General features: G+C 68.1%; 222 protein-coding genes, 5 tRNA genes, 1 other RNA gene and 2 pseudogenes (1 of these 230 cut by a window edge). 141 read left to right on the forward strand and 89 right to left on the reverse strand.

The features are described 5' to 3' along the window. The first annotated feature begins 275 nt into the window (after window positions 1–275). From D5S08_RS07425 to ybaL, 15 genes are all read left to right on the forward strand, one after another. The gene (locus tag D5S08_RS07425; RefSeq protein WP_121117131.1) at window positions 276–1,034 is read left to right on the forward strand and encodes an SDR family NAD(P)-dependent oxidoreductase; all 759 of its coding nucleotides are present in this window, start codon (window positions 276–278) and stop codon (window positions 1,032–1,034) included. Then, window positions 1,031–1,429 (forward strand): gamma-glutamylcyclotransferase family protein, encoded by a 399-nt coding sequence (locus tag D5S08_RS07430; RefSeq protein WP_121117133.1) that lies wholly within the window; start codon window positions 1,031–1,033, stop codon window positions 1,427–1,429. The genes D5S08_RS07425 and D5S08_RS07430 overlap by 4 nt, the downstream gene beginning before the upstream one ends. 122 nt (window positions 1,430–1,551) lie before the next feature. Then, on the forward strand, window positions 1,552–1,755 hold the full coding sequence (rpmI, locus tag D5S08_RS07435; RefSeq protein ID WP_121117621.1) for a 50S ribosomal protein L35: 204 nt from the start codon (window positions 1,552–1,554) through the stop codon (window positions 1,753–1,755). A 32-nt stretch (window positions 1,756–1,787) separates the two neighbouring features. Further along, window positions 1,788–2,150, forward strand: coding sequence for a 50S ribosomal protein L20 (gene rplT / locus D5S08_RS07440; protein ID WP_121117135.1), 363 nt, complete (start codon window positions 1,788–1,790; stop codon window positions 2,148–2,150). 232 nt (window positions 2,151–2,382) lie between these two features. Further along, complete coding sequence (locus D5S08_RS07445) at window positions 2,383–3,276, forward strand: helix-turn-helix domain-containing protein (RefSeq protein ID WP_206610301.1); 894 nt, start codon at window positions 2,383–2,385, stop codon at window positions 3,274–3,276. Between the two features lie 42 nt (window positions 3,277–3,318). Then, complete coding sequence (gene pheS / locus D5S08_RS07450; protein WP_121117138.1) at window positions 3,319–4,440, forward strand: phenylalanine--tRNA ligase subunit alpha; 1,122 nt, start codon at window positions 3,319–3,321, stop codon at window positions 4,438–4,440. Further along, complete coding sequence (gene pheT, locus D5S08_RS07455; protein WP_121117140.1) at window positions 4,437–6,827, forward strand: phenylalanine--tRNA ligase subunit beta; 2,391 nt, start codon at window positions 4,437–4,439, stop codon at window positions 6,825–6,827. The genes pheS and pheT overlap by 4 nt, the downstream gene beginning before the upstream one ends. 156 nt (window positions 6,828–6,983) lie before the next feature. Continuing rightward, window positions 6,984–8,516: a peptide chain release factor 3 gene (locus D5S08_RS07460; protein ID WP_121117623.1), complete on the forward strand. Its 1,533-nt coding sequence runs from the start codon at window positions 6,984–6,986 to the stop codon at window positions 8,514–8,516. 16 nt (window positions 8,517–8,532) lie between these two features. Continuing rightward, window positions 8,533–9,228, forward strand: a complete 696-nt coding sequence (locus D5S08_RS07465; protein WP_121117142.1) for an endonuclease/exonuclease/phosphatase family protein — start codon at window positions 8,533–8,535, stop codon at window positions 9,226–9,228. Window positions 9,229–9,396: 168 nt separating this feature from the next. Next, a complete protein-coding gene (locus D5S08_RS07470; RefSeq protein ID WP_039097001.1) occupies window positions 9,397–9,735 on the forward strand; it encodes a P-II family nitrogen regulator in 339 nt (112 codons plus the stop codon). A 26-nt stretch (window positions 9,736–9,761) separates the two neighbouring features. Next, entirely contained in the window at window positions 9,762–11,129 is a 1,368-nt protein-coding gene (locus D5S08_RS07475) for an ammonium transporter (protein ID WP_121117144.1), read from the forward strand. A 336-nt stretch (window positions 11,130–11,465) separates the two neighbouring features. Beyond that, complete coding sequence (locus D5S08_RS07480; protein ID WP_121117146.1) at window positions 11,466–12,581, forward strand: OmpA family protein; 1,116 nt, start codon at window positions 11,466–11,468, stop codon at window positions 12,579–12,581. 178 nt (window positions 12,582–12,759) lie between these two features. Then, window positions 12,760–13,161, forward strand: coding sequence for a hypothetical protein (locus tag D5S08_RS07485; protein WP_121117148.1), 402 nt, complete (start codon window positions 12,760–12,762; stop codon window positions 13,159–13,161). An 18-nt stretch (window positions 13,162–13,179) separates the two neighbouring features. Next, complete coding sequence (locus D5S08_RS16400) at window positions 13,180–13,365, forward strand: hypothetical protein (protein ID WP_126665515.1); 186 nt, start codon at window positions 13,180–13,182, stop codon at window positions 13,363–13,365. Window positions 13,366–13,411: 46 nt separating this feature from the next. Beyond that, window positions 13,412–15,070, forward strand: coding sequence for a YbaL family putative K(+) efflux transporter (gene ybaL / locus D5S08_RS07490; protein WP_121117150.1), 1,659 nt, complete (start codon window positions 13,412–13,414; stop codon window positions 15,068–15,070). A 27-nt stretch (window positions 15,071–15,097) separates the two neighbouring features. Here ybaL and D5S08_RS07495 read toward each other — a convergent pair whose 3' ends face one another. After that, entirely contained in the window at window positions 15,098–15,736 is a 639-nt protein-coding gene (locus D5S08_RS07495) for a YqaA family protein (RefSeq protein WP_121117152.1), read from the reverse strand. A 235-nt stretch (window positions 15,737–15,971) separates the two neighbouring features. On the opposite strand from D5S08_RS07495, the gene D5S08_RS07500 reads away from it, so the two are divergent. The 19 genes from D5S08_RS07500 (at window position 15,972) to D5S08_RS07585 (ending at window position 30,482) form a co-directional block, all read left to right on the forward strand. Further along, window positions 15,972–16,472 (forward strand): hypothetical protein, encoded by a 501-nt coding sequence (locus D5S08_RS07500; protein WP_121117154.1) that lies wholly within the window; start codon window positions 15,972–15,974, stop codon window positions 16,470–16,472. Continuing rightward, entirely contained in the window at window positions 16,459–17,811 is a 1,353-nt protein-coding gene (locus tag D5S08_RS07505; RefSeq protein ID WP_241557286.1) for a DNA-packaging protein, read from the forward strand. Before D5S08_RS07500 ends, D5S08_RS07505 begins: the two co-directional genes overlap by 14 nt. An 86-nt stretch (window positions 17,812–17,897) precedes the next feature. Further along, window positions 17,898–19,061, forward strand: a complete 1,164-nt coding sequence (locus tag D5S08_RS07510; protein ID WP_121117156.1) for a phage portal protein — start codon at window positions 17,898–17,900, stop codon at window positions 19,059–19,061. Beyond that, window positions 19,058–19,372, forward strand: a complete 315-nt coding sequence (locus tag D5S08_RS07515) for a DUF6127 family protein (protein ID WP_421757453.1) — start codon at window positions 19,058–19,060, stop codon at window positions 19,370–19,372. The genes D5S08_RS07510 and D5S08_RS07515 overlap by 4 nt, the downstream gene beginning before the upstream one ends. Then, complete coding sequence (locus D5S08_RS07520; protein ID WP_121117158.1) at window positions 19,369–19,791, forward strand: HK97 family phage prohead protease; 423 nt, start codon at window positions 19,369–19,371, stop codon at window positions 19,789–19,791. The genes D5S08_RS07515 and D5S08_RS07520 overlap by 4 nt, the downstream gene beginning before the upstream one ends. 117 nt (window positions 19,792–19,908) lie before the next feature. Beyond that, window positions 19,909–20,253: a hypothetical protein gene (locus D5S08_RS07525; protein ID WP_121117160.1), complete on the forward strand. Its 345-nt coding sequence runs from the start codon at window positions 19,909–19,911 to the stop codon at window positions 20,251–20,253. 162 nt (window positions 20,254–20,415) lie between these two features. Then, window positions 20,416–21,552, forward strand: coding sequence for a phage major capsid protein (locus D5S08_RS07530; protein WP_121117162.1), 1,137 nt, complete (start codon window positions 20,416–20,418; stop codon window positions 21,550–21,552). A 75-nt stretch (window positions 21,553–21,627) separates the two neighbouring features. Next, window positions 21,628–22,188, forward strand: coding sequence for a head-tail connector protein (locus D5S08_RS07535; RefSeq protein ID WP_241557287.1), 561 nt, complete (start codon window positions 21,628–21,630; stop codon window positions 22,186–22,188). Further along, on the forward strand, window positions 22,185–22,337 hold the full coding sequence (locus D5S08_RS16670) for a hypothetical protein (protein WP_155522965.1): 153 nt from the start codon (window positions 22,185–22,187) through the stop codon (window positions 22,335–22,337). Before D5S08_RS07535 ends, D5S08_RS16670 begins: the two co-directional genes overlap by 4 nt. 12 nt (window positions 22,338–22,349) lie before the next feature. Further along, a complete protein-coding gene (gp17, locus tag D5S08_RS07540; protein WP_121117164.1) occupies window positions 22,350–22,742 on the forward strand; it encodes a tail completion protein gp17 in 393 nt (130 codons plus the stop codon). 25 nt (window positions 22,743–22,767) lie between these two features. Beyond that, window positions 22,768–23,175: a phage major tail protein, TP901-1 family gene (locus tag D5S08_RS07545; RefSeq protein ID WP_121117166.1), complete on the forward strand. Its 408-nt coding sequence runs from the start codon at window positions 22,768–22,770 to the stop codon at window positions 23,173–23,175. Then, entirely contained in the window at window positions 23,172–23,489 is a 318-nt protein-coding gene (locus tag D5S08_RS07550; protein WP_121117168.1) for a gene transfer agent family protein, read from the forward strand. Before D5S08_RS07545 ends, D5S08_RS07550 begins: the two co-directional genes overlap by 4 nt. Next, on the forward strand, window positions 23,482–23,688 hold the full coding sequence (locus D5S08_RS07555) for a phage tail assembly chaperone (protein ID WP_421757454.1): 207 nt from the start codon (window positions 23,482–23,484) through the stop codon (window positions 23,686–23,688). The genes D5S08_RS07550 and D5S08_RS07555 overlap by 8 nt, the downstream gene beginning before the upstream one ends. Then, window positions 23,681–24,265 carry a tail tape measure protein gene (locus D5S08_RS07560; protein WP_121117171.1) on the forward strand — a complete coding sequence of 195 codons (585 nt, stop codon included), beginning with the start codon at window positions 23,681–23,683 and terminating at the stop codon, window positions 24,263–24,265. The genes D5S08_RS07555 and D5S08_RS07560 overlap by 8 nt, the downstream gene beginning before the upstream one ends. A gap of 19 nt (window positions 24,266–24,284) precedes the next feature. Then, complete coding sequence (locus D5S08_RS07565; protein WP_121117173.1) at window positions 24,285–26,612, forward strand: DUF2460 domain-containing protein; 2,328 nt, start codon at window positions 24,285–24,287, stop codon at window positions 26,610–26,612. After that, on the forward strand, window positions 26,609–27,427 hold the full coding sequence (locus tag D5S08_RS07570; protein WP_121117175.1) for a DUF2163 domain-containing protein: 819 nt from the start codon (window positions 26,609–26,611) through the stop codon (window positions 27,425–27,427). Before D5S08_RS07565 ends, D5S08_RS07570 begins: the two co-directional genes overlap by 4 nt. Then, window positions 27,424–27,837, forward strand: a complete 414-nt coding sequence (locus D5S08_RS07575) for a C40 family peptidase (RefSeq protein ID WP_241557288.1) — start codon at window positions 27,424–27,426, stop codon at window positions 27,835–27,837. Before D5S08_RS07570 ends, D5S08_RS07575 begins: the two co-directional genes overlap by 4 nt. Window positions 27,838–28,707: 870 nt before the next feature. After that, complete coding sequence (locus D5S08_RS07580) at window positions 28,708–30,003, forward strand: GTA baseplate fiber-binding domain-containing protein (RefSeq protein ID WP_162301940.1); 1,296 nt, start codon at window positions 28,708–28,710, stop codon at window positions 30,001–30,003. A 14-nt stretch (window positions 30,004–30,017) separates the two neighbouring features. Beyond that, a complete protein-coding gene (locus tag D5S08_RS07585; RefSeq protein WP_121117179.1) occupies window positions 30,018–30,482 on the forward strand; it encodes a DUF2793 domain-containing protein in 465 nt (154 codons plus the stop codon). Between the two features lie 10 nt (window positions 30,483–30,492). Here the strand turns inward: D5S08_RS07585 and queC are convergent, their stop codons facing one another. The 5 genes from queC to D5S08_RS17325 all read right to left on the reverse strand — a co-directional run bounded on the left by queC (window position 30,493) and on the right by D5S08_RS17325 (window position 35,218). Continuing rightward, complete coding sequence (gene queC, locus D5S08_RS07590; RefSeq protein WP_121117181.1) at window positions 30,493–31,182, reverse strand: 7-cyano-7-deazaguanine synthase QueC; 690 nt, start codon at window positions 31,180–31,182, stop codon at window positions 30,493–30,495. A gap of 5 nt (window positions 31,183–31,187) precedes the next feature. Beyond that, window positions 31,188–32,090: an Hsp33 family molecular chaperone HslO gene (gene hslO, locus D5S08_RS07595; protein ID WP_206610302.1), complete on the reverse strand. Its 903-nt coding sequence runs from the start codon at window positions 32,088–32,090 to the stop codon at window positions 31,188–31,190. A gap of 73 nt (window positions 32,091–32,163) precedes the next feature. Further along, complete coding sequence (argF, locus tag D5S08_RS07600) at window positions 32,164–33,096, reverse strand: ornithine carbamoyltransferase (RefSeq protein WP_121117185.1); 933 nt, start codon at window positions 33,094–33,096, stop codon at window positions 32,164–32,166. Then, entirely contained in the window at window positions 33,096–34,286 is a 1,191-nt protein-coding gene (locus D5S08_RS07605; protein ID WP_121117187.1) for an aspartate aminotransferase family protein, read from the reverse strand. Before D5S08_RS07605 ends, argF begins: the two co-directional genes overlap by 1 nt. Window positions 34,287–34,411: 125 nt before the next feature. Further along, entirely contained in the window at window positions 34,412–35,218 is an 807-nt protein-coding gene (locus tag D5S08_RS17325) for a cold-shock protein (protein WP_121117189.1), read from the reverse strand. Between the two features lie 207 nt (window positions 35,219–35,425). Here D5S08_RS17325 and D5S08_RS07615 point away from each other — a divergent pair, with 207 nt between their 5' ends. After that, window positions 35,426–36,217, forward strand: coding sequence for a TerC family protein (locus D5S08_RS07615; protein ID WP_121117191.1), 792 nt, complete (start codon window positions 35,426–35,428; stop codon window positions 36,215–36,217). 10 nt (window positions 36,218–36,227) lie between these two features. Continuing rightward, complete coding sequence (locus tag D5S08_RS07620) at window positions 36,228–36,671, forward strand: protein tyrosine phosphatase family protein (RefSeq protein WP_121117193.1); 444 nt, start codon at window positions 36,228–36,230, stop codon at window positions 36,669–36,671. Between the two features lie 19 nt (window positions 36,672–36,690). Here the strand turns inward: D5S08_RS07620 and spt are convergent, their stop codons facing one another. Beyond that, window positions 36,691–37,941 carry a serine palmitoyltransferase gene (gene spt, locus D5S08_RS07625; protein WP_121117195.1) on the reverse strand — a complete coding sequence of 417 codons (1,251 nt, stop codon included), beginning with the start codon at window positions 37,939–37,941 and terminating at the stop codon, window positions 36,691–36,693. Next, on the reverse strand, window positions 37,941–38,189 hold the full coding sequence (locus tag D5S08_RS07630) for an acyl carrier protein (protein WP_121117633.1): 249 nt from the start codon (window positions 38,187–38,189) through the stop codon (window positions 37,941–37,943). Before D5S08_RS07630 ends, spt begins: the two co-directional genes overlap by 1 nt. A gap of 144 nt (window positions 38,190–38,333) precedes the next feature. Here D5S08_RS07630 and D5S08_RS07635 point away from each other — a divergent pair, with 144 nt between their 5' ends. From D5S08_RS07635 to D5S08_RS07670, 8 genes are read left to right on the forward strand one after another with little or no spacing between them, the layout of a single operon-like run. Next, a complete protein-coding gene (locus D5S08_RS07635) occupies window positions 38,334–38,609 on the forward strand; it encodes a DUF3572 family protein (RefSeq protein WP_121117197.1) in 276 nt (91 codons plus the stop codon). Further along, window positions 38,609–39,235, forward strand: coding sequence for an HAD family hydrolase (locus tag D5S08_RS07640; RefSeq protein WP_121117199.1), 627 nt, complete (start codon window positions 38,609–38,611; stop codon window positions 39,233–39,235). Before D5S08_RS07635 ends, D5S08_RS07640 begins: the two co-directional genes overlap by 1 nt. After that, window positions 39,232–39,687 (forward strand): RidA family protein, encoded by a 456-nt coding sequence (locus D5S08_RS07645; protein WP_121117201.1) that lies wholly within the window; start codon window positions 39,232–39,234, stop codon window positions 39,685–39,687. Before D5S08_RS07640 ends, D5S08_RS07645 begins: the two co-directional genes overlap by 4 nt. A gap of 48 nt (window positions 39,688–39,735) precedes the next feature. Continuing rightward, window positions 39,736–40,863: a GNAT family N-acetyltransferase gene (locus D5S08_RS07650; protein ID WP_121117203.1), complete on the forward strand. Its 1,128-nt coding sequence runs from the start codon at window positions 39,736–39,738 to the stop codon at window positions 40,861–40,863. Window positions 40,864–40,868: 5 nt separating this feature from the next. Beyond that, window positions 40,869–41,720: a tRNA glutamyl-Q(34) synthetase GluQRS gene (gene gluQRS, locus D5S08_RS07655; RefSeq protein ID WP_121117205.1), complete on the forward strand. Its 852-nt coding sequence runs from the start codon at window positions 40,869–40,871 to the stop codon at window positions 41,718–41,720. Then, complete coding sequence (locus D5S08_RS07660; RefSeq protein ID WP_121117207.1) at window positions 41,717–41,947, forward strand: HIG1 domain-containing protein; 231 nt, start codon at window positions 41,717–41,719, stop codon at window positions 41,945–41,947. The genes gluQRS and D5S08_RS07660 overlap by 4 nt, the downstream gene beginning before the upstream one ends. A 59-nt stretch (window positions 41,948–42,006) precedes the next feature. Then, window positions 42,007–42,876 (forward strand): 3-hydroxyacyl-CoA dehydrogenase NAD-binding domain-containing protein, encoded by an 870-nt coding sequence (locus tag D5S08_RS07665; RefSeq protein WP_121117209.1) that lies wholly within the window; start codon window positions 42,007–42,009, stop codon window positions 42,874–42,876. 55 nt (window positions 42,877–42,931) lie between these two features. Next, window positions 42,932–43,258, forward strand: a complete 327-nt coding sequence (locus D5S08_RS07670) for a hypothetical protein (protein WP_121117211.1) — start codon at window positions 42,932–42,934, stop codon at window positions 43,256–43,258. Window positions 43,259–43,333: 75 nt separating this feature from the next. On the opposite strand, the gene D5S08_RS07675 is transcribed toward D5S08_RS07670, so the two are convergent. From D5S08_RS07675 to dksA, 6 genes are all read right to left on the reverse strand, one after another. Beyond that, window positions 43,334–43,732, reverse strand: a complete 399-nt coding sequence (locus D5S08_RS07675) for a YidH family protein (protein WP_121117213.1) — start codon at window positions 43,730–43,732, stop codon at window positions 43,334–43,336. A 62-nt stretch (window positions 43,733–43,794) separates the two neighbouring features. Beyond that, entirely contained in the window at window positions 43,795–46,392 is a 2,598-nt protein-coding gene (gene mutS, locus D5S08_RS07680; RefSeq protein WP_241557289.1) for a DNA mismatch repair protein MutS, read from the reverse strand. Between the two features lie 38 nt (window positions 46,393–46,430). After that, complete coding sequence (locus tag D5S08_RS07685; protein WP_121117217.1) at window positions 46,431–46,841, reverse strand: DUF4112 domain-containing protein; 411 nt, start codon at window positions 46,839–46,841, stop codon at window positions 46,431–46,433. 5 nt (window positions 46,842–46,846) lie between these two features. Continuing rightward, window positions 46,847–48,349, reverse strand: coding sequence for an ABC transporter substrate-binding protein (locus D5S08_RS07690; RefSeq protein WP_121117219.1), 1,503 nt, complete (start codon window positions 48,347–48,349; stop codon window positions 46,847–46,849). Between the two features lie 78 nt (window positions 48,350–48,427). Continuing rightward, window positions 48,428–48,805 carry a PilZ domain-containing protein gene (locus tag D5S08_RS07695; RefSeq protein ID WP_121117221.1) on the reverse strand — a complete coding sequence of 126 codons (378 nt, stop codon included), beginning with the start codon at window positions 48,803–48,805 and terminating at the stop codon, window positions 48,428–48,430. A 208-nt stretch (window positions 48,806–49,013) separates the two neighbouring features. Continuing rightward, a complete protein-coding gene (gene dksA, locus D5S08_RS07700) occupies window positions 49,014–49,472 on the reverse strand; it encodes an RNA polymerase-binding protein DksA (protein WP_121117223.1) in 459 nt (152 codons plus the stop codon). A 298-nt stretch (window positions 49,473–49,770) separates the two neighbouring features. On the opposite strand from dksA, the gene D5S08_RS07705 reads away from it, so the two are divergent. Continuing rightward, window positions 49,771–50,379: an HNH endonuclease gene (locus D5S08_RS07705; protein ID WP_241557290.1), complete on the forward strand. Its 609-nt coding sequence runs from the start codon at window positions 49,771–49,773 to the stop codon at window positions 50,377–50,379. Between the two features lie 71 nt (window positions 50,380–50,450). Beyond that, a complete protein-coding gene (locus tag D5S08_RS07710) occupies window positions 50,451–52,715 on the forward strand; it encodes an NADP-dependent malic enzyme (RefSeq protein ID WP_121117227.1) in 2,265 nt (754 codons plus the stop codon). Window positions 52,716–52,733: 18 nt separating this feature from the next. Here D5S08_RS07710 and D5S08_RS07715 read toward each other — a convergent pair whose 3' ends face one another. Next, window positions 52,734–53,513, reverse strand: a complete 780-nt coding sequence (locus D5S08_RS07715) for a sulfite exporter TauE/SafE family protein (protein WP_121117229.1) — start codon at window positions 53,511–53,513, stop codon at window positions 52,734–52,736. A 273-nt stretch (window positions 53,514–53,786) separates the two neighbouring features. Here D5S08_RS07715 and D5S08_RS07720 point away from each other — a divergent pair, with 273 nt between their 5' ends. The 4 genes from D5S08_RS07720 to D5S08_RS07735 are packed head-to-tail and all read left to right on the forward strand — an operon-like array spanning window position 53,787 to window position 57,901. After that, window positions 53,787–54,524: an ABC transporter ATP-binding protein gene (locus D5S08_RS07720; RefSeq protein WP_121117231.1), complete on the forward strand. Its 738-nt coding sequence runs from the start codon at window positions 53,787–53,789 to the stop codon at window positions 54,522–54,524. Then, window positions 54,521–55,960, forward strand: a complete 1,440-nt coding sequence (locus D5S08_RS07725; protein WP_121117234.1) for an ABC transporter permease — start codon at window positions 54,521–54,523, stop codon at window positions 55,958–55,960. Before D5S08_RS07720 ends, D5S08_RS07725 begins: the two co-directional genes overlap by 4 nt. Continuing rightward, window positions 55,957–57,219 (forward strand): DUF3526 domain-containing protein, encoded by a 1,263-nt coding sequence (locus D5S08_RS07730; RefSeq protein ID WP_121117236.1) that lies wholly within the window; start codon window positions 55,957–55,959, stop codon window positions 57,217–57,219. Before D5S08_RS07725 ends, D5S08_RS07730 begins: the two co-directional genes overlap by 4 nt. Then, window positions 57,212–57,901 (forward strand): class I SAM-dependent methyltransferase, encoded by a 690-nt coding sequence (locus tag D5S08_RS07735; protein ID WP_241557291.1) that lies wholly within the window; start codon window positions 57,212–57,214, stop codon window positions 57,899–57,901. Before D5S08_RS07730 ends, D5S08_RS07735 begins: the two co-directional genes overlap by 8 nt. Window positions 57,902–57,908: 7 nt before the next feature. Here D5S08_RS07735 and trmB read toward each other — a convergent pair whose 3' ends face one another. Further along, window positions 57,909–58,607, reverse strand: coding sequence for a tRNA (guanine(46)-N(7))-methyltransferase TrmB (gene trmB / locus D5S08_RS07740; protein WP_121117635.1), 699 nt, complete (start codon window positions 58,605–58,607; stop codon window positions 57,909–57,911). A 101-nt stretch (window positions 58,608–58,708) separates the two neighbouring features. On the opposite strand from trmB, the pseudogene D5S08_RS17465 reads away from it, so the two are divergent. Then, window positions 58,709–58,930: pseudogene (locus D5S08_RS17465) on the forward strand (glutathione S-transferase N-terminal domain-containing protein); the annotation flags it as partial. 372 nt (window positions 58,931–59,302) lie between these two features. On the opposite strand, the pseudogene D5S08_RS17470 reads toward D5S08_RS17465, so the two are convergent. Beyond that, window positions 59,303–59,422: pseudogene (locus D5S08_RS17470) on the reverse strand (hypothetical protein); the annotation flags it as partial. Window positions 59,423–59,543: 121 nt separating this feature from the next. Between D5S08_RS17470 and D5S08_RS07750 the strand changes: the two are divergent. The 6 genes from D5S08_RS07750 to D5S08_RS07770 all read left to right on the forward strand — a co-directional run bounded on the left by D5S08_RS07750 (window position 59,544) and on the right by D5S08_RS07770 (window position 62,170). Then, window positions 59,544–59,756 (forward strand): hypothetical protein, encoded by a 213-nt coding sequence (locus D5S08_RS07750; protein WP_121117242.1) that lies wholly within the window; start codon window positions 59,544–59,546, stop codon window positions 59,754–59,756. Beyond that, a complete protein-coding gene (locus D5S08_RS07755; RefSeq protein WP_121117244.1) occupies window positions 59,753–60,052 on the forward strand; it encodes an antitoxin Xre/MbcA/ParS toxin-binding domain-containing protein in 300 nt (99 codons plus the stop codon). The genes D5S08_RS07750 and D5S08_RS07755 overlap by 4 nt, the downstream gene beginning before the upstream one ends. A gap of 1 nt (window position 60,053) precedes the next feature. Further along, entirely contained in the window at window positions 60,054–60,371 is a 318-nt protein-coding gene (locus D5S08_RS07760; protein ID WP_162301941.1) for a DUF1508 domain-containing protein, read from the forward strand. 51 nt (window positions 60,372–60,422) lie between these two features. Continuing rightward, window positions 60,423–60,554: a hypothetical protein gene (locus tag D5S08_RS17330; protein WP_277750406.1), complete on the forward strand. Its 132-nt coding sequence runs from the start codon at window positions 60,423–60,425 to the stop codon at window positions 60,552–60,554. Between the two features lie 123 nt (window positions 60,555–60,677). Then, complete coding sequence (locus tag D5S08_RS07765; RefSeq protein ID WP_121117248.1) at window positions 60,678–61,091, forward strand: CopG family transcriptional regulator; 414 nt, start codon at window positions 60,678–60,680, stop codon at window positions 61,089–61,091. Between the two features lie 20 nt (window positions 61,092–61,111). After that, window positions 61,112–62,170: an extracellular catalytic domain type 1 short-chain-length polyhydroxyalkanoate depolymerase gene (locus tag D5S08_RS07770; RefSeq protein WP_121117637.1), complete on the forward strand. Its 1,059-nt coding sequence runs from the start codon at window positions 61,112–61,114 to the stop codon at window positions 62,168–62,170. A gap of 2 nt (window positions 62,171–62,172) precedes the next feature. On the opposite strand, the gene ruvC is transcribed toward D5S08_RS07770, so the two are convergent. The 7 genes from ruvC to D5S08_RS07805 all read right to left on the reverse strand — a co-directional run bounded on the left by ruvC (window position 62,173) and on the right by D5S08_RS07805 (window position 66,344). Further along, complete coding sequence (gene ruvC, locus D5S08_RS07775) at window positions 62,173–62,649, reverse strand: crossover junction endodeoxyribonuclease RuvC (RefSeq protein ID WP_121117250.1); 477 nt, start codon at window positions 62,647–62,649, stop codon at window positions 62,173–62,175. 1 nt (window position 62,650) lies between these two features. After that, complete coding sequence (locus tag D5S08_RS07780) at window positions 62,651–63,394, reverse strand: YebC/PmpR family DNA-binding transcriptional regulator (protein WP_121117252.1); 744 nt, start codon at window positions 63,392–63,394, stop codon at window positions 62,651–62,653. Between the two features lie 114 nt (window positions 63,395–63,508). Further along, a complete protein-coding gene (locus D5S08_RS07785) occupies window positions 63,509–64,324 on the reverse strand; it encodes a S1/P1 nuclease (protein ID WP_241557292.1) in 816 nt (271 codons plus the stop codon). Between the two features lie 28 nt (window positions 64,325–64,352). Further along, window positions 64,353–64,670 carry a heavy metal-binding domain-containing protein gene (locus D5S08_RS07790; RefSeq protein ID WP_121117641.1) on the reverse strand — a complete coding sequence of 106 codons (318 nt, stop codon included), beginning with the start codon at window positions 64,668–64,670 and terminating at the stop codon, window positions 64,353–64,355. A 64-nt stretch (window positions 64,671–64,734) separates the two neighbouring features. Then, on the reverse strand, window positions 64,735–65,616 hold the full coding sequence (locus D5S08_RS07795) for an SDR family oxidoreductase (protein ID WP_121117254.1): 882 nt from the start codon (window positions 65,614–65,616) through the stop codon (window positions 64,735–64,737). A 76-nt stretch (window positions 65,617–65,692) separates the two neighbouring features. Next, window positions 65,693–65,929, reverse strand: coding sequence for a DUF2312 domain-containing protein (locus tag D5S08_RS07800; RefSeq protein WP_121117256.1), 237 nt, complete (start codon window positions 65,927–65,929; stop codon window positions 65,693–65,695). Window positions 65,930–66,023: 94 nt separating this feature from the next. Continuing rightward, the gene (locus D5S08_RS07805) at window positions 66,024–66,344 is read right to left on the reverse strand and encodes a DUF1244 domain-containing protein (protein WP_121117258.1); all 321 of its coding nucleotides are present in this window, start codon (window positions 66,342–66,344) and stop codon (window positions 66,024–66,026) included. A gap of 50 nt (window positions 66,345–66,394) precedes the next feature. Here D5S08_RS07805 and pyk point away from each other — a divergent pair, with 50 nt between their 5' ends. Then, the gene (gene pyk / locus D5S08_RS07810) at window positions 66,395–67,879 is read left to right on the forward strand and encodes a pyruvate kinase (protein ID WP_121117260.1); all 1,485 of its coding nucleotides are present in this window, start codon (window positions 66,395–66,397) and stop codon (window positions 67,877–67,879) included. A gap of 6 nt (window positions 67,880–67,885) precedes the next feature. Here pyk and asd read toward each other — a convergent pair whose 3' ends face one another. Next, window positions 67,886–68,749: an archaetidylserine decarboxylase gene (gene asd / locus D5S08_RS07815; protein WP_121117262.1), complete on the reverse strand. Its 864-nt coding sequence runs from the start codon at window positions 68,747–68,749 to the stop codon at window positions 67,886–67,888. On the opposite strand from asd, the gene D5S08_RS07820 reads away from it, so the two are divergent. Continuing rightward, on the forward strand, window positions 68,743–70,437 hold the full coding sequence (locus tag D5S08_RS07820) for an aminotransferase class III-fold pyridoxal phosphate-dependent enzyme (RefSeq protein WP_241557293.1): 1,695 nt from the start codon (window positions 68,743–68,745) through the stop codon (window positions 70,435–70,437). The genes asd and D5S08_RS07820 overlap by 7 nt on opposite strands. On the opposite strand, the gene D5S08_RS07825 is transcribed toward D5S08_RS07820, so the two are convergent. The 3 genes from D5S08_RS07825 to D5S08_RS07835 form a co-directional block, all read right to left on the reverse strand. Then, window positions 70,434–71,039 carry a hypothetical protein gene (locus D5S08_RS07825; protein ID WP_121117266.1) on the reverse strand — a complete coding sequence of 202 codons (606 nt, stop codon included), beginning with the start codon at window positions 71,037–71,039 and terminating at the stop codon, window positions 70,434–70,436. The two genes, D5S08_RS07820 and D5S08_RS07825, sit on opposite strands and share 4 nt — an antisense overlap. Continuing rightward, window positions 71,036–71,695 (reverse strand): class I SAM-dependent methyltransferase, encoded by a 660-nt coding sequence (locus tag D5S08_RS07830; RefSeq protein ID WP_121117268.1) that lies wholly within the window; start codon window positions 71,693–71,695, stop codon window positions 71,036–71,038. The genes D5S08_RS07825 and D5S08_RS07830 overlap by 4 nt, the downstream gene beginning before the upstream one ends. 141 nt (window positions 71,696–71,836) lie before the next feature. Next, a tRNA-Gly gene (locus D5S08_RS07835) sits at window positions 71,837–71,911 on the reverse strand. Between the two features lie 196 nt (window positions 71,912–72,107). Between D5S08_RS07835 and D5S08_RS07840 the strand changes: the two genes are divergently transcribed. Together D5S08_RS07840 and D5S08_RS07845 are read left to right on the forward strand one after the other, a co-directional pair. Continuing rightward, window positions 72,108–73,013, forward strand: a complete 906-nt coding sequence (locus D5S08_RS07840) for a tetratricopeptide repeat protein (RefSeq protein WP_121117270.1) — start codon at window positions 72,108–72,110, stop codon at window positions 73,011–73,013. A gap of 10 nt (window positions 73,014–73,023) precedes the next feature. Continuing rightward, window positions 73,024–73,638 carry an LON peptidase substrate-binding domain-containing protein gene (locus tag D5S08_RS07845; protein WP_121117271.1) on the forward strand — a complete coding sequence of 205 codons (615 nt, stop codon included), beginning with the start codon at window positions 73,024–73,026 and terminating at the stop codon, window positions 73,636–73,638. A 16-nt stretch (window positions 73,639–73,654) separates the two neighbouring features. On the opposite strand, the gene D5S08_RS07850 is transcribed toward D5S08_RS07845, so the two are convergent. Genes D5S08_RS07850 through argB form a run of 5 tightly spaced genes read right to left on the reverse strand, consistent with a single transcriptional unit; the run spans window position 73,655 to window position 76,826 of the window. Continuing rightward, window positions 73,655–74,272 carry a MarC family protein gene (locus tag D5S08_RS07850; RefSeq protein WP_121117643.1) on the reverse strand — a complete coding sequence of 206 codons (618 nt, stop codon included), beginning with the start codon at window positions 74,270–74,272 and terminating at the stop codon, window positions 73,655–73,657. 2 nt (window positions 74,273–74,274) lie between these two features. Continuing rightward, window positions 74,275–75,054: a hypothetical protein gene (locus D5S08_RS07855; RefSeq protein WP_121117273.1), complete on the reverse strand. Its 780-nt coding sequence runs from the start codon at window positions 75,052–75,054 to the stop codon at window positions 74,275–74,277. Continuing rightward, complete coding sequence (locus D5S08_RS07860) at window positions 75,051–75,350, reverse strand: YggT family protein (protein ID WP_121117275.1); 300 nt, start codon at window positions 75,348–75,350, stop codon at window positions 75,051–75,053. The genes D5S08_RS07855 and D5S08_RS07860 overlap by 4 nt, the downstream gene beginning before the upstream one ends. 35 nt (window positions 75,351–75,385) lie before the next feature. After that, the gene (locus D5S08_RS07865; RefSeq protein WP_121117277.1) at window positions 75,386–75,922 is read right to left on the reverse strand and encodes a hypothetical protein; all 537 of its coding nucleotides are present in this window, start codon (window positions 75,920–75,922) and stop codon (window positions 75,386–75,388) included. A gap of 1 nt (window position 75,923) precedes the next feature. Next, the gene (gene argB / locus D5S08_RS07870; protein ID WP_121117279.1) at window positions 75,924–76,826 is read right to left on the reverse strand and encodes an acetylglutamate kinase; all 903 of its coding nucleotides are present in this window, start codon (window positions 76,824–76,826) and stop codon (window positions 75,924–75,926) included. Window positions 76,827–76,929: 103 nt separating this feature from the next. Here argB and D5S08_RS07875 point away from each other — a divergent pair, with 103 nt between their 5' ends. The 3 genes from D5S08_RS07875 (at window position 76,930) to D5S08_RS07885 (ending at window position 79,924) form a co-directional block, all read left to right on the forward strand. After that, window positions 76,930–77,712 carry a universal stress protein gene (locus D5S08_RS07875; protein WP_126665516.1) on the forward strand — a complete coding sequence of 261 codons (783 nt, stop codon included), beginning with the start codon at window positions 76,930–76,932 and terminating at the stop codon, window positions 77,710–77,712. 152 nt (window positions 77,713–77,864) lie between these two features. Further along, entirely contained in the window at window positions 77,865–78,677 is an 813-nt protein-coding gene (locus D5S08_RS07880) for a DUF1134 domain-containing protein (protein ID WP_121117283.1), read from the forward strand. A 74-nt stretch (window positions 78,678–78,751) separates the two neighbouring features. Beyond that, entirely contained in the window at window positions 78,752–79,924 is a 1,173-nt protein-coding gene (locus D5S08_RS07885; RefSeq protein WP_121117285.1) for an amino acid aminotransferase, read from the forward strand. Here the strand turns inward: D5S08_RS07885 and D5S08_RS07890 are convergent. The 6 genes from D5S08_RS07890 to D5S08_RS07915 are packed head-to-tail and all read right to left on the reverse strand — an operon-like array spanning window position 79,921 to window position 83,792. Further along, window positions 79,921–80,538 carry a riboflavin synthase gene (locus D5S08_RS07890; protein WP_121117287.1) on the reverse strand — a complete coding sequence of 206 codons (618 nt, stop codon included), beginning with the start codon at window positions 80,536–80,538 and terminating at the stop codon, window positions 79,921–79,923. The genes D5S08_RS07885 and D5S08_RS07890 overlap by 4 nt on opposite strands. Before the next feature lie 9 nt (window positions 80,539–80,547). Continuing rightward, window positions 80,548–81,588 (reverse strand): bifunctional diaminohydroxyphosphoribosylaminopyrimidine deaminase/5-amino-6-(5-phosphoribosylamino)uracil reductase RibD, encoded by a 1,041-nt coding sequence (ribD, locus tag D5S08_RS07895; protein WP_121117289.1) that lies wholly within the window; start codon window positions 81,586–81,588, stop codon window positions 80,548–80,550. Further along, entirely contained in the window at window positions 81,509–81,925 is a 417-nt protein-coding gene (locus D5S08_RS07900; protein WP_121117291.1) for a hypothetical protein, read from the reverse strand. Before D5S08_RS07900 ends, ribD begins: the two co-directional genes overlap by 80 nt. Window positions 81,926–81,964: 39 nt before the next feature. Then, a complete protein-coding gene (locus tag D5S08_RS07905) occupies window positions 81,965–82,687 on the reverse strand; it encodes a M48 family metallopeptidase (RefSeq protein WP_121117292.1) in 723 nt (240 codons plus the stop codon). Continuing rightward, window positions 82,684–83,193: a YcgN family cysteine cluster protein gene (locus tag D5S08_RS07910; protein ID WP_121117294.1), complete on the reverse strand. Its 510-nt coding sequence runs from the start codon at window positions 83,191–83,193 to the stop codon at window positions 82,684–82,686. The genes D5S08_RS07905 and D5S08_RS07910 overlap by 4 nt, the downstream gene beginning before the upstream one ends. Next, window positions 83,181–83,792 carry an SCO family protein gene (locus tag D5S08_RS07915; RefSeq protein WP_121117296.1) on the reverse strand — a complete coding sequence of 204 codons (612 nt, stop codon included), beginning with the start codon at window positions 83,790–83,792 and terminating at the stop codon, window positions 83,181–83,183. The genes D5S08_RS07910 and D5S08_RS07915 overlap by 13 nt, the downstream gene beginning before the upstream one ends. 112 nt (window positions 83,793–83,904) lie before the next feature. Between D5S08_RS07915 and D5S08_RS07920 the strand changes: the two genes are divergently transcribed. Further along, complete coding sequence (locus D5S08_RS07920) at window positions 83,905–84,540, forward strand: ankyrin repeat domain-containing protein (RefSeq protein ID WP_121117298.1); 636 nt, start codon at window positions 83,905–83,907, stop codon at window positions 84,538–84,540. Then, a complete protein-coding gene (locus D5S08_RS07925) occupies window positions 84,540–85,232 on the forward strand; it encodes a COQ9 family protein (RefSeq protein WP_121117300.1) in 693 nt (230 codons plus the stop codon). The genes D5S08_RS07920 and D5S08_RS07925 overlap by 1 nt, the downstream gene beginning before the upstream one ends. A 2-nt stretch (window positions 85,233–85,234) precedes the next feature. Here the strand turns inward: D5S08_RS07925 and D5S08_RS16405 are convergent, their stop codons facing one another. Next, on the reverse strand, window positions 85,235–85,432 hold the full coding sequence (locus D5S08_RS16405) for a hypothetical protein (protein ID WP_126665517.1): 198 nt from the start codon (window positions 85,430–85,432) through the stop codon (window positions 85,235–85,237). 125 nt (window positions 85,433–85,557) lie between these two features. On the opposite strand from D5S08_RS16405, the gene D5S08_RS07930 reads away from it, so the two are divergent. Genes D5S08_RS07930 through ssb form a run of 3 tightly spaced genes read left to right on the forward strand, consistent with a single transcriptional unit; the run spans window position 85,558 to window position 88,266 of the window. After that, entirely contained in the window at window positions 85,558–85,833 is a 276-nt protein-coding gene (locus tag D5S08_RS07930; RefSeq protein WP_241557294.1) for a FeoA family protein, read from the forward strand. A gap of 10 nt (window positions 85,834–85,843) precedes the next feature. Beyond that, a complete protein-coding gene (gene feoB, locus D5S08_RS07935; RefSeq protein ID WP_121117302.1) occupies window positions 85,844–87,697 on the forward strand; it encodes a ferrous iron transporter B in 1,854 nt (617 codons plus the stop codon). Between the two features lie 20 nt (window positions 87,698–87,717). After that, on the forward strand, window positions 87,718–88,266 hold the full coding sequence (gene ssb / locus D5S08_RS07940) for a single-stranded DNA-binding protein (RefSeq protein WP_121117304.1): 549 nt from the start codon (window positions 87,718–87,720) through the stop codon (window positions 88,264–88,266). A gap of 45 nt (window positions 88,267–88,311) precedes the next feature. On the opposite strand, the gene D5S08_RS07945 is transcribed toward ssb, so the two are convergent. Then, a complete protein-coding gene (locus D5S08_RS07945) occupies window positions 88,312–89,316 on the reverse strand; it encodes a zinc-dependent alcohol dehydrogenase family protein (protein ID WP_121117306.1) in 1,005 nt (334 codons plus the stop codon). Between the two features lie 660 nt (window positions 89,317–89,976). On the opposite strand from D5S08_RS07945, the gene D5S08_RS07950 reads away from it, so the two are divergent. Further along, complete coding sequence (locus D5S08_RS07950; protein WP_121117308.1) at window positions 89,977–90,534, forward strand: DUF305 domain-containing protein; 558 nt, start codon at window positions 89,977–89,979, stop codon at window positions 90,532–90,534. A 4-nt stretch (window positions 90,535–90,538) separates the two neighbouring features. Here the strand turns inward: D5S08_RS07950 and D5S08_RS07955 are convergent, their stop codons facing one another. Further along, window positions 90,539–91,393, reverse strand: coding sequence for a dienelactone hydrolase family protein (locus D5S08_RS07955; RefSeq protein WP_121117310.1), 855 nt, complete (start codon window positions 91,391–91,393; stop codon window positions 90,539–90,541). A 144-nt stretch (window positions 91,394–91,537) separates the two neighbouring features. Here D5S08_RS07955 and typA point away from each other — a divergent pair, with 144 nt between their 5' ends. From typA to D5S08_RS07970, 3 genes are all read left to right on the forward strand, one after another. Further along, entirely contained in the window at window positions 91,538–93,349 is a 1,812-nt protein-coding gene (typA, locus tag D5S08_RS07960; RefSeq protein ID WP_121117311.1) for a translational GTPase TypA, read from the forward strand. 94 nt (window positions 93,350–93,443) lie between these two features. Beyond that, window positions 93,444–94,439, forward strand: a complete 996-nt coding sequence (locus tag D5S08_RS07965; protein ID WP_121117313.1) for an SPFH domain-containing protein — start codon at window positions 93,444–93,446, stop codon at window positions 94,437–94,439. Further along, on the forward strand, window positions 94,439–94,918 hold the full coding sequence (locus tag D5S08_RS07970; protein ID WP_121117315.1) for an NfeD family protein: 480 nt from the start codon (window positions 94,439–94,441) through the stop codon (window positions 94,916–94,918). Before D5S08_RS07965 ends, D5S08_RS07970 begins: the two co-directional genes overlap by 1 nt. Here the strand turns inward: D5S08_RS07970 and D5S08_RS07975 are convergent, their stop codons facing one another. Continuing rightward, window positions 94,919–95,866, reverse strand: coding sequence for a complex I NDUFA9 subunit family protein (locus tag D5S08_RS07975; protein ID WP_121117317.1), 948 nt, complete (start codon window positions 95,864–95,866; stop codon window positions 94,919–94,921). Between the two features lie 178 nt (window positions 95,867–96,044). On the opposite strand from D5S08_RS07975, the gene D5S08_RS07980 reads away from it, so the two are divergent. The 3 genes from D5S08_RS07980 to D5S08_RS07990 all read left to right on the forward strand — a co-directional run bounded on the left by D5S08_RS07980 (window position 96,045) and on the right by D5S08_RS07990 (window position 100,349). Further along, window positions 96,045–96,131, forward strand: a tRNA-Leu gene (locus D5S08_RS07980). 220 nt (window positions 96,132–96,351) lie between these two features. Then, window positions 96,352–98,502, forward strand: coding sequence for a TonB-dependent siderophore receptor (locus D5S08_RS07985; RefSeq protein WP_121117319.1), 2,151 nt, complete (start codon window positions 96,352–96,354; stop codon window positions 98,500–98,502). A 17-nt stretch (window positions 98,503–98,519) separates the two neighbouring features. Continuing rightward, entirely contained in the window at window positions 98,520–100,349 is a 1,830-nt protein-coding gene (locus tag D5S08_RS07990) for a M14 family metallopeptidase (RefSeq protein ID WP_241557295.1), read from the forward strand. Window positions 100,350–100,355: 6 nt separating this feature from the next. On the opposite strand, the gene D5S08_RS07995 is transcribed toward D5S08_RS07990, so the two are convergent. Genes D5S08_RS07995 through D5S08_RS08015 form a run of 5 tightly spaced genes read right to left on the reverse strand, consistent with a single transcriptional unit; the run spans window position 100,356 to window position 105,973 of the window. Next, complete coding sequence (locus D5S08_RS07995; protein WP_241557296.1) at window positions 100,356–101,024, reverse strand: alpha/beta fold hydrolase; 669 nt, start codon at window positions 101,022–101,024, stop codon at window positions 100,356–100,358. Beyond that, window positions 101,021–102,079, reverse strand: a complete 1,059-nt coding sequence (locus tag D5S08_RS08000) for an AbrB family transcriptional regulator (protein WP_121117322.1) — start codon at window positions 102,077–102,079, stop codon at window positions 101,021–101,023. Before D5S08_RS08000 ends, D5S08_RS07995 begins: the two co-directional genes overlap by 4 nt. 6 nt (window positions 102,080–102,085) lie before the next feature. Further along, entirely contained in the window at window positions 102,086–103,465 is a 1,380-nt protein-coding gene (locus tag D5S08_RS08005) for a CitMHS family transporter (RefSeq protein WP_338322953.1), read from the reverse strand. Beyond that, window positions 103,422–104,906, reverse strand: a complete 1,485-nt coding sequence (locus tag D5S08_RS08010) for an OprO/OprP family phosphate-selective porin (protein ID WP_121117326.1) — start codon at window positions 104,904–104,906, stop codon at window positions 103,422–103,424. Before D5S08_RS08010 ends, D5S08_RS08005 begins: the two co-directional genes overlap by 44 nt. After that, window positions 104,903–105,973 (reverse strand): ABC transporter substrate-binding protein, encoded by a 1,071-nt coding sequence (locus D5S08_RS08015; protein WP_121117328.1) that lies wholly within the window; start codon window positions 105,971–105,973, stop codon window positions 104,903–104,905. The genes D5S08_RS08010 and D5S08_RS08015 overlap by 4 nt, the downstream gene beginning before the upstream one ends. A 100-nt stretch (window positions 105,974–106,073) precedes the next feature. Here D5S08_RS08015 and D5S08_RS08020 point away from each other — a divergent pair, with 100 nt between their 5' ends. From D5S08_RS08020 to D5S08_RS08040, 5 genes are all read left to right on the forward strand, one after another. Then, window positions 106,074–106,739, forward strand: coding sequence for a response regulator transcription factor (locus tag D5S08_RS08020; RefSeq protein ID WP_175578900.1), 666 nt, complete (start codon window positions 106,074–106,076; stop codon window positions 106,737–106,739). A 34-nt stretch (window positions 106,740–106,773) separates the two neighbouring features. Beyond that, the gene (locus tag D5S08_RS08025; RefSeq protein WP_338322954.1) at window positions 106,774–108,126 is read left to right on the forward strand and encodes a sensor histidine kinase; all 1,353 of its coding nucleotides are present in this window, start codon (window positions 106,774–106,776) and stop codon (window positions 108,124–108,126) included. Window positions 108,127–108,331: 205 nt separating this feature from the next. Then, window positions 108,332–109,900, forward strand: a complete 1,569-nt coding sequence (locus tag D5S08_RS08030) for an efflux transporter outer membrane subunit (RefSeq protein WP_162301942.1) — start codon at window positions 108,332–108,334, stop codon at window positions 109,898–109,900. After that, window positions 109,897–111,276 (forward strand): efflux RND transporter periplasmic adaptor subunit, encoded by a 1,380-nt coding sequence (locus D5S08_RS08035; RefSeq protein WP_121117334.1) that lies wholly within the window; start codon window positions 109,897–109,899, stop codon window positions 111,274–111,276. The genes D5S08_RS08030 and D5S08_RS08035 overlap by 4 nt, the downstream gene beginning before the upstream one ends. After that, window positions 111,273–114,455 carry an efflux RND transporter permease subunit gene (locus tag D5S08_RS08040; RefSeq protein WP_175578901.1) on the forward strand — a complete coding sequence of 1,061 codons (3,183 nt, stop codon included), beginning with the start codon at window positions 111,273–111,275 and terminating at the stop codon, window positions 114,453–114,455. Before D5S08_RS08035 ends, D5S08_RS08040 begins: the two co-directional genes overlap by 4 nt. Before the next feature lie 31 nt (window positions 114,456–114,486). Here the strand turns inward: D5S08_RS08040 and D5S08_RS08045 are convergent. Then, a tRNA-Val gene (locus D5S08_RS08045) sits at window positions 114,487–114,561 on the reverse strand. A gap of 75 nt (window positions 114,562–114,636) precedes the next feature. Beyond that, window positions 114,637–116,547 (reverse strand): signal peptide peptidase SppA, encoded by a 1,911-nt coding sequence (gene sppA, locus D5S08_RS08050; protein WP_121117338.1) that lies wholly within the window; start codon window positions 116,545–116,547, stop codon window positions 114,637–114,639. A gap of 122 nt (window positions 116,548–116,669) precedes the next feature. On the opposite strand from sppA, the gene D5S08_RS08055 reads away from it, so the two are divergent. The 4 genes from D5S08_RS08055 to bfr all read left to right on the forward strand — a co-directional run bounded on the left by D5S08_RS08055 (window position 116,670) and on the right by bfr (window position 119,845). Beyond that, window positions 116,670–117,686 (forward strand): aspartate carbamoyltransferase catalytic subunit, encoded by a 1,017-nt coding sequence (locus D5S08_RS08055; protein ID WP_121117340.1) that lies wholly within the window; start codon window positions 116,670–116,672, stop codon window positions 117,684–117,686. After that, complete coding sequence (locus D5S08_RS08060) at window positions 117,683–118,912, forward strand: dihydroorotase (protein WP_121117342.1); 1,230 nt, start codon at window positions 117,683–117,685, stop codon at window positions 118,910–118,912. Before D5S08_RS08055 ends, D5S08_RS08060 begins: the two co-directional genes overlap by 4 nt. Before the next feature lie 86 nt (window positions 118,913–118,998). After that, window positions 118,999–119,223, forward strand: a complete 225-nt coding sequence (locus D5S08_RS08065) for a (2Fe-2S)-binding protein (protein WP_338322956.1) — start codon at window positions 118,999–119,001, stop codon at window positions 119,221–119,223. Window positions 119,224–119,341: 118 nt separating this feature from the next. Beyond that, window positions 119,342–119,845: a bacterioferritin gene (gene bfr, locus D5S08_RS08070; protein WP_121117346.1), complete on the forward strand. Its 504-nt coding sequence runs from the start codon at window positions 119,342–119,344 to the stop codon at window positions 119,843–119,845. Between the two features lie 114 nt (window positions 119,846–119,959). Here the strand turns inward: bfr and der are convergent, their stop codons facing one another. The 3 genes from der to D5S08_RS08085 all read right to left on the reverse strand — a co-directional run bounded on the left by der (window position 119,960) and on the right by D5S08_RS08085 (window position 122,791). After that, window positions 119,960–121,339 carry a ribosome biogenesis GTPase Der gene (der, locus tag D5S08_RS08075; RefSeq protein ID WP_121117348.1) on the reverse strand — a complete coding sequence of 460 codons (1,380 nt, stop codon included), beginning with the start codon at window positions 121,337–121,339 and terminating at the stop codon, window positions 119,960–119,962. A gap of 49 nt (window positions 121,340–121,388) precedes the next feature. Then, the gene (locus D5S08_RS08080) at window positions 121,389–121,829 is read right to left on the reverse strand and encodes a VOC family protein (RefSeq protein WP_121117350.1); all 441 of its coding nucleotides are present in this window, start codon (window positions 121,827–121,829) and stop codon (window positions 121,389–121,391) included. A gap of 122 nt (window positions 121,830–121,951) precedes the next feature. Continuing rightward, the gene (locus D5S08_RS08085; protein WP_121117352.1) at window positions 121,952–122,791 is read right to left on the reverse strand and encodes a TorF family putative porin; all 840 of its coding nucleotides are present in this window, start codon (window positions 122,789–122,791) and stop codon (window positions 121,952–121,954) included. Between the two features lie 253 nt (window positions 122,792–123,044). Between D5S08_RS08085 and D5S08_RS08090 the strand changes: the two genes are divergently transcribed. Next, window positions 123,045–123,809, forward strand: coding sequence for a metallophosphoesterase family protein (locus D5S08_RS08090; RefSeq protein WP_121117353.1), 765 nt, complete (start codon window positions 123,045–123,047; stop codon window positions 123,807–123,809). Between the two features lie 17 nt (window positions 123,810–123,826). Here the strand turns inward: D5S08_RS08090 and rnpB are convergent. Together rnpB and D5S08_RS08100 are read right to left on the reverse strand one after the other, a co-directional pair. Further along, window positions 123,827–124,229: RNase P RNA component class A (rnpB, locus tag D5S08_RS08095), an RNA gene on the reverse strand. Window positions 124,230–124,289: 60 nt separating this feature from the next. After that, window positions 124,290–126,251, reverse strand: coding sequence for a ribonucleoside-diphosphate reductase subunit alpha (locus tag D5S08_RS08100; protein ID WP_121117355.1), 1,962 nt, complete (start codon window positions 126,249–126,251; stop codon window positions 124,290–124,292). A 354-nt stretch (window positions 126,252–126,605) separates the two neighbouring features. Between D5S08_RS08100 and D5S08_RS08105 the strand changes: the two genes are divergently transcribed. Next, window positions 126,606–126,821, forward strand: a complete 216-nt coding sequence (locus D5S08_RS08105; protein WP_121117357.1) for a hypothetical protein — start codon at window positions 126,606–126,608, stop codon at window positions 126,819–126,821. 31 nt (window positions 126,822–126,852) lie between these two features. Continuing rightward, window positions 126,853–127,176: a YnfA family protein gene (locus tag D5S08_RS08110; protein WP_121117359.1), complete on the forward strand. Its 324-nt coding sequence runs from the start codon at window positions 126,853–126,855 to the stop codon at window positions 127,174–127,176. A gap of 13 nt (window positions 127,177–127,189) precedes the next feature. Here the strand turns inward: D5S08_RS08110 and nadB are convergent, their stop codons facing one another. Then, the gene (gene nadB / locus D5S08_RS08115) at window positions 127,190–128,794 is read right to left on the reverse strand and encodes an L-aspartate oxidase (RefSeq protein WP_121117361.1); all 1,605 of its coding nucleotides are present in this window, start codon (window positions 128,792–128,794) and stop codon (window positions 127,190–127,192) included. 60 nt (window positions 128,795–128,854) lie between these two features. Further along, window positions 128,855–129,808 carry an ABC transporter ATP-binding protein gene (locus tag D5S08_RS08120; RefSeq protein WP_121117363.1) on the reverse strand — a complete coding sequence of 318 codons (954 nt, stop codon included), beginning with the start codon at window positions 129,806–129,808 and terminating at the stop codon, window positions 128,855–128,857. 82 nt (window positions 129,809–129,890) lie between these two features. Here D5S08_RS08120 and D5S08_RS08125 point away from each other — a divergent pair, with 82 nt between their 5' ends. The 5 genes from D5S08_RS08125 to D5S08_RS08145 all read left to right on the forward strand — a co-directional run bounded on the left by D5S08_RS08125 (window position 129,891) and on the right by D5S08_RS08145 (window position 132,322). Further along, entirely contained in the window at window positions 129,891–130,169 is a 279-nt protein-coding gene (locus D5S08_RS08125) for a zinc-finger domain-containing protein (protein WP_121117653.1), read from the forward strand. A gap of 65 nt (window positions 130,170–130,234) precedes the next feature. Continuing rightward, on the forward strand, window positions 130,235–130,660 hold the full coding sequence (locus D5S08_RS16410) for a hypothetical protein (RefSeq protein WP_126665518.1): 426 nt from the start codon (window positions 130,235–130,237) through the stop codon (window positions 130,658–130,660). Next, window positions 130,650–131,231 carry a DUF924 family protein gene (locus D5S08_RS08135; protein ID WP_241557297.1) on the forward strand — a complete coding sequence of 194 codons (582 nt, stop codon included), beginning with the start codon at window positions 130,650–130,652 and terminating at the stop codon, window positions 131,229–131,231. The genes D5S08_RS16410 and D5S08_RS08135 overlap by 11 nt, the downstream gene beginning before the upstream one ends. A gap of 96 nt (window positions 131,232–131,327) precedes the next feature. Continuing rightward, window positions 131,328–131,654: a DUF6481 family protein gene (locus D5S08_RS08140; protein ID WP_121117369.1), complete on the forward strand. Its 327-nt coding sequence runs from the start codon at window positions 131,328–131,330 to the stop codon at window positions 131,652–131,654. Continuing rightward, on the forward strand, window positions 131,651–132,322 hold the full coding sequence (locus D5S08_RS08145; RefSeq protein ID WP_121117371.1) for a spermidine synthase: 672 nt from the start codon (window positions 131,651–131,653) through the stop codon (window positions 132,320–132,322). The genes D5S08_RS08140 and D5S08_RS08145 overlap by 4 nt, the downstream gene beginning before the upstream one ends. 58 nt (window positions 132,323–132,380) lie before the next feature. Here D5S08_RS08145 and D5S08_RS08150 read toward each other — a convergent pair whose 3' ends face one another. Then, on the reverse strand, window positions 132,381–133,211 hold the full coding sequence (locus D5S08_RS08150; RefSeq protein WP_121117373.1) for a transporter: 831 nt from the start codon (window positions 133,209–133,211) through the stop codon (window positions 132,381–132,383). Next, window positions 133,202–134,782, reverse strand: a complete 1,581-nt coding sequence (guaA, locus tag D5S08_RS08155) for a glutamine-hydrolyzing GMP synthase (protein ID WP_121117375.1) — start codon at window positions 134,780–134,782, stop codon at window positions 133,202–133,204. Before guaA ends, D5S08_RS08150 begins: the two co-directional genes overlap by 10 nt. A 509-nt stretch (window positions 134,783–135,291) precedes the next feature. Here guaA and gyrB point away from each other — a divergent pair. From gyrB to D5S08_RS08175, 4 genes are all read left to right on the forward strand, one after another. After that, the gene (gyrB, locus tag D5S08_RS08160) at window positions 135,292–137,817 is read left to right on the forward strand and encodes a DNA topoisomerase (ATP-hydrolyzing) subunit B (protein ID WP_121117655.1); all 2,526 of its coding nucleotides are present in this window, start codon (window positions 135,292–135,294) and stop codon (window positions 137,815–137,817) included. Window positions 137,818–138,336: 519 nt separating this feature from the next. Continuing rightward, window positions 138,337–140,619, forward strand: a complete 2,283-nt coding sequence (locus D5S08_RS08165) for a glycosyltransferase family 4 protein (protein ID WP_121117656.1) — start codon at window positions 138,337–138,339, stop codon at window positions 140,617–140,619. Further along, a complete protein-coding gene (locus tag D5S08_RS08170; RefSeq protein WP_121117377.1) occupies window positions 140,564–141,880 on the forward strand; it encodes a glycoside hydrolase family 130 protein in 1,317 nt (438 codons plus the stop codon). Before D5S08_RS08165 ends, D5S08_RS08170 begins: the two co-directional genes overlap by 56 nt. A 69-nt stretch (window positions 141,881–141,949) precedes the next feature. Continuing rightward, window positions 141,950–142,717: a class I mannose-6-phosphate isomerase gene (locus D5S08_RS08175; protein WP_241557298.1), complete on the forward strand. Its 768-nt coding sequence runs from the start codon at window positions 141,950–141,952 to the stop codon at window positions 142,715–142,717. On the opposite strand, the gene D5S08_RS08180 is transcribed toward D5S08_RS08175, so the two are convergent. Then, the gene (locus D5S08_RS08180) at window positions 142,714–143,496 is read right to left on the reverse strand and encodes an enoyl-CoA hydratase-related protein (protein WP_241557299.1); all 783 of its coding nucleotides are present in this window, start codon (window positions 143,494–143,496) and stop codon (window positions 142,714–142,716) included. The two genes, D5S08_RS08175 and D5S08_RS08180, sit on opposite strands and share 4 nt — an antisense overlap. Window positions 143,497–143,566: 70 nt before the next feature. Here D5S08_RS08180 and D5S08_RS08185 point away from each other — a divergent pair, with 70 nt between their 5' ends. The 3 genes from D5S08_RS08185 (at window position 143,567) to D5S08_RS08195 (ending at window position 146,074) form a co-directional block, all read left to right on the forward strand. Beyond that, entirely contained in the window at window positions 143,567–144,577 is a 1,011-nt protein-coding gene (locus D5S08_RS08185) for an NAD(P)H-dependent flavin oxidoreductase (protein WP_121117383.1), read from the forward strand. A gap of 58 nt (window positions 144,578–144,635) precedes the next feature. Continuing rightward, complete coding sequence (locus D5S08_RS08190; RefSeq protein WP_121117385.1) at window positions 144,636–144,827, forward strand: hypothetical protein; 192 nt, start codon at window positions 144,636–144,638, stop codon at window positions 144,825–144,827. Between the two features lie 134 nt (window positions 144,828–144,961). Then, on the forward strand, window positions 144,962–146,074 hold the full coding sequence (locus tag D5S08_RS08195; RefSeq protein ID WP_121117387.1) for a DUF4126 family protein: 1,113 nt from the start codon (window positions 144,962–144,964) through the stop codon (window positions 146,072–146,074). Here the strand turns inward: D5S08_RS08195 and D5S08_RS08200 are convergent. Both D5S08_RS08200 and D5S08_RS08205 read right to left on the reverse strand, forming a co-directional pair. Next, window positions 146,016–146,546, reverse strand: coding sequence for a YceD family protein (locus D5S08_RS08200; protein ID WP_175578904.1), 531 nt, complete (start codon window positions 146,544–146,546; stop codon window positions 146,016–146,018). The genes D5S08_RS08195 and D5S08_RS08200 overlap by 59 nt on opposite strands. After that, window positions 146,543–147,076, reverse strand: a complete 534-nt coding sequence (locus D5S08_RS08205; protein WP_121117389.1) for a ubiquinol-cytochrome C chaperone family protein — start codon at window positions 147,074–147,076, stop codon at window positions 146,543–146,545. The genes D5S08_RS08200 and D5S08_RS08205 overlap by 4 nt, the downstream gene beginning before the upstream one ends. A gap of 151 nt (window positions 147,077–147,227) precedes the next feature. Here D5S08_RS08205 and D5S08_RS08210 point away from each other — a divergent pair, with 151 nt between their 5' ends. From D5S08_RS08210 to D5S08_RS08250, 9 genes are all read left to right on the forward strand, one after another. Continuing rightward, window positions 147,228–147,698, forward strand: coding sequence for an outer membrane protein assembly factor BamE (locus D5S08_RS08210; RefSeq protein WP_121117391.1), 471 nt, complete (start codon window positions 147,228–147,230; stop codon window positions 147,696–147,698). 74 nt (window positions 147,699–147,772) lie between these two features. Continuing rightward, complete coding sequence (hslV, locus tag D5S08_RS08215) at window positions 147,773–148,381, forward strand: ATP-dependent protease subunit HslV (RefSeq protein ID WP_121117393.1); 609 nt, start codon at window positions 147,773–147,775, stop codon at window positions 148,379–148,381. A 27-nt stretch (window positions 148,382–148,408) separates the two neighbouring features. Beyond that, window positions 148,409–149,497, forward strand: coding sequence for an FAD-dependent oxidoreductase (locus D5S08_RS08220; RefSeq protein WP_241557300.1), 1,089 nt, complete (start codon window positions 148,409–148,411; stop codon window positions 149,495–149,497). A gap of 33 nt (window positions 149,498–149,530) precedes the next feature. Further along, a complete protein-coding gene (hslU, locus tag D5S08_RS08225) occupies window positions 149,531–150,829 on the forward strand; it encodes an ATP-dependent protease ATPase subunit HslU (protein ID WP_121117395.1) in 1,299 nt (432 codons plus the stop codon). Between the two features lie 136 nt (window positions 150,830–150,965). After that, the gene (locus D5S08_RS08230; protein WP_121117397.1) at window positions 150,966–153,779 is read left to right on the forward strand and encodes a TonB-dependent receptor; all 2,814 of its coding nucleotides are present in this window, start codon (window positions 150,966–150,968) and stop codon (window positions 153,777–153,779) included. Next, on the forward strand, window positions 153,779–154,795 hold the full coding sequence (locus D5S08_RS08235) for a phytase (protein ID WP_121117399.1): 1,017 nt from the start codon (window positions 153,779–153,781) through the stop codon (window positions 154,793–154,795). Before D5S08_RS08230 ends, D5S08_RS08235 begins: the two co-directional genes overlap by 1 nt. A gap of 61 nt (window positions 154,796–154,856) precedes the next feature. Then, complete coding sequence (gene ku, locus D5S08_RS08240) at window positions 154,857–155,777, forward strand: non-homologous end joining protein Ku (protein ID WP_121117401.1); 921 nt, start codon at window positions 154,857–154,859, stop codon at window positions 155,775–155,777. 3 nt (window positions 155,778–155,780) lie between these two features. Continuing rightward, window positions 155,781–158,354: a DNA ligase D gene (ligD, locus tag D5S08_RS08245; RefSeq protein WP_121117403.1), complete on the forward strand. Its 2,574-nt coding sequence runs from the start codon at window positions 155,781–155,783 to the stop codon at window positions 158,352–158,354. Between the two features lie 76 nt (window positions 158,355–158,430). Then, window positions 158,431–159,759 (forward strand): alkaline phosphatase PhoX, encoded by a 1,329-nt coding sequence (locus D5S08_RS08250; protein WP_121117405.1) that lies wholly within the window; start codon window positions 158,431–158,433, stop codon window positions 159,757–159,759. 21 nt (window positions 159,760–159,780) lie between these two features. Here D5S08_RS08250 and D5S08_RS08255 read toward each other — a convergent pair whose 3' ends face one another. The 5 genes from D5S08_RS08255 to D5S08_RS08275 form a co-directional block, all read right to left on the reverse strand. Further along, window positions 159,781–160,566, reverse strand: a complete 786-nt coding sequence (locus D5S08_RS08255; protein ID WP_121117407.1) for a 3'(2'),5'-bisphosphate nucleotidase CysQ — start codon at window positions 160,564–160,566, stop codon at window positions 159,781–159,783. Beyond that, the gene (gene cysN / locus D5S08_RS08260; RefSeq protein ID WP_121117409.1) at window positions 160,548–162,482 is read right to left on the reverse strand and encodes a sulfate adenylyltransferase subunit CysN; all 1,935 of its coding nucleotides are present in this window, start codon (window positions 162,480–162,482) and stop codon (window positions 160,548–160,550) included. Before cysN ends, D5S08_RS08255 begins: the two co-directional genes overlap by 19 nt. Further along, a complete protein-coding gene (gene cysD / locus D5S08_RS08265) occupies window positions 162,482–163,384 on the reverse strand; it encodes a sulfate adenylyltransferase subunit CysD (protein ID WP_121117411.1) in 903 nt (300 codons plus the stop codon). The genes cysN and cysD overlap by 1 nt, the downstream gene beginning before the upstream one ends. Window positions 163,385–163,481: 97 nt before the next feature. After that, window positions 163,482–164,543: an enoyl-CoA hydratase/isomerase family protein gene (locus D5S08_RS08270; protein WP_241557301.1), complete on the reverse strand. Its 1,062-nt coding sequence runs from the start codon at window positions 164,541–164,543 to the stop codon at window positions 163,482–163,484. Continuing rightward, a complete protein-coding gene (locus D5S08_RS08275) occupies window positions 164,536–164,844 on the reverse strand; it encodes an I78 family peptidase inhibitor (RefSeq protein ID WP_241557302.1) in 309 nt (102 codons plus the stop codon). Before D5S08_RS08275 ends, D5S08_RS08270 begins: the two co-directional genes overlap by 8 nt. Before the next feature lie 89 nt (window positions 164,845–164,933). Here D5S08_RS08275 and D5S08_RS08280 point away from each other — a divergent pair, with 89 nt between their 5' ends. The 4 genes from D5S08_RS08280 to D5S08_RS08295 are packed head-to-tail and all read left to right on the forward strand — an operon-like array spanning window position 164,934 to window position 169,593. Next, entirely contained in the window at window positions 164,934–165,398 is a 465-nt protein-coding gene (locus D5S08_RS08280) for a MaoC family dehydratase (protein ID WP_121117415.1), read from the forward strand. Between the two features lie 57 nt (window positions 165,399–165,455). Beyond that, on the forward strand, window positions 165,456–166,001 hold the full coding sequence (locus D5S08_RS08285; protein WP_175578905.1) for a hypothetical protein: 546 nt from the start codon (window positions 165,456–165,458) through the stop codon (window positions 165,999–166,001). Further along, a complete protein-coding gene (locus tag D5S08_RS08290) occupies window positions 165,932–168,199 on the forward strand; it encodes a TonB-dependent receptor (protein ID WP_121117417.1) in 2,268 nt (755 codons plus the stop codon). The genes D5S08_RS08285 and D5S08_RS08290 overlap by 70 nt, the downstream gene beginning before the upstream one ends. Continuing rightward, a complete protein-coding gene (locus D5S08_RS08295; protein WP_241557303.1) occupies window positions 168,196–169,593 on the forward strand; it encodes a PepSY-associated TM helix domain-containing protein in 1,398 nt (465 codons plus the stop codon). The genes D5S08_RS08290 and D5S08_RS08295 overlap by 4 nt, the downstream gene beginning before the upstream one ends. Here D5S08_RS08295 and D5S08_RS08300 read toward each other — a convergent pair. From D5S08_RS08300 to acnD, 6 genes are all read right to left on the reverse strand, one after another. After that, window positions 169,590–170,579, reverse strand: coding sequence for an asparaginase (locus D5S08_RS08300; protein WP_121117419.1), 990 nt, complete (start codon window positions 170,577–170,579; stop codon window positions 169,590–169,592). The two genes, D5S08_RS08295 and D5S08_RS08300, sit on opposite strands and share 4 nt — an antisense overlap. Window positions 170,580–170,634: 55 nt before the next feature. After that, window positions 170,635–171,633, reverse strand: coding sequence for an SDR family oxidoreductase (locus D5S08_RS08305; RefSeq protein ID WP_121117421.1), 999 nt, complete (start codon window positions 171,631–171,633; stop codon window positions 170,635–170,637). A 62-nt stretch (window positions 171,634–171,695) separates the two neighbouring features. Beyond that, the gene (prpB, locus tag D5S08_RS08310; RefSeq protein WP_121117423.1) at window positions 171,696–172,616 is read right to left on the reverse strand and encodes a methylisocitrate lyase; all 921 of its coding nucleotides are present in this window, start codon (window positions 172,614–172,616) and stop codon (window positions 171,696–171,698) included. A 45-nt stretch (window positions 172,617–172,661) separates the two neighbouring features. Then, window positions 172,662–173,816, reverse strand: a complete 1,155-nt coding sequence (gene prpC / locus D5S08_RS08315; protein ID WP_121117425.1) for a bifunctional 2-methylcitrate synthase/citrate synthase — start codon at window positions 173,814–173,816, stop codon at window positions 172,662–172,664. A 26-nt stretch (window positions 173,817–173,842) separates the two neighbouring features. After that, window positions 173,843–175,033, reverse strand: coding sequence for a 2-methylaconitate cis-trans isomerase PrpF (gene prpF, locus D5S08_RS08320; RefSeq protein ID WP_121117427.1), 1,191 nt, complete (start codon window positions 175,031–175,033; stop codon window positions 173,843–173,845). After that, complete coding sequence (gene acnD / locus D5S08_RS08325; RefSeq protein WP_121117429.1) at window positions 175,030–177,651, reverse strand: Fe/S-dependent 2-methylisocitrate dehydratase AcnD; 2,622 nt, start codon at window positions 177,649–177,651, stop codon at window positions 175,030–175,032. The genes prpF and acnD overlap by 4 nt, the downstream gene beginning before the upstream one ends. A 109-nt stretch (window positions 177,652–177,760) precedes the next feature. Between acnD and D5S08_RS08330 the strand changes: the two genes are divergently transcribed. Continuing rightward, complete coding sequence (locus tag D5S08_RS08330) at window positions 177,761–178,873, forward strand: S-(hydroxymethyl)glutathione dehydrogenase/class III alcohol dehydrogenase (protein ID WP_121117431.1); 1,113 nt, start codon at window positions 177,761–177,763, stop codon at window positions 178,871–178,873. On the opposite strand, the gene D5S08_RS08335 is transcribed toward D5S08_RS08330, so the two are convergent. The 5 genes from D5S08_RS08335 to D5S08_RS08355 form a co-directional block, all read right to left on the reverse strand. Then, on the reverse strand, window positions 178,867–181,668 hold the full coding sequence (locus tag D5S08_RS08335) for a glycosyl hydrolase 115 family protein (protein WP_121117433.1): 2,802 nt from the start codon (window positions 181,666–181,668) through the stop codon (window positions 178,867–178,869). The genes D5S08_RS08330 and D5S08_RS08335 overlap by 7 nt on opposite strands. 94 nt (window positions 181,669–181,762) lie before the next feature. Continuing rightward, a tRNA-Thr gene (locus D5S08_RS08340) sits at window positions 181,763–181,838 on the reverse strand. 20 nt (window positions 181,839–181,858) lie between these two features. Further along, a tRNA-Cys gene (locus D5S08_RS08345) sits at window positions 181,859–181,932 on the reverse strand. A gap of 52 nt (window positions 181,933–181,984) precedes the next feature. Continuing rightward, window positions 181,985–182,659, reverse strand: a complete 675-nt coding sequence (locus tag D5S08_RS17125; RefSeq protein ID WP_241557304.1) for a winged helix-turn-helix transcriptional regulator — start codon at window positions 182,657–182,659, stop codon at window positions 181,985–181,987. A 92-nt stretch (window positions 182,660–182,751) separates the two neighbouring features. Next, the gene (locus D5S08_RS08355; RefSeq protein ID WP_121117435.1) at window positions 182,752–183,951 is read right to left on the reverse strand and encodes an LL-diaminopimelate aminotransferase; all 1,200 of its coding nucleotides are present in this window, start codon (window positions 183,949–183,951) and stop codon (window positions 182,752–182,754) included. Between the two features lie 147 nt (window positions 183,952–184,098). Between D5S08_RS08355 and D5S08_RS08360 the strand changes: the two genes are divergently transcribed. The 12 genes from D5S08_RS08360 to D5S08_RS08415 all read left to right on the forward strand — a co-directional run bounded on the left by D5S08_RS08360 (window position 184,099) and on the right by D5S08_RS08415 (window position 195,610). Beyond that, window positions 184,099–185,982, forward strand: a complete 1,884-nt coding sequence (locus D5S08_RS08360; protein ID WP_241557305.1) for a PHA/PHB synthase family protein — start codon at window positions 184,099–184,101, stop codon at window positions 185,980–185,982. Window positions 185,983–186,006: 24 nt separating this feature from the next. After that, complete coding sequence (locus tag D5S08_RS08365; protein ID WP_241557306.1) at window positions 186,007–186,804, forward strand: phasin family protein; 798 nt, start codon at window positions 186,007–186,009, stop codon at window positions 186,802–186,804. A gap of 157 nt (window positions 186,805–186,961) precedes the next feature. After that, a complete protein-coding gene (gene clpS, locus D5S08_RS17475) occupies window positions 186,962–187,408 on the forward strand; it encodes an ATP-dependent Clp protease adapter ClpS (RefSeq protein WP_121117670.1) in 447 nt (148 codons plus the stop codon). Window positions 187,409–187,448: 40 nt separating this feature from the next. Beyond that, complete coding sequence (locus D5S08_RS08375; RefSeq protein ID WP_121117439.1) at window positions 187,449–188,735, forward strand: LptF/LptG family permease; 1,287 nt, start codon at window positions 187,449–187,451, stop codon at window positions 188,733–188,735. Next, window positions 188,725–189,825: an LPS export ABC transporter permease LptG gene (gene lptG, locus D5S08_RS08380; protein WP_121117672.1), complete on the forward strand. Its 1,101-nt coding sequence runs from the start codon at window positions 188,725–188,727 to the stop codon at window positions 189,823–189,825. Before D5S08_RS08375 ends, lptG begins: the two co-directional genes overlap by 11 nt. 143 nt (window positions 189,826–189,968) lie before the next feature. Continuing rightward, on the forward strand, window positions 189,969–190,202 hold the full coding sequence (locus D5S08_RS08385) for a hypothetical protein (RefSeq protein ID WP_121117441.1): 234 nt from the start codon (window positions 189,969–189,971) through the stop codon (window positions 190,200–190,202). Window positions 190,203–190,571: 369 nt separating this feature from the next. Continuing rightward, window positions 190,572–191,342 carry a sterol desaturase family protein gene (locus tag D5S08_RS08390; protein WP_421757456.1) on the forward strand — a complete coding sequence of 257 codons (771 nt, stop codon included), beginning with the start codon at window positions 190,572–190,574 and terminating at the stop codon, window positions 191,340–191,342. Between the two features lie 30 nt (window positions 191,343–191,372). Then, window positions 191,373–192,521, forward strand: a complete 1,149-nt coding sequence (locus D5S08_RS08395; protein WP_121117445.1) for an N-acetyltransferase — start codon at window positions 191,373–191,375, stop codon at window positions 192,519–192,521. A 96-nt stretch (window positions 192,522–192,617) separates the two neighbouring features. Beyond that, a complete protein-coding gene (locus D5S08_RS08400; protein WP_121117447.1) occupies window positions 192,618–193,046 on the forward strand; it encodes a response regulator in 429 nt (142 codons plus the stop codon). A 305-nt stretch (window positions 193,047–193,351) separates the two neighbouring features. Continuing rightward, complete coding sequence (locus tag D5S08_RS08405; protein WP_121117449.1) at window positions 193,352–194,143, forward strand: response regulator; 792 nt, start codon at window positions 193,352–193,354, stop codon at window positions 194,141–194,143. A gap of 113 nt (window positions 194,144–194,256) precedes the next feature. Beyond that, window positions 194,257–194,799 (forward strand): (2Fe-2S)-binding protein, encoded by a 543-nt coding sequence (locus D5S08_RS08410; RefSeq protein WP_121117451.1) that lies wholly within the window; start codon window positions 194,257–194,259, stop codon window positions 194,797–194,799. Between the two features lie 139 nt (window positions 194,800–194,938). Beyond that, entirely contained in the window at window positions 194,939–195,610 is a 672-nt protein-coding gene (locus D5S08_RS08415) for a class I SAM-dependent methyltransferase (protein WP_121117452.1), read from the forward strand. A 3-nt stretch (window positions 195,611–195,613) separates the two neighbouring features. On the opposite strand, the gene D5S08_RS08420 is transcribed toward D5S08_RS08415, so the two are convergent. Then, window positions 195,614–196,423: a glycerophosphoryl diester phosphodiesterase membrane domain-containing protein gene (locus D5S08_RS08420; RefSeq protein WP_121117454.1), complete on the reverse strand. Its 810-nt coding sequence runs from the start codon at window positions 196,421–196,423 to the stop codon at window positions 195,614–195,616. 71 nt (window positions 196,424–196,494) lie between these two features. Here D5S08_RS08420 and lipB point away from each other — a divergent pair, with 71 nt between their 5' ends. Both lipB and D5S08_RS08430 read left to right on the forward strand, forming a co-directional pair. Beyond that, on the forward strand, window positions 196,495–197,187 hold the full coding sequence (lipB, locus tag D5S08_RS08425) for a lipoyl(octanoyl) transferase LipB (RefSeq protein ID WP_121117456.1): 693 nt from the start codon (window positions 196,495–196,497) through the stop codon (window positions 197,185–197,187). Next, the gene (locus D5S08_RS08430; protein WP_121117458.1) at window positions 197,172–197,477 is read left to right on the forward strand and encodes a hypothetical protein; all 306 of its coding nucleotides are present in this window, start codon (window positions 197,172–197,174) and stop codon (window positions 197,475–197,477) included. Before lipB ends, D5S08_RS08430 begins: the two co-directional genes overlap by 16 nt. A gap of 12 nt (window positions 197,478–197,489) precedes the next feature. Here the strand turns inward: D5S08_RS08430 and D5S08_RS08435 are convergent, their stop codons facing one another. The 4 genes from D5S08_RS08435 to D5S08_RS08450 all read right to left on the reverse strand — a co-directional run bounded on the left by D5S08_RS08435 (window position 197,490) and on the right by D5S08_RS08450 (window position 203,890). After that, entirely contained in the window at window positions 197,490–198,599 is a 1,110-nt protein-coding gene (locus tag D5S08_RS08435; RefSeq protein ID WP_206610303.1) for a glycoside hydrolase family 43 protein, read from the reverse strand. A 17-nt stretch (window positions 198,600–198,616) separates the two neighbouring features. Beyond that, window positions 198,617–201,583, reverse strand: a complete 2,967-nt coding sequence (locus tag D5S08_RS08440) for a TonB-dependent receptor (protein WP_121117462.1) — start codon at window positions 201,581–201,583, stop codon at window positions 198,617–198,619. A 93-nt stretch (window positions 201,584–201,676) separates the two neighbouring features. Continuing rightward, a complete protein-coding gene (locus D5S08_RS08445) occupies window positions 201,677–202,561 on the reverse strand; it encodes an HpcH/HpaI aldolase/citrate lyase family protein (RefSeq protein WP_121117464.1) in 885 nt (294 codons plus the stop codon). A gap of 12 nt (window positions 202,562–202,573) precedes the next feature. Continuing rightward, window positions 202,574–203,890, reverse strand: a complete 1,317-nt coding sequence (locus tag D5S08_RS08450) for a DUF2254 domain-containing protein (RefSeq protein WP_121117466.1) — start codon at window positions 203,888–203,890, stop codon at window positions 202,574–202,576. Between the two features lie 99 nt (window positions 203,891–203,989). Between D5S08_RS08450 and D5S08_RS08455 the strand changes: the two genes are divergently transcribed. Beyond that, complete coding sequence (locus D5S08_RS08455) at window positions 203,990–204,409, forward strand: secondary thiamine-phosphate synthase enzyme YjbQ (RefSeq protein ID WP_121117468.1); 420 nt, start codon at window positions 203,990–203,992, stop codon at window positions 204,407–204,409. On the opposite strand, the gene D5S08_RS08460 is transcribed toward D5S08_RS08455, so the two are convergent. Beyond that, window positions 204,406–205,212: an ABC transporter permease gene (locus D5S08_RS08460; RefSeq protein ID WP_241557321.1), complete on the reverse strand. Its 807-nt coding sequence runs from the start codon at window positions 205,210–205,212 to the stop codon at window positions 204,406–204,408. The genes D5S08_RS08455 and D5S08_RS08460 overlap by 4 nt on opposite strands. A gap of 208 nt (window positions 205,213–205,420) precedes the next feature. Here D5S08_RS08460 and D5S08_RS08465 point away from each other — a divergent pair, with 208 nt between their 5' ends. The 8 genes from D5S08_RS08465 to D5S08_RS08500 all read left to right on the forward strand — a co-directional run bounded on the left by D5S08_RS08465 (window position 205,421) and on the right by D5S08_RS08500 (window position 215,413). Next, window positions 205,421–206,161 carry a GcrA family cell cycle regulator gene (locus tag D5S08_RS08465; protein ID WP_121117472.1) on the forward strand — a complete coding sequence of 247 codons (741 nt, stop codon included), beginning with the start codon at window positions 205,421–205,423 and terminating at the stop codon, window positions 206,159–206,161. A gap of 140 nt (window positions 206,162–206,301) precedes the next feature. Next, window positions 206,302–206,730 carry a GAF domain-containing protein gene (locus D5S08_RS08470; RefSeq protein ID WP_121117474.1) on the forward strand — a complete coding sequence of 143 codons (429 nt, stop codon included), beginning with the start codon at window positions 206,302–206,304 and terminating at the stop codon, window positions 206,728–206,730. A gap of 67 nt (window positions 206,731–206,797) precedes the next feature. Then, the gene (locus D5S08_RS08475; protein ID WP_121117476.1) at window positions 206,798–207,598 is read left to right on the forward strand and encodes a transglutaminase-like domain-containing protein; all 801 of its coding nucleotides are present in this window, start codon (window positions 206,798–206,800) and stop codon (window positions 207,596–207,598) included. A gap of 154 nt (window positions 207,599–207,752) precedes the next feature. Beyond that, complete coding sequence (gene zwf / locus D5S08_RS08480; protein ID WP_121117478.1) at window positions 207,753–209,186, forward strand: glucose-6-phosphate dehydrogenase; 1,434 nt, start codon at window positions 207,753–207,755, stop codon at window positions 209,184–209,186. Next, window positions 209,179–210,993, forward strand: a complete 1,815-nt coding sequence (edd, locus tag D5S08_RS08485; protein ID WP_121117480.1) for a phosphogluconate dehydratase — start codon at window positions 209,179–209,181, stop codon at window positions 210,991–210,993. Before zwf ends, edd begins: the two co-directional genes overlap by 8 nt. A gap of 4 nt (window positions 210,994–210,997) precedes the next feature. Then, window positions 210,998–211,990 (forward strand): glucokinase, encoded by a 993-nt coding sequence (gene glk / locus D5S08_RS08490; protein WP_121117483.1) that lies wholly within the window; start codon window positions 210,998–211,000, stop codon window positions 211,988–211,990. Beyond that, on the forward strand, window positions 211,987–212,598 hold the full coding sequence (gene eda, locus D5S08_RS08495; RefSeq protein ID WP_121117485.1) for a bifunctional 4-hydroxy-2-oxoglutarate aldolase/2-dehydro-3-deoxy-phosphogluconate aldolase: 612 nt from the start codon (window positions 211,987–211,989) through the stop codon (window positions 212,596–212,598). The genes glk and eda overlap by 4 nt, the downstream gene beginning before the upstream one ends. A gap of 25 nt (window positions 212,599–212,623) precedes the next feature. Further along, window positions 212,624–215,413 carry a phosphoenolpyruvate carboxylase gene (locus D5S08_RS08500; RefSeq protein WP_121117487.1) on the forward strand — a complete coding sequence of 930 codons (2,790 nt, stop codon included), beginning with the start codon at window positions 212,624–212,626 and terminating at the stop codon, window positions 215,411–215,413. Between the two features lie 12 nt (window positions 215,414–215,425). On the opposite strand, the gene tilS is transcribed toward D5S08_RS08500, so the two are convergent. The 5 genes from tilS to D5S08_RS08525 all read right to left on the reverse strand — a co-directional run bounded on the left by tilS (window position 215,426) and on the right by D5S08_RS08525 (window position 221,064). Next, window positions 215,426–216,415 carry a tRNA lysidine(34) synthetase TilS gene (gene tilS, locus D5S08_RS08505; RefSeq protein ID WP_241557308.1) on the reverse strand — a complete coding sequence of 330 codons (990 nt, stop codon included), beginning with the start codon at window positions 216,413–216,415 and terminating at the stop codon, window positions 215,426–215,428. Beyond that, window positions 216,378–217,316: a tetratricopeptide repeat protein gene (locus D5S08_RS08510; RefSeq protein ID WP_121117489.1), complete on the reverse strand. Its 939-nt coding sequence runs from the start codon at window positions 217,314–217,316 to the stop codon at window positions 216,378–216,380. The genes tilS and D5S08_RS08510 overlap by 38 nt, the downstream gene beginning before the upstream one ends. A gap of 82 nt (window positions 217,317–217,398) precedes the next feature. Then, window positions 217,399–218,307 carry a helix-turn-helix domain-containing protein gene (locus D5S08_RS08515; protein WP_241557309.1) on the reverse strand — a complete coding sequence of 303 codons (909 nt, stop codon included), beginning with the start codon at window positions 218,305–218,307 and terminating at the stop codon, window positions 217,399–217,401. Between the two features lie 129 nt (window positions 218,308–218,436). Further along, window positions 218,437–220,710: a phosphoenolpyruvate--protein phosphotransferase gene (gene ptsP, locus D5S08_RS08520; RefSeq protein ID WP_121117493.1), complete on the reverse strand. Its 2,274-nt coding sequence runs from the start codon at window positions 220,708–220,710 to the stop codon at window positions 218,437–218,439. Between the two features lie 198 nt (window positions 220,711–220,908). Then, the gene (locus D5S08_RS08525; RefSeq protein ID WP_121117495.1) at window positions 220,909–221,064 is read right to left on the reverse strand and encodes a YdcH family protein; all 156 of its coding nucleotides are present in this window, start codon (window positions 221,062–221,064) and stop codon (window positions 220,909–220,911) included. A gap of 195 nt (window positions 221,065–221,259) precedes the next feature. On the opposite strand from D5S08_RS08525, the gene D5S08_RS08530 reads away from it, so the two are divergent. The 4 genes from D5S08_RS08530 to D5S08_RS08545 form a co-directional block, all read left to right on the forward strand. Then, a complete protein-coding gene (locus D5S08_RS08530; protein WP_121117497.1) occupies window positions 221,260–221,454 on the forward strand; it encodes a YdcH family protein in 195 nt (64 codons plus the stop codon). Continuing rightward, entirely contained in the window at window positions 221,454–222,326 is an 873-nt protein-coding gene (locus D5S08_RS08535; RefSeq protein ID WP_121117499.1) for an MBL fold metallo-hydrolase, read from the forward strand. Before D5S08_RS08530 ends, D5S08_RS08535 begins: the two co-directional genes overlap by 1 nt. Continuing rightward, a complete protein-coding gene (locus tag D5S08_RS08540; RefSeq protein ID WP_121117501.1) occupies window positions 222,308–223,036 on the forward strand; it encodes a DUF4230 domain-containing protein in 729 nt (242 codons plus the stop codon). The genes D5S08_RS08535 and D5S08_RS08540 overlap by 19 nt, the downstream gene beginning before the upstream one ends. A 112-nt stretch (window positions 223,037–223,148) precedes the next feature. Then, window positions 223,149–223,297 carry the start of a hypothetical protein gene (locus D5S08_RS08545; RefSeq protein WP_241557310.1) on the forward strand. It continues 643 nt past the right edge of the window, so 149 of the gene's 792 nt are visible here — the first part of the coding sequence; its start codon is at window positions 223,149–223,151; its stop codon lies off the right edge, out of view.

Below are 223,297 nucleotides of genomic sequence, written 5' to 3' on the forward strand. Positions count from 1 at the left end.
GATCGTCGTACGTCGCGCCATACCCCTCCACCATTCGCTACGCGAACGGTCCCCCTCCCTATCAAAGGATGGGGAGGATGAAGGAGCCGCATCGCTTCCGCAATGACCGCAATCCACCCATTCCCGTCATTACGTCGCCCCGGACTTGATCCGGGGTGACGCTAGCTCTTCTGACGCTGCGTCAAGAAGCGGGATGCCGGATCAAGTCCGGTTTCACGAGGAAGGAAGCTGAACGCTTCGAGGCACCGTCATCCCGGCCGGGCGTTGATGGCGGTATGAGCGACCGAACTATCCTCGTCACCGGCGGCGGCAACGGTATCGGCCGAGGTGCTGTCTTGCACTTTCACGGGCTCGGCTGGCGCGTCATCGCGCTGGACCGCGACACGGAGGCGCTGACCGAACTTGCTGCCCCATTGCCGGCCGAGAGTTGCCTGACGGTCACCGCCGATTGCGGGCAGGAGGCCGATGTCGTCGCCGCCTTAAGGCAGGTCGGTGAGTGGCTGGGCGATGATCCGCTGACCTGCCTCGTCAACAATAGCGGCATCGCCGATCCGGTATGCGGGCCGCTGGAAGACCTGCAGCTGGCCGACTGGCAGCGCTGGATCGACGCCAGCCTGACCGCCGCCTTCCTGTGCAGCCGGGAGGCGCTGCCGCTGCTGCGCCGGGCGGAGGGTGGCAGCATCGTCAACATCTCCTCCACCCGCGCGCTTCAGTCCGAACCGGGCACCTACGCCTATGCCGCGGCGAAGGGCGGGCTCGATGCGCTGACCCATGCCATGGCGGTGTCACTGGGGCCGCAGCTGCGGGTCAATGCCGTGCTGCCCGGCTGGATCGAGACCGGCCCGTGGCAGAAGGCGGCCGAGCGGGAGGAGCCCGAACACAGCGCGGCGGATCGCGACCAGCATCCGGTGGGGCGCGTGGGCGAGGTGGCCGACATCGCGCAGGCGATCGCATATCTGGCCGACGCCGGCTTCGTCACCGGGCAGCAGCTGGTGGTGGATGGCGGCATGACACGAAGGATGATCTACGTATGAGCGCCCTGTTCCTGTATGGCGTGCTGCGCGCCGATATCGCCGGTGAAAAGATCGAGCCGCTGCTGACGGGCCTGGGTCCTGGCTGGTCGGCCACCGCGCCGGGCGAGCTGTGGGCGATCCCCGATCCGCAAGGCTGGTACCCTGCGCTGCTGCCGGGCGACGGTACGGTGCAGGGCATGCTGCACGAGGCGGGGGACGTGGACCTGGCGGCGCTGGATCGGTTCGAGGGGCCGCAGTACCGGCGCACCGCCGTGACCGTCACCAGCGCTAGCGGCGAATTGCCGGCGATGGCCTGGCTCTACACCGCCGCCCTGCCGGACGGGGCGGAGCCGGTGCCCGATGGCGACTTCGCCGCGTGGCTGGCGCAGACGGGCCGGACGCCCTTCACGCTATGAGGCTTGCGAATCCCTGGCCACGGAGCTAGAGGCCCGCGCTTCACCGACACGTGAATTGCCGCCGGCCTGGCCACAAGGGCTGCCAAGGCCGGTGTAGACGTGTCCCGAACATGGAGACCGAAATGCCCAAGATGAAGACCAAGAGCGGGGTCAAGAAGCGTTTCAAGATCACCGCTACCGGCAAGGTGAAGCATGGCGTCGCAGGCAAGCGGCACCGGCTGATCAGCCACAACGCCAAGTATATCCGCCAGAACCGCGGCACCTCCGTCCTGTCCGATTCGGACGTGCAGACGGTGAAGAAGTGGGCCCCGTACGGGCTCGGCTGAGCGCGTTGCAGCTGATCGAAGGAATCTAACACATGTCACGTATCAAGCGCGGCGTAACCACGCGTGCCAAGCACAAGCGTTTGCTGGACCAGGCCAAGGGTTACCGCGGCCGTCGCAAGAACACCATCCGCGTCGCCCGCCAGGCGGTCGAGAAGGCGGGCCAGTACGCGTATCGCGATCGCAAGATCAAGAAGCGCAACTTCCGCGCCCTGTGGATCACCCGCATCAACGCGGCGGTCCGGGCCGAAGGCCTGACCTATTCGCAGTTCATGCACGGCGTGAAGCTGGCCGGGATCGAGTTGGACCGCAAGATCATGGCCGATCTCGCCATGAACGAAGGCACGTCCTTCGGCGCGATCATCGCGCAGGCGAAGGCAGCGCTGCCCGCGGCCTGATCGCCGCACACGCATTGCGCCGAACGTCAGGGGCGCGGATGGCCAGGGTCATCCGCGCCCTTGTCGCATGTGCCCTTCCGGGACGATAATCCGGCGGGATGTGGTGCGCCGTACAGCGCGCTTGCCAAGCCCGCCGGTTTGCGGAACCATGCCGCCTGACGCCGGAAAGCAGGGGGCTGGTTCCGGCGAGAACAGGGTCGCAATCGCTATGAATGGCGGCGCTTCGGTGCACGTGCGCTATTTCCGGCTCAGCGAGCCGTTGCTGCCCTATTTCACGTCGCTGTACCTGTTCGACATCACGGTCCCGCCGGGCGAGCGGATCACCGACTGCCTGTTCCCCGAATGGGCGGCGCTGCGTTTCCGCCCGGGCACCCCGTTCCGGGCGGCGCTGGGCAGGGAGCCGCTGCGCCCGACCTGGCCCTTCGGCGTGACCGGCCCGACCAGCCATGTGCTGCATTTCGACACGGTGAGCTGCTGCGCCTGGGGCCTGGGGCTGCAGCCGGCGGGCTGGGCGCGGTTCATCGATGCTCCCGCGGGCGACTTTGCCAACCGCCTGTTCGACGGCATGACCGATCCGGTCTTCGCGCCCTTCGCCCCGCTGCTCGACATCGTGAGCGCCCCCGGCCACACGGCGGACCAGACGGCCGCCAGGATCACCGCCCATCTGGAGCGCCTGCCACTGGGGCGCCATGCCAAGAAGGCGGAGCAGGTGGCTGCGGTGCATGCGGCGTTGCGCGATCCGGCAACGGCCAATGTCTGCCAGATCGCGGAGCGGGTCGGCATCAGCACGCGCACGCTGGAACGGATCTGCGCCCGCTGGTTCGGCTTTCCCGCCAAGCAGGAACTGCGCCGCCAGCGCTTCCTGCGCAGCATGGCGCGCTTCATGATGTCCGGCTATCGTTCGTGGAGCGAGGCGCTGGACGAACGCTATTACGACCAGGCCCAGTTCGTGCGCGATTTCCGCGCCTTCATGCACATGACCCCCAGCGAATATGCGGAGATGCCGCACCCGGTGATGCACCAGATCATGGCGCAGCGGCTGGTGGATCAGGGGGTGGTGTCCGGTGCGAAGCTGCAGGAGCTGAAGGATGTCGCGGAACCGGGCGGGGCCGCTCCACGCAAATAGAGGCTTGGGCACGCGGCGGCGGGGCGTTACAGCCCCGGCCCGATGACCGACACCGACAACCTCGCCGCCGCCGCTGACGCCAGCATCGCCGCCGCGATCGCCCAGATCGAAGCCGCGGCCGACCTTTCCGCGCTGGAGGCGATCCGCGTCGCGCTGCTGGGCAAGCAGGGCAGCATCTCCGCCCTGATGAAGACGCTGGGCGCCATGGCGCCGGAGGAGCGGCAGGCCCGCGCGCCCGCGATCCAGGCGCTGCGGCAGCAGGCGAGCGACGCCATTGCCGCGCGCAAGACCGCGCTGGAAGGTGCCGCGCTGGAGGCGCAGCTGGCGGCCGAGGCGCTGGACCTGACGCTGCCTGCGCCCGAAGCCCCGCGCGGGACCGTGCACCCGGTCAGTCAGGTGATGGACGAGCTGGCCGAGATCTTCGCCGATCTGGGCTTCGCCGTCGCCACCGGGCCGGAGATCGAGGATGACTGGTACAATTTCACCGCGCTGAACATGCCCGAAAGCCACCCGGCACGCGCGATGCACGACACGTTCTACTTCCCCGACACCGCGCCGAAAGGCGGCCGCATGCTGCTGCGCACGCATACCAGCCCGGTGCAGGTGCGGACCATGCTGGCAGAGGGCGCGCCGCTCAGGATCATCGCGCCGGGCCGCGTCTATCGCAGCGACAGCGATGCCACGCACACGCCGATGTTCCACCAGGTGGAAGGGCTGGTGATCGACCGCGACATCCATCTTGGCCATCTGAAGTGGACGCTGGAAACCTTTCTGAAGGCGTTCTTCGAGCGTGACGACATCGTGCTGCGCCTGCGGCCGAGCTATTTCCCGTTCACCGAGCCATCCGTGGAGGTCGATGTCGGCTTCGCGCTGGTGGATGGCAGGCGCGTGCTGGGCGGCAGCGGCGATGCGGCCGGCCATGGCTGGATGGAGCTGCTGGGCAGCGGCATGGTCAACCGCCGCGTGATCGAGGCGAGTGGGCTCGACCCCGATGAGTGGCAGGGCTTCGCCTTTGGCGTCGGTGTCGACCGGCTGGCCATGCTGAAATACGGGATGGACGATCTGCGCGCCTTCTTCGACGGCGATGTCCGCTGGCTGGGCCATTACGGCTTCAGCGCGTTCGACCAGCCCACCCTGTCCGCCGGCGTGGGAGCGCGCGCATGAAGTTTTCCGCTGAATGGCTCGCCCGCCACCTCGACACCGATGCCTCTGCTGCGGAGATCGCCGCCAAGCTGAATGCGTTGGGCATCGAGGTCGAGGAGCTGGACGATCCCGCCGTGGCGCTGGAGGGCTTCCGCGTGGCGGAGGTGCTGACCGCTGCGCCGCACCCGCAGGCGGATCGGTTGCAGGTGCTGACCGTCAATACGGGCGAGGGCGAGCCGCTGCAGGTGGTGTGCGGCGCGGCCAATGCGCGCGCCGGCATGAAGGGCGTGCTGGGTGTGGCCGGCGCGACCGTGCCCGCCAACGGCATGGTGCTGCGCAAGAGCGCGATCCGCGGGGTCGAGAGCAACGGCATGATGTGCTCCGTGCGCGAGCTGCAGCTGGGCGACGAGCATGAGGGCATCATCGAACTACCCGACGATGCGCCGGTGGGCATGGCGGTGGCCGAGTTCTTCAGGTCGAGCCCGGTGTTTGACGTTTCCATCACCCCCAACCGCCCGGACTGCATGGGCGTGCACGGCATTGCCCGCGATCTGGCGGCGGCGGGGCTGGGCACGCTGAAGGATGCGCCGATCCCGGCGGTGCCGGGTGCGTTCCCGTGCCCGGTGACCATCCGCACCGACGATCCCGCAGGGTGCCCGGCCTTCTTCGCCCGCGTGATCCGCGGCGTGACGAATGGTCCGTCGCCCCGCTGGCTGCAGCAGGCGCTGATCAGCGCCGGGCAGCGGCCGATCAGCGCGCTGGTGGATGTGACCAATTACCTGTCGCTGGGCCATGGCCGACCGGCGCATGTTTATGATCTGGCGAAGCTGACCGGGCCGGTGGTGGCGCGGCGTGCGACCGCGGGCGAGGAGGTGCTGGCGCTGAACGGCAAGAGCTACACGCTCGACCGGTCCATGCTGGTGATCGCGGATGATGCCGGCGTGCATGACATTGCCGGGATCATGGGCGGCGAGGAGTCCAGCGTCACCGACGGCACGACTGATGTGCTGCTGGAGATCGCCTATTTCGATCCCGAGAGCATCGGCGCGACCGGCCGCAAGCTGGGCATCGCCAGCGATGCGCGCACCCGGTTCGAGCGCGGGGTGGATCCGGCCTTCCTGGGGGATGGGCTTGAGCTGCTGACCGGCATGATCCTGGAGTTCTGCGGCGGCGAGGCAAGCGATGTGGTGCGCGCGGGTACGCCGCCGCTGGATACCGTCGTGACCGCCTTCGATCCGCAGCTGACGCAGCGGCTGGGCGGCGTGGCCGTGCCGGAGGACGAGCAGCGCGCCATCCTGGAGCGGCTCGGCTTCACCGTGGCAAGCGACTGGACCGTGACCACGCCGACCTGGCGGCCCGACATCATCGGCCCCGCCGATCTGGTGGAGGAAGTGGTGCGCGTCCACGGCATCGACCGGATCGAGAGCGTGGCCTTGCCGCGCGCCGGCGGCGTCGCCCGCCCGACCGCCACCCCGGCGCAGCTGACCGAACGCCGCGTGCGCCGGGCGGCGGCGGCGCGCGGGCTGATGGAGGCGGTGACCTGGTCCTTCCTGCCCGCCAGCGCGGCGGAAGGCTTCGCCACCGAGGGCGAGACGCCGTGGGTGCTCGACAATCCGATCAGCGAGGACCTGAAGGTCATGCGCCCTTCGCTGCTGCCCGGCCTGCTGCTGGCGGCGGGGCGCAATCTGGCGCGCGGTGCCCCGGCCCTGCGCCTGTTCGAGATCGGCCGCCGCTACGGCCGCAGCCCTGACGGTTCCAGCGCGGAACGGCTGACGCTGGGCGTGGTGCTGGCGGGCGACCGCCAGCCGCGCGGCTGGGCGAGCGGCAAGGCGCAAGGCTTCGACGCCTACGACGCCAAGGCCGAGGCGCTGGCCCTGCTGGCGGAGGCCGGCGCGCCAGTCGACAAGCTGCAGGTGATGGGGGATGCGGGCCCGCAGTTCCATCCCGGCCAGTCGGGCACGTTGCGGCTTGGCCCCAACGTGGTGCTGGCCCGCTTCGGCGCGTTGCACCCGGCGGTGCTGAAGGCGTTCGACCTGGCCGGGCCGGTGATGGCGGCCGAGCTGTTCCTGGATGCGATCCCCGCGCGCAAGAGCAGCGGCTTTGCCAAGCCCGCCTACAGCCCGCCGGCCTTGCAGCCGGTGCTGCGCGACTTCGCTTTCCTGGTGCCGGCGGCGGTGCGGGCGGGCGATCTGGTGCGGGCGGTGAAGGGCGCGGACAAGGTGAACATCGTGGATGTGCGCCTGTTCGACCAGTTCAGCGGCGCGGGCGTGCCGGAAGGGCAGAAGTCGCTGGCGGTGGAGGTGCTGCTGCAGCCGCAGGGCGAAAGCTACACCGAGGCGGTGCTGACCGGGATCAGTGACAAGGTGGTGGCCGCCGGCGTCAAGCTGGGCGCCAGCTTGCGAGGGTAGTCGCACCTTCGTCATTGCGAGCGTAGCGAAGCAATCCAGGGCCGCAGGCACGGCGCATGTGGCCCTGGATTGCCATGTCGCCTGCGGCTCCTCGCAATGACGAACCAAGGGCATCCAAGTGGACGCGCGCCCTCCGCCAAGGTAGGGGCGCCGGCCATGTCCAATCGTCGCACCTTTGCCATCATCTCCCACCCCGACGCCGGGAAGACCACGCTGACGGAAAAGCTGCTGCTGAGCGGCGGCGCGATCCATCTGGCGGGCGAGGTCAAGGCGCGCGGGCAGGCGCGGCGCGCGCGGTCCGACTGGATGAAGATCGAGCAGCAGCGCGGCATCTCCGTCACCAGCTCCGTCATGACCTTCGCGCGCGAGTTCGATGGTGAGGAGATCACCTTCAACCTGCTGGACACGCCGGGGCACGAGGATTTCAGCGAGGACACCTATCGCACGCTGACCGCGGTGGATTCGGCCGTGATGGTGATCGACGCCGCCAAGGGTATCGAGCCGCAGACGCGCAAGCTGTTCGAAGTGTGCCGCATGCGCAACGTGCCGATCATCACCTTCATCAACAAGGTCGATCGCGAAGGGCGCCCCGGTTTCGAGCTGCTGGACGAGGTGGCGGACGCGCTGGCGCTGGATGTCAGCCCGCAGGGCTGGCCGCTGGGCATGGGTGGCCTGTTCCAGGGCGTGCTGGACTTCAACACCGGCGCGGTCAGCCGGCCGGAAGGGCCGAGCCGCGAGTTCCTGGGCACGCGGGAGGCGGATGCCCCGATCCCCGAGGAGCTGGCCGAGGAGATCGAGCTGGCGCAGGGGGGCTATCCGGAATTCGACGAGGAAGCGTATCGTGCAGGCGACCTGACGCCGGTCTATTGGGGATCGGCGCTGAAGAATTTCGGGGTGGAGGAGCTGATCGGCGCCATTGCCGCCCACGCCCCGCCGCCGCGCCCGCAGCCGGCCGATGGCGGAGAGATCGGGCCGGAGCGGCCGGACGTGACCGGCTTCATCTTCAAGGTGCAGGCCAACATGGACCCGCAGCACCGGGACCGGATCGCCTTCATGCGGATGGTCTCGGGCACGTTCCGCCGTGGCATGAAGCTGGTGCCCAGCGGCCTCGGCAAGCCGATCGCGGTGCATTCGCCGATCCTGTTCTTCGCGCAGGATCGCGAGCTGGCCGACACGGCGGAGGCGGGCGACATCATCGGCATCCCCAATCACGGCACGCTGCGGGTGGGCGACAGCTTGAGCGAGCGCAACGATGTGCGCTTCACCGGCCTGCCGAACTTCGCGCCGGAGATCCTGCGCCGCGTGGCGCTGGTGGACCCGACCAAGACCAAGCAGTTGCGCAAAGCGCTGGACGATCTGAGCGAAGAAGGCGTGATCCAGGTCTTCTACCCGGAGATCGGCGCGCAGTGGATCGTCGGCGTGGTCGGCCAGCTGCAGCTGGAGGTGCTGGTGAGCCGGCTGGAGGCGGAATACAAGGTCGCCGCCATGCTGGAGCCGTCCCCCTTCGCCACCGCCCGCTGGATCAAGGGGCCGGCGGAGGCACAGGAGCAGTTCGCCAGCTTCAACCGCGCCAATCTGGCGCGCGACCGCGATGGCGACATGGTGTTCATGGCGAAAAGTCCGTGGGACATCGGCTATCAGCAGGAAAAGCACCCGGACCTGACATTCAGCGCCACCAAGGAGCGCTGAGGGCGTTAGTGTCGCGATGCGGCTGACATTTGCCAGTTACAATATCCACAAGGGCGTGGGGCGCGACCGCCGCCGCGATCCCGAACGCATCCTGACCGTGCTGCACGAGATCGGGGCCGACGTGGTGGCCCTGCAAGAGGCGGACCGGCGGTATGGCCAGCGCGAGACGGTGCTGGAGCGCAGCCTGCTGGACGAGCATCACTGGCAGGTGGTGCCGGTGGCCCGGCGGCCGCTGTCGATGGGGTGGCACGGCAATGCCCTGCTGGTGCGGCGCGGGATCACGGTAGAGGGCGGCGAGGCGCTGGTGCTGCCCACGCTGGAGCCGCGCGGCTGCATCCTGGGTCGGCTGGAATGGGAAGGGCACCGCTTCCAGGTGGCCGGCATGCATCTGGACCTGTCGGGCCTGTTGCGGCGCAAGCAGATCGTCGCCGCCTGCGCCGCGGCCGATGCCGGCAACCTGCCGACAGTGATGATGGGTGACCTTAACGAGTGGTCCCCGCGCAAGGGCGCGCTGACCGCCTTCGGCGCCGGCTGGCAGGTGCTGGATTGCGGACGCAGCTTCCCCAGCGGGCGGCCGCTGGCGGCGCTGGACCGGATCGTCCATTCCACCCACTGGGACTGCGCGGGCATGCGGGTCCATCACAGCGCAGCCAGCGCGGTCGCGAGCGACCACCTGCCGGTCGTGGCCGAGCTGGAGCTGCGCGGCGGATAAGCTGCCCGTTTTTTGGGCAGGTGCTTACAGTTTTGTTGCAGTGCGGCCCCGCAATGATGCGGCTGCGAAGGCGTATGCTCTGTTAACCCCTGCTTTTCCGGATTGGCACGGTTCTTGATTAGTCTGCGACGTGCCGGGGATCGTCCGGTGGGGAAGCAGGGGTCAGTGATGAAGTTCATCATCGCGATAATCAAACCGTTCAAGCTCGACGAGGTGCGCGAGGCGCTGAGCGCCATCGGCGTGGCGGGCATGACCGTGTCGGAAGTGAAGGGGTTCGGTCGCCAGAAGGGGCAGACCGAAATCTACCGCGGCGCGGAATATTCGACCAACATGCTGCCCAAGGTGAAGCTGGAGATCGCGGCGAGCGACGCGCTGGCCGCGCAGGTGGTGGAAACCATCCAGCAGACCGCCAGCACCGACAGCATCGGCGACGGCAAGATCTTCGTGCTGGACCTGGCCTCCACCACGCGCATCCGCACCGGCGAAACCGGGGAGAACGCGCTGTGACCGGCCGCGCGACGAGGGGGACAGACATGATCCGCAAGCTTGTGAGTGGGGCGGGGGCCATCGGTGCCGGCCTGTTTGGCGCAACCGCGGCCTTCGCGCAGGACGCCGCGCTGCAGGCGGGCGAGGCTGTCGAGCCGGTGACGGCAACGGTGAACAAGGGCGACACCGCCTGGATGATCACCGCCACCGTGCTGGTGCTGCTGATGATCGTGCCCGGGCTGGCGCTGTTCTATGGCGGGCTGGTCCGCACCAAGAACATGCTGTCGGTGCTGACGCAGGTCCTGGCCGTGGCGAGCCTGGCCATGATCGTGTGGGTCATGTGGGGCTACGGCATGGCCTTTGGCGGTGACGCCAACCAGTTCATCTCCGCCGGCAAGTTCTTCCTGGCGGGCGTGACGCCGGACAGCAACGTGGCGACCTTCAGCGAAGGGGTGGAGATCCCCGAATTCGTGTTCATCGCCTTCCAGATGACCTTTGCCGCCATCACGGTGAGCCTGGTCGTGGGCGGCCTGGTGGAACGCATGAAGTTTTCCGCGCTGATGGTGTTCGCGCTGGTGTGGCTGACGATCGTCTATTTCCCGATCGCACACATGGTCTGGTATGCCGGCGCTACGCCGGAAACGACCGGCCTGCTGTTCGGCTGGGGCGCGCTGGATTTCGCCGGCGGCACGGTGGTGCATATCAATGCGGGCGTTTCCGCACTGGTGGGCGCGCTCATCCTGGGCCCGCGGCTCGGCTACAAGACCGAGATCATGGCGCCGCATTCGCTGACCATGACGCTGATCGGCACCGGCCTGCTGTGGTGCGGCTGGTTCGGCTTCAATGCCGGGTCCGCGCTGGAGGCCAATGGTTCGGCCGGGCTGGCGCTGATCAACACGCTGGTCGCCACGGCGGCGGGCGTGCTGTTCTGGATGCTGACGGAGCGGGCGCTGGGCCACAAGGGATCGCTGCTGGGCGCCTGTTCCGGCGCGATCGCCGGGCTGGTGGCGGTGACGCCGGCTGCGGGCAATTCCGGTCCGTTCGGCGCGATCCTGCTGGGCGCGGTCGCCTCTGTCCTGTGTGCCCTGTTCGTGGTGTCGGTGAAGCCGAAGCTGAAGCTGGACGACAGCCTGGACGCCTTCGGCATCCATGGTCTGGGCGGCATCATCGGTTCGATCGGTACCGCCTTCACCATGCTGCCCGGGCTGGGTGGCCCCGCCGCGGCGGATTACGACCTGGGCAGCCAGCTGGGCATCCAGATCGCCGCGGTGCTGGTGGCCATCGTGTGGGCCGCCGTGGGTGCGGCCATCGCCTTCACCATCGCCAAGCTGCTGACCGGGCTGCGCGTGACGCCTGAGGTGGAACGCGGGGGCCTCGACCTGGGTGAGCATGGCGAGCGGGCTTACAACTACTGACCGGATCGGCGGCCGGGAACGCCAGTGTGGCAGGTTCCCGGCCGCCCCAATACGTTCCTCCTGCGAACGCACCTGAACGGGCCGGAGCCTCGCTCCGGCCCCTTTTTTGTGTGCTGGCGCTCCAAATCGCGTGGCATTCATGCAACACTGGCTGCAAAACCTGATTGCAGCGCAGCATGGGGCCGGAACGAATATTCCTGTCATTCCTTGGGGTTCATGCTCGGCGGGACAATGTTCCACCGGTCCGGGATGGCTGCTGCACCCGCACGGCTGTTGCGATGTACTGTTCAAAGTACCTATAGGGCGGGTGCGCAGGTAGATAAGGGGAATACACACATGAAGAAAGTTATGCTGGGGCTGGCTCTGGCATCGGTGATCGCCGCACCGGCCATCGCCCGTGACGGCCAGGGCTATGTCGGCCTGCAGGGCGGTATTGCTCTGCCGAGCGACATCGACGTGGACGCCGGTTCTGTTGAGGATGCCTACACCGTCGAGAGCGACGAGGGCTTCGATGTCGGCGGTTTCGCCGGTTACGATTTCGGTCCGGTCCGTGCCGAGCTGGAAGGCTTCTGGCTGCAGACCGATCCTGATTCGGTCACCACGAACACCACCGTGGGCCTGCCGCTGAACCCCACCGGCACGCAGTTCGGCACCGCCGAAACCCGCGGCCACCTGCGCGTCGCCGCTGCCATGCTGAACGCCATGTTCGACATCGGCGGCAATGACGGCGTCGGCCTGTCCTTCGGTGGCGGCTTCGGTCGCGCCTGGTCGAAGTTCCAGCTGTCTGCTGGCGGCCCGGACATCATGCCTTCGCAGACCGACAATGACTGGGCCTATCAGGGTCTCGTCCAGCTGCGCGTTCCCGTGAGCGAGCGTGTCGATGTCGGCCTGAAGTATCGCTACCTGAACACGAACAACTTCGACGCGGTCGACGGCCTGGGCCGTCAGTCCTCGTTCGACGTTGAGTCGCACTCGGCACTGCTGACGCTGACGGCGAACCTGGGTGGCGAGGAAGCCGCTCCGCCGCCGCCGCCGCCGCCGCCGCCCCCGCCGCCGCCGCCTCCCCCGCCGCCGCCCCCGCCGCCCCCGCCGGTGGTGCAGTGCAACCGCGGGCCCTACATCGTGTTCTTCGACTGGGACAAGTCGGCGATCACGCCTGAGGCAGCGACCATCCTGGACAGCGCCGTCACGGCCTATGGCAATTGCGCCAACGTGCCGATCATGCTGGCAGGCTACACCGACACGTCCGGTTCGACCCAGTACAACCTGGGCCTGGCAGGTCGGCGTAACGAGAGCGTCCGCACCTACCTGACCGGCAAGGGCATCCCGGCCGCTCGCATCACCAGCGAAGCGTTCGGCGAAGCCAACCTGCGCGTTCCGACCGCCGACGGCGTTCGCGAGCTGCAGAACCGCCGCGTCGAGATCAGCTACGGGCCGGGTTCGGGCCGCTAAGCCTGATACCTGCTTCAAGCAGACAGAAGGGGCCGGGGGAGCAATCCTCCGGCCCTTTTTGCGTCTGGAGCCTTCGAAGTGCGTTCTTAACGCCCTCGCGGAGCGGCAAACATGGGACGAGCAGCGCCCGGCGATGTGTGCTCGCAATCCGGAGATGATGGTGTAGCATGGTCAGGCGATGACCAACCGGTACCATCCTGCATGCGATCGCGCCCGGCCCATCGCGTTCATGCTGTGGGGTTGGGCGCTGCTGCTGCTCGTGCTGCTGTCGGCGGCGCCGACCGGTGCGCAGGCCGGCACGCGGGTGGTCGGCTCCGCCTTTGATCCTTCGACTGTTTCGGTCACGGTTGCCCCGAACAAGCGGGATGACAGTGTCTGGGTAAAGAAGCTGCGGTGGAACGGACCGGCCGACGACGCGCCGGACCTGTCGCCCCGGCTGTTCCTGATCGCGCCCGCCGCGATCGCTCGGCCGGCGCCTGCATCCGCGCTGGCGATACTCCTTGCCGGCGTGATCTTGCGACGCGTGGTGTTGCGCATGCCGCCGCGCTGGCAGCCGGCACGGGCACCGCCGCTGGGCTAGGTTCCTGGCGGCGCCACCGTGGACGCCGCCCTGCTTCGTGCCCGTGCGGCCGTGTCGGTTCCGGGCACGACACCTGCCCGCCTTGCGGAGGTCACCATGACATCTCGACGCAACAAGCCGCCCCCCTGGTTCGCGCCCGCGCTGATCGCCGGTGTGACCGGGGCGTGCGGACTGATCGCAATGCTGTTCGTTACGCTCAACTAGTTCGACATGCGGTCCTGCGCGGGCCCGCATGATCAGGGAATATGGAATGCCGCACCATTCGCCGCTCATCGCCACGATCGTGGCCGGACTCGTCGCCGCCTTCTTCATGGGGGCGATCGCCCATCGCCTGCGCATCTCCCCCGTTGCAGGCTACCTGGCGGCCGGCGTGCTGGTGGGACCGTTCACGCCCGGCTTCGTCGCCGATGTGAGGCTGGCCAACGAGCTGGCGGAGCTCGGCGTGATCCTGCTGATGTTCGGGGTCGGCCTGCACTTCTCGCTGCGCGATCTGCTTTCGGTCAAGAACATCGCGGTGCCCGGCGCACTGCTGCAGATCGCGGTCGCCACATCGCTCGGGCTCGGCCTTGCGCTGTGGCTGGGCTGGTCGCTGGCGGCGGGTCTGGTGTTCGGGCTGGCCCTGTCGGTCGCCAGCACCGTGGTCCTGCTGCGCGCGATGCAGGCGCGCGACCTGATCAACACGCAGCGAGGCCGGATCGCGGTCGGCTGGCTGATCGTGGAGGATCTGGCGATGGTCATGGCGCTGGTGCTGCTGCCGCCGCTGGCCGAATTCATCAGCGGAGAGGCGCAGGGCGGCGGCGACATCGCGGTGACCTTCGGTCTGACCCTGCTGAAGGTGTGCGGCTTTGTCGCCTTCATGCTGATCGTCGGGCGGCGGCTCATCCCCCGGGCGCTGCACTGGGTGGCGCATACCGGATCGCGGGAGCTGTTCCGGTTGGCGGTGCTGGCGATCGCGCTGGGGGTGGCCTTTGGCGCGGCCTATGTGTTCGATGTGTCCTTCGCCCTCGGCGCCTTCTTTGCCGGCATGATCCTGGGGGAAACGCAGCTGTCCCGCCGGGCGGCGGAGGAGACGCTGCCGCTGCGCGATGCCTTTGCCGTGCTGTTCTTCGTCTCCGTGGGGATGCTGTTCGATCCTGCGGTGGTGGTGAACCAGCCGTGGCCGTTGCTGGCCACCGTGCTGATCATCATCGTCGGCAAGTCGGCGGCGGCGTTCGGGATCGTTCGGGCATTCGGCCATTCCAGCCGCACCGCGCTGACCATCTCGGCCAGCCTGGCGCAGATCGGCGAGTTCTCCTTCATCCTGGCCGGGCTGGGCACGGAGCTGGGCATCCTGCCGACGGAAGGGCGTGATCTGATCCTGGCCGGCGCGATCCTGTCGATCTTCGCCAATCCGTTCGTGTTCACCGCGGCTGCCGGGCGACTGGAAAAGGTCAGGCAGGCCGATGCCGATGAAGCCGCCGCCATCGAACGCGCGCGGGAGCGTGACCGGCGGGAGCATGTGGTGCTGATCGGTTATGGCCGGGTGGGGCGGCTGTTCGCCGCCGAAGCGAGGAAGGGCGGGCGCGCGCTGGTGATCGTGGAGGATCAGGCGGACATGGTCGAACAAGCCCGCAAGGACGGCTTCACGATCATTCCGGGGAATGCCGCGTTGCCCCATGTCCTGCGGGAGGCGGGCATCGCGGAGGCCAGCAAGCTGGTCATCGCCATACCCGAAGGGTTCGAGGCGGGGGCGATCGCCGTCAGCGCCCGGGCGGCGAACCCCGGGCTGGTGATCTTCGCGCGGGCCCATTCGGACGAGGAGGTCGCGCATCTGGAGCGGCATGGCGCGGACCATGTGGTCATGGGTGAACGCGAAATAGCCCGGCGGCTGATTGCCATGCTGGCGGCCGCGCGGCCGACGCCGGCATAGTGCCGCACTGCGTGGAGCGGATGCCGATCAGGCTGGAAGCACCGTTTCCGCCGCCTCGCAGGCGTCATGCGCCCCGTCCTCGCCACTGCCGAGCAGGGCCAGCGCGGCGAAACCGCCGATCAGGGCGACCACGAAGATCGTGGTGACCAGGCCCAGATACCGGTCGATAAAGCGCTTGATCGGGGCGCCGAACACGCGGAACAGCAGGCCCACGCTGATGAAGATCAGGCCTCTGCCGGCGATGCTGGCGAGGATGAAGGTCGCGAGATTCATCTCGATAAAGCCGGCCGTGATGGTCAGCAGCTTGAACGGCACGGGCGTGGTGCCGGCAATCACGATCACCTGCCAGTCATAGGCGCGCAGGTAGCAGGCGGCGCGCGGGAAGCTTTCCGTCAGGCCGAGCAAGGCCAGCATCTGCTGCCCGACCGCCTCGTACAGGCCCCAGCCGATCAGGTAGCCAAACAGGCCGCCGATAACGGAAGCGAGCGTGGCGATGATACCGAAGCGCAGCGCGCGGCGCGGTTCGGCCAGGCACATCAGCCCCAGCAACGGATGGGGCGGTATCGGGAAGAAGCTGGCCTCCACGAAGCTGAACAGGGCCAGCCACCAGACGGCGTGCGGATGGGCCGCCTTGGCCATCACCCAATTGTACAGACTGCGCAGCATGGTGCCCCCGTTTTGCCTCCGCCCCGCGGGCACGGCCAGGCGGATACAGAGGCAGCAAACCGGCCGCAAGCGCAAGCGAGTAACCACATTGGTACTTTAGTATTGACATCGTCACGCTGTTTGGTTAGAGAAGAGGAACATCGCGAAAGACCGATTCGGAACGGCCCCGCAGCGGGACGCCCACTCCGCCGGTTTCGCTCGATCCTTCTGATCTACCCAAAACAGGGGTTGCCGCATGACACGAGCCGAAGACGGCGCGCCCGAGGCGCGCCGCACAAGCACCACGCCCCGCTGGCAGGCCAGGTTCCTGACCGCGCTGAGCGACACGTCGAGCGTGGAGCAGGCCGCCGAGGCCGCGGGCATCAGCCTGGAGCATGTCCACAAGCTGCGCCGGGAGGATACGGACTTCGCCGGGCAGTGGCAGGATGCGCTGAACGAAGGGTATGACCGGCTGGAGCTGGACCTGCTGTACCGGCTGCGCAGCGGACGCACCGAGGAGCAGGACGAGCCCGGCGCCAAGCGCAAGTTCGACATCGCCACCGGGTTCCGCATCCTGTCCGCCCACCGCCAGCGCCAGCAGGCGGAAGGGCGGGGCCAGTCGGATCACGGGACGGAGGCGGATGTGATCGCCTCCATCGATGCGCGGCTGGACGCTTTTCGTGCCCGCCGCGAACAGGACAATGCCGCACTGGCCGCAGCCGCGGCGGCGCTGCAGGTGAGCGATGACGGGGCCTGAGGACCGGGCCGAACGGGATCGCAAGGATTGTTGGCGGGCACTGAGCAACGAGGAGTTCGACGCATTGCTGGCCGGGTTCGACCCGTGCCAGCGCACGATGCTGCTGTATCACTGGCGCCTGCACGCCCGGGCGGAGCAGCTGCCGCCGCCGGGTGACTGGCGACTGTGGCTGATCATGGCCGGGCGCGGCTTCGGCAAGAGCCGGGCCGGGGCCGAATGGGTACGGCAGGTGGCCGGCACCGACCCCAATGCGCGGATCGCGCTGATCGGGGCCAATCTGCCGGAGGTGCGGCAGATGATGGTGGAAGGCGACAATGGCCTGCTGGCCTGCTGCCCGCCGCATTGGCCGATGCCGCAATTCGAACCGTCACTGCGGCGGATCAGCTTCCCCAGCGGAGCGCAGGCCTATCTGTATTCCGCCGGGGAGCCGGACAGCCTGCGCGGCCCGCAACATTCCCATGCCTGGTGCGACGAGATCGGCAAGTGGGACAATTCGAGCGAGCGGGCGATCATGGCGTGGGACAATCTGCAACTGGGCCTGCGACTGGGCGTGAACCCGCAGGTGGTGGCGACCACGACGCCCCGCGCGGTGCCGTTGCTGCGCCGGCTGGTGACGCAGGCGGAGCGGCCCGGCGGCGTGCTAACGCGCGGACGGACGCAGGACAATGCCAGCAATCTGCCGGCCAGCTACCTGCTGAACATCGCCGAACAATATGCCGGCACCAGGCTGGGCCGGCAGGAGATGGACGGCGAGTTGCTGACCGAAGTCGAGGGTGCCCTTTGGAACCGGGCGCTGATCGACCGGCAGCGGGTCGAGGTGGCGAGCGAGCCGCCGGTGCGCGTGGTGGTGGCGGTGGATCCGCCGGCCAGTGCGCGGGGCGACGAGTGCGGCATCGTGGTGGCGGCGCGGACCGAGTCGGGCCGCGGGCTGGTGCTGGCCGATGCCAGCGTTCCCAAGCCCAGCCCCGAACGCTGGGCCCGGGCGGTCGCGGAGGCGGCAACGCAGTGGAAGGCCGACCGGGTGGTGGCGGAAGCCAACCAGGGCGGCGACATGGTAGCCAGCGTGTTGCGGGCCGCCGACTTCCACATGCCGGTCCGGCTGGTTCAGGCCACCCGCAGCAAGGTTGCCCGGGCAGAGCCGGTTGCCGCCTTGTATGAAGCGGGCAAGGTGCAGCATGTCGGCAGCTTCCCGCAGCTGGAGGATCAGCTGTGCGGGATCCTGGCTGCCGGCGGCTATGAAGGACCGGGCCGCAGCCCTGACCGGGCGGATGCCCTGGTGTGGGCGCTGCATGAATTGCTGCTGCAGGACAAGGCGCCGCCCCGCATCACGATGATGTAGCCGATACGGTACATAGACAAGACCGAAAGAACCGGCCCTTCCAACGCGGAAGCGGCCGGTTTTTCTTTGCCACAAGGATCAGAGCCATGTCTCTTTTCGAAAGCCTGCGTTCCGCCTTCAAGGCGGGCGGGGGATCCCGGGTGCCGCTGGCGCATGGCTTCGTGCCGCCATATGCGCTGGCCCTGGGCGTTCAGCCGACCCGGGTTGCCTTTGAATATCGGCGCGGCGTGCGCGAGGCGTTCCTGAACAATCCGGTGGCGCAGCGCGCGGTCCGGATCGTCGCCGATGGCGTCGCCGCCGCGCCGCTGACCATCAGTGATCCCAAGGTCCGCCGCCTGCTGGAGGCGACGTCCGCCGGGCAGTCGCTGCTGGAAACGCTGGCCGCGCAGCTGGTGCTGCACGGCAATGCCTTCGTCCAGGTCATGCGTGACGAGAGCGGCCTGCCGACCGAGCTGTTCGCGCTGCGGCCGGAGCGGATGGCGGTGATCGCCGGCGCCGATGGCTGGCCGGTCGCCTATGATTACCAGGTCGGCGGCAGCACGGTGCGCCTGCCGGTGGAGGATGCCGATGGCTGGCCCGCGGTGATCCACCTGAAGACCTTCCACCCGGCCGACGACCATTATGGCGCGGGCTGCCTGTCCGCCGCCGAGGGCGCGGTGCAGATCCACAATGCGGCGGCCGCGTGGAACCGGGCGCTGCTGGAGAATGCGGCGCGCCCGTCCGGCGCGCTGGTCTATGCCAATGGCGATTCCGCCGGCCTCAGCCCCGACCAGTTCGACCGGCTGAAGGAGGAACTGGCGACCGCCTTTTCCGGCAGCAACAATGCCGGCCGGCCGATGCTGCTGGAGGGCGGGCTGCAGTGGCAGAGCCTGTCGCTGTCGCCGGCCGAGATGGACTTTGCCCAGCTGAAGGCGGCGGCGGCGCGGGACATCGCGCTGGCCTTCGGCGTGCCGCCGATGCTGCTGGGTCTGCCGGGTGACAACACCTATGCCAATTATCGGGAGGCCAGCAAGGCGCTGTGGCGGCTGACGCTGCTGCCGCTGGCGGGCAAGATCCTGGCCGGCCTGGCGGAAGGGCTGGAGCCCTGGTTCCCCCGGCTGGACCTGGCGGTGGACCTGGACCGGGTGCCGGCGCTGGCAGAGGATCGCGAGCGTCTGTGGGCGCAGGTCAGCGGTGCCGATTTCCTGGACACGGACGAGAAGCGCAGCCTGCTGGGCCTGCCGGTCCGCGCCGCCGGGAAGCAGCCATGATGACGCGGCGCGAGGACATGCTGGCCGGGCTGATCGCCCAGGCCGGCGCGAAAGGCACCGATTTGGTGACGCTGCGCGCGATCATCGAGGAAGCAAGCGAGCTGGGCGCCGAGCGCGTGCTGCAGCGGCTGAATCTGGGCGACGACCGGGCGCAGGGCGATATCGACGAGCTGCGCGACCTGCTGAGCGCGTGGCGCGCGGCCAAGTCCAGCGTGTGGAAGGCGGCGATCGAATGGCTGGTGCGCGGTGTGATGGCGTTGCTGCTGATCGGCATCGCCGTGCGGCTGAACGTGCCGGAGATGCTGAAATGAGGCGCGGTTCACCCCCTGTCCGCTTCGCCGGCTACGCCGCCCTGTTCGACATCCCCGACGGTGCGCGCGACGTGATCCGCCCCGGCGCCTTTGCCCGCACGCTGGCCGAGCGGCGCGACCGCAACCTGGGGCCGGTGCCGCTGTACTGGCAGCACCGGCCGCATCAGCGGATCGGCACGGTGGAGATGCTGGCGGAGGATGCGCGCGGGCTGCGCGTGATCGCCGCGATCGACAATGCCGCCAGCCGCGCCGCCGCCGAGCTGCGCAGCCGGACGGTCAGCGGATTGTCGTTCGGTTATTTCGCGCGTGCCGCGACCCCCTTTCCGGCCGGACGGCTGCTGGAGGACATCGACCTGTTCGAAGTCAGCCTCGTCACCCGACCGCTCCAGCCGGGAGCGCGGGTTCACCTGATCGGCTGAACCCGTCGACACCGCCATGGGCCGGGCCACCCCTGTCCGGCCCATGGCGCCCGACCCTGAACTACCCCTGTGCAACCACCTGCCGGGCGCTGCCCGGTTCCAACGGAGAACATTGCCATGACCATGACCGCCCCCGTCGCCGGCCTGCGCATCACCCGTGACCTGCGCGCTGCCGAAGCCGCGCTGGACGAAGCGCTGATGAAGCACAACACCTTGTTCGCCACGCTGCTGAGCGCGCGCCAGAACACCGAAGAGGCCGGCCCCTTCACCGGCCACGAGATCCTGCTGCGCCTGATCAAGTCGCAGCAGACCCTGCTGGCCGCCGGTGGCGACCTGGCCCGCGTCCATGGCGGCCTGAGCGACATGGGCCGCGAGATGGGTGCTGCCGTGCACGATTGCCCCGAGGATGGCCCGATCGGCTTCGTCGATGGCGAGGACGAGGTGCGCGCCATCGCCGCCTGAGCGGCAGCAGGAGAAAGGCCGGGCCGGGGCAGCGGATCGCCCCGGCCCCGGCCAAGGCCGGCCACCTGAACGGCCCGCCCCCGAGAGAACAGTTTCCCCGCCGCGCACCGCTTCGACCAGGGTGCCGGCGGGTTTTTCATGCAAGCGAAAGGCAGATGCCCCATGAATCCCGAACCCGAGCAGGACGTGCTGGCCGCGTCCTTCGACATTGTCGCGCGGCAGGACCGCACCGATGATGCCATCAGCCGCCTGCAGACCGAGCTGGACGAGGCCAAGGCGCGGCTCGCCCGTCTCGGCCGCAGTGGCGCGTCGCGCGTGGCGCTGGCCGCAGGTGACAGCACGATCGAGGTCAAGGGCTTCGTCGACGGCTATCTGCGGCAGGGCCGCGAGACCGAGCTGAAGGGCATGAACAGCGCCACCGGCGCCGAGGGCGGCTTTGCCGTGCCGGCCGAAGTGGATGTGGCGATCGCCGCCACGGTGAAGGCGATCAGCCCGATCCGCCAGGTGGCGCAGGTGGTGCAGGTCGGCAGCGCCGGTTACCGCAAGCTGGTGAGCACCGGCGGCGCGGCGAGCGGCTGGGTCAGCGAACTGGCACCGCGGCCCGGCACCGGCACGTCCAACTTCAAGGAGATCAACCCGCCGAGCGGCGAGCTGTACGCCAATCCCGCGGCCAGCCAGACCATGCTGGACGATGCGGCCTTCGACCTGGAAAGCTGGCTGACCGGCGAGATCGCGGTGGAATTTGCACGGGCCGAAGGCGCCGCTTTCGTGAACGGCACCGGCGTCGACCAGCCGCTGGGCATCCTGCGCGTGCCGACCAGCACGGAAGGTGACGACACCCGTGAGTTCGGCGAGCTGCAATATCTGAAGTCCGGTGCGGATGACGGTTTCGACGTCGGCCCCGACCTGACGCTGGTGGACATGGTCCATTCGCTCCGGTCCAGCCTGCGGCAGGGTGCGTGCTGGCTGATGAACAGCCGCACGCTGGCCACCATCCGCAAGCTGAAGACTGCGGACGGTGCCTTCATCTGGCAGCCCGGCCTGTCCGATGGCCAGCCCGACCGGCTGCTGGGCTATCCGGTGGTCGAGGCGGAGGACATGCCCGACATCGATATCGGCGAATATCCGATTGCCTTCGGCAATTTCCAGGCCGGTTATCTGATCACGGAGCGCACCGCGACCAGCATCCTGCGCGATCCGTTCACCAACAAGCCGTTCGTCCACTTCTACGCCACCAAGCGCGTGGGCGGCCAGGTGCTGGATACGAACGCGATCAAGCTGCTGCGCATCGAAGCGTAAGCCGCTGCCGCATCCGCGCCGTTCCGTCATCCCCCTTGTGGCGGAGCGGCGCGGATGCCCCTTTTCCTTTCAGACATGGAGACCGCCATGCAGCGGGCAATCGTCACGCCGGCCGACATGGCGGGCGCGGCTCTCAGCGAGCTCAAATCCTGGCTCGCCATCACCACCACGCGCGACGATCCGGGCCTGTCGACATTGCTGCAGGCGGCGCTGGACATGTGCGAGGCCTTCACCGGGCTGATGCCGCTGGCGACCGAGTGCGAGGAGGTGCTGGCGCCGACGGGCATGTGGCAGGTGCTGCGCACCCGTCCGGTGCAGGCCATCCGCCGCGTCGCCCGGCGGAATGCCGCCGGCGAATGGCGTGACCTGCCGGCGGCCAGTTACGCGATCGACCTGCTGGCCGATGGCAGCGGGCGCGTGCGCCTGCTGGCGGCGACGGGTGAGGCACCGCTGCGCGTGACCTTCACCGCCGGCCTGGCGGGCGAGTGGACGGGACTGCCCGCCACGCTGCGCCACGGCATTGTGCGGCTGGCTGCCGACCAGTTCGAGCAGCGCGGAACGGTTGCCGCCCGCACGGCGCCGCCGGCCTGCGTGGTGGCGCTGTGGCAGCCCTGGCGCCGGATGCGGCTGGCATGAGCGGCGCCGAAGCCGCCATCGAGCGACTGGCGATCAAGGCGGAGCGCATCGCGCTCGCCCGCGCCGAGACGCTGGCCCGAAGGCGAGAGAACCGGACCGAATGGGCGGACGCACGCTTGCTGCGGCCGCTGATCGCCAATGACAACTGACAGGAGAGCCGGATGGAAAGCCTGCTGCGCGCCGCGCTGATCGACTGGCTGCGCACCGATGCGGTGCTGGCCCCGACGGTCAACATCGTGGCCGAGGAACATCCGGTGCAGGCCAGCGTGCCGTGGATCGGCGTGGTGGCGAGCGCCAGCACCGACTGGAGCACCAAGACCGAGCGCGGCCGCGAAGTGCGGCTGGCGCTGGAATACCACACCCGCGGTGACGACCCGGCCGGAGCGGCGGCGACCGTCGCCGCGATCGAGGCCTGCGTGGAAAGCCTGCCGCGCCGGCAGCCGCACTTCCACGTGGCGGGCATCGCCTTCGTGCGGGCCCGCGCGGAGCAGCGGCCGCGGCAGGGCCGGGCGGTGCTGCTGGAATACCGATTTCGCATCCTGGCCACGGCCTGACCCATCTTTGCGAGGAGTTTTGACCATGAGTGCACAGAAGGGTTCCGCCTTCCTGCTGAAGATCGGCGGGGATGGCGACACGAAGGAGTACCGCACGGTCGCCGGCCTGCGCACCACGCAGATGTCCATCAGCGGCGATGCCGTGATCGTGACGCACAAGCAGTCGGGTGGCTGGCGCGAATTGCTGTCGGGTGCGGGATCGCGCCATGTCTCCGTCAGCGCGGCGGGGATCTTCCTGGGCAGCGAGGCGGAAGGCGCGATCCGTGCCCACGCGCTGGCCGGCACGGTCGCACCCTATGAACTGTCGTTTGAGGATGGCGAGAAGCTGCGCGGGACATTCCTGGTGCAGCGGCTGGACTATGCCGGCGATTTCAATGGCGAGCGCAATTACACGCTGCAGCTGGAAAGCAGCGGCGCGGTGGTGCCCGCGTGAGCGCCAATCCCCTGCCCAATCCTGTCCGTGGCGAGGCCGAGCTGGTGATCGCGGGCGAGGCGCGGCTGCTGCGCCCCACCTTTACCGCGCTGGTCGCGGCCGAGGGGGAGCTGGGTTCGCTGTTCGCCGTGGTCGAGCGGGCGAGTGCCGGCGAGCTGCGGCTGGAGGAGATGGCGGCCTTATTCTGGCATTGCCTGGCCGACCGGCCGACGATTTCGCGCGAGGCGGTCGGCCAGGCAGTCGTGGCGCAGGGGCTGGCGGGATGCGCCAGACCCCTGGGCATGTTGCTGCGGCAGATCCTGCAGGGTGGCTGAGAGCCCCTGCTTCATGGATCGGGCCGCGCGACTGGCCGGGGTGATCCCGGCGATGGTGGGGTGGCGGCCGGACGAGTTCTGGTCCGCCACCCCGGCGGAGGTGTCCGCCATCCTGTCACCCCCGGAGATTGCCGGCGCGGCCGATGGCGTGAGCCGGGCCGAACTGAACCGCCTGATGGAGCGTGAGAACCATGGATGACGATATCGAGACGCTGATGATCGACGTGCGCGCCAATACCAGCGGGTTGCGGGCCGATCTGGACGGCCTGCGCGGCACGCTGGACAGCGCGCTGGGCGCGGCGGGCGAGGAGGCCGGCGCGCGGCTGGAGCGTGGCCTGCTGTCCGCGATCCGGCGGGGCAGCCTGGGCTTTGACGATCTGAAACGCGTGGCATTGGGGGCGATGGACGAGATCGCCGCCGGGGCGATGCAGCGCGGGGTCGGTGCGGTGCTGGGCGGCGCCTCCGCCGGCAATGGCGGGCCAGGTGGCATGAGCGGCCTGCTGGCCGGCGTGGCGGGTGCATTGCTGGGCCTGCCGGGGCGGGCCACGGGCGGGCCGGTTGCGCCCGGACGCCCCTATTGGGTGGGGGAGCGCGGGCCGGAAGTGTTCGTGCCCACCGCCGCCGGCCGCATCGAGCCCGCGACGACGCAGCCCCGCGACGTGCGCATATCCATCCAGCTGCAGCAGCCGCGCGGCGGCGGCGACGCGCCGGCGGCGTGGCGCCGGTCATCGCGGCAGGTCGCCAGTTCGATCCGGCGATCGCTGCGCGCCTTCTGATACACAAGGATTCAGCTTCATGGCATTCTGGCTGGCTCAACAGCGTGGGGGGCAATGCACCGACTGGCTGCAGCGGTTCGACCCCCGCTTCTGGACGGTCGACTTCCCGCGCCCGGAGATGGCGAGCATCGTCAGCACCGCGCCCGACGCGCTGCGCGTGACGACCGAGTTCCATCACTGCAATGCGCTGGCCGGGTTGATCTGGGACAGCACCGACCGCCACGATCACCCCCTGACCGGCTATGCCACCGACAAGGATTATGCGCGCACGGTGCTGCAATTCCGCTGGCGCAGCGCGGGCGTGCTGCCGCTGGATGCGGTGCACGGGCCGACGCTGGTGATCGAGGGGCTGGACGCCCAGGGTGCGGAGGCGACCTGGCATGTGCGGTTGTGGAACCACGCGGTGGGCGCACCTGACGATGCGCTGGTGACGCTGCCCTTTTCCGAACTGCGCGACGGGTGGGCGCCGGAGGCGAATGCGCCGGCGATCCACCCGCATGCGATCGAGCGGATGTTCATCACGCTGGTGCCGCCCGCCTATGACCCGGCAGATCCGGCGCTGCTGCGCGGCCGGGCCGAGGGCTGGGTGGAGCTGAGCGGGATCAGTTGCACGGGCGACCGGCCGCTGGTCGCGATCGGGGATGTCATGCTGCCGCCGCATGGCGAGCATGCGTGCACCGCCTACGATGACTGCTACCATGTCACGCCGGCGCGATTGCTGCGCGGGGTGCGTGCGCTGGGCTATCGCGGGCCGCTGGTCCATTACATGGGCATGAGCCACTTCTTCCGGCTGGTACCGGATGCCGATGGCGCGCTGCTGGTGGCACGGGACGGCGCGTTGAGCGCCTGTGCCGAGGAATGGCACCGGGATTTCTTCCGGCGGTGCAGGGCGATGGACATCGCGCCTGTCGCCTCCCTGTCCTACGAAGTGCTGGCGGCGCATTGCCCGGCGGAATGGCAGCAGCGCTTTGCCGATGGCACGCCCGGGCTGACCGGGTGGAGCCCGCCTTCGGCGCTGCTGTCGCCCGCCAATGGTGCCGCAATGGCTTGGTTGCAGGCGGCCGCGCGGCGCATGGTGGGGCTGATGGCGACAGCCGGTTTGCCGGTGTCGTTCCAGATCGGCGAGCCATGGTGGTGGGCGCTGCCCGACGGGCGCGTGGCGCTGTACGATGCCGCGGCACGCGCCGCCTTCAGCGACAAGGCGCCAGCGATCACCAATCTGCGGGACGCGTTGACGGCGGAGCAGATTGCCGTGCTGGACCGGGCCGGCAAGGCGCTGGCGGCATCGACCCTGGCCTTGCGCGATGCGGTGCGGGATGCGGCGGGCGGCGTGGCGGAGGTGATGCTGCTGCTGTTCACGCCGACGATCCTGGCCGGCGAGCAGCCGGACCTGCGGCGGGCGAACTGCCCGGCAGGGTGGGCCTGGCCGGCCTTCGACCGGCTGCAGCTGGAAGATTATGACTGGCTGACCGACGGGCACGAGCGTGACCGGCTGGCCGCCTATGACGCGGTGGCGGAGCGGCTGGCCTATCCGCTGGCGGCGCAGGATTACCTGGCCGGCTTCGTGCTGCGGGCGGAAGATGCCGCCGCCCAATGGCCACTGATCGATGCGGGACTGGACGAGGCGCGGTTGCGCGGTGTGCCCCGGCGGTTCGTGTGGGCGGTGCCGCAGATCAACCGGGATGGCTATACGCGGCTGCGGCCTGCGCAGGAGGACGACATGCAGGCTTTCGACGATCTGCCCTATCCGCTGGCACTGGGCCAGGATGCAGGGGTGAGCGCGGAGTTCTCTACCTCCGTTTCGCTGACGGCGTCGGGGCATGAGCGGCGGGCGAGCCATTGGCAGGATGCGCGGCTGCATTTCGATGTTGGCCCCGGCATCCGCTCCGATGCGGAGCTGGGCACGCTGATCGCCTTCTTCCGTGCCCGACGCGGCGCGGCGCGCGGTTTCCGGCTGCGCGATCCGTTCGACCACAGCAGCAACGGGATGACCGGTGCGCCGACGCCGTTCGACCAGCTGGTCGGGACTGGCGACGGCAAGGCGGTGCGGTTCCGACTGGCCAAGAGCTATGCCGGGCCGGACCCGCAGCAGCGGCTGATCACCCGGCCCGTCGCGGCCAGCGTGCTGGTCAGCGTGGACGGCGCGGCGATCGACGGATGGCGGCTGGAAGAGGGCGGCTGGCTGGTGCTGCAGGCGGCGCTGCCAGCAGGCGCGGAGGTGCGGGCAGGGTTCCTGTTCGACGTGCCGGTGCGCTTTGCCAGCGACCGGCTGGACATCGTGGGTGCGGCCTTTGCCGCGGGCGAGGCACCGTCGGTGCCGCTGGTCGAAGTTAGGGAGGCGACATGACGCATCGGTTCTTTGCCACCGAGCTGGAAGGGGTTGCCACCTTCTGGCGCATCGAGCGCCGCGATGGCGTGACGATCGGGCTGACCAATCACGATCGTGACCTTTGCTTCGATGGGCTGCGCCACCAGGCAAGCCCGGGGATGGTCCCGAGCGCGATCCGCCGCACGCGCGACCTGTCGCCCGACAGCGCCGAAGTGAGCGGCGCGTTATGCGCATCCGGGCTGTGCGGCGACGATCTGGCAGCGGGCCGGTTCGACGGCGCGTCCTTCACCATCGGCCTGGTGGACTGGGAGACGCTGAAGCGGACCATATTGTTTCGCGGCCGGTTGGGCGAGGTGGGGCAGGCCGGCGGGACATTCCAGGTCGAGCTGCACGGCGGCAAGGCGCTGCTGGAGATCGATCCGGTGCCGCGCACCAGCCCGACCTGTCGCGCGGAGTTCTGCGGCCCCGGCTGCACCCTATCGCCGGCGCGGTTCACGCATGAGGCGCGGATTGCGTCGTGCGACGCCGAGACGGGCCGAGCCGGTCTGGCCGGCGGCGTGGATGGGCGCTTCGCCGGTGGCTGGCTGCGGTGGGTGGACGGGCCGCACGCGGGCGAGATCATGCCGATCGTCGGTGTGGAGGATGATGCCGTGCTGCTGGACCACTCCGCCTTTGCGGCCGTGCCGCCGGGCACCGCGGTGATCCTGCGCGAGGGATGCGACCGGACGATTGCCACCTGTCACGAACGGTTCGCCAATGCGGTGAACTTCCGCGGTGAGCCGTGGCTGCCGGGCAATGATCTGGTCACCCGCCACGGGGGGATGATGCGATGAGTGGCGGTTCCGCTGGCGAGATGATCGCCGCTGCCGCCATGGACCTGGTCGGCGCACGCTTCCAGCTGCAGGGCCGCGATCCGCGGACCGGGCTGGACTGTGTCGGCGTGATCCTGGCGGCATTGGCGGTGAATGGCCGCGCGCCGCCGCCGGTGCCGCCTTACACAATGCGCCGCACGCAACTGGATCCGTTCGACCGGCTGGCTGCTGCCCAAGGTCTGCGTGACGTGTCCGGCGCTGCGGAGCCTGGCGATGTGCTGGTGTTCCGCACGGGTCCGGCGCAGTGGCATGCGGCGATTGCGACTGCCGGCGACCATGTCGTGCATGCCCATGCCGCGCTGCGCCGCGTGGTCAGCAGCCCCGTTCCGCCGGAATGGACGATCGTGCGCCACTGGCGCGTTCCAAGCTGACAGGTTCATCATCATGGCTACTCTGGTTCTCACGGCCCTCGGCACCGCCGTGGGTGGCCCGTTGGGCGGTGCCGCCGGGGCGATCCTGGGCCGGCAGGTCGACGGATCGCTGGCAGGTGCCGGCACCCGGGAAGGAGCGCGGGTGCGCGATCTTGCGGTCACGACATCCGCCTATGGCCAGCCGCTGCCGCGGCATTTCGGTCGGGTGCGGACGGCGGGCACGATCATCTGGGCAACCGATCTGATCGAGCAGAGCGAGACCGCGGGCGGCGGGAAGGGACGGCCTTCCACCACCGGCTACAGCTATGCCGCGTCGCTGGCGGTGGCGCTGGCGAGCCGGCCGATCGCGGCGCTGGGGCGCGTCTGGGCGGACGGGCAGCTGTTGCGTGGCGCTGCCGGCGACCTGAAGGTGGGCGGCGCCTTGCGGGTCCATCACGGGCACGGTGACCAGCAGCCCGATCCGCTGATCGCGGCGGATCTGGGCGCAGCGTGCCCGGCCTTTCGTGGGCTGGCCTATTGCGTGTTCGAAGGGCTGCAGCTGGCATCCTTCGGCAACCGCATACCGGCGCTGACCTTCGAACTGATCGCCGATGATGGCGATGTGGCGCTGGCCGATGTCGTGCAACCGGTGGAGGCAAGCACCGGGCGCCTGCTGCCGGGGCTGGCGGGCTGGAGCGATGCCGGCGGCGGACTGGCCGGGCAGCTGGCCGAGATCGGCACCTTCTATCCCCTGTCCTGCCGCGCGGGCGAGCGCCTGGAGATCGTGGCGGACGGTCAGGCGGTGGAGCTGGAACTGCCGGAAGCGGCGGTGAGGCCGGCGACGAGGGGCTGGTCATTGCCGGACAGGCGCGGCGGCCTGCATCAGCGGCAGTGCCGGCTGGCATCCGTTACTTCGATCTGGACCGCGATTACCAGATCGGCACGCAGCTTGGTGCAGGGTCGGCGCCGGGCAGGCATGCGCTGCTGGACTTCCCCGGCGTGTTGCGCGCCGGCGATGCCCGCCTGCTGGCAAGCCGTCTTGCGCAACGTGCCAGTGCCGGAAGCGCGAGTGCCACGTGGCGTACGGCCGAACTGAACCCGGACATCGTGCCGGGCTCCATCGTGCGCATGCCCGGACGGACCGGGCCATGGCGGGTGGAAAGCTGGGAACTGGATGCGCATGGCGTGGCGATGGAGCTGAGCCAGATCCCGGCGGCGCTAGCGCGCGAGATGGCGGCAGATCCCGGCGAGGCGTTGCAGCAACCGGACCTGATCGGCGGTTCGACAATCCTGGCAGCCGTAGAGCTGCCGCCCGCATCGCCGAGCGAAGCCACTCGGCAGATCCATGCTGCGGTGTCGTCGGATGCGGTCGGCTGGACCGGAGCCGCCCTGTACGGAGAGCAGGACGGCAATCTGGTTCCTGCGGGGCACGCGCAGCGGCCACGCAGCACCGTGGGCCGGTTGCTGGGCGCCTTGCCTCCGTCACCCGCCCTGCTGCTGGAGCGAGGGGCTGAGATCGAGGTGGCAATTCCGGCCGATCTGCCGCTGGGCAGCGTGGCGGCCGAGGCTCTGGCGGCTGGCGCCAATCGCGCGCTGATTGGTGACGAGGTGGTGCAGTTCGTCGAGGCGGTGCGGCTGGATGCCGGACACTGGCGTCTGCGCGGACTGCTGCGCGGTCGTGGCGGAACCGAGCGGGCGGCGGGCAAGGGGCATGATGCCGGCAGCCTGTTCGTCCTGCTGGATGACACGCTGGTGCCGATCGACCTGAGCAGGATGGCGCCGGCATCGGACATGACGCTGGCGGCGATCGGCCTGCTGGATGACGAGCCGGTCATGGCGAAGCTGGCCAATGTGCAAGGGTCGGTCCGGCCGCTGTCGCCAGTCCACCTGCGCCGGCGCAGCCTGGCCGATGGTGGCTGTGCGTTCAGCTGGACCCGCCGGATCAGCGGCGCCTGGGACTGGCCGGACATGCCGGCGGCCCAGGTCGGCAACACGGCGCAGCAATACCAGATCGGGATCGGCCCGGCCGCCGCACCTGTGAGCGGGTGGCTGGTCGAGACCGCACAGGTGGAGCTGCCGGCACCCATGCTGGCGCAGTTGCGCGGGCAATATGCCGGTCAAACGCTCTGGCTGCGGGAGGTGGGTGGCGCGGCGCCATCCGACCCCGTGCAGCTCATGATCCTCTAACTGGAGTAACCGCGATGTCCGAACTGCTGAGCCTGACGGCGACGAGTGCGCGCCACCGCCTGCCGCTGATCTTTCCGGGACAGGTGCAGAAGGAGTTCTTCGTCAACGAGGCCCATGCCCTGATGGATGCGCTGTTGCATCCGGTGGTGCTGGGCACCGCATCCTTCGCGCCGGTCAATGCGGTCGATGGCGATTGCTGGATTGTCGGGCCGGAGCCTGACGGCGATTGGGCGGACCAGACCGACATGTTGGCCTGTCGTCAGGCCGGCACCTGGCTGTTCGCCGCGCCATGCGAAGGCATGCGGGTGTTCGACCGCGCGAGCGGTGCGGATCTGCGCTACCTGGCGGGCCGGTGGACCGGTGCGGTCCCGATCCGTCTGCCGGAGGGCGGCGAAGTCGTGGACCGCGAAGCGCGCGACTCGATTGCCGGCGTGGTCGCCGCGATGGCGACTGCAGGCCTGCTGCCCCAGCCGGGCTGATGCGGGCAGGTCAGGCGGCGTAAGGTGTCGGGTCGGTCAGCTGCGCCTCGGCGAAGCCCTTCCGGCGCAGACGGCAGCTGTCGCATGTGCCGCAGGCGATGCCTTCCGGCGTGGGATCGTAGCACGACCAGCTCATCCCCGGATCGAGCCCGAGCGCCGCCGCCTCCTGCGCGATCCGGGCCTTGCCCCAATGTTGCAGCGGCGTGTGAATGGTGATGCCGTGCCCTTCCACGCCCGCCTTGGTCGCCAAGTTGGCGGTCGCGACGAAGCTGCTGATGAATTCGGGCCGGCAATCGGGGTAGCCCGAGTAATCAAGCGCGTTGACGCCGATGAAGATGTGCCGCGCACCCAGTGCCTCCGCCCATCCCATCGCAAGCGAGAGGAAGATCATGTTGCGCGCGGGCACGTAGGTGACGGGGATGTCGTCCCCCACCCCGCTGACCCCGGTCTTGGGCACCGCGATGTCGCTGGTGAGGGCCGAGCCGCCGAACTGCCGCAGGTCGAGCGGCAGGACGACATGGGCGGCCACTTCCATGACCTGCGCGATCCGTGCGGCGGCGGCCAGCTCGACCCGGTGCCGTTGATTGTAGTCCACGGTCAGCGCGTGAACGGCATAGCCGGCCTGCTTCGCGAGCCCTGCCGCGACCATCGAATCGAGGCCGCCGGACAGGAGGACGACAGCCTTTGGGTTCTGGCTCATCAAGGTCAGTCCTGAATGGCGAACTGGCGGGCGCAGAAGGCGCAGTCGACCAGGATCACGCCGTCCTCGTTCTGCATCTCGCGCCGGTCTTCCTTGGAGAAGCGCGAGAGAATGCTGTCGTAATGTTCCAGCGAACAGCGACAGCCCTTTGCCAGCATCTCCGTCCCGTGCACCATGACGGTATCTTCTTCCGGGAACAGGCGGCGCAGGGTGGAGCGCAGGCCCGGCTCCGCCAACAGGGCATCGTCGCGATCGGCGGTGGTTTCGGCGAGCTGTGCGACACAGGCCCAGCCGAAGTCGCTGTCCAGAGTATCCAGCCGGGTGCGGCCTTCCTCCCCATCAGGCAGATATTGCAGCAGCATGCCTGCCGCGGTGGGCTCCGGACCATCAAGGTCGATGGCGGTCTGCAGAACGGTGGGGATCTGCTCACTTTGTATGAAGTACTGGCGTACCACCTGCGTCAGCGAGGATCCGCGCAGTTCCACCAACCCCTGATAGCGTTCCTTGCTGGCGGCCATGTCGAAGGTGACGACGAGACGCCCATCGCCGAACAGGCGGCCGAAATCGGGCAGGCGATCCTGTTGCAGCACGACATCGTCACGGAACTGGACATAGCCCCGCACGCGCGATTCCAGAAAGTCGCACACCAGCAGCTCCACTGCGCCGGAGGTCGACTGCACCTGGATCGTCAGCTGCCCGCTGCTTTTCTGAATCAAGCTGCCCATCAGCGTGGTGATGACCAGCGCTTCGGACAGCAGCAGGCGAATGACAGGGGGGTAGTCGTGAGCCTGGAGAATGTCGCCCAGCACAGGCCCGAGGCGCGCGACCCGGCCGCGCACACTCTTGTCCGGCAGGCTGAAGGTCAGGACCTGGTCGATGTCGTATGGTGCGGTGAATTCGATTTCCATGGCGGCCATATAAGGTGCGCGGCGCCGCTGCAAAGGGTGCCAAAGTGGCCGCCCTTTGCAGCGGCGCCCCCAATCAGCCGAGCAGGCCCTGGCACCACAGGAGCACGGATTTCTGCGCGTGGATCCGGTTCTCGGCCTCGTCAAAGACCAGCGATCGCGGGCTTTCGAACACCTCTGCGCTGACCTCCTCCCCGACATGAGCGGGCAGGCAATGGAGGAACACCGCATCGGGCTGGGCGACGGCGAACAGCGCCTCGTTTACCTGGAAGGGTGCGAGAAGGGCCAGCTTCTCTTCCTGGTGGGCCTGGCCCATCGATACCCAGGTGTCGGTGACCAGGACGTCAGCATCCCGCGCGGCAGCCAGCGGATCGGCGGTGACAGAAATATGCGCCCCCGCCGCCTGTGCTGCGGAAACGGTCGCCGCGTCAGGCCGGTACCCCGCCGGGGTGGCGATGCGCAGGTCGAAGCGGAACAGGCCGGCGGCCTCGACCAGCGAATGCAGTACATTGTTGCAATCGCCGAACCACGCCACCTGCAAGCCGGCCAGCGGCTTGCCCTGTTCGTGCAGGGTGAGAAGGTCCGCCATGATCTGGCAGGGGTGCGACAGGTCGGTCAGCCCGTTGATCACCGGGACAGTGGCGTGATGTGCCAGTTCCAGCAGCTTGGCATGATCGTCGGTGCGGATCATGATCGCATCAGCCATGCGGCTGAGCACCCGCGCCGTATCCGCGATCGATTCGCCGCGCCCAAGCTGCGTGGTGGATGCGTCCAGCACGATGGCCGCGCCGCCGAGCTGGCGCATGGCGATGTCGAAGCTGACCCGGGTGCGGGTGGAGCTTTTCTCGAAGATCATGGCGAGCACATGCCCGGCGAGCGGCCGATCGGAGTCCGGAGCCCCCTTCGGCAGATCCAGCCGCCCCGTCTTGCGACTGACGGCGTCCGTGACCATCCGGTGCAGTGCGGCCGGTTCGATGTCCTTCAGGTCGAGAAAGTGGTGCAGCGGCATCAGGCGGCCTGCGGTGCCTGGAAGCTGGCTGCGCCTGCAGACAGCCTGGTGAAGAACTCTTCGATCTCCGCATCGCCGATCACCAGCGGGGGCAGCAGGCGCAGCGTGCTGTCGCCGGCCGCAACGGTCAGGAGTTGGTGATTGTCCCGCAGATGCTGCATGAAGGCGCGCGGTTCCGTCTTGAGGCGCAGGCCGAGCATCAGGCCGCGCCCGCGGACCTCCTCGAACAGATCGGGGTAGTTGCCGATGAACTGCGTCAGCCGGGTGGTCAGGCGATCGCCCAAGGCCCGGACATGTTCAAGGAACACGGGATCGCTCACGACATCGAGCACGGCGTTGCCCGCGGCCATGGCAAGCGGATTGCCGCCATAGGTGGAGCCGTGCGTGCCGAAGGTCATGCCGCGGGCCGCCTTTTCCGTCGCCAGGCAGGCACCGAGAGGAAAGCCGCCGCCGATACCCTTCGCGGTGGCGAGAATGTCCGGCTGCAGCCCGAACTGTTCGTGCAGGTACATGGTCCCCGTCCGGGCCACGCCTGTCTGGACCTCGTCCAGCACCAGCATCAGATCGTGATCGTCAGCCAGCTTGCGCAGCCCTTGGAGGAACGGCTGCGACGCCAGGCGCACACCGCCTTCGCCTTGCATCGGCTCGACCAGGAAGCCGGCGGTTTGCGGGCCGATCGCTGCCTTCGCAGCTTCCAGATTGCCGAACTCGACATAGCGGAAGCCGGGCAGCAGAGGGGCGAAGCCGCTGTGCATCTTGACCTGATCGGACGCGCTGATCGTGCCCATGGTGCGGCCATGGAAGGCGTTGTTGAAGGTGATCAGTTCGAAGCGGTTCGGGTCACCGCCGTTCTGGTGGTAGGCGCGTGCCGTCTTGATCGCGCATTCGACTGCTTCAGCACCGGAATTGGTGAAGAACACGGTGTCGGCAAAGGTCAGATCGACCAGCCGCTGCGCCAGCCGTTCGCCCTGGGGACTGCCATACAGGTTGGACACGTGCATCAGCGTCGCCGCCTGCTGCTGGATCGCGCCGATCAGGCCGGGGTGGGAATGACCCAGCAGATTGACCGCAATGCCCGCCGCGAAGTCGAGGTAGCGCGTGCCGTCCTCGTCGATCAGGTGACAGTGATCGCCGCGCACGGGACGCACGGCGCATCTGGGATACACGGGCATCAGCGGGGTTATGGTCATCAACCTCAATCCTGGTCGGCTCTGAAAGAATGATGGCGGCCCTTCCGCGCTGGAAGAGCCGCCAAGGATGGCACGCGGTCGCGCCGGCAGAGATGTGAGTGCCGGTCAGAGGACCGGCACTGCGATCACCCTTGCGCAGGCACCAGGTTCACCGCGGAGAACTTGCCCCGTCGGTCGATCTCCAGATCGAATTCGAACCGGTCGCCTTCGTTGATGCCGGGCAGGCCCGACCGTTCCACGGCACTGATGTGGACAAAGGCATCTTCCTTGCCATCATCACGAGTGATGAAGCCAAAGCCCTTCATGGCATTGAAGAACTTCACGGTGCCCGAAGCGCGTTCGCCGGTGAGCTCACGCTGTTGCTGCTGCGAGCTTTCCTGCGCCGGCTCCACCGGGATCACGTCGCCGTTGATCTGCAGATCGGCAGCGGAGATCTTGCCGCCACGATCGACCAGGTTGAAGGCGACTTCCTGCTCTTCGGCAAGGCTGGTCAGGCCAGCACGCTCGACCTGGCTGATGTGCACGAAGACGTCTGCGCCGCCTTCGTCACGCTGGATGAAGCCGAAGCCCTTCTGCGCGTTGAAGAACTTGACCTTGCCCTGGCCCGCTCCGACGACCTGTGCCGGCATGCCGCCAGCGCCACCGCCCGGACGGGGGCCACGGGGGCCGCCGAAGCCGCCGCCACCACCACCGCCGCTGTAGCCGCCGCGCGAACCTCCGCCTCCGCCGCCGCCATAGCCGCCACGCGAGCCGCCGCTGTCACCGAATCGGTCGCCGCCGCCACCGCCGCCGCCAAAGCGGTCGCCGCCGCTCTGCCAGCCATCATCGCCGAAGCGCGAGGGCGAGCCGCCACCGAACGGGTCAAAGCTTTCTTCGCCGAAGCCATCCCGCTTGTCGCGTCCCCGGCCGCGACGACCTTTTTCATACCCCATGTACCGAACTTACCCTTGCTTTCCGCCCATAACTGCCCGGCGGACAGATTTGTCACCGGCGGGCAGCGACGCATACGCTCCGCTACTCCACCCCACCGCTATAGCTTACAAAAAGCGCCAGTGCGAACCTTTAAAATGGTCCCCACAACGAGTCTTCGGAGCCAATCGTAACTTGCCCGTCTGCGGCCAAGCGGGCAACAAGGCCAGATGCCCTACCTGGAACTGCTCACCGATCCTGCCGCATGGTTGGCGCTGCTGACCCTGATCGCCCTGGAGGTGGTGCTGGGCATCGACAATCTGGTGTTCATCGCCATCCTGTCGAACCGCCTGCCGGTGCATCAGCAGCAATTCGCCCGTCGGCTCGGCCTCGGCCTGGCGCTGGGCATGCGTATCGGCCTGCTGCTGCTGATCGGCTGGATCGTCACCCTGCAGGAGCCCTTGTTCGATCTGGGGCTGTCCGGTTCGCCTGGCTATAATGGTCAGCCGAGTTTCGAAACGGCCTTTTCCGGGCGTGATCTCATCCTGCTGGCCGGCGGGCTGTTCCTGCTGTGGAAGGCGACCACGGAAATCCACCACAACATGGAGCCGGAGCAGCGCGACAAGGATGAGTCCGCACCGGCAAAGACCGCGGTCCAGCTGACCTTGCGGGCGGCGATCCTGCAGATCGTGGCGCTGGACGTGGTTTTTTCCATCGATTCGATCCTGACAGCTGTGGGGATGACGGACGATGTGCCGATCATGGTGGCGGCCGTGGTTATCACCGTGGGCATCATGCTGGTCGCGGCAGATCCGCTGTCTCGGTTCATCGAAGACAATCCCACGCTGATCATGCTGGCCCTGTCGTTCCTGGTGATGATCGGCCTGGTGCTGATCGCCGACGGGTTCGGCTTCCACGTGCCCAAGGGCTACATCTATGCCGCCATGGGTTTCTCCGTCATGGTGGAGCTGTTGAACATGGTGAAGCGGAGGCGGGGTACCGTCTTCGGTGCGAAGGATTGAGGCGAGGGTGATGAGCAAGTTCGTCGAAGTGGAGGCAGGGTTCTCCGTCAGCCCGCAGCTGGTCGCGAGCGACCTGGATCAGGCTGCGACGCAGGGCTTCACGCTGATCGTCAACAATCGGCCCGATGACGAGGAAAGCGGGCAGCCGGATGGCGCCGACCTGGCGGCCCACGCCAAGCGCCTTGGAATGGAGTGGATCGACATCCCGGTGACGCATGCCGGCTTCTCGGCCGGTCAGGTGGAGCGGCTGGGCGCAGCGCTGAAGCAGGCCGAGGGGGCGGTGCTGGCCTACTGCCGGTCCGGCACGCGATCCGCCATGTTGTGGGCGCTGGCTCAGGCCCGCGCGGGTCGTCATCCGGCTGAACTGCAGGACAGGGCCGCCGCTGCCGGATATGATTTGACCGGGCTGCGGCCGCTGCTGGATCAGCAATACGCAGCCGCTGCCGCCCGCTGACCGCAGCGGGCGGGTCGGCTCAGATGATGCCGACCGCCTTGCCGGCCCGCTGGAACATGCCGAGGATGGTCTCGACCTCATCCTCGCTGTGCTCCGCACAGAGTGAGCAACGCAGCAGGGTCATGTTGGCGGGCGTGGCCGGCGGACGGGCGAGATTGACGTAGAGCCCTTCGCGCAGCAGCGCTTCCCACATGGTCGCGCCGCGCTCCAGATCGGGCATGATCACGGCTACGATGGCGCTCTGCGTCTCGCTCGTGCCGAGGCGGAAACCCTGTTCCAGCAGCCCGGCATGCAGCGTGCGCGAGTTGCGCCACAGCCGTGCGCGCTTGTCCGCGCCATGCATCAGCTTGCGGATGCTGGTCGCCGCCGTCGCCACCACGGATGGCGGCAGGCTGGCAGTGAACACGTAGGGCCGGCAGACCAGTCGCAGGATCTCGAACTTGGGATGGTTGCTGACGCAGAAGCCGCCCACCGTGCCCACGCTCTTGCTGAAGGTGCCGATCACGAAATCGACCTGGTCCAGCACGCCCTGGTCCTCTGCCACGCCGCGGCCGTTCGGGCCGATGAAGCCCATGGAGTGCGCCTCGTCCACCAGCACCATGGCACCGTACTTCTTGGCGACGGCAATCATTTCCTTCAGCGGGGCGATGTCGCCCAGCATGGAATAGACGCCTTCCAGCACCACCAGCTTGCCCGCGCCTTCGGGGATGCGGCGCAGGCGCTTTTCCATGGCCTCGATATCGTTGTGCTTGAACGGCACCACCTCGGCATTGCCAAGGGCGCAGCCGTCCCAGATGCTGGCGTGGCTGTCGATGTCGAGGACGATGTAATCGCCCTTGCCGGCCATCGTGCTGATGATGCCGAGATTGGCCTGGTAGCCGGTGGAGAACACCATGGCATGATCCATGCCGTAGAATTCCCGCAGCGCATCCTCGCATTCCCGATGGCCCTGGTAGGTGCCGTTCAGCACCCGGCTACCGGTGGTGCCGCTGCCGAACTCCGCCAGCGCCTGCGTGCCCGCCGCGACCACGTCCGGGTCGAAGGTCATGCCCATGTAATTGTAGGTGCCGAGCAGGATCGTGTCGCGCCCGTTGCAGATGGCGCGGGTGGGGCTGAGCACCTTTTCCATCACCAGGTTGAACGGGTCGGTGACGCCGCTGTCCAGCAGGTCGCGACGCATGGTGATCACCGGGTCGAACTTGCTGAACAGGTCGGTTCCCTCGCCTGCCAGCACCTCGGGCCGGTCGGCCTCGTTCACGCCTTCGCTCATCAGGCGTCGTCCCCCGCTAGCGTGCCCACCGCCGTCACGAGCTGGCCGTAATTCTCGATCTCGGCCTGCTGGTTCATGCTGATGATGACGTCGAACTCGTCCTCGATCTCGGCGACGAAGTCCATCACCGTCAGACTGTCGAATTCCAGATCGCCCGCAAAGGTGGTCGCATCGGTGATGGTGACAGCTTTCTTGTTGAACGGTTCGATGAGCGTCCTGATACGGCTGTCTATGGCGGCGCGGTCCATGGCATGTCTTTCGCTAGCTTGATGCGGCGGGGCAAAGCGGCGGGCGCCGGTCATGTCAAGCGTGGCGGTGCCTTGCTTCGCCTCGACAAGCGTCATGCGATACCCCATCTGGCCCATAGCTGAACCGAGGGAAGCGGGCCTACCATGCTGCGGACGCCATCATCAGAACCGCGCGATGCGGCCGAGCTGGCGCTGGGTGCGCTCGCCTGGCTGCTGGGTGACACCTTGCGCGCGCAGCGTTTCCTGGACCTGACCGGACTCACGCCGGAGTCGCTGCGGACCTCCATCGGTGCATGCGCAACGCAGGCCGCGGTGCTGGACTTCCTCTGCGCGCATGAGCCCGACCTTGAAGCCGCGTCCGATGCGCTGGGCATTCTGCCCGAGGAACTGGCCGGCGCGCGCAGGCGGCTGCCCTGCTGATGGCCCGACCACTGGTCATTTCCGACTGCGACGAGGTGCTGCTGCACATGGTGCGGCACTTCCGCGACTGGCTGGACACCGAGCATGGCGTCGCCTTCAGCCTGGATGGCGCGTCATTCGCCCAATCCATGCGGCGGGGGGACGCTGTGCTGCAAGAAGCGGAGATGTGGCAGCTGCTGAACGGCTTCTTCGATACGGAAATGCCGCGGCAGACACCGATCGAAGGCGCGCTCGCCGCCATGGCCGAACTGCAGCGTGAAGCGGATATGGTGATCCTGACCAATCTGCAGGATCGCTATGGCGCCGCCCGTCTGGCGCAGCTGCGCGCGTTCGGCATCGACGTGCCGGTCTTCACCAATCAGGGGCCGAAAGGCGCACGGATCCGACGGATCATGGACGAGCATGGCGCGGATCGCGCGGTGTTCATCGACGATCTGGCGCAGCACCATGCCTCCGCCGCCGAACACGCGCCGCGGATCGGCCGGCTGCATTTCTGCGGGGAGCCAGCCATCGCGCCGCATGTGCCCTGCGCGCTGGGTGCCGGTCACGCGCATGCGCGGATCGACAACTGGGCCGAAGCGGTGCCATGGCTGCTGGATCATCTGCATCAGAAGGAGCCTGCATGACCATTCACGCCCGCCTCGCCGAACTCGGCCTGACGCTGCCCAAGGCTGCAGCGCCGGTTGCATCCTATGTCCCGGTGGTGGTTGCCGGAAATATCGCGCACATCTCGGGCCAGCTACCCTTCATCGATGGCCAGCTGGTGACCGGCCGGCTGGGAGAGAGCGTGGCGACCGAGCAGGGCGGCGATGCCGCGCGCGCCTGCGGGCTGATGATCCTGGCGCAGCTGGACGCCGCCGGCCTGCTGGATCGGGTGGATCGCGTGGTGAAGCTGGGTGCTTTTGTCTGCTCGACACCTGACTTCACCGACCAGCCCAAGGTTGCCAATGGCGCATCGGATCTGATGGTCTCAGTCTTCGGGGATGCCGGCAAGCACGCCCGCAGCGCCGTGGGCGTACCGGCCCTGCCGCTGGGCGCCGCGGTCGAGGTGGATGCGATCATCGCCCTGCGCGACTGAGCGGAGGCTCTCGCAATCACGGCGGGCAATCCCCAGTTTCAGCCTCGCATGCCTGATCTGGTCGCCCGCCTCGCCCCCAGCTTCACCTCCGTCGATGCCGCTCGGTGGGATGCACTGGCCGGGCCCAATCCGTTTACCCGCCACGCTTTCCTGACTGCGCTGGAGGAATCGCGCAGCATCGGCCCGGGCACGGGATGGAGCCCGGCGCCGATCCTGCTGGAGGATGGCGAGGGCACGTTGCTGGGCGCGCTGCCATCGTGCCTGAAGGCGCACAGCCAGGGCGAATATGTCTTCGACCATGCCTGGGCCGATGCGTGGGAGCGGGCGGGCGGGGACTATTATCCCAAGCTGCAGATCGCCGTGCCGTTCACCCCTGCCACCGGTCCGCGCCTGCTGCTGCGCGACCCCGCCTATGCCGCACCGCTGCTGCGGGCGGCGGAGCAGCTGTGCCTGCAGAACGACATATCTGGCGCGCACGCCACCTTCGTGGAGCCGCAGCAGCGCCACCTGTTCGAACAGGCTGGCTGGCTGGCGCGCAGCGACATCCAGTTCCATTGGGAGAACCGCGGCTATGCCAGCTTCGACGATTTCTTGGACGTCCTCTCCAGCGCCAAGCGCAAGAACCTGCGCAAGGAACGGGCCAGGGCGCAGGAGGGCGTCAGCATCGAGGCGCTGACCGGGGATACCATCACCGAAGCGCATTGGGATGCCTTCTGGGTGTTCTACCAGGACACCGGCGCCCGCAAGTGGGGCCAGCCCTATCTGACACGGGAAGCCTTCAGCCTGCTGGGGCAGCGGATGGGCGAGCAGATGCTGCTGCTGTTCGCGCTGGTGGAGGGGGAGCCCATTGCCGGTGCGCTCAACTTCATCGGCCCGGATGCGTTGTACGGCCGATATTGGGGCTGCACGGTCGACAAGCCGTTCCTGCATTTCGAACTGTGCTACTATCAGGCGATCGACCACGCGATCGCTCGCGGCCTGTCCCGCGTGGAGGCAGGCGCGCAGGGTGGGCACAAGCTGGCGCGCGGGTACGAGCCGGTGCAGACCTGGTCCATGCACTTCATCGCCGATCCCGGCTTCCGCCGCGCCATTGCCGATTATCTGGAGCAGGAGCGCGCCGGCATTGCCGCCGATCGCTTGGTGCTGGATGCGCGCACCCCCTTCCGCAAGGGCTGACCGCCGTGCCGCATGTCACCCGCTTTGCACCGAGCCCCAACGGGCCTCTGCACCTGGGGCATGCCTACAGCGCGATCATCGCGCACGATCTCGCCGGGGCGGACGGGACCTTCCTGCTGCGGATCGAGGATATCGATGGCGAGCGTTCCCGGCCTGAACTGGCGGCTGAGTTCCGGGCGGATCTCGCCTGGCTGGGCCTCCAGTGGCAGGAAGTTCCTCGGCAGTCCGGCCGCCTTGCCAGCTATCGCGCCGCGGCGGAGCGGCTGCGCGCCGACGGGCTGCTCTACCCATGCACCTGCACTCGCGCGCAGATCGCCGCCGCCGCCGGCACGATCGGCCCTGAAGGGCCGGTCTATCCCGGCACATGCCGCACCGGCGTGACCGACCCCTCCGCCCCGGCCGCATGGCGGCTCGACATGGCGGCAGCGCTGCGGCGCACCGGGCCGCTCACCTGGCATGATGGGCTTGCCGGCATGCAGCAGGCCCGTCCGGATCTGCTGGGGGATGTGGTGCTGGTGCGCAAGGACGCGGCTACCCCCGCCAGCTATCACCTCGCCGCCACGCTGGACGATGCTGCCGACGGCGTCACGCTGGTAACGCGCGGGCTGGACCTGTTCGTGGCAACGCATGTGCATCGGCTGCTGCAGGCACTGCTGGGCCTGCCGGTGCCGCAGTGGCACCATCACGGGCTGCTGGCTGAAACGGATGGGCGCAAACTGGCCAAGCGGCGGGGATCGCCTGCCTTGTCCGATCGACGGCTGGCCGGGGAAGACGGGCGGGCGCTGGGGGCCGATCTGCGCGCCGGCCGTTTTCCAACTGGCCTCTCTCTGGTGCAAAGCGTAGGATGCTATCCATGAACACATTTCTTGTTGTCGTGATCGTCATCCTGGCCGTGCTGGTGGTCGTGTCCATGATACGCGGCATCGTCGCCTTCATGCAGACGACCAAGATCGATCTGGAAAGTGGCGACGCCACCAACCTGGTCGAACTGCAGGAGCGGCAGAACAAGATGATGTTCAACCGCATCAAGTATCAGGCGCTGGCGATCGTCGTGGTGGCGCTGCTGCTGCTGTTCAACCGCTAGACTTGCCCCTGTCTGGCCGGCCGCTAGGGTGCGGCGCGACGGCTGGCAGGAGAGCATGCGTGGATAAGATCGGGATCATCGGGGCGGGGCAGATGGGCGCAGGGATCGCGCAGGTCGCCGCCGTCAGCGGCGCGAACGTGTTTCTGGCCGATCGCGACCTGGCCATCGCCGACAAGGCGCGCGCCGGCATCGGCAAGCGGCTGGCCCGGCTGGTCGACAAGGACCAGCTGAGCGCCGAGGCGGCCGAAGCGGCGCTGAACCGCATCACGCCCACGGCCGACTATGCGCCCATGGCGGACGCCGCCCTGATCATCGAGGCCGCGACCGAGAACGAGAGCATCAAGCATGCCATCTTCGCCGATGCCGCGGAGGTGCTGGCGCCCGATGCCGTGCTGGCCAGCAACACCTCCTCCATCTCCATCACCCGCATGGCCGCCGCCGTGCCCGATCCGGCCCGTTTCATCGGGCTGCATTTCTTCAATCCCGTGCCGGTCATGCAGCTGGTGGAGCTGATCCCCGGCCTCGCCACTGATCCGGAGGTCGTCGCCCGCATGCGCGCCTTTGCCGAGCAGCTGGGCAAGCAGGTGGTCATGAGCCAGGACGCACCGGGCTTCATCATCAATCGCGTGCTGATGCCGATGATCAACGAGGCCGTGTTCGTGCTGGGCAATGGCACGGCCGGCATCGCCGACATCGACACCGGCTGCCGGCTGGGCCTCAATCATCCGATGGGCCCGCTGGAACTGGCCGACTTCATCGGGCTGGACACCTGCCTGGAGATCATGCGCGTGCTGTTCACCGGCACGGGCGATACCAAGTACCGCCCCGCGCCGCTGCTGGTGCAATATGTCGATGCCGGATGGCTGGGGAAGAAGGCCGGGCGCGGCTTTTACGACTGGTCGGGCGAGGAGAAGGTGCCGACCCGCTGACGGCGGGGAACGCGCAGCGCCCGGTCCGGGTTGTTCTCTGCAAAGGAGAATAACCATGATCGACCGTCTGAGTGGCGAAGACGCACCTGAACTGGCCAATAGCGAGCAGGATGACGAGAGCGAGCAGACCCACACCGTCGCTGACGAGGCGCTGGAGGGCGAAGGCCGCGCCGCCAGCCCGCTGGACAGCGAGAAGTCCGGCACCGACAGCGATCTGATGGATGATTCCACGCAGGATCTGGTCGATCACATGCGCGACATGGAACAGTCGGGCCGGATCGACATGGATGCCTTCCGCGGGGAAGACAATCACGACGACAACGAGGACAAGTACGGCCGCGACAACAAGGTCGACCCCGAGCTTCCGAGCGACGGCAGCTAGACCTCGCCAGCGGGATGGGCGGATCACGACACCATGTGGTGTGCAAAATCCGCCCGTCGCGGACTGCCGGAATGGTCAGCTGGCCGCGATCTGCCCGTCATTCAGCACCCACAGGCCGGCTACCAGCATAGCGGAGCCGATCACCACCGCCCAGGCCAGCAGCCGGAAGCGCGGGATGGAAGCGGCAGCGAACTGGTGCGATTCGAGGCGGTCCATAGTGCGGCAGGCGCGCCGCTGGGCTGCGACCGCCAGCACTGCGCCGGCAACGATGAACAAGGTGGCGATGGCGCGCGCCAGCCACGGCGGCTCGAACTCCCCGAACACCGCCCGGAAGGCGAGCTCGATGCCGATCGCCGCGAAGGCGGTCCGCATCCAGCCGGCAAAGGTCCGCTCCGTCGCCATGATCGTGCGGTCTTCCGCGAATTCGGTTCGCTCCGTCGCCAGATCGGTCTTGTCCTGCCGGTCATCCGCCATGGATCCATGGTTAGGGTGACGCGCATTGCCCGGCAATTGAGGAATATCAGTCCATAGGGAGGCTACTCGCCCGCCAGGCGCCGCAATTCGTATAGCAGATCCAGCGCGTCTCGCGGGGACAGGGTGTCGATGTCGAGCCCGGTCAGCCGTTCGCGCAGGGTATCCGACCGTTCCTCCGCCGCCTCCAGCGCCGCTGCGAACAGGGGCAGTTCACCCAGGCCCGCCGCCAGACCACCGGTTTCCGCGCGGCCTTTCTCCAGCCGCGCCAGCACGCCCTTGGCCCGTTTCAGGACCGGTGCGGGAACGCCCGCCAGCCGGGCCACGGCGATGCCGTAGGAGCGGTCCGCCGCGCCCTGCGCGACCTCGTGCAGCAGCACCAGATCGCCCTTCCATTCGCGCGCGCGCACATGATGCAGGCTCAGCGCCTCGCAACTTTCGGCCAGCCGCGCGAGTTCATGGTAGTGCGTGGCGAACAGGCAGCGGCTGCGATTGGTCGCATGGATCGCTTCGGCGACCGCCCAGGCCAGGGCCAGCCCGTCATAGGTCGATGTGCCGCGCCCGACCTCGTCCAGGATCACGAAGCTGCGCTCGGTCGCCTGCGCCAGGATGGCGGCGGTCTCCACCATTTCCACCATGAAGGTCGACCGGCCGCGCGCCAGATTGTCGGCCGCGCCCACCCGGCTGAACAGGCGGTCGATCAGGCCGATGCGGGCGGAGGATGCAGGCACGAAGCTGCCGGTATGGGCCAGCACCGCGATCAGCGCATTCTGCCGCAGGAAGGTGGACTTGCCGCCCATGTTCGGCCCGCCGATCAGCCACAGCCGGTCATCGGGCACCAGCTGGCAATCATTGGCGACGAACCGCTCCCCCGCCTTGGCCAGAGCGTCCTCCACCACCGGGTGCCGGCCGCCGATGATCGCCAGGCACGGCTCGTCCGCCAGCGTCGGCCGCGCCCAGCCGCCTTCCGCCGCGCGCTCGGCCAGACCGGCGGCGACGTCGATCCGGGCGAGGGCGGCCGCGGTGGCGGCAATCGCCTCGCGCGCGGCCGTGGCGCGTTCGATCAGCTCCTCGAAATGCGCCTCCTCCGCCGCCAGCGCGCGACCGCCGGCTTCCGCGATGCGGCTGGCTTCCTCGTGCAGGGTCAGCGAGTTGAAGCGCATGGCATTGGCGGTGGTCTGCCGGTGCGTGAAGCCGCCTTCGCCGTGCAGCAGTACCTCGCCATGCCGGGCCGGCACTTCGATGAAGTAGCCGAGCACACCATTGTGACGGATCTTCAGCGCGCCGATGCCGGTCTCCTCGCGGTAGCGGGCCTCCAGCGCGGCGATCGCGCGGCGGGCATCGCCCGATGTGTCGCGCAGGGCATCCAGCGCGATGTCGTAGCCCGGCGCGATGAAGCCGCCGCTGCCGCGCTCCGTCGGCGGCGTGGCCACCAGCGCGCGCGCCAGCAGGTCGGTCAGCGCATCATGCCCGCCCAGCGCCGGCAGCAATTGCCGCAGCAGCACCGGATGGTCCGGGCGTGGGCTCAGCAGCCCGGCAATCCAGGCGGATTCGCACAGGCCATCGCGCAACTGACCCAGATCGCGCGGAGAGCCGCGCCCGGCGACGATGCGGCCCAGCGCCCGGCCGATATCGGGCAGCGACCGCAGCGCGACGCGCAGGTCGGCGCGGATCAGCGGATCGGCATGGAACCAGTGCACCAGATCCAGCCGCGCCTCGATCCCCGGCCGCTGCGCCAGCGGGGCGGACAGATCATCGCACAGCAGCCGCGCGCCGGCGCCGGTGACGCAGCGGTCCAGCGTGGCGAGCAGCGATCCAGCCCGACCTCCACCCTGTGCCTCTGTCAGCTCCAGCGAAGCGCGCGTCGCCGCATCCATGAACAGCGTACCCGCGGCCGCCCGCGCGACCGGCGGCAGCAGCAGCGGCAGCGTGCCGCGCCCGACATGGTCGAGATAGGCCATCAGGCCACCCGCGGCGGCCAGCATTGGGCGGGTGAAGCTGCCCCAGCCGTCCAGCGTCGCCACCCCATGCGCCGTGCACAGCAGCCGCTCCCCGGTTTCGCTCGTGAAGCTGGTGCGCGGCCGGGCGATACTGCCGACAGGGGCATCTTCCATCCCCTCGGCCACCAGGATCTCGCTGGGCGCCAGGCGGGCGAGCGTGGCCGGCAGGTCGCCGGCGGCGCATTCCTCCAGCTCCATGCGACCGGTCGAGATGTCGATCCCGGCCAGCCCCACACGGTCCCGCATCGGCGCCAGCGCGAGCAGCAGGTTGGCCCGGCGCGGCTCCAGCAGGGATTCTTCCGTCAGCGTGCCGGCGGTGACGAAGCGGATGATCGCCCTTGCCACCAGCGCCTTCGATCCGCCGCGCTTCTTCGCCTCCTCCGGCGTTTCGACCTGTTCCGCGATCGCCACCCGGTTGCCCGCGCGGATCAGCCGGGCAAGGTAGCTTTCGGCCGAATGGACCGGCACGCCGCACATGGGGATCGGCGCGCCATCATGTTCGCCGCGCGTGGTCAGCGCGATGTCCAGCACCTGCGCCGCGATGCGCGCATCGTCGAAGAACAGTTCGAAGAAGTCGCCCATGCGATAGAACAGCAGGCAATCGCCGGCCTCCGCCTTCAGGGCGAGGTACTGGGCCATCATGGGGGTGGGGGTATCGGCCATCGCGTGCCGCTACAGGCTCGCACGCCTCTGCGAAAGGGTCAGCGCTGTTCGATGATCGGGTGATGCTTGTCGAGGTGCCGGCGGATGATGCGCAGGTTGCGGGTGTTGGACCGGAACATCCAGTCGAACAGGTCGCCTGCCACCGGCACGGCACCGACCACGGTGTCCACCGCCAGATTGCCGGCCATGCGCCCCAGCTGCCAGCGGGACATCCCCAGATTGCGCCCTTCCCAGATCAGGTACGACCCCATCGCGGCCGCGACCAGGTCACCCGCCACCGGCACCAGCCCGATGATCGCGTCCAGGCCGATCGGCCGGTTGATGCCGGGCACGGTGAAGGCGCGTTCCAGCAGGTGCTCCAGCGCCTCCACCCGGGCGCGCACCGCCTGCGGGTCGCGTCCGCCCAGAACATTCGGGCGGGGCATCGGGCGGGGGCGTTGGGGTTCCATGTTCCCTATCTGCTTATCTGCGCCAGCGGCGGCAAGGGGTGGAAGGCCCAGGCATTGGGCGTGAAGCCGGTAATGGTGCTGCGCACCTGGGCCCAGCGGATCGGATGGCCGAAGGGAATGTAGATATTCGCGGCCGCCAGCACCTGCTCCGCTTCGGCGAGCCGCCGGTTGCGCGTGTCGCTGTCCAGGGCCGTCTGGGCCTGTGCCACCAGCTCGTCCGCGGCGGAGACGCACATCCCGCCCGTGCGCTGCACGCGGCAGTCGAACTGATGCAGGAACCATTCCGGCGCCGCGAAGCGGGCAATGCGGTCCATCACCATCAGGTCGGCCGCCCGGTCATCCGGCGATACCCGTTCCAGCCGGATGCCCGCGGCAGCCAGTTGCCGGGCCAGCGTGTCGAACAGCCGGTCCAGCCCCGGGGCCCGCGCCAGGGCCAGGGTCAGGCGCGGGGGCTGCCCGCCATTGGCTGCGCTCCACCGGGCGACCCGAAGGGCCGCGGCGGCCTGCCGCTGTTCGATGGAGGCGCCGGCCCAGCGTTCGCCCACCAGGCCCGGATCGCCCGGCAGATCGGGCGCGACCATGCGGGTGGTGGGTGTCCAGCCACCGATGCCCAACGGTGCGATCAGGGCAGCGCGATCGATCGCCAGCGCCAGCGCCTCGCGCCCGGTTTCCGTCGCCAGCAGCCCTTCGGCCCGGCGCACATGCAGACCGAACAGGCCCAGCACCGGGTCCAGCCGCACGGTGCCGCGCGACAACGGGCCGGTATTCGCCAGCGGCCATTCGGCAAGGCCCGCGCCCAGCACCAGGTCGACCGAGCCTTCGTCGAATTCGGCCAGTGCCTGCCGGATGGTCAGCGGGCGCAGCAGCAGGGGGCGGACATGCTCCGTCCAGTCGGCCTGTTCGGGCAGGCCGCGCGCGGCCGGCGGGCGCATCACCAGCACGGCGGCGCGGCCCTGCTGCTCCAGCAGCATGTCGCCGGTGCCGCCGCCATCATGCACCAGCACCAGTTCGGGCTGGGCCAGCAGGTGCAGCAGATAGGGCATTGGCGCGGCCAGCCGGATCTCGATCACCCGCCCCGCCATGGCGCGCACCTCCGCCACCGGCGCCAGGTCGAGGCCCAGCGCGCTCCCGTCGAGACGGCGCATCGCGCTGCGCAGGCGCCGGCGCACGCTTTCGGCGGTCAGGTCGCTGCCATCCGGCCATTGCCCGTCGCGCAGGCGGAAGATGAAGGACAGCCCGTCTTCCGTCACGATCCAGCGATCGGCCAAGGCAGGCACGACCTCGCCCGCCGCATTCAGCGTCACCAGCCCCGTTTCCGTGGCGGCGCGCATGTGTGATGCGGCGGAGGTCAGCCGCAGATCGGTTGGCGGTTCGTCGCTGCCGATCGCTGCGCTGCCATCCACGAAGGCGATGTCCAGCGCGCCTTCCGCAGGCCCGCCGCATGCGGACAGCAGCGGCAGGGTCAGCGCCATCAGCAATGCGGGCAGGCAGGGGAGGGCAAGCGCCATGCGGTACCGCTTAAGCGGGCGTCGCACCCGGTTCAACCACGCGACACCGGCAGACGGGCACCAGACCGGCCCCGCGCGTCAGACGCGGCGCAGCTTGTTGGGGTCGATCGTGGGCGTGACGGGCGCGGGCGTGCGGGTGTAACGGGGGCTCTCCAGCTCGGCTGTCTTGCTGCCCACGGGCACGCGCACCACCGTGGGGTCGATCTCCTGCGCGAAGGCAATGCCGAAACGGCCGTCCTGCCGCCAGGCGACCGTGCCGCGCACCCAGCCCAGGGTGCGCAATTCCACACTGATGGCGGTGCCGCGCACAACATCGACCTGACCTTCCGCCATCATGCCACCGGCGGAAAGGTTGCGCACGCGGACCTGGTGTTCGCTGCCCTCTTCCTCCACGCGAAGGCGGGCGAGCAGGAACATGCTGTCGCGCTGTACCTGGCGTGTGTCGACGTTGGTCATACCGTTACATGCTCCCGTGCGCGCCCATCATGGAAGCCAGGCCGGGCTGAGCCTGCCCCCGTTCATCCCCGACGTTTCCGTGCGCCTCCCGCGCATTCTTGGCAGGGATATAGTTAACCTTTGCTCAAAGCACCATCCGGGGGGCGTGCGGATTGGACAGAACAACCGATATTGTGCCTTTTCTGGGCAAATAAAGAGGGGGCGCGGATCAATCGTCGCGGCTGATCTTCTCGCGTCGTTCATGTGCCTGTTGCGCTTCGACCGTCATGGTGGCGATCGGGCGTGCGATCAGCCGGTTGATGCCGATCGGTTCCCCCGTCACCTCGCACCAGCCATATTCGCCATCGTCGATCCGGCGCAGGGCGGAATCGATCTTGGCGATCAGCTTGCGTTGCCGGTCGCGCGTGCGCAGTTCGATGCCCCAGTCCGTCTCGCTGCTGGCGCGGTCGGTCAGGTCCGCTTCGCGCATGGGACCATCCTGCAGGGATTGCAGCGTGTTTTCGGACGCGCTCAGGATCGACCGCTTCCATTCCAGCAGCAGGACGCGGAAATAGTTCAGCTGCTGCGGCGACATGTATTCTTCGTGATCACCGGGCGCATAGTCCCGGTCCAAGGCGCGCTTGGCCTTGGCAAGAATGTCGATGTCGTCGCCCGATATCGAGGCCATTCGCGTGCACTCCGCCCAGCCTGCCGGCATGCCAGCTGCATGCCACTGCCGACCGGGGAGAAGGGCGTGCCCGCGACATGGCCCCGCCTGATCCCGTGCCCCGGCCGTGCAGGCTGGCGCGCCTATAAGCGGCGCACTTTGGCCGCACAAGCGGCAATGCAGGCCGGGCCGGGCCGGTATTTCCCCGGTCCAGCCTGTGGATAAACTGTTCACACCTTTGTGGATTGACGGTGTGTAACACCCTTGACGCTTTGCGGCGCAAATGGTCCTTTCAAGCCATCAGGGAGGACACCGTCTCGTGTTCAAGGCTGAACTGATCGACCGCACCCATGCGTCCCGCACGCCGCCGGACAGCCCGCCGCGTGCGCTGGAAAGCTGCCCGGCGCTGGTGCTGAACGCGGATTACACGCCGCTATCCTATTACCCGCTCAGCCTGTGGCCGTGGCAGACCGCGATCAAGGCGGTGTTCCTGGAACGGGTGGACATCGTCGCCTCTTACGACCGGCAGGTGCATTCCCCTTCGCTGGACATGAAGATCCCCAGCGTCATCGCGCTGCGGCAATTCGTGAAGCCGTCGGAATTTCCTGCGTTCACTCGGTTCAACCTGTTCCTGCGCGACCGGTTTGCCTGCCAATATTGCGGCAGCTCCAAACACCTGACCTTCGACCATGTGGTGCCGCGCCGGCTGGGCGGGCGCACGACGTGGGAGAATATCAGCACCGCCTGTGCCCCGTGCAACATGAAGAAGGGCGGCCGCACGCCGGCGCAGGCCGGCATGGCGCTGCGGATGCGCCCTCACCGACCCACCAGCTGGCAGCTGCAGCAGCATGGTCGATCCTTCCCGCCCGGCCACCTGCACGAAACCTGGCGCGACTGGTTGTACTGGGATGTGGAGCTGGAGGAATAGGATCCGGGCCTCAGCACCCTTTCCCCGGGCGGGCGGGCACGCTACGGACCTCGGGCGAATGGAGAACTGCCTTGCCCGACAACACCAATAACAGCTTCACCGCGCGCGAGGCGCTGTTCTACCATTCCACGATCCGGCCGGGCAAGATCGAGATCATCGCCAGCAAGCCGATGGCGACGCAGCGCGACCTGTCGCTCGCCTACTCCCCCGGCGTCGCCGTCCCGGTGGAGGCGATCGCGGCCGATCCGGCCTGCGCCGCGCTGTACACCGCCCGGTCCAATCTGGTGGCGGTGATCTCCAATGGCACGGCGATCCTGGGGCTGGGCAATCTGGGCGCGCTCGCCAGCAAGCCGGTGATGGAAGGCAAGGCCGTGCTGTTCAAGCGCTTCGCCGACGTGGATGCGATCGATATAGAGCTGGATACCGAGGATCCGGAGGCCTTCATCAACGCCGTCGCCCTGATGGAGCCGACCTTTGGCGGCATCAACCTGGAAGACATCAAGGCGCCCGAATGTTTCATCATCGAGCAGGCCCTGCGCGAGCGGATGAAGATCCCGGTGATGCACGATGACCAGCACGGCACCGCCATCATCGCCACCGCCGGCCTGCTGAACGCCTGCTACCTGACCGGGCGCGAGCTGAAGGACGTGAAGATGGTGGTGAACGGCGCCGGCGCCGCCGCCATCGCCTGTGCCGCGCTGATCAAGGCGATGGGCGTGCGGCACGAGAATGTCACCATGCTCGACCTCGATGGCGTGATCTATCGCGGTCGCACGCAGTCGATGGACCAGTGGAAGAGCGCGCACGCGATCGACACAGAAGCCCGTACGCTGGAGGAGGCGCTGGACGGCGCCGACATCTTCCTGGGTCTGTCCGCCGCCGGCGCGCTGAAGGCCGAATGGGTGGCCAGGATGGCGCCCAAGCCGATCATCTTCGCCATGGCCAATCCGGAACCGGAGATCCGGCCGGAAGCCGCCAAGGCCGTGCGCCCCGATGCGATCATCGCCACCGGCCGGTCGGACTATCCCAACCAGGTCAACAACGTGCTGGGGTTCCCCTTCATCTTCCGCGGCGCGCTGGACGTGCAGGCGACCACCATCAATGAAGAGATGAAGATCGCCGCGGCCGAAGCGATCGCCGCCCTGGCGCGCGACCAGGTGCCGGAGGAGGTCGCCGCCGCCTATGGCCGCAATCATCGCTTCGGCACGGAATACATCATCCCCGCGCCGTTCGATCCACGCCTGATGGAAACGGTCAGCGCGGCCGTCGCCAAGGCGGCGATGGACAGCGGCGTGGCCAAGGCCCCGATCGCCGATCTGGAAGCGTACAAGCACTCGTTGAAGGCGCGGCTGAACCCCACCACCTCCATCCTGACCAAGGTGTACGAGGATGCGCAGAAGAACCCCAAGCGGGTGATCTTCGCGGAGGCCGAGGAGGAGGTCGTGCTGCGCGCCGCCATCCAGTTCCGCGACTTCGGCTATGGTACGCCGGTGCTGGTCGGTCGCACGCAGGCGGTGCGCGACAAGCTGGTGGAGCTGGGCGTCGCCTATCCCGACCAGTTCGAGATCGAGAACAGCAACACCTCCATCCACGTGCCCGCCATGGTGGAGCATCTCTATGCCCGGCTGCAGCGCCGCGGCTACACCGAACGGGATGTGCGCCGACTGGTGAACCAGGACCGCAACGTCTTCGCCTCCGCCCTGGTGGCGCTGGGCGTGGGCGATGCCATGATCACCGGCACCACCCGACCTTTCGCGCAGACCATTCGCGAAGTGCAGCTGGTGCTGGATGCAAAGCCCGGGCACCTGCCTTTCGGCGTTCATGCGATGATCGGCAAGAACACCACCGTGTTCCTGGCCGACACCACCATCAACGAACGCCCCGATGCCGTGCAGCTGGCGCATATCGCGACGGAAACGGCCGCCTTCGCCCGGCGCATGGGCCATGAGCCGCGCGTGGCCTTCCTGTCCTATTCCACCTTCGGCAATCCGTCGGGCAAGTGGCTGGAAAGCATCCGGGATGCGGTGCACATCCTCGACAAGGAACAGCCCGGCTTCGAATATGAAGGCGAAATGGCACCCGATGCCGCGCTGAACCCGAAGGTCATGGCGCAATACCCGTTCAGCCGCCTGTCCGGCCCGGCCAACGTGCTGATCATGCCGGGCCTGCAATCGGCCAACCTGTCGGCCAAGCTGCTGCGTGAACTGGGCGGCAATGCCACGATCGGCCCGGTGCTGGTGGGCATGGAGAAGCCGGTGCAGATCGCCCCGATGACGGCCATCGCCCCTGATGTGCTGACCCTGGCGGTCCTGTCCGCCGCCGGCGTGGTGGGCTGATGCCCTGCTACAGCGCGCTCAGGCAGTGAGCGCGCTGTAGACGCCATATGCGCTGGTGAGCGTCAGGATGATGCCCACCAGCACCATCAGCTTCTTGGCCGGCACGCGCTTCGCCACCAAGGCGCCGAACGGTGCCGCCACGACCCCGCCGATCAGCAGGCCGGCCACCGGGTTCAGGAAGGCAGCATCGAAGCCTTCGGTGCCCAGGTGGAACAGGAAGCTGGCCGAGATCGTGACGGTCAGGAAGAATTCGGTCGCATTGACCGTGCCGATCGTGGTGCGCGGCGGCGATCCCTGGATCAGCAGGTTGGACGTGACCACCGGGCCCCAGCCGCCGCCGCCCGCCGCATCCAGGAACCCGCCCGCCAGCCCCAGCGGCTCCACGATGCGTGGCTCCTTGGGCTTCAGCGGGAAACCCAGCCCGCGGTACAGCAGATACAGGCCGATCGCCGTCAGATAGGCCATGATGAACGGTCGGGTGACAGACGCGTCGAGCGAGGTCAGCACATAGGCGCCCAGTGCGCCGCCGATCACACCGGGGATCAGCAGCCGGCCGAACAGCTTCCAGTTGATGTTGCGGTGCAGGGCATGGCTGATGCCCGACACGCCCGTGGTGAAGGTTTCCACGATATGCGTGCCGGCAGATGCCGTGGCCGGCGGCACGCCCAGCACGCTGATCAGCAGCGTGGAAGAGATCACGCCAAACGCCATGCCGAGCGCGCCATCCACGATCTGGGCGGCAAAGCCGACCGCGATGAAAGGCAGCAGGGTCGAGAAATCGAGAGCGCTAAGGTCCATTGTCTACCAAACCGGTTGTTTGAGCCTGTGTGATGACCGGGTCGCGGGTGTGGAAGGAAGTTTTTCTTGGGACCATGCGCGGGAACGAAACGAACGGGCTTGCAGATAGAGGGGCAACCGACAGCCGCTGTAGACGCGAGCGATGGTGCTGCTCCGGATCTCCGCAGGCGCTTTTTCAGCTGTACTCCGCCCTCCTGCTGGCGCCGTATAGATGTTGCAACATATCCCGTTTTCCGTCAGATGCGCGCCCGCGCCCTGTAACAGAGAGCCGTCATGACCGAACCCGCCGCGCCGATCCTGATCGAGAACCTGCAACTCGCCTATGGCGCAAACCGGGTGCTGGACGGCATGTCGCTCAGCGTGCCGGCGGGCAGCATCACAGCGTTGCTGGGCGGGAATGGCGCGGGCAAGTCCAGCACGCTGGCCGCGTTGCTGGGCTTCGTGCGGGCGGAAAGCGGGACCATTGCGGTGAACGGGATCGATCCCGGTGCCCGCCCCGACGTGGCACGACGGCAGATCGCCTATCTCCCCGAAAACGTCGCGCTGTACGAACATCTGACCGCGGTGGAGAATGCGCAATATCTGCTGGCCCTGTCGGGCGAACGGCATGGCCGCGATGCCGTTGGCGATGCGCTGGCGGCGGCCGGCTTGCAGGAAAGCGCCTGGGATCAGCGGCTGGGCGGTTTTTCCAAGGGGATGCGGCAGAAGGTCGCCATCGCCGTCGCGCTGCTGCGCCGGGTGCCGGTGCTGCTGCTGGATGAACCGACATCGGGTCTGGACCCGCGCGCCACTGCCGACTTCAACCTGCTGGTCGGCGCGGTGCGCGCCCGGGGAGCCGCCGTGCTGATGGTGACGCATGACCTGCTTTCCGCCGCTGACGTGGCCGACCGGATCGCCTTCCTGGAAGCTGGCCGGGTGGCACATGATGTCGCCGCCAGCGGCCCTGACCGGTTCGACGTGCGCGCGCTGCATGCCCGCTTCCAGACCGGCGGGCGGCAGGTGGCGGCATGAGCCGGGTCCGCCTGATCGCGCGGGACGAGCTGCGCCTGATGGCGCGCAACCGCGTGGCGGTGATCGCCTTCGTGCTGCTGGTGCTGCTGACCCTGGTGGCCGTCGCCAGCAGCTGGGCGCACCAGCGCACCAGTGCCGATCTGCGCGCCCGCCATGCCGCGGCGGCGGAGGAGGCGTTCGATGCGCAGCCCGACCGCCATCCGCATCGCGTGGTGCATTACGGGCACTTCATCTTCCGTCCGCTGGGGCCGCTGGCGGCGTTCGACCCGGGGGTGGACAGCTTCACCGGCAACAGCATGTTCCTGGAAGGGCACCGGCAGAACACCGCCAATTTCGGCGATGTGCGGCAAAGTTCGCTCCTGGTCCGCTTCGGCCAGCTGACGCCCGCCTTCGTGCTGCAGGTGGTCGCGCCGTTGCTGCTGGTCTTCCTAGGCTATGGCGCACTGGCGCGGGAGAGCGAGCGCGGCACGCTGCGCCTGCTGATGCTGGGGGGCGCCAGCCGGGGGCAGGTGGTGCGCGGCAAGCTGCTGGCGCTGGGCGCGGTGGCGGTGCTGGCGGGATTGCCGGCGATGATCGGCTTCGCACTGATCGCCGGGCAGCCGGGTGCGCTGGCCCTGCCGATGCTGACCATCGCGACCGGGTATCTCGCCTATCTGGCGCTGTGGGTGGTGCTGGTCCTGGCGGTATCCGCGCTGGTGCGTCGCAGCCGTGATGCGCTGCTGGCTCTGGTGGCGCTGTGGGCGATCACCGTGGTGCTGCTGCCCCGCATCGTGCCCGACATGGCGGGCGCGGCCGTGCCGCTGCAGAACCGGCTGCAGACCGATGTCGCGATCGGCCGCGACCTCAGGCAGATGGGCGACAGCCACAATCCCGGCGACCCGCATTTTGCCGAATTCAAGCAAAGCGTGCTGGACCGATACGGCGTGAGCCGGGTCGAGGATCTGCCCGTGAACTACAAGGGCGTGATGGCGCTGGAGGGTGAACGCATGACCAGCGAGCTGTTCGACCGCTATGCGGGTGCCAGCTATGCCGCGCAGGAGCGGCAGAACGATCTGGTACGGACGGCCGGCATCCTCAGCCCCGCCATCGCCATCCGCGACCTGTCCATGGCGGCGGCGGGCACCGATTTCGCCGGTCATCGGCGCTTCCTGGAACAGGCCGAGGCCTACCGCTACACGCTGGTGCAGCGGCTGAACCGGCTGCAGGCCGAAGGGGTGGCCTATGCGGACGACGTCGCGGTCGATCCCGGGGCCGACCGCCGCAAGCGGGTGGATGCGGGCAATTGGGATGCCATGCCCGATTTCCGGTTCGATGCGCCCGATGGCGACACCCTGGTCCGCGCAGCCATGCCCGGCCTGCTGATCGTCGCCGGCTGGCTGGGCGTCGCCGCCCTGCTGCTCGCCTTCGCCACCCGCCGGCTGGGAGACCGTCGATGAGCCTGCTGCTGCACGAAGTCCGCCTGCTGCTGCGCCAGCGGCTGACGATGATCGCGCTGGCGCTGCTGGCGGTGCTGACCGTCGCCGCCCTTGTTACCGGCATGGCGGAGGTCGATCGCCAGCGTGCCGCCATCGCCGCGGTTCCGGCCGCGCAGGCGGAGGATATCGGCGCGGTCGCCGATTACGTGCTGCGGACGGAGGATGCCGGCAGCGCGGCCTATTACTCCTTCCATCCCACCTGGGATGCGCCGGGGCCGCTGGCATTCGCCGCGCTGGGCATGCGCGATGTGGCGCCCTTCATCCTGCGCGTCCGGTCGCTGGGGCTGGAGGCGCAGATCTATGATGGCGACACCTTCAACCCCGAACTGGCGCTGCCCGGCCGGTTCGACTGGGCCTTTGTGCTGGTGTTCCTGGCGCCCCTGTTCGTCATCGCCCTGTTCCACGATCTTGTCTCGGCAGAGCGGGAGGCGGGGCGGCAGCGCACGCTGGAGGCGTTGCCCCATGGCGGTGCAGCGCTGTGGCGGCGGCGCAGGCTGCTGCGCCTCGTATTGCTGTGGACCATCCTGGGCGTGCCCTTCGCCATTGCCGCCATCCTGGAGGGTGCCGGCGCGGGTATGATCGGAACCGTCCTGCTGCTGATCGGCGCGTATCTGCTGTTCTGGATCGGCTTGGCGGCGCTGATCGGGCGGCTGCGATGGAGTTCGACGGCCAATGCCGCCTCGCTGGCCGGCTTGTGGCTGGTGCTGGTACTGATCGTACCGACGCTGGCGCATGTCGTGATCAACCGCGCCGTTCCGGTGGCGCAGGGGGCGGAGATCGCGCTGGCCCAGCGGGAGGCCGTCAACGGCGCCTGGGACATTCCCCGGCAGGACACGATGGACCGGTTCTACGCCAACCATCCCGAATGGGCCGGCTCCGCGCCGCTGGGGCCGGAGTTCCATTACAAATGGTACCTCGCCTTCCACCAGAACGGGGACGAGAGCGTCGCGCCGCAGGTGCAGGCCTACCGCGCCGGGCTGGAAGGACGCGACGCCGCGGCCCGGGCGCTTGGCTGGGTGCTGCCACCGGTCGGCGTGCAGGCGCTGCTGACCCGGCTGGCTGATACCGACCTGACCGCGCAGCTCGACTACCAGGACCGCATCCGCGCCTTTCACGAGCGCTTGCGGAATTTCTATTATGGCTACCTGTTCACCGACCGGCCGTTCACGGCGCGCGATTTCGAACAGGCCCCCGCATGGAAGGATATGCCCGGTGACTGAGAACCCGTTCATCGCCTCCTTCCAGGATCCCGAACGCATCGCCGACCACCCGGACGGTCCGCGTCGGTTCGCGCCGGGGTTCGAGGCGATGCACCGCATGACCGTGATCCTGCTGGCCGAGCGGGCAGGGCCGCAGGCGCATGTGCTGGTGCTGGGTGCTGGCGGGGGGCTGGAGCTGACCGCCCTGGCGCAGGCACAGCCCGGCTGGCGCTTCACCGGCGTCGACCCCGCCGCGCCGATGCTGGATCTCGCCCGTCGCACAATGGGCGCGGATGCCGATCGCGCGGAGCTGGTGGAAGGTACGATCGAGGCGGCCCCGGCCGGTCCGTTCGATGCCGCCACCTGCCTGCTGACGCTGCACTTCCTCCAGCGGGAGGAGCGCACCGCCACACTGCGCCAGATGCATGACCGGCTGCGCCCCGGTGCGCCGCTGGTCGTGGTCCATGCCAGCTTCCCGCAGGACGAGCCCGCCCGTTCCCGCTGGCTGGACCGCTACGCCGCCTATGCCGTCGCTTCTGGTGTCGATCCCGAGGTGGCCGAACAGGCGCGCGCCGCTGTCAGCGCCACCTTGCCGGCGATGGAGCCGGCGGATGACGAGGCCTGCTTGCGCGAGGCGGGCTTCAGCGATGTCGAGCTGTTCTATGCGGCCTTCACATGGCGCGGCTGGGTGGCAACCGCCTGATCCCGCACTACTTGCGGCGGTAGCGGAAGTACCAGACTTCGTGCCCCTGCAGCCTCGCCTTGGCTTCGTAGCGGGTTTCGCACCAGCCGCCGGGGCGCTGCTGGAAGCTCTGCGGGCCTTCCGCCAGCCATTCGAACTGGTGCCAGTGCCGCCGCATCACCATCAGCGCATGGCGCAGATAGACCGGGTGATCGGTGCCGAAGCGGAACTCGCCGCCCGGCCGCAGCTTGGCGGCGATCAGGTCCAGCGGGCCGTCATTCATCATCCGCCGCTTGGCATGGCGCGCCTTGGGCCACGGGTCGGGATGCAGCAGATAGGCGAAGGACAGCGCGCCATCGGGGATGCGCGCCAGCACCTCCAGCGCATCGCCATGATGCAGCCGCACATTGGCCAGCGCGCCGTCCTCCACATGGCCCAGTGCGGCGGCGACGCCGTTCAGGAACGGCTCCGCCCCGATGAAGCGATGATCGGGCAGCAGGTCGGCGCGATAGGCCATGTGCTCGCCCGCGCCGAAGCCGATCTCGAAATGCAGCGGGCCGTCGCTGCCGAACAGCGCCTCCGCCGTCACCGGCCCTTCCGCCGGCACCGCCAGCCGGGGCAGCAGCGTTTCCACCAGCTGCTGCTGCCGGTCGCGTAGCGCCTTGCCCTTGGATCGGCCGTAAAGGCGGTTCAGCGTGGTGGGGTCACCGGATTTGTAGGCAGTCATGGCGCGGGTGCCGGTAACGGCCCGCATCGACACAGGCAAGCACCGCCATGTTCGGCCAAGATGCTGGCGCCGCGCCGCACTTCATGGCAGGAGCGGCGCCTATGTGGCAGCTGTTTGCCTTTCCCCTGTGCCCCTTCAGCCGCAAGGTCCGCCTGGCCTTGAGCGAGAAGGGCGTCGCTTACGAGATCGTGCGGGAACATCCGTGGGATCCGTCGGACCTGTTCGGCCATGTGAACCATGCCCGGCGGACCCCCGCGCTGTGGCTGGAGGAGAAGAACCTGGCGCTGGCCGACAGCCAGGCAATCTGCGAGTATTTCGAGGAGACGGTGGAGCGCAGCCCGCTGATCCTGGGCACCGCCGCCGCCCGGGCGGAGATCCGCCGGCTGGTGGCGCTGTTCGACGAGGTGCTGTTCGCCGATGTCGTCCATCCGCTGCTGCACGAGAAGATGACCAAGCGGATCGTGCTGCGCCAGCCATGCGATTCCCAGGCATTGCGCCAGGCCATGCGCGCGGCGCACGAACATCTCGATTATATCGACTGGCTGGTCGACACGCGCCGCTGGCTGGCGGGCGCGCAGCTCAGCCTGGCCGACTTCGCCGCCGCCGCGCAGCTGTCCGTCGCCGATTATCTCGGCGGGCTGGACTGGTCCGGGCATGACGGCGCGCATGGCTGGTACCGCGTGATCAAGAGCCGCCCCAGCTTCCGGCCATTGCTGCTGGAGAAGATGGAAGGCGTGCCGGGGGCCAGCCACTACGCCGACGTGAACGCCTGAAGCAGACGTCCTCCGTCGCCGCCGGACAATCGGTGCGGGCACCGGCCAGCCGCTTACAATCGACCCTGATCAATGCTATATAAAAGCCATCGCAGGTAAACGCTCGTGTAGGCGCCTGCGGCTGAGAGACACGTCGTGCTCCCGCTTACGTCGAGGAGCCCACATGGACCTGAACCAGCTATATTTCGACCATCAGCTTCTGCTGATCAGGGCCGGCGAGTCCGCCGCTCGCACCGGGCGCAACGCGTGCCAGATCAATGCGTCGCAAGTCGCGGCCCGGATCGGCTGCATGCAGCGCGGGCTTGGTGCCGGGGCGGCATCCGCCTGGGAGACGCTCGCGGGCAGCGCGCTGCGCCAGCAAGGCTGTGCGTCATGAGCGAACCCTCCGAAACCCTCGATTCCCCTGCGGCCGCCGCCCCGCGCCGCGGGCCCGTGCGCTTCCGTCGGGCAGACGCCCCGCGCCTGGGGGCCGATGATGCACGCCGGCAGGGCGACATCACCCGCCTGGCATTCCAACGGCTGGGCCGGGAGGGCGCGATCAGCTTTCTTAACACCGACAATGCCGAACTCGGTACCCGCCCGCTGGATCTCGCGACCTCCAGCGCCACAGGCTTCGCCAGCGTGGAGGCAGCCATCGGCCGCCTGTCCGCGACACCTTCCGGGGAGGTCTGAGATGGGTTTTGACACCAATGTGACCCGCGCGTCATCCTCCGCGGACCGGCACTTCCTGGCGCAGAGCGGCCTTGGCTACGCGTCCAACGATCTCCTCCCCATCGAGATTGCGGAAGCACGGCAGAACCATTTCGCGATCTTCCGGGTCGAGTCCGTCAGCCTGACCTCCACCCAGTTCTCCGGTGGCGACTGGCGCTGGCGCCTGTCTGATCCGGACGGGACCGTGCTGGTCGAAGCGGGCGGCTATCGCAGCGAGGCGCATTGCCGCGAGGCAGTCGCCATACTGCAGGCGCGCGCGGCGCGGGCGACCGTCGCCTGAGGGTGCAGGCGCCGAGTACCAGAACGATCATCACGGTGCAGGAGACAGGTCTTGGCTAAAGGTCAGAAGAAATCGAATCGTGAAGTCCGCAAGCCCAAGGCGGAAAAGCCGAAGGTCAACGCGTCCGAGCCGACGCAGAAGCCCGGCACGGTGCGGGGTCTGGAAAACTTCCGCAACAAATAAGCTGGTGCGGGCCGCCGCCTGATTGGCGCCCGCGAACATAATTGCTGCACCTGCGAACACGCACCTTGTAACCACCTCCCTAGCCATCCACATACCATCCAGACGGATGGTAAGGATGATCGGATGGGAACAGTGCAGGAGCTTCGGCCCAAGGCTGACAGCGAAAAGATCACGATAAATCTCGGCTATGTCGATCTGGGGCATGTCGATCTGCTGGTGCGGGACGGGTTCTACTCGAACCGCTCCGATTTCATCCGCACCGCCGTCCGCAACCAGCTGGAACGGCATCGCGAGGCGGCGGAGAAGTCCACCACGCGCAAGCAGCTGGACCTCGGCATCAGCCATTTCACTCGCGCGCAGCTGGAAGCCGTTCGCGATGCGGGCGAGGCGCTCGACATCCGGGTGCTGGGGCTCGCCACCATTGACCCCGACGTTTCTCCCGAGCTCGCCCGCGCGGCGATCGCATCTCTTACCGTCCTGGGGGCGTTCCACGCCAGCGCTGCCGTCAAGGCCGCGCTGGCCGATCGCCTGCAGTGACCGCATCCAAGGACACCGAGATGAACTCTTCGATGGCAGAGGCGCTGCGCCTCACCCGTTCAGGCAAGCTGATGGAGGCGACCGCGGTGCTGCAGGGCAGGCCAGCCGCAGGCGACTCATCCGCCAGCCCGCCGCCCCGTGGCGTGGCAAGCGGACTGATCGACCTTGTGTCGGACGGCGGCGTCTGGCGCGCAAGGCCCACCTCCGCGGCAAGCTCCGCAAGTGGCGGCGCCACGGGACATGGCAGCTTCGAAGAACTGACCTACCGGGGGCAAGAAGGCACGATCAGCTACAGCTTGTACCGCCCGGTCGAAGCCGCACCCGGCATGCCGCTGGTGGTCATGCTGCACGGTTGCACGCAGTCGCCGGAGGACTTCGCCCGCGGGACCGGCATGAACGCCCTGGCGGACGAGCTGGGCTTCCTTGTCGCCTATCCTCGCCAGAGCCAGAGCGCCAATGCGCAGAAATGCTGGAACTGGTTCAAGCCCGGCGACCAGCAGCGCGACCGGGGCGAGCCGGCCCTGCTGGCGGGCATCACGCGCGCCGTGATTGCCGAGCACGGGATCGACCCTGCGCGTGTCTATGTCGCCGGCCTGTCCGCCGGCGGAGCGGCGGCGGCGATCATGGCGGCCGAGTACCCCGACCTGTTCGCGGCGGTCGGCATCCATTCCGGCCTCGCCTGCGGCGCGGCGCAGGATCTGCCCAGCGCCATGATGGCGATGAAGCGCGGCGGAACGGCGCGGACCGGCGGGCGCTTCGTCCCGGTCATCACCTTCCATGGTGATCGCGACAACACCGTCAGCGAGGTGAACAGCCAGCAGATCATCGCCGCCGCCTCCGCCGCCGCGGGTGTGCCGCTGGATGTCACCGTGGTGGAGGGGCGCAGCCCGTCGGGCCGCCGCTTTACCCGCAAGGTGAGCACCAATCCGGCCGGCGCGGAGCTGATCGAGCAGTGGACGATCGAGGGTTCCGGCCATGCCTGGTCCGGCGGTGATGCGGCCGGCTCCTACACCGACCCGAGCGGACCCGAAGCCTCACGCGAGATGATGCGCTTCTTCCTGACGCAACGCCGCGGCTGAGCTTACCATCGCGGCGGCAGCTGTGCCGCCGTGATGGCCACGGCCAGCGCGTCGGCCGCGTCAGCGCCGGCAATGGCCGCGCCGGGCAACAGCACGCGCAGCATCGCCTGCACCTGCGCCTTTTCCGCCGCGCCGGTGCCGACCACCGCCTGCTTGACGCTGCGGGCCGCATGTTCGGTGACGGGCAGGGCGGCCGCGCCGCAAGCGGCCAGCACCACGCCGCGCGCCTGCGCCAGCTTGATGGTGGATTGCCCGTTCTTGTTCACGAACACCTCTTCCACCGCGGCGCGGTCGGGCCCGTGCTGCGCGATCACGGCAGCGATCGCGGCATGGAGCGCGGCCAGCCGCTCGGCCAGCGGGGTGCCCGTCCTGCTGGGCACCTGACCGTTCGCCACATGGCTGAGGCGCGACCCCTCGCAGCGCACCAGCCCCCAGCCGGTGCAGGACAGCGACGGGTCGAGGCCCAGGATCAGCGGCAATTTACGACAGGGTCTCCATCACCTCGTCGGAGATTTCGTAATTGCCCCACACGGTCTGGACGTCATCGTCCTCCTCCAGCGCGTCGATCAGCTTCATCAGCGTGCCGGCATCGTCTTCCGCCACATCGACGCTGAGCCCGGGCTTCCACGCCAGCTTGACGCTTTCCGGCTCGCCCAGCGCCTTTTCCAGCGCCCCGGCCACTTCGTGCAGCGATTCCATTGCGGTCCAGATCGTGTGGCCGTCCTCGCTGCTTTCCACATCGTCGGCGCCCGCCTCGATCGCGGCTTCGAGCACCTGCTCCTCGCCACCGGCGCCTGCCGGGTACTCGATCAGGCCCTTGCGCTCGAACCCATGGGCCACGGCGCCCGATGCGGCCAGGTTGCCGCCATTCTTGCTGAAGGCGGTGCGCACATTGGTGGCGGTGCGGTTGCGATTGTCGGTCAGCGCCTCGACAATGATGGCGACGCCGCCCGGGCCATAGCCTTCGTAGCGGATCTCCTCGTAGTCCTCGCCCCCGGCGGCGGCGGCCTTGTCGATCGCCCGCTGGATGTTGTCCTTGGGCATGGACACCGCCTTGGCGTTGTTCACCGCCAGGCGCAGGCGCGGGTTCATGTCTGGATCGGGCATGCCCGACTTCGCTGCCACGGTGATTTCGCGGCTGAGCTTGGAGAACTGGGCAGAGCGCTTTTTGTCCTGCGCGCCCTTGCGGTGCATGATGTTCTTGAACTTGGAATGGCCGGCCATGGGATCCCCGGTTTGATGCTTGGCGGGCGCCCCTGACAGGGCCCCGAAGCGCAGGCCCTTACACCTGACAGGCGCGGGAGGGCAACCGGTGGCCCGGTCGCGGCATGCCGGCGATCACTTGCCGCCCGCGCAATGGCCGAAAGTCGCGTCGAGATAGCTGGCGAGGCGCAGGCCCGCCTTGGTCAGCTGCTGATGCACCAGCGGGCGCGCGCGGAAGATGTAGGCGCTGTCGATCGCCCGCTGCCCGGTGGCCGGGGTTTCTGCCGGATAGATCTGGCCATGCAGGCCACGCGACTCGTCCGCCCAGGCAACCGGATCGGTGCCGGACCAGGCGATGGCCTGCTCGCTGGTGATGGTGCGTTCCAGGAAATCGGCCCATTCGGAGTAGGACATCTGCTCCTGGTCGATCAGCACGCTGTCCCACAATGCGTGGAGGTTCACCTCTCCGTCGCGGGTGGTGACGATCACGTCATTGCCGCCCCTGTCCGTCGCATTGCCGGCATGCAGCGGCTGGTTCAGGTCGCCCACGAAATGCACGATCATGCGCAAGGCGGCGCGGCGATCCTCCAGCGGAGCGGATTGGTCCAGCACCGTCGCGCGGGACTGTGCCAGGGCCGCGACGGCATCGCCTTCCGCCGGCGCACCGACTTGCGCGTAGCTCTGCCCGTCGGGGATGGTCACGAAATGCCAGGGGAAGGTCCGGTCGTGCCAGTACGGGTCCGGCGACAGGCGCATGTAATCGGGCCAGTTGGCAGCATCGGGCAGGGTTTCGGTGCCCAGCAGGTCGCGGATCTCCAGCCGGGTCTGCCCGCAGATGAACCGGTCCGCCAGTTCGGCCGCGACCCTGTGCCCGGTGGGCCCCCAGGCGTGTGCGGTGGCGGGCAGTACCAGCGCGACCGCCGCGCACAGGGCAGGGATAAGGCGCATCATTGTCGGCTCCTGAAGTAGGTAGGCAGGTTCAGAGTCTGACGGCGGTACCGCTGGCGCTGACCATCAGCATGGAGCCCGTATCGCCGATCACCTCATAATCAAGGTCCACGCCGACCACCGCATTGGCGCCCAGCCGCCGGGCTTCCTCCTGCAACTCGGCGATCGCCTGCTCCCGCGCATCCTTCAGCACCCGTTCGTAGGAGCCCGCCCGCCCGCCCACGATGTCGCGGATGCTGGCGAACAGGTCGCGAAACATGTTGGCGCCGATGATCGCCTCCCCGGTGACCACGCCCAGATAGTCGCGCACCGGGCGCCCTTCGACGGTGGGCGTGGTGGTGACGATCATGCCTGACTGGCTGCCGCCGCCGCCTTCGTCGCGCTCGTCCCGGCCGCTACCGGTGGCCCAGGGACTAGCCATTGATCACGCTCCCGCCATTGGGGTGCAGCACCTGTCCCGACATGTAGCTGGAATCCTCGCACGCCAGGAACAGGAAGGCCGGCGCTACCTCGTTCGGCTGGCCGGCCCGGCCCATCGGCGTGTTCTGGCCAAAGGTCGGGATCTTCTCCGCCGGGGCACCGCCGGACGGATTCAGTGGGGTCCAGATCGGGCCGGGCGCCACGGCGTTCACGCGGATGCCTTCGCTCACCAAGTTCTCCGACAGCGATCGGGTAAACGCGGTGATCGCGCCCTTGGTGCTGGAATAGTCCAGCAGGCCGGCGCTGCCCTGGTACATGGTGACGCTGGTGCAGTTCACGACCGTCGCGCCGCTCTTCAAGTGGGGGCGGGCGGCCTGTACCATGTAGAACATGGAAAAGATGTTGGTCTGGAACGTGCGCTGCAGCTGTTCCGGCGTGATGTCGGTGATGTCCTTGTCGGGGTGCTGTTCCCCGGCATTGTTGACCAGCACGTCCAGCCGGCCCCAGCGGTCGATCACCGCGCGGACGAAGCCGCTGGCATGACGCTGATCGCCCAGATCGCCGGCCGACAGCATGACCTCCGCCCCCTCGGCCTTGCACAAGGCTTCCGTGTGGTGGGCGTCGTCATGCTCGTTGAGATAGGCGATGGCGACGTTGGCACCCTCCCGCGCGAACAGGATGGCCACCGCCCGGCCGATGCCCGAATCACCGCCGGTGACGATCGCCACCTTGCCCCGCAACCGGCCGGAGCCGGCGAAGCGGGGCATGAACTGGGGCTTGGGATGCAGGTCACTCTCGTGCCCCGGCATGCCCGGCTCTTCGGGGATAGGGTTGATATAGGCCTGGTCGGTGACGGGCGGCTGGGGTGTGCTCATGGCGGCGGCTCCGTGGCGGGAAAAGGATCGTTGCCCTTTCAAACCAATGCCGCGCGCCAAGCGTTCCGATCCGGCTTCAGCCCAGGCCCAGGGCCGTCTTGTAGGTGTCCAGCACCATTTCCATTTCGCGGCGGTCATCGGGCTTCATCTTCCGCAGCCGCACGATCTGGCGCATGATCTTGGCGTCGTAGCCCACGGCCTTCGCTTCGGCATAGACGTCGCGGATGTCGTCGCTGATGCCCTTTTTCTCTTCCTCCAGGCGCTCCACCCGCTCGATCAGCAGGCGCAGGCGGTCGTCGGTGGTTTCGGCCATGGGGGAACACTCCGGTAAGATGGCATGAACAGATTCGCGGGAAGGCGCGGCTGATAGCCAGCAAGTGCCTGCCGGTGAAGGGGGTTAGGCCCGCTCAGTGCTCGCCCGCGTTCAGCGCCACGCTCGCATCCATCCGCGCCAGCTGCTCCGGCGTTGCGGGGGTGGTGTGCCGTTCCTTCCACTCGGCCGACGGCATGCCGTGGATCAGCGTCCGGGCGGCCTCCTTGTCGCCCGGATAGCCCCCGTCGCGAATCCAGTCGGCCAGGCAGTTGCGGCAGAAGCCGGACAGACCCATCAGGTCGATGTTCTGCGCATCGGTGCGGTGCTGCAGATGGCGCACCAACCGGCGGAAAGCGGCGGCGGCGACGGCATCGGGCAGGGCGTCCAGCTCGTCCGCGACCTCAGTATTGACCATTACAAGCTTCGTCCTTGTGTTGTCGTGTTTCATTGCCATAGCCTTGGTCCATGACGACGACCCCCAATCCCAGCAAGCTTGGCCCCCGCGCTCGCAAGGTCAAGATCCTCGCCACGATCGGACCGGCCAGCCGCGATCCCGACATGCTGCGCCGCCTGGTGCGCGCCGGCGCCGATGCGTTCCGCGTGAACCTGTCGCATGGCGATCACGAAACCCACGCCGCCTCCATCGCTGCGATCCGCGCGCTGGAGAAGGAACTGCACCGCCCGCTGACCATCCTGTGCGACCTGCAGGGGCCCAAGCTGCGAGTCGGCGCCTTTGCCGAAGGGCGCGCGCTGATCCCGCATGGCGGCCGCTTCGTGCTGGATCGCGACCCCGCGCCGGGTGACGCAACCCGCGTGCAGCTGCCGCATCCCGAACTCTTCGGCCTGATGTCGCCTGGCCAGCGGCTGCTGATCAATGACGGCAAGATCCGACTGCGGGTGGTGGAGGCCACCGATCAGGCGATCACCTGCACCGCCGAGGTCGGCGGCGTCATCTCCGATCGCAAGGGCGTGAACGTGCCCGATGCGGAAATCCCGATCCCCGCCCTGACCGAAAAGGACCGGCGCGACCTGGCCTTCGCCATGGAACAGAATGCCGACTGGATCGGCCTCAGCTTCGTGCAGCGGCCGGAAGATCTGGCCGAAGCGCGCAAGCTGATGGGCGGCCGCGGCGCGCTGTGCGCCAAGATTGAGAAGCCGCAGGCGATCAAGCGCCTGGCCGAGATCATCGAGCTGTCGGACGGCGTGATGGTCGCGCGCGGCGACCTGGGTGTGGAGCTGAACCCGGAAGAGGTTCCGCCGCTGCAGAAGAAGATCGTGAACGCCACCCGCCTGCTGGGCAAGCCGGTGATCGTGGCGACGCAGATGCTGGAAAGCATGATCGAAAGTCCCGCGCCGACCCGCGCGGAGGTGTCGGACGTGGCCAACGCGGTCTATGACGGCGCCGATTGCGTTATGCTGAGCGCCGAGACCGCCGCCGGGCAGTGGCCGGAAGAAGCCGTGCTGATGATGGATGCCATCGCCCGGCAGGTGGAACGCGACGACGGCTATCGCCAGCGGGTGCGCCTGCTCGACACTCCGCCCGATCCCACCACCGCCGACGCGCTGGCCCATGCCTGCATGACCATCGCCGACACGGTCAGCATCGGCGCCATTGCGGTGTTCACCAGCACCGGCGTCTCCGCCCGCCGCGTGGCGCGCGAACGGCCATCCGTGCCGGTGATGGTGCTGACCCCCTCCATGACGGTGGCGCGCCGCGTGGCGCTGCTGTGGGGCGCGCATCCGGTGGCGACCAAGGATATCGGCAGTTTCGAGGAGATGATCGCCAAGGGCAAGCGCATGGCGCTGCGCCACGGCCTGGGCAGCAAGGACAGCAAGTTGATCGTGCTGGCGGGCGTGCCCTTCGGCATGGCCGGCGCGACCAACCTGCTGCATGTCGTGACGCTGAAGGGCGACGAGCTGGAACAGCACACGTCCCAGCCAGAAGGCTGATCGGGATCAGCCGATCCGTGCCAGCGGCATGCCGGCGCGGATCGGCTGGCCTTCGGTCAGGTCGGCCAGGGGCGGGGCATTTGCGGGCAGGAACACTAGGATGGTGGAGCCATGCTCGAACCAGCCTATCTCCGCGCCCTTCTTCACCGACACCGACAATGCCCGCCGCGCCGATCCGCCGTCACGCAGCAGGGCCGGCGTGTCGAGAAAGGTCAGCCGGATGCTGGCCACCAGGATGGCGGCGACCGGCACCAGCAGCATCGGCGTGCCATTCGCCAGCCGGGTCTCGATCACCGCGCGTTCGTTGCGGCAGAACAGCCGCTCCACCCGCTTCAGCGCGATCGGATTGACGTTCCAGCAATCGCCTGACTGGTAGGTCACGCCCTCCACGGTCAAGTCGGCCGGTGCGTGGAACCGGTGATACATGCCCGCGGTCAGCCGCAGGGTCACGAACCAGCCATTGGCGAACCGTTCGGCTTGGCGTGGATCGGGCAGCAGCTCGTCCAGCCTGTAGGAGTAGCCCTTTACCTGCCAAGCGACCCCGTCCGCCACCCGCCCATGCGCGCCGACGATCGCGTCGCACGGGCTGGCGATCAGCGACGGATCGGCAGGGAAGGGCCGGGCACCTGGCCGCAACGCCCGCGTGAAGCCTTCGCCCAGCGAGCGGAAGCGGGTCTGCTGTGTATCTGCAAAATCCACGTTGGCGAAGAAGCGCCACGCCGCCAGCGCCGGTCGGGCGATCAGTGGATTCTCGCTGCGCGCGATCCGCCCCACGAATTGCGTCGCCCAGCGGCGCGGCAGGCGGTTGGTCAGCAGGAAATTGAGGTCTTCCTGCAGCAGCAGGCCCATCAAACGCGCGCGCAATGTCATGGCTGTGTCACCCGGATGCGGTGAAAGCGGCCATGCATCCGATCCTTGCCGCCCTGCTGGGCTCCACCGCTGTGCTGGCCGTCACCAAGGGACGCCGGCGCCTCGCCTTGTCGCGCGCCAAGCATCCCTCTCTCGGCGGCCATGTCCGCATGGCCAAGCGGGTCGCCGGGCAGATCCCCGGCTTCGCGCAAGCCCCCGACCGCTTCTTCGCCGCCGACGGCGCACCGGCCGAAGTCGCGCGCCGCCGACAGGCCGCGTTCGACCGGCTGTGCGCGCTGTACAAGCAGCGCTTCGCCAGGACGCTGGCCCTGACGCAGGAGGTGCGGCCCGGCCTGTCCGACCTGCAGTTCACCGGCAGCTACCGCGTGCCGTTCCCCTTCGCCGCGCGGGTGCGCGAGCAGCTGGGCACCGGCGCCTTCCTGCAGGCCAGCGACGGGCCGGAGGTGATCGACCTCGACGGCAACCGCCTGATCGACCTGACCGGCAGCTACGGCGTCAACCTGTTCGGCTACGAATTCTACAAGCAGTGCATCGCCGAGGGAGCGGCGGCGGTGGCGGAGCTTGGCCCGGTGCTGGGCGCCTACCACCCGCTGCTGGCCGACAATGTCCGGCGCCTGCGTGCATTGTCCGGCATGGACGAGATTTCGTTTCACATGTCCGGTACGGAGGCGGTGATGCAAGCCGTGCGGCTGGCGCAGTACCATACCGGCGCACAGCGGATCGTGCGCTTCGCCGGCGCCTATCATGGCTGGTGGGGCGATGTGCAGCCCGGCATCGGCAACCCCGTGCCGGCGGACCGTACGCTGACCCTGGCCGAGATGTCGGAGCGCACGCTGCACGTCCTCGCCACGAGGCGGGACATCGCCTGCGTGCTGGTGAACCCGCTGCAGGCGCTGCACCCCAACAAGGCGGCGGCGTCGGACAACCAGCTGGTCGGCAGCGCCGGCCGCAGCGCGGGCGCGGACCTGCCGGCCTATCGTGCCTGGCTGCACCGGCTGGCCGATGTATGCAGCGGCAACGGCATCGTGCTGATCTTCGACGAGGTGTTCCTGGGCTTCCGCTTGGCACCCGGCGGCGCAGCCGAGTATTTCGGCGTGCGGCCGGACCTCGTCACCTATGGCAAGACGCTGGGCGGCGGGTTGCCCGTCGGCGTGCTGGCGGGCCGGGCCGCGCTGATGAAGCGCTGGCGAGAGGATCGCCCGCTCGACATCTGCTTCGCGCGCGGCACCTTCAACGCGCACCCCTATGTCATGGGCGCGATGGACGCCTTCCTGCGTCGGCTGAAAACGCCGGAGGTGCGCAGCCTGTACCACGGGCTGGACGAACGCTGGAACGCGCGCGCCGCGGCCATGAACGAGGCGCTCGCCAGGGCCGGCGTGCCGGTGCAGGTCGCTCATCTGCAGACGATCTGGACCGTGCTCTACACACAGCCGGCGGCCTATAACTGGATGCTGCAATATTACCTCCGCGCCGAAGGGCTGGCGCTCAGCTGGGTCGGCACCGGGCGGTTGATCTTCAGCCTGGACATCGATGATCCGATGTTTGCCGAGATCGTCCGCCGCTTCGTGGCGGCGGCAGGCGCGATGGCGGCGGATGGCTGGTGGGACACGCCCCCGGGCCTGACCGACAAGGGCCTGCGCCGCGGCGTGCTGGGCCGCGCGCTGGCGACCCGCTTGGGGCGCGACTAGGCCGGCGTGCCGTCCGGATAATCCATCCGCTCGCCCCGCAGCAGGCGGCGGGGTGCGCCCTTGTACAGGCGGAAATCGCTGAACGGATCGGTGATGATCTTGGTCGCCCAGACTAGTCCCGTCTCCACGTCACGGATGAAGAACAGGTGCACGCTGCGAAAGGCGATCGCGCCCACGCCCAGCACCAGCCAGCCGATCCCGACATGGCGCAGGTAACCCTCCACGCCGTCAACCGGCAGCAGCGCGCCCCACAGGGTCGGCTGGACCAGCAGCACCAGCGGCACCGCCAGCCACAGGCTCATCAGCACCCATTTGCGCTGGAGGTTGTAGCCGATCTTGATCTCTTCCTTGTGATCGTGCGTCGCCTCGTTGACGTGGTCGTAGCCCTTGGGCTCGAAGAAGAAATGCCCCGCCTGCCGGCTGGTCATCGCCACGCCCCAGGCCAGCAGGCTGGCGACCGCCGGGTCCACCCACAGGATCGCATAGGCCACCATGAAGGTGCAGGCGCTGACGAAATGCAGGGTCTGGTTGACCAGGCTGTGATGGTAGAATCGGTGGTCGTCCCACCGCTGCTCGGCAAGCTGAGCGCGGAAACCGGTCATCGGGCGTGATCCTCGGGGCTGATCTTCTGGTAACGGACAAGCGAGAAATGGCCGAGCGGCGGCAGCGGGCGGTTCTCCAGCAGGCGCAGATCAGGCCGGGTGGCGGCCCAGTTCTCGTACCGGCTCCACGGAAACTCGGTGCGGAAGCCCAGCCGGCTGGTCAGCGGCATCAGCGTGCGTTCGATCGCCCCGCGCAGGCCGCGGCCCGCACCCACGCGGGTGGTGATGATGATCTCGCCCCCCGGGCGGCAGATGCGGGCGAATTCGTCCAGCGCCCGTTCGGGGTGCGGGCAGGCGGTGATCACATACTGCGCCACCACCGCATCGAAGCTGTTGTCGGCGAAATGCAGCGCCTCCGCATCGGCGACCACCACCTGTTCGACATGGCTCAACTGCTGTTCGCGCACCCGCGCACGCGCCTTGTCCAGCATGGCGTCGGACAGGTCGACCGCCACGATCCGCAGGTCGCGCGAATATTGCGGCAGGGAAATGCCGGTGCCGACGCCGACCTCTATGATCCGCCCGCCGACCTGGTCGGCCGCGACGATCGCCGCCGACCGTCCGGTGCGAAAGACCGGGCCGAAGACCAGGTCATAGATCGGCGCCCATCGATCATAGGCGCGGGCGACGCCCGCCGTGCTCATCTGGGTGGTCATGCCGGTGCTGTTCCCGCGTTGTGACCTCCCGGTCATCGCAGGGTCAGATGACGCTTGCAGGACAGCATGGTGACAGTTCGACGACCTGCCGGACTATATCCGGCAACATCGACGTCACATCTGAGCGATATGGATGATCGCTGGAGCGGGCGAAGGGATTCGAACCCTCGACCCCAACCTTGGCAAGGTTGTGCTCTACCCCTGAGCTACGCCCGCTCTCTGGCGCTTCACCAGCCTTGCGAAATTCGCACGGCCCGGTGGGGAGGCGCGCCACTATCAAAGGGGCGGCACCCCTGCAAGCGCAAAAACACGCGAAATGCACGGCCGCTCTTCACCCTTGGCAAACCCGGCGCGGTGGCCACATAGGATACCAGCATTCATCAAGCGGCAGGGAGCGGCAATCTTGGCAAGCATGGGCCTCAGCATCGACGAGCAGAAGGCAGTGGACCGGTTCCGCAAGGACGTGGTCGAACCCAGCCGCGACAAGCTGGTGATCCTGGATTTCTGGGCCGAATGGTGCGGGCCATGCAAGGCGCTGACCCCGGTGCTGGAAAAGATCGCCGCCGAATATGCCGACAAGGGCGTGATCCTGGCCAAGCTGAACGTGGACGAGGAACAGTTCATCGCCAGCCAATTCCAGGTGCGGTCCATCCCCACCGTCTATGCCATGTTCCAGGGCCAGCCGGTGGCGGACCTGACACCCGCGCGCACCGAAAGCCAGCTGCGCCAGGCGCTGGACGCGCTGCTGGCGCAGCTGCCGGTGGCGGGTGGCGATGGCGAGGCGCAGGCGCCCGATATCGCGCCGCTGGTCGCGATGGGCGAGCAGGTGCTGGCCGAAGGCGATGCGGAGCGGGCGGTCGGCATCTTCATGCAGATCGCCGAGATGGCGCCGGAAGATGCGGGCGTGCAATCCGGCCTGATCCGCGCGCTGATCGCCGCCGGCCAGGTGGAAGAGGCGCGCACCGCGCTGAACATGCTGCCCGACGATCTGCGCAAGGATCCGCTGGTGGCGCAGGCGGCCGCCGCGCTGGAGCTGGCGGGCAGCAATGTCGACCAGAGCGAGCTGCAGGGCCTGCGCGCCGCCGCGGCGGAGCGGCCGGCCGACATGGACGCGCAGTTCGCCTGGGCGCAGGGCGCCTTCGCGGCTGGGCTGCGCGAGGATGCGGCCGACACGCTGCTGCGCATGATCGCCGCCGATCCGCAATGGAACGAAGGCGCGGCCAAGGCCAAGCTGCTGCAGATCTTCGAGGCGGTCGGCCTGGAAGATCCGTGGGTGTCCGCCACGCGGCGGCGCCTGTCGCTGCTGCTGTTCGGTTGAGCCGGACAGGATGACCGCGGTCCGCCTGCCGATCTTTCCGCTGACCGGGGCCATCCTGTTCCCCGGCCTGCAGCTGCCGCTGCATATCTTCGAGCCGCGCTATCGCGACCTGGTCGGCACGGCGCTGGCCAAGGACCGGCGCATCGCCATGATCCAGCCGCGCGCCATCGCAGAGGGTTCCCCTCTGTTCGGGATGGGCTGTGTCGGCCGGATCGATGATGTGGAGGCGTTGCCCGACGGGCGATACAACATCGTGCTGGAAGGGGAGGCGCGCTTCCGCCTGCTGCGCGAGCTGGAAGTGACCACGCTGTTCCGCCAGGTCGAGGCGGAGCTGATCCCCGATGCGACGGACGAGGCGCTGAGCAGCGTGGAGCGCGCCGCCTTCGAGCAGGAGGCCCGCATCTTTGCCGACCAGCAAGGCTATCAGGTGGACTGGCAATCGCTGGAGCGGCTGGACGATGCCAGCCTGATCAACGGCGTCAGCCAGATCGCGCCGTTCGATTCGGCGGCCAAGCAGGCCTTGCTGGAAGCCGGCGACCTGGCGACCCGGTGCGAGCTGCTGATCCAGCTGATGCAGTTCTTCGGTCGCAGCGACCCGGACGAAAGCAAGGTCACGCTGCAGTAGGCGCCTGCCGCGGGTGTCAGAAACTCCCGCGGATTCCGTCGATCACATATTGCGAGGCCAATGCGGCCAGCAGCACGCCCAGCAGCCGTGTCAGCACCGCTTCGAAGCGCGGCCCCACCGCCTTCATCAGCGGCCCGGCGGCCAGCAGCGCCAGCATGGTCAGCAGCAGCACCAGACCCAGTGCGCCCAGCACCACCAGCGTCCCCGGCAGGCCGTCGGCATTGCTCTGCAGCAGCATGACGGAGGCGATCGCCCCGGGTCCGGCGAGCATCGGCATTGCCATGGGGAAGATGGACACGTCATCCTGCGTCGGATCGGCCATCACCTGTTCGGCGCGCTGCTCCCGCCGTTGGGTGCGCTTCTCGAACACCATGTCGAGCGCGATGAGGAACAGCATGATGCCACCGGCGATGCGGAAGGCGTCCAGTTCGATATGTAGTGCGCCCAGCAATTGCTGGCCGAACAGGGCGAAGAACAGCAGGATGCCGCCCGCCACCACGCAGGCGCGGATCGCCATGGCGCGGCGATGCCGGGCCTCGAACCGGGCGGTCAGGCCGGCGAAGATCGGCGCGCAGCCCGGCGGATCGATGATCACGAACAGGGTGGCGAAGGCGGAGAGGAACAGGTCGAACAGCATCAGGCACCGTCACCAGCAGTGAGCAACTGGGTATGCACCGGCTCCCACCCTTCGGCACCCTGCCACCAGGCGGTAAAGCCGCTGGCGATGTCGGGCGCGGGGGTCCAGCGTAGCGTACCGTCGCGTGCCAGGCCCGGCTGGGCACCGGACGCGGCCGGCCCGGTTTCACGACCGGTCGGCCGGGTGCATGGGACGACGCGAGCACGGATCATGTTCAGCGCCTCCACCACGATGGCGTCGTCCGCATTGTCGGCTGCGCGTTGTGCCGCATCCTCGCGCCGGGTGCGCGTGAGGTCGGGATCGGGCTGCCACACGGTCACGCTCCAGCGGAAATCATTGTCGCGCTGCCGCTCCCACACGCGCGTGAAGCGGCTCCAGTTGCCGGTCGCGTCATGACCCAGGCCGGCGACCACCACGGCCGATCCGTCGCAACTGGCCCAGGCCTCGCGCGCCTGCCACCGGTCGGGGGTGGCGGGGCTGGCCCGGCCGGCCAGCCAGCTGGCGGCAGGCATGGCGGCGCCGTTCCAGGCAATCTGCGCGCCGGGCGTGGCGCGGTTGGCCAGCGCCAGCCACTGGCCTTCTTCCCGCGCGGCACGGGCGAGCGCTATTTCCGCCGCGATCACACTGGTGGGCTGCGCATTCGCGCGCAGCGGCGGTCTGCGCCGTTCCTGCGCGATGGCCCGGCTGCTCAGCCCGCCGGACTGGCCGCCGCCGCACGCCGACAGCGTCATGGCGAGCACCGCCGGGGCCAGCAGCAGCGCCGCCCGCCGCACGGTCACGCCGCCATCTGGCTGTAGGCGAGGTTCTGCAGGACGATGTTGATGATATTCAGCACCACGATCAGCACCAGCGGGGAAAAGTCGATCGCGCCGGTATTGGGCAGGATGCGGCGGATCGGCGACAGGATCGGATCGAGCAGCGCGCTGACCGATGTCCAGATCGCCGCGACCCAGTTGCTGCGCATGGAGATGACGTTGAAGGATACCAGCAGGCTCAGCACGAACTGCACGATCACCAGGATGATGATGATGTTGATCAGGTAGCCGACGATCTGCGACAGGGTCAGTAAGAGCACGGGTGGGGGTCTTTCTGCTGGTCAGGCCGCGGCCGTCACGCGGGCGAGCCGGTGCCGGAGCGTTCGGTGAGTTCGATGAAGGTGGAGGAGCGGATGGTCCAGCGAAGCTGGGTCGGCGTGGCGCCATCGACATCGTTGACGCGCTTCAGCTCCAGCGTGCCGGTACGCGGCGGGGTGCCGATTTCGTCGGCATGGGTCAGCGTGCCTTCCACCGTGCAATAGAGCGAGCCGGCGGCGCCTTCCTGCGTGGAGTCGCCCCATGTGATGACGGGGCGCTTGTAATCGGAGAACAGTGCCTGCAGCCGCGCGCCGTCGATCACCGGATCGGCCCAGACCAGCGCCGCCCGGTCCCACTCGCCGGCCGCGATCGCATCGCCGTAGAAGCGGGCCACATCCATGCAGGTGCGGCTGGAAAGGGCCGGGAAATCTTCCACCTGCGCCGGCAGCGCGGCAGGCGTCGCCAGCGGATCGGCCGCAGGCGGCAGGGCGGCGTTCTCCGACGGCTGGGGGGCCGGAGCCTCCGAACCGCAGGCCGCCAGCAGGGCGAGAACGGGGAGAAGGCCTGCGCGCATCTCAGGCGTCCGCCCGGATCAGCGTGCCTGCGCCGCGGGAGGTGAAGAATTCCAGCAGCATGGCATGGGGCACCCGGCCATCCAACACCACCGCCGCCTCGCACCCGGCCTCCACCGCATGCACGCAGGTTTCCAGCTTGGGGATCATGCCGCCGCTGATCGCACCTTCCGCCGTCAGCCGGGCGATGTCGGTCGGCGTCAGGTTGCTGACCAGCCGCTTGTTCGCGTCCAGCACGCCGGCCACGTCGGTCAGCAGGAACAGCCGCGCCGCCCCCAGCGCCGCCGCCAAAGCGCCCGCCATGGTATCGGCATTGATGTTGTAGGTCTCCCCATCCAGCCCGGCGCCGATCGGCGCGACCACCGGGATCATCCCGGCGCTGCTGGCGGTTTCCAGGATGGCGGTGTCGATCACCTGCGGTTCGCCCACGAAGCCCAGGTCGATCGCCTGTTCGATCAGGCTGTCCGGGTCGGTCACGGTGCGCGTCAGCTTGGCCGCGGTGACCATGTTGCCGTCCTTGCCCGATATGCCCAGCGCCTTGCCCCCCGCGCGCGCGATCCAGCCGACCAGTTCCTTGTTGATGGCGCCCGACAGGACCATTTCGGCGATCTCCGCCGTGGCACGATCGGTCACGCGCAGGCCATCGACGAAGGAGCTTTCCACGCCCAGCTTCTTCAGCATGGCGCCGATCTGCGGGCCGCCGCCATGCACCACCACCGGATTGATGCCGACCGTCTTCAGCAGCACGACATCATGCGCAAAGGCCTGCGCCATGGCAGGATCGCCCATTGCGTGGCCGCCATATTTCACCACAAAGCTGCGCCCGGCATAGCGTTGCAGATAAGGCAGCGCCTCGATCAGCACTTCCGCCTTGGCCAGCATCTGCCGTTCGGTATCCGCGTTCATGGCTGTTGCCTTAGAGCGCGTGCCCGCAAACGGCAATCGCCACTGGCAACGCCTGCTGGCAGCCGTTACCCTTGCGGCCATGCGATCGATACTGCTCCACATCATGGACGATAATGGCCTGGAGGCGCGCCTCGGGGCGGCGCTGGACCTGGCGCGCACGGTGGACGGCCACGTCCTCTGCCTGCAGGCCACCCCGCACGAGATCGACCTGCCGGGCGACTTCTTCGGCACGGAAGCGGCGGAGATCGTGGTGCGGTTGCAGGAAGGCGCGGCGGCGCTGCGGCAGAAGATCGAACCGCGTCTGGCGGCGCAGGACGTCGCCTGGTCGTGGGAAGTGGATGAACGGTCCGCTGCGGAAGCGCTGGTGGAACACAGCCGGCTGAACGATCTGGTGGTGATGGGCAATTGCGATCCCGCCAGCGGCAATCCGTCGGGCCTGCCGGCCGCCGTCGGCACGCGCGCGCATACCCCCATCCTGCTGGTGCCGTCCGATACGGTCGGCTTTGACTGCACAGCCCCCGCGCTGGTCGCGTGGGACGGATCGCCGGAAGCCTGCCGCGCCCTGCGATCGGCGGTGCCGTTGCTGGAACATTCGAAGGCGGTCACGCTGGCATGGGTCAGTGGGGAGCGCGGCAAGCGTCTCGAACGCTCGATGGAGGAGGCGGCCGCCTATCTGGCGCGCCATGGCGTGCGGTGCCAGATGGTGGAACTGCCATGCGAAGGCGGGCGGGTGGCCCAGGTGCTGCGCGATGCGACCGTCGATTTCGGTGCCGGCTGGATGGTGATGGGCGCATTTGGGGAGCAGCGATTGCGGGAACTGATGCGGGGCGGCGTGACGCAGGCGCTGTTCGAACAGCCGCCGGTGCCGATCCTGGCCCGCCACTGACCGGCCCGCCGCGCACGCTTCGGCGCAGCGGCAAGGGGGTTGGCGCGGCGTTCAGCGCGGCTTAACGGGCAGGCGCGCCTTTCTGGCGCTTCCGGTGGCATCCTTGGATGCTGGCCGCGGAATGTTGATGATTTGGGGGTTCGGGAAAGCCGATGATCGCGCATATGTTCGCCCGCGGGCGCCTTGGCACCGCTCTGCTGGCCCTCGCCGCGCTGGTGGCGGCGCCGATCGCCCCCGCAAGTGCCGTGGCGCAGGGTGTGACCACGATCGACCCCGATGCGGCCATCGACGGGGACCTGAACGGCGCCCCGACGTCCACGCCGCAGAGCTACCCGACCTACAATGGCGAACTGTCGCCGAGCGACGGCATCAGTTCGCCGCCGCCCCCTGCGGTGGAGCAAGCACCGGTGGTGACCAGCCCCTATCCGTCAGAAGCGGCGAGCCAGGCAGCGCAGAACCCGTCGGTCGCCGGCGCGCAGGGCACCACCTACCAGGAGGATGATCTGATCGGCGCGGCCGAAGGGCTGTTCGGCAAGGGCGCCGAAGGGCTCGCCCGGCTGATGCAGGACATCCTGTCCAAGCAGGGCGAACCCAATGCCTATATTGTCGGGCGGGAGGCGAGCGCCGCCTTCATCGTCGGCGCGCGCTATGGCTCGGGCACGCTGTTCCACAAGGTCGAAGGGCAGCGCACCGTATACTGGACCGGCCCGTCGGTCGGGTTCGATGCGGGCGCCAATGCCGGCAACACCTTCGTGCTGGTGTACAACCTGTTCGACAGTGAAGAGCTCTACACCCGCTTTCCGGCTGGCGAGGGGCAGGTCTATTTCGCGGGCGGGTTCACCGCTTCCTACCTGCGCAAGGGCGATGTGGTGCTGATCCCGATCCGCGTCGGCGCCGGCCTGCGGCTGGGGGTCAATGTCGGCTACATGAAATTTACCAAGGATCAGACTTGGCTGCCCTTCTAGTCGCCTGTGTACGGCCTCTCGCGCAATAAAGTGGCTTGCGGGCGGGGGCCGCGGGGGGCATGGGCCCACCCGCTATGCTGAACCGCCTGACCCAACAATCGCCCGACGCGCTGCTGGCGCTGATCAAGCTGCACGATGCCGACCCGGCGCCCGACAAGATCGACCTGGGCGTCGGCGTGTTCCGCACCGAGAGCGGCGCCACGCCGGTCTTCGGGGCGATCAAGGCGGCGGAGCAGCTGCTGGTCGACCGGCAGGACAGCAAGGCCTATCTCGGGCCCGAGGGCGACATGGGCTTCGTCCAGCGCCTGATCCCGCACATCTTCGGCGAAGGCACCGTGTCGGACCGGCTGGGCGGCATGCAGACGCCGGGTGGCACCGGTGCGGTGCGGCTGGCGCTGGCGCTGGCCAAGCGGGCAGGCGTCACCCGTGTGCTGATGGGCACGCCATCCTGGCCCAACCACGCGCAGATCGTGGCCGATCTGGACCTGGAGCTGGTCGCGTTCAATCACGCCACGCCTGACGGCGCGGCCGACATCGAAGCGCTGCTGAGCGCGCTCGGTAGTGCCGGAGAGGGTGCTGCAGTGCTGCTGCACGGCTGCTGCCACAACCCGACCGGCGTCGATTACACGCCCGCCGAATGGGACCGGATCGCCGCCGCTCTGGCGGATGGCGCGGTGCTGCCGATCGTCGATCTGGCCTATCAGGGGCTGGGCGTCGGCATGGAAGCGGACGCCTATGGTCCGCGCGTCGTGCTGGCCGCGGTGGCGGAGGCGCTGGTCGCCTATAGCTGCGACAAAAATTTCGGCCTGTATCGCGATCGCGTCGGCGCGCTGTACTGGCAGGGCGCGGATGCCGATGGCGCGACCCGGATCATGAGCAATGGCGCCGCGCTGGCCCGTGCCAACTGGTCCATGCCGCCCGATCACGGCGCCGCCGCGGTGCGGCTGGTGCTGGAGGATGCGGCCCTGACCGCCGACTGGCTGGCCGAGCTGGAGGGCATGCGTCAGCGCATCAGCGGTGTGCGCAAGGCGCTGGCGGCGCACGGCACCGCCGGCACGCTGGACCTGACGCCCTATGGCCGGCAGCAGGGCATGTTCGCCATGTTGCCGCTGACCCCGGCGCAGATCGCGGCGCTGCGGAGCGAGCACTCGATCTACATGGCGGGCAGCGGACGGATCAATATCGCCGGGCTGACAGCGGGCAATCTGGACAAGTTCACGGCGGCGCTGGCAGCCGTCACGGCCTAGCGCCGCAGGGCTTCCAGCCGCTGCAGGTAACGGGCAACGGTGTCGATCTCCAGATTGACCGCGCTGCCTGCCGCCAGCACGCCCAGCGTCGTCACCTCGCCCGTATGCGGGATGATGTTGAGCGTGAAATCGGCCGCGCCGTCCGGCAGGTCCGTCACCTCGTTCACCGTCAGCGAGACGCCGTCCACGCAGATCGAGCCCTTGGGCGCGATAAACGGGGCCAGCGCGGCGGGTGCGCGGATGGTCAGGCGGGTCGACCCGCCGACCGGATCTGCGGCGATCACCTGCCCCGTCGCATCGACATGGCCGGACACGATGTGCCCGCCCAGCTCGTCGCCGACCCGCAGCGACGGTTCCAGGTTCAGCCGGCGCCCTTGCGCCCACATGCCCGGCGCGGTGCGGCTGACGCTTTCGGCCGACAGGTCGATGGCGAACCAGGCGTCGCCGGGCTCTCCGCCGCGATCCACCACGGTCAGGCACACGCCCGAACACGCAATGGAGGCACCGATGGTGATGGTGGCGGGATCCCACGGGCAGGCAATGGTCAGGCGCAGATCGCCCTGATCCTGCGCCGCTGTGATGGTGCCGATGGCGGTGACGATGCCGGTGAACATGTTTGGGGCCTAACGTGTGCGGGTGAAGATTTCGAGCGTGTCGGGCGCGAAGCTGCGGCGATCGGTCAGCAGCCAGCGATCATGCGCCTGCCACAGGCCCGACAGTTGCAGGTCCGCCAGCGCCGGCTTGCCGCCGCCCAGCAGCACCGGGGCGCGGTAAAGCAGCAGCCGGTCCACCAGATCGGCCCGCAGGAACGCGGCGGCGGTCTCTGCTCCGCCCTCGACGAACAGGTACTGCATATGCCGCAGTTCGTGGATCGCCTGCGGATCGGGCAGGGCGGTCCAGCCATCCGGCACCGCGCCGCCGGTCAGCACCAGCCGGTCGGGCGCGTGGTCCTCCAGCCCCGGCAGGCGCACGTCCAGCGCCGGCGCGTCGGCGCGCAGGGTGCCGCCCCCGACCAGGATAGCATCGGCCCGCGCACGCTCGCGATGGGCATGGGCGCGCGCGGCTGGTCCGGTGATCCAGCGGCTGGTTCCGTCCGCCAGCGCGATGCAGCCGTCCAGCGAAGTGGCCAGCTTCAGCGTCACATGCGGCCGGCCCAGCGCGGCCTGCGCCAGATAGCCGGCCAGGCTGCCGGCGCAGCATGGATCACCCACGCCCTCCGCCACGATACCAGCACCCCGCACCCGCGCCTTGCCGCGCCCGGCGGTGCGTGGGTCCGGGTCCGTCACGCCGACCACGACGCGCGCGACTCCGGCGGCGACCACCAGATCGGCGCAGGCCGGGCCGCGGGGCGACTGGTGGGCGCAGGGCTCCAGCGTGACATACAGCGTCGCGCCCCGCGCCCGGTCGCCCGCCTGAGCCAGCGCCATCGCCTCGGCATGGGGGCGGCCGCCGGGCTGCGTCCAGCCACGCCCGACGACGGTGCCGCCGGCCACCACCAGCGCCGCGACCGCCGGGTTGGGGCGGCTCAGCGGCCGGCCCCGTTCCGCCAGAGCGGCTGCGGCGGCGAGCCAGCGCGCATCATCCTCAGTCCGCAGGTTGAGCGCCTTCGCTTGCCGCAGCCGCAGCTTCGTCCGCTGCGATCTGGCGCTCCATCTTGTCCACATCGACGAAGGTGGCGCGGCCCAGTTCGCGATACAGGTTCTTGCGGATCTCCTCGCGCCGGGCCAGCCGTGCGGCCAGCTCGTCCTGCCGGCGCTGGTTGGCGATGTTGCTGGCGACGATCTCCTCCTGCGTGCGATCAGGCGCGAAGGTGGTGATCCAGGTGACCTGCGGTGGGCGCGGTTCGATTCGCTGGCTTTCGGGCACGAACATCATGAAGATGAAGAATGTCGCCGCCACCGACACGCCCAGCACCTTCCAGCGGTGCGGTGCCGGCTGGCGCCATTCCTGCGCGAAATCCTGTACCGCGTGTCGCGGTGATATGCGTCGCCAGAAGCCCATGCGTGGCAGATAGGGGCTGAACGGCGCGAGCGCCAGTTCCTACCCGAAGGCGCTGTAAAGGCCGCGGCCATGCGCCTTCAGCCAGCCATCCGCTGCCATCAGGTCGTCATCATACAACCGTTCCAGCGCCGCGTGGAAGGCAGGCGAATGGTTGAAATGCAGCAGATGCGCCACCTCATGCGCGACGACGGAGCGGCGCACATGGTCGGGCGCCTGCACCAGCCGCCAGTTGATGCGGACCGTCCCGCCGGTCGAACAGCTGCCCCAGCGCCGCTGCGCGCGCGAGAGGCGCAAGGCAGGCAGCGGCACGCAGGCACGGGCGCAATAATGCCGGAGGTCCGCCGCCAGCAGCTGCTCGGCCTCCTGCGCCAGCCAGCGGGCGAGGCGCGGGACCAGCGTGTCCGCCGGGCCGCCGCAGCGCAGGGCACCCTCCATCATGCGCGGAGTGCGTGGATGGGCGGCGTGCCAGTCGATCGGCAGCGCAGCCCCGCGATACTGGACCGTGCCGCCGGGAGCAGGCGGCGCCTGCTGCGGCACGCGCGCCAGCTGCTGCGCCAGCCAGCCCTGACGGCTGCGGGCGAAGGACAATGCCTCGGCAGTGCGGACCCAGCGGGGCACGGTGACGCGCACCTCCGATCCGTCAGGCGCCAGGCGCAGGGTCAGGCGCGTGGCGCGGGCGTGATGGCGGATGGCAAGCGGCAGTTCCCGCTCCCCCACGACCACCGTTGGCGGCGTGTCGGCCCGGCGCAGCCAGCCGATCACCGGACGAAGAACACCGGCGGGGTATCGCCTTCGGCGTCGTCCTCATCCTCGTCATCCCATTCGTCGCCGCGGCTCCAGTCGACGATGTGCTGTTCCAGCGGTCCGGCATCATCCTCGGCAATCACCCGGCCGGCGACGCTGATCCCCGCCTCGTGCATCGCGGACGCATCGCCGGTCAGCAGCGGGTGCCAGCCCGGCAACGGGTCGCCATCGGCGCGCAGGCGATAGGCGCAGCTGGGCGGCAGCCAGGTCAGCTTGCCCACCAGGTCGGCGGTCAGGCGGATGCAGTCCGGCACGAAGGCGCGGCGATTGCGATAGTCGCTGCAGCGGCCGGTGCCGGTGTCGAGCAGGCGGCACGCGACATTGGTCTCGATCACCGCGCCGGTGTCCTCGTCCTCCAGCTTGTGCAGGCAGCAGCGGCCGCATCCGTCGCACAATGCCTCCCACTCCGCGCGGGTCAGCTTGGCGAGCGGCAGCTCCCAGAAGCGTGGCCTCAGCTCACCCATCGGGCCAGTTCCGTGGCGACAGCGTCAGGGCTGCGTTCCACCGGCAGCAGCGCGATCGGGGCACCATCCGGTCCCATCAGGTAAGCGCCGCGGCTGTGATCCATCAGATAGCCGCCGCCCGCGGAGTCCTCGCCCTTCTGATAGTAGATGGCGAACTTCTTGGCCGTGTCGGCGATCTGCGCTTCCGTTCCCGTCAGGCCCAGCAGGTCGGGGGAGAAGGCTTTGGTGAACTCGGCCACCACCGCCGGCGTGTCACGCGCCGGGTCGATCGTGATGAACAGCGGCTGCACCTTGGCGGCAAGCTCCGGGTGCTGCTGCTTGAACGCATCGAACCCCTTCATCATGAAATTGACGTCGTTGGGGCATACATCCGGGCAGTAGGCATATCCGAAATAGACGATGCGGTACTTGCCGTCGAAATCGCTCCAGCGCACGGTCTGTCCGTCTTCTCCGATCAGTTCGAACGGTCCGCCGATCTCGGCCCCGGCCAGCGGCGGTTCCGCCCCTGATCCGCCGCTGCAGGCAGGCAGCAGCATCAGCGCGGCCAGCGGCAGGCAGGCGCGGCAAAGAGCGGGCAGGGTCATGGCGATACGGTTCATGGTCTGCTAACACCCGGGAAACGAGGGATGAGTCAAGGATTTGCGGGCAATGCGGCGCGGCATGGCCTGGCGGAGGAGATAGGGCGTGACGGTTGCGGTGAACAGGGCTTCGATGAGTGTGCGCGGCGGGCTGGCAGGGCTGGCCGCCTGTTTGCTGGTGCCGGCCGGGGCGGCGCTGGTTGCCGTGCCGGCGGCGGCGCAGAACTATTCCCCCGGCTACCAGTTTCTGGAGGCCGTGAAGAAGAAGGACGGCACCAAGGTCATCGAGATGCTGGCCGAGCCGGGCGGATCCACGATCATCAATTCGCGCGACATCACGGATGGGCACAATGCCCTGCACATCGCGGTGGAGCGGCGGGACGTGACCTGGATCAATTTCCTGGCGGCGCGAGGGGCCAATACCAACCTTGCCAACAATCGGGGCGTCACCCCGCTGCTGCGGTCGGTGCAGATCGGATTCAACGAAGGCGTGGCCGCGCTGGTGCGTGCGGGCGCGCGGGTGGATGACGAGAACCAGGCGGGCGAGACGCCGCTGATGTCTGCCGTGCACCAGCGCGATACCAGCCTGATGCGCGTCCTGCTTGAAGCCGGCGCCGACCCCGACCGGGTGGACAATTCCGGCCGCTCCGCCCGCGACTATGCGAAGCTGGACGGCAATAACAGCGTGACCCTGGCGGAGATCGAGCGCAGCGCCAAGCCGCCGGCGGAGCGCGAAGGCGCCGCCCCGTCCTATGGGCCGAGCTTCTGATGGGCGATCCGGTCGACATCGCCCCGCCCGAGCGCGCGCCGGACATGGCCGACATGACGCTGGACGAGCTGCGCATCGCGCTGGCGCCGACCATTGCCAACATGGCCGCTTTTGACGGGTGGAGCGATGTGGCGCTGGCGGGGGCGGCGGACATTGCCGGCGTCGATCCCGCGGTGGCCCGACTGGCCTTCCCGGGCGGCGCGATCGACATGATCGGCGGCTGGATCGCCTCGATCGATGCGGCCATGCAGGCGGGTTTCAGCCCGGAGGCGCTGGCGACGATGAAGGTCGGGGCTCGCATCCGCGCGCTGCTGCTGTTCCGGCTGGCGGCGATGGGCCGGCAGCGGGAGGCGCTGCGGCGCGCGCTGGCGATCCAGGCGCTGCCGCAGAATGCGGCGCAAGCGCTGCGCACCGGCTGGCACAGTGCCGACCTGATGTGGCGCATGGCGGGCGATACCGCGACGGATTACAATCATTATACCAAGCGGGCGACGCTGCTGGCGGTCTATGCCAGCACGCTGGCGGTGTTCGTGGAGGATGAGAGCGAGGGGCAGGCGGATACCGAGGCCTTCCTGGACCGACGGCTTGCCGGCGTGATGCGGTTCGAGAAGTTCAAGGCGCAGCTGCTGCGTCCGCGTGAACGGTTCGACGTGACGCGCTTTCTGGGCCGGCTGCGTTACCCGGCGCGCTGAACTTACAGGATCGGCAGCAGGATCACCGACCAGCCGATCACCGCAAGAGCGGCGAGCACGCTCAGCCGCGCGATGCCCGGCCAGCGATCCGGTCTGGTGTTCAGGGGCGTACCAGTGATCGAGTGCGGCGCCAGGCGGGTGGCGGCGAGCAGGCGATTGTGCGGGCTCATGGCGGGTTCGGGGCCTTTTCTGTCAGTCATCCTTCACAAGTCCTAACGGCACATTAACCATTCGGTTTCTGGAAGCCTTCGCCTGCCAAATATAGCGGTCCTGCCTGACGCGAATGCGTTGCAAGAAGCGGCGCCATCTGCCACTTGCGCATCGCATGAATGACCCGCTGCAGATGATCGGCCTGGACGTCATCGCCCGCGGACAGTCGGCCCGGATCGCGGCCGTGGACTGGACCGCCTTCGTACCGGAGGAAGCCAAGCGGCTGCGCGCCTTGGGGGTGGAACCGGGCGCGGTGGTCAGTGTGGCGCATCGTGGCATTTTCGCCGGACGCGATCCGCTGGCGCTGCGCATTGGGCGCATGATCGTGGCGGTGCGCCGGGTCCACGCCCGTGCGATCAGCGTGGTGCCCGAGGGTGCTCCTGCGGCATGAGCACGCCCTTTTGAGCACACCCCGCACGATCGCGCTGGTCGGCAATCCCAATGCCGGCAAGAGCGCGCTGTTCAACGCGCTGACCGGCGCGCGGCAGAAGATCGCCAACTATCCAGGCGTCACCGTGGAGCGCAAGGCGGGGCGGCTGGTGCTGCCATCCGGGGAGCCGGTGGAGCTGCTCGATCTGCCCGGCAGCTATGCGCTGGATGCCGCCAGCCCGGACGAGGAGGTGACCCGCTGCGTGGTGATGGGCGAGCAGCCCGGGCAGGCGCGGCCGCAGGTGCTGGTGCTGGTGCTGGATGCCGCCAATCTGGAACAGCATCTGGTGTTCGCGCAGGAGATCATCGCGCTGGGCCGCCCGGTGGTGGTGGCGCTGAACATGATCGACATGGCGGAACGCGACGGGCTGGTGCTGGACCCGGCCGCACTGGAAGCCGCGCTGGGCGTGCCGGTCGTGCCCACCGTGGCGGTGCGCAAGCGCGGGCTGGAGGCTTTGCTGGAAGCACTGGAGCGTGCGGGACGGGAAGGGCCGTCCGATCCGCCGGCCGGCGTGCGGCAGCTGACCGGCGCGACCGAGCGGCGGCTGGCAGCGCGGAGGATGGCGCAGCGTGCGGTGTTGGCCGAAAGCGGCGCGCACCGGCTGCATACGCGGCTGGACCAGGTGCTGCTGCACCCTTGGGCCGGGCCGCCGATCCTGTTCGCGCTGCTGTTCGTCATGTTCCAGGCGGTGTTCGCCTGGGCCACTCCCTTCGCCGATGCGCTGGAAGGCGCCGTCGGCTGGCTGACCGGCGTGGTCGAGGCGTTCATTCCCGCCGGCCTGCCACGTGACCTGCTGACGCAGGGCGTGCTGGCAGGTGTGGGGTCGGTCGTGGTGTTCCTGCCGCAGATCGTGATCCTGTTCGCCTTCATCCTGCTGATGGAGCAGTCCGGTTACATGGCGCGTGCCGCCTATATCATGGACCGCATGATGGCCGGCGTGGGCCTGTCGGGCCGCAGCTTCATCCCGCTGCTGTCCTCCTTCGCCTGCGCCATCCCCGGCATCATGGCGACGCGGGCGATCGCCGATCCCAAGGACCGGCTGACCACCATCATGATCGCACCGCTGATGACCTGTTCGGCGCGGCTGCCGGTCTATGCCGTGATCATCGCCGCCTTCATCCCGGCGCGAACCATCTGGGGCGGTGTAGGGTTGCAGGGCACGGTGCTGTTCGCGCTGTATGTGGCCGGCATCGTCGGCGCGCTGGTCTTGGCCTGGGTGATGCGGCGCAGCGTGGCCAAGGGCGGCGCCAGCGGCTTCATCATGGAGATGCCAAGATATCAGTGGCCGTCCCTGCGCGACATCACCATCGGCCTGTGGCAGCGCGCCTGGGTGTTCCTGCGCCGCGCGGGCACGATCATCTTCGCGGTGACGGTGGCGCTGTGGCTGCTGCTGAGCTTCCCACAGGCGGGGCCGGGCGAGGACCAGGTGGATGCCAGCATCGCCGGCCACATTGCCAACGGGCTGGCCGTGGTGGTGGAGCCAATCGGTTTCAACCGCGACATGGCGCTGGCGCTGATCCCGGCCATGGCCGCGCGCGAGGTAGCGGTGTCCTCGCTCGCCACCACTTACGCCGTTGCGGCGGAGGACGAGGACAGCACGGCACTGGCGCTGGAACAGCAGCTGGCGGCGCGCTGGACCCTGCCGATGGCGCTGGCCTTCCTGGCGTGGTTCGTGTTTGCGCCGCAGTGTCTGTCGACTATTGCGGTAGCACGGCGGGAGATGAACGGCTGGAAGTGGCCGATTGTCATGCTGATCTATCTTTTTGTGCTGGCCTACCTCGCGGCCGGCATCACCTATTGGCTGGCGCTGGCCGCCGGCCTCTGATTCGAAGGACGAGAGAGACAATGGCGGGCAGCCTGAACAAGGTCATGATCATCGGCAATCTGGGGCAGGACCCGGAGGTCCGGTCGTTCCAGAATGGCGGCAAGGTGTGCAATCTGCGCATCGCCACCACCGAAAGCTGGAAGGACCAGTCCGGCCAGAAGCAGGAACGCACCGAATGGCACACGGTGGCGATCTTCTCCGAAGGGCTGGTCAGCGTGGCCGAACGCTTCCTGCGCAAGGGCAGCAAGGTGTTCGTCGAAGGCCAGCTGCAGACCCGCAAATGGCAGGACCAGTCCGGCGCTGACCGCTACTCGACCGAGATCGTGCTGCGCGGCTTCAACGGCACGCTGACCATGCTGGACGGCCCTGGTGGCGCACAAGGCGGCGGAGGCGGTGCTGGTGGTGGCGGCCAGCGCTCCGGCGGCGGTGGCGGCGATTATGGCCGCGGCGGCGGATCGTCGTCCCGCGGCAACAAAAATCAGGGCGGCGAATGGGGCCAGACCCCGGCCGCCGGCGGCGGGGCCGGCGGCAGCTTCGCCGACGACCTGGACGACGATATCCCGTTCTGATCCGACCGGCTGCCCCCTCCCGCCGAAGCGGGAGGGGCAGCGGGATCAGCCCAGTTCGATCACCGTCTTGCCGAAGCTGTCCGGCCCGGCGGCATGGGCATAGGCATCGGGCGCCCGGGCGAACGCGAAGGACCGGCCGATCATTGGGCGGATGCCGTTCACCTCCACCGCGGCGTTCAGCCGGCGGGCCATTGCGGTCGATCCCACGAAGATGCCGCGCATGGTCCCGGCGGTCATCATCAATCCGCGCGGATTGGGTCCGCCTTCCGGCTCCAGCACGCCGATGAAGGCCACCTCGCCATGGGTGCGGAGCGCGGCCATGGACCGTTCGGCGGTGCCGGCGCCGCCGACCTCTATCACCTTGTCCACCCCACCCAGCTCCTTGGCCCAGGCACCCCATTCGGGGTTGTCCTTGTAATTGACAGTCTGGTCGGCGCCCCAGTCGCGCATCCTGGCGAGCTTTGCATTCTGGCTGGAGGTGGCGAACACTTCGCAGCCGCCGGCCTTGGCCATGGCCAGTGCCAGGGTGGAAACGCCGCCTGTGCCCAGCACCAGCACCCGCATTCCCGGCAGCAGCGCCCGTGGCCCTTCATACAGCGCGTTCCACGCGGTCACGCCCGCGCAGGGCAGGCATGCGGCTTCCGCGAAGGACAGGCTCGGCGCCATCGGCACCACGCCGGTGGCGGGGAGCACGACATATTCCGCCAGCACACCCGGCGCCCGGCCATCGCCCAGCGCCACGTCCGTCACCGGCGCGCCGTCGGTCCAGTGCGGGAAGAACGATGTCTGCACCCGGTCGCCTTCCTGAAAGACCGTGACGCCCGCGCCCAGGCCCGCGATCTCTCCAGCGCCGTCCGACAGGGGGATGGCATCGGCCACGAGCGGTCCGCCCATATACTTGCCCTTGGCCACCATCAGGTCGCGGTAGTTCAATGACCATGCGCGCAGGCGAACCAGCACCTCGCCCGGTCCGGGTTGCGGCTGGTCGAGTTCCCGCAATTGCAACTGGTCGGGGCCGGTCGATCCGGCGGGCAGCATCCACGCGCGCATGGCAGTCCTTTCGTCTGGGTGATGTTCACTCAACCACCCGCGGCATCAGGTGATCCGGGCCTGCTCCGCTTGCAACCGGCAGCCAGGGGGCGCGGAAGAGCAGGGGGCTCTGCCGTGGCGGAGCCCGGCAACGGCGAAACGAAAGCGGGACGGCACCCGAAAAAGGCCCGCCCCGCACGTCCATTCACTCGGCCATGTGGGTCGGTGTTCGGCCGGGTGAACGGTTCATATATCTGAATCATCGAGTGATGACGGTGTTCCGACCTTTGTTGCCGCCGCCGGCAGCGGCCCGGTGCAGACCATCATCAGCACCTTGACTCTACGTTATAGTATAACATAGCTGCGCGCTCTAATGAGCAAGGGGATCATGCGTGTGTCTGAAATGGTGAACGCCACACTGGCCTCCGTTCGATCTGGGACGGGCCAGGATGGTGGAGCTCTATCTGCGCGGCACCAACCTGCTGAACGAACTGACCTTCGTGCATACCTCCTTCTTCAAGGACCAGTCGCCGCTGCGCGGTCGCAATGTCGCAATCGGCGTGCGCCCGCTTTTTGACATGCGGAGCCGACCGGCTGGCTCCTGCAGGAACGCGTCGCTCCTGCCGCCATTGATCAGGCATGGCGGCGGACCGTCCCGCTGCCTGACGGGGAACAATCGGCATGAGCTACGCCCGCTTCGGCGCGATGATCGCCACCTCCACGCTGGTAATGTTCGGGCTGATGTATCTGAACACCTACACTATGAGCCACGTCTTCTTCAGCCAGACGCGCAGCTGGATGGCGCTGGTGATGGGCGCCGCCATGGCCGTGATCATGCTGGGCTTCATGTGGGGCATGTATCCCGGTCGCCGGGCCAAGCTGGGCATCATGGCCGGGGCGGCGCTGGTGTTCGGCGGTGCGCTGTGGCTGGTGCGAAGCCAGGAGACGGTGGACGATCTCGCCTACATGAAGGCGATGATCCCGCACCATTCGATCGCGATCATGACCAGCGAACGCGCGCATATCCGCGACGCGGAAGTGCGCCTGCTGGCCGATCGCATCCTGGATGCGCAGGTGCGCGAGGTGGCGGAGATGAAGCGGCTGATCGCCCGGCTGGAGGCGCGGCCGGTGCCGGACGATGCGCCGGACCTGCCGTCCTACCGCGACCGGCAAGTGCCCCCGCCGCCGGGCGAGACGAGCGCCGAGGCCGGCGTGAACACGCTGGCCCCGATCCGCTAGGCCGTCAGAGCGCCCGTTCGTACAGCGCCAGCAGGGCCGTCCACGCGCGCTCCGCCTCCGCCTCCACGTAAGCGGGGCTGTCGGCGACGGTCCAGCCGTGGTCGCCGGCGAACACCTCCACCACCGCAGGGCGCCCGGCCGCAGCCGCGGCCCGGCGCAAGCTGTCCTTGTCGCCCGGCGCCTTGGCATCATCATCCTGCGCGATGGCGAAAAGGAACTGCGCCTGCGTGTCGTCCAGCATCGCATGGGGGCTGGTCGGTGCATCACTGACCAGACCACCGCCATGGAAGCTCGCCGCCGCCTTGACCCGCGCCGGCACCGCAGCGGCGGTCCACACGGCATAGGGACCGCCCATGCAATAGCCCTGCGTGCCGATGCCGGCGCTCGTATCCACCTGCGGCTGCCCGTCCAGCCAACCGACCACGTCGCGCGCCGTGCGCATCACGCCGGCGGCATCGTTCTTCGCCCGCCATGGCGCAACGGTGGCGAAGCCCGCTTCCAGGATGGCGGCAAAGTCGGCGAACTGGGGGGCGGGGCGATCGCGGAAATAGGGATTGAGCACCAACACGGCATGGCCTTGGGTGGCCAGCCGCCGGGCCATCATCTCGAACACGGGACGCAGGCCGGCGATGTCCGGCCACAGGATCACCGCCGGGTGACGTCCTTCGCGCGGGTGGACCCAGAACGCGTCCATCGTGGCGCCATCGGCGGGGAAGGTCACCTTGCGCTCCGACAACCCTGCCGCGGCACCCGCATCGGGGGTGGCGCAGGCCGCCAGCACGCCCACGCCCGCCATCGCGCCGAACTGGCGCCGGCTGAGCCCGGCGCGCATCGTCGCCACATGATCCTGCTCGCACATTGCCTGTCTCCTGAATGTTTCACCGTGCCATAGCTGCACCAGCGCGAAGGGCAAAGGCGGCCACCGGTCACCCGCCCCTTGTTGCAACGCGCCATCGCGGCTAAGGGCGCGGCGATCCATTCCCTTCCGAAAGCCTTACGCACCATGTCCCTGCGCAACGTGGCGATCATCGCCCACGTCGACCACGGCAAGACAACTCTTGTCGACCAGCTGTTCCGCCAGTCCGGCACCTTCCGCGAAAACCAGCGCGTGGAAGAGCGGGCGATGGACTCGAACGACCTGGAAAAGGAACGCGGGATCACGATTCTCGCCAAGCCGACTTCCATCGAGTGGCGCAACCACCGCATCAACATCGTCGACACCCCGGGCCACGCCGATTTCGGCGCCGAGGTGGAGCGCATCCTGTCGATGGTCGATGGCGTGATCCTGCTGGTTGACGCGGCCGAAGGCCCGATGCCGCAGACCAAGTTCGTCACCGGCAAGGCGCTGGGCCTGGGCCTGAAGCCGATCGTGGTGGTCAACAAGATCGACCGTTCCGACGCCCGCGCGACCGAGGTGCTGGACGAGGTGTTCGACCTGTTCGTCACGCTGGACGCCAATGACGAGCAGCTGGACTTCCCCGTGCTCTACGCTTCGGGCCGCAACGGCTATGCCGGCGTGAGCGAGGACGTGCGCGAGGGTGACCTGGTGCCGCTGTTCGAGAAGATCGTCAGCCATGTGCCCGCGCCCGACCTGGACGAGGACGGCGCGTTCGCGATGCTGGCCACCCTGCTGGACCGGGATCCGTTCCTGGGCCGCATCCTGACTGGCCGTGTCGAAAGCGGCCGCCTGGAAGTGGGCATGCCGATCAAGGCGCTGGACGTGTTCGGCAAGCAGGTCGAGACCGGCCGCGCGACCAAGATCTTCTCCTACGAAGGCCTGGACCGCGTGCCCGTGCTGCATGCCAAGGCGGGCGACATCGTCGCCATTGCCGGCCTGACCGTGGCCACCGTGTCCAACACGCTGTGCGATCCGACGGTGTCCGTGCCCGTGCACGCGCAGCCGATCGATCCGCCGACCCTGTCCATGAGCTTTGCCGTGAACGACAGCCCCTATGCGGGCCGCGAGGGCGACAAGGTGCAGAGCCGCGTGATTCGCGACCGGCTGGAGCGGGAGGCGGAAACCAACGTCGCCATCCGCCTGACCGAGAGCGCCGAGAAGGACGCCTTCGAGGTCGCCGGCCGCGGCGAGCTGCAGCTGGGCGTGCTGATCGAGAACATGCGTCGCGAAGGGTTCGAGCTGTCGATCAGCCGCCCCCGCGTGCTGTTCAAGGGCGAAGGCGCCAATCGCGAAGAGCCGTACGAGACCGTCGTGATCGACGTGGACGAGGAGTTCAGCGGCACGGTCGTGGAGAAGATGGCCGCGCGCAAGGCCGAGATGACCGACATGCGCCCCAGCGGCGCAGGCAAGACGCGCATCACCTTCTCCGCCCCGTCGCGCGGCCTGATCGGCTATCACGGCGAATTCCTGTCCGACACGCGCGGCACCGGGATCATGAACCGCCTGTTCGAGAAGTACGGCCCCTATCGTGGTCCGATCAGCGGCCGCCAGAACGGCGTGCTGATCTCCATGGAGCAGGGCGAGGCCGTGCCCTACGCGCTGAACGCGCTGGAAGAGCGCGGCGTGCTGTTCATCAGCCCGGGCGAGAAGCTGTATGAAGGCATGATCATCGGCGAGAACGCCAAGCCGCAGGACCTGGAGGTGAACCCCCTCAAGTCCAAGCAGCTGACCAACTTCCGCTCGACCGGCAAGGACGACGCCGTCCGTCTGACGCCGCCGCGCAAGATGACGCTGGAACAGGCTATCGCCTACATCCAGGACGACGAACTGGTGGAAGTGACGCCGCAGAGCGTGCGCCTGCGCAAGCGCTACCTCGATCCGAATCAGCGCAAGCGGGCTTCGCGTTCGGGCAACTGATCGGCACACCGATCGGCGGGGGCGGCGTGTTTCGCTTCCCCCGCCCACCCGGCCGCGTTACCATCCCGCCTGACGGGAATGGGAGAGGGTCGGAATGCTGTATGTAGTTCTCGCCGCGCTGGTCGTGGTGCTGCTGATCTTCCTGGCGATGGGCGTGCGCGTCGTGCGCCAAGGGCATGTCTATACGGTCGAGCGACTGGGCAAGTTCACCCTCGCCGCCGAACCGGGCCTCCATCTGATCATCCCGTTCGTCGATCGCATCGGCTACAAGATCAACGTGATGGAACAGGTGCTCGACATTCCGGGCCAGGAGATCATCACTCGCGACAACGCCATGGTCGGCGTGGATGCCGTGGTGTTCTTCCAGGTGCTGGACGCCGCCAAGGCCGCCTACGAGGTGCGCGGTGTCAACCTCGCCATCATGGCCATTGTCACCACCAACCTGCGCACCGTGATGGGCTCCATGGACCTGGACGAGACCCTCTCCAGGCGGGACGAGATCAATGCCCGGCTGCTGTCCGTGGTGGACCACGCGACGTCGCCCTGGGGCGTGAAGATCACCCGGGTGGAGATCAAGGATATTCGCCCGCCGATCGACATCAGCGAGGCGATGGCCCGGCAGATGAAGGCCGAGCGGCTGAAGCGGGCCGAGATCCTGGAGGCGGAAGGCGACCGCGCCAGCCGCATCCTGCGCGCCGAGGGCGAGAAGCAGTCCGCCATCCTGTCTGCCGAGGGCAAGCGCGAAGCCGCCTTCCGCCAGGCCGAAGCCCGCGAACGTGGGGCGGAAGCGGAGGCGAACGCCACGCGGATGGTGTCCGACGCGATCGGCGAATCGGGTGCGCAGGCGATCAATTACTTCGTGGCGCAGGAATACACCCGCGCCATCGCCAAGTTCGCCGAATCGCCCAATGCCAAGACCATCCTGTTCCCGATCGAGGCGACCCAGCTGATGGGCACGCTGGGCGGCATCGGCGAACTGGCCAAGGAGGTGCTGGGCAAGGGTGATGGAGCGGCAGGGGGCCCGGGGCAGGGTGCGCCGGTGCCCTCGCGCCCGACATCCAGTCCCACGGTGCCGGTGGTGCACCGCTGATGGACGGGCTCGGCGGGATCGAGGCCCACTGGGTATGGATCACGCTGGGGCTGGTGCTGGCCGGTACGGAGATGCTGGTTCCCGGCGTCTACCTCGTCTGGCTGGCGCTGGCGGCCATCGCCACGGGCGTGCTGACGGCCTTCGTCGAGCCAAGCGTGCCGTTGCAGATCGTCGACTTCGTTGCGCTGTCGCTGATCGCGGTATTTTCCGCCCGTCGGTTCCTGCAGAGCCGCCCGCTGGAAGGCCCCGATCCGCTGCTCAACCGTCGCGGTGCGCAGATGGTGGGGCAGAGCGCGCTGGTGGTGCAGGCGATCGCGCACGGGCAGGGCCGCGTGCGGCTGGGCGATGGCGAATGGCTGGCCGAAGGGCCGGACCTGGAGATCGGCCGGCGTGTTCGCGTCACCGCCACGCGCGGCACGGTACTGCTGGTGGAGCCGCTGGCGCTGCCGGACGGATCGGGCAGCGCCGCGGGCCTGTGATCAGGCCGTCTCGGTCTTGACGCCGAACCGGCCGGCCTTGCGGTAACGCAGCATCCAGCGCTCCAGAAACAGGCTGAGCGGGTGCGGCGTCACGCCCAGATCGGCGATGCCGGGCACCGTGCCGGTGGCGACGCTGCCGCGCTGCAGCAGCTTCCACTGATCCGGTCCCATCGGCGTACCCGGCAGCCGGGCGAACAGGCCGGCCAGACCGTCGGGCACGGACCAGAAGCGACGATCCCGCCCCTGCGCGGCGGCCAGGCGGCGATTGATCTCGCCCATGGTTACCACATCCGGGCCGGCCAGCTCGTAGGTCTTGCCGCCATGCTGCTGCGGATCGGCCAGCGCCGCCACGATCGCGGCGGCGGCATCGTCCACCCACAGCGGCTGCAGCCGCGCATCGGCGCCGAACACCGGCAGGATCGGGAATTGGCTGATCAGGCGGGCGAACATGTTGATGAAATTGTCGTCCTCCCCAAACAGGATCGAGGGGCGCAGGATCGTGGCATCGGGGAAGGAGGCGAGCACCTGCCGCTCCCCGTCGCCCTTGGTGCGGGCATAGGCGCTATCGGATTGCGGATCGGCCCCGATGGCCGAAACATAGGTGAACGCGGTCGCCCCCTGCTGCGCGGCAAAGGCTGCCGCAATGCCGGCACCGTCCGCCTGCAATTCCTGCGCCTTCGCGCCGAAGGTGCCGACCAGATAGACAACCGCATCCGCGCCCTGCAGCGCATTGGCGATGCTGTCGCGCTTCGTCACATCGCAGCGGGCGAACTGCAACTGGCCGAGGCCAGCTAGCGGCTTCAGCCGGAACGCCCCTTCCGGATTGCGTCCGGCCACGCGCAACCGCGCGCCGCGGCGCAGCAGGTCCTGCGCCACATGGGTGCCAAGAAACCCGCTGCCGCCGATGAGCACCACCAGCCGGTTTTCGAAAATGTCGTGCTGCGCCATGCCTGATCCATTCTCCGCACCCCGACGGGTGCCACCAGTCGTCCCGTGCGCCATGCCGCAAGCCCCGCCTGGCCGCAAGCATGCAGGAAAGTTGATTTGAGGCGTTGACGGCCCCGCGAAGCACGGCTAGTGGCCCGCTCCTACCCAGCGCCGCGGCAGCAATGACCGAGGCGCCCGTGCCCAGATGGCGGAATTGGTAGACGCACCAGCTTCAGGTGCTGGCGCTCGCAAGGGCGTGGAGGTTCGAGTCCTCTTCTGGGCACCACTTTTCTCGCCTGCCAACGGCGACTTTCCAAAGAAACGGAACACGGCCCGCGCAAGCGGTGCCGTGTGTCCATCAATCGGGCGCAATCTTCCGAGCGCGTACCTGCGATGCTGCACCTGCACATACTGCGGGTTGTCATGTGACAATATACCATTATGAGGCCGTGTCTCGCCGCGCATCTGTGCGGCCCTGTTCTCTTGCCTGATACTGGACACGCCCGATGCGCCTTCTTCGCCTGCTCCTCGCCAGCTCGTTGCCTGTCATCACCGCCACGGCCGCCACCGTTGCCCAGGCGCAGGACAGCCGAGGGGCGGCAGAGATGGAGAATGCGGGGCAGTCGATCACCGTCACCGGCGTGCGGCAGGCCTATCGCGGCAACTTCGCCGTCAGCGAGATCCCGCAGAGCATCGGCGAGATCGAAGCCGAGACGCTGCAGGACAATGCGATTACCCGCCTGACCGACGCGCTGGACCTCAACGCCTCCGTCTCGCGGCAGAACACGCTGGGCGGGTTGTGGGACTCCTTCGCCGTGCGCGGTTTCGCCGGGGACGAGAACCTGCCGACGGGCTATCTCGTCAACGGCTTCAACGGTGGACGCGGGTTTGGCGGGCAGCGCGATGCCGCCGGGATCGAGCGGGTCGAGGTGCTGAAAGGCCCTGCCGCCGCGCTGCTGGGCCGTGGCGAGCCGGGCGGCACTGTGAACCTCGTCACCAGGCAGGCCGTGCTGGGTGAGACTTTCGGAACGGCGGCCATCCAGGCGAGCAGCTTCGAGACGGGGCGCGTGGAAGCGGACGCGAATATCGCGGTGACGGGCGGGATTACCGCGCGCCTGATCGGCTATTTCGAGGATGGCGGCAGCTTTCGCGACACGATCGATCATGAACGCTGGGGCCTGCTGCCGTCCTTTGGCATGGCGCTGGGCGCCGACACCCGCCTGACCTATGATTTCGAATGGACCCGCGTCACCCAGCCCTTCGATCGCGGGATCGTGGTGCTGGACGGAAATCTCGACACGGTTCCGCGCGACCGCTTTCTGGGAGAACCGGGCGACGAGGACCATGTCGCACGCGCCACCGGGCACCAGCTGCGTCTGCAGCATGATTTCTCCGACCGCTGGAGCCTGCTGGTCGGAGCCAGCCATCGTGACACGCTGCTGACCGGCAGCTCTTCCGATGCGGAAACCGTCGCCTCGCGCCAGGCGCTCTATACGGACGGACGCAGCCTGTCGCGCCAGCGCCGCAGCCGGGTCTATGATTCCGAGCAGTCGGTCGTACGGGCGGAGATCGCCGGCGATTTCGACACTGGGCCGCTGCGCCATCGGGTGCTCGTCGGTGCGGATCACGACAAGTTCATCAACGATCAGCTGTTCCAGCGCTTCCGGCCGCCGCCGCTGTCCACCAATCCCGGCGAGCTCGCCGGCAACGTCCTCGACATCCTGAACCCGGTCTATGGCCGTTTCCCCTTGCCGACAGTCGGCCCGGATTTCGATCGGGTGGACAAGCAAAGCTCCACCGGCATCTTTATCCAGGACCAGATCAGCCTGACGGATGCGCTGCAGATCCGCCTCGGCGGCCGCTACGATTCATACACGCTCAGCACGGACAACCAGCGTACCAACGTGTTCAGCGAACGGCAGGATAGCCGGTTCAGCCCGCAGGCGGGCATCGTCTATCGCGTGGCCGATCCGCTGACGCTGTATGCCGCATATGGCCAGGGTTTCCGCGCGAATATCGGCACGGACGTGTCGGGCGCGATCTTCGATCCCGAAGTCTCCGAATCGATCGAGGCGGGCGTGAAGATCGCCATGGGCCGCAGGCTTTCGGGCACGCTGACCCTGTTCCAGCTGAACAAGGAGAACGTGCTGGCGAGCGACGCCAACAATGCCGGCTATTCCGTGGCGATCGGCACGGCGCGCAGCCGGGGGGTGGAGCTGGACCTGCAAGGCGAACTGCCGGGGGCGATCGAGTTCCTGCTGAGCTACGCCCATATCGATGCGGAGGCGCGCTCCGCCGTGCTGGACCCGGCCTATTCGTTCCAGATCAATCCGGGCGATCCGCTGATCAACATTCCCGATCACACGGTGAACCTGCAGCTGGCGCGTGATTTCATGCTGGCCGGCCGGGATGCGCGGATCGGTGGCGGGGTGCAATATGTCGGAAAACGTTCCGGGGAAACCGGCACCGATTTCATGCTACCCGACCACGTGCTGGCCCGCTTGTTCGGGGAGGTGGAGCTGGCCGACCACCTGACGCTGTACGGTACAGTCGCCAACCTGTTCGACGAGGAATGGTATGCCAGCTCCTACCACCGCATGTGGGTGGCGCCCGGTACCCCGCGGACCTTCACCGTTGGCCTGCGCGCCGGCTTCTGACCACCTGCGGATATCCAATGACCTACATGCCCGTTGCCCTTCGCCGCCTTTCGGCCCCGACCATCCTTGCCGCCGCGCTGCTGTCGGCTGCGGGTGCCGCTGCGCAGGACGAGGCGGGCACCTTGCCCGCCACCGTCTTGCCGGCGGTTCCGGAGTGGAGTGGGGCCAGTGAGGCACTGATCGCTGCCGGGGATGACCCGTGGATCACGCCGGCGGAGGCGGCCGGCTTCACCACGACGCCACGCTATGCCGAGGTGCAGACCTTCCTGCAGCGGCTGGATGCGGCATCCCCGCTGCTGACGCTGGGCACATTCGGCCAGAGTGGCGAGGGTCGCGACCTCCTGATGGTGCGGGCGAGCACCGGCCCGGGCGCGGATGGCACGACCAAGCCCGTCGTGCTGATCCAGGCAGGCATCCATGCGGGCGAGATCGATGGCAAGGATGCCGGGCTGATGCTGCTGCGCGACATTGCGCAGGGGCGCACCGAAGGGCTGCTGGACCAGGTCGATCTGGTGTTCGTGCCGATCTACAACCCCGACGGTCACGAGATGATGAGCGGATGGAACTTCCTGCACATCAACGGCCCGCAGGCCAAGGGGACGGTGGCGAATGCCCGCAACCTGAACCTCAACCGCGACTACGCCAAGGCCGATGCGCCGGAGACGCGGGCGATGATCCGCCTGCTGCAGCGGCTGGACCCGATCCTGTATGTCGACGCTCATGTCAGCGCTGGCTTCGACATGGGGTATGACATCACCTTCACCTATGCCGGCTGGGGCACCTATGCCCGCCACCGGAACACGGCCGACTGGTTGCAGGACCGGTTCGGCCCGGCGGCGATGGCGGCGCTGACGGAGGCCGGGCATTTCCCGATCATCTATCCCAGCCCGATCGACACGAAGAACCCGCAGGCGGGCATCCGCTACAGCCCGGAAGGGCCGCGTTATTCCACCGGCTATGGCGACTTCATCTCCGTGCCGACCGTGCTGGTGGAGAACCATTCGCTCAAGCCCTACCGCCAGCGCGTGCTGGGCACGCGGGTGCTGTTCGAGGCGGCGCTGCAGGTCGCCGCCCGCGACATGGACCGCATCATCGCCGCCAAGGCCGCCGATCGCGCCAGCCGGCCCGAGCAGCTGCTGACGAAATGGCGCCCGGCGGCGGAGCCGATCGGCCAGGTCGAGGGTTTCCGCGGCGTCGCCTTCGACACCTATGTCTCGCCGGCATCCGGGCGGCAGGAGCAGCGCTGGCTGGGCCGGCCGATCACCTTCCGCATGCCGATCGTCGGGCAGGAGCCGGTCGAGACCGTCCGCCTGCCGCGTGCCTGGTGGGTGCCGGCGGCGGAGCATGTGGTGATCGACCGGCTGCGGCTGCACGCCATCACCTTCGAGGTGATCGACGCCCCGCGCACGCTGATGCTGGACCGCGTGACCCTGACCGATCCCGAGCCGCAGCCGGCCTATGAAGGGCGCTTCCCGCTGAAGACGACCATGCAGCACCGGCAGGCACAGGAGGTGATGCCTGCAGGCTCCATCCGCGTGCCTTACGATCAGCCCAACGGCCTGCTGGCGGCCGCACTGCTGGAACCGGAGAGCAGCGACAGCTTCCTGGCCTGGGGGTTCTTTCCGCAATTGCTGCCCGCGCCCAGCAGCAGCGAGGATTTCGTGCTGGCGCCGCTGGCCGACCTGCTGCTGGAGCGCGACCCGCAACTGCGCGCCGCGTTCGAACGCCGGCTGGCCGCCGATCCCGCCTTTGCCGCCGATGGCGATGCGCGGCTGCACTGGATCATGGACAATGGCCCGCATGCCGATCCCTGGCACCACCTCTACCCCGTGCGACGGGAACTATAGCGGCGTTTATCGTGGCTGGGGTGCAGCCAGCCACTCCCGCAGCAGCATGGTGGTTTCACCCGGCCGCTCCATCGGCGGCAGATGGCCGCAATGTTGCAGCACGTGGAAGCGGGCACCGGGAATGCGGTCCGCCAGCTGGCGGGCGTCTTCGGGCAGGCAGATGCGGTCGCGCTCCCCGACGGCGACCAGCGTGGGCACCCGGATCGTGTCGATCGCGCTGCCGATGTCGGGCCGTTCCAGCAAGGCGCGCTGCTGCCGTGCGAACACGTCCGGCCCCACGCGTTCCGCCATGGCCTGCACCGGACCGCTGATGATCGGCGTCAGCGCAGGATCGGCATGGGGCGCGATGGCCAGCGTGCCCTGTTCCGCCATGGTGCGCGGGCGGGACTGCATGCTGGCGCGGGTGGCAAACAGCGCCACGCGGGCGATCCGTTCGGGCGCGAGACGGATCATCTCCAACGCGACGTAGCCGCCTAGGCTGACCCCCGCGACGGCGAAGCGCGGCGGCGCATGGGCCAGCACGCGGCGGGCCATCGCCGCCAGCGTGTCGTCCACGCTCAGGTCGCCCAGTTGCGGATGGGCCAGGTCGCCCAGAGCCACCACCTGCCGCGACCATAGCTGCCCGTCACAGCCCAGCGCCGGCAGCAGGATCAGCGGAATGCGGTTGATCATCATGACAGGGGCTCCGTGGCGGTGGTTCGGAAGAAGACGGGCGCCGCGACCAGCACCATGATCACGCGCGCCAGGTGGTGGATCACCACCACGCCGGGCTCCAGCGCCAGCCCCAGCGCCACCAGGCTCATCTCGGCGAGGCCGCCGGGAGAGTAGGCGAGCGCGAGCAGTTCGATGTCGAGCCCGGTGATGCGGGCAAGACCGGCGGCAAAGGCGAAGGTCAGGCCGAGCAGGATCACCGTCGATCCCGCCGCCAGCGCCATGGTGCGGGCGAAGCTGCGGAGATCCAGGCCGGCGAAGCGGCAGCCGATCGTGGCGCCGATCCCCACCTGTGCCGCCGCCAGCAGCCAGCCGGGCATGCGGAAGTCGGTCACACCCGTCATGTGCAACGTCGCGCTCACCACCAGCGGCCCCAGCAGGTGCCAGGCGGGCAGGCGCAGGGCGCGGCCCAGCAGCAGCCCCACGACAATGGTGCCGCCGCCCCACAGCAGCAGCGACAGGTCGGCGGTGGTGGTGCCTGCCGTGGCGGCGGCCGCCGCGGCGGTGCCGGTCGTGGCGGGCCCGGCGTGGAACAGGCGTATGATGAAGGGCAGGGTGAACACCACCAGGAAGATGCGGGCTGCATGGACCAGCCCCACGGTGCGCTCGTCCGCACCGCGTTCACCGCCCAGCAGCACCATCTCCGCCACGCCGCCAGGCATGCCGGCGAACCAGGCTGTCGCCGGATCGAAGCCAGCCACGCGGCGGAACCAGGTCACGCACAGCAGCGCCGACACGGCCAGGAACAGCGGCAACAGCAGCAGCGGCAGCCAGAACTGCTGCACCAATGCGAACAGACCGGGGTGGAACGTGCTGCCCAGCACCACGCCGACGACCGCCGCCATCGGCCGCCTTGTGGCGGAGCTGGCGGCGACCGGCAGCCCCGCGATGCTGGCGATGGCGCACCCCGCCATCGACCCCAGCACCCAGGGCAGCGGCGCATCCACCAGCAGGAACAGCGCGCCGCCGACCGCCCCGATGGCGAGTGCGAGGGCGAAGCGGAAGGCAGGCTGCAGCATCTTCGCTCAGCCCGCGAACGGGAAGGCCAGCACCGCCATGCCCACCAGCGTCATCACGGCGCAGACCAGCGTGGCCGGGATCAGCGTGAAGCGCTGGTGATCGGCCAGGTCGATCCCCGCCAGGCTGACCAGCAGATAGGTCGACGGCACCAGCGGGCTGAGCAGGTGGACCGGCTGGCCCATCAGCGATGCGCGGGCGATCGCCATCGGCGACACGCCGTAGTGCGAACCCGCTTCCGCCAGGATCGGCAACATCCCGAAATAGAACGCGTCATTGCTGATGAAGAAGGTGAAGGGCAGGCTGAGCGCGGCGGTGATCGGCGCCATGTAGGGGCCCATGGCCGGCGGGATGATGCCCACCACAGCCTCGCTCATCGCCTCCACCATGCCGGTGCCCGACAGGATGCCGGTGAAGATGCCGGCGGCGAAGATCAGCGACACGACCGACAGCACGTTGCCGGCGTGGGCGGCGATCCGCTCCTTCTGCTCCGCCACCTGGGGGTAGTTGATGATCATCGCCAGCGCGAAGGCCAGCATCATCAGCACGGACAGCGGCATGATGCCGGACACCAGGCCCGCCAGCAGCGTGACGGTCAGCGTGGCGTTGACCCAGCGCAGATGCGGGCGGCGTGCCTCCGGGAACTGGGACACGGCCATGCCGGTGAAGGTGGTCGGCTCGTTCGTCTTCACATGGCCCAGACGGTGGCGTTCCTTGCGCCCGAACCACACGGCCAGGCCGATCAGGAAGGCCAGGCCGGCGATCATGCCGGGGATCAGCGGCAGGAACACGGTCGCGGGGTCCAATTCCAGCGCGGATGCGGCGCGCGCGGTGGGGCCGCCCCACGGGGTCAGGTTCATGATGCCGCTGGTGCTCATCAGCAGGCAGCACAGATAGAGCCGGTTCATGTCGTACCGCTTGTACAGCGGCAGCAGCGCAGCGATGGTGATGATGTAGGTCGTTGATCCGTCGCCATCCAGGCTGACCAGCGCACACAGCACCACCGTGCCGATCAGGATCAGCAGCGGATCGCCATGCACCACCCGCAGCAGCCGGTTGACCAGCGGGTCGAACAGGCCGGTATCGGTCATGATCGAGAAGAACAGGATGGCGAACAGCAGCATGACGCCCGTGGGCGCCAGGTTGCGGATCCCCTCGATCATCATGTCGCCCAGGCCCGCGGAAAAGCCGGCGATCAGGGCGAAGATGGTGGGGACGACAATCAGCGCCACCAGCGGGGTCATCCGCTTGGACATGATCAGCGTCATGAAGGTGGCCACCATCAGGAAGCCGTAAAGGGCCAGGGTCATCGGGTGTGTCCTTGCGCTGGATGGGTGCGGGGCATCAGAAGGTGACGCCGATGCGGGCGCTGACGGTCTGGCCGTCATCGCTGCCGGCCGCGGGGCCGGTGGGAGTCTCGGTGTTCCAGTGAATCGCGTTCAGCTGCAGCCGGGTGAAGCTGTTGAGATACCAGTTGGCGCCGATCGTCGCGGCCCAGCCGCGCCCGCCGGTGGCGATGTCGGTGAAGTCCAGGTTCTCGTACCGTGCGGTCAGTTCGATCGCGCCGGGCCCACCGTCGAAGATCGGGCGCAGCACGCTTGGCTGGCCGAAACTGCCCAACCGTGGATTGTAGGGCGGCAGGTCGCCGGTGACGAACCAGCCGCCCGACAGGCTCCAGGCCTGGCTGGTGAAGTCCGGCCGGCCGGCATCCAGCCGCGCATGGCGCTGCCCCGCCTCCGCCATGACCCAGACGGGGCCGACATAGCCGCCCAGTTCCGCGCCATAGCCGGTGGTGCCGGTGCCGCCCAGCAGCGGCCCGGTGGATACGCGCAGTGCGCCATTGAAGCGGCCCCCGATCACCGTGTTGCGGGTCAGCGATCCGGCAAGGGGGTTCAGCGATTCGTCAAAGCCCCACAGGCCCAGATGCAGCACCCCGCGATCGCTCTTGACCGGATTCCAGTGCACCCGGCCCAGCGCCGTGCGGCTGTCGCTGACCGCCTGCGCCCCGTCGACCCGGTCACCCGTGACAGTCAGGGAAGCATGGCCATTCTTCCAGAACAGCCGCGGCATGATGCCGATGCCGTAGAAGCCACGCTGCGGGATGATCGCGGTCGCCACCACCGTGCGTTCCATGAACGGCGTCGAATCCGATCCGGTCGATCCTTCGAAACTGCGGTCGTTGAACAGGTGCCCGGCGCGCACATCGTAATCCAGGCCCGCCCCGATCCGGTCGCGCCAGCCAATGAAGGCGGTGACGATATCGACCTCGTTTTCCGAGAAGTCGGCTTCGAACTGGTAGAAGAACTGCGTGCCGACGCCGCCTTCGACGCCCAGCCGCAAGGCGCGCATGCCGGTGGTGGTGATGTTGCGCCCGTCCACGCCGGAACCGAAGGTGCTGCTGATGTCGGTCAGGATGCGGCCGCGCGGCTTGTAGGTGAACACGCCGTCCGCCGAATGGAACACCGGCAGGCCCGCACCCCATTCGGTGGTGACCCCGGCCGCATTGGCGGCCTCCACCTGCGCCACGTTCCGTTCCGCCGGGCCGGGCGGCACGATCTGCGGGGCGAAGGGCCGGGTGACGGCGACCACCGGATCGGCCGCTACCGGGGCCGGCGCGGCACTATCCTGCGCTGCCACGACGACAGGCGCGGTCGTGGGTGCGGCCTGCTGCGCCTCCAGCCGGTCGAGCCGGGTGCGCAGGGCCGCGATCTCGGCCGCCTGGGCGCGGACCAGCGCCTCCAGCTCGGCGGGGCTGGGGGCCTGCGCCAGCGCCGGCGTGGCGGCGATCAGCGCGACCAGCGCGCTTGTTGTACGAAAAGCCTTGGTCATGAGCCTGCCCCTTCGGCAAGAATGGCATCCCATTCGCCCAGCACGCGCCGGCGCTTCACGGGATCGAGGTTGACGAACAATTGCGGGCCGCCGGGGATGGCGCGTGGGTGGGCCACGTCCGGGCCGCCATTCGCCATGTCGGTGCGCACAGGGGGCAGCCCTTCGCCGGCGAGCAGCGCCTGTCCTTCGCGCGAGAGCATCCAGTCCAGGAACAGCCGCCCGGCGGCCGGATGCGGCGCATCGCGGGCGATGAACGCGATGCGCGATGCGACCAGCGTGTAATCCTGGAGGAACACGATGCCGAGCCAATCGTCCGCCCCGGCCCGCTGCAGGGCGTAGGGGCCGACCACATTGTAGCCGATGGCCGCACGCCCTTCCGCCACCGCATCGACCATCTCGGCGGTGGTGCTCGCCAGCACCGGATCGTTGGCGGCCAGCGCCCGCCACAGGGCATAGGTGTCGCGGGTCGCGGCCAGGTCCTGTGTCAGGTAGAGGTAGCCGACATCTGACTGCGCCGGATCATACGTCGCCACCCTGCCGCGCAGCGCCGGATCGCCGCTGGTCAGCAGCTGTTCCAGCGCGCGATGGGTGCGCGGGACGCGATCGGGGGCGATCGCCCGCCGGTTGTAGACCAGCGCCACCGGCTCCGCCGTGATGCCGTAGCCCATGTCCTTCCACAGCGCTTCCGGCGGCAGGGCAGCCTTGTGCGGGCTGGCATAGGCCTGCGCATGACCGTCATTGATCAGCTTGGCCTGCAGATCCATGGCGGAGGACCAGACGATGTCGACGCCCGGCTGCGCTGCCGCGGCATCGGCCAGAAAGCGGCGGTGCAGGTCGCTTGACTGCAGATCCTCGTACGTCACGTTCAGCTGCGGATGCTGGCGACGGAATGCGGCGATCAGCGGCGCAACCGCTTCGGCATCGGCATTGCCCAGGATGCGCACGGCGCCTTCCCGTTCGGCCTCAGCTTGCAGGCGGGCAGCGGAAGGCGGCTGCAGCCACAGCCAGGTCGCGCCGGCCAGCAGGACGGCGCACAGGACAATGCCGGCGATGACGGATCTGCGCATGGCTCAAGCTCCTCTCGCTCACCGCATCTGTTGTCGGCTAAGCTGATGGGCGGCAATTACACCGCGAAACTGTCACCGGCCTTTCACGGGAGTTCACCGCTTGCGCATCCTGATCGTGGAGGACGACGCCCCGCTGGCGCGCAGCATCGCCGCGCTGTTGCGCCCGGCGGGCCATGCGATCGACCATGTGGCCACCGGGGCCGATGCGCTGATGGTGGCGGGCGACGAGCCTTATGGCCTGATCATCCTGGATGTCGGGCTGCCAGACACGGACGGGTTCGCGGTGCTGGATGCGCTGCGGCGGCGGGGGGAGCGGGTGCCGATCCTGATGCTGACCGCGCGCGACGGGCTGGACGACCGGGTGCGCGGGCTGGACCTGGGGGCCGACGATTACCTGCGCAAACCCTTCGCGCCGGAAGAGCTGGAGGCGCGGGTGCGCGCGCTCGGCCGCCGGCGCGGGGGTGATCCGACGCCGCAGATCGTGGTCGGGCCGCTGACGATCGACCGGTCGCAAGGGGAAGCGCGGGTGGATGGGCAGGTGCTGGATCTGCGCCGCCGCGAATGGGCCGTGCTGGAGGCGCTGGCGTCGCGCGCCGGGCAGATCGTGCCGCGCGACACGTTGCTGGCCGAGGTGTTCGGCTTCGACGAGCCGGTCGGCGGCAATGCGCTGGAGGTCAACATCACCCGGCTGCGCGCCAAGCTGCCGCAAGGAGGGCCGGCCATCCGAACGGTCCGCGGCGTCGGCTATCTGCTCGATGCCGGCTGAAGGGCGCGCTGGTTCGCGGGGGCGGACGCTGGCGTTGCGCACGCGGCTGCTGGCCACCATGCTGGTGCCGCTGCTGGCGGTGGCGATCCTGCTGGGGCTGGCGGGCGCGACGCTGATCGCGGATGTGGTGCGCCGGGCGAATGACCGGGTGATGGGCGGCGCTCTGGGCGCGATCGCCGATACGGTGCAGGTCGAACGCGGCACTGTCACGCTGGACCTGCCGCCTGCCGCCTTCGCCATGCTGGAGAATGCGGAGCAGGACAACATCTACTACCGCGTCGCTGTCGGCGGCACGCTGCTGACCGGTTATCCCGACCTGTCGCCGCCCGAAATCGCCAGCCTTCCGGAAGAGGTGCCGCGTTTCCGCTATGCCCGGTTCCGCGGGCAGCGGGTGCGCATCGCGGAGGTGCGCCGTGCCCTGCCGGGCATTGCCGCGCCGGTGATCGTGCAGGTGGCGGAGACGCTGGACAGCCGCAATGCGCTGCGATGGCGCCTGGTCGCCGCGCTGCTGGCCGGCGAGCTGGTGCTGGTGGGCGTGGCCAGCCTGCTGATCCGCCCGGCGCTGGGCTGGAGCCTGCGGCCGCTAGCCAGTTTGCGCGATGCCGTGACCGCCCGCGATACCCGCGCCACGCCTGATTTGTCGGCGCTGGAGACCGGCCCGCTGCCGGTGGAGCTGCGCCCGCTGGCCGATGCGTTCGACAATCTGCTGGCCCGGCTGGACAGCGCGACCGCGGGCATGCGCCGCTTCACCGCCGACGCATCGCACCAGATGCGCACCCCGCTCAGCGTGCTGAAGGTGCAGGTGGCGCTGGCCCGGCGCGGCGATCCGGACGCGCTGGCGGAGATCGCCGACGCGGCGGAGCGACTGGAACGGCTGGTGACGCAGCTGCTGGCGCTCGCCCGGGCGGAGGAGGCCGGCGCCCTGCCGCCGCTGGAGGATGTCGACCTGCGCGAGGTCGCGATCGCCGTCATCAACCGCCGCATCGGCCAGGCGATCGAGGCAGGCGTGGAGCTGGATCTCGCCGCCGCACCCGGACCCTTCATGGTGGCCGGCCATCGCACCTTGCTGTTCGAGATCGTGTCCAACCTGCTCGACAATGCCATCCGCTACAATCGGGCCGGCGGGCTGGTCGTGGTGACGATGGAGCGGACGGACACGGCGATCACCATTGCGGTGGCCGATGATGGTCCGGGCCTGCCCGCCGCCGATCTGGAACGGGTGGGGCAGCGCTTCGTGCGGTTGGCGACCAGCGCCGGGCGGGAAGGCAGCGGGCTGGGCCTCGCCATCGTGCGCTCCGCCGCGCAGCGGCTGGGCGCGGAGGTGGCGATCATCAACACCGAACCCGGGCTGCGGGTGACGCTGTCCTTCCCGCAAGCGCCGGAATGACACTGCATCGCCTGCAGGCGATGGGCATGATCACCACACCACGGGGCGTCTGTCTGGCACCTGCACTTATGCGGGAACAGGCGTGGGTTTCACGGCTTGCCGAATCATGGGGGCCATCCGGCGCGACTCGTCCGCGCGCATTCGATCCTTGATACCGTGCAGCGCCGCCTTGGCGCTGTCCGCCTGCGCAGCCGGACCGGATTTCGTGCGACCTCCGCCTCCGGCCACCCCGACCTATACCGCGCAGGCTGTGCCGCCTGTCACCGTGGCCAGCGATGGCCCTGCCGGTGTGCCGCAATATTTCCTGCAGGGGCAGGATCTGCCTGCCGGCTGGTGGCACTGGTTCGGCTCGCCCCAGATCGTGGATCTGGTGGAGCGCGGCTTTGCCAACAGTCCCACGCTTGCCGCCGCCCGTGCGCGGCTGCGCGGGGCGGAGGCGCAGCTGCGCGCGCAGCGGGGCTTGCTGTTGCCCGAAGTGGGCGGCACGGGCAGCTTCTCCTATGGTGGCGGCGGTGCACAGGGTGCGCGGCAGCGCGCCGATTCGGGCGGCGGGACGGGCGGCGCCGGCGTGCCCGCTCCGGGCGATCCGGGTGATGGCAGCGGAGGCGATCCCGGCAGCGATCCCGTCGGCGGCGGCAGCGGTGGTGGCGGCGATGCCTTCACCATCTACACGGTCGGCGCCTCCATCACCTACGACCTCGATCTCGCCGGCCGCAACCGCCGGCTAGTGGAGGCGGCGGCCGCAGATTACGACCAGCAGGCGCAGGAATTGCAGGCGGCCTATCTGGCGCTGGTGGGCAACATCGTCAGCGCCGCGCTGGATGCCGCCAGCCTGAGCGCGCAGATCGACACGCGCGAGGAATTGCTGGCCGCCCAGGCGGAGCGGTTGGACCTGCTGCGCATCCGTGTCGCCGAAGGGGAGGATGCCCGCGCCGATCTGGTGACACAGGAGGCGGACCTTGCCGCGCTGCGCGCCACCGTGCCGCCATTGCGTGCGCAACAGGCCGCCGCACAGAACCGGCTGGCGCTGCTGATCGGCGTACCACCGGCGGAAGCGGCGATCCCGACCATTGCGCTGGACGACATCAACCTGCCGCAGGCGGTGCCGATCAGCCTGCCGTCCAGCCTGGTGCGCCGCCGGCCGGACATCCTGGCGGCCGAAGCGGTACTGGCGGGGGCCAGTGCCGAAATCGGCGTCGCCACGGCCGATCTGTACCCCAATCTGACGCTGGACGGGGCCTTCGGGCTGGCGGGCGGCGCAAGCGGGCTGGCGCTGGTGGCGCCCGATCCGGTGTTCGATCTCAATGCCAACCTGCTCGCCCCGCTGTTCGACGGGGGGCGGCGGCGGGCAACGCGCGACGTCGCCGTGGCCGTCTATCAGGAAGCGTTGGCGCTGTACCGGGAACAGGTTCTGACCGCCTTCACCGAAGTGGCGGACGGTATCCGCGCGCTGGAAAGCAATGCCGATGCGGTGGCACAGCAGCGTATTGCGCTGGAGGCTGCGGGCGAAAGCCTGGAGCTGGCGCAGTTCCGGCTGGACGAAGGGGCGATCAGCATCATCGACGTGCTGATCGTGCAGCAGGTCTACCAGGATGCGCGCTTCGCCTACATCCAGGCGATCGCCGACCGGTTCCAGAGCACCGCCGCCCTCTTCGCCGCACTCGGCCCCGGGCCGCTGACGCAGGAGCAGGTCGCCGGGATCACGGCCCGCGAATATCTGGACGGGACACGCGCCACGCTGATGGAAGGCCGCGTGCCGGAGGAGGGGCTATGACGAACCGCATCATCGACGAGCGGCCAGCCCTGCCCAGTCCGGAGGAGCGGCTCGCCCTGCCGGCACCGGAAGGCGAGCCCGCCGAGGTCACGCAGGAGCCGGAACGCCCGTTCTGGCGCCACAAGATGGTGTGGCTGGCGCTCGGCGTCCTGATCCTGCTGGCGTTGATGTCGGCCTTCTGCGCCAGCGGCGGCGGGGAGGAGCAGGGCGGTGGTGGCCCGCCCATCGCCTCCGTCAGCGCCACCGAGGCGCAGGCGCTGACCTGGGAAGACCGGCTGACGGCAGTCGGCACGGTCGAAGCCGTGCAGGGGGTGGACGTGACCTCGCCCATCGAGGGCATAGTCGTGTCCATCGACTTCGCCAATGGGGGCAGCACGGGGTCTGGGCGCACGCTGGTGCGGCTGGATACCACCACCGAACGCGCGCAGCGGGCCGCGCTGGCAGCGCAGGCCGAGCAGGCGCGGCTGGCCTATGAACGCGCCCGCCGCCTGATCGAACGCGGCGCGGTGGCGCAGGCGGATGTTGAACAGCGCCGCGCCGAATGGCAGGCGCTGGTGGCGCAGGTCCGCGAAGTCGACACGATCATCGAAAAGAAGCGCGTCGATGCACCCTTCGCCGGCACGCTGGGCATCCGCCAGGTCAGCCTGGGCCAGTATGTCAGCCCCGGCACGCCGATCGTGTCGCTGCAGCAGCTGTCGCCCATCTTCGTGAACTTCCCGCTGCCCGAACGCAGCTTCACCCGCATCCGTGAAGGGCTGGCGGTGCAGCTGAGCAGCGAGGCCTTTGCCGACCGCACCTTTGCCGGCCGGGTCACCGCGATCGACCCGGACCTGCAGGCGGACACCCGCGCGGTGCAGGTGCAGGCGACCGTGCGCAATGCCGACCGCGCGCTGCGCCCTGGCATGTTCGCCGACGTCACGGTCAACCTGCCCGGATCGCGGCAGGTGGTGGCGGTGCCGACCACCGCAATCACCCGCAATTCCTATGGCGACCTGGTCTATGTGGTTCATCGGCTCACCCCGCAGGAATTGCAGCAGCAGCGCGCAGAAGCGGAGAAGGAGGCGGAAGAGCAGGAAGGCGGATTCCTGTCCGGCCTGTTCGGCGGCGGTGAAGAAAAGCAGGGGCCCGGAAGTGCGCAGGCCGGTGGCGAAGGGCAGGATGGCCAAGAGGGTGGGCAACAGCCGCAACTGGTCGCCCGCGCCGTGTTCGTCGAGGTCGGCCAGACCCGCGGCCTGCTGACCGAGATCACCAAAGGGCTGAAGCCCGGCATGCAGGTGGTTACCGCCGGGCAGCTGAAGCTGGAGAATGATGCGCCGATCCGGGTGGTGCCGCGCGACGCGACGCAGGGGGCGCAAGCGGTGCCCGAACGGCCATGATGGCCTTCCTCACCCGCTTCGTCGAACGGCCGGTGCTGGCCAGCGTGGTCAGCCTGGTGATTCTGCTGCTGGGCCTGCAGGCGATCACTTCGCTGAGCACGCGCGAATATCCGGAGATCACGCAGGCCACGATCAACATCAACACACCCTATATCGGCGCCGATGCCGAACTGGTGCGCGGCTTCATCACCACGCCGCTGGAACAGGCGATCTCCGAAGCGGAGGGGATCGATTATCTGCAATCGACCAGCACGCAGGGGCAATCCCGCATCCAGGCCTATCTGGAACTGGATTACGACCCCAACGCGGCGGTCGCGCAGATCCTGACCAAGATCAACCAGGTCTCCAACCAGCTGCCGCCGGAGGCGGAGAACTCGGTCCTCTACGTCACCAGCGAGGCTGAGACGGATGCGATGTACATCGCCTTCCAGAGCGAGGCGCTGAGCCCGGCGGAGATGACGGACTATCTCAACCGCGCGATCCGCCCGCAGATCGAGACGGTGGACGGCATCCAGCAGGCGCGCATCCAGGGTTCCACCAACCTGGCGCTGCGCGTCTGGCTCGATCCCCGGCGCATGGCCGCGCTGGATGTCGCGCCGTCGGACGTGCAGGCCGCGCTTGCCAGCAACAACTACCTGTCCGCGGTGGGGGAGACCAAGGGTTCGACCTACACCCTGCCGCTGACCGCCGGGACCGACATCGACAGCGTGGACGCGTTCCGTGCGCTGATCGTGCGGCAGACCGGCGATGCGGTGATCCGGCTGGAGGATATCGCCCGCGTCGAACTGGGGGCGGAGGATTACGGCAGCTCCACCTTCATCAACGGCAAGCCCGCCGTGTTCATGGAAGTGGAGGTGGCGCCCGACGCCAACCTCCTGTCCACCATCGGCGAGGTGAACGAGCTGTTCCCGCAGGTGCAGGAGGATCTGCCCGCCGGCATGACCGGCACGATCGTCTATGACGCCACAGTGGCGGTGAACGCCAATATCGACGAGGTGATCTCCGCACTGTGGCAGGCGCTGCTGATCGTGACGGTGGTGATCCTGCTGTTCCTGGGATCGTGGCGGTCCGCGCTGGTGCCGGTGATTGCCATGCCGCTGTCCATCGTGGGCGCGTTCTTCCTGATGAGCCTGCTGGGCTATTCCATCAACCTGCTGACGCTGCTGGCGCTGATCCTGGCGATCGGCACGGTGGTGGATGACGGGGTGGTGATCGTGGAGAACGCGATGCGCCACATCGAGGATGGCGCCGATCCGGAGGAAGCGGCTAAGCGCACGGTGAAGGAGCTGGCCTCCTCCATTGTCGCCATGAATGTGGTGGTCTTGGCGGTGTTCCTGCCTGTCGGCCTGATCGGCGGGCTGACCGGCAGCCTGTTCACCGAATTCGCCTACACCGTGGCCGGGGCCACGCTGATGTCCGGCATCGTCGGCCTGACCCTGTCGCCCATGATGTGCGCCAAGGTGCTGCGCCCCAACAGCAGCGAGAAGAAGGGTATCGCCCGTTGGGTGGACAAGGGCTTCCGCAAGACATCGGCCAGCTATGCCCGCACACTGGGCAAGGCGCTGGACCTGCGCTGGTGGGTGATCGGGTTCGGCGTGGCGGTGCTGGCGAGCTGCTGGTTCCTGTTCAGCGCCGCGCAGTCCGAACTCGCCCCGCCGGAGGATGACGGCTTCCTGATCATCCAGGCCAGCGCCGATCCCAACAGCTCGCTCGACCAGCTGGAGCGCTGGACCGCCGAGCTGGGGGAGATCGTGCGCGGGTTCGAATCGGTGAAGCTGGCCTTTGTCACCAATGGCGCGGAATCGCCCGACAGCGCCTTTTCGGGGGCGGTGATGAAGGACTGGGCGGATCGCGAGCAGACGCAGCAGGCGCTGCAGCCGCAGCTGACGGAGGCGGTGGCCAAGGTCGCCGGCCTGGAAGCCACGGTGATTGAGCCGCCGACTTTGCCCGGTGGGGGAGGCGGTCCACCGGTGCAGTTCGTGCTCGGTTCGATCGAGGATCCGCGCGCGATCTACGAACAGTCGGAACAGATCCTGGAAGCGGCACGTGCCAGCGGGCTGTTCCAGTTCATCGACAGCGATCTGAGCTTCGACCGGGCGCAGGGCAATGTGACGATCGACCGCGAAAAGGCCAGCGCACTGGGCGTGGATATCGCCACACTGGGGCAGGATCTGTCGACGCTGCTGGCCGAAGGCTATGTCAATTTCTTCAGCCTGGACGAACGGTCCTATCGCGTGATCCCGCAGGTGGACCGCTCCTTCCGCCTGACGCCGGAACAACTGGACGATTATTACGTGCGCGCCAATCCCTCGCTCGCCGCCGGCAGTGCGGCTGCGGCTGGACCAGCGGCACAGGCGGCCATGCAAGGCGGGACAATGCCCACGGCGGGCGAGAACCGCGGGCAGCTGGTGCCGCTGTCGGCCTTTGCCACGGTGGACACGGAAATCCGCCCCAATGCGCTCAGCCGGTTCAACCAGCTGAATGCGGCGATCCTGTCCGGCGTGCCCGCTCCCGGTGTTTCGCTGGGCGAGGCGATCGGCTTCCTGGAGGAGCAGGCCGCCAATCTGCCGCAGGGCTACACGGTCGATTATGCCGGCGTGTCGCGCCAGTTCACGCAGGAAGGGTCCAATATCGGGCTGGCCTTCGGGCTGGCGGTGATCCTGGTGTTCCTGACGCTGGCGGCGCAATATGAAAGCTTCCGCGATCCGGCGGTTATGCTGGTCAGCGTGCCGATGAGCCTGGCGGGTGCGCTGCTGTTCTTCGCCGTGGGCGTGGTCAGTTCCAACATCTACACCCAGATCGGCCTGCTGGCGCTGACCGGGTCGATCATCCGCCACGGCATCCTGCTGGTGGAGTTCGCCAATCAGATCCAGGAGGATGAGGGCGCCGACCGGCGGCAGGCGATGGAGAAGGCTGCGGCTTTGCGGCTACGCTCCATCCTGATGACCACCATCGCCACGCTGATCGGGCTGGTGCCGCTGCTGGTCGGTTCCAGCGGGCCGGGCGCCAACAGCCGCTTCGCCATCAGCTTCGTGCTGGGCGTGGGCATGGCGATCGGCACGCTGTTCACGCTGTTTGTGGTGCCCGCGCTCTACACGGTGGTGGCGACGAAGCGCGGCGAGGGGGCGGACGGGCGCGAGAAGGACAGCCAGCCGGCGGGCGAACCTGCGGCCGCGTAGATGTCGATACCGGGGAAACCGCTCTTGGCGGTGGTGGGCGCGGCAGGGATTGAACCTGCGACCCCACCCGTGTGAAGGGTGTGCTCTACCACTGAGCTACGCGCCCGGCATCGGCCAGCCGGATGTCGGCGGCCCATGACAGGGGCGGGCCTTTGCCAGAGGCCCGCCCGCGATGCAAGAGCTACCGCGTCAGAAAAGCGCGCAGCATTGCCAGCGTTCCGCCGGCCTCGTTGCGGGCCGTCCGGGGCGCCGGCGCAGTGGCGGGGCACTCCAGACAGCGGGCCTGCACGCCCTGTCGGCCCAGCAGGCGCGTGACGTCCGCTAGGGCGCGGTCCAGCTGGTCGCCTTCGCGGGCGGCGATGGCGGCGAACATGTCCGGCGCGATCGCGCGCGCCCCTTGGGACGGCTGCATCATGCTGGCCAGCACCGGACCGAAGCCCTGCTGTTCCTGGCTCAGGAACACCGGCGCCCAAGCCCCTTCGGCCAGCTTGGCGCGCCCCGCGACCCACGCCAGCGCATCATCGAGGTCGCCGAACTGGTCCACCAGGCCCAGCTGGCGGGCGGTGCCACCATCCCATACCCGGCCCTGGCCCAAGGTGTCGGCACGCTGGCGATCCATTCCGCGCGCATCGGCCACCAGGCCCAGGAACCGGTCATAGGTGGAGCTGACCGTCGCCTGCAGCAGCGCATCGGCCGCCGGGGTGAAGCCCCCGATCGGATCGGGCTGGCCCGACAGCGGCGTGGTGCGCACACCGTCGCTGGTCACGCCGAAGCGGGCCAGCGCATCCTCGAAGGTCGGAACCACGCCGAACACGCCGATCGATCCGGTCACGGTGGAAGGCGTGGCGAAGATGCGGTCGCCGGTGGTGGCCACCCAGTAACCACCGCTGGCAGCGATGTTGGCCATGGAGATGGCGATCGGAATACCGCGCGCCTTGTGCCGCAGCACCGCCCGGCGGATCGCTTCCGACCCGCTGACGCTGCCGCCCGGAGAATCGACCCGCACCACCAGCCCGGCAAGGTTGTCGTCCAGCGCCTCGTCCAGCGCGGTGACGATCCGCTCCGCCCCGGCCGAGCCCGGCCCGGCATCGCCATCGGTGATCTCCCCGGCGATCGTGATCACGCCGATCCGACCCGGGCCGCTGCCCATCATGGACGCTGCCGGCCCTTCCGGCCCCAGTTCGGCCACCCAGGCATCCAGTGTAGTGTGCGCAAACGCCCCCGGCGCCTTGTCTAGCGGGTCCGTGCCGGCGCGCGCCGCCACCCGCTTGCCCCATTCGTCCAGCGTGCCCGCCTTGTCGGCCAGCCCGGCGGCGATGGCGGCGCGCGACGTGTCGCCGCCATTGGCCTGGATCAGCGCGACGACATCCTGCGCCGCACGCGTCAGCTGCGCACGGGGGCGAGCGGCGGCGACATCTTCCTGCCAGCGGGCGAACAGGGTGGAATACAGCTCCTGCGAGTTCTGGCGGGCCGGTTCGGACATGCCGCTCAGTTCCCACGGCTCCACCGCGCTCTTGTACGTGCCCACGCGATAGACGCGCGCATTGATGCCCAGCCGTTCCAGTGCGGGGCCGTAATACAGGTTTTGCCCACCCGGCCCGCGCACCACCGCGCCGCCCATCGGGTCGACCCACACCTCCGTGGAATGTGCCGCCAGCAGCAGCGCATCATCGGCATAGGCGAGGGCATAGGTCATCACCGGCTTGCCCGTCTTGCGGAAGCGGTCCAGCGCCTCCGCCAGCTCCAGCATGTGCACCTGCCCGCCACCCAGGAAGGTGGACAGGTCCAGTGCCAGCACCTTGATGCGGGCATCGCCGGCCGCGGCATCGATCGCGCGGACCAGGTCGCGCGCGGCATATTCGCGCGTCGGCGCGGCGGAGGGCAGCAGCAGGTTGAACGGATCGGCCGGCGCGACCTCCTCCACCACCGTGCCTTCCAGCCGCAGCAGCAGCGCGCCTTCGCGCACCGCATCCGCACTGGGCCGGGCCGACAGGGCGGCGAACAGCAGGCTGAAGAACAGCAGCATGAACACCAGCACCAGTGCGTCCTTGATGCCGACCAGCAGGTGCCAGACCTTGCGTGCGAAACTCATGAAAAATCCTGTCCAGTTGGCGGCATCGCCCTCTCTGTAGGGGGCGGCGGGGCGCATTGCCAACAGCGATGGCGCCCATGCAGCTTGAGGGGCGGGCAGTGCTGCGATAGGCGCAGCCTTCGATGACCATCGAACTTTCCAATCGCGCCCGCTACCCGGCGGGTGCGCTCGCCTTTCCGCATCGTGGCCTGCTGGGCATTGCGCAGTTGCAGACTCACGAGATCCTGTTCCTGCTGGACGAGGCGGAGCAATGGGTCGCGCTGAACCGGCGCCCGGCCAAGCACAGCGACGCGCTGGCCGGCCTGACCATCATCAATGCCTTCTTCGAAAACTCCACCCGCACGCTGCTGTCGTTCGAGATCGCGGGCAAGCGGCTGGGGGCGGACGTGGTCAACATGCATGCCGCGCAATCCAGCGTGAAGAAGGGCGAGACCCTGATCGACACCGCCATGACGCTGAACGCCATGCGCGCCGATGCGATCGTGATCCGCCATGGCAGTTCGGGCGCGGTGCAGCTGATCGCGGACCGGGTGGACTGCCCGGTGCTGAATGCCGGCGACGGGCAGCACGAACATCCCACGCAGGCACTGCTCGACGCGCTGACCCTGCGCCATGCCTTGCGGGAGGCAGGCCGGGCCAGCAGCGATGGGATGATGAACGGGCTGGTGGTGACGATCTGCGGCGATATCCGCCACAGCCGGGTCGCCCGCTCGAACATCCTGTGTCTGCAGGCGCTGGGCGCGGTGGTGCGGGTCTGCGCGCCGCCGGCGCTGATGCCGGCGGAGATCACGCAGATGGGGGTGGAAATGTTCCACCAATTTGACGCCGCGCTGGAGGGGGCCGAGGTGGTGATGATGCTGCGCCTGCAGAACGAGCGGATGGACGGGCAGTTCATCCCCTCCCCGCGCGAGTACCGCCACCTGTACGGCCTGACGCCGGAACGGCTGGCGCGCGCCGCGCCGGGTGCGCTGGTGATGCATCCCGGGCCGATGAACCGTGGGGTGGAGATCGACAGCAATGTGGCGGATCTGGCCGGCCGGTCGCTGATCACCGCACAGGTGGAGATGGGCGTGGCCATCCGCATGGCGTGCCTGGAGGTGCTGACCCGCCGGGCGCGGCAGATGGAGGGCTGGGCATGAAGGCGCGGTCGCTGATCATCACCGGCGGCCGGCTGGTCCTGCCCGACGGCGTGCGGCCCGGCGCGTTGCGCTGCGTGGATGGCTTCATCGGCGGGGTCGGCGATGTCGCGCCGGAGGATGGCGACGAGGTGGTGGACGCAAGGGGCGCGCTGATTGCGCCCGGGCTGGTCGATTACGGCACCTTCGCCATCGACAAGCCGGCCTTCCATTTCGGCGGCATCACCCGCGCCGCGCTGATGCCCGACCAGAACCCGCCGCTGGACCACCCGGCGCGGGTGCGCTTCGCCGCGCAGAGCGGCAAACCGGACTTCTGGGTCCACCCGCTCGCCGCCGCCAGCGTGGGCCTGGCGGGGGAGCAGCTGGCCGAGCTGGCGCTGATGCGCGAGGCCGGCGCCCGCGGTGTTGCCACCGGGCGGCGCTGGATTGCCGATTCGGGCGCCATGCTGCGGCTGCTGCAATATGCCGCCATGCTGGACATGGTCGTGGTGACGCATGCGGAGGATGGCGGGCTGGCCGGCAACGCCGTCGCCACCGCGGGCGACATCGCCACCCGGCTGGGCCTGCCGAGCGCGCCGGCCGAGGCGGAGGCGCTGGCCGTGGCGCGGGACATCGCGCTGGCGGAGCTTGCCGGGGCGCGGCTGCATTTCCGGCAGGTGACGACGCGGGCCGCGCTGGACCTGGTGCGCGGCGCCAAGGCGCGCGGCCTGCCGGTCACGGCGGGAGTGACGCCGGCGCATTTCATGCTGTCGGACCTCGCCACCAAGGATTTCCGCACCTTCGCCCGTCTGTCGCCGCCCTTGCGCAGCGAAGCGGACCGGCAGGCGGTGATCGCCGCGATCGGCGACGGCACGATTGACGTGATCGCATCCGGCCACGACCCGCGCGGGCCGGAGGACAAGCGCCTGCCCTTCGCCGATGCAGCGCCCGGCATGGCCGGGGCGGAAACCTTGCTGCCCTGCGTGATGACGCTGGTGCGGGACGGTGTGATCGGGCTGGAGCGCGCCTTCGATCTGCTCGCCCGCAAGCCGGCGCAGCTGCTGGGCGTGGGGGCGGGCGAGCTGCGCATCGGGGCGGAGGCGGATGTGGCGCTGATCGATCCGGACAAGCCGTGGATCGTCGATTCGAACCGCATGGCCGCGGCCGCCGGCAACACTCCGTTCGATCGCCAGCCGGTGCAGGGGCGGGTGCTGATGCTGTGGAAGGGCGGCGTCAAGGTCGACGGCTGACGGGGCCTGCGCCGGCCCGGCACGATCCTGCAAAGTTGCAACCGTTTCGCAGATTGGGGTTGCTACTGCGATATGCTCTCATTAACATGAGCGCATCAGAACGGGAATCGTCAGCTTCCATGTATATCTGCATCTGCAATGCCATCCGTGAAACCGAGTTCAGGACCGCCGCCTTGGGCGCGGGCTGCAATGCCGCCGGCGTGTACGAGCGGCTGGGCAAGCGTCCGCAATGCGGCCAATGCCTTGATGATGCGGAAGATTTGCTGGGCGAGTACCGTTCGGCGTGCATGAATCGCAGGATCGCTGCCTAGCCAGTAAGTGACAATCACTCTCAAACTGCGGAAATAATTCGGTTTTTCCGATCAACAGGCTTGCCTCGCGGCGGGCACCGTTCCATCTGGTGCGCACAGATTCCGCAGGAGCCGTGACATGAAGGGTGACGCCACCGTCATCGAGTACCTGAACAAGGCACTCACCAACGAACTGACCGCCATCAACCAGTACTGGCTGCACTATCGCGTGCTGAACCACTGGGGCGTGCAGCGTCTGGCCGAGCATGAGCGGCACGAGAGCATCGACGAGATGAAGCATGCCGACTGGCTGTCGGAGCGCATCCTGTTCCTGGACGGCCTGCCCAATTTCCAGCAGCTGCACCGGCTGAAGGTCGGCGAGACAGTGGAAGAGATCCTGCGCGCCGACCTGGCGCTGGAAGAAGAGGCCATTCCCCTGCTGCGCGAAGCGATCGAGCATTGCGAGAAGGTGCGCGACTATGGCAGCCGCGAGCTGTTCAAGCGCATCCTGGAAAGCGAGGAAGAGCATGTCGACTTCCTGGAAACCCAGTTCGACATGATCGAGCGGATGGGCCTGCAGAACTATGTGCAGCTCAACAGCCTGTCCGCGCCAGAGATGGTGAGCAATTCCGGCGACCATTGATGATGAGGGGCGTGGCACCGTGCCGCGCCCCCCGCATCCTGTCGGAAATTGACCCGGCTCTCTCATTTGCTCTGTGTGCTGGCCGGCTTGACCCGACCGGCCTGAAGTCACCGCCTAATCGTCTGCGAAGGGGTTCTTCGGGCTGCGCAGCGACAGGCGCACCGGAACAGCGCCAAAGCCGAGCTCGCGGCGAATGCCGTTCACCAGATAACGTTCGTAGCTGGTCGGCAGGTCGGTGAGCCGCGTGCCGAAAATCACGAAGCGCGGCGGGCGGGTGCCGACCTGCGTGATGTAGCGCAGCTTGATCCGCCGTCCGCCGGGCGCCGGCGGCGGGTTGGCGGTCATCGCGTCGTCGAACCAGCGGTTCAGCAACGCGGTGGACACGCGGCGGCTCCAGTCCTCGCGCACCTTGAAGGCGGCGGCCATCAGCTGGTCCGTGCCCTTGCCGGTCAGGGCGGAGACGGCCACCAGCGGCACGCCGCGCAGCTGCGCCAGGCCTTCCTCCAGCGCGGCCCGGATGCCGTTGAACAGGCCGCTGGCATCTTCCGCCACGTCCCACTTGTTGATGGCGACGATCAGCGCGCGGCCTTCCTCGATCACCATGCTGGCGATCTTCAGATCCTGCACCTCCAGCCCGCGGGTCGCATCCAGCAGCAGCACCACGACCTCGGCGAAATCGACCGCGCGGCGCGCATCGGCGACGCTCAGCTTCTCCAGCTTGTCGTCCACCTTGGCCTTCTTGCGCATGCCGGCCGTGTCGATCAGCTTCACCGCGCGGGTCAGCCCGGCGGTGCGGTCCTGCCATTGCCAGTCGACGGCGATCGAATCGCGGGTGATGCCGGCTTCCGGCCCGGTCAGCATGCGGTTCTCGCCCAGCAGGCGGTTGATCAGCGTGCTCTTGCCGGCATTGGGCCGGCCCACGATGGCGAGCTGCAGCGGCGCGGCGGGGTCCGCATCCTCCGCCGGCTCTGCGATATCGGGCGCGTCCCAGCCCTCGACGATGGGCTGCAGCGCCTCGAACAGGTCGGCCATGCCCTCGCCATGCTCCGCCGAGATCGCGACAGGATCGCCCAGGCCGAGCGAATAGCTTTCCAGGATGCCGTCCTGCCCCGAACGGCCTTCGACCTTGTTGACGACCAGGACGACCGGCACCTTCTGCGCGCGCAGCCAGCGGCCGATCTCCTCGTCCAGCGGGGTCAGGCCGGCGCGGGAATCAATCACGAACAGGGCGCCTTGTGCGCCGACCAGACTGGCCTCCGTCTGGTGGCGCATGCGGCCGGGCAGGGTGGCCTCGTCCTCGTCCTCCCACCCGGCGGTGTCGATGATCTGGAACTTCATTCCGGACAGCGACACATCGCCGACCCGCCGGTCACGCGTCACGCCGGGCTGGTCATCCACCAGCGCCAGCTTGCGGCCGACCAGGCGATTGAACAGGGTCGACTTGCCGACATTGGGTCGGCCGATGATCACGACTTGCGGCAGGACTTTGGACATTTGCCGCAGGTGGAGCGTCACCGGCCGCTTGGCAAGTGAAAGGCGGCTGTCACCACTCGCCGGTATTGGGCATGCTGGCCCATGGCTCCGCCGGGGCGAGATGCTCGCCTTCCTGCAGGATCTCGATGGAGATGCCGTCCGGCGTGCGGACAAAGGCCATGTGCCCGTCGCGCGGCGGGCGGTTGATGGTGACGCCTGCGTCCGCCAGCTTCTGGCAGGTCTCGTAGACATTCGTCACGCGGTAGGCGAGGTGACCGAAATTGCGGCCACCGGTGTAGGTTTCGGCCGGGCTGCCATCCTCGGCCGGCCAGTTCCAGGTCAGCTCCACCTCGGCGACGCCCTCCTGCCCCGGCGCGGCCAGGAAGATCAGCGTGAAGCGGCCCTTCTCGCTCTCCATGCGCCTGACCTCTTCCAGACCCAGCAGCTCGAAGAAGGCGATGGTGGCGTCCGGATCGGTGACGCGGATCATGGTGTGCAGGTAACGGACCAAGGCTTGTCGCTCCTCATGGGATTGGTTCGGTCCCGGAGATAGGATGCGGTGCCCGCCGCGCAACGCGAAAAGGCCCGCACCGTCGCCGGCGCGGGCCTTCTTTCGTCGCGCGATCCAGCCGATCAGAAGCCGGCGGACACCGAGAACACCACCTGGGCGCCGGCGATGTTGGAACCGTCCTTGGTGCTCGAGAAGTTGGGCAGCAGATATTCGTAATCGTCATACTGCAGGTTGGTGTCGGTATAGGCGACACCCAGCGTCAGCGGACCGACGGCGGCGTCGAGGCCGACCATCCAGTCGAAATACTCGCCCGTGGGCGACAGGCTGGTGCCGTTGGGGCCGAGGCCCGGATTGCCGTTGGAATAGCCGACATGCGCCTTGGCGGTCACCGGCGTGTTGGGGATCGCTGTGCTGAGATCGGTCCACAGGTACAGGTTGTCCTCGCTCTCCCCATTGCTGTCCGGGTGGTTGGAGACGTTGGCCAGCGCCCCCTGTTCCGGGGCATAGGCGACGCCGATCAGTGCGGAGAGCGGGCCGTAATCGCCCGACAGCTTGACGTAGGGTTCGGCGAAATCGGTGTCGTCGAAGCCGCCCGGATACATGTACCAGGTGAGGCCCACATCCAGCGTGGCGCCGCTGTCGCCCAGCGGCATGGCATAGCCGCCGAACAGGTCCAGTTCCATGTTGGCGCCGCCGAACGTGCCCCAGCCCGACAGGTTGGAAGCCCAGGTGCCGACATAGGCGCCCGACGCGTGGCTGACAGTGATGCCGCCCTGGATGGCCATCTCCTCGTCCGTCTGCGACACGCCCCGAAAGCGGTAGTCGGAGACGAGTGCGACGGAACCGCCAACGGTCAGGTCGCTTGGCGGGTCGACGGCATCCTGCGCGACAGCCGGCATGGCGACCAGCGCCGCGGTTGCGAGAAGGGTAGAGGCGGCCAGGCCGCGGAGAGACGTGAACATCAATGGATCCCTTTGATCGTGTGATCGAACGGCTCCACCTGCGCAGCACGACCCGCCTTCTCCTTGCGTGAGGCGGTATTCATCGCTGTGCCCGCAGATTGCGCATTTCTGCCGCACTGCACAAGCGATCAAAGCGGCGGCGCGCGCGAATCCTGCGGGGGCTGTGTTCACCCGGCAACAGATGAGGGGAAATCCGCAACATTTCTGTTGTCAGGCCGTTCATAACAAAGCAGCTAGGCGCAACTTTCACATCATGTTCGGTTCTCTCAAACAGCTCTTCAACCGTGCGCCGCAGGCGGATCGGCCGGCCGTCCCGGCGGGGCAGCGGGTCTATGCCATTGGCGATATTCACGGACAGCTGGACCTGCTCGATACCATGCTGGCCGCCATTGCAGCGGATGACGCGGCCTCCGCCAGGGCGCGGACGACGATCGTGCTGCTGGGCGACCTGATCAATCGCGGCCCGGACAGTGCCGGCGTGATCGCGCGCGCGCGCGCCTTGCAGCACGACCGCGACGTGCGCGTGCTGGCCGGCAATCACGAGGAAATGTTCCTGTTCAGCCTGACCGACCGGGAGGTGTTCCGGTCGCTGCTGCGTCACGGCGCGCGGGAGACGGCGCTGAGCTTCGGCGTGGATCGCGCCGCCTTCAACGCGGCGGAGCTGGACGAAGCGCAGGCCCTGATGCGCGATGCGGTGCCTGCGGATGTGATCGCCTGGCTGCAGGGGCTGGAGGACATGGTCATCATCGGCGACTATCTGTTCGTCCATGCCGGGATCAATCCGGCCGTTCCGCTGGCCGAGCAGCAGACCCGCGACCTGCGCTGGATCCGCGAACCTTTCCTCTCGCACGGGGCGCCGCATCCGCTGATGGTGGTGCATGGCCATACGATCGTGGACGCGCCGGAGGAGCGGGTGAACCGGATCGGCATCGATACCGGTGCCTATCGCACCGGCCGGCTGACCGCCGTGCGCCTGGAAGGCACGGACCGGCGCTTCATGGAAGTGACGGTGGATTAGGCTATCGGCGGACAGGCGGTGCCAGGGGGCCTGTAAGCCGGGTTCTGTCCTCGTCCGGAGACGAGGGGCAGCCATTCATCTGGGCGGCCGGTTGCCCGGCGCGCTCTAGCAACCAACCCGGGCCTCTCGGGGCGAAACACCCCTGCCTGCATTGAGGCGCGAGACCCCTATTCGGTCTTGCTCCGGGTGGGGTTTGCCGTCGCGGGCGCCGTTGCCGGAACCCCGGTGCGCTCTTGCCGCACCCTTTCACCCTTGCCTGTTGATGCTCGCACGAAGCGGGCACCCCATCGGCGGTCTGCTCTCTGTGGCACTGTCCCTCACGCCGGTTGCCCGGCGCGGGCGGGCGTTACCCGCCACCCTTGTTTCGTGGAGCCCGGACTTTCCTCGACGCATCAGCGCCGCGGCTGCCCAGCCCCCTGGCGCCGCGCTTTCAGCATGCGTGGCGGCAAAGGGCAAGGGCGACCGGTTGAAATCACGCGGCTACTGGCAGGCGAGGCATTCCTCGTAATCGGTCTGCCCGTCCGCGCCGAGTTCGAACTTGGCGAGGTCGGGCGTGTTGTCCGCCTCCACCCCGCCGCTGCCGGCAAAACCGGCGCGCTGCATGCTCTTGCTGCGCAGGTAGTAGAGCGACTTGATGCCCTTCTCCCACGCCTGGAAGTGCAGCATCATCAGGTCCCACTTGTCGACATCGGCCGGGATGTAGAGGTTGAGGCTCTGCGCCTGGTCGATGTAGGGTGTGCGGTCGGCGGCGAATTCCAGCAGCCAGCGCTGATCGATCTCGAAGCTGGTCTTGAAGGTGGCCTTTTCCTCCACGGTGAGGAAGTCGAGGTGCTGGATCGAGCCGTTCTTCTCCAGGATCGTGTTCCACACGGCCGCCGAGTCCTTGGACTTGGCCTGCAGCAGGCGTTCCAGATAGGGGTTCTTGACCACGAAGCTGCCCGACAGCGTCTTGTGCGTGTAGATATTGGCCGGGATCGGTTCGATGCACGCGCTGGTGCCGCCGCAGATGATGGAGATCGACGCGGTCGGCGCGATCGCCATCTTGCAGCTGAAGCGTTCCATCACGCCGACATCCTCGGCATCGGGGCAGGGGCCGCGTTCCTTGGCCAGGAACATCGACGCCTCGTTCGCCTTGGCATTGATGTGCTGGAACATCTTGAGGTTCCAGGCCTTCGCCATCGCGCTTTCAAAAGCGATGTTCTTCTTCTGCAGGAAGGAGTGGAAGCCCATCACCCCCATGCCGACGCTGCGTTCGCGCATCGCGGAATAGCGAGCCCGGGCCATCTCTTCCGGCGCGCGGTCGATGTAATCCTGCAGCACGTTGTCGAGGAAGCGCATCACGTCCTCGATGAAGGTCTTGTCGCCCTGCCACTCGTCCCACGTCTCCAGGTTGAGCGAGGACAGGCAGCAGACCGCCGTGCGGTCGTTGCCCAGATGGTCGCGGCCGGTGGGCAGGGTGATCTCCGAACACAGGTTGGAGGTCGAGACCTTCAGGCCCAGCTCGCGATGGTGGCGCGGCATCATCCGGTTCACCGTGTCGGCGAACACGATATAGGGCTCGCCCGTCTGCAGGCGGGTTTCCACCAGCTTCTGGAACAGCGAACGGGCATGGACCGTGGCGCGGACGGAGCCGTCCTTGGGGCTCTTCAGGTCCCAGTCGGCGCCGGAGCGGACCGCTTCCATGAAATCGTCGGTCAGCAGCACGCCATGATGCAGGTTCAGCGCCTTGCGGTTGAAGTCGCCGCTCGGCTTGCGGATCTCCAGGAACTCCTCGATCTCCGGGTGGGAGACGTCGAGATAGCAGGCGGCCGAACCGCGGCGCAGGCTGCCCTGGCTGATCGCCAGCGTCAGGCTGTCCATCACACGCACGAAGGGAATGATGCCGCTGGTCTTGCCGTTCAGACCGACCGGCTCCCCGATGCCGCGCACATTGCCCCAATAGGTGCCGATGCCGCCGCCGCGCGATGCCAGCCAGACATTCTCGTTCCAGGTGCCGACGATGCCTTCCAGGCTGTCTTCCACGCTGTTGAGATAGCAGCTGATCGGCAGGCCGCGCCCGGTGCCGCCATTGGACAGCACAGGGGTGGCGGGCATGAACCACAGCTTGGAGATGTAGTCGTACAGGCGGCGGGCATGCGCCTGGTCATCGGCATAGGCGTCGGCCACGCGGGCGAACAGGTCCTGGTAGGATTCGCCGGGCAGCAGATAACGGTCGGTCAGCGTGTCCTTCCCGAATTCCGTCAGCAGCGCATCGCGCGACGGATCGGTCGGAATGGAGAAGCGACGCGCATTGATCGTCTTGGAGTCCCCCGCCGGCTGGGAAGCCGCCGCTGCCGCCAGCGCGGCCGCTGCCATCGCCGCCGTGTCCGGCTTCTCCATCACTGCCGTATCGCTGTCGCTCTCGTGAGCCATGGCCGCCTCGTCGCTGTTTCTGAAATCCATCGCCGGCAAATCCTGTGCTGCAACCCAAGAATGGGCACCCGCACGATTCGGCTGGAGCATCCAACCTAACCCTTGCCGACACCCTGCGGGGAAAAACTTATCCCCGTTCTGTCCACCGGTCTGCGCCGCCATCTGGCGCGCTGACCACAACCCCTTGTGGCCACGGCTGGATTGGGACGCAAGCTGTGGCTGTGAATATCTGAGCGCCGGCCAGGGTGTCTGGCGCGGGCAATACGGTGCGACGCGGCAGATTTGCGGCAATCGCGGCAGGCGCAAGCAGGCAAAAATATTTGTCGGGGCGAGTGTTCGGTCGCGTGCGTTCTGACGGCAGGAACGAAGCACGAGGAGCCAAGGATGCAACCCCCCAAGGTGAACAGCAAGCTGGGCGCGGACGAATTGGCGCGTGATGCGCGGCAGGCGGATATGGGCGCAGACCGGCTGACGGAAGAGGGCCACGATACCGATCTGCCAGCCAGCGAGGATGACGCGGATACCGATGTCGCGGGCGACATCGCGGACGCGCAGGAGAAGGTGGTCGATCGCGGCCTGACCCGCCTGCCGCCGGGTTGAACGATCCTGGCTGGCGGCGCATCAGCGGAGCATGAGCGCGCTGATCTACCTGTGTGCCGCGGTGGCGGAGATCGCCGGCTGCTTCGCCTTCTGGGCGTGGCTGCGGCTCGACCGGTCGGCGCTGTGGCTGGTGCCGGGCATCGCCAGCCTGTGCCTGTTCGCCTGGCTGCTCACGCTGGTGGAGGCGGAGCATGCAGGGCGGGCCTTCGCGGCCTATGGCGGGATCTACATCCTGTCGGCGCTGCTCTGGATGGCGCTGGTGGAAGGCGTGCGGCCGGACCGGTGGGATGTGCTGGGCGGGGCGGTGTGTCTGGCCGGCGCGGCGATCATCCTGTGGGGACCGCGCGCGGCCTGATGGGCAGGGTGGCCTACGGCACCAGCACCGTGTCGATCGCCTCGGCATCGGTCTGCGGGTAGTCCAGCGTGTAATGCAGACCCCGGCTCTCGTGGCGGCGCAGGGCGGAGCGGACGATCAGGTCGGCGCATTGCAGCAGGTTGCGCAGTTCGATCAGGTCGGTGGTCACGCGGAAGTGACCGTAATAATCCTCCACCTCCTCCGTCAGCAGCTTGATGCGGTGCGCCGCGCGCTCCAGCCGCTTGGTGGTGCGCACGATGCCGACATAGTTCCACATGAACCGGCGGATCTCCGTCCAGTTCTGCTTGATGATCACCTCCTCGTCCGAATCGGTGACGCGGCTCTCGTCCCACGGGCGGATCGAGGGGGGAGCCTCGAAGCTGTGCCAGCGGGTGATGATGTCCTCCGCCGCGGCCTCCCCGAACACGAAGCATTCCAGCAGCGAATTGCTGGCAAGGCGATTGGCGCCGTGCAGCCCGCTTTCGGTGCATTCGCCGGCGGCATAGAGGCCGGGCAGGTCGGTGCGGCCGGCCAGGTCCACCAGCACTCCGCCGCAGGTGTAATGCTGCGCCGGCACGACCGGGATCGGTTGCACCGTCATGTCGATGCCCAGGCCCGCCAGCTTTTCGTGGATGTTGGGGAAGTGCTCGCGCACGAACTCTGCCGGCATGTGGCTGATATCCAGATGCACGTAGTCGAGGCCGAAGCGCTTGATCTCCGCATCGATGGCGCGGGCCACCACGTCGCGCGGGGCCAGTTCCATGCGGTCCGGATCGTAGAATTCCATGAACCGCTTGCCGGTGCGCGGATTGATCAGCCGCCCGCCTTCGCCGCGCACCGCTTCCGTGATCAGGAAGTTCTTCACGTCCAGGTGGTACAGGCAGGTCGGGTGGAACTGCATCATCTCCATGTTGGAGACGCGTGCGCCCGCCCGCCAGGCCATGGCGATCCCGTCCCCCGTGGCGCCGCGCGGCGCGGTGGAGAACTGGTACACGCGGCCGGCCCCGCCACTCGCCAGGATGGTGGCGCGCGCGACATGCGCCTCCACCGCGCCGCTGGCGGCGTCCAGCGCATAGACGCCCCACACCCGGCCCGATCCGGAGTAGCGCGCCTCGTGCCGGCCGGTGATCAGGTCGATGCAGGTGCGGTCGGGCAGCAGGGTGATGTTGGGGTGGTCCTCCGCCGCCTTCAGCAGCGCGGCCTGCACCGCCCAGCCGGTGGCATCCGCCACATGCACGATGCGGCGATGCGAATGGCCGCCCTCGCGCGTGAGGTGCAGCGCGCCGGCGAGGTCGTTGCTCTCCCGGTTGAACGGCACGCCCAGTTCGCGCAGCCGTTCGATCGCCTGGGGTGCCTGGGCGATGACGAACTCCACCGTCTCGCGCCGGTTCAGCCCCGCACCTGCCACCATGGTGTCGCGGACATGGTTCTCGAACGTGTCGCCCGCATCCAGCACGGCGGCGATCCCGCCCTGCGCCCAGGCCGTGGAGCCGCTGGTGAGCGGTCCCTTGGCCAGAACGGTGACGCGGCAATGATTGGCGAGCGACAGCGCCGCCGTCAGCCCCGCTGCGCCGGAGCCGATGATGAGGACGTCATGCTCGTGCCGGGTGCTTGTCATGGCGCCGGGTCATGGCGGCAGAGCGGGCAGTCCGCAAGCGGACGCTGGCCACTTGCCGCGCTACGCGGCCTGCTGCTGCATGGTCAGCTGCACGAAGACATCTTCCAGATCCGCCTCGCGCGTGGTCACGTCCTGGATGGTGTAGCCTTCGCGCTGGAGGATTGCGAGCACCTGCCCCGCGCTCATCCGGTCGCGATCATAGGTGATTTCCAGCGTGCGCGGGTCGATCAGCACCGCCTTGGTCAGCAGCGGATCGCCCATGATCGCCTCCGCCGGAACGGTCAGGTCGCGTTCCAGCGTCACGCGCACGATCTTGTCGCGCGCCATCGCGATCAGTTCGCGCGTGGGCTGGTTGGTCACCAGCGTGCCGTGATTGATGATCGCGATGCGGTCGCACAGCTGCTCCGCTTCCTCCAGATAATGGGTGGTCAGCACCACCGTCACCCCCTGGCTGTTCAGATCGCCTACCAGCTCCCACAATTGCCGGCGCAGCTCCACATCGACGCCGGCGGTCGGCTCGTCCAGCACCAGGATGGGCGGGGCGTGGACCATCGCCTTGGCGATCAGCAGCCGGCGCTTCATCCCGCCCGACAGCGACCGGGCATAGGCATTGCGCTTGTCGTGCAGGTGCACCGCGCGCAGCAGCGCTTCCGACCGGCGCAGCGTTCTGGCCACACCATACATGCCGGCCTGGTTTTCCAGCACCTCGAACGGGGTGAAGAAGGGATCGAACACGATCTCCTGCGGGACGATGCCGATCGACAGCTTGGCATTGCGATGGTCGCGGTCGATGTCGTGGCCCCAGATGCGCACGGTGCCGCCGGTCTTGTTCACCAGTCCCGCCATGATGTTGATCATGGTGGACTTGCCGGCGCCGTTCGGGCCCAGCAGGCCGAAGATGCCGCCATTCGGCACATCCAGGCTTACGCCTTGCAGCGCATGCTTGACCGGCTGGTTCTTCTGCGCGGCATAGGTTTTCACCAGATCGCGGATTTCGATTGCGGCGTCGGACATGGCGGCGATGTGGCGGAGGCGGCCAGGTCTTGCAAGGTGGCGTGTCTTGCAAGGCGGCAGGCACCGGGATATGCGCGTCGGCATGGACAACGCACCCGAGACAACGATCGTGGAAACCCGCCGCGTGTGGTGCGACGGTTCGGGCGACATCCGCTCCGGCCCGAATTTCCGCTCCGCCTCGCTCGGCCATCCGCGGGTCTACATGCAGATCGATGAGAAGGGCTTCGTCGATTGCGGCTATTGCGACCGCCGGTTCATCCTGGCGGACGGTCCGGCGCAGGAGCGTGACCGGCACGAAGTGGATCAGGGCGACATCACGGAAACCGGGCTGGGGCATGACGTGTCCCGCGTCGACCACTGAACAGGAAGGTCAGCACCGGTTCACGCAAGGGTCGCTAGGTCTTCGTGCATACGGAGACACGAATCATGCGTTTCATTGTTTCGCTTGCGGCCGCCGCCTTGGCCAGCATCACAGTACCGGCCATCGCCGCGCAGGATGATGCCCCGCAGCCCACCACACGTGCCGAACGCAACCAGGCCCGGCTGGCCGAACGGCTGGAAGGCCGCACGGCCGGCGAGATGGTCAGCTGCGTCTATGCCCCCAACTCCAACCGGCTGGAGACGATCGAAGGTGTCGGCTTCGTGTATGACCGGGGCAACACCCTGTATGTCGCCCGCCCGCGTGATCCTTCGGTCCTGGGGCCGAACGACGTCGTGGTGGTGCGGCGGTTTTCCGGCGGGCAGCTGTGCCGGCAGGACCTGATGCAGACCGTCGACCGGCAAAGCGGCATGTTGAGCGGCATTGTAGCCATCGATGGTTTCGTGCCTTACACCAAGCCAGGTGACAACTGACACTCGACGCATTTCGAACACCGGAGCGCAGCGGCGCTGGGCGGCGGAACTGGAGCACTTCTGGTTCCGCCGCCTGAACCCCGGCCAGTGGTTCGCGCCTGACAAGGATGTGGATGCCGAGCTGCACCGCCGGTTCGCCCCTGATCTCGCCGCCCTGTGGACGCAAGGTCCGCCCAGCTTCCTGACCGATCCGCATACCGCACTCGCCGCGGTGCTGCTGTTCGACCAGGTGCCGCGCAATCTGTTTCGCGGCACCGCGACCACCTTCGCCTTCGACCCGCTGGCGCAGCGGATCACCCATGGCGCGCTGGCGCGTGGTTTCGACCGGGCCTTGCGACCGGAACAGCGCGTGTTCCTGGCCATGCCCCTGATGCATAGTGAACAGATCGCGGACCAGCTGCGATCGGTCCGCTTCTTCACGCAGCTGGGCCTGCCCGCCAATCGCGCCTTTGCCGTAGATCACTATCGCATGATCGCCCGCTTCGGTCGCTTTCCGCACCGGAACGCCGCGCTTGGTCGCACCAGCACGCCCGCAGAATGCCGCGCGGTGGAGCAGGGTTTCGCCTGGTAAAGGCCGCCGCCACTTAGGGGGCAGCAATGGCCAGGCATATCTGCTAGGGCGCCGATCGGCCGATCTGGCCGATCCCCTATCAGGAGCATTGCATACATGGCCGGTTTCAAGGCCCCCGACTTTCAGGACCGTGCCGCCGCTTCGCGTGCGGCCAAAGAAAGCGCGCTGGAAAAGCTGCGCACCAAGGCGCCGATCGATCCAGAAGAGCTGGCCCGCCAGCGCGAGATCGCCGCCGCCAAGGAAGCCGCCGCGGCGGAGAAGCGCGCTGCCCGCCAGCTGAAGCTGGCCGAGGAAAAGGCCGAGCGGCAGGCGAAGAAGGAAGCCGCGGCCATCGCCAACGCGCCCAAGCCGCAGAAGACGGCCGAGGAGCTGAAGGCTATCCGCGACGCGAAATATGCGGCGAGGAAAGCCCGCAAGAAGTGATCCCGCGCGAGGAGATCGGCGTAGCGGAGGTGCCCGGTGGCCCCCCGCTGCGGTTGGTCCGCCACGGGCGCGACTTCATCATCATGCTCGATCGCAACGAGCTGATGAGCAGCCGCATGAGCGGTTCGGAGGCGGCGCTCGGCACCATGACGCTGGACCGCCTCGGCTCCCCGCCGGATGCACGGTTGCTGATCGGCGGCTACGGCATGGGCTTCACCCTGCGCGCCGTGCTCGCGCGGCTGGGTCCGAAGGGCAGGGCCGTCGTGGCCGAGCTGGTGCCCGGAATCATCGACTGGGCGCGCGGCCCGATGCAGGATCTTGCCGCCGGCTGCCTGGACGATCCCCGCGTCGCCTTGCGGATGAACGATGTGGGCTGGGAAATCGTCTCGGCCCGCGGCGAGTATGACGCCATTCTGCTGGACGTGGACAATGGCCCAGATGGGCTGACCCGCCCGGCCAACAATGCGCTCTACACGCCTGACGGACTGCGCGCAGCCCGCCGGGCTTTGCGCCCCGGCGGCATTCTGGCGGTTTGGTCCGCCGGCACCGACGACGCCTTTACCCGTCGCCTGAACAGCGCCGGCTTCGAGGTGGAGGAACGGCGCGTGCGCGCGCGGGAGAATGGCAAGGGGCCGCAGCATCATCTGTGGTTCGCGACTTCGCCTTAGCGACCGGCGCCTTGCCAGGCCCATGGGTTCGATACAACTGACCTGAACGAGCCGCATTCTAGAACAGGATCGCACCGCCCAGGGCGATCCGGATGTCCGGCGTCGCCTGGTTCAGCCCCGCCGCCGCCAGGACATCCAGCTGCATGCGCTTCGTCGGCTGCCAGGCGAGCGACTGCGCCGCCAGCACATAGGTCTCGTCGCCGACCGGATCATCGTCGCGCTCCATGGACACTTCGCTGGTCCAGGTCACCGCGTCCGAAAGCTGGCAGCCCAGGCCGATAATGCCACTGGTGTTCAGGTGCCGCCCGTCGCCATCCTCGTCCGCCAGCGCCGCGACCTGGCCGGTGAAGGCGAGATTGAGCGAGGGCGACAGGTCGTAGGTGACCGGGACCATTGCGCCCGCCTCCCAATCCCCGCTGCCGATCGGCGCGCCGCCTACGGGCAGGACAACGAAGGGCTCGATGCCGAAGGACAGCCCGGCACCATCCGGATTGCGCAGGTTCTGCCGCACGGCGAAGCGGACGTCGCCGACGGCGTTGTCGCGGCTCACATCACCTGTTGGCTTGTCGCGGAGGCGCGCGGTGCCGAAGGCGGTCCAGCCGATCTGCATTTCCGTCTGCGGGCCGATCCCGGTGCGCGCGAGCAGGTCGGCGACAAGCAGCTGATCCTCGCGCTCCTGCGCATTGTCGTCGCGCTGCCAGTCGAGCGCGGAGACCTCGAACTGCACATGCCCGGGATCGGTCGTGCAGGCGGAGGCGCCAAGACTGGGGCGGTTTGGGCAGAAGCGCAGGTCGCCGCTGTCCTGCGCTGCAGCCGGCAAGGCGCACAGGGTAGCGGAGGCGAGGATGCTCGCCCGCCAAGCCCCCCTGACGATGGCTGCTATTCCCACTCAATCGTGCCAGGCGGCTTGCTGGTGTAGTCGTACACCACGCGGTTGATGCCGCGCACCTCGTTGACGATGCGGGTCGCCACGCGGCCCAGGAAGGCGCCGTCGAACGGATAGACGTCGGCGGTCATGCCATCGGTGCTGGTCACCGCCCGCAAGGCACAGACCGAATCATAGGTGCGGCTGTCGCCCATCACACCCACGGTCTTGACCGGCAGCAGCACGGCGAAGGCCTGCCAGATGGCATCATATAGCCCGGCATTGCGGATCTCTTCCAGGTAGATCGCATCCGCCTTGCGCAGGATGTCGCAGCGTTCCTTGGTCACCTCGCCCGGGATACGAATGGCGAGGCCGGGGCCGGGGAAGGGGTGCCGACCGACAAAGGCGGGCGGGAGGCCCAGCTCGCGACCCAGTTCGCGCACTTCGTCCTTGAACAGTTCGCGCAAGGGTTCGACCAGCGCCATGTTCATGCGTTCGGGCAGGCCGCCGACATTGTGGTGGCTCTTGATCGTCACCGATGGGCCGCCGGTGAAGCTGACGCTTTCGATCACATCGGGGTACAGCGTGCCCTGCGCCAGGAAGTCGGCGCCGCCGATCTTCTTCGCCTCGGCATCGAACACGTCGATGAAGGTCTTGCCGATGAACTTGCGCTTGGCTTCCGGATCGGTCAGCCCGGCCAGACCGTCCATGAACAGCTCTTCCGCATCCACATGGACCAGCGGGATGTTGTAATGATTGCGGAACAGGCCGACCACCTGCTCCGCCTCGCCCAGCCGCATCAGGCCGTGATCGACGAACACGCAGGTCAGCTGGTCGCCGATCGCCTCGTGAATCAGCACCGCGGCCACCGCTGAATCCACGCCGCCGGACAGTCCGCAGATCACGCGGGCATCGCCCACCTGCGCGCGGATGTCGTCGATCTTGGCGCGGCGGAACTCGGCCATGGTCCAGTCGCCGGTTAGGCCGCAGACATGGCGCACGAAATTGGCCAGCAGCTTGGCGCCGTCGGGGGTGTGGAACACCTCGGGGTGGAACTGCGTGCCGTAATAGCGGCGCTCGTCATCCGCGATCAGCGCGAAGGGCGCACCATCGCTGGTGGCGACGATGCGGAAGCCATCGGCGAAGCGGGTGACCTTGTCGCCATGGCTCATCCACACCTGGTGCCGTTCACCCACCTGCCACAGTCCGTCGAACAGCACGCAAGGCTCGGTCACGGTAAGGAATGCGCGGCCGAACTCGCCACCTTCGCCGGTCTCGTGCCCCGGCCGCACCTCGCCGCCCAGCTGGTGCGTCATCACCTGCTGGCCATAGCAGATGCCCAGGATCGGCAGGCCGCTGTCGAACAGCACCTGCGGCGCGCGCGGGCTGCCTTCGGCCGGCACGCTGGCCGGGCTGCCGGACAGGATGATGCCCTTGGGCTTCAGGCGGTGGAACGCTTCTTCCGCCGTGGTGAAGGGGGCGATCTCCGAATAGACCCCCGCCTCGCGCACGCGGCGGGCGATCAGCTGGGTCACCTGGCTGCCGAAATCGACGATCAGGATGGTATCGGGCTGGGAATCGGCGATGCTGCTCATGCGTGGCGGTTAGGCACAGCGCCCGGCCTGTGTCCAGCATGGACGGGCAGCGCGCCGCGACATGGTTGCCACAGGCCTACGCACAATTGCGGAGATGAGTTGCAAAGCTTGCAACAGCCGTGAACCTCTTCGCATTTGAGTTTGGGCGTCGCCCGCTGCAAATACAGCCTCGACAAGCGAACACCCCGGATGGCGATCACAAGCGCCTGACGGAAGAACATACCACGTAATTGCAAGGTGCTGGCCGTATAAGCGGTGGCACTCCATAGCAGGAGAAAAGTATCATGGCCAAGTTTCTGAAGCGCATGCTCGTCGCCTACATCACCAATGCTGGCGCTTCGCGTCACCCGATGATGTGGCCGCACTGATAGACTATCAGGCGTCCTGACATTCAGACGGCCGTCCCCCCGGGGCGGCCGTTTGCGTTTGGGGCCACACCATCGCTGGAAAGCTGTGGACCGGGACGCTCCGTGCTTTCCTCTGCGCCTGCAGATTCCTATATGATGGGCATGAGCGACAGCGAGAATACCAGGCAGCCGAACGGCTACGACGCAGATCAGATCAGAGTGCTGAAGGGGCTGGATGCCGTGCGCAAGCGGCCCGGCATGTATATCGGTGATACCGATGACGGCTCCGGCCTGCACCACATGGTGTTCGAAGTATCGGACAACGCCATTGACGAGGCGCTGGCCGGCCATTGCGACCTGGTGCTGATCGAGCTGAACGCCGACGGATCGGTCAGCGTGACGGACAATGGCCGCGGCATCCCGGTGGACATCCACAAGGAAGAAGGCGTCAGCGCGGCGGAGGTCATCATGACCCAGCTGCATGCCGGCGGGAAGTTCGACAACACGAACGACGACAACGCCTACAAGGTGTCGGGCGGCCTGCACGGCGTGGGCGTGTCGGTGGTGAACGCCCTGTCCGAATGGCTGGAGCTGACGGTCTGGCGCAATGGGCGCGAGTACTGGATGCGGTTTGAGCATGGCGACGCCGTGGCGCCCCTGGAGGAGCGCGGCGAAGTGCCCGCCGGGCAGAAGGGGACCAAGGTCACCTTCCTGCCGTCGACCGACACGTTCAAGAACGTCACCGAGTTCGATTTCGACAAGCTGGAGCACCGCTACCGCGAGCTTGCCTTCCTGAATTCCGGCGTGCGCATCAACCTGCGCGACAACCGGCACGAGGTGCCGCTGGAGCATGACCTGTACTACGAGGGCGGCATCGCGGCCTTTGTGAAATATCTGGACCGCAACAAGCAGCCCCTGATGCCCGAGCCCATCGCCATTTCGGCGGAGAAGGACGGCATCGGCATCGACGTCTCGCTGGAATGGAACGACTCCTATTACGAGAACGTCCTGGCCTTCACCAACAACATCCCGCAGCGCGACGGCGGCACGCATCTGGCGGCCTTCCGCGCGGCGCTGACCCGCACGCTGAACGGCTATGCCGCTTCATCGGGCCTGATGAAGAAGGAAAAGGTCACGCTGTCGGGCGAGGATATGCGCGAAGGGCTGACCGCGATCGTCAGCGTGAAGCTGCCCGATCCCAAATTCTCCAGCCAGACCAAGGACAAGCTGGTCAGTTCCGAAGTGCGCCAGCCGCTGGAAGCGCTGATGGGCGACAAGATGTCCGAATGGCTGCAGGAGCATCCGGCCCATGCCAGGGAGATCATCGGCAAGGTGATCGACGCCGCCGCGGCGCGCGAGGCGGCGAAGCGCGCGCGCGAGCTGACGCGGCGCAAGGGCGTGATGGACATTGCCAGCCTGCCCGGCAAGCTGGCCGACTGCCAGGAACGCGATCCCAGCAAGTGCGAACTGTTCCTGGTGGAGGGCGATTCCGCCGGCGGCTCCGCCAAGCAGGGTCGTGACCGGCATGTGCAGGCGATCCTGCCGCTCAAGGGCAAGATCCTCAACGTGGAGCGGGCACGGTTCGACCGGATTATCTCGTCGAAGGAAGTCGGCACGCTGATCCAGGCGATGGGCACCGGCGTCCGCGATGAATTCAGCCTGGAGAAGCTGCGCTATCACAAGATCGTCATCATGACGGACGCCGACGTGGACGGCGCGCATATCCGCACGCTGCTGCTGACCTTCTTCCACCGGCAGATGCCGGAAATCATCAAGGCCGGACACCTGTTCATCGCCCAGCCGCCCTTGTACAAGGTCGCGAAGAACCGGTCGGAGGTCTATCTGAAGGACCAGGCCGCGCTGGACCGCTACCTGATCGAAGGCGGGCTGCAGGGCCGGGTGCTGGAAGGCGCCGGCGGCGCGCGCAGCGGCAAGGACCTGACCGCGCTGGTCGAACATGCGCTGCGCATGCAGAACCTGATGGCCTTCGTGCCGCGCCGCTACGACCCGGCGGTGGTGGAGGCGATGGCGCTGGCCGGCGCCCTCGATCCCGAAATGGATGGCCCGACCCGGGCTGTGGCGCTGCAGCGCGCCGCGGCGCAGATGCAGCTGAGCGATCCGGAGGCGAACTGGTCGGCCGAACAGCGCGAGGATGGATCCATCCGGTTTGACCGGGTGTGGCGCGGGGTGACCGATGCGCATCTGATCGAAGCCGGCTTCGTCGGCAGTGCGGAGGCGCGCAAGCTGCACCGGCTGGCGAGCGAGCATGCCGATGCCTACGACACGCCAGCGCGCCTGACGAAGGCACCCGCCGGCGGCAGCACGGTCGAGCCCGAACCCGTTCCGGTCGAGGCCGAAAGCGACACCGACGAACCCGGCGCGGTCGAGGCCGTGCCCACCCGGCCGCTCGATGGTGCGATCACCCGGCCCAGCCAGCTGCTGGCCGCGGTACTGGAGACGGGGCGCAAGGGCCTGTCGGTGCAGCGCTACAAGGGTCTGGGCGAGATGAATGCCGACCAGTTGTGGGAGACGACGCTCGACCCCGAGAACCGCGCATTGCTGCAGGTGAAGGTAGAGGACGCCGACGTGACGGACGAGATCTTCACCCGGCTGATGGGCGACGTGGTCGAACCGCGGCGCGAATTCATCCAGCAGAACGCCCTCAACGTCGCCAACCTGGACGTGTGACCGGCCCGGTCAGGGCAACCATCGCGCCCTGACCGGCTGTGCCGACCTGTACGAGATACGCTTCTCCGGCGACTTGCGGGCTCATGGGTCTGTGCCGGATGCGGGCGCATGCGACCTGGAGCGCCCTCCTGGCCCGCTGCCGGGCCGCGCACCGGCGCGCTTTCCGGATCGCAAATGCAGCATGGCGTGACCTGATCATCCCCCTGGAACCGAATCGCTGCGTTGAAAGTTGCTATTTGATAGAACGATTGTGCAACTGCGAAGGTAGCGACGGCACATCGGATCGGCAAAACGCATTGGTTTGACAGGTTATTGTGCCTCGTGGCGTGCCTGTCCTGCAACCGTGACAGGGTTGATGCTGCAGGGCAGCATGGATCGGGCGGTAGGGGCAGCACGCGGCAGGAGCGCCAGCAGGTTCCGGGGAACGCAACGATGGGTGATGGTGAGCGCTTGCCAACCGGGCAGGTCCAGTCGATCTTTTCCGGACCGCGGGGCGCCGGACGCAAGGAGGGCCTCGACATGCCGCATCAAGTCCGTCGCCCGCTGCGTCGCATCGCGCTGATCGGCAATTTCGTGCCGCGCAAATGCGGCATTGCGACGTTCACCGGCGATGTGTTCGACAAGCTGCGCGAATTCCATCCTCGCATCCAGGTGGACGTCTATGCGCTGGACGATCCGGCCAACCCGCTTGCCTACCAGAATGTCGCCGGCACCATCGCGTGGAACGATCCCGCCAGCTACGCACAGGCCGCGCGGCGGATCAATGAAAGCGGCGTGGACGTGGTCTGGCTGCAGCACGAATATGGCATCTTCGGCGGCACAGATGGCGACATGGTCAGCGGCTTCGTGGACCGCATTGCCGCTCCGCTGATCCTGACGCCGCATACGGTGCTGGCCGAACCGTCTGCCCGCCAGCGCACCATCCTGACCCATCTGGTCGAACGTGCCAGCCGGATCATGGTGATGAGCGGCCATTCGCGCGACCTGCTAGCCCAGGTCTATGGCGCCCCGCACGACATATTGCAGGTCGTCCCGCATGGCGCGCCCGACCGCCCGTTCGGCCGCAACAGCGCCTTCAAGCATCAGCTTGGCCTGGACGGGCGCAAGGTCCTGATGACCTTCGGCCTGCTGGGGCCGGGCAAGGGGCTGGAAAAGGTGATCGAGGCATTGCCCGCGATCGTCGAGCGCCATCCCGAAGTGCTGTACCGCATCGTCGGCGCAACCCATCCCAATCTGGTCGCGCGCGAAGGCGAGGCCTATCGCGAGCGTCTGATGGCGCGCGCGGTGGAACTGGGCGTCGCCGACCATCTGTCATGGGACAACCGCTTCCTTGAGGTGGACGAACTGCTGGACCAGCTGGAAGCGTGCGACATCTACGTCACGCCCTATCCCGGACTGCAGCAATCCACCTCCGGCACGCTGAGCTACGCCGTGGCCCTTGGCAAGGCGGTTGTGTCGACCCCCTACCTGCATGCCCGCGAACTGCTGAGCGATGATGCCGGCGTGCTGATCGAACCGGGCAGCGCGCCCGCTATCGCCAACGCGGTCAACCACCTGCTGGACGACCCGGAAGAGTTGCTGGCGCTGCAACGCCGCGCCTATGCCCGCGGGCGGGAGACGATCTGGCCACGCTTCGCCGATGGCGCCGCCGCGCTGGTGGAAGCGGCCGTGGCCCCTGCCGGCCGCATACCGCCGCCCACCGCCATGCCCGGCCTGTCCGGCGTGCTGGCCATGAGCGACGGCACCGGCATCTTCCAGCATTCGATCGGCATCGTGCCCGATCGCCGGCATGGTTACTGCCTGGACGACAATGCCCGCGCGCTGATGCTGATGAATGTCGCCGAAGGGCTGGATCCGGCTGAGCAGCTGAAATGGTCCATGACCTATGCCAGCTTCGTGCATCACGCATGGAATCAGGACCTGAAGATCTTTCGCAACTTCATGCGGTTCGATCGCAGCTGGTGCGAAGATGCCGGGTCCGAGGATTCGAACGGCCGGGCCGTGTGGGCGCTGGGGCATACGATGGAGAATGCGCCGTCCGCCGACATGGTGGAATGGGCGCACTGGATGTTCGACACGGCGCTGCCGCATGCCCGCAAGCTGGCCAGCCCGCGGGCGATCGCCTTCACCATGCTGGGCGCCGCCTGCTCGCTGCGCGTCCGCCCTGATCACGACCTGTCGCGCGACACGCTGGCCGAAGGGGCAGACTTCCTGCACCGGCTGCTTGGCGGTGCGCGGCGACCGGATTGGGCCTGGTTCGAAGCCGTGCTCGGTTATGACAATCCGCGGCTGTCGCAGGCGCTGATCGAGGCTGGCGTGCTGCTCGACCGCGCAGAATGGGTCGCGGCAGGGGTGGAAACGTTGGAATGGATCGCTGGGCAGCAGGTTGCCGCCAGCGGTCACTTCCGGCCGATCGGGTCAGACAGCTTCGGCACCGAACATGGCCATCTGCCGTTCGACCAGCAGCCGCTGGAGGCACAGGCGGCGATCGAGGCGGCGCGTGCCGCCTACGATGCCATCGGCGATGCCCGCTGGGTCGATCACGCCCAATGCGCCCGCGACTGGTTCTTCGGGGCGAATGATCGCGGCGTGGTGCTGGCCGACCTGGCGACCGGCCGTTGCCGTGACGGGATCAATCCGCGCGGCGCCAATGCCAATTGTGGGGCGGAATCCATCCTCGCCTTCCAATTGGGGCATTATTCCGTTCTAGCACTCGCCAGAACGCAGCAGCGCGAGTCGATTGGAGATGAATGTGGGTTCCGAGGGCGCGTCGCCGAACAGTCCTTTGCAGATCCTGGATGAGCGGCTGCACGCCGATCCGTCGCGGGTAGTCCTGCGGCCGTTCCATCTCGGGTGGTCGGCATGGAACGCTCCGGGAGGGCGGGCGCTGAAGCTGGTGGAGGATATTGCCGCCCTGTCGGAAGCGGAGGCGGAGGCGGAGTACACCCGCGTCCGGCGCGACTTCGTGGCGCGTCACTGGCAGACCGAAAAGATGTTCGAGGAGCGCTTTGCCGAAGTGCAGGCGACCCTGCCGGCGCAGTGCTGCGACTTCTCGCTCACCCGGCAGCGGCTGGTCGGGGCGTTCTTCTGCCACGAATATACCTATGCCGCCGCGGCATTGATGAACCCGTCCATCGTGCCGCATCCGGACCAGAGCGGCATGGCCAATGGCGCCTGCCGTTTCGTGCTGACGCTGCGGGCCGTGGGCGAAGGGCATATCAGTTCGGTCGCCTTCCGGGAGGGGATCGCGGAAGCCGATGGCAATTTCACGCTGTGGCCGCAGAGCGCCTTTGCCACCAGTGTCGAGCTGGACGATGCCACGCTGACCGACAGCGATGCCGGCGTCACCGTGCACCGCCACTTCGACAGCAGCCTCAGCAACACGGTGATCTTCCCCATCACCGAACAGCAGCGCCACGGGCTGGAAGATCTGCGCATGGTGCGGTTCGACCATGGCGGCGGGGATTACGAGTGGATCGGCACCTATACCGCATATTCGGGCAGCACGATCAGGTCCGAATTGCTGCGCACCTGCGACTTCCGTCGCTTCCTGCTGGAACCGATCACCGGCCGCGCCGGCCGCAACAAGGGCATGGCGCTGTTTCCGGAAAAGATCGGTGGGCAGTATGCGATGGTAAGCCGGCAGGATGGCAAGAACCTGTTCCTGCTGACGTCGGACCGGCTGGACCGCTGGGATGATGAAGGCGCGCTGCTGATGGAGCCGCAATTCCCGTGGGAATTCGTGCAGATCGGCAATTGTGGCAGCCCGATCCGCACGGATGAGGGCTGGCTGCTGTTCACCCATGGCGTCGGCGCGATGCGCAAATATTGCTTGGGCGCCGCGCTGCTGGATCTGGACGATCCGTCCAAGGTGATCGGCCGCACGCGCGAACCGGTGTTGAGCGCGGTTGATGCCGATCGGTCGGGCTATGTGCCAAATGTGGTCTATACCTGCGGCGTGCTGCAGGTGGGCGAGCGCCTGCTGGTGCCCTATGGCATATCGGACAGCGCCGTCGGCTTCGCCACCGTGGAGATCGAAGAGCTGCTGCGCCTGATGCGCTGATAGCTGCTGCGCCGATAGAGGGGTCCGTTGATGTTGCTGCCTACGAAGACGGTCGAGAAGCCTTGGGGCATGGATACGCTGCCCGCCCCCTTTTCCGCGCCCGAAGGCAAGCGGATCGGCGAGATCTGGTTCGAGCCGCCAAAGCAGCTGCCGCAGCTGCTGGTGAAATACATCTTCGCCAGCGAGAAACTGTCGATCCAGGTGCATCCTTCCGACACGCAGACCGAGGCCAGGGGCCTGGGCAAGCAGGGCAAGGAGGAATGCTGGCTGGTGATCGACGCGGAGGAGGACGCGACTCTCGGCATCGGGTTCGACCATCAGCTGAGCGCTGACGATCTGCGCGCCGCATCCGAGGACGGGTCGATCGAAGAGATGATGGTCTGGCACAAGGTGAAGCCGGGCGACTTCTTCTACATCCCCGCCAACACCGTGCACGCGATCGGCGGCGGAGTGTCGATCATCGAGATCCAGCAGAACAGCGACATCACCTATCGTCTGTTCGATTACGGCCGGCCGCGCGAGCTGCATCTGGATGATGGCGTGGCGGTATCGCAGGCAGGCGTGCATGATCCGGCCAATCGCCGGCACGTGCCGGCCAGCGGTGACGTGGCACTGGTGGACGGCCCGCATTTCCGGCTGGATCGCGTTGATGGCGAGCCCGACGCTGCGACGAGGGCGCGCTATTCAGGCCCGCTGCTGGTGATCCCGCGCGAAGGTGCGGCGGAGGTAGAGGGCGATACAGTGGAGCCGGGCGGGTGCGCACTGGCGCCATCGATCGAGGCGATCCGCTTCGCTGCCAATGGCAGCTGCCTGATTACTCAGCCCCTGGAATCCTAACGCCCCTTCCACTCCGCCGGCCGTTTTTCGATGAAGGCGGCCATGCCCTCGGCCTTGTCCTCGGTTCCGGCCAGCAGGTGGAACAGCCGGCGCTCCAGCACCAACCCGTCTTCCAGCGGGAGGTTGGCGGCGGCATGGACCGCTTCCTTTGCGGCCAGCACGGCCAGCGGCGGCATGGCGGCGATGGCGCGGGCGGTCTCCAGCGCGGCGTTCATCAGCCCATCCGCCGGCACCACGCGCGCCACCAGGCCGGCGCCTTGCGCTTCGGCAGCGTCCATCATCCGGCCGGTCAGGATCAGTTCCATGGCCTTTGCCTGCCCCACCGCGCGTGCCAGGCGCTGCGTGCCGCCCATCCCGGGAATGGTGCCCAGCTTGATCTCCGGCTGGCCGAACTTCGCGGAGTCGGCGGCGATGATCAGATCGGCCATCATCGCCAGCTCGCACCCGCCGCCCAGTGCGAAGCCGTTGACCGCCGCGATCCACGGCTTGCGGGTGGCGCGCACCAGATGGCTCTGCCAGCGGCCCAGGCCATCGGCGGCGTAAAACTGCGCGGCCGATGTGGTGGCCAGCTCCTTGATGTCGGCGCCGGCGGCGAAGGCCTTGCCCTCACCGGTCAGCACCGCGCAGCGCTGGCTCTCGTCAGCCTCGAAGGCGGCAAAGGCGGCGATCAGCTCTTCCAGCACGGCCGAGGACAGCGCGTTCAGCGCCTCCGGCCGGTTCAGGGTGACGATCGTGACCGGCCCGTCGGCGGCAACCCTGATTGTGCGATAGTCACTCACGCGCTGCTCCTGCTTGCCCTGTGATCCACCCTTGCCTAGAGCGCCCGGCTTCCCCGTGTCGAGGTGCATAATGGCAGCCTACTCCAAGTCCCATGCGCTGATGCGCCGCGGTGCCGACTTCCTCGGCAGCGAACATGCGATCCTGTGCGGGGCGATGAGCTGGGTGTCGGAACGCAATCTGGTCTCCGCCATCAGCAATGCCGGCGGCTTCGGCGTGATCGCCTGCGGGGCGATGAACCCCGAACTGCTGGACGCGGAGATCACCGCCACCAAGGCGCTGACCGACCGGCCCTTCGGCGTGAACCTGATCACCATGCACCCGCAGCTGACCGACCTGATCGAGGTCTGCAGCCGCCACGGCGTGACCCATGTGGTGCTGGCGGGCGGGATCCCGCCCAAGGGCAGCGTGGAAGCGATCAAGGCGTTCGGCGGCAAGGTGATCGTGTTCGCGCCGACGCTGGCGCTGGCCAGGAAGCTGCTGCGCAGCGGCGGCGATGCGCTGGTGATCGAAGGGATGGAGGCGGGCGGCCATATCGGTCCGGTGTCCACCAGCGTGCTGGCGCAGGAATTCCTGCCCGCGCTGTCGGAGGATCACCTGGTGTTCGTTGCCGGCGGGATCGGCCGGGGGGAGGCGATCGCCGGCTACCTGGAGATGGGCGCGGTCGGCGTGCAGCTGGGCACCCGTTTCGCCTGCGCCACCGAGAGCATTGCGCACCCTGCCTTCAAGAAGGCGTTCTTCCGCGCCAGTGCGCGTGATGCGGTGGCCAGCGTGCAGGTCGATGCGCGCTTGCCGGTCATCCCGGTGCGCGCCCTGCGCAACAAGGCGACGGAGGTGTTCACCGCCAAGCAGCGCGAGGTCGCAAGCATGCTGGATGGGGAGGCGCTGGAGATGGCCGAGGCACAGCTGCAGATCGAGCATTACTGGGCGGGCGCACTGCGCCGCGCGGTGATCGACGGCGATGTGGAGAATGGCAGCCTGATGGCGGGCCAGTCGGTCGGCATGGTGACGCAGGAGGAGCCGGTGCAGGCGATCATGGACGGGTTGATGACGCAATGCGAGGCGGCGCTGCAGCGGCGCTGATTGCCGGAACCAATCCCCTCCTGCCGCGCTTGCCAGTCACATTCCAAGGAGATCTTCGATGATCGGCAAGATGATTGGCGCCGCAGTCGGCGCGCGGGTGGCGGAAAAGGCACGTGGCGGCATCGGCGGAACCGGCGGCGCCCTGGTCGGCGCTCTGGCCGTTCCGCTGTTGCGGCGGCTCGGGCCGGTAGGCCTGATCACCGTGGCGCTGGGTGGCTACGCCGCCAGCCGGATGAGCGGCAAGCGCTGAGGACAGAATAATGGAGAGGAAGGGCGGCACCTTTGCGGGTGTCGCCCTTTTTCGTGCCTGCTGCCACCCGGACAGCCGTGGAACCGGCGCTGCGTCGCCGGGTAGAGAAGGGCAGACAGCTGGAGTACCTGCCAATGGCCGCCAATCCCCTTCCCGCCACCCGCACGCTTGACGACATGCGCGGCACCGCCAGCGGGCTTGCCGCCGGCATTGCCGCGTCCTGGGCAATGGACCGGTTCCAGAATGCGGTGATCCCGCTGTTCCAGCCCTCCGGCCCGCAGCATGGCGACCGGACACCCGCGCCGGAAAAGGCCGCGAATGCGGTGGCGCGGCTGGTGAGCGGGCGGGATGTGGGCAAGGATGATCGGCCGGCCGCCGGCAGCGCGGTGCATTACCTTGTCGGCGGCCTGACCGGTGCGGCCTACGGCCTGGTGGCGGAGCGGTATGGCCCGGCTACGAAGGGCAGGGGCGTCTTGTTCGGCCTCGCCAGTGCCACCCTGATCGACCAGCTGGCCGTGCCACTGACCGGCCTGGCCCGCCCGCCATGGCAGTACACGCTGCGCACGCACGTCTATGCCTACGTCTCCCACATGGTGTTCGGCCTGGCGACGGAGGCGGTACGCCGGTCGTTGCGCGGCAAGGCGGACCGGCGAGATTATACACCGCTTCCGCTGGAGGAAGCGGCGCTGCCCTTTGCGTTGGGCATGGCCAACGGGCAGCGGACCATGACTCCGCCGGCCATCACCAGCCTGGCAGCGGCCACCGGTGCGCTGAAGTTGGACGGCAGCAGGCTCGCCTTCATGGGGCATCCGGTGACGGCCGCCCTGTTCGTGGCGGGCGCGGCGGCGGAATATTACGTGGATGTGCAGCCGGCCACGCCCGATCGCACCGACCCGGTGGCGCTGGGCGGACGCATGGCAGGCGCGGCGCTGTCGGCGGCGGCGATCGCCCGGCCGGAGAAAAGGCAGCAGGCCGCGCTGATCGGCGCTGCGGGTGCCGTCGCGGGCGCGTTCATCGGCTACCGCGTGCGCGCCTTCGCCTCCCGGGCGCTGGGGCGCGACCTGCCGGTCGGCGTGGCGGAGGACGTGCTGTGCCTGGCGGGCACGGTGGCGATCACCGGCTTTGTGGCGATCAAGCGCCGGCGCGAGGCGCGGCAGCGGCGGCTGGAGGCTGCGAGGGCGGCACGGCTTACTTCTTCTGCAAGGCTGCAAGCGCAGCGAACGGACCGCCTGCGCCCGGCGCATTGAGGCCCGCTTCCTCGCGCGCACGATCGGCCTCCGGCCCGCAGGCATAGGGGTCGATCGCCAGCGCCAGGCTCTGCGCCACCGCCTCCCCCAGGTCGAAGGTGGTGCCGGTATAGAACAGCTGGTCGAGATCCTCCTCCTCCAGCTCCAGTTCCTCGGCCGTTATCGTGTATTCCGGCACGAAGAACAGGCGCAGTTCCTCGTCGATCGTCACCGGCAGGTCGGCGCCGGAAATGGCGCAGGTCTGCACGATGTCGGCCTGGAGGCGGCCGGTGGCGGTGACGCGCTCCCCTTCCAGCACCAGCGCCAGCTCGGCCGCCAGACGCTGTATCGCCACCAGTTCGAACCTGCGCGCCAGGGCGGCACGCTCCGCCTCGTCGGCCGTGATCCGCACCGGCCGGGTGGTGATGTGCCGCCGGTCCACCATCCGCGACATCTCGGGGCGCACCTGCTCCGGCTGTTCGGCATCGCTCATCGCGGCAACTCCGCGGCCAGGATGGCGGCAGGCTCGCAGCGGGCCAGTTCTGCATGGTAGGTCCGCAGCAGCCCGGCGATCGCGCTGCCGTCGGCGCCATCGTTCAGGGTGATGTTGCGGCGTGCGGCATCTTCCAGCAGCGCCGGCTCCGCATTTTCGGCGAAGGCGTCGCGGAAGGCGCCAAGCCGGCCGCCCAGCGCCGCGACCAGCTTGCCGATACGCTTGCCCACCACCAGGTCGCCCACACCCGTCTCGCGCAACTGGCGGTCCATATCCTCCACGAACAGTTCGGTCAGGTGCACGCCATGTTCGGGCGGTGCGCCCGCCGATTCCAGCCGCAGCAGCACCAGCGCCAGGATCACGGCGATCATGTCAAACCGCCCGCTGACGGTGTCGGCGACGTGCCCCTGCGCATACCAGTCGGGATTGCGGGAGGCGCCGACAACGCGATGCCACAAGGGCCGCAGCCCGTCCCGCGGATCGGACCGGGGGCGGAAGATACGGGCAAGGGCGGATCGGCGGGCAGTCATGGCGTTGCCTTTGCCTTCTATTCACCAGCGGTTCAATGCTGCCTGCGCAACGCAGGTGGTGCGTGTTGCACATGGGCGGGCCGGCTCGTATGGCCGGCTCTGGCGGATATAGGCGACGATGCCCTTGACGGAAGGCGTGAACAGGCAGGTTATGGCGGTTCTTACACGAATTGGGCTCCTGCTGGCGCTCGCAGCAACGGCGACGGGCTGCAGCTCCATCCGGACTCATCGCGGCTACATCACCGATCCGGTGCTGATCGGCTCGGTACAGCCGGGCGTGGACAACCGCGTGTCGGTCGAACGCACGCTGGGTCAGCCGACCTTCACCAGCCAGTTCGGTCAGCCGGTGTGGTACTACATCGGCAGCAACACCGCACAGGCGCCGTTCACTGACCCGCGCATCGTGGACCATACGGTGCTGGCGGTGACCTTTGACGAAGCCGGCAATGTCGCCACCGCCCGGCAGACCGGGGTGGACCAGGTCGTGCGCCTCAGCCCCGATGGCGCGGCGACGCCCACGCTGGGCAAGGATCGCAGTTTCCTGGAAGATCTGTTCGGCAATATCGGCCAGGTCGGCGCCGCCGGCATGGGCGGGCAGCAGGGTGGCGCTCCCGGTCAGTAACGGGCCTGCCACGGCGGGGCCGGCGTGCAGCGGGCTTGCTTGAAGCATTCCGGCGCGGCCCCATATGCCGCGCCATGGACGAGAGCAGGGCGAGCCACGGCCTGATACAGTGGCATGGGACGACCATCATCGGCGTCAGGCGGAACGGCAGGACCGTGATCGCCGGCGACGGTCAGGTTTCGATGGGCAACACCATCATGAAGCCGAACGCGCGCAAGGTGCGCCGCATCGGCGCCGCCAAGCCGGGTGACGAGGGCAAGGTGATCGCCGGCTTTGCCGGGGCGACCGCCGATGCCTTCACCCTGTTCGAACGGCTGGAACGCAAGCTGGAGCAATATAGCGGCCAGCTGCTGCGCGCTGCGGTGGAGCTGGCCAAGGATTGGCGGACCGACAAATATCTGCGCAACCTGGAAGCGCTGATGATTGTCGCCGATGCGGAGACGTTGCTGGTGCTGACCGGCAATGGTGACGTGCTGGAGCCGGAGGGCGACATCGCCGCGATCGGATCTGGCGGCAATTACGCGCTCGCCGCCGCGCGGGCGCTGGCCGATTACGAGCAGGATGCCGAGGTGATCGCCCGCCGTGCGATGGCCGTGGCGGCCGAGGTATGCGTCTTCACCAATGACCGCGTGACGGTCGAGACCATCGGCGAGACGACCGGTGGCGAAACGCTTGGCGGCTGAGGCGGGGGTGCGGTAGGTCGATCCGCGATGGATCGACGCCGCTTCCTGTCCGCTTCCGCAGCCTCCGCCATGCTGGCCGGCTGCGCCACGGCACAGCCTCCGCTCGCGCTTGCCCGGCCAGCGCGCCCGTGCCTGCCCCGCGTGAACGTGTCGGAGGAGCGGGTGATCCGCACGGTGGCGGGGCTGCGCCCGTACCGCGCCGGCGGTTTCGTGGTGCGGGCGGAGCCGCTCGGCGACAAGCTGCTGGTGCACAATTACGGTCATGGCGGCGGCGGCATCACGCTGTCATGGGGCACCGCCCGCCTGGCGGCCGATCTTGGCCTGCCGGGAACGGAGGGGCCGGTGGCCGTGCTGGGTGCCGGCATCGTTGGCCTCACCACCGCGCGGCTGGCGCAGGACCGCGGCCGGCCCGTGACGATCTACGCCGCAGCCCTGCCGCCCGATACCACATCCAACATCGCCGGTGGCCAGATCGTGCCGGCCAGCGTGTTCGAGCGGGACGCGGTCGACGCTGCGTGGCGCGCGCAGTTCGACGCCGCCTGCGCCTATAGCTGGCGTCGCTGGCAGCTGCTGGTGGGCGCCGATACGGGCGTGCGATGGCTGCCGACCTACGATGCGAGCACCGGACCGATCGGCTCCCCGGCCATGGCGCAGTTCCATGCCGGGCGGGAGATCATCGCTGCCGCTGACAGCCCGTTCGGCCGGCCAGTCGCGCGCTTCCAGACGATGTATGTCGAGGTCGGCCGTTTCCTGCGGCTGCTGACGGCGGAGTTCCTGGGCGCCGGCGGCCGCATCGCGGTGCGCCGCTTCGCCACCCCGGCCGAGATCGTCGGCTTGCCGGAACGCACCGTGTTCAACTGCACCGGCCTCGGCAGTCACGAGCTGTTCGGCGACACGGATCTGGTGCCCAAGCGCGGCCAGCTGGCGGTGCTGCTGCCACAGCCGGAGATCGACTACGCCTACACGCTGGGCGGGTACATGTTCCCCCGGGCCGACGGCATCCTGCTGGGCGGCACATGGGAAAGGGACGAGTGGGACGCGGTGACCACGCCCGATGCGATCGCCGGCATCATGGCGCTGCACCGGCGCATCAATGCGCGGGATTGTCCGACTTGAAGCAGCCGGCGGTACACCCCAATTGCCGCCGCAATGAACGACCTTACCCCCAAAGCCATCGTCGCCGCTCTTGACGAGCATATCATCGGCCAGACCGAGGCCAAGCGCGCCGTCGCTGTCGCCCTGCGCAACCGCTGGCGCCGGCAGCGCCTGTCGGACGAGTTGCGCGACGAGGTGACGCCCAAGAACATCCTGATGATCGGGCCCACGGGCTGCGGCAAGACGGAGATCAGCCGTCGGTTGGCCAAGCTGGCCGACGCGCCCTTCGTGAAGGTGGAAGCGACCAAGTTCACGGAGGTCGGCTATGTCGGCCGCGACGTGGAGCAGATCGCCCGCGACCTGGTGGAGGAGGCGATCCGGCTGGAAAAGGAACGCCGCCGCGAGAGCGTGCGCGATGCCGCCAGCAAGGCCGCGATGGAGCGGCTGCTGAACGCACTGGTGGGCGACAGCGCCAGCGAGGCCACGCGCGAAAGCTTCCGCCGCCGCATCATCGAGAATGCGATGAACCAGGTCGAGGTCGAGATCGAGGTGGAGGAAGCCCCCGCCATGCCGATGGAGCTGCCCGGCATGGGCGGCAATGTCGGCATGATCAATCTTGGCGACATGATGGGCAAGGCATTCGGCAAGACGCCGATGAAGCGCCGCAAGCTGCTGGTGCCCGATGCCTGGGACAAGCTGGTGGATGAGGAATCCGAGAAGCGGATGGACCAGGACGATGTCGCCCGGGTCGCGATCACCGCCGCGGAAACCAACGGCATCGTGTTCCTGGACGAGATCGACAAGATCGCCGTCAGCGATGTCCGCGGCGGATCGGTCAGCCGGGAAGGCGTGCAGCGTGACCTGCTGCCCCTGATCGAAGGGACCACCGTGGCCACCAAATATGGTCCCATGAAGACGGACCATGTGCTGTTCATCGCCAGCGGCGCGTTCCATGTGGCCAAGCCGTCCGACATGCTGCCCGAACTGCAGGGTCGCCTGCCGATCCGGGTCGAGCTGAAGGCGCTGACGGAGGCGGACTTCGTGGCCATCCTGTCCGACACGCGTGCCAATCTGGTGGCGCAATATCGCGCGCTGCTGGGGACCGAGCAGGTCAGTGTGGAGATCACGCCCGATGCCGTGGGCGAGATCGCCCGCATCGCCGCGCAGGTGAACGAGAGCGTCGAGAATATCGGCGCCCGCCGGCTGCAGACCGTGATGGAGAAGCTGTTCGAGGAGTTGAGCTTCGAGGCCGAGGACCGCACCGGGCAGACCGTCACCATCGATGCCGCCTATGTGCGCGAGAAGCTGGGCGAACTGGCTGGCAATGCGGATCTGAGCAAGTACATCCTGTGATGCTGTTGGGTGGCAGCGGGGCAAGTGATGCCCGGCTGCAACACCGGCGGCCTGCCATAAATCGGTAACGTAGCTGCCCCGCAACTGTCACTGATCGTGCCTAGCGGCCCCTGTCAGAGAACAGGGGAATACGCACATGCACTTCATCCGCCCGCTGCTGGCTTCCAGCGGCCTTGCCCTTGCCCTGCTGGCCGTGCCGGCGACCGCCGGGGAAGTCGCCGGCATGGTGGTGGATGGCAGCGACACGATCGCGCTGCGTTCGGCCAATGTGCGCATCGCGGAACTGGGCCGCGACGCCGTGACGGGCGCGGACGGGTCGTTCCTGTTCGCCGGCCTGCCTGCCGGCACCTACACCGTCGTCGCCAGCTATGTCGGCGCTCCGGCGCAGGAACTGACCGTCACCGTACCGGCCACCGGCACCGTGCGCGCCGACTTCGCGCTGGGCGGGGAAAGCGGGGCCATCCTGGTCTATGGCTATGGCGCCAATCAGGCGAGCGCCCTGTCCCGCAAGCGGGAGAACGACCAGGTGAGCGACGTGCTGACGCGCGACGCGATCGGCCAGTTCCCCGACCAGAACGTCGCCGAATCGATCCGGCGCCTGCCGGGCGTCAACGTGCTGAACGATCAGGGCGAAGGGCGCTTCGTTTCCGTCCGCGGCCTTGATCCCAATCTCAACGCCACCACACTGAACGGCGTGCGCCTGCCTTCGCCGGAAGGCGACATCCGGTCCGTGGCGCTGGACGTCATCTCCTCCGACGTGATCCAGAGCGTGGAGATCACCAAGTCGCTGACGCCCGACATGGATGCCGACACGATCGGCGCCTCCATCGATATCGAGACGACCAGCGCGTTCAACCGCGTGCGCGATGCTCTGAACGTGTCGCTAGAGGGCAGCTACAACGATTATGTGGGCGAGGTCACGCCCAAGGCAGCAGTGGATTTCGCCACCCGCGTCACGCCTGATTTCGGCATCTCGGGCGGCCTGTCCTATTACGAGCGCCGCTTCGAATCCGACAATGTCGAGGCAGAGGACTGGGTCGAGGGCGACGATGGCGCGATCTATGCCGAAGGCCTGGAATATCGCGATTATGACGTGGAGCGTGAGCGGATCAGCGCCTCGCTGAACCTGGACCTGCGGGCCAGCGACACGACCATGCTCTATGCCCGTGGCCTGTACAGCCAGTTCGAGGATCAGGAATATCGCCGCCGCACCATTTATGGCACCGGCAATGCCCTGGTCACCGCCAACGGCGCCAGCGGCGTGACCTTCGCCGACAGCGATGCCGCCAATCCGGGCGACGAATACGAGATCACGGTCGAGCGTGACCTGAAGGACCGGTTCGAGCAGCAGCGCATCCGCACGCTGGTGGTGGGCGGCGAGACCGACACCGACACCTGGCATGTGGAATATTCGGCCAGCTGGGCCCGCTCCACCGAGTACGAGAACGGCTCTATCGACCCGATCACCTTTGCGCGCGATTTCGCGGGCGAAGGGCTGACGGTCAACGCCGATTACAGCGATCGTCGCGTGCCGATCTATTCCGCGTCCGGCGTGAGCGACTTCCTCGACGCGTCGACCTACGAGCTGGACGAGGCGCAGATCACCACCCTGTCCGATGCCGAGGACACCGAATGGGCCGGGCGGCTGGACGTGGCGCGCAGCTTCCAGACGGGCAGCGGCAGCTTCACCGTGCAGGCGGGCGGCAAGATGCGCTGGCGCGACAAGCGGTATGACAACAACACCGATCACATCGAAGGTGCGGACCTGACGCTGGCCGACCTGCAGGGCCGGCAGACCTATCGCCTGATCGACATGGGCCCGGTGGTCGACAAGCTGTCGACCCGGCCGCTCCTGAACTCGGTCGCCGACCAGTTCCAAGTGGAGCCCGTCGACACCGCCTTCGACAGCGCGGCGTCGGACTATTCCATCCGGGAGGACATCGCTGCCGGATACCTGCTCGGCCGGTGGGACAGCGACACGCTGCGCGTCATCGGCGGCGTGCGCTACGAACGGACCGACAACACCATTCGCGGCAACACCGTCACGCTGGTGGAAAGCGACAATGGCGATCTGGTCAGCGTGGAGCCGGTGCTGGTGCAGCGCGAATATGATCAATGGCTGCCCAGCCTGAACGTCCGGCTGGAAGCGACCGACGACCTCATCCTGCGCGCCGCCGGCTACCGTTCGCTGGTGCGGCCCAGCCTGGGGCAGCTGGCCCCGCGCTTCCTGATCGAGGAATCGGATCGCGGCGAACGTGAAGGCGAGTTCGGCAACCCCGATCTGCGGCCGTATCGCGCATGGAACTTCGATGCCTCCGCCGAATGGTACATGAGCAGCAACGGCGCGCTGACTGTGGCCGCCTTCTACAAGGATGTGCGTGACTACATCGTCGACACCACAGTCCAGGACACCGACTATTTCGGCTTGGCGGTGGACGAGGCGACCGTGCCGATCAACGGCGACAGCGCCACGATCTACGGCGTCGAAGTCGGCTTCTCGCAACAATGGACCATGCTGCCGGGTGCGCTGGACGGCCTGATCACGCAGTTCAACTACACCTGGACCGATGCGACCGGAGATGTGCCGGTCGATGGAGATCCGGCGGACCTGCGGCAGATCACCCTGCCTGCGAGCAGCCGGCACACCTTCAATGCCTCGCTCGGCTACGACAAGGGGCCGATCTCCTTCCGGCTGGCCGGCACCTACCGCGACCGCTACCTGGACGAGCTGGGCGCGACGGCGGAGGAGGACCGCTATGTCGACGATCACTTCCAGATGGACCTGACCGTCCGGTACCGCGCGACCGACCGCATTCAGCTGTTCTACGACTGGATCAACATGAACAACGCCAAGTACTACGCCTACAACACCTTCGCGGGCCGGCAGAACCTGCTGCAGTACGAGGAATATAACTGGACCATGAAGGTCGGCGCGCGGGTGAGCTTCTGATGCGCGCGCTCCTTTCCCTGGCTCTGGCCGGCGTGTCGCTGGCGGGTTGCGCCACCACTCCGGCGATCACCGGCCTGCCGCCGGTAGCCGTCACCGCCACCGGAGAGACGACGCCGGTCGGCACCGCCAATGCGGATGCGGCGGACGATCCGGCGATCTGGCGCAATGCGGCGGACCCCGCCGCCAGCCTGATCGTCGCCACCGACAAGAAGGCCGGCCTGTATGTCTATGGCCTGGACGGCGCGGTGCGCAGCTTCGTGGACAGCGGCCGGGTCAACAATGTCGATCTGGTGGACATGGGCGCGCAGGGCATCATCGTCATCGCCAGCGACCGCAACGACGTGACCGCGGCCAAGGCGCAGTTGTTCCGCCTCGATCCCGCCGCCGCGACCCTGACCCGGCTGGCCACCCTGCCGGTCGGCGCAGGCGAGGCCTATGGCATGTGCGCCACGGGGCGGAACGGCGAGTTGCTGATCTACTCACCGGTCAAGGAAGGCGCGATCTACGAACAGCGGATCACGCTGGGCGCAACGCCCACGGCCGAGAGCCTGCGCACGCTGCGCGTCGCGACCCAGCCCGAAGGCTGCATCGTCGATCACCGCGACGGCACGCTGTTTGTGGGGGAGGAGGATGCCGGCATCTGGCGCTTCGCGGCCGGCGCCGCTGCGGGCGAGATGGTTGCCGCCGTGGACAACCGCTACCTCGTTGCCGATGTCGAGGGACTGGGCCTGGTACCCGAAGGCGCCACCGGCGGCTGGCTGGTCGCCAGCAGCCAGGGCGATAATGCCTATGCCGTGTTCCGCCTGCCCGACATGGCCCCGCTGGGCCGCTTCGCCGTGGTGCCGGGCGCGATCGGCGGGGCGGAGGAAACGGACGGCCTGGAAGTGATCGCCGGCGATTTCGGCCCCGATTACCCCGAAGGGCTGTTCGTGGCGCAGGATGGCCACAACCAGCCTGCGGCGCAGAACTTCAAGCTGGTATCCTGGGCTGCGATCAAGGCCGCGCTGGGCCTCTGATCGCGCGGCGGAAACGATTCATCGCGCAAAGCGCTGACGAGTCCATAGCAGGAGGTCAGCAATGGCAGCACGCGCCTATTGGCAGGGCCAGATCCGTCTGGCCCTGGTATCCATCCCGGTCGAGGTCTACTCCGCAGTGAAGAGCGGGGCGAAGATCAGCTTCAACCAGATTCACGAACCCAGCGGCAAGCGGGTGTCGTACGAGAAGGTGGTGGAGGGCATCGGCCCGATCGACCGGGACGAGATCATCAAGGGGTACGAGTTGTCCAAGGGCAATTACGTCCTGCTGGATGACGAGGAGATCGAGAGCGTCAAGATCGAAAGCCGCAAGACGCTGGAGCTTGTCCAGTTCGTCGAGGCGCACGAGATCGACCCGCTCTATTTCGAGAAGCCCTATTACGTCGCCCCGGCGGACGATCTGGCAGAGGAAGCGTTCGTGGTGCTGCGCGAGGCGCTGCGCCGGGCCAAGAAGGTGGCGCTCGGCCAGCTGTCGATCCGCGGCAAGGAGCAGCTGGTCGCCATCAAGCCCTGCGGCAAGGGCCTGCTGATGGAGACGCTGCGTTATGCCGACGAGGTGCGCGGCGGGCAGTCCTTCTTCAACGAGATCGACGATGTGAAGCCCGATGCGGAGCTGCTGGACCTCGCCACCACGCTGATCGACAAGAAGACCGCGCCCTTCAACGCGGCCGCCTTCCATGACAATTATGCCGACGCGCTGATGCGCCTGATCGAGAAGAAGGCGAAGTCCAAGACCGGCAAGAAGATCGTCGAGGATGCCGATGATGGCAGTGCCGGCGGCAAGTCGAACGTCATCGACCTGATGGCCGCGCTGAAGAAGTCGGTCGGCAGCGGGGCGGGCGCGGCGAAGGCGGCAGAGGAGAAGCCGGCGGCCAAGAAGGCACCCGCCAAGAAGGCGCCGGCAAAGAAGACCACCGCCGCTGCCAAGAAGCCGGCGGCCCCGCGCACCCGCAAGAGCGCCTGAGCCATGGCGACGGCAAAGTCGCGCAGGAAGGCCGATCCTCCCAAGGATGCAGCAGCGGACCTGCTGGCCGACTACAACCGCAAGCGCGATTTCACGAAAACCGCCGAACCCGCCGGCAGGCAGGAAGCCAGCGCCACCGGCAACCGCTTCATCGTGCAGAAGCACGATGCCACGCGGCTGCACTGGGACCTGCGGCTGGAGGTGGACGGCGTGCTGAAGAGCTGGGCGGTCACCAGGGGGCCGTCGCCCGATCCCGCGGACAAGCGGCTGGCCGTGCGGACGGAGGATCACCCCCTGTCCTATGCCGAGTTCGAGGGCGTGATCCCCAAAGGGGAGTATGGCGGCGGCACGGTGATGCTGTGGGATCGCGGCACATGGGCGCCGATCGCCGGCAAGAGCGCGGCCGATCTGGAGGAAGGCCACCTGCACTTCACGTTGCAGGGAGAGCGGATGGGGGGCGATTGGCTGCTGATCCGCCTCAAGCCCCGGCCCGGCGAGAAGCGCGAGAACTGGCTGCTGCGCAAGATCGCGGATGCCCATGCGCAGGAGGGCGACGTGCTGGTGGAGCGCTGCCTCACCAGCGTGCTGACCGGCCGCGCCATGGCGGAGATCGCCGCCGACACCGCCGGCGAATACTCGCTGGCGGGCAAGAAGGGCGATGCCTTCACGGCCGAGATGACGCAGGCCGCCAAGCGCAACGCCACCAAGGCCAGGCCTGCAGCGAAGCGCAAGGCCGCGTCCGGCACCTTGCCGGCTTTCCGCTCGCCGCAGCTGGCTACGCTGGTGGACAGCGTGCCGGCGGGCAATGGCTGGCTGCACGAGATCAAGTTCGACGGCTATCGCGCGCTGGTCGCGGCGGCGGGGCAGAAGGTCGCGGTGTATACGCGCAGCGGCAAGGACTGGACCGACAAGTTCGCACCGCTGGTGGCGCAGTTCCAGGCATTGGACCTGCCGCCCTGCATGATCGACGGGGAGATCGTCGCCTATGGCAGTGACGGCAATCCCGATTTTTCCAGCCTGCAGAACGTGCTGAAGCGCGGTCATGGCTCGCAGACGGACAAGGATGCCTTGTCCTTCCACGCCTTCGACCTGCTGGAGCTGGATGGCGAGGATCTGGCCGGTCTCACCAATATCGAGCGCAAGGAACGGCTGGAGGCGCTGCTCGCCACCGCCACGTCGCCGATCCACCTGGCCGACCATGTGATCGGCGCGGGCGAGAAGCTGCTGCAGGCGATGTGCGCTGCGGGGCAGGAAGGCATCATCTCCAAGCGGATCGATGCGAAGTATAGCGGCACGCGCAGCAAGGCTTGGGTGAAGGTCAAATGCACGCGGCGGCAGGAATTCGTGATCATCGGCTGGAAGAAGTCGACCGCCAAGGCGCGACCCTTCGCCAGCTTGCTGCTGGCGCAGAACGAAGGTGGGAAGCTGGTCTACAAGGGCAACGTCGGCACCGGCTTCGGCGCCGCCACGTTGGAAGACCTGGCCGCGCGCATGGGCAGGCTGACGCGCAAGACCCCGCCGGCAGAGGTGGACCGGGTGGCCAGCCGTGGCGTGACCTGGGTCAAACCCGACCTGGTGGCGGAGATCGCCTTTGCCGAGTTCACCGCCGACGGCAATGTGCGTCACGGCAGCTTCCTGGGCCTGCGCGGCGACAAGCCGGCGGACGAGGTGGTGCCGGAAACGCCCGAGGCTGCGCCCGACGCCGAAGCGGAGGTGGAGGCTGTCACCATCTCCAGCCGGGACCGGGTGATCTTCCCCGAATCCGGGCAGACCAAGGGGCAGCTGGCCGATTACTATGCCACGATCGCTCCGCTGCTGCTGCCCTTTGCCGCGTCGCGCCCGATCAGCCTGGTGCGCTGTCCGCAGGGGCGCGCCAAGAAGTGCTTCTTCCAGAAGCATGACAGCGGCAGCTTCGGCGACCATGTCCATCACGTGCCGATCCGCGAGAAAGACGGCAGTACCGAGGACTACCTCTACACCGAGGATGCGGCGGGCCTGCTCGCCTGCGTGCAGATGGGCACGATCGAGTTCCATGGGTGGGGGAGCCGGGTGGCCGATGTGGAGGCGCCCGACCGGATGGTGTTCGACCTCGATCCCGATGAAGGCCTGGATTTCGAAGCCGTCAAGCTGGCGGCGAGCGACATTCGCGACCGGCTGGCCGATATCGGCCTCGCCAGTTTCGCCATGCTGTCGGGCGGCAAGGGCGTGCATGTGGTGGTACCGCTCACCACCGGGCACTCGTGGGACGAGCACAAGGACTTCTCCAAGCGCTTTGCCGAGGCGCTGAGCATGGCGGAGCCCGAGCGGTTCACCGCCAACATGAGCAAGGCCAAGCGCACCGGGCGGATCTTCATCGACTATCTGCGCAACCAGCGCGGCAGCACCGCCGTCATGCCCTATTCGGCCCGCGCCCGCGCCGGAGCACCGGTCGCGGTGCCGATCGCCTGGGCGGAGCTGGCGCAACTTGCCGATGCGCACCCTTTCTCCATCGGCGACACGCAGCAATTGCTGGCGCGTGCGCGGGGCAAGGCGCTGGCGGGCTGGGGCCATGCGGAACAGGCATTGCCCGCCATATAGTTGACGCAACCGGGCAATATGGCCGAGGGCGAGGCGCACAAGCCGCCCGCCCGTCGCAAACCATCCCGGACCTGACATGACCTTCGCTTCCGACCGTCGCCGTTTCCTTGCCGCCACCGGCAGCGCCTTCGCCGCGCTAGCCGCCAGCGGATGCATGCGTACCCCGCTCGATGCGGCCGCCTTGCGCCCCGGACTGGGCTATGGCGCCTTGCAGCCGGACCCGGCGGGCATCCTCGATCTGCCGCCCGGCTTCAGCTATCGCGTGATCTCCAGCCTGGGCGATGCCATGGATGACGGCTTCACCGTGCCCGATCGCGCCGACGGCATGGGCTGTTTCGACCTGGGCAACGGACGCATCGCGCTGGTCCGCAATCACGAACTCCAGCCGCGGCATGATGGCGGCGGGGTCGCCGGCGCGGCGTTCGACACGCACGCCCGCAGCCTGGTGCCGCTGCCGGGCGGCACCACCACGCTGGTGCTGGATGCCGCCACGCTGGAGCTGCAGGCGCAGCATCGCTCGCTCGCGGGCACGATCCGCAACTGTGCCGGCGGCACCACGCCGTGGGGCAGCTGGCTGACCTGCGAGGAGAATACCAGCCGCGCCGATGGCAAGATCAACCAGGATCATGGCTGGGTGTTCGAAGTGCCCGCCGCCGCCACCGGGCTGGTCGATCCGGTGCCGCTGAAGGCGATGGGCCGCTTCGATCACGAGGCCGCCGCAGTCGATCCGGCGACTGGCATCGTCTACCTGACGGAGGACAAGGGCGACAGCCTGCTCTACCGTTTCCTGCCGGTGACGCCGGGCAAGCTGGTCGATGGCGGCCGGTTGCAGGCGCTGGTGCTGGCCGACGGTCCGGCCGACACGCGCAACTGGGAAGGGCGGATCGGGGCGGTGCGGCGGCAGGAGCGTGCCGTCCGCTGGATCGACCTGGACGATGTCGAAAGCCCGGCCGACGACCTGCGCCTGCGCGGCGCGGCGGCGGGCGCGGCGATCTTCGCGCGGGGCGAGGGCATCCATATGGGAGACGGCGAGCTGTTCTTCTGCTGCACCAGCGGCGGCGCCGCCGGGCTGGGGCAGATCTTCCGCTTGCGCCCCTCCGCCAGCGGTGCTGAGGACCGGCTGGACCTGTTTTTCGAGAGCGACAGCAAGGACCAGTTCGATTTCGGCGATAATCTGACCGTGGGCCCGAACGGCCATCTGGTGGTGTGCGAGGACCAATACACCGAAACGGTGGCCAATCACCTGCGCGGCATCACGCCCGATGGCGAGGCCTACCCGATCGCCCTGCTGCGGCAGCAGACCGAGCTGGCGGGCGCCTGCTTCTCGCCCGATGGCAGGACGTTGTTCGTCAACTTCTATAGCCCGGCGAAGACGGTGGCGATCACGGGGCCGTGGGTCGCCTGACCGGATGACCGGGGTGGCGGCCTACAGCGCCGCCACGATCCGCAGCACCCGCTCCGCCCACTCGGGCCGGCAGATCAGCAGGTCGGGCAGCCAGGTGTCCCGATTGTTGTAGCGCAGCGGCGAGCCGTCGATGCGCGAGCAATGCAGGCCGTGCGCGGCGGCGACCGCCACGGGTGCGCAATTGTCCCACTCATATTGCCCGCCCGAATGCAGGTAGATCTCTGCCTGCCCGCGCACCACGGCCATCGCCTTGGCCCCGGCGCTGCCCATCGGCACCAGCTCCGCGCCGATCCGCTCGGCCACGGCCAGCGCTTCGGGCACCGGGCGGGTGCGGCTGACGACCATGCGTGGGATGGCTTGGGGCGCGGGGAGCGTGATGGGGGCGTGGGAGGAGAATACCAGGCCACGGCCGTTCTCGCATTCGGGCCCCTCGCAATCGGGCAGGGCGACCGCGCCCGCCGCTGCCACGCCGTTCACGGCGAGGCCGACATGCACCGCCCAATCCCATCGCGACTCGCCGAACTCGCGGGTGCCGTCGACCGGATCGACGATCCACACGCGTTCCTTGCCCAGGCGCTCGGGCGTGTCCTTCGACTCTTCGGACAGCAGGCCGTCGTCGGGGCGGAGCGACCGCAGCGTTTCCATCAGCCAGGTGTTCGCCACCTTGTCCCCGGCGCCGCCCAGCGTCGTGCCGCCGAGCAGGTCGCAGCCGCGCACCTCCTGCAGGATGCGCCCTGCCGCGCGGGCGAGCCGCGCGGCGAGCTCGGCATCGGCGGCGAGATCGGGCGTCAAAGCGTCGGGCTCCATTCGCCCAGCACCTGCGCCACGATGATCTCCGCCGCCTGCTCGGGCGTCATCCGGGTGGTGTCGATGCGAATCTCCGGCTGCTCCGGCGCCTCGTAGGGGCTGCTGATGCCGGTGAAGTTGGGCAGCTTGCCCGCCCGCGCTTGGGCGTACAGCCCCTTGGTGTCGCGTTCCTCCGCCACCTGCAGCGGGGTGTCGACGAAGATCTCCACGAACTCGCCATCCGGAATCATGCCCCGCACCAGCTCGCGCTCGGCCCGGAAGGGGCTGATGAAGGCGGTCAGCACGATCAGCCCGGCATCGGTCATCAGCCGTGCGACCTCGCCCACGCGGCGGATGTTCTCCACCCGGTCGGCTTCGGTGAAGCCCAGGTCCTTGTTCAGCCCGTGCCGCACATTGTCGCCATCCAGCAGGAAGGTGTGCCGGCCGGCGGCGTGCAGCCGCTTTTCCACCATGTTGGCGATGGTCGACTTGCCGCTGCCGGACAGGCCGGTGAACCACAGCACCTGCGGCTGCTGTCCCTTCAGCGCGGCGCGGGCCGCGCGGTCCACGTCCAGCGCCTGCCAGTGGATGTTCTGCGCCCGGCGCAGCGCATTGTGGATCAGGCCGGCAGCGACCGTGGCATTGGTCAGCTTGTCGATCAGGATGAACCCGCCCAGCGCGCGGCTGTCGGCATAGGGTTCGAACACCAGCGGCCGGTCGGCCGTCACATCCGCCACACCGATGCCGTTCAGCGACAGGGTCTCTGCCGCCAAATGCTCCAGCGAATTGACGTCGATCTCGTATTTGGGCGCGGCGATGCTGGCGCTGACGGTCTGCGTGCCCAGCTTCAGCCAGTAGGCGCGGCCGGGGATCAGCGCTTCCTCGCCCATCCACACGATGCTGGCCTCGAACTGGTCGGCGGCTTCCGGCGGGTTCTCCGCCGCCGCGATCACGTCGCCGCGGCTGCAATCGACCTCGTCGGCCAGCGTCAGGGTGACGGACTGGCCGGCGACCGCCTGCTCCAGCGGGCCGTCGAAGGTCTCGATCGCCTTGATCGTGCTGGTGCGGCCCGACGGCACGATGCGCACGGCATCGCCGGGGCGCACGACGCCGGTGGCGATCTGCCCGGCAAAGCCGCGGAAATCCAGGTTGGGGCGGTTGACCCATTGCACCGGCATGCGGAAGGCGCGGGTCTGGGCGATGTCGTTGCCGACCTCCACCGTCTCCAGGTGCTGCATCAGACTGGGGCCGGCATACCACGGCGTTTCTGCCGAAGGCGCCGCGGTGATGTTGTCGCCCTTGAACCCGCTCAGCGGAATGGCGGTGAAATCCTCCACCCCGATGCTGGCGGCAAAGGCGCGGTAATCGGCCACGATGGCGTCGAATGTGGCCTGATCGTAATCGACCAGGTCCATCTTGTTCACGGCCAGCACCAGATGGCGGATGCCCAGCAGCTGGCACAGGAAGGAATGCCGCCGCGTCTGCACCAGCACGCCCTTGCGCGCATCCACCAGGATCACGGCGAGATCGGCGGTCGAGGCACCGGTCACCATGTTGCGGGTGTACTGCTCGTGCCCCGGCGTGTCGGCGACGATGAACTTGCGCCGCTCAGTGGAGAAGAAGCGGTAGGCGACATCGATGGTGATGCCCTGTTCCCGCTCCGCCGCCAGCCCGTCCACCAGCAGCGCGAAATCGATCGCCTTGCCCTGCGTGCCCACACGCGCGCTGTCTGCCTCCAGCGCAGCCAGCTGATCCTCGAAGATCATCTTGCTGTCATACAGCAGCCGGCCGATCAGGGTGGACTTGCCGTCATCCACGCTGCCGCAGGTGATGAAGCGCAGCAGCCCCTTGTTCTGGTGCGCTTGCAGATAGGCGCCGATATCCTCGGCGATCAGCGCGTCGGGGCGATAGGCGCGGTCTTCGGAATGGAGGGCCATCAGAAATATCCCTCCTGCTTCTTCTTCTCCATGCCGGCGCCGCCTTCGTCCTTGTCGATGGCGCGGCCCTGGCGTTCGCTGGTGGTGGTAAGCAGCATCTCCTGCACGACCTCCGGCAGGGTCGCCGCCTCGCTCTCCACCGCGCCGGTCAGCGGGTAGCAGCCCAGCGTGCGGAACCTGACGGAGCGCATCACCGGCTCCTCTCCGGGTTGCAGCGGGAAGCGGTCGTCATCCACCATCAGCAGCATGCCGTCCCGCTCCACGGTGGGGCGCGGTGCGGCCAGGTACAGGGGGACGATGTTGATCCCTTCGGCCATGATGTACTGCCAGATGTCCAGCTCGGTCCAATTGCTCAGCGGGAACACCCGGATGCTTTCGCCCCGGTGCTTGCGGGCGTTGTACAGGTTCCACAGCTCGGGCCGCTGGTTCTTCGGGTCCCAGCCGTGGCTGGCCGTGCGGAAGGAGAAGATGCGCTCCTTGGCGCGGCTCTTCTCCTCGTCCCGCCGGGCACCGCCGAAAGCCGCGTCGAAGTCATACTTGTCCAGCGCCTGCTTCAGCCCCTGGGTCTTCCACATGTCGGTATGCAGCGGGCCATGGTCGAACGGGTTGATGCCGCGCTCCATCGCCTCCGGATTATGGTGGACCAGCAGGTCCATGCCGGCATCCTGCGCCGCCTGTTCGCGCATGGCGTACATGGCCCGGAACTTCCAGGTCGTGTCCACGTGCAGCAGCGGGAAGGGCGGTGGCGCGGGATAGAACGCCTTGCGGGCAAGGTGCAGCATCACCGCGCTGTCCTTGCCGATGGAATACAGCATCACGGGTCGCTGCGCCTCGGCAACGACCTCGCGCATGATGTGGATCGATTCGGCTTCGAGCCGTTGGAGATGTGTCAGGCCCAGCATGATGGGGGCGAAGTGCCGTCTGCCGCCCCTTTGCACAAGCGGGACAGACGGGCAGATTTTCTTGGGGGGCGGCAAGTGGGCCGGAACCTGGGGGTGGTCAGACCCGGTGCGGCGTCCATTCCTCGCCCGCCGGCAGGGGCGCGAAGATCGCCTCCAGCGCCGCACCCTGCGCCGGCGGTTGCCACAGCGCGTCGCCCGTCTTGTCGACCAGCACGGCCCGCACGCCTTCGGCAAAGTCGGGCCGGGCGATCATGCGCAGCGCGATGCGATGTTCCAGGGCCATCTCGGCCGCGAAGTCCGGCACTTCTTCGGCAAACAGGCGCAGCGCGACCGTGGCGCTGGTGGGGCAGCGGGCATCCACCGCGGCCAGCTCCTTGATCGCCCACCGGCTTCCGTCGGCTGCCAGTGCGGCGCGGATCGCCGACAAGGTGCTGCCGGCGAACAGGTGCTCGATCACCTCGGCATTGCCCTCCAGCCGGGCGGGCGGCGGCGTGGTGGCGAGCCGTTCCAGCGCCTGTTCGATCCCGGCGGGATCGGCGGTGATCGCCGCCTTGGCCTGTTCCAGCGCGTCGGCCGGCAGGTAATGCGTGGCCAAGCCTGCCCACAGGCTCTCCGCCCCGTCCAGCCGCGCGCCGGTCAGCGCCAGGAACGGACCGATATTGTGCGGCAGGCGCGGCAGGTACCAGCCGGCGCCGACATCGGGGAACAGGCCGATCGCGCCTTCCGGCATGGCCAGAGCCGTGTTCTCCGTGGCCACGCGATACAGGCAGGGCAGCGCCAGCCCGACGCCGCCGCCCATCGTCACCCCATCCATGAAGCAGACCAGCACCTTGGGGCAGGTGAACAGCAGGTGGTTCAGGCGGTATTCGTGTCCGAAGAACGCGCGCGCGGCCGTGCCGCCATCTGTCAGCACCGACTCTCGCACCCAGGTCACATCCCCGCCGGCGCAGAAGCCGCGCACGTCCGGCGCATGATCCAGGATGATGGTGGTCAGCGAATCGTCATGCCACCAGCCCAGCAGTGCCCCGGTCATGACATCGCACATGGGCGGCGTCAGCGCGTTCAGCGCGGTGGGGCGCGCCAGCCGGATGCGGCCGACCGCACCTTCGCGCCAGACCTGCACGCCGTTGATGGTCGAAGGGCCGATGGCGTCAGCCACAGCTGATCCGGGTGATCGCCATCTGCTCGTCATAGGCGACCGTCAGCCGGTCCGGCCGGTAATCCATCGTCATTGCGGAGTTGGGCGGCGCCCAGCGGAAATTCTCCGCCCTCGTCGCCTTCATCAGCCGCTCCATCATGGCGACATCCACCCGCTGGCCGATCAGCCCCTGCACATCCGTCGCGTCGCAGGGCGGGTTGCCGCCGGTATGAGCCAGCTCCTCGCGCACCTGGTCCCAATGGGCCTTGCATCCGGCCAGCGACAGGGTCGCCAGCAGGATCAGCGGAAGTCGGGTCATCATCGCTCGTTCTCCTTTGGCAGCTTCAACGGGCGACTGGCGCACCGGCTCCCCTCTGCTAACGCTCTGCCACGGGAGAAGGAGTTCGCACAATGGCAGGGCTGTGGTTTGACGAATTGCAGGTGGGTCAGCTGTTCGCCCATGCGATCCGCCGCACGGTGACGGAAACCGACAATCTGCTGTTCTCCACCATGACGCACAATCCGGCGCAGCTGCATCTCGATGCCGAATATATGGCGGGGACGGAGTTCGGGCAGGTGCTGGTCAATTCGGTCTTCGTGCTGGGGCTGATGGTGGGTGTGTCGGTCGGCGATACCACGCTGGGCACCGCCGTCGCCAATCTGGGCTGGGACGAGGTGCGGTTTCCCAGTCCGGTCTTTGTCGGCGACACGCTGCGGATCGAGACGGAGGTGCTGGAACTACGGCGCAGCAAGTCGCGGCCGGACCAGGGCATCGTCACCTTCGCGCACCGCGCCTTCAACCAGCATGGCGATCTGGTCGCCCAATGCCGGCGCAGCGGGCTGCAGCGGTGCCGCCCGGTGGAACAGGACGGATAGGCAAGCGCACCTGCGCGGCATAGAAGGTTGACCATGCGGCACGGGGCGGTCCTTGGCATGGTGCGACGAGGCGGGCTGCTGCTCGCCTTGCTGGCGCTGCTGGCGGGCGCCGGCGTGCCGCGCGGCTGGATGCCGCAGGCGTCGGCCACCGGCATCACCCTGTCGCTCTGCTCCGCCGGGCTGGACGGGGCCGCGCGGCAGCAGGCGCTGGCCGCGGCCCATGCGCTGCTGGCCGATGCGCTGGACAAGGCGGGCAATCACGACAGCGACCAGCCTGCACCCGACGACCCATGTCCCTTCGCGGCCGCGCCAACGCCGCCTCTGCCCCTGGCGGCAGAGGTACCCGTCATCGCCCCCGGGCCGATGGCAGAAGCCGTGTTGCAGCCGGCCGCCGTGACCATCGGCCATGGCCTCGCGGCACCTCCGCCGCCCGCCACCGGACCACCGCTCCACCACTGGCCCCAGCCTGCCGATCCGCACGCCCTTGCGTGTGCGTCGGCGCCTGTGCCTTTCAGTGATGGAACCCACCGACCATGTTGCCTTCCTCCCGCCGCGCCCCTCTGCGTGCGGCCCTCGTCATCGGCGCAGCCGCGCTGCCCCTGACCCCCGCCTGCGCCGCTGACGGACCTGCGGGCGAGCCGATCCTCGTCACCGGCACGCTGTCCAGCCGCGAACTGCAGCAACTGGACACGCCTGCGCTGGGCGTGGCGATCGACGGCGAACAGATCGCCGCGATCAATGCGGTGAATGTGGAGGACGTGATCCGCTACGCCCCCAACCTCCTGGTCCGCAAACGCTACATCGGCGATGCCAACGCCACCCTGTCCTTCCGCAACATGCACACGCAGCAGACACCGCGCGCGCTGGTGACGGTGGACGGCTTCATCATCTCCGACTTCCTGGGTGCCGATTTCGACACCGCGCCCAAATGGGCCGTGCTGGCGCCAAGCGACGTGGCGCAGGCGGAGATCATCTATGGCCCGACTTCGGCCCGCTACAGCGGCAATTCGCTGGGTGGCACGTTGCGGCTGGTGACCGCGCCGATCACGGCGGAGGCGATCCATCTTGGCGTACAGGGCTTCTACCAGAACTATCGCTACTACCAGACGGACGAAGACCTCACGGGCTTCGCTCTGAACGGGCAGGCGGATTTCGCACTGGACGATGCCGGAGGGGTCTCGCTGGCGTGGCGGCATTTCGAGAACCAGGGTCAGCCGCAGCAATGGCAGACGGTGAATGCCGGCACCCGCTACGCCGATCAGGCGCAGGTCGACGATGCGCTGGGCTTCCCGCTGCGCATCGCCGCGCAGGACAGCGTGGTCGACAGCGTGGAGGACCAGATCCGCCTGCGCGGCAATTGGGATACCGGCACGGTGCAGCTGCGTATGCTGGCCGCGCTGCTGCTGGATCGGGAGACGACTGACAATCCGCTGAGCTTCCTGCGCGACGAGGCCGGGCGGCCCAGCTTCGTCGGTATTCCCGGCATCACGCAAGGGGAGAGCGAAAGCGCCGAGATGCTGCTGGGGCTGGGCCTTGCCACCGTGGCGGCCGGCTGGAAGCTGGATCTCAGCGCCAGCCGGTTCCGACTGCTGGACGGGGAAACGCGCACTTCTGACCAGGCCGATATCGTCAGCGGCGCCATCCCGGACAGCGGCCTGCTCACCACGCCCGAAGCGCACTGGACCAGCCTGGAGGCCGTGGCTGAGCGGGGCTTCGGCGCGCATGAGGTCGCGCTGGGTGCCTCTTACGCGGGCTATACCGGGAGGGGGCGCACAGGCGCGGTCGCCGACTGGCGCCGTGCCACCGACCCTGAACTGCGCAATGCCTCCGGCGGGGAAACGCAGCTTGTCGGCCTGTGGGCACAGGATGCGATCACGCTGGCCCCGGCGTGGACCGCCACCCTGGGCCTCCGGTGGGAGCATTGGCGCGCACAGGACGGCTTCCTGCAGAGCGGTGCCACCCGCGTCGATTACGCCGGCCGCAGCGACCATGCCTGGTCGCCCAAGGCGGCGCTGACCCTGCGCCCCGATGACGTAACGGAAATCACCGCCAGCGCGGCCTGGGCCACGCGCTTTCCCACGGTGGGCGAGCTGTACCAGGCGGGCCTGATCGGGTTCGGCCCGGATGTGGGACAGGTCGATCTCGGCAGCTTCGATCCCGATCTCAGGCCGGAGCGCGGCTTTGACCTGCAATTGACCGCCGCGCGCCGCTTCGGTGATGTGCGCGTCACGATCAGCGGATACCGGCAGGCGGTGGACGACACGCTGTTCAGCCAGTCGCTGCTGATCCCCAGCCCGGCCGATCCCGGCACCACGGTGCAGCAGACGCTGATCACCAATATCGGCGAGGTCGAGACCTGGGGCGCGGACCTGATCGTGGCGGCGGAGGATGTGCTGATCCCCGGGCTCAGCCTGGATGCCAACCTGTCGTGGATCGACGCCACCATCACCGACAATCCGCTGGACCCCGCGCTGGAAGGCAACCGTTTCCCGCGCGTGCCGAGGTGGCGGGCAAATGCGTCCCTGCGCTACCAGGCCTCTCCGGCGCTGAACCTGGCGGCCAATCTGCGGCATCAGTCGACGCCGGATCGCGACATCCAGAACTCCGCCTCGTCCCGCTGCGACACCTATTATTGCGTGTCCCCCTTCGCCTTTGTCGACCTGAAGGCGCAGTTGAACGTTGGACGGTTCATGGTCGATCTTGGCGTGGACAATCTGCTGGATGAGAAGGCGTTCGTCTTCCACCCCTATCCGGGGCGCACCTTCGTGCTGGGCCTGCGCTGGACGGGGGGCGTGCTGTGAGCGGGGCCGCCGCGCCGCGGGCGGAGCGCTGGTACGCGACCGTGTGGCGCTGGCACTTCTATGCCGGGCTGTTCACCGCACCCTTCATCCTGTGGCTGTCCGCCACCGGCGCGCTGTACCTGTTCAAGCCGCAGATCGAGGCGTGGCAGGATCGCCCCTACGATTCGCTGCAGGTGACCGGACCACCCGCCACCCCGTCGCAACTCGCCCGGGCGGCCGAGGATGCGGTGCCCGGATCGGTGCTCCACCGTTTCACCCTGCCTGCCGAAGCGGATGACGCGCAGCGGGTGATCGTCGGGGTGGGTGCGGTGGAGACTCGCGTCTATCTGCACCCGCAGACCGGTGCGGTGCTGCATCAGGTGGCGGAGGAAGCGCGGCTGATGCGCATCGTCAGCCGCCTGCATGGGGAGTTGAAGGCCGGGCGCCCCGGCTCCGCCCTGGTGGAGCTGGCGGCGAGCTGGGCCGTGATCCTGCTGCTGTCGGGCCTGTTCCTGTGGTGGCCACGCGGGCGCAAGGGTCTGGGCGGCGTGCTGTGGCCGCGCCTGAATGCGCGCGGACGGATCATGTGGAGGGATCTGCATGCGGTCACCGGGTTCTGGGTGTCGCTCGCCGCCGCCTTCCTGATCCTGTCGGGCCTGCCCTGGGCTATGAGCTGGAGCAATTACCTGACCGCGATGCGCGAAGTGACGGGGCAGTCGGCGGGTCCGGTCGACTGGTCGCAAGGCTCCACACAGGAGGCGGCGGAGCGGGTCGCACTGGATGCGGCGGCCCGCGAAGGCCGCATTGCCGATCCCGATGCTGGCCATGCCGGTCATGCGGGGCATGGGCAGGCTGCGGCGGCACTGCCTTCCGCGCTCGACCAGCTGGACCGGGTGGTGCCGGTGGTCGCCACGCTGGATCTCGCCGGACCGGTGCAGATCAGTCCGCCGGCGGAGCCCGGCAGCACGGCGTGGCTGGCGGCCAGCGAATCCGCCAACCGCCCGCTGCGCGACAGCGTGGAGGTGGACGGCGTCACTGGCCGCGTGATCGGCGGACTGGCCTTCGCGCAGCGGCACCCGATCGATCGGGCGGTCGGCTATGGCATTGCCATCCATGAAGGGGCGCTGTTCGGGCTGGCGAACCAGTTGCTCGGCCTGGCGGTGGTGATCGCGTTGGCACTGATGTCCGTGGCGGGCCTGGTGCTGTGGTGGCGCCGGCGGCCGGCCGGGCGACTGGGTGCGCCGCCGCCGCAGGGGCAGCTGCGCCACAGCTGGGCACTGGTGGCGCTGACCGTGCTGCTGGGCTTCGCCGTGCCGCTGTTCGGGGTCAGCCTGGCGCTGCTGGTGGCGCTGGAACAGCTGGTGCTGCGCCGTTCCGCACGCGCCAGCCGCTTTCTGGGGCTGCGCGCGACCTAGCGAGTGAGGGGCGGTGGCGCGAGCCAGCCTTGCGCCAGCCGCCCGGCCTCCGCCGCATCGCGCCCATCACCCAGCGCCACGGCCAGCAGCAGCCGCAGCTTGCGCGCGCTGAGCAGGCCGGCAGGGACCGCGCCCAGATCGGCCAGCGCCGCGCCCGAGGCATAGGACGGCGCGGTGCCGCCGCCGATGCAGTGGGTGGCGATACCCAGCAGCACGCCCGCCGCCTTGGCCCGCTGCATCGCAAACAGCACGGCGGCGGGCACATTGCCGCGGCCGAAACCCTGCACCACGATGCCGCGCGCGCCCCCATCCACCAGCAGGTCGATCAGCTTGCCCGTGCTGCCCAGCGCCAGCGATGCGACCGCCACTGTCGCGTCCGGCTGCACACGGGCAAAGGCGGGGCGGCGGCGCGGGAGCAGTTCCAGCTGCATGCCGCGATCGTCCACCCGCCCGATCGCCGCGCTGTGGGGGCCGAACGCCTCCGGACCGCTGCTGTCCAGCTTCAGCGCATGCGGCGCAGGCAGGATGCGGCCGCCGAACACGATGACGCTGCCGATCCCGCGCGATGCCGGGTCCGCCGCCACGGCCAGCGCGTCCAGCAGATTGGCCATCCCGTCCGATCCCGGTGCGCCGGGCGCCCGCTGCGCGCCGGTGAACACCACCGGCTTGGCCCCGCCATGGAACAGGTCCGTCAGGAAGGCGACGTCCTCCATCGTGTCTGTGCCATGCGCCACCACCGTGCCGGTCAGGCCTGTGTCGCCCTCGGCCGTCGCCGCCAGGTCGATGATCCGCAGGGCGTCGGCAAAGCCCATGTCCTCGCTCAGCCCGGCATAGGCTTGCCGTTCCACCAGCGTGTACGGCACCGGCGGCAGGGCAGCGGCCAGCCCTGCGCTGCCGGCACGGCCGACCAGCACACCCCGGCCATCGGGCACGGAGGCGATGGTGCCGCCGGCATCGATCAGCAGCACTTGCGGCTTTGCGGTCATCGGCACTCACCTCCTGTGGAAATGGCGTGGCCCATGGCCGCAAAGCCGGCCTGCCTCAAGGCATTCCGCCCCCGCCATGCGCGCCCACGGCGGTGCCGGTGGAGTAGGTCGTCTCGTCGCTCGCCAGCGTCACATACAGCGCCGCCAGCTCCGCCGGCTGACCGGCGCGGCCCAGCGGCGTGTCCTGCCCGAACTCGCCCATCGTGCCGGGGATCTGCCCGCCGCAGACCTGCAGCGGGGTCCAGATCGGCCCGGGGCTGACCGCATTCACCCGGATGCCCTTCTTGGCCAGCTGCTTGGCCATGCCCTTGGTCAGGTTCAGGATCGCCGCCTTGGTGCTGGCATAGTCGATCAGCTCCTTGCCCGGATCGTAGGAGTTCTGGCTGATCGTGTTGATGATCACCGCGCCCGGCGGCAGGCTGGGGATCGCCGCCTTGCTGAAGCGGAACACATGGTAGATGTTGGTCTCGTAAGTGCGCACGAACTGCTCATCGCTGATCTCCAGGATATCCGCCTTACTCTGCTGGTAGGCGGCGTTGTTGACCAGGATATCCAGTCCGCCCAGCGCCTCGATCGCTTTCGCCACCGTCTGCTCGCATGCGGCCAGCGTCCGGATGTCGGCCGGCAGCAGCACCGCCTTGCGGCCCGCCTGCTCGATCAGCTGCTTGACCTCCTGCGCGTCCGGCTCTTCCGTCGGGTAGTAGTTGATCGCCACGTCCGCACCTTCGCGCGCATAGGCGATCGCCGCGGCCCGGCCGATGCCGCTGTCGCCCCCGGTGATCAGCGCCTTGCGGCCGGTCAGCTTGCCCGATCCGCGATAGCTGCTCTCGCCATGATCGGGGCGCGGCGTCATGCGGCTGGCCAGGCCCGGCCATTCCTGCTGCTGTTCCGGGAAGGGCTCGCGCGTATAGGCGTTGCGCGGATCGCGCAGGGGCCGCGCCGCTGCCGTGCCGCCGCCTTCCTGCGCAGTGGCGGGCCCGGCGAAGGCGCCTGCTGCCAGGCCCATCGCCGCTCCGCCCAGCACCGTCCTGCGCGTGGTCTCGTAATCCTGCATCACCGGCTCCGCTCTGTAACCCCGTCTGCCAGGGTCAACGACGAGCGGAGCCGATGTGTCCGTCAGTTTTCGCCGGTCGCCTGCGGCACCACCGTGCGCACGATGCTTGCGTCCAGCTCCTCGAAATCGTGCAGCCCGATCGTGTCGTACAGCTCCTGCCGGGTCTGCATCCGATCCACCATCTCGTGCGTGCCGCCATGCTCGCGGATGGAGGCGTACAGCTCCGCCACCGCCTTGTTGGCGATGCGCAGCGACGAGACAGGCCAGATCACCATCTTGTAGCCCATCTGCTCGAACTCGGTGGCGGTGAAGAACGGCGTTTTGCCGAACTCGGTCATGTTGGCGAGCAGGGGCACGTCGGGGACCGCCGCGGCGAACTTCTCAAACATCTCCCGCGTGTTCAGCGCCTCGGGGAAGATGGCGTCGGCGCCGGCCTGCACATACAGCTTCGCCCGTTCCACCGCCGCATCGAAGCCCTCGACCCCGGCGGCATCGGTGCGCGCCACGATCACCATGTCGCGCCGCGCCTTGGCCGCGGCAGCGACCTTGGCGGCCATGTCTGTCGGGCTGACCAGGTTCTTGCCGTTCAGATGGCCGCACTTCTTGGGCAGGATCTGGTCTTCCAGATGCACCGCGCCCGCGCCCGCATCCTCGAAGGTGCGGACCATGTGCATCACGTTCAGCGCCTCGCCATAGCCGGTATCGCCATCCACCAGCAGCGGCAGGCCCGATGCGCGGGCGATCTGCCGGATGAAGAAGGCGACCTCGTCCACCGTGATGATGCCGAGGTCCGGCAGCCCCATGCTGGCCGTCATCGCCGCGCCGGATAGGTACAGGCCATCGAACCCGGCATTGCGCGCCTGGATCGCCGCCTGGCCATTATGCGCGCCGGGCAGCTGGTAGATGCCGGGCCGGTTCAGGCCATCGCGGAAACGCTTGCCGGCGGTTTCGGTGGGGAGGTCGGAGGCGAGGAGATAGGGCATGGAGTTCCTTCGAATTGCTGGTGCGGTCTGGCGTGGCGGGAGAGACTACCCCCGCTCCGCCAGCGGCACCCAGGCCAGATCCTCCGGCCCGACATAGTTCGCGCTGGGGCGGATGATCTTGTTGTCCTGCCGCTGCTCGATCGCGTGGGCGGCCCAGCCGCTGGTGCGGGCGATGACGAACAGGGGGGTGAACATGGCGGTCGGCACGCCCATCAAATGGTAGCTGACGGCGCTGAACCAGTCGAGATTGGGGAACATCTTCTTGGTGTCCATCATCACCGTCTCGATCCGCTCGGCGATGTCGAACTGGGTGGTCGAGCCGGCTTCCTCCGCCAACCCCTTCGCCACCCGCTTGATCACCTCGTTGCGGGGATCGCTGACGGTGTAGACCGGGTGACCGAAGCCGATGATGACCTCCTTTGCCTCCATGCGGGCGCGGATGTCGGCCTCGGCTTCGTCGGCGGTGGCGTAGCGCTTCTGGATCTCGAAGGCGACCTCGTTGGCGCCGCCATGCTTGGGGCCGCGCAGCGCCCCGATCGCGCCGGTAATGGCGGAATGCATGTCGCTGCCCGTGCCCGCGATTACCCGCGCGGCGAAGGTGGAGGCGTTGAACTCGTGCTCCGCATAGAGGATCAGCGAGGTGTGCATCGCGCGCACATGGCTGTCGGGCGCCGGGCTGCCGCGCAGCAGGTGCAGGAAGTGGCCGGCGATGCTGTCATCGTCCGTCTCGACGTCGATCTCGCGGCCATTGTGGCTCCAGTGGTGCCAGTACAGCAGCATGGAGCCGAGGCTGGCCATCAGCCGGTCGGCGATGTCGCGCGCGCCGGGGGTGTTGTGGTCGTCCTTCTCCGGCAGGGCGCAGCCCAGCGCGGAGACACCGGTGCGCATCACGTCCATCGGGTGCGCGGCGGCCGGGAGCGCGGCCAGCGCTTCGCGCACGGCCAGCGGCAGGCCGCGCATGGCCTTCAGCTTCAGCTTGTAGGCGTGCAGTTCGGCAGCATTGGGCAGGCGGCCATGGACCAGCAGGTGGGCGATCTCCTCGAACTCCGCCTCCTCGGCGAAGTCCAGGATGTCGTAGCCGCGATAATGCAGGTCGTTGCCGGTGCGGCCCACCGTGCACAGGGCGGTGTTGCCGGCGGCCACGCCGGACAGCGCGACGGATTTCTTGGGCTTGAAGCTGGGGGTAGTCGTCTCGGTCATCCTCGGGTCCATTCTTCTTCTTGTTGTCAGTACGTGCCTGCCGGCACATGCACGCGGCCGTCCATCAGGATGCGCGCGCTGCGGCTCATCACCGCCTTGGTCACGGTCCAGCGTCCGTCCACCTGGCTCGCCTCGGCACCCACGCGCAGGGTGCCGGAGGGGTGGCCGAAGCGCACGGAGGTCCGCTCGCCTCCGCCGGCCGCCTCACTGACCAGCGTGCCGGGCACCGCGGCGGCGGCGGCGATGGCGACGGAGGCGGTGCCCATCATGGCATGGTGCAGCTTGCCCATGGACAGCGCGCGGACGAGCAGGTCCACCTCCTCAGCGGCAATCGACCGGCCGCTGGCGGTGATGTAGGGGGCGGGCGGGGCGACGAAGGCGATCTTGGGCGTGTGCTGGCGCCTCAGCGCCTCTTCGGCGGTGGCGATCAGCCCCATCTTCAGCGCGCCGATCGTGCGCAGCACCTCGAACCGGCGCAGCGACTCTGGATCGCCGTTAACGGCCTCGCGCAATTCGGTGCCGGTGTAGCCGATATCGGCCGCCCGGACGAAGATGGTGGGGATGCCAGCATTGATCAGCGTGGCCTGCAGCCTGCCGCCGGCGACAATCTCTTCCGGCACGTCAAGCGTGTCGACCAGATTGCCGGTGGGGAACATCGCGCCCTCTCCATCGGCGGGGTCCATGAACTCCAGCACGATCTCGGCGGCCGGAAAGGTGACGCCGTCCAGTTCGAAGGCGCCGGTTTCCTGCACCGCGCCGTCGCTGACCGGCACATGGGCGATGATCGTCTTGCCGATATTGGCCTGCCACAGCCTGACGGTGCAGATGCCGTTCGTGGTGTTGCGGGCCGGATCGACATATCCGGCATGAATGGCGAAGGCGCCGGCTGCCGTGGAGAGGTTGCCGCAATTGCCGGACCAGTCCACGAAATCGCTGTCGATCGATACCTGGCCATACAGGTAATCCGCATCATGATCGGGCACGGTGGCGGGGCCGACGATCACGCATTTGCTGGTGCTGGAGGTCGCCCCGCCCATGCCGTCGATCTGCGCGCCATAGGGATCGGGGCTGCCGATCACCCGCTGGAACAGCCGGTCCCGCGCCGTGCCCGGTACCCGGCAGGGTTCGGGCAGATCCTCCATGCGGAAGAACACCCCCTTGCTGGTGCCGCCGCGCATATAGGCGGCGGGGATGGCGATCTGCGGTGCCGCCATCATGCCGCCTCCGCCGCCAGGAAGTCCTCCGCGAAGCGCTGCAACACGCCGCCGGCCTCGTGGATCGAGACTTCCTCCTCCGTGTCCAGCCGGCACAGGACGGGCACCTCCTCCACGCTGCCATCGCGGCGGGTAATCACCAGCGTCAGCTCCGCGCCCGCCTGCGGATCGCCCAGCACGTCATACGTTTCCGTCCCGTCCAGCTTCAGGCCAAGCCGGGTGGTACCGTGCGTGAACTCCAGCGGCAGCACGCCCATGCCGATCAAATTGGTACGGTGGATCCGCTCGAAACCCTCGGCCACGATCGCCTCCACCCCGGCCAGCCGTACGCCCTTGGCCGCCCAGTCGCGGGACGAACCCTGCCCGTAATCGGCGCCGGCGATGATGATCAGCGGCTGGCGGCGGGTGAGATAGGTCTCGATGGCCTCCCACATGCGCACCACCCCGCCCTCCGGCTCCACGCGCGCCAGCGAGCCGCGGCGCACCTCGCCATCCACCACCGCCATCTCGTTCACCAGCTGCGGGTTGGCGAAGGTGGCGCGCATCGCGGTCAGGTGGTCGCCGCGATGGGTGGCGTAGGAATTGTAGTCCTCCTCCGGCACGCCCATGCTGGTCAGGTATTCCCCCGCGGCGCTGGTCGGCAGGATCGCGTTGGATGGGGACAGGTGATCGGTGGTGATGTTGTCCGGCAGGATCGCCAGCGGTCGCATGCCCCGCAGCGTGCGCGGGGATGCCGCCAGCGCGCCCAGGCCGGCCGTGTCCCAGTAGGGCGGGCGGCGGATATAGGTCGATTGCGGGCGCCAGTCATACAGCGGCGAGACTGCCTCATGGCCATGCAGGTCGCGCGCGAACATCGGGTCGTACACGTCGCGGAACTGCGATGCCTTCACATGCTGGCCGACCACCGAGTCGATCTCCGCATCGGTGGGCCAGATGTCGCGCAGCCGCACCTCCTGGCCACCCGGCGTGATGCCCAGCACGTCCCGCTCGATATCGAAGCGGATCGTGCCGGCGATGGCATAGGCCACCACCAGCGGCGGGGAGGCAAGGAAGGCCTGCCGCGCAAAGGGATGGATGCGGCCGTCGAAATTGCGGTTGCCCGACAGGACGGCGGTGGTGTGCAGGTCGCGCTCCACGATCTCGCGCTGGATGGCGGGGTCCAGCGCGCCCGACATGCCGTTGCAGGTGGTGCAGGCGAAGCCGACAATGCCGAAGCCCAGCCGCTCCAGCTCCTCCAGCAGGCCGGCTTCCTCCAGATACAGGCTGGGCACCCGCGATCCGGGGGCGAAGGAGGTCTTGACCCACGGCTTGCGCGTCAGGCCCAACGCATTGGCCTTCTGCGCCACCAGCCCGGCCGCGACCACGTTGCGCGGATTGCTGGTATTGGTGCAGCTGGTGATCGCGGCGATGATCACCGCGCCATCGGGAATCAGGCCGGCCTGCTCCTGCGCCAGCGCGCCCGGCAGATCATGCGCGATACCGGTCGCATGCAGGGCGGCGGTGGGCAGGCGCTTGTGCGGGTTGGAGGGGCCGGCCAGGTTGCGCTCCACCGTGGAAAGGTCGAACTCCAGCACCCGGTCATATTCCGCCGTCGCCAGTGCATCGCCCCACAGGCCCACCTGCTTGGCGTAGGTTTCCACCAGCCGCACCTGTTCAGGCGCGCGGTTGGTCAGCAGCAGGTAGTCGATCGTCTGCTGGTCGATGAAGAACATTGCCGCCGTGGCGCCATATTCGGGGCACATATTGCTGATGGTGGCGCGATCGCCGACGGACAGGCTTTCCGCCCCCTCGCCGTAGAATTCAAGCCAGGCGCCGACCACGCGCTCGCGCCTGAGGAACTCGGTAATGGCCAGCACGATGTCGGTGGCCGTGATCCCTTCCGCACGCCGCCCGGTCAGGCGCACGCCGACGGATACAGGCAGGCGCATCATGGACGGGCGGCCCAGCATCACCGTTTCCGCCTCCAGCCCGCCGACGCCGACTGCGATCACGCCCAGCGAGTCCACATGCGGGGTGTGGCTGTCCGTGCCGACGCAGGTGTCGGGGAAGGCCAGGCCATCGCGCACCTGCACGACAGGGCTCATCCGTTCCAGGTTGATCTGGTGCATGATGCCGTTGCCCGCCGGGATCACGTCCACATTGTCGAACGCGGTCTTGCACCATTCGATGAAATGGAACCGGTCCTCGTTGCGGCGGTCCTCGATTTCCCGGTTGCGCAGGAAGGCGTCCGGGTCATGGCCGCCATGCTCCACCGCCAGGCTGTGATCGACGATCAGCTGCGTGGGCACCACCGGATTGACCTTGGCCGGATCCCCGCCCTGGTCCGCGATCGCGTCACGCAGGCCGGCGAGATCGACCAGCGCGGTCTGGCCCAGGATGTCGTGGCAGACCACGCGCGCCGGGTACCAGGGAAAGTCGCGATCCCGCCGACCGTCGGCGATCTGCTGCAGGTAGTCCGGCAGGTCGGCCGGATCGGCGCGCCGCACCAGCTGTTCGGCCAGCACGCGCGCGACATAGGGCAGCCGGTCATAGGCGCCCGGCCTGATGGCTTCGACCGCCGCGCGCACATCGATGTAGTGGAGGTCCGTGCCGGGCAGGGGTTTGCGATAGGGGTTGTCCATGCACCGGTCCTTTTCATGCCAAAGCCTTGGGAGCAAACCCCATTTGGGAAGCTTGCCGCTGCTTCGCCACCGGTCTACGCGCCGGGCGCGCTATCAGGAGGGCAAACCTATGAAGACCCGTGCCGCCGTCGCTTTCGCGGCGAAGCAACCGCTGGAGATCGTCGAACTGGACCTGGAAGGGCCCAAGGCCGGCGAAGTGCTGGTGGAGATCATGGCGACCGGCATCTGCCATACCGATGCCTACACCCTGGACGGGTTGGATTCCGAAGGCATCTTCCCCTCCGTGCTGGGCCATGAAGGCGCCGGCATCGTGCGCGAAGTCGGCGCGGGCGTCACCAGCGTGGTGCCGGGCGATCACGTGATCCCGCTCTACACCCCCGAATGCCGCCAGTGTAAGTCGTGCCTGTCCGGCAAGACCAATCTGTGCACTGCCATTCGCGCAACGCAGGGCAAGGGGCTGATGCCGGATGGCACGACCCGCTTCAGCTACAAGGGGCAGCCGATCTTCCATTACATGGGCTGCTCCACCTTCTCCAACTTCACCGTCCTGCCGGAAATCGCGGTCGCGAAGATCCGCACCGATGCGCCGTTCCAGTCCAGCTGCTATGTCGGTTGCGGCGTGACCACGGGCGTCGGCGCGGTGGTGAACACGGCCAAGGTGCAGGTCGGCGACAATGTCGTGGTGTTCGGCCTGGGCGGCATCGGGCTGAACGTGATCCAGGGCGCGCGGCTGGCCGGCGCGAACATGATCGTGGGCGTGGACATCAACCCGGAGCGGGAGGAATGGGGCCGCCGCTTCGGCATGACCCATTTCCTGAACACCAAGGGCATGTCGCGCGAGGAGACGGTCGCCAAGGTGGTCGAGCTGACCGATGGCGGCGCCGACTACACCTTCGACTGCACCGGCAATACCGAAGTGATGCGCACCGCGCTGGAGGCGTGCCATCGCGGCTGGGGCACGTCGATCGTGATCGGCGTGGCGGAAGCAGGCAAGGAAATCGCCACCCGCCCGTTCCAGCTGGTGACGGGCCGCAACTGGCGCGGCACCGCCTTTGGCGGGGCGAAGGGCCGGACCGACGTGCCGAAGATCGTCGACTGGTACATGGACGGCAAGATCGAGATCGACCCGATGATCACCCATGTCCTATCGCTGGAGGACATCAACAAGGGCTTCGACCTGATGCATGCGGGCGAGAGCATCAGGAGCGTGGTCGTCTACTGATCCACCGGCTGCATCGCCGGCACCGCGCCATAATAATCGGGCGCGGTGTCGGGGTGGAGTTCGATCCGGTCCAGCAGCACGCCGGGATCGAGCGGCACGATTTCCACCCGGTGCCGACCCGCGGGCAGTTGCGGCAAGGCGATGTGGCGCAGCGCGGTGTTGGACAGGACGTTGGCCTTCCACTCCTCGCTGCGGCCATGGGTAGTGAAATCCAGGGTGGTAGCCTCGCCGCCATCCACCCGCACGACGATCCGCATGCGGTCCTCGCCGGTCAGCATATGGGCGGGAATGGCGACGATCCGCAGCCGGGCATCCTGCAATGCGGTGGTCGTGAAGTTGTAGGCCAGCGGAGCAGCGCCGCTGCCGCCTTTGGGCAGGTCGAGCCGGGAGCGCAGCGCGCCGGCGCGAGTGCCGAGGCCGGGCACCACCTCCCAATCCGCACCCTTGGCAGCGATCGCGGGCAGGCCGATGATGGCGTTGAAGGCAGGGGCTGGGTCTGCCGGCAGCAGGGCCGGGGCGAGTTGCAGCTGCCGTTCCCCGCAGGTGATCGTGCCCCCGGCCAGTGTTTCCGCCCCATCATAAGCAAGCGTGATGCGCGTGCGGAAGCCGTTGCCTTCATCCAGCCGCCCGCTGCTGGCGGAAGCGGTGGCGCCCGACAGGCCGGACAGGGCCCAATCCGCCGCGACCCCGCCGCTATACAGCGTGAAGGCGCGTGTCGCGGGCCGCCCGGCGGTCAATGCGAGATCGGTCATCTCCAGCCCGCATGCCGCTACTTGCGGCAGGGTGTAGCCGGGCCATGACGGTTCCTGGAACACCGGCAGGCGGCGCGGCGCCATGTCCATCATGCCGGCCCACTTGCCGCCGGCCATGCTGTTGTAGGTGGCGGTGTCCTCCACGATACGGGCATGTGCCGCACGGGCCTGTTGCGCCAGCGCGGCCATATCGGCGCGCGGCACGCCGGCGTGGCGGCTGGCATGGCCGCCGGGATCCGCGACCGGCACCGGAGCGCGCTGCGCCCCGGCATGTGTGGCGGCGAGGTCCAGCTTCAGGATACGTTCGTTCAGGCTGGCAGCCGCGCGCACCGGGTATAGCACCAGCTGGAAAAAGGCATCCTGCCGGTCGGCCGGCAGCGTGGCGCCCAGCGCCTCCGCCCGCGAGACCAGCGCGGCATAGGCATCCAGCCGGCGCTCCGCCTCCTCCCCACCTGTGCGGACATAGTCCGAAACCCGGTTCGGCCGGGTCGGTTCGGTCTGGCCCCAGCCCATGAATTCCGGTCGCCGTTCCCAGGCGAGACCGTAATAGGCATTCATGATCCCGGCGATCTCGGCCGCCGCATCGGCCCCGAACTGCGCGGCCGCCCAGCCGCGCAGATGATCGTCCGGCGTCTGGTCGAACTTGCCGGCATCGAAGGCGAGGTCGAGGAAGTAGTGCGTCAGATACTCCGCCGGCTTGATGTCGCCGACATTGGCGATCCAGATCCGCCGCGCGCCCGTGTGCCAGGCGCGCTGCATCTGTTCGCGCACCAGCGCCGGGTGCGTCGTCGCCAGCCACAGATAATCGTGCGGGCGACCCCAATAGGACAGGTGATAATAGACACCCGATCCGCCGCTGCGCTGCCGCTCGGCGGCGTCGGGCAACTGGTGGATGTAGCCGTAATTGTCGTCCGGCCACACCAGCGTGACATCGTCCGGCACTGCCAGGCCGGCATTGTAGGTGTCGAGCACCTCCTTGTAGAGCGTCAGCGCCTGCGGCACCTGCTGCGGCGGGCGGCCCTGCACCTGTGCCAGCAGATCGCGCTGCGCCGCGATGACGGCGGCGGTCGCATCGCGCGCCTCCTCGGCCGTGCTGGCGCCTTCCATGCCCGAATCATGCTTGCCGCGCAGGCCGATGCTGGTGATCGTGTCCTGGTCCCGCGCCTCCACCGCCCGCTCGCGCCAGTAGCCGAGCAGCGCGTCGCGATTGGTAAACCAGTTGAACGGGCCGCGCTCCGCCTCTTCCCATTCCCGCACATTGTTGCGGTTCATGGGTTCGGCATGGGATGTGCCCAGCACGATCGCATGGTCGCGCGCGGCGGCGGCATTGCCGGGAATCTGCCAGAACGGCCTGGTGCTGTCGTGCATCGCGGGCCAGATCGTGTTGGCCTTCAGCCGCCACAGCAATTCGAAGATGCGGGCATAGGTCTTCGGCCCGATATCGCCGGTCTCGGGCTCGTAGGTCTTTGCCGCCCAGGGCTGCAGGCCCCAATCCTCGTCATTCAGGAAGATGCCACGATAGCGGACCGACGGTTCCTTCGAGAGAACGGGAGCGGCATCCACCACCAGCCGGCCCACCTTGCGCGGTGTCACGTCAGCCCACCATTCCCAGGCGGAGATGCCCAGGTCGCGCGTCAGGTCGACCACGCCCCAAACGGTGCCGCGCGGGTCGGACCCGGCGATCAGCAAGATGCGGCGCCCGGCGGCATCGGTGAAGGCGGAGCGACGATATTGCTCCCACTTGCCGGCGAGACCGGCGGTGGCGCCGGCCCGGCCCAGGCCGGCGATCAGCGGCGCGTCGTGCTGGCCGATGATGATGCAGGTGACGGCGCAGCGCGCCGGGTCGGTCGCGAGGTCCGCCGTCCGGCCGGTCAGGGCGAAAAGGTCACGGGCCAGCAGCTCGGCCGCGAGGCGCGCGGTGGTGTCATCCCCGTGCACGATGGTGGGGGCAGCGGCGCCGTCGAACAGCACCATCTCCTCGGCTGCGGCGGGCAGGCACGGCACAGTGGCGCACAGCGGGGCGAGCAGCCAGCGCAGGCGCATGCGGTTCGTAGATTTCACTGACAATGCCGATCTCCCATCGGATCGGCAGTAACACCATCCCCCCACCGCTCAACCCGTGGAGGGCTGGCCGGGATGGTGCCGCTTACAGGACTCGAACCTGTGACCCCATCATTACGAATGATGTGCTCTACCAACTGAGCTAAAGCGGCGTCCCCGGATCAGAGGGGTATGGAGGCCCGAGCCGGAATCGAACCGGCGTAAACGGATTTGCAGTCCGGTGCGTAACCACTCCGCCATCGGGCCGGAAGGCGCGCACCTAGCGAAAGCGGCGGGGAAGCGCAACGGCCATTCGGCATCAAGGCGACAAGGCCGTGTCCGGGGGCGGACCGGTCGCCGGAACATGGCCGTCAGGCACCTCCAGCCGGTAGCCGCCGGTGCTGGCGGTGCGGACCAGATCGGCGCAGCCGGCCAGCGCCAGCTTGCCGCGCAGGCGGGACACGTGAACCTCCACGCTGTTGGTTTCGGGCTCGTGATGGATGCGCCACACATCCTGCAGCAGGGTGCGGCGGGTCACGGGCGTGCCGGGCTCCTCCGCCAGGCGCCACAGCAGCCCGAATTCGCGCGGGTGCAGGCCCAGCCATGACGGACCCCGGCGGGCATCGCGGTGCAGCAGGTCCAGCATCAGCGGCCCGGCGGGCAAGGCGCGGGGCACGGCGCTGGCGGCCGTCTGCACGCGGCGCGCCCGGGCTGCCAGCTCCGCCAGGCCGATTGCCGACTGCAGCACGTCGCCACAGCCGCGCGCCAGCAGGCGGGCGCGCGCCGTGCTGTCCGCCACCCCCAGCACGATCAGCCGCCGCGCACCCGCCAGGGTGCGATCGTCATCGGGCAGATTCCGCCCGTCCAGCAGCGTGACATGCACGCATCGCGGCTGCCCGTCATCGGAGCAGGGGCACAGCTGCCAGCCGCAACGCCGCAGATCCCATTGTTGCGGGATATCGCCCGCCCGCATGTCCCAGCAGAACCACTCCACGGTGCGCCCCTTCTCAGCCCGAATCACGGGTTTGGGGGGAGCGCACCAGCATTGCCGGGCGGTGGCAAGTGCGCCAGCCACCCGGCGGCCCGTCATGCGGCGGAGCTGTTCACTCCCATGCTCTGGAGATAGCGACGGACATTGCGGGCTGCCTGCCGAAGACGCTGTTCGTTCTCCACCAGACCGATGCGCACGAAGCCTTCGCCATCCTCGCCATAGCCGACCCCCGGCGCCACGGCGACGCCGGCATGGGTCAGCAGCTGCTTGGCGAATTCCATGCTGCCCAGATGGCGCAGCGCCGGCGGCAGCGGGGCCCAGGCGAACATGGAGGCGGGCGGGGCGGGGATGTCCCACCCGGCGCGGCCGAAGCTTTCCACCAGCACGTCGCGCCGCTTGTGGTACAGCAGGCGGTTGTTGTCGACGATGTCTTGCGGCCCGTTCAGCGCGGCGCAGGCGGCGGCCTGCAGCGGGGTGAAGGCGCCGTAGTCGATATAGGATTTCACCCGCGTCAGCGCGGCGATCAGCGTCTTGTTGCCGACGGCGAAGCCGATCCGCCAGCCGGCCATGCTGAAGGTCTTGGACAGGCTGGTGAACTCCACCGCCACGTCCTTCGCGCCGGGCACTTCCAGGATGGAGGGGGTCGGCTGGCCGTTATAGTACAGTTCCGAATAGGCGAGGTCCGACAGCACCCACACCTTGTTCTCCCGCGCCCAGTCCACCAGCCGGGTGTAGAAGGCGAGATCGACGATTTCCGACGTGGGATTGCTGGGGTAGTTCACCACCAGCACCGTGGGGCGCGGGCTGGTGAAGCGCATGGCCTTGTCCAGCGCATCCCAGTACCGTTCGTCCGGGGTCGTCGGCACGGCGCGGATCGTGGCGCCGGCGATGATGAAGCCGAATGTGTGGATGGGGTAGCTGGGGTTGGGGGCCAGGATCGTATCGCCCGGCGCGGTGATCGCGGTGGCGAGGCTGGCCAGCCCTTCCTTGGACCCCAACGTGACCACGACCTCCGTTTCCGGGTCCAGCTCGACCCCGAAGCGGCGCTGGTAGTAGTTCGCCTGGGCGCGGCGGAGGCCGGGAATGCCCTTGGATTGCGAATAGCCGTGAGCGTCCGGTTTCTGCGCGGCTTCGCACAGCTTGTCGATCACGTGCTGCGGCGGCGGCAGGTCCGGATTGCCCATGCCGAGGTCGATGATGTCCTTCCCTTCCGCCCGCGCGGCGGCCCGCATCGCGTTTACTTCGGCGATGACATAGGGCGGCAATCGCTTGATGCGGTAGAATTCGGTGTCCATGGCCTCTGCAACATTCGTTTGGCGCCGGGGCGATGCGCGCAAGATGGTTGCCCCGATCGTCCATGTGCCGGAACCGGCAGGCCGGTGCAATGCAGATGCTTGCGTATGGTGCGGCCATGCTATGCACGCGGCAAAGGAGAGGAAGCGATGGGTGACGATTTGCCGCGCAATGCGGGCGAGCTGGTGACCGACATGCTGCAGGCGCAGGCCGAACTGGCGCGGCAGGCCATGCAGACCTTCCTGCCGGGCACGGCCGATCCGGTGCCGCCGGGCGAGGCTGTCGCCGAATGGAGCGCCGCGGCGCAGCGGCTGCAGGACATGTGGCTGGCGTTCCTGCACCAGCAGCGTCCGCTGGCGGGGGCGCCGGGCGTGCCCGGAGGCGAGATGCCGGTGCCGCTGTTCGCCGATCCGGCACGCTGGCTGCAGCTGATGCGTGAATGGGCGCAGGCGTTGCCCTTCATGGATCCGGAGCGGCAGCAGCACCTGGCAGAGCAGCTGGCGGCGCTGTGGGAGAATCTGGCAGGCCAGTTCGCCGCCGCCGCCGACACCGGCGCGCCGGTGCGGCTGCCGCGCAAGGACCGGCGCTTCGCCGCGCCCGAGTGGGTGGAACAACCCGCCTTTGCGGTGCTGCACCAGTCCTATCTGCTGCTGAGCGAGTTCCTGCTGGGCACGATCGACGATTCGCCGGGGCTGGCGGAAGGGGAGCGGCAATCGGTGCGCTTTGCCATCGGCGCCATGCTGGATGCGCTGAGCCCGGCCAATTTCCCGCTGACCAATCCGCAGGTGCTGCAGCGAACGCTGGCGACCGGCGGCGAGAACCTGCGCCGGGGCATGGAGCGGCTGGCCGCCGATCTGGAGCGGGGGCAGCTGACCCATGTGGACAGCAGCGCCTTCCGCCTGGGAGAGACGATCGCCGCCACGCCGGGACAGGTGGTGCACGAGACCGAGCTGTACCAGCTGATCCAGTATTCGCCGGCCACGCCCGACGTGCTGGCCGCGCCGGTGGTGATCTTCCCGCCCTGGATCAACCGCTTCTACATCCTGGATCTCAATCCGAAGAAGAGCTTCGTGCGCTGGGCCGTGGCGCAGGGGCTGACCGTGTTCATGGTCAGCTGGCGGTCGGCCGATGAAAGCCTGACCCATGTGGAATGGGACCATTATGTCCGCGCGCAGATCGAGGTGATCGAACATGTGCGGGCGCGGCTGGACGTGCCGGCGGTGCATACGGTGGGCTATTGCGTGGCTGGCACCACGCTGGCGGCGACGCTGGCGGTGATGGCCCGGCGCGGGCAGGGCGAGCAGGTGGCCAGCGCCACCTTCCTGACCGCGCAGGTCGATTTCGCCGCCGCGGGGGAGCTGAAGCTGTTCATCGACGAGACGCAGCTGGAGGTGATCCGCCAGGCCAGCAAGACCGGCTACATGGATGGCCGCTATCTGGCGGCCACCTTCAACCTGCTGCGCGGTCCGGACCTGATCTGGAACACGGTGGTGAACCATTATCTGCTGGGCGAGGACTATCCGGCCTTCGACCTGCTGCACTGGAATGGCGACGTCACCAATCTGCCGGCCATGTGGCACGAGGCCTATCTGCGGGACCTGTATCGTGACAATCTGCTGGTCGTGCCAGACCGGCTGAGCGCCGACGGCACACCGGTCGACCTGCGGCGGATCGCCGTGCCGGTCTATGTCCAGGCCGGGCGGGAGGATCACATCGCTCCGCCGGCCAGCGTGTTCCGCATGCTGGGGCATGTCGGCGGGCCGACGCGATTCGTGCTGGCCGGCAGCGGCCATATCGCCGGCGTGGTGAACCCGCCCGAATCGGGCAAGTACCAGTTCTGGATCGATGGCCCGGTGACGGGATCGCTGGAGGAGTTCGTTGAAGGCGCGCAGGAGGTGCCGGGCAGCTGGTGGAGCGACTGGGCCAGCTGGATCACTGCCATCGCGCCGGACAGGGTGCCGGCGGAGGGCGCCCGCGACCCGGCGGAGGACGGGCTTGAGGCGGCGCCAGGACGCTACGTAGCAATGCGCTGACTGTTAAGCTAATCGCTTTGTGCAGTGCACAATCTGCTTGACGACAAACGCAAAATATTTATTTTGTGCAGCGCAACAACGGTGTTGCACCGCAAGGTTCCATTATTACCCTCCGTTGGAATGAACATGGACGATCAAGGCAAGTCGCAGGATGATCCTGCTTTTCCCGTGATGGCGAACCCGGCTTCGGCCGCTCCGCAGCCTGATACCGGGGGTGATCCCGTGACAGAGCCTGTGGCCCAGCCGATGCCCCAATCTGTTGTCGAAGCCGCCGCCCCGCCGGCTAGCAGCCCCATCCGGGGCATGCAGGGCGACAATCCCGTGAAGCGCACGATTGCACAGCTCAAGGACAAGATCATGGCCACTGCCCCCAGCAACGAAGATATCCAGCAGTTCAACGACAGCGTCACCACTTCGGTGACCCAGGCGATGAACGAAGCGCAGGGCAAGGCCCGCGAAGCTTACGAGAAGGGCACCGCCGCTGCTGGCGAGGCGACCGAGTTCGCCAAGGGCAACGTCGAAGCGCTGGTCGAGAGCAGCCGCATCCTGTCCGAAGGCCTGCAGACCATCGGCAAGACCTATGCCGAGGAAGCCAAGTCCGCTTACGAGCAGATGACCGCCGACATGAAGGAAGTGGCCGCGATCAAGAGCCCGACCGAGCTGTTCCAGCTGCAGGGCAAGATCATGCGCCGCAACTTCGATTCGCTGGTGGCGGCAAGCTCGCGCAACACCGAAGCGATGATGAAGCTGGCGAACGAGGCGTTCGAGCCGATCTCCGGCCGGATGAGCGTTGCCGCTGACAAGATGAACAAGCCCGTCTGATCCAGGCGAGCGGTTCGTTGAACATGGCGGGGGCCGGGTGCATCGTCACCCGGCCCCTTGCTGTATGCAACCGACCGACCGGTTCCGGATGACGGCGGCACATTTTGCGGGGGCTTGCATCTTGAAGCAGGGGGTCGCGATGCGATATTCCTGCTTCATGCGCAGCCACCTTCCACCCCCGGCCGGCAACCGACCGGTGCCGCCCCATGCTGTTTCGCGGGCAACGGCCGGGCATTGCGGCCCCGCCGGCCCGTTGTCTCAGGACGAAGATGGCGGCGACGATGCCGGCGACGGCAATGGTGGCGGCGACGGCCAAGTGGGCCTGGCCACCCGGACGCGCACCCGGCCGAAGAAGCCCAGCCAGTACAAGGTACTGCTGTTAAACGACGATTACACGCCCATGGAATTCGTCGTGATGGTGCTGAAGCGGTTTTTTCGGATGGATATGGAGCAGGCCACCCGGGTCATGCTGCATGTGCATCAGAAAGGTGTGGGTGTCTGCGGCATCTTCCCCTATGAAATCGCGGAAACCAAGGTCAGCCAGGTGATGGATTACGCGCGGGAGAACCAGCACCCGCTGCAATGCACGCTGGAGAAAGCCTGATCTACGCTGCCCAGCGGCATCACGGGACCGGCCTACGATCTTGACCTTCATCACCGCCATCGATCGCTACATTTTCCGGCTCACGGTCGTGCCGATGCTGGGTGTCTTCGTGCTCGCCGCATCGCTGCTGATGCTGGAAAAGATGCTGCGGCTATTTGAGTTCGTCTCGACGGAAGGCGGGCCCATCAGTGTGGTGTTCCGCATGATGGTCAACCTGGTGCCCGAATATGCCGGGCTCGCCATTCCTCTGGGTCTGATGCTGGGCGTGCTGCTGGCCTTCCGCAAGCTGGCCACCTCCAGCGAGCTGGACGTGATGCGTGCCGTCGGGTGGAGCTACACCCGGCTGCTGCGGGTGCCTTACCTGATCACGCTGGCGCTGGTGGCGGTCAATTTCGCCATTGTCGGCTATCTCCAGCCGCTCGCCCGCTATGGCTATGAGGAGCTCGATTTCGAGCTGCGTTCGGGCGCGTTGGGCGCATCCATCAAGGTGGGCGAGTTCGTCACGCTGGAGGATCGCGTCGCCTTGCGCGTGGAGGGCAGCCGGGATGACGGGCGCGAACTGAGCGGCATCTTTGCCCGCGTGGCGCAGGACGGGCCGCAGGGGCAGGTCCTGGCGATCTCCGCCCGGCAGGGGCAGTTCCTGGCGAATCGCGACAATCGCAACACCATCATCCTGCGGCTGCTGGACGGCACGATCGTGCACGACATTCCCGGCCAGCCCAGCCGTGTCCTGTCCTTCAGCCAGCACGACCTGCCCATCGACCTGCCCGCGATCGAGCGGTTCCGTCAGCGTGGGGAAGAGAGCCGCGAATATCTGCTGCCCGAACTGGCACGCATGGGGTGGAGCAGCGACAGCAGCGCCGCGGTGCGGGCCGACAGCCAGGCCGATTTCAATTACCGCATGGTGGAAGTGGTGATGATGTTCATGCTGCCGCTGCTGGCGGTGGCGCTGGCGATCCCGCCCAAACGGTCCACATCCGCGCTGGGCGTGTTCCTGTCGATCATTCTGGTGGTGGCCTACCACAAGGTGAACCAGTACGGGCAGGACATCGCCGAACTGGGGCGGGCCGATCCGTTGCTGGCCCTGTGGGGCCCGTTTGCGGTGTTTTCCGCGCTGATCGGCTGGATGTATTACCAGGTGGCTTTCGTGCCCGGCGGGCAGGCGATCGGCGCGCTGGAAACCGGCTATGCCAAGGTGACGAAGCGGCTTGGCCGGCTGCTGCGCCGTGGGCGCCGTTCGCAACGTGCGGAGATAGAGGATCCGGCCGGCCCGCATGCGGAGCCGCAGCCGCTGGTGGCCGGAAGCGGGGGTGTGGGTGCTGTTTGATTTCCTGCCCTCCCGACGACTGACCTGGTATCTGTCCAAGACCTTCGTCAGTCGCATCGTGGCGGTGCTCGCCATGCTGGTGCTGGTGCTGATGATGCTGGATCTGCTGGGCACCAGCGGCAAGATCCTGGCCGCGCCCGGCAACACGCAGGGCGATCTGTGGCGCTATGTCGGCCTGCGTCTGCCGCAGCTGGTGGCACAGTTTCTGCCCTATTCCGCCTTGCTGGCGACGATCATCACGCTGCTGGCGCTGAACCAGAACAGCGAGGTGACGGCGATGAAGGCGGCCGGCATGTCCGCCCACCAGATCCTGGCGCCGCTGCTGCTGGCGGCCGGGCTGATCTCGCTGGCGTCGTTCCTGTTCAACGAGATGGTGGTGACGCGCGCCACCGCGCAGCTCGCAGTCTGGGAGGCGGTGGATTTCGGGCCGGTTCCGGACGATCCGACCGTGCGCGCCAATGTCTATCTGAACGATGGGCCGGACGTGCTGCTGGCTAGCACTGTGGCAGGCCGCGGGGCGGCGACGGTGATGCGCGGAATCACCTTCTACGACCGCGATGACAGCCTGATGATCCGGCGGCGGATCCTGGCGGACAGCGCCCGCTATACCGGCAATGGCTGGCTGCTGGAGCGGCCCCAGGTGTTCGAGGTGGACAGCGCCACCAACGCGCCCGCACCCACCACCCTGACGGTCGCGCCGGGCCTGACGCCCGACCGGCTGGACATCCGGGCGGTCAATCCAGACGCAGAATCGCTGAGCCAGCTGTCGCAATCCATCGGCGCGCTGGATGCGGCCGGACGCGACACGGCCGAGTTGCGCGGGCGCTGGTGGCACAAGATCTCCGGGCCGCTGGCGGCGCTGCTGATGCCGCTGCTGGGCGCAATCGCGGGATTCGGCCTCGCGCGATCGGGTGGCCTGTTCGTGCGGGCGATCATCGGCATGGCGCTGGGCTTCGCCTATTTCGTGGTCGACAATGCGGCACTGGCCATGGGCAGTTTCGGCGGCTACCCGCCATTGCTGGCCGCATGGGCCCCGTTTGTGCTGTTCGCCCTGATCGGCGAGACGGTGCTGATCCGGACCGAAGAGTAGCGCTCCGGCGAAAGATTGCGGCAAGCTGCCACAATCGGTGCTTGCGCCGCCACATTCCTGCCATTATTTGGAGAGTTGCTCGCGCCGCTGCGAGTTTCTCTTGGGGCATCGGTCTAGCCGGGCCCACCATAGGAGTTCGGTTTATGAAGATGATTGCACTGGCCGCTTCGGCCGCCGCCCTGATCGCCCTGTCCGCTTGCGCTGAAGAGCCGGCCGAGGACACCACCGTCGTCGAAGAGACCACCGTGGAGCCCATGATGACCGACACGGCGATGACCACCGACACCACCATGACCGACACCGGCATGATGACCGACACCACCATGACCGACACCACCATGACCACCACCGAAACCTCGACCTCGACGTCGATGTAATCGGTATGTCCTGCGTTGCCTGCCTGCAGGCGACAAGGGACATATGGTCGTGATCACGTGACGTGATTGCGTTGAAGACGCGCCGCATGGCCTTCGGGCCGGCGGCGCGTTTTTGCGTTGGGGGCTGGGGCATGTTAAGGCCGGTCCGCAAGTGTGACCCATGTGTCACGACCCGTTCAGGTGTCGGCCGCCATAAAGTGCCGGTCCCTTGCAAGCCGGCGTGCGGAGGCGCATCTGCTGCCTCAAGCGCCCCACAGCCACGGGAACCGCTCAAACAGGTACAGGATGACTTCAGTGTCGCACAACGCCACCGCGAAGGCGGACCAGTCCGATCTGCCGTTCTGGAAGCGGAGCCACTACCTCGACAGGATGGACCTGCGAGGGTTGGTTCACGCCTATTTCCAGCACTACACGATCATCGCCTATCTGGCGCTGGCCGCGCTGTGCGTGGTCGGCTTCGTGTGGCGTCCGGCGGCGGCCTTGCCGACGGCCATCGCCTTCGCGGCGGGCGTCGCGGTCTACCCGCTGGTCTGGCACCTGCTGCATCAATATGTGCTGCACGGTAAGTGGATGTGGCGCCACAAGTGGCTGGCGCCGACCTGGAAGCGGATCCATTACGATCACCACCAGGATCCGAACAATCTGTCCGTGCTGTTCGGCGCGCTGCACACGACACTGCCGACCATCGCCATCGCCACCCTGCCGATCGGCTGGCTGATCGGCGGCTTCGGCGGCGCGATGGCGGCCCTGTGCGCCGGTCTGCTGACCACCTGCTATTACGAGTTCATGCACTGCATCCAGCACTTGGCATTCAAGCCGAAGTGGAAGTGGGTGCAGCACATGAAGCAGCGCCATAACGAGCATCATTATTTCGACGAGACCGGAAATTTCGGCATCACGAATTATGGCTGGGATCGGCTGCTGGGCACCTATTACGAGAAGAAGGACCGGCCCAAGCGTTCGCCGACCGTGTTCAATCTCGGCTATGACGAGACGATCGCGGAGCAGTGGCCTTACGTGAAGGACCTGTCCGGCGGCATCGCCAGCGGCCATCCGCGCCGTCGCGTGATGGGCAAGGAAGGCTTCGATCCGGCAAAGCAGGCGGGCGGCAACGATCAGGGGCAGCAGGCTTCGGCCTGAATTGCTGACGCGCTGACGAGGGGCAGGCCGATGGACGTGACGATTGCGCCGGTCACAGGCCGGCGGGAGCTGGGCCTGTTCATCGAGCTGGCCTACCAGCTGAATGCAGGTGACCCGAACTGGGTGCCGCCCTTGCGCAGCGACATGGTCGAACTGCTGACACCCGGGCGCAACCCGTTCCACGAACATGCGCGGATGCAGCTGTTCCTGGCGCGCCGCGGCAAGCGGGTGGTCGGCCGCATCTCCGCTCACATCGACGAACTGGCCCTCAGGCAGCCGGTGGAGCAGGGCCTTGGCCCGGGCACCGGCAATTGGGGCCTGCTGGAGGCGGAGGACGAGAGCGTCGCGCAGCGCCTGATCGCGACGGCGGAAGACTGGCTGCGCGAACAGGGCATGACCCGGGTGCTGGCGCCGATCAGCCTTTCCATCTGGGAGGAGCCCGGCCTGCTGGTGCGCGGCCACGACCACCCGCCAACCATGATGATGGGCCACCATCCGGTGCAGCATCAGAGGTGGATCGAAGGCGCGGGCTACGCTTCGGCCAAGTCGCTGCTGACTTACGACCTTCCGATCGACAAGGGCTTTCCCGAACTGATCCAGCGGATCGTCGCCTCCGGCGAGCGCAGCAGTCGCATCACCCTGCGCACGGTCGACATGAAGAACTTCGCCCGGGACGGGGAGATCGCGATCGACATCCTGAACGATGCTTGGTCCGGCAATTGGGGCTTCGTACCGTTCACCGATGCGGAAAAGGCCTATGGCGCGAAGAAGCTGAAGGCGATCACGCTGGAACGCACCAACATGATCGCCGAAGTGGATGGCGAGCCGGTCGCCTTCATGCTGGCCTGGCCCGATCTGAACGAGCAGCTGATCGGCATGAGGGGCCGGCTGTTTCCGTTCAACTGGGTCAAGCTGCTGTGGTGGCTGCGCAAGCCGCAGGTGCGCACCTTCCGCGTGCCGCTGATGGGTGTGCGCAAGAAGCTGCAGAATTCCCGCATGGCCAGCCAGATCGCTTTCATGATGATCGAGTATATCCGCCGGGTTGCGGTGAACGAACATGGCGCCACCCGGGGCGAGATCGGCTGGGTGCTGGACGACAATGGCGGCATGATCGCGATTGCCGATTCGATCGGCGGCAAGGTGAACCGCGAATACCGGATCTACCAGAAGGCGCTCTGACCCCGGCTGCTCCCTGCGGAACCGGAGCCGGGCAGGGCGGGTTTCGACTGCATGGCCCGGCCCGGCCCTTTACCTCCAGCCCGCGGGATCGCCACCATGAGCCTGACCTCCGCCCCCGATATCAAGCCCCCGCTGGGCCGTGTGCTGGTGGTGGAGGATGACGCGGTGCTGGCGCTCGCCATCGAAGACGCGCTGCAGAATGTCGGAGCGGCCGAGGTGGTCATCTGCGCCAGCATCGCCGCGGCCATGCTGGCGCTGGAAGAGGCGGAGGCTGATTGCCTGGTGCTGGACGTCCATCTGACGGACCGCAATGATGGCTGGGCGCTGGCGGAACTGGTGGATCAGCTCGGCCCCCGCCGGCCTGTCATCGCCTTTTCGACCGGCTCCCCCGAAGCCATCCCGCCTGCCATCGCCGAGATGGGCCTGGTGTTCGAGAAACCCTATGACCCCGCCGAACTGGCGCGGGCCCTGGCAAGTGGCCGTCGGCGGGGGTTCTTCGCCCGGCTGCGGGATGCGATCGGCTGAGTTCCTCCGACTGGCACGGGCGTTTGTTCCGCCTGTTGCGCGCACAAAAAAAGGCCCCCGTTCTGTTCAGGAACGAGGGCCTCTCGGGATCGTGTCACCAGCCGCTTGGACGGGAGGGGGGGTCTCGGCGGTGACAAGGCGATAATGAGCAGCCCGGATAGTGGTTCCGGACCGTGCCCAGATTTTTTCAACCGACCCTGTTGCCTTGCCGGATGATGGCGTTTTGCGCATCTTGCGCAGGCGGATGGAACAATGCCACAGCCTCCTCGTTGTTCATCGACGAGTTCCATCGGGAAGGGGTTTAAATGTCCATTGGGGCCGAAGTAGCCGCTCATCTGCCGTTCCTACGCCGTTACGCGCGGGCCCTGACGGGTTCGCAGAGCACCGGCGATGCCTTTGTCCAGGCCACACTGGAAGCAGCGCTGGTCGATGAGGACCTGGCGCAGACACTGACGGGCGGGCGCGTGCCGCTCTACGCCGCGTTCAACAAGGTGTGGTCCAGCGCCTATATGGAGATCGGCGAGGAGAGCACGGGCGGGTTGCATGAACGCGCCGCGCAGGATCAGCTGAAGAAGATCACCCCCATTAACCGGCAGGCCCTGCTGCTGACCACCGTGGAGGATTTTTCCGCGGCGGAAGCGGCCGAGATCATGGGCGTGTCGGCCGATGACGTCACCCGTCTGGTGGCGGATGCGGTGGAGGAGATCGAACGCGAATCGACCACCAGCGTGCTCATCATCGAGGACGAGCCGCTGATCTCCATGCAGCTGGAGGATCTGGTCCGCTCGCTGGGTCACGACATCTGCGGAACCGCGGCCACGCGCACGCAGGCACAGGAAGTGGTGGCGGAAAAGACACCGGGGCTGGTGCTGGCGGATATCCAGCTGGCGGACGGTTCGTCCGGCCTGGATGCGGTGGACGACATCCTGCAATCCGTCAGCGTGCCGGTAATCTTCATCACCGCCTACCCGGAACGGCTGCTCACCGGCGATCGCACCGAGCCGACCTATCTGATCACCAAGCCGTTCCACGAGGATACGGTGCGCGCGGCGATCAGCCAGGCGCTGTTCTTCGGCTCCGCCCGCCCACTGGGCTGAACGGCCTGAACGGCATGGGGCGCCCGGGATCGAGGCGCCCCTCCTGCCTTGCCCCTTCCCACCATCCGCACCGGTAATTGTCACCGGACCCGTCCGGCTCTACGGCCGCCGGCATGACCGACCTTGTCGTCAACGGCCGGCCGCTGCGCTTCGCCATGGATCCCGCGACTCCGCTGCTGTGGGCGTTGCGCGATGCGGCGAACCTGACGGGCAGCAAATATGGCTGCGGCAATGGCGATTGCGGCGCCTGCATGGTTCTGGTGGACGGTGCGGCGCTGCGGTCCTGCCTGGTCAGCCTGGCGGATGCGGAGGGGCGGGAGATCGTCACGATCGAGGGCCTGTCCCGCGACCGCAGCCATCCCGTGCAGCAGGCCCTGGTGGCGCAGGGCGCCATCCAGTGCGGATATTGCACCCCCGGCATCGCCATCACCGCTGCTGCGCTGCTGGCACGTAATCCAGATCCTTCGAAGGCGGAGATCCTGACCGCCATTCCCAATCTATGCCGGTGCGGGGTCTATCCCCGGCTGATCGCAGCCGTGCAGCAGGCCGCGCGGATCGCCCGCCGGGCCGAGCGGGTGGAAGGTGCGCCACCTCCCGGCATTGACCCTGCCGATGCAGCGCAGGCGGTGCCGGCGCTTCGCCCGGCAAAGGATTGATAAAGGGGGAACGGATGGCAGGCGATTGCGTAACCAGACTGTCACGCTTGCAAATGGCAGACACATTTGCCAGTCCCCTTGCCTAATCCGCCGATCTTCGGCGCCGATACGGACCAATCAACGGAGTGGCCCCCACGCAATGAATGGCAGTGAATTGGCCGAGGAGCGTCGCCGCTCCGGGCTCATGCGGCGCATGGGGCAGGCGCTTGGCCCGGCGGGCGTGTTCTTCCGCGGCTTCCTGGAACACCCGCGCATGGTCGGCTCCATCATCCCGTCCAGCCGCTGGACGATCAACCGGATGCTGTCCCCCGTCGATTGGGACCGGTGCAAGCTGTTCGTGGAATATGGTCCCGGTGTCGGCACTTTCTGCGGGCCGGTGCTGGACCGCTTGCCGCGCGGGGGCGAGCTGCTGGTGATCGACACCAATCCGCTGTTCATCGACTATCTGCGCCAGAATTACCGCGACAGCCGCTTCCATGCGGTGCTGGGGTCCGCCGCGGATGTAGAAAGCCATGTAGCCAGCATCGGGCAGGACGGTGCGGATTACGTGCTGTCCGGCCTGCCTTTCTCGACCCTGCCGGATGGCGTGGCGCCGGCGATCGCGGCGGCGACGCACCGCGTGGTGCGCCCGGGCGGTGCCTTCCTGACCTATCAGTTCAGCACCACGGCGCGGGATTTTACCGCACAGCATTTCCCGCGGGTGGAGACGCACTTCGTGTGGCGCAACGTGCCGCCCTGCCTGCTGGCCTGGGGCTGGCAGGACCAGGTGGACGCGGCGGCGCAGGAAGCCGGCGCCGCCGCGGCCGCCTGAATGCTACAGGCCGGTCGGCTCCGCAGCGCGCGGGGCCGGCTCGGCCAGCTGGCGGTGGACAGCCGCCTGGACGGCGGTGAAGATCATGGTGGCGATGGCGGCGATCAGGCCGGAGACCACGCTTGCCACGATCAGCGCTCCGGCCTCCCCCAGCAGCATGCCCAGCGCGCTCGTGATCATGCCGATCACCAGCAGTACCACCATGTAGGCGACGAACAGCAGCAGGAAGAAGACGAGCAGGCGGCCGACATTGCCCCGCGTCTCCGCCCAGCTGCGCCGCAGGGCGGCCAGCGGATTGCGCAGCTGTTCGATCGCGATGACCGGCAGCAGCAGGGACAGCCGGGTCATCACATAGACAAGCCCTACGGCGGCGATCAGCGACAGCACCGCGCCCGCGACCGGAGCGGCCAGGCTGGCGAAGACAACCACCACGATCGCCACGAACATGGCGACGCCCAGCAGCAGATAGGCGCCGAGTACCGGCAGCAGCCCGACGAAGCCCTGGCGGATAGCTTCCCCCACAGTCGGGCGCCGCTGGTCGCGCAGCAGCACGAGCAGCGCCAGTGTCCCGGCAATCTGCGCCAGCACCACCAGCAGGAACAGCCAGCCATAGCGGCCATAGAAAGCCCCCAGCTGCTGCTGCATCGCCTCGGGATCGCTGGTCGTCAGCAGATCCTGCAACGGCGGCATGACGAACCCCTGCAGCACGGCCGGCAGGAAGAAGAAGATTCCTGCCACCACCAGCAGCACCTCGCGATTGGCCCTAACCATCGCCATCGCCTCGCTCCAGGCAGCGCTCATGTCGAACTTCATGCGTGATCCTTCCGGCCGTGACCCTTGCAGCGCCCTTGATAAGCGCGAAGGGACAGGGCAGGCAATCGCCCGTGACGCAAGCTGTGCAACATGGCTGGCCCGGGCGGCCGATCGAATGGCGGCAATCGGGCGCGCCTGTCCCCTATCGCGAGGCGCTGGCGGCGCAGGAGGCGCGCAATGCCGCCGTGCATGATGGCGCGGCCGAGGAGTTGATCTGGCTGCTGGAGCATCCGCCGGTCTACACGGCTGGGACCAGCGCCGACGTCGCCGACCTGATCGACCCCCGCTTCGACGTGGTGCAGACGGGGCGGGGCGGGCGCTACACCTATCACGGGCCGGGCATGCGCATCTGCTACCTGCTGCTCGACCTGGCGCAGCGGGGCCGCGACGTGCGCTGCTTCGTGCACGGGCTGGAACGCTGGGTGATCGCCACCCTGGGCGATCTGGGCGTGGAAGCCTGGGCGGTGCCGGAACGGGTCGGCATCTGGACCCGCGACGTGGATGGGCGGGAGGCGAAGATCGGCGCCATCGGCGTGCGCGTGCGCCGCTGGGTCACCATGCACGGCTTTGCGGTGAACCTGGACCCCGACCTGGGCCATTTCGGCGGCATCGTTCCCTGCGGTATCGCCGAATATGGCGTCACCAGCCTGGCCCGGCTGGGTGTGCCGGTGAATGCGGCACAGTGGGATGCCGCGCTGCAGGCCCGCGCGGGCGAGTTCCTGGAAAGACTGGAAGGTACGGAGGCGACATGCGCGGCAGGATGATCGGCGGATTGATGGCGGGGGCGGCGCTGCTGCTGACAGCCTGCGGCGGCGAGGCACCGGAGGACGGCGCGGCGACAGGGGGCGGGGAGGTGCTGGAAGGCACCGCCAGCGATGCGATGCTGCCGCTCGCCACCGTCACGTCGCAGCCGCCGCTGGCCCCGCCGGAGCCCGAACAGCGCAGTTCTGCGCCGGCCAGCACTCCGGCCGGAGGTGTTACGCCGTCGTCCAGCCCAACGTCTGCGGGGGGCGGAGAAACGCCGGCTAGTGCGGACGAGCCCACGCCGGGCTGACGGCAAAGCGCACTATCGCGCGCCCCATCGCGCCAGCAATACATCACGTTCCGCCGCGCTGATCGGCAGCACGGTGCCATGGCGGGCGCCCGCGGGCAGGGTGAAGCTGGCGGGGGTGGTCCAGGCGATGTCACCTGCCAGCGACCGGGTGGCGAGCGGCATCAGGCCCGCATCGCGGAAGCGGTCGACATACAGGATATAGCGGTAGCCGCTGCGGTCCCCAGGATTGGTGCGCAGGATGGCCGGGCCCTCCACCTCCGTGGTGCCGGCATCACGACCGATGCAGCGGTCCGCCAGGGTCCATGCGCCGCTGTCGCCGGTGGCGGCAAGGGCGGGCGAGCGGTCGAGGATGATGTCGCCCGACGGGCAGCCGGTCGCCTCCGTTGCCTTGGTGAAGCGGTAGAAGGTGTCGCCATCGTGCAGCACGGTGGAATCGATGATGCCCTTGTCCGCCACCAGCTCGGGCCGGTCCGCCGCCCTGAACCAGACCTGCGGCGGGGTGAAGGTGCGGAAGTCGCGGGTGGTGGCGAACAGCATCTGCGGGCCGTTGCCGTCCGCCTGCGTCCGCGCATCGTCGGCGAACAGCGTCGATGCCCAATAGACGAGGTAGGTGCCGGTCGCCGGATCCCAGGTGGCCTCCGGCGCCCAGGTCATCCCCGCACGCGGCAGGTTGACCCGGACATGCCGTTGCCCGCCCCAGTGGACGAGGTCGGTCGATTCCCAGATTTCCAGATGATGGCTGCCATTGCTGGTCGCATCGTCCCAGCCGGTGCGGGCCGCGGACAGATCAGTCGCCAGCAGAAAGAACCGGTCCCCTTTCGCGGACCGCAGGATGAACGGATCACGCAGACCAAGCGTGCCGACCGTCGATCCCAGTACCGGACGGCCGCCATTGAGCGGGCGCCAATGCAGCGCATCATTGCCCTCGCTCAGGGCGAAGTGGATCTTCTCCTGCTCCAGCCCGGTGCCGGTGAAATAGACGAACAGATAGGCCGTCATCTCGGCCGCGCGCGGGGCGGCTGCCGGGCGTGCAGGGGGCGGTGCCCCCATGCAGCCGGGCAGCAGCAGCGCCAGCAGCCCGGCCATGGCCGACCGGTGCAGGGCCTTGCGAAGGCGAGGCACCGGCCGGGTCCGGCCCATCAGAACTGGACGTTCACGCCGGCGGTGAAGGTCCGGCCGAAGCGCAGCTGGAACAGCGTGTCTTCGCGCACGCTGTCGATATACAGCCGGTTCTGTTCGTCCGTCAGGTTCTGCGCTTCCAGGATCAGGCCGACATGGTCGTTGATGGCGTAGGACGCGGACGCATCCACGAACAGCGTGGGCGAATTGCCCTGCAGATCGCTGCCCTGCGATGCGGGGATGCCGCGCACGAAGCGGTCGCGCCAGTTGGCGGTGCTGCGGATGCTGAACTTCCCATCATCGTAATACAGCGTGCCCGATGCGGTGTTGCGCGACAGGCCGACCAGATCGTTCGTCGTGCTGTTGATGCAGGCGCCCGCCTGGCTGGCGAGGCAGTACTCGATCTCAGACGTGACGTGCGTGTAATTGGCCAGCACGCCCACACTTTCCAGGAAGCCGGTGGCGAAGGCGCTGAACGGCACCTGGGCATTCACCTCGAGGCCCTTGAGCGGGCCGCCATCGGTGTTGGTCGGGCGCGAGACGTTGAACAGTTCGGTCGGGGCGGTGCCGCTGCCATCCAGCAGCGCGTTGGGCAGGCCAAGTTCGCTGAACGGTATCTGGCTGTTGATGGTCTGGATGAAGCTGCCGATATCCTTGTAGAAGAACGCCGCCGACAACAGCGCGCCGGGCGCCCAGTACCATTCCACCGCCGCATCGAAGGTGTTGGCGCGGATCGGTTCCAGGAAGGGGTTGTTGACGTTGCCGACCCGGGTGATCGGATTGACGCCGCTGGTGGGGGCCAGCTGCTGCAGTTCGGGCCGCGACATGACCTTGGCGGCGGACAGGCGGAACAGCAGGCCATCGGCAGGCTCGAACACCAGGTTGGCCGAGGGCAGCCAGTCGTCGTAGCTGCGTTCCGCCACGGACAGCTGCCCGAACACGTTGGTGGGGCTGGTGCCCGCCGGGGCCCCGATGGCGATGTACCCGGACGATCGCTGGTCGGTGTGGACATAGCGTACGCCGATGTCACCGCGCAGGCCGATGCCCACCAGGTCCGTGGCGTCGAACGTCGCCATGGCATAGCCGCTGACGATGCGTTCGCGGATGCGGGTGTCGCCGGCGCCACATTCCACGCCGCACAGGCGGACGTCCTCGACGCCGAACACTTCGGAGAAGCGATCGGGATCGACCGCCGCCCAGCTGTCAGGCGCGCCATAGCCCCACAGCTCGCCGACGCCTTCGATCTGGCGGGTGATGTCGGCCACGCTCACGCCTGCGGGCAGGGGCCGGACAGCGATGTCGGCGGTGTAGGGCGAATAGAACCGGCCCCGGAATTCGCTTTCGCGATACTGCCCGCCGACCTTGAAGGAGACGGCGTCGCTGGCTTCCCAATTCAGGTTAAGCTCGGCCGTCTTGTTGTCGATGGTGTTGCGCAGCGGGCGGCCCTGCAGGCTGAAGCCGCCGAGCACGGTGCCGTCCGACCGGCCGGGTGCATAGGTGAAATTGGCCGGGTTCGACACGTCGAAGCCGAAGCCGATCGTGGGGATCACCGAATCGTCGCGGAAGTCGATGGAGAAGTTGTCCGTATCGATCACGTCGATGAAGGTCTGCAGGCGGCTCGGACCGTCGAGCCGGCTTTCGCTGATGCCGAACAGGCCCGTCAGTTCCAGCGTGTCGCCCAGCCGCTGACGGATGTTGAGATTCGCCTGCTGGAAGGTGGTGGTGAACTTGTCCACCAGCCCTTCGGACCGCACGTCGACCCCGTCGAACAGGCCATAGACCAGCGATCCGTTCTCGTCGAACTCCACATCGCGGACCGACACCATCGGCTGTCCATTGTTGCTGATGGAGCGGGCGAAGGACAGGCCGGCGATGTAGTTGTCGCGCCGTTCCACATCGAATTCGGACAGCAGCAGGTCCAGCGAGACATCCGTGTCGGCACTGGGCTGCCACTGCAGCGTCAGCGTGCCGGCGATGCGCTGCTGGTCCTGTTCGGAATTCACGTAGCGCGGAATGCGCGGGAAGAAGGCACCGCTGCCCGGGGTGTCGGGCGCGTCGGCGCGGCGCAGGTCCAGAATGGTCTGATAGGCATCGATAATGCCGGTGCGCGGATTGTCCGTGCTGCATGCGGTCGGCGTCACACCCTTGGCCGGGTTGTTCGCCGGGTTCTGCGGGGTGAAGCCGATCGGCGAGCAGAAGCCGCCATTCACATTGGCAGGCAGCAGGTCCACCGCGGCATAACCGACCTCGCGCAGGTTGCGGCGCTGGTACGCGGCGGAGAACAGCACGCCGAAATCGCCGAACTTCTGCGACACCAGCAGCGATGCGCGCGGGTCCACCTGATCGGCGACCTCGTTATACACGCCGCGCGCGGTGGCGGAGAAGACGAAGTCCTTGGCATTGTCGAACGGCTTGGGCGCGCTGAGATCGACCGTCGCGCCCAGCGATCCTTCCTCCACATCGGCGGACGGCGTCTTGCGCACGGTCAGCCGGCTGAAGATCTCCGTGGGGAAGGTGTTGAAGTCGAAGGAGCGGCCCGTATTGCCCGCGCCAAAGATGTCGGACCCGCCGGTCTGCGACGTGCCTTCCATCCCGTTGATGCGCACCCGGGTGAACTGCGCGCCCAGGCCACGGACGGAGATGTTGCGTCCTTCGCCGCCATCGCCGCGGGCCAGCGCCACGCCGGGGATGCGCTGCATGGATTCGGCCAGGTTGCTGTCCGGGAACTTGCCGATGTCTTCCGCCACGATGCTGTCGATCGCGGCCGTCTCGTTACGCTTCAGCTCCAGCGCACTTTCCAGCGATGCACGAAAGCCGGTGACGAGGATCTCGTTGCCTTCGGGCGGATTGGCAGGGGCGGCCTGCTCGTCAGCGGCGCGGCCCGGCACCACCTGGTCCTGCGCAGCGGCGGGCGCTGCGCACAGGGAGGCAGCGGCAATCGCCAGCAGCGAAACCGCTGCGGACGCAAAACGATTGGCATGATTCATGAAAAAAGCCTCCCCATATAGCGCGCTCCCATTATCTGGAACGTTGTCGCATTATGTATCAGCATTTGTCAGACCAGTAAAGATGCTCCCGCTTCAGTCGGCCCGCGCCAGTAATCGTCTGGCGAGTACTAGGTGCGGCTGGTCAAGCATGCGCCCGTCCAGCTGCACGGCGCCTGCGCCGGGTTCCGCTTCGAAGGCGGCAATAATGGCGCGCGCTTCGGCCAGTTGTTCAGGCGAGGGAGAAAAGGCGGCGTTGATGATCGGCACCTGATCGGGGTGGATCGCCAGCATGCCGGCGAAACCGTCGGCATAGGAGGCCGCCGCAATCCGGGCGAGGCCGGTAAGGTCCTTGAAATCGGCAAACAATGTCTCGATCGCGAGCACGTCGCAGGCATGGGCGGTCAGCAGCAGCTGCGCCCGGATCAGGCGAAAGGCGTCGGTCCAGTTGCCGCGATCGTCCCGCTTGCGCGTGGCGCCCAGCACCGCCGACAGATCCTCCGCCCCCCAGGTCAGCCCGGTCAGGCCTGGCGGCATGTCGCCGGCATAGGCCGGAATGGTCAGCGCCGCGGCGGCGGTTTCGCTCACCAGCGGCAATATGCCTGTCACGGCATCGGCACCCGCGCCGTCGGCAATGGCGGTGGCAAGCTGTGCCACCTCAGCCGGCCCGGCCGCCTTGGGCAGCATGATTCCCGCAGGGGCAGCGGGCAGCACGGCGGCAAGATCGGCCTGCCACAGATCGGTGGAGAGCGGATTGATGCGCACCCACGCGCCGGGATGGTCGGCCAGCCATTCAGCCGCGAGCCCGCGCGCGCGCGCCTTGTTCGGGGGCGCCACCGCGTCTTCCAGGTCCACGATCACCACATCGGCGCCGCACCCCGGAACCTTGGCCAGCTTCCTTTCGCTGTCGCCCGGGGCGAACAGCCATGATCGTGACTTTGCCGGGTTTTTCCGGGCCGGGTTGTTCTGGGCGTGTGTCATCTGCAGCTTCTATCAGCCAAGCTGGCGGGCGAACAAGGCGTGGCGTGCCTCCAGTTCCTGCAGGTCCGGCCCGTCCAGCGCCAGCCGCGCCTGTTCCAGCAGGCGCTCGCCTTCCTGCTCAAGCAGCTTGGCACGGTGCTCGTCATCGATCGCGCCGGCTGCATGCCGCAGCGAATCGAGCATCACCAGCGCCGCGGGCCGGCTGGTCGCCACGGCGGAGCGCATGATGCCGAAGCCGCGCGCCAGATAATGCGCGAAGTCATCGGCCAGCGGGATCACGCTGCGCGCCTCCGGCGCTTCCTCCGCCACCACCTTGCGCAGGTCGCGCCGGGCAAGATCGGCCGTGGCGGCGCCCAGCCAGTGCAGCGCGGTGATGGCGGTGAAGGGATCGTTGATGCCCGGCGACAATGCCCGCAGGCCGATCTCCACCAACTCGTCCATCAGGAACTGCGGATCCTGCGCCGGGGTACGGGCGGATCCGACCGTCAGTGCATCGCGCACACACTTGGCTAGCTCGTCGTTCCCCGGCCCGTCCACCACCCGGGCGAGGACCATGCCGGCGTGGATGAACTCGCCCGTGCGCACTTCCAGGGTCAGGCAGCAGCCATGCTTGCGGGCGGCCTTGGCCAGATCATCGAATTCGATGAACTGGATGTAGCCCGCGCGATCCGCCCGGATCGGGGCGCCCTCGCGCATGTCGCGGCGCTCCTCCCCGCCGCCGAGATGGGGGTACATCTCCTCCACCTCGTCCAGCAGCGCCTGACCGATGCCGCGCAGCACGGTGTTGATACGGATCGAGTCGGGGATGTGGTTCAGGAAATAGACCAGCACGCCGACCGAGATCGCCATCAGGCCGAACGCCACCAGCAACGACAGCTGCGGCACGAAGCCGGGCAGGGCGGTGGCGGCGGCATCCTGCGCGCTGCTGGTCACCTCGTCCTCCGCCCGGACGGAGCGCAGCACGATCAGCGCATAGACAAAGGTGCCGATGAAGGTGGCCAGGCTCAGCTGGTTGCCACGATCCTGCATGAAATTGGTCAGCAGGCGCGGGCCGTAGCTGCCACTGGCATAGGCGACGGCCGCGATGGTGATGGAGAATACGGTCGCCGCCACGCCGATCATGGAACTGGCGATGACCGACAGCATGGTGGTGGCGCCGTCGGGCCGGGCGGGCGCGATCAGGTTCTGGTCGTTCAGCCAGGCGGCTGACCCCGCCCGGTCCAGCGCCAGCATGCCAAAGGCCAGCGCCGTCGCAGCGAGCGCGAACAGCGTGGGGAAGAACCAGTAATTGCCCGTCAGCCGGGACCACAACCAACGCACTTCACTCATGAACCGGCCAACGCGCGAACGGGCCGGGTGGGTGCGCGACGATGCTCGACCTGCATGACGGCAGGTGACGCCCCGGGGCGCCGTCATTATATCGGGCGGATGCAGCAGGCGCAGACCACCCTTGCCATCGCCACCCGCGGCATGGGCTTCACCGATCTGACGGACGATATCGCCGGCTGGCTGGCCGCGAGCGGCATCCGCACCGGGCTGCTCAGCCTGCTATGCCGCCATACCAGCGCGGGATTGCTGATCACGGAGAACGCTTCTCCCGCGGTGCGACGCGATCTGGCGCGCTGGCTGGCGCGGCTGGCGCCGGAAGGGAGCGGGTACGAGCATGACGAGGAAGGCCCGGACGACATGCCCGCCCATCTGCGAGCTGCGCTGACCGGCCCGTCGCTGACGATCCCGGTGGCGGATGGCCGCATGGTGCTGGGCACGTGGCAGGGGATCTATCTGGCGGAGCACCGCCATGCGCCCCACCGGCGGCAGGTGGTGGCGCATGTGATCGGCGAAGCCTAGCTCTTCAGCTTCCACCCGCTGCGCAGCAGGGCGTAACAGATCGCCCCCAGCACCAGGTTCAGGACGCCCACCCCGATCGCCGCCCCCAGCACCGCGCCATTGGTGTCGCCGATGTCGCTGGTCCCCAAGAAGCCGAAGCGGAAGCCGGAGATCATGTAGAAGAACGGGTTCAGGCGGCTGATCGTCTGGAAGGCCGGTGCCAGGTCATGCACCACGTAGAAGGTGCCGGACAGCAGCGTCAGCGGGGCGACGATGAAGTTGGTGATCGCGGCATTGTGGTCGAACTTGTCAGCCCAGACAGAGGTCAGCAGGCCGGCCAGCGCCAGCATGGTCGATCCCATCAGGCCGAACCACACGATCGCCCAAGGATGCGCCGCCATCAGCGACACGCCCGGCCACAGCGCCATGGCCAGCGCCAGCGCGCAGCCCACCATGACCGCACGGGTGATCGCCGCGGCGATGATGCCGATCATCAGCTCCGCCTCGCTGAGCGGGGGCATCAGCAGGTCGATGATCGTGCCCTGCAGCTTGCCCGCCAGCAGGGAAAAGCTCGAATTGGCGAAAGCGTTCTGCATCATGCCCATCATGATCAGGCCCGGCGCGACAAAGGTGGCGAATGGCACGCCCAGCACGGTGCGGTCGCCCCGGCCCATCGCGACGGTGAACACGATCAGGAACAGCAGGGTGGTGACGGCCGGCGCCCACACGGTCTGCGTCTGCACCTTGAGAAACCGGCGCACCTCCTTCATATAGAGGGCCCACAGTCCGATCCGGTTGATACCGGTGATCCGGGGCTGTCCCATCGGCGGGAAGTTTCCTGCCGGCAGGGCGGCTGCGGTGGCGGGGTCGGTTTCCCGTTCCCCCTGGGCGGCGTTCCGGATGGTATCGGCCATGGGCCCGGCGCCTATCGGCCCCGACGGCGCATGGCAAGCACCGGTGGAACGAAGGGGGTCGTGGCAGGCCAGTCCTGCCCCGTGAAGTTTACACGATTACAGACGGCGGATGTTGACGATGAGCTGGACCGAAGAACGCATAGGTACCCTGACCCGCATGTGGGAAGGCGGCTCCACCGCCAGCCAGATCGCGGACGAACTGGGCGGCGTGTCGCGCAATGCGGTGATCGGGAAGGCGCATCGCCTGGGCCTGAAGTCGCGCCCGTCGCCGGTGAAGGCGAACGAGAAGGTCGCCGACAAGGCGGCCGAGCCCAAGGTGGCAGAGCCGGTCGCGATCGAGGCGGAAGCGCCCATCGCCAAGGCCAAGGACAGCACGGCCGAGCGGACCGCCCCGGCACCGGCGGCACCCCCGGCTGCTCCGCCGCGCGCGCCCGCCGCGCCCGCTCCGGCACCCGCTGCCGCCACCACCAGCCGGGTCGAGGCGGATCCGGTCGAACCCGCGCCCGAGCCGCGGCGGGACATGCCGCGCATCGTATCCGTCGGTCCCGGCGGGTTCCTGCGTCAGGGCCCGGGCGACCAGCAGGCGCCGATCCCGCCCGCCCCGCCGCGGCGGCTGGTCCCGGCCAAGCCCGCCCCGGAAATCGCCGACAAGACCAGCCTGCTGGACCTGAACGACCGGGTCTGCCGCTGGCCGATGGGCCACCCGGGGGAGGCGGACTTCCACTTCTGCGGCGTGAAGGTGAACCCCGGTTTTCCCTATTGTGTGGAACATTGCGGCCGCGCCTATCAGGCACAGCTGCCCCGTGGTGCGCGCCGTCCTCCCCCGCCGCTGCCCTTCGGCGGCCCCCGCGTCCGCTGATCCGCGGGGCCGGGGGGCTCACCTCCCCGGTTACCACGTGGTTCTGCGTAGGCGCGGCGACCCGAAGTAAGCATCTTCCCCGAATGGCGGGGAAGTTTGCGCTTACCTAGAACGGTGCCATCGGGAACGGGGGCACCACAATGGGTCACATCGCACACAGCCAGGATTTTGACGCGGCGCACACGCTTGCCGGTGTGGACGCGCTGCGCCTGGATAATCTGCACTCGCTGGGTGACCTGACCCGTTTTCTGCAGAATTACCTGGATTGCGAGCTGGCGCTGGTCAGCCTTCCCGGCACGGCAGGGGCATGGACCGTGCGCGCCGGCATCGACATGCCGGTCCCGGTCGGAACAGGGGATCCGGGCGGCCTGGCCGACCCGATCGCCGCGCGCGCCTGCGGCATGCAGTTCTTCGCCGGGCTGCCGCTGCGGGACGGCGCCGGGCGCTGCATCGGCACCATGGCGGCGATGGACGGGGCAGAGCGGCCGCTTTCGGGCGAGGAGCTGGGCGTGCTGCGGCAGCTGGCCGGTGTCGCCGCCGGCCTGTGCATGCCGGAGACGCATGACTGACCGCGCCGTGGCGAGACTTTTTCGCGGCTGCGAAACCGCCATCGCCGACGGGCGTTAGCCGGGCATCATGCCGATCGACATCTCCGCCCGCTTCAGCTTCAGCCTGCATGATCCGTGCGACGTGCTGCTGCAATTCGAGGCGGCCGCCATTCCCGAACAGGCGATCCTGTCGTCCGACTGCCGGATGAGCGAAGCGATCCACCTGGCCCGCATCCCGGCGCAGGACAATATCGGCCAGCGGATCTGGCTGCGCAGTGAAGGCCGCTACGAGGTCGACTACCACGCGCAGGTGGAGGTCGACCGCCTGCTGGCCGACCTGTCCGAACTGGAGCGGCTGGAACCGCACGATCTGCCGGGCGAGGCGGTGCAATATCTGTTCGACAGCCGGTACTGCCCCGCCGATCGGTTCCAGCCCTTCGTGGAGGCCGAGTTCGGCCACCTGACCGGCGGCCCGCGCATGGTGGCGATGCGCGACTGGGTGGCGGAGAACTTCTCCTATGTGCCGGGCAGCAGCGATGCGACCACCACCGCGATGGACTCCTTCGTGGAACGGCGCGGCATCTGCCGCGACTATGCCCATGTGATGATCACGCTGGCCCGCGCCAGCGCGGTGCCGGCGCGCTTCGTCAGCTGCTACGCGCCCGGTGTCACGCCGCAGGATTTTCACGCCGTGGCGGAGGTGTTCCTGGCCGATCCCACGGTGCCGGGTGGCGGCGCCTGGCATATCCTGGATGCGACCGCGATGGCCGATCCGGCGCAGACAGTGAAGATCGGTGTCGGCCGCGATGCTGCCGATGTCAGCTTCATGACGACGTTCGGCGCGGCGCAGTTCGAGGACAAGATGGTGGCGGTGACCGCATCCGGTTGATGGAATGTTGCGCAACCTTGCGGCTTGCGCGCTCTGCAATCGTTTGCATAAGGCGTCCGAGCGGCATTGCGCATCGCAGCACGGGGCTGTAGCGCGGGCGGCAGGCACGGGAGAGGCGGATGCACGCGAACACAGCCATCAGGGCGAAACCGGAATGAGCGGGGCTGCCGAGAATCTTGTGCTGTTTGGCGCCACGGGAGACCTGGCGCAGCGCATGCTCCTGCCGTCTCTCTGCGCGCTGGATGCCGACGGGCTGCTGCCCGAAAAGCTGCGGATCGTCTGCACTGCGCGCTCCGAGATGGACGACGCCCAGTTCCGCAATCTGGCGCGGGAGGCGGTGGAGAAGTTCCTGCCGGCGCACCGGCGCGGGAGCATGGCCGATTTCCTGAACCGGCTGACCTATCAGGCGCTGGATGCCACCACACCCGAAGGATACCGCGAGCTGGCGGACAGCGTCCGGCAGGGCGGCCGCGGTGACGTCGCGATCTTCCTGTCCACCGCGCCCAGCCTGTTCGAGGCGACGATCAGCGGACTGGCCGATTGCGGCCTGGCGGAGGACGGGGCACGGATCGGGCTGGAAAAGCCGCTGGGCCATGATCTGGAAAGCAGCCGGCACATCAACGATGCGGTCGCCGCCGTCTTCCCCGAAGACCGCATCTTCCGCGTCGATCATTATCTGGGCAAGGAAACGGTGCAGAACCTGATCGCGCTGCGGTTCGGCAACATCATGTTCGAACCCTTGTGGAATTCCCAGCATATCGAGCATGTGCAGATCACCGTGGGCGAGACGGTGGGGCTGGAATCGCGGGCGGAGTTCTACGACCAGACCGGCGCCCTGCGCGACATGGTGCAGAACCACATGCTGCAATTGCTGGCGCTGGTGGCGATGGAGCTGCCGGTGACCTTCGATGCCGGCGCCGTGCGGGACGAGAAGGTCAAGGTGCTGCGCGCGCTGCGCCCGATCGCCGCCGGGGAAAGCGTGACCGGCCAGTATCGCGGCGGTGCGTCGAGCGGCAAGATCGTGCCCGGCTATGACGAGGAACTGGGCAAGGATAGCGACACCGAGACCTTTGTCGCGATCAAGGCCCATGTGGACAACTGGCGCTGGAAGGGCGTGCCGTTCTACCTGCGCACCGGCAAGCGCATGCCGGAACGGGTGACGGAGATCGTGATCCAGTTCCGCCCGGTGCCGCACTCCATCTTCGCCGGCGCGAAACTGAAGGCCAATCGCCTGGTGATCGGCATCCAGCCGCAGGAAGACGTGACGCTGACGCTGATGGCCAAGGTGCCGGGGCTGGGGCAGGGCATGGCCTTGCGCGAGATCCCGCTCGACATCTCCATGCCCGACGCGCTGAGCGGGCGGGAACGGCGCATGGCCTATGAACGGCTGCTGCTGGATCTGATCCATGGCGACCAGACCCTGTTCGTGCGGCGCGACGAGGTGGAGGCGCAATGGGCCTGGATCGACCGCATCCGCAGCCGCTGGGCCGAAGAGGGGCTGACCCCCAAGACCTACAGCGCAGGCAGCTGGGGCCCAAGCGCGGCGATCGCGCTGGCCGAACGCGATGGAGTGAGCTGGCATGAGTAATATGCACCCCACGGTCCAGCGCGTGACCGACCGCGTGATCGAACGGTCACGCCCCAGCCGCGCGGCCTATCTGGCGCTGATGCGGGAGGAAGGCGACAAGCACCGCGACCGCAACGTGGCGCTGCCCTGTTCCAACCTGGCCCACGGCTTCGCCGCCGCTGGCGAGGACAAGGCGAGCATCGCCACGCAGCGGGGCCCGAACATCGGTGTCATCACCGCTTACAACGACACCATCTCCTCGCATCAGCCCTACGCCGCCTATCCGCCGCAGATGAAGATCTGGGCGCGGGAGGTGGGCGCCACCTGCCAGGTCGCCGGGGCGACGCCGGCCATGTGCGATGGTGTGACGCAGGGCACGGACGGCATGGAGCTGTCGCTGTTCAGCCGCGACGTGATCGCGCTCTCCACCGCCGTCAGCCTCAGCCACGCAATGTATGACAGCGTTGCGCATCTGGGCATGTGCGACAAGATCGTGCCCGGCCTGCTGATGGGTGGGCTGCGCTTCGGCTGGCTGCCGCAGCTGTTCATCTCCGCCGGCGCCATGCCGACCGGGATCGCCAACAAGGAAAAGCAGCGCATCCGCCAGCTTTATGCCGAAGGCAAGGCGACGCGGGCGGAACTGCTGGAGAGCGAGTCCAGGAGCTACCACTCGCCCGGCGTGTGCACCTTCTATGGCACCGCCAATTCGAACCTGATGATGCTGGAGATGATGGGGCTGCAGATGCCCGGCGCCGCCTACATCAATCCGGGCACGCCGCTGCGCCAGGCGCTGGTGCGCGCCTCCGTCCAGCGGCTGGCGGAGGTTGGCCGCGACAGCGGTGACTATCGCCCGCTTGCCGAATGCGTGGACGAGCGTTCGATCGTTAATGCGGTGGTCGGCCTGCTGGCGACCGGCGGCTCCACCAACCACGCGCTGCACATCCCCGCCTTCGCCCGCGCCGCCGGCATCCAGATCGACTGGGACGACATGGCCGAGTTGAGCCGGGTGGTGCCGCTGCTGGTGCGCGCCTATCCCAATGGCGCCAAGGACGTGAACCAGTTCCAGAACGCTGGCGGCCTCGGCTTCGTGGTGCGCGAACTGCTCGATGCGGGGCTGCTCCATCGCGACATCATGACGGTCTTCGGCGATGATCTCGGCGCCTTTGCGCAGGAGCCGTGGCTTGATGGCGAGACGCTCGCCTGGCGGGACCCGGGCCCTTCGGGGGACGAGGATGTTCTGCGCCCCTACAGCGCACCGTTCCAGCCGGAGGGCGGCATGGTGCTGGTGCAGGGCAATCTGGGCCGCGGGTGCTTCAAGACCAGCGCAGTCGATCCCGAACGCTGGACGGTGGAGGCGCCGTGCCGCGTGTTCGAGACCCAGCAGCAGGTGACCCAGGCCTTTGCCGCAGGGGAGCTGGAACGCGACGTGGTGGTGGTGGTCCGCTTCCAGGGGCCGCGCGCCAATGGCATGCCCGAACTGCACAAGCTGACGCCGGCATTGGGCGTGCTGCAGGATCGCGGCTTTCGCGTGGCGCTGGTGACCGATGGCCGCATGTCCGGCGCCAGCGGCAAGGTGCCCGCGGCCATCCATGTCAGCCCGGAGGCGTTGGGCGGTGGTCCGCTGACGCGCCTGCGCGATGGCGACATCGTGCGCCTGTCGGCCGTGGACGGCACGCTCAGCACCACGGCCGACCTGTCGGTGCGAGAGGATGCCGTCGCTCCCCAGAGCCAGAGCGGCACCGGGCGCGAACTGTTCGCCATGTTCCGCCATGGCGCGGATGAGGCGGAAAAGGGCGGCTCCGCCATGCTGGCGCTGGCCGGGCTGTAGGACGATGACGGAACTTGTCGCGGTCGACATCGGCGGCACCAATGCCCGCTTCGCGCTGGCGCGCCTGGAGGCCGACGGGCGGATCGCGCTGGACGAACCGGTAACGCTGGGCACCAGCGACTTCGCCAGCCTGCAGACCGCTTGGGAGGAGTTCGAGCGGCGCATCGGCCGCCAGGCCCCGCGCGCCGCCGCGATCGCCATCGCCGGCCCGGTCAATGGCGGCACCGTGCGCATGACCAACAACAGCTGGGTGCTGCACACCGGCGCGCTGGACGAACAGCTGGGCATCGACCGGGTCACGGTGATCAACGATTTCGGGGCCGTCGCCCATGCCGTGGCCCGCGCCGATGCCGACCAGTTCGCCACCCTGTGCGGGCCGGAAGGCGACCTGCCCGCCACCGGCACGGTCAGCGTGATCGGCCCCGGCACCGGCCTCGGCGTCGCGCATTTCCTGCGGCTGCCGGGTGGCGGCTACCATGTGCAGCCGACCGAAGGCGGGCACATCGACTTCGCGCCGATGGATCATATCGACGACCTGATCCTGCAGCGGCTGCGTGCGCGGCACCGGCGCGTTTCGGTGGAGCGGGTCGTGGCCGGGCCCGGCATCTGCGAAATCTACCAGACGCTCGCCACGATGGAGCGGCGCAAGCCGCAGGAGCTGGACGACCGCGCCATCTGGACCCGCGCGCTGGAGCGGAGCGACAGTCTGGCGGTGGCGGCGCTGGACCGGTTCTGCCTGTCGCTGGGCAGCGTGGCGGGCGATTTCGCGCTGGCCCATGGCAGCAGCGCGGTGGTGATCGCCGGCGGTCTGGGCCTGCGGCTGCGCCATCTGCTGCCCACCAGCGGCTTTGCCGAACGGTTCCGTTTCAAGGGGCGGTACGAACAGATGATGGCCGGCATTCCGGTCAAGCTGATCGTCCATCCGCAGCCCGGCCTGTTCGGCGCCGTGGCCGCCTTCCAGTGTCAATATTCTCAGCAGGAGCAGCAGCAGGCATGACCCCCATCGAACAGGTGATGCGCACCGCGCCGGTGATCCCGGTGCTGGTGATCGACGATGTGGCCGAGGCCGAGCCGCTGGCCCGTGCCCTGGTGGCCGGCGGGTTGACGGTGCTGGAGGTGACGCTGCGCACCCCCGCCGCGCTCGACGCAATTCGTGCCATGAAGAAGGTGAAGGGCGCCATCGTTGGTGCGGGCACCGTGACCAATGAAAAGCAGCTGGATGACGCGATCCGCGCGGGCGCGGAGTTCATCGTCAGCCCCGGCCTGACCAAGCCGCTGGGCAAGGCCGCGATCCGCAGCGGCGTGCCGTTCCTGCCCGGCATCGCCAATGCCGGCGACATCATGCGCGGGCTGGAGCTGGGCCTGAGCGAGTTCAAGTTCTTCCCCGCGATGGCGGCGGGCGGCATCCCGGCGCTGAAGGCGCTGGCGGCACCGTTCGGCCAGGTGAAGTTCTGCCCCACCGGTGGCATCACGCTGGACAATGCACCCGAATGGCTGGCGCTGGATCCGGTGCTGTGCGTCGGCGGCAGCTGGGTCGCCCCGCGTGGCGGCACGCCCGAACAGATCGAGCAGCTGGCCAGGGACGCAGCAGCTCTGCCCCGCTGAGGGCGACAGATTGAAGGAACACCGGATGAAGACAGTTGGCGCGCTGACGGCACGGTTGCAGGAACTGCACGGGCGCACGGCGGAAACGCCGCTGTTCAATCCGGTGTTCCAGTTGTCGCTGGACCTGTCCCGCCTGCTGGAAGGCGATGGCCTGTCGCTGGACGATTGCGAGGCGCTGGTCGGCGAGCTGGAATGTGCCGCGCTGCTCCGCCGTGCGGAACGGCTGCGCCAGCTGGTCGCACCCGTGGCGCCGGCCACCAACGACCAGGCGCTGGCCGACGGGCTGGAGCGGCAGGACTTCGCCGCCTTCCGCGCGCGGTGGGAACAGCCGCAGCTGCATGCCGTGTTCACCGCGCACCCCACCTTCCTGCTGACCCCGGCGCAGGCGCAGGCCGTGGCGCAGGCCGCCAGTCAGGATGGCGAGATCGGGGATGACAGCTGCGTCGCGCCGTCGGTCCGCAAGCCGGTCACGCTGGGCTTCGAACATGATCAGGTGATGGCGGCGATGGCGCACGGCCAGGATGCGCGGGACGCGATCAACACCCGTCTGCTGAGCCATGCGCAGACCTGCTGGCCGGACCAGTGGCAAGCCTTCCGGCCCCTGCCGTTCCGCTTTGCCAGCTGGGTCGGCTACGACATGGACGGGCGCACGGACATCACCTGGTCCGCCTCCATCGGCTTCCGCCTGGCGGAGAAGGCCACGCGGCTGGCCCGCTACCGCGACCAGCTGGCGGCGATCGACGGCGATCACCCGCTGCTGGCGGAGCTGGCGCCGGCCGCCGACTATGCCGCCGCGCGCGCTGCGGACTTTGCCGGCGACCTCACCGATCCGGCGGCGCTCTCGCTGGCCGCCAACCGCCTGACCGCACATGATCCGCGCAAGCTGCTGTCGCTGAAGACCTGCATCGACCGGCTGGAAGCCGAGGGGGGCGAGGTTGGCGGCGCGCGCGCCGTGCAGCTGAAGGTGCTGGCGGCCGGGATGCGGGCCGAAGGGCTCGGCATGGGGTGGATCCACTTCCGGGTGAACGCCAAGCAGCTGCATAACGGCCTGCGCCGCCGGCTGGATCCGGACGGGCAGCTGGACCTCAGCAGCAAGGGCGCGATCGTCCATCTGCGCCGCGCTATCGCCGCGGTGGAGCCGCTGCGCGCCAATTTCGCCGCGCTGGCGATCGAGAGCAGCACCGCCATCCGCCAGTTCCTGGCCATGGCGCAGATCCTGCACCACATCGATGCCGACGCGCCCATCCGGATGCTGGTCGCCGAATGCGAGGAGCCGGCCACCGTGCTGGCCGCGCTCTATTTCGCCAAGCTGTTCGGCATCGCCGACAAGGTCGACGTGTCCCCTTTGTTCGAGACGGAGACCGCGCTGGAACATGGCGGCCGGCTGCTGGACGCCCTGCTGCAGGAGGAGGAATATCGCAGCTATGCCCGCGCACGCGGGCGGGTGTCGATCCAGACCGGCTTTTCGGATGCGGGCCGCTTCGTGGGGCAGGTGCCCGCGAGTCTCGCGATCGAGCGGTTGCAGGGCCGGCTGGCGGCGGCGATGGCCGCCAACGGCATGGAGGACGTGGCCGCGCTGGTGTTCGACACTCATGGCGAGAGCATGGGGCGCGGGGCGCATCCGAACTCGCTGGCGGATCGGCTCAGCTGGCCGCTCAGCCCGTGGGCGCGCGGGCGGTTCGCCGCCGCCGGCATCCGCTTGGAGCCGGAGGTCAGCTTCCAGGGGGGCGACGGCTACCTGTTCTTCGCCACGCCCGAACTGGCGCTGGCAACGCTGACCCGCATCGCCGAACTGCGCCCGAACGAAGGTGATGCGGATGCGGCGAACGACGATCCGTTCTATACCCGCACCGACCTGTCGCTCGACTTCTACCGCGCCGTCCGCGATCACCAGCACGAACATCTGGAAAGCCGCACCTATGCCCGGGCGGTCACCGCCTTCGGCCTGGGCCTGCTGAACGCCACCGGCAGCCGGGTCAGCCGGCGGCAGAGCGACATAAACGCCGATCGCGAGATGTCGCTGCGCCAGATCCGCGCCATTCCGCACAATGCCATCCTGCAGCAGCTGGGCTATCCGGTGAACGTGATCGCCGGGATCGGCAGCGCGGCCGATGGCACCGATCCCGACCTGAACGACATGCTGGCGAGCAGCGCCCGGGCGGCGCAGATCCTGCGGCTGGTGCGCAGCGCCAATGCGCTGGCCAGCATCAAGACGGTGGCTGCCTATGGCGAGCTGTTCAACTCGGCCTACTGGGCCAGTCGGCCCTATCGCGGGCTGGAAGATCACCTGACAGGCCCATGTGCCGCCCTGGCCGAATATCTGGTGAAGGATGACCGGGTGGGCACGTTCCGCCGCCTTGCCAGCCGCCTGCGGGTCGATGCCGTGAAGCTGCACCAGCTGGAAACCGCGCTGCCCGTCATGGAGGAGCCTTCTGACTCCGGCGACCGCGAGGCGACCCGCCGCGCGATAGGCGCGCTGCAGGCGCTGCGGCTGGCGCTGTTCCAGCACATGTTCCTGCGGGTGATGTCGATCCCCGCCTTCAGCCGGGCCAACGATGTCAGCCGCGAGGACGTGCTGGAAATGGTGTTCACCCTGCGCGTGGACGAGGCGCTGGCGCAGCTGCGGCGCGCTTTCCCGACCAGCTTCCCCAAGCCATCCGACTTCGCCCTTACGGAGCCGGCCGACTATCCCGAAGGGGGCGATGCGGGCTATGCCTCCATCGGGCGCGACTTCATCGAGCCGATCGACCGCGCCTATGCCCTGTCGCTGCGGATCGGCACCGCCATCGCCAACCATTTCGGCGCGCATGGCTGATCGCCAAGGTGCCTAGCGGCTGCGGGGCGGTTCCGGGCTGAACAGCCAGCCATCGGCCGTGGCGCGGGCGAGCACGCCGGCGACATTGCCGCTGCCGCCCGCCTCCAGCCGGTCCAGCAGGCGCGCCACATCGCCGCCACGGGGTGGCTGGCCGAGTGCCGCGATGGCACGGCTGGCGACCACCAGCCGAATCGCACGCGGAGCCTGCGGGCGGTAGCGGAGCGATCCGTCGATCGGCTCCACCCGTTCTGCCCATTCCCGCTGCCCCGCCCAGTCGAGCGCCGCAGCCGCCTGCGCCAGATGCGCCGCGCTGTCGGCCAGTGCGGCAGCGTCGAGCCAGTCGGCCTGCCCGATCGCCTGCCGGATACGCACCCGATCGAACCGGCGATCGGAATTGCTGGGGTCAGCCGCAGGTGACAGGCCATGCGCAGCGACCAGCCAGGCCAGTTCCTGCCGCCGGAAGCCGAGCAGCGGCCGCAGTAGAGGAAGGGCGGTGCCCGGCACCAGCCCGGAGGCGCGGACACCGGCCAGGCCGGCAAGTCCGCTGCCCCGGTTCAGCCGCATCAGCAGCGTTTCCGCCTGATCGTCCGCATGGTGGCCGGTGGCGATTGCGCAAAGCCCATGCTCCGCTGCCCAGCCGGCCAGCGCGGCATAGCGCGCATCACGCGCGGCGGCCTGCACATTGCCGGCGGCGGGGGTGACCCGCAGCACGGCGCAAGAGACCCCGCGTTCGCCGCACAGATCGGCCACAGCTGCACATTCAGCGGCGGCTTCGGGTCGCAGGCCGTGATCCACCGCGGCCACGGCGTAACCGCCGGGCCGGGTGGCCTGCATCAGCAGCAGCAGCGCCAGCGAGTCCGCCCCGCCGCTGACCGCCAGGCCGATCGGCGCCTGACCGATCGATCCGGCGGCGCCAGGCAGCAACCGGGCGAGACTGGCGGCGAAGCGCGCCGCCAGATCGGCCTCAATTGCTGCAGCGGACCCGGCTGCGGTTGCGGTCATACTGCTCCTTCAGGCGGCCGGTCGCGAGGGCGGGGTAGCCGTCGCCGAACTCGGCCAGCGCGATGCAGGCACGGTTGGTGTCGTTGATCGCGATCATCGTCTCGGCCAGATAGAGCAGGCTGTCGGGTGCGCGTTCGGCCTGCTTGTTCGCCTGGTAGTTCTCGAAGAAATGCGTCGCCGCCTCGCGCGGCTGACCGTTGTCGAGATAGGCGCGGCCCAGCAGGTTGCGGCCCCAATTGGTGCGGGCGTGATTGGGGTAGCGCTGCAGGAACAGTGCCAGCTGCTGCTGCGCTTCCGGATAGAAGCCGGCCTGCCACAGGCGAAAGCCGTAGCTGTATTCGTCATCACCAGGATCGTCGGTCTGCGGCTTGGCGATCGCCTGCACCGCGGCGACCCGTTCCGGGCTCGGCGCGGCGGCGCGGGTCTGGCCGGAGGAGGATGCGGTCGGCGTGCCGGCGGCGGCGGCGGGCGGGCTGGATTGTGTCGTGGCGGCCGGCGCCGGGATCACGCCGGCGGCGGGCAGGGTGCCGGCAGGTGCGGCCTCCAGCGCCCCGATCCGCTGTTCCAGCTGCTGCAGCGCATAGGCGGTCTCCTCGCTGCGGGCGGTGACGCGGGCCATCTGCGCCTCCACCGCATCCAGCCGCGCCAGGATGTCGGTCACGGCGCCGGTGGTCGCTCCACCCGGTGCCGGTGTGGTGGTCGGCGCCGGGTTGGACGTGTCCACCTCCGGCGTGAAATAGCGCCCGTCGCCGCCGGGGAACACGGCGCGCTGCACCGCGCGCAGCTCGCTTTCGATCCGGCTGAGGCGGGCATTGGTGGCGTCCTGCGCCTGTGCGCCGGCAGGCACCAGTGCCGTGCCGAGCAGGGCCAGCACGATCGCTGCCCGTGTGCGGCTGTTCATCGCCAAGATGTGATCCTTCCCTTGCAAACTGGTGCCGGCCGATAGTGGAACCTGCCGGAATGGTGGCTGAACGGATGCAGCCTTATTGCGCCGCCGGCCGCGACGACACGGCCGCCGGCACGAAGCGCGAGGCGGGGCTGCCGGCCGCCGCCGGAGTGCCGCCCGATGCCGCCGGAGTGGCACCCGCCGCCGGCGTGCCCGCCGGCTGGCCGCGCGCCAGCAGCGCCTCCGCCGTGACAGGCACGTCGCGCATGATCATGTCGTCCTCGGCCAGCCGTGGCACTTCGCGGCCGCCGATGGTGATGCGCAGCGCGTCCGGCCGGCCGGTCCACAGCAACGGCCCCTGGGCATCCGCCGGGACCTGATATTGTTCGTTCAGCGCCATCTGCTTCTGCATCAGCTGCCGTCCGCTAGCATCGTAGAACTTGACCCAGACGCCCTCTTCCATGGCGGTGAACACCACCGGCCCGGCGGGGGCGGCGGCGGGCTGGCCGGCGGGGTTCGCCGCCTGCTGCCGCGCCAGCGCGGCACGGCGGGCGGCGTCTTCCTGCTGCTGCTGTTCCACCAGGCTGGGCAGCTCGGCCGCCGGCGCGAACAGCGTGCGCATGAAGAAGAACCCGCCCAGCAGCAGCAGCACGACCGCCGCCAGCGCCAGCCAGGCCAGGCCGCGGCTGGGCACGCGCGCAGGGTCGCCCGGTTCGAAGGACGGCGCGCCATCCTGTTCGCGCGCCTCGATCATCTCCGCCCGCACCCGGTCGGCGATCACGTCCGGGTCCATCCCCAGCAGCTTGGCGTAGGAGCGGGCAAAGCCGGTGGCATAGGTGCGGCCGGGCAGGGTGTTGAATGCGCCGTTTTCCAGCGTGACCAGATGCCGTTGCGGAATGCGGGTATCGGCCGCGACCTGTTCCAGCGACAGCCCGCGCGCCTCGCGCCCGGCGCGCAGCTCTGGCCCGACGCCGCCGGTCGCGGTGCCTTCCGGCTGTTCGTTCATGGCCACATGATCCCCGATCCTGATGCGGACGGTACCACCCCGTCCGGTTGCTGCCCGTGCCCGGCAAGTGACGAAGACAGGGCATGCAAGTCAAGCGGCAAGGCACCGCTGCAGGTGCCATGCCTGTGGTTAATCCACCTCGATCCCGCGTTCCTCGGCCCAGCGGGCGATGACGCCGCGCAGATCGGGCGGCGGCGCGGCCAGCCAGCCCTGCATGGCGGCACCGGCCTCCGCCAGATCGACCCGGCGGACCAGTTCCTTGATCGGGCCCACGGCGGCGGGCGTGATCGACAGGCGCCGGATGCCCAGCGCCAGCAGCGCCAGCGCCTCCAGCCGGCGGCCGCCCATCTCGCCACAGACGCCCAGCCGCACCGGGCTGCCGCGCACGGTGGCGACCACGCGCTGCAGGAAGCGCAGGATGGTGGGGCTGAGCCAGTCATAGCGTTCCGCCAGCCGCGGGTCGGAGCGGTCGGCGGCGAACAGGAACTGGGTGAGGTCGTTGGTGCCGATCGAAATGAAGCTGAGGCGCGGCAGCAGCGTGTCGAGCATCTCCGCCAGCGCCGGCACTTCCAGCATCACGCCATACTGGATCTCGTCCGGCAGGCGGCGGCGATGGCGCTTGAAATGGGCGATCTGCTGTTCGAACAGCGCCCGCGCCGCATCGAATTCCCAGGGTTCCGATACCATCGGGAACATCACCTGCAGCGACCGGCCGGCGGCCGCTTCCAGCAGGGCGCGCGCCTGCACCTTCAGCAGCCCGTCGCGCTCCAGCGCCAGGCGCAGCGCGCGCCAGCCCATCGCCGGGTTCTCCTCCGCCGCGCCGCGTTCCGCGCCGCGTAGATAGGGCAGCACCTTGTCTCCGCCGATATCCACGGTGCGGAAGATCACCGGCCGATGGCCCGCGCCTTCCAGCACATCGCGATACAGGCGGGTCTGCCGATCGCGCGAGGGCAAGGTATCGGCCACCATGAACTGGAATTCGGTGCGGAACAGGCCGATGCCGTCGGCCCCCGTCAGGCCCAGCATAGGCGTGTCCTCGACCAGGCCGGCATTCATCATGACCTCGATCCGTTGGCCATCACGGCTGAACGGCTCGACATCGCGCTGCGCGGCATAGGCGGCCTGCTTCTCCCGGCTGCGGGCAAGGCGCGCCTCGAAGGTCTCCAGCGCCGCGGTGCCGGGGCGGATGATCACCTGCGCCCGGTCGCCATCCAGCAGCAGCTGGTCTCCATCGCGCATCAGGGCGCGGGCATTGCGGACGCGGCCGATCACCGGCACGCCCATCGCCCGCGCCACGATCACCACATGCGCGGTCAGCGATCCTTCTTCCAGCACCACGCCCTTCAGCCGGCGCTTGTCATACTCCAGCAGTTCCGCCGGGCCCAGGTTCTTGGCGATCAGGATCGTGTCCTGCCGCAGGCCCGTTCGCGCCGCCGTACCCAGCTGGCCGGAGACGATGCGCAGCAGGCGGTTCGCAAGATCCTCCAGATCGTGCATCCGTTCGGCCAGCAACGGGTCGCGGATCTCGCGCATGCGCTGCCGGGTGCGCTGCTGCACCCGCTCGATCGCGGCCTCCGCCGTCAGGCCGGCATCGATCGCCTCGTTGATGCGCCGGCTCCAGCCTTCGTCATAGGCGAACATCTTGTAGGTCTCGAGGACGTGCCAGTGCTCCTCCCCCACGCCGAATTCGGCATGGGTGGCCATCTGGTCGATCTGCTCGCGCATCCGGTCGAACGCCTGGTAGACGCGGTGCCGCTCCGCCTCCGTATCGTCCGCCACCGTCTGCTCGATCACGATGCGCGGCTGGTGGAACACCGCCTGCCCGCAGCCCAGGCCCTTCACCAGCTGCAGCCCGGTCAGCACCTCCTGCCCGACCTGCGCGGCCGATCGCCCGCTCAGGGTCTCCTCGTCCACCAGCCCGGCATTGGTGATCAGCTCCGCCAGGACCATGGCGACGGTCTGCAGCGCCTCGATCTCCACCTCGACATAGCGGCGCGGCTCGACATGCTGCACCGTCAGCACGCCGATCGCCCGTTCGCGCCGCACGATCGGCACGCCGGCAAAGGAGTGGAACTTCTCCTCCCCCGTTTCGGGCACATACTGGAATTCAGGATGGGTGGCGGCTTCCGCCAGGTTCAGCGTCTCGGTGTTCTGGGCGATGGTGCCGGTCAGCCCTTCGCCGATGCCCAGTCGGGTGACATGCACCGCGCTCTGGTTCAGGCCGCGCGTGGCGAACAGTTCCAGCATGCCTTCGCGCAGCAGGTAGATGGAGCACACTTCGCTATCCAGCGAATCGCCAATGATATCGACCACCTGGTTCAGCTTGCCCTGAGCGTGCAGGCGCGACGCCATCAGCTCGTGCAGCCTGGTCAGGATCGTGCGGGCGGCGGCGGTGGCTGTCATTGTGAACCGGCCTAACCCATCCGGACCGCTTTGGGAATGTTGCGCAAGGTCCGATGGGACAGGAAAGTTTTTGCCAGTGCTTTGCTGGCTAAGCTGTGCGGAAAGTGGCCCTCCGCGACCGTGCAGGGCCGGCTCGACTGACCGGGCGTCTGCGCCGTCGCGGAAGGCAGCGTGCCTTTCAGATTGACAGTGGACCGATCACGAATGCGCGATGGCTTCCTTGATCTTCAGCTTCTGTCGCTTCAGCGCCTGGATCATCGCGCTGTCGGGAACAGGTCGGCTCATCTCGGCATGAAGCTGCCGTTCCAGCCCGTCGTGCTTGGCGTGCAGTGCGGTGACGTGGGAAGATTCCATCAAGGGTTCTCCTTTCGCTGTTGATCGCCGTCGGCGCGAGTACCGCATCGACGGCAGCGCGACTCAAACTGCAACGTCCGAGCCGCGCAATTGTCATCAAAACACAATAATCGTAGGGCGGCAAACCGGCCGTGCGGCAGAATGGCCGTGGGTCGGGACGGATCATGTCCCGAAGGGCGCGATGAAGGGACGGCGGTGAACGAGGAGGAATTGCAGCGCAGGCTGGTGGCGCTCAAGATCGAGCATCGCGACCTCGACGCCGCGATCGATGCGCTGGGCAGCACCGGCGGCGACCAGATGCAGGTGGCCCGGCTGAAGCGCAAGAAGCTGAAGCTGCGCGACCAGATCCATATCATCGAAGACTATCTGACGCCTGACATCATCGCCTGATGGCGCTCCCGCCGAAACCGTGGCCGGTCGGCATTGCCGAGCAGATGGAGCCGCTGGTGCGCCGCGTGCTGGCGCCCAACGGGTCCGCCTGGACCTATACCGGCACGCAGAGTTTCCTGGTGGGGGACGGACGCGGGCTGGCGGTGATCGATCCGGGACCTGACGATCCGGCGCACCTGGATGCCCTGCTGCGTGCGATCGGCCCGGCGCCGGTAGTGGCGATCTGCTGCACGCATACCCACCGCGACCATTCGCCCGCCGCCGCACCGCTGGCCGCCGCCACCGGCGCACCGGTGATCGGCTGCGCGCCGCTGCGCGCCAGCGGCGGTGGCGAGGTGACCGATGCCCCCTTCGATCTCGACTACACGCCCGACCGCGTGCTGGCGGATGGGGAGGCATTGGCCGGACCGGGCTGGACGCTGATCGCCATCGCCACGCCCGGCCATGCCTCCAACCATCTGTGCTTCGCGCTGGAGGGCACGGGCGTGCTGTTCACCGGCGATCATGTGATGGGCTGGGCCACCAGCGTGGTCGCCCCGCCCGATGGCGACATGGCCGATTACCTGGCCAGCCTGGAACGGCTGCACGACCGGGACGACCGCATCTACTACCCCGCGCACGGCCCGGCGGTGACGCGCCCGCGCCAGCTGGTGCGCGGCATGATCGGCCATCGTCGCCAGCGGGAAGGGCAGATCGTGCGGCTGCTGGGTCAAGCGCCGGCCGACCTGCCGGGTCTGGTGCAGCAGATGTATCGCGGCCTCGCACCCGCCCTGGTCGGTGCGGCGGGGCAATCGGTGCTGGCCCATCTGCTCGATCTGGAACGGCGCGGGCTGGTGAGCCGTTCAGGCCCATCATGGACGATCGCCCCGTAACCGACACCGCAACGCGCCCTGGCACCCGCTCTGGCGCCGGCCTCCGCCCCCATGTGCAGGGGCAGCAATCGCTGGCCCGGGTGCAGGCCTTGCCGTGGCTGCTGTTCATCATCATGCTGGCGCTCGCCGTGTGGCTGGGCTGGCGCGCCTTCGGGCCCAGGGACCAGGGCGACGTGCTGGCCACCAGCCTGGTCGCGTTCGAGAAGCAGAACCGGCTGACGGTGTTCTCCGCCCAGCTGTCGCCCGTGGTGGCGAGCGAGGACAGCCGCCTGTTCGGCGCGCTGCGCAGCCGCCAGGTGGCAGTGATCCCGGCCCGGGTCGACTATACGCTGGACCTGTCCGCCATGGACCGCAACCGGATGAGCTGGAACGAGGAGAGCGACACGCTGGATGTGCAGCTGCCCGCGCTTACCATCGGTCGCCCGAACCTGGACGAAGGCCGCGCGCAATATCTGCGCGAAGGGCTGTGGATCACCCGCGATGCGCAGGACCAGCTGACCCGTGACAACACCGCCCTGGCGGAGCGGCAGGCGGTCGAGCAGGCGGCGAACCCGGTGCTGCTGAACCTCGCGCGCGGCGCCGCCAAGGACGCCATCCGCCAGAACCTGGCCATTCCGCTGCAGGTTGCCGGCTTCGGCAATGTCACGGTGAATGTCCGCTTCGACGGGGAGGCGCAGGCGCCGCCTGCCGCCGCACGCCCGGCCAACTGAGCGGCTGGTAAGCATGCTAACAATGCTGTAGAAGGGTCGGCGGAAGCGCGCCGCCCGGGGGGGATGGACGCGCACCGGTCGCGCACTGTCTTTCTCTGGCAAGGATGCGACCATGGCCACTCTGGCACCCAATCTTGTGCAGCATCGTCCCCTATGGGCGACGGACACCTCCTTCTTCCTCGGCATGGCCATCGCCATGGCCGCGATTAACGTCATCGCCTTCTCGCTGTTCGCGGCGCTGGGCGTGTCGAGTTTCCGCGC

Source organism: Croceibacterium ferulae (assembly GCF_003660445.1).
GTDB lineage: Bacteria > Pseudomonadota > Alphaproteobacteria > Sphingomonadales > Sphingomonadaceae > Croceibacterium > Croceibacterium ferulae.

Bases quoted from the DNA above. Each gene is read 5' to 3' on its own strand.
- D5S08_RS08090 (WP_121117353.1), top strand. From the start codon at position 123,045: ATGTTCGGTTCTCTCAAACAGCTCTTCAACCGTGCGCCGCAGGCGGAT.
- D5S08_RS07470 (WP_039097001.1), top strand. From the start codon at position 9,397: ATGAAGTTCATCATCGCGATAATCAAACCGTTCAAGCTCGACGAGGTG.
- D5S08_RS08125 (WP_121117653.1), top strand. From the start codon at position 129,891: ATGGACAACGCACCCGAGACAACGATCGTGGAAACCCGCCGCGTGTGG.
- edd (WP_121117480.1), top strand. From the start codon at position 209,179: ATGAGTAATATGCACCCCACGGTCCAGCGCGTGACCGACCGCGTGATC.
- D5S08_RS07520 (WP_121117158.1), top strand. From the start codon at position 19,369: ATGAGGCGCGGTTCACCCCCTGTCCGCTTCGCCGGCTACGCCGCCCTG.
- D5S08_RS08190 (WP_121117385.1), top strand. From the start codon at position 144,636: ATGATCGGCAAGATGATTGGCGCCGCAGTCGGCGCGCGGGTGGCGGAA.
- spt (WP_121117195.1), bottom strand. From the start codon at position 37,941: ATGAGCGAAGGCGTGAACGAGGCCGACCGGCCCGAGGTGCTGGCAGGC.
- D5S08_RS07565 (WP_121117173.1), top strand. From the start codon at position 24,285: ATGGCATTCTGGCTGGCTCAACAGCGTGGGGGGCAATGCACCGACTGG.
- D5S08_RS07510 (WP_121117156.1), top strand. From the start codon at position 17,898: ATGTCTCTTTTCGAAAGCCTGCGTTCCGCCTTCAAGGCGGGCGGGGGA.
- D5S08_RS07530 (WP_121117162.1), top strand. From the start codon at position 20,416: ATGAATCCCGAACCCGAGCAGGACGTGCTGGCCGCGTCCTTCGACATT.
- dksA (WP_121117223.1), bottom strand. From the start codon at position 49,472: ATGGCCTCGATATCGGGCGACGACATCGACATTCTTGCCAAGGCCAAG.
- D5S08_RS16410 (WP_126665518.1), top strand. From the start codon at position 130,235: ATGCGTTTCATTGTTTCGCTTGCGGCCGCCGCCTTGGCCAGCATCACA.
- D5S08_RS08170 (WP_121117377.1), top strand. From the start codon at position 140,564: ATGAATGTGGGTTCCGAGGGCGCGTCGCCGAACAGTCCTTTGCAGATC.
- D5S08_RS08300 (WP_121117419.1), bottom strand. From the start codon at position 170,579: ATGACCGCAAAGCCGCAAGTGCTGCTGATCGATGCCGGCGGCACCATC.
- D5S08_RS07730 (WP_121117236.1), top strand. From the start codon at position 55,957: ATGAGCCTGCTGCTGCACGAAGTCCGCCTGCTGCTGCGCCAGCGGCTG.
- hslO (WP_206610302.1), bottom strand. From the start codon at position 32,090: ATGGAAATCGAATTCACCGCACCATACGACATCGACCAGGTCCTGACC.
- D5S08_RS08515 (WP_241557309.1), bottom strand. From the start codon at position 218,307: ATGAACGAACAGCCGGAAGGCACCGCGACCGGCGGCGTCGGGCCAGAG.
- D5S08_RS07825 (WP_121117266.1), bottom strand. From the start codon at position 71,039: ATGACCGGTTTCCGCGCTCAGCTTGCCGAGCAGCGGTGGGACGACCAC.
- D5S08_RS07865 (WP_121117277.1), bottom strand. From the start codon at position 75,922: ATGCGCGCAGGCCTTCTCCCCGTTCTCGCCCTGCTGGCGGCCTGCGGT.
- D5S08_RS07760 (WP_162301941.1), top strand. From the start codon at position 60,054: ATGGGTTTTGACACCAATGTGACCCGCGCGTCATCCTCCGCGGACCGG.
- D5S08_RS07975 (WP_121117317.1), bottom strand. From the start codon at position 95,866: ATGGCGCAGCACGACATTTTCGAAAACCGGCTGGTGGTGCTCATCGGC.
- D5S08_RS07505 (WP_241557286.1), top strand. From the start codon at position 16,459: ATGACGGGGCCTGAGGACCGGGCCGAACGGGATCGCAAGGATTGTTGG.
- queC (WP_121117181.1), bottom strand. From the start codon at position 31,182: ATGAGCCAGAACCCAAAGGCTGTCGTCCTCCTGTCCGGCGGCCTCGAT.
- sppA (WP_121117338.1), bottom strand. From the start codon at position 116,547: ATGAGTTTCGCACGCAAGGTCTGGCACCTGCTGGTCGGCATCAAGGAC.
- der (WP_121117348.1), bottom strand. From the start codon at position 121,339: ATGTCCAAAGTCCTGCCGCAAGTCGTGATCATCGGCCGACCCAATGTC.
- guaA (WP_121117375.1), bottom strand. From the start codon at position 134,782: ATGAGCAGCATCGCCGATTCCCAGCCCGATACCATCCTGATCGTCGAT.
- D5S08_RS08220 (WP_241557300.1), top strand. From the start codon at position 148,409: ATGGATCGACGCCGCTTCCTGTCCGCTTCCGCAGCCTCCGCCATGCTG.
- D5S08_RS07820 (WP_241557293.1), top strand. From the start codon at position 68,743: ATGTCATGGCTGTGTCACCCGGATGCGGTGAAAGCGGCCATGCATCCG.
- D5S08_RS08015 (WP_121117328.1), bottom strand. From the start codon at position 105,973: ATGCGCAGATCCGTCATCGCCGGCATTGTCCTGTGCGCCGTCCTGCTG.
- D5S08_RS08405 (WP_121117449.1), top strand. From the start codon at position 193,352: ATGTCCATTGGGGCCGAAGTAGCCGCTCATCTGCCGTTCCTACGCCGT.
- D5S08_RS07695 (WP_121117221.1), bottom strand. From the start codon at position 48,805: ATGACCAACGTCGACACACGCCAGGTACAGCGCGACAGCATGTTCCTG.
- D5S08_RS07795 (WP_121117254.1), bottom strand. From the start codon at position 65,616: ATGAGCACACCCCAGCCGCCCGTCACCGACCAGGCCTATATCAACCCT.
- D5S08_RS08535 (WP_121117499.1), top strand. From the start codon at position 221,454: ATGGCGCTCCCGCCGAAACCGTGGCCGGTCGGCATTGCCGAGCAGATG.
- D5S08_RS07615 (WP_121117191.1), top strand. From the start codon at position 35,426: ATGCCCTACCTGGAACTGCTCACCGATCCTGCCGCATGGTTGGCGCTG.
- D5S08_RS08000 (WP_121117322.1), bottom strand. From the start codon at position 102,079: ATGCTGCAGCCTGCCTTCCGCTTCGCCCTCGCACTCGCCATCGGGGCG.
- ligD (WP_121117403.1), top strand. From the start codon at position 155,781: ATGGCGACGGCAAAGTCGCGCAGGAAGGCCGATCCTCCCAAGGATGCA.
- D5S08_RS07645 (WP_121117201.1), top strand. From the start codon at position 39,232: ATGACCATTCACGCCCGCCTCGCCGAACTCGGCCTGACGCTGCCCAAG.
- D5S08_RS08035 (WP_121117334.1), top strand. From the start codon at position 109,897: ATGACGAACCGCATCATCGACGAGCGGCCAGCCCTGCCCAGTCCGGAG.
- D5S08_RS08500 (WP_121117487.1), top strand. From the start codon at position 212,624: ATGAAGACAGTTGGCGCGCTGACGGCACGGTTGCAGGAACTGCACGGG.
- clpS (WP_121117670.1), top strand. From the start codon at position 186,962: ATGCGCAGCCACCTTCCACCCCCGGCCGGCAACCGACCGGTGCCGCCC.
- D5S08_RS08540 (WP_121117501.1), top strand. From the start codon at position 222,308: ATGGACGATCGCCCCGTAACCGACACCGCAACGCGCCCTGGCACCCGC.
- D5S08_RS08390 (WP_421757456.1), top strand. From the start codon at position 190,572: ATGGACCTGCGAGGGTTGGTTCACGCCTATTTCCAGCACTACACGATC.
- D5S08_RS08005 (WP_338322953.1), bottom strand. From the start codon at position 103,465: ATGACGGCCAGACCGTCAGCGCCCGCATCGGCGTCACCTTCTGATGCC.
- D5S08_RS07915 (WP_121117296.1), bottom strand. From the start codon at position 83,792: ATGAACCGTATCGCCATGACCCTGCCCGCTCTTTGCCGCGCCTGCCTG.
- D5S08_RS07965 (WP_121117313.1), top strand. From the start codon at position 93,444: ATGCTGTATGTAGTTCTCGCCGCGCTGGTCGTGGTGCTGCTGATCTTC.
- D5S08_RS07875 (WP_126665516.1), top strand. From the start codon at position 76,930: ATGGACGATAATGGCCTGGAGGCGCGCCTCGGGGCGGCGCTGGACCTG.
- D5S08_RS07880 (WP_121117283.1), top strand. From the start codon at position 77,865: ATGATCGCGCATATGTTCGCCCGCGGGCGCCTTGGCACCGCTCTGCTG.
- D5S08_RS16405 (WP_126665517.1), bottom strand. From the start codon at position 85,432: ATGACTGACAGAAAAGGCCCCGAACCCGCCATGAGCCCGCACAATCGC.
- D5S08_RS07545 (WP_121117166.1), top strand. From the start codon at position 22,768: ATGAGTGCACAGAAGGGTTCCGCCTTCCTGCTGAAGATCGGCGGGGAT.
- D5S08_RS08470 (WP_121117474.1), top strand. From the start codon at position 206,302: ATGGGTCACATCGCACACAGCCAGGATTTTGACGCGGCGCACACGCTT.
- D5S08_RS08285 (WP_175578905.1), top strand. From the start codon at position 165,456: ATGGTGCGACGAGGCGGGCTGCTGCTCGCCTTGCTGGCGCTGCTGGCG.
- D5S08_RS08475 (WP_121117476.1), top strand. From the start codon at position 206,798: ATGCCGATCGACATCTCCGCCCGCTTCAGCTTCAGCCTGCATGATCCG.
- D5S08_RS07575 (WP_241557288.1), top strand. From the start codon at position 27,424: ATGAGTGGCGGTTCCGCTGGCGAGATGATCGCCGCTGCCGCCATGGAC.
- D5S08_RS07800 (WP_121117256.1), bottom strand. From the start codon at position 65,929: ATGGCCGAAACCACCGACGACCGCCTGCGCCTGCTGATCGAGCGGGTG.
- D5S08_RS07765 (WP_121117248.1), top strand. From the start codon at position 60,678: ATGGGAACAGTGCAGGAGCTTCGGCCCAAGGCTGACAGCGAAAAGATC.
- D5S08_RS07660 (WP_121117207.1), top strand. From the start codon at position 41,717: ATGAACACATTTCTTGTTGTCGTGATCGTCATCCTGGCCGTGCTGGTG.
- D5S08_RS08255 (WP_121117407.1), bottom strand. From the start codon at position 160,566: ATGGAGCCCGACGCTTTGACGCCCGATCTCGCCGCCGATGCCGAGCTC.
- D5S08_RS07430 (WP_121117133.1), top strand. From the start codon at position 1,031: ATGAGCGCCCTGTTCCTGTATGGCGTGCTGCGCGCCGATATCGCCGGT.
- D5S08_RS08280 (WP_121117415.1), top strand. From the start codon at position 164,934: ATGGCAGGGCTGTGGTTTGACGAATTGCAGGTGGGTCAGCTGTTCGCC.
- D5S08_RS07515 (WP_421757453.1), top strand. From the start codon at position 19,058: ATGATGACGCGGCGCGAGGACATGCTGGCCGGGCTGATCGCCCAGGCC.
- D5S08_RS07675 (WP_121117213.1), bottom strand. From the start codon at position 43,732: ATGGCGGATGACCGGCAGGACAAGACCGATCTGGCGACGGAGCGAACC.
- glk (WP_121117483.1), top strand. From the start codon at position 210,998: ATGACGGAACTTGTCGCGGTCGACATCGGCGGCACCAATGCCCGCTTC.
- D5S08_RS07750 (WP_121117242.1), top strand. From the start codon at position 59,544: ATGGACCTGAACCAGCTATATTTCGACCATCAGCTTCTGCTGATCAGG.
- D5S08_RS08335 (WP_121117433.1), bottom strand. From the start codon at position 181,668: ATGCGCCTGCGCTGGCTGCTCGCCCCGCTGTGCGCCACTGTGCCGTGC.
- D5S08_RS07685 (WP_121117217.1), bottom strand. From the start codon at position 46,841: ATGGAACCCCAACGCCCCCGCCCGATGCCCCGCCCGAATGTTCTGGGC.
- D5S08_RS07460 (WP_121117623.1), top strand. From the start codon at position 6,984: ATGTCCAATCGTCGCACCTTTGCCATCATCTCCCACCCCGACGCCGGG.
- D5S08_RS08400 (WP_121117447.1), top strand. From the start codon at position 192,618: ATGAGCCTGACCTCCGCCCCCGATATCAAGCCCCCGCTGGGCCGTGTG.
- D5S08_RS08210 (WP_121117391.1), top strand. From the start codon at position 147,228: ATGGCGGTTCTTACACGAATTGGGCTCCTGCTGGCGCTCGCAGCAACG.
- D5S08_RS07900 (WP_121117291.1), bottom strand. From the start codon at position 81,925: ATGGGCTTCTGGCGACGCATATCACCGCGACACGCGGTACAGGATTTC.
- D5S08_RS07560 (WP_121117171.1), top strand. From the start codon at position 23,681: ATGGATGACGATATCGAGACGCTGATGATCGACGTGCGCGCCAATACC.
- D5S08_RS08065 (WP_338322956.1), top strand. From the start codon at position 118,999: ATGAGCGCATCAGAACGGGAATCGTCAGCTTCCATGTATATCTGCATC.
- gyrB (WP_121117655.1), top strand. From the start codon at position 135,292: ATGAGCGACAGCGAGAATACCAGGCAGCCGAACGGCTACGACGCAGAT.
- rplT (WP_121117135.1), top strand. From the start codon at position 1,788: ATGTCACGTATCAAGCGCGGCGTAACCACGCGTGCCAAGCACAAGCGT.
- D5S08_RS08100 (WP_121117355.1), bottom strand. From the start codon at position 126,251: ATGGATTTCAGAAACAGCGACGAGGCGGCCATGGCTCACGAGAGCGAC.
- D5S08_RS08110 (WP_121117359.1), top strand. From the start codon at position 126,853: ATGAGCGCGCTGATCTACCTGTGTGCCGCGGTGGCGGAGATCGCCGGC.
- D5S08_RS08060 (WP_121117342.1), top strand. From the start codon at position 117,683: ATGAAGGCGCGGTCGCTGATCATCACCGGCGGCCGGCTGGTCCTGCCC.
- argF (WP_121117185.1), bottom strand. From the start codon at position 33,096: ATGCCGCTGCACCACTTTCTCGACCTGAAGGACATCGAACCGGCCGCA.
- D5S08_RS08165 (WP_121117656.1), top strand. From the start codon at position 138,337: ATGCCGCATCAAGTCCGTCGCCCGCTGCGTCGCATCGCGCTGATCGGC.
- D5S08_RS08040 (WP_175578901.1), top strand. From the start codon at position 111,273: ATGATGGCCTTCCTCACCCGCTTCGTCGAACGGCCGGTGCTGGCCAGC.
- D5S08_RS07635 (WP_121117197.1), top strand. From the start codon at position 38,334: ATGCTGCGGACGCCATCATCAGAACCGCGCGATGCGGCCGAGCTGGCG.
- D5S08_RS07585 (WP_121117179.1), top strand. From the start codon at position 30,018: ATGTCCGAACTGCTGAGCCTGACGGCGACGAGTGCGCGCCACCGCCTG.
- D5S08_RS08010 (WP_121117326.1), bottom strand. From the start codon at position 104,906: ATGACCAAGGCTTTTCGTACAACAAGCGCGCTGGTCGCGCTGATCGCC.
- D5S08_RS08445 (WP_121117464.1), bottom strand. From the start codon at position 202,561: ATGACACACGCCCAGAACAACCCGGCCCGGAAAAACCCGGCAAAGTCA.
- prpC (WP_121117425.1), bottom strand. From the start codon at position 173,816: ATGACCGAGACGACTACCCCCAGCTTCAAGCCCAAGAAATCCGTCGCG.
- D5S08_RS08085 (WP_121117352.1), bottom strand. From the start codon at position 122,791: ATGTTCACGTCTCTCCGCGGCCTGGCCGCCTCTACCCTTCTCGCAACC.
- D5S08_RS07840 (WP_121117270.1), top strand. From the start codon at position 72,108: ATGGGCCTCAGCATCGACGAGCAGAAGGCAGTGGACCGGTTCCGCAAG.
- D5S08_RS07990 (WP_241557295.1), top strand. From the start codon at position 98,520: ATGACCTACATGCCCGTTGCCCTTCGCCGCCTTTCGGCCCCGACCATC.
- D5S08_RS07620 (WP_121117193.1), top strand. From the start codon at position 36,228: ATGAGCAAGTTCGTCGAAGTGGAGGCAGGGTTCTCCGTCAGCCCGCAG.
- D5S08_RS07950 (WP_121117308.1), top strand. From the start codon at position 89,977: ATGAGCTACGCCCGCTTCGGCGCGATGATCGCCACCTCCACGCTGGTA.
- prpB (WP_121117423.1), bottom strand. From the start codon at position 172,616: ATGCCCTATCTCCTCGCCTCCGACCTCCCCACCGAAACCGCCGGCAAG.
- D5S08_RS08330 (WP_121117431.1), top strand. From the start codon at position 177,761: ATGAAGACCCGTGCCGCCGTCGCTTTCGCGGCGAAGCAACCGCTGGAG.
- D5S08_RS08395 (WP_121117445.1), top strand. From the start codon at position 191,373: ATGGACGTGACGATTGCGCCGGTCACAGGCCGGCGGGAGCTGGGCCTG.
- D5S08_RS07910 (WP_121117294.1), bottom strand. From the start codon at position 83,193: ATGGGTGAGCTGAGGCCACGCTTCTGGGAGCTGCCGCTCGCCAAGCTG.
- D5S08_RS07425 (WP_121117131.1), top strand. From the start codon at position 276: ATGAGCGACCGAACTATCCTCGTCACCGGCGGCGGCAACGGTATCGGC.
- D5S08_RS07535 (WP_241557287.1), top strand. From the start codon at position 21,628: ATGGAGACCGCCATGCAGCGGGCAATCGTCACGCCGGCCGACATGGCG.
- D5S08_RS16670 (WP_155522965.1), top strand. From the start codon at position 22,185: ATGAGCGGCGCCGAAGCCGCCATCGAGCGACTGGCGATCAAGGCGGAG.
- D5S08_RS07485 (WP_121117148.1), top strand. From the start codon at position 12,760: ATGACCAACCGGTACCATCCTGCATGCGATCGCGCCCGGCCCATCGCG.
- gp17 (WP_121117164.1), top strand. From the start codon at position 22,350: ATGGAAAGCCTGCTGCGCGCCGCGCTGATCGACTGGCTGCGCACCGAT.
- acnD (WP_121117429.1), bottom strand. From the start codon at position 177,651: ATGGACAACCCCTATCGCAAACCCCTGCCCGGCACGGACCTCCACTAC.
- D5S08_RS07755 (WP_121117244.1), top strand. From the start codon at position 59,753: ATGAGCGAACCCTCCGAAACCCTCGATTCCCCTGCGGCCGCCGCCCCG.
- D5S08_RS08195 (WP_121117387.1), top strand. From the start codon at position 144,962: ATGGCCGCCAATCCCCTTCCCGCCACCCGCACGCTTGACGACATGCGC.
- D5S08_RS07890 (WP_121117287.1), bottom strand. From the start codon at position 80,538: ATGTTCACCGGCATCGTCACCGCCATCGGCACCATCACAGCGGCGCAG.
- D5S08_RS08140 (WP_121117369.1), top strand. From the start codon at position 131,328: ATGGCCGGTTTCAAGGCCCCCGACTTTCAGGACCGTGCCGCCGCTTCG.
- hslU (WP_121117395.1), top strand. From the start codon at position 149,531: ATGAACGACCTTACCCCCAAAGCCATCGTCGCCGCTCTTGACGAGCAT.
- D5S08_RS07500 (WP_121117154.1), top strand. From the start codon at position 15,972: ATGACACGAGCCGAAGACGGCGCGCCCGAGGCGCGCCGCACAAGCACC.
- ptsP (WP_121117493.1), bottom strand. From the start codon at position 220,710: ATGACAGCCACCGCCGCCGCCCGCACGATCCTGACCAGGCTGCACGAG.
- D5S08_RS08525 (WP_121117495.1), bottom strand. From the start codon at position 221,064: ATGGAATCTTCCCACGTCACCGCACTGCACGCCAAGCACGACGGGCTG.
- D5S08_RS07845 (WP_121117271.1), top strand. From the start codon at position 73,024: ATGACCGCGGTCCGCCTGCCGATCTTTCCGCTGACCGGGGCCATCCTG.
- D5S08_RS08185 (WP_121117383.1), top strand. From the start codon at position 143,567: ATGGCAGCCTACTCCAAGTCCCATGCGCTGATGCGCCGCGGTGCCGAC.
- zwf (WP_121117478.1), top strand. From the start codon at position 207,753: ATGAGCGGGGCTGCCGAGAATCTTGTGCTGTTTGGCGCCACGGGAGAC.
- D5S08_RS07475 (WP_121117144.1), top strand. From the start codon at position 9,762: ATGATCCGCAAGCTTGTGAGTGGGGCGGGGGCCATCGGTGCCGGCCTG.
- argB (WP_121117279.1), bottom strand. From the start codon at position 76,826: ATGAACGCGGATACCGAACGGCAGATGCTGGCCAAGGCGGAAGTGCTG.
- D5S08_RS08460 (WP_241557321.1), bottom strand. From the start codon at position 205,212: ATGGGACAGCCCCGGATCACCGGTATCAACCGGATCGGACTGTGGGCC.
- D5S08_RS08230 (WP_121117397.1), top strand. From the start codon at position 150,966: ATGCACTTCATCCGCCCGCTGCTGGCTTCCAGCGGCCTTGCCCTTGCC.
- D5S08_RS07780 (WP_121117252.1), bottom strand. From the start codon at position 63,394: ATGGCCGGCCATTCCAAGTTCAAGAACATCATGCACCGCAAGGGCGCG.
- D5S08_RS07715 (WP_121117229.1), bottom strand. From the start codon at position 53,513: ATGGACCTTAGCGCTCTCGATTTCTCGACCCTGCTGCCTTTCATCGCG.
- hslV (WP_121117393.1), top strand. From the start codon at position 147,773: ATGGACGAGAGCAGGGCGAGCCACGGCCTGATACAGTGGCATGGGACG.
- D5S08_RS08305 (WP_121117421.1), bottom strand. From the start codon at position 171,633: ATGCAGGATTACGAGACCACGCGCAGGACGGTGCTGGGCGGAGCGGCG.
- D5S08_RS07830 (WP_121117268.1), bottom strand. From the start codon at position 71,695: ATGACCACCCAGATGAGCACGGCGGGCGTCGCCCGCGCCTATGATCGA.
- prpF (WP_121117427.1), bottom strand. From the start codon at position 175,033: ATGATGGCGGCACCGCAGATCGCCATCCCCGCCGCCTATATGCGCGGC.
- D5S08_RS07480 (WP_121117146.1), top strand. From the start codon at position 11,466: ATGAAGAAAGTTATGCTGGGGCTGGCTCTGGCATCGGTGATCGCCGCA.
- pheT (WP_121117140.1), top strand. From the start codon at position 4,437: ATGAAGTTTTCCGCTGAATGGCTCGCCCGCCACCTCGACACCGATGCC.
- mutS (WP_241557289.1), bottom strand. From the start codon at position 46,392: ATGGCCGATACCCCCACCCCCATGATGGCCCAGTACCTCGCCCTGAAG.
- D5S08_RS08175 (WP_241557298.1), top strand. From the start codon at position 141,950: ATGGATACGCTGCCCGCCCCCTTTTCCGCGCCCGAAGGCAAGCGGATC.
- D5S08_RS07995 (WP_241557296.1), bottom strand. From the start codon at position 101,024: ATGATGATCAACCGCATTCCGCTGATCCTGCTGCCGGCGCTGGGCTGT.
- D5S08_RS07970 (WP_121117315.1), top strand. From the start codon at position 94,439: ATGGACGGGCTCGGCGGGATCGAGGCCCACTGGGTATGGATCACGCTG.
- D5S08_RS07805 (WP_121117258.1), bottom strand. From the start codon at position 66,344: ATGGTCAATACTGAGGTCGCGGACGAGCTGGACGCCCTGCCCGATGCC.
- D5S08_RS08450 (WP_121117466.1), bottom strand. From the start codon at position 203,890: ATGAGTGAAGTGCGTTGGTTGTGGTCCCGGCTGACGGGCAATTACTGG.
- D5S08_RS07570 (WP_121117175.1), top strand. From the start codon at position 26,609: ATGACGCATCGGTTCTTTGCCACCGAGCTGGAAGGGGTTGCCACCTTC.
- D5S08_RS07885 (WP_121117285.1), top strand. From the start codon at position 78,752: ATGCTGAACCGCCTGACCCAACAATCGCCCGACGCGCTGCTGGCGCTG.
- D5S08_RS07725 (WP_121117234.1), top strand. From the start codon at position 54,521: ATGAGCCGGGTCCGCCTGATCGCGCGGGACGAGCTGCGCCTGATGGCG.
- cysN (WP_121117409.1), bottom strand. From the start codon at position 162,482: ATGGCCCTCCATTCCGAAGACCGCGCCTATCGCCCCGACGCGCTGATC.
- D5S08_RS07955 (WP_121117310.1), bottom strand. From the start codon at position 91,393: ATGTGCGAGCAGGATCATGTGGCGACGATGCGCGCCGGGCTCAGCCGG.
- D5S08_RS07650 (WP_121117203.1), top strand. From the start codon at position 39,736: ATGCCTGATCTGGTCGCCCGCCTCGCCCCCAGCTTCACCTCCGTCGAT.
- ssb (WP_121117304.1), top strand. From the start codon at position 87,718: ATGGCGGGCAGCCTGAACAAGGTCATGATCATCGGCAATCTGGGGCAG.
- ku (WP_121117401.1), top strand. From the start codon at position 154,857: ATGGCAGCACGCGCCTATTGGCAGGGCCAGATCCGTCTGGCCCTGGTA.
- D5S08_RS08275 (WP_241557302.1), bottom strand. From the start codon at position 164,844: ATGATGACCCGACTTCCGCTGATCCTGCTGGCGACCCTGTCGCTGGCC.
- D5S08_RS08510 (WP_121117489.1), bottom strand. From the start codon at position 217,316: ATGAACAGCCGCACACGGGCAGCGATCGTGCTGGCCCTGCTCGGCACG.
- D5S08_RS07465 (WP_121117142.1), top strand. From the start codon at position 8,533: ATGCGGCTGACATTTGCCAGTTACAATATCCACAAGGGCGTGGGGCGC.
- D5S08_RS08385 (WP_121117441.1), top strand. From the start codon at position 189,969: ATGAAGATGATTGCACTGGCCGCTTCGGCCGCCGCCCTGATCGCCCTG.
- ribD (WP_121117289.1), bottom strand. From the start codon at position 81,588: ATGTGGACAAGATGGAGCGCCAGATCGCAGCGGACGAAGCTGCGGCTG.
- typA (WP_121117311.1), top strand. From the start codon at position 91,538: ATGTCCCTGCGCAACGTGGCGATCATCGCCCACGTCGACCACGGCAAG.
- D5S08_RS08430 (WP_121117458.1), top strand. From the start codon at position 197,172: ATGCGCGGCAGGATGATCGGCGGATTGATGGCGGGGGCGGCGCTGCTG.
- D5S08_RS07640 (WP_121117199.1), top strand. From the start codon at position 38,609: ATGGCCCGACCACTGGTCATTTCCGACTGCGACGAGGTGCTGCTGCAC.
- D5S08_RS08205 (WP_121117389.1), bottom strand. From the start codon at position 147,076: ATGACTGCCCGCCGATCCGCCCTTGCCCGTATCTTCCGCCCCCGGTCC.
- D5S08_RS07945 (WP_121117306.1), bottom strand. From the start codon at position 89,316: ATGCGCGCGTGGATGCTGCCCGCCGGATCGACCGGCCCCGACCAGTTG.
- D5S08_RS08055 (WP_121117340.1), top strand. From the start codon at position 116,670: ATGACCATCGAACTTTCCAATCGCGCCCGCTACCCGGCGGGTGCGCTC.
- rpmI (WP_121117621.1), top strand. From the start codon at position 1,552: ATGCCCAAGATGAAGACCAAGAGCGGGGTCAAGAAGCGTTTCAAGATC.
- D5S08_RS07925 (WP_121117300.1), top strand. From the start codon at position 84,540: ATGGGCGATCCGGTCGACATCGCCCCGCCCGAGCGCGCGCCGGACATG.
- D5S08_RS07985 (WP_121117319.1), top strand. From the start codon at position 96,352: ATGCGCCTTCTTCGCCTGCTCCTCGCCAGCTCGTTGCCTGTCATCACC.
- D5S08_RS08420 (WP_121117454.1), bottom strand. From the start codon at position 196,423: ATGAAGTTCGACATGAGCGCTGCCTGGAGCGAGGCGATGGCGATGGTT.
- D5S08_RS07790 (WP_121117641.1), bottom strand. From the start codon at position 64,670: ATGATCGTCACCACCACGCCCACCGTCGAAGGGCGCCCGGTGCGCGAC.
- bfr (WP_121117346.1), top strand. From the start codon at position 119,342: ATGAAGGGTGACGCCACCGTCATCGAGTACCTGAACAAGGCACTCACC.
- D5S08_RS08290 (WP_121117417.1), top strand. From the start codon at position 165,932: ATGTTGCCTTCCTCCCGCCGCGCCCCTCTGCGTGCGGCCCTCGTCATC.
- nadB (WP_121117361.1), bottom strand. From the start codon at position 128,794: ATGACAAGCACCCGGCACGAGCATGACGTCCTCATCATCGGCTCCGGC.
- tilS (WP_241557308.1), bottom strand. From the start codon at position 216,415: ATGACCGCAACCGCAGCCGGGTCCGCTGCAGCAATTGAGGCCGATCTG.
- asd (WP_121117262.1), bottom strand. From the start codon at position 68,749: ATGACATTGCGCGCGCGTTTGATGGGCCTGCTGCTGCAGGAAGACCTC.
- D5S08_RS17325 (WP_121117189.1), bottom strand. From the start codon at position 35,218: ATGGGGTATGAAAAAGGTCGTCGCGGCCGGGGACGCGACAAGCGGGAT.
- D5S08_RS07525 (WP_121117160.1), top strand. From the start codon at position 19,909: ATGACCATGACCGCCCCCGTCGCCGGCCTGCGCATCACCCGTGACCTG.
- D5S08_RS08455 (WP_121117468.1), top strand. From the start codon at position 203,990: ATGCAGCAGGCGCAGACCACCCTTGCCATCGCCACCCGCGGCATGGGC.
- cysD (WP_121117411.1), bottom strand. From the start codon at position 163,384: ATGCTGGGCCTGACACATCTCCAACGGCTCGAAGCCGAATCGATCCAC.
- D5S08_RS08415 (WP_121117452.1), top strand. From the start codon at position 194,939: ATGAATGGCAGTGAATTGGCCGAGGAGCGTCGCCGCTCCGGGCTCATG.
- D5S08_RS07605 (WP_121117187.1), bottom strand. From the start codon at position 34,286: ATGACCATAACCCCGCTGATGCCCGTGTATCCCAGATGCGCCGTGCGT.
- D5S08_RS07930 (WP_241557294.1), top strand. From the start codon at position 85,558: ATGAATGACCCGCTGCAGATGATCGGCCTGGACGTCATCGCCCGCGGA.
- D5S08_RS08360 (WP_241557305.1), top strand. From the start codon at position 184,099: ATGGGTGACGATTTGCCGCGCAATGCGGGCGAGCTGGTGACCGACATG.
- D5S08_RS08105 (WP_121117357.1), top strand. From the start codon at position 126,606: ATGCAACCCCCCAAGGTGAACAGCAAGCTGGGCGCGGACGAATTGGCG.
- eda (WP_121117485.1), top strand. From the start codon at position 211,987: ATGACCCCCATCGAACAGGTGATGCGCACCGCGCCGGTGATCCCGGTG.
- pyk (WP_121117260.1), top strand. From the start codon at position 66,395: ATGACGACGACCCCCAATCCCAGCAAGCTTGGCCCCCGCGCTCGCAAG.
- D5S08_RS08250 (WP_121117405.1), top strand. From the start codon at position 158,431: ATGACCTTCGCTTCCGACCGTCGCCGTTTCCTTGCCGCCACCGGCAGC.
- D5S08_RS08355 (WP_121117435.1), bottom strand. From the start codon at position 183,951: ATGGACACCGAATTCTACCGCATCAAGCGATTGCCGCCCTATGTCATC.
- ybaL (WP_121117150.1), top strand. From the start codon at position 13,412: ATGCCGCACCATTCGCCGCTCATCGCCACGATCGTGGCCGGACTCGTC.
- pheS (WP_121117138.1), top strand. From the start codon at position 3,319: ATGACCGACACCGACAACCTCGCCGCCGCCGCTGACGCCAGCATCGCC.
- D5S08_RS08465 (WP_121117472.1), top strand. From the start codon at position 205,421: ATGAGCTGGACCGAAGAACGCATAGGTACCCTGACCCGCATGTGGGAA.
- D5S08_RS08410 (WP_121117451.1), top strand. From the start codon at position 194,257: ATGACCGACCTTGTCGTCAACGGCCGGCCGCTGCGCTTCGCCATGGAT.
- D5S08_RS08440 (WP_121117462.1), bottom strand. From the start codon at position 201,583: ATGAATCATGCCAATCGTTTTGCGTCCGCAGCGGTTTCGCTGCTGGCG.
- D5S08_RS07690 (WP_121117219.1), bottom strand. From the start codon at position 48,349: ATGGCGCTTGCCCTCCCCTGCCTGCCCGCATTGCTGATGGCGCTGACC.
- D5S08_RS07720 (WP_121117231.1), top strand. From the start codon at position 53,787: ATGACCGAACCCGCCGCGCCGATCCTGATCGAGAACCTGCAACTCGCC.
- D5S08_RS07630 (WP_121117633.1), bottom strand. From the start codon at position 38,189: ATGGACCGCGCCGCCATAGACAGCCGTATCAGGACGCTCATCGAACCG.
- D5S08_RS07785 (WP_241557292.1), bottom strand. From the start codon at position 64,324: ATGATGCGCCTTATCCCTGCCCTGTGCGCGGCGGTCGCGCTGGTACTG.
- D5S08_RS07495 (WP_121117152.1), bottom strand. From the start codon at position 15,736: ATGCTGCGCAGTCTGTACAATTGGGTGATGGCCAAGGCGGCCCATCCG.
- D5S08_RS07670 (WP_121117211.1), top strand. From the start codon at position 42,932: ATGATCGACCGTCTGAGTGGCGAAGACGCACCTGAACTGGCCAATAGC.
- D5S08_RS08200 (WP_175578904.1), bottom strand. From the start codon at position 146,546: ATGAGCGATGCCGAACAGCCGGAGCAGGTGCGCCCCGAGATGTCGCGG.
- D5S08_RS08120 (WP_121117363.1), bottom strand. From the start codon at position 129,808: ATGTCCGACGCCGCAATCGAAATCCGCGATCTGGTGAAAACCTATGCC.
- D5S08_RS07920 (WP_121117298.1), top strand. From the start codon at position 83,905: ATGAGTGTGCGCGGCGGGCTGGCAGGGCTGGCCGCCTGTTTGCTGGTG.
- D5S08_RS07770 (WP_121117637.1), top strand. From the start codon at position 61,112: ATGAACTCTTCGATGGCAGAGGCGCTGCGCCTCACCCGTTCAGGCAAG.
- D5S08_RS08235 (WP_121117399.1), top strand. From the start codon at position 153,779: ATGCGCGCGCTCCTTTCCCTGGCTCTGGCCGGCGTGTCGCTGGCGGGT.
- trmB (WP_121117635.1), bottom strand. From the start codon at position 58,607: ATGACTGCCTACAAATCCGGTGACCCCACCACGCTGAACCGCCTTTAC.